This is a genomic window from Gemmatimonadota bacterium, from assembly GCA_040388625.1.
Taxonomy (GTDB): domain Bacteria; phylum Gemmatimonadota; class Gemmatimonadetes; order Gemmatimonadales; family Gemmatimonadaceae; genus Fen-1247.
Genome location: JAZKBK010000001.1, coordinates 115,343 through 346,028, shown reverse-complemented (window position 1 = coordinate 346,028; position 230,686 = coordinate 115,343). Strand labels below are relative to the sequence as shown.

Genomic DNA, 230,686 nt, shown 5'->3' with positions numbered 1-230,686 from the left:
AAGTACGTCTCGGTGTTCGAGACCGGTCCCTTTCCACCTACGACACCATTCGCGACACCGCCTTCGACACCCTTTCCGCTGAAGTCAGCGACGTTCGTGACTTTCTTGGAGAGATCGATGTCTGGGATCTTGACCGGAACGATCGGCGGCGCCTGTGGCACCTGGAAACCCTTGGGCGGCGGCGGCGCAACAGTAGCCTTTGGCGGCGGCGGTGCCTCCTTCTTTGGCGGAGGCGGCTCGTCCTTCTTCACCTGGACGAATTCGATCTTCTCCGCCTTCGGCTTCTCGTTCTTGATGGCGGCGTTGGCCGTCGCCCAGACCGCGAGCCCGATGAGTCCCGCGTGCAGCCCAATGCTGAACGCAGTGGTCCCCGGGCTGCGCTTCTTGGCGCGCTTCGACTCGATTAGCTGGTTGAACATTGCGGCAGCAAGCTCCTCAGAATGACTGAGAGAAGAATACTGGCGCACAATTAAGCCGGAATGGCCGGGAGATTAAGCTTCAGTTAATTCAAAACATTAACGGAAGATTAACACCGGTCGGATCTGGACCGCATTGCGATGCGGCGTCACTGCATCAGTGCTCCGGCAACGTCTCATCATCGGGCTCCGCGCGGTCGGCTGCATCGAGCGGAAGCGTGAGAGTGAACAACGACCCCTTGCCGAGTCGCGACTGAACCGTGAGAGTGCCGCCGTGAGCCTGAGCAATCCACTGGCTGATCGCAAGACCCAACCCGAATCCTCCACGCTCCGCAGTGCGCGAGCGTGCACGATCGGCGCGCCAGAATCGCTCGAAGATATGCGGTAGATCCGCAGCAGCGATTCCCGCTCCTGTATCACGCACTGCGAACGTCACGTTGTCTGGATGGCGCCCGAGTCCGATGTCGACGCGTCCGCCGCGCGGTGTGTACTTGATCGCGTTGGTAACGAGGTTCAGAAATAGCTGCCGCAGTCGCGTGCGATCGCCCGCAATCGTGACTTCGGTCGTGAACGGAAGATTCACCGCCACGCCCGCACCCTCGCCCAGTATGAGCGCGGTCTCGTACACTTCCTGCGTGAGCTCGCTCAGATCGACGCGCTCGCGGTACAGGTCGAATCTTCCCTCGTCCGCACGCGCAAGGGTGAGCAGGCTCTCGACGAGATCCGCCATGCGAGTCGTCTCGTGCAGCGCTTCCTCGAGCGCGACGAGACGATCGTCCTTCCGTGTTGTAGCGCTCATTGCGCGCTCCACGTCCGCACGCAACACGGCAAGCGGTGTCTTGAGCTCGTGGCTCGCGTCCGCGGTGAAGCGCCGCAATGCCGCGAACGATGTCTCGAGCCGTGCAATCATCGAATTCAACGTATCGATCAGGGCAGCTATCTCGGGACTCGCCTCGTCATCCGACAATCGCCGGTGCAGACTGCGACCGTCGGTGATGTCGGCAACTCCGCGTCGCACACGCTCGATTCTACGGAACGTACCGCCGAGCATCAGCCACATTCCCCACGATGCAAGCGCGATCGCAAGAGGCATGACCGCGAAGAGAGTCGTCACAAGCTCCGTCGGCAGACTCTGAGCACCCCGCACGCGCACGCCGGTGACGACGCGGCTCAAGCGCGTGGTGCTGTCGTGTATCGCGTGTGCGACGAACAGAATGCGTTCCTGTCCCACGCTGATCACGCCCGCTGGGCCGTCGTCGGGAAGATCGGCGATGCCATGCTGCAGCGTCGTCCAGTCGTCGTCCGACAGGTCGCGCACGTCGAAGGACGTGAACACGACGTTCGCCTTGCGTCCGACGATCACGACATACCCCGGGATCACTTCCAGTCGTGCCGCAACCGAGCGCGCGATCTGCTCGGCGCCAGATGAATCGCGTGCCACGACTGGCTCTCGATCCTTCGATGCCTGCTCGATGATCCGCATCGCGAGATCGCCGTCTGCCAGTGCCTCGCGCGCGATGGCGCTGTATGCACCGGCGGTGCGCGAAGCGGAAACTGCTATTCCAAGTGCGGCGCCGGTCACGGTCATGGCACCGGCGAAAACAAACGTCAGCTTCAGCCGCGCAGGAATCATCCGCGCACAACGTACCCGACGCCGCGCACGGTCGAGATCAGCTTCTTCTCGTGATCGGCGTCGATCTTCTTGCGAAGGTGATTGATCACGACGTCCACGATGTTGGTCCCCGGATCGAAGTGATATCCCCAGGCGTACTCGGTGATCAGCGTTCTGCTCATCACGCGGCCGTGATGTCGCATCAGGTACTCCAGCACCGTGTATTCCTTGGGCGTGAGCTCAATGAGACTGCCGCCTCGCCGCACTTCGCGCGTGTCGACGTCGAGCGTGAGATCGGCCACCTGCATCACGGGAGACGCCATCGCGCGCGGACGACGCGCAAGTGCCTCCACGCGCGCGAGCAGTTCCTCGAATGCGAAAGGCTTTGTCACGTAATCGTCCGCGCCGGCACGCAGTGTCTGTACCTTCGCATCAACCGCGTCCTGTGCCGTCAGCACGAGCACTGGGCGCTGAAAGTTGCGCGCGCGAAGGTCGTGAAGCACCTCCATTCCGGACTTCCCCGGCAGCCGCATGTCGAGAATGATGAGATCGTAGTCGCCGGCCGTGGCGAGTGCTTCTCCATCATTTCCGTTCTCGGCAAGATCGACGGTCCAGCGCTGCTCCTCCAACCCCCGCTTGACGAACTGCCCGACGGTCGGATCGTCCTCGATAACGAGGATCTTCATTCCTCAGGCCGGACCCGGGCAAACTTGCGCTTGCGCGGACGGCGAAAGCCGAACTCGCGCATCTTGCGATACAGTGTCTTGGTCGATATGCCAAGCGCCTCGGCTGCGCGGCCCTGGTGCCAATGAAATCGGACTAGCATGGCTTCAATATGCAGCTTTTCCAGGTCGGAGAGGGGCGCGCCCCGCCCTTCCACACCGACTGCCCCGGTGGCGAGCAGCAGGCGAAGGTCGCCAGCGGAGATGTTCTCCTTGGGAGCGAGAAGCGCGCAACGGGCAAGCACCACGCCGAGCTCGCGCACGTTTCCGGGCCACGTATACGACGCAAGCACGTCGAATGCCTCCGGCGCGATGGTGTGAATCGGTCCCGTCTGCTCGGCCAACATCTCGGCGACCAGTGGCGCAAGGTCTTCGTGCCGAGTGCGAAGCGGCGGAATCGTCAACTGCTCGGCGCCGATCGACGAGGCGAAGGCGTCGGCAGGATCGTCCACGCAGATCACCAGACGCGTGGTCAGGGGAAGTGCGTGTGATCCTCCGATACGCATGAAGGCGTTGGACCCGATTACGTCCCGCAGTACGCCGCGCGCCTCTTCGTCCAGTGCCGCGATGTCGATCACCGTCGTTCCACGGTCCGCTGCGAGAAATGCACCCGTGGGCATTGCGCCGCCGGACGGAACTCCCTGCCGTCCAACGAGTGCTGCGGCGCCGGTAAGACCACCGCGGACCTGTCGCACTTCGATCAGCGAGTCGCGGACGCGTCCGGACAGCGCATGCAGATATCGCGCAACGTAACTCTTGCCAACGCCGCGCTCGCCCTTGATCACGACTGGCGCATCGGATTGCGCAAGCGCCGGCAGACGCGCCAGCACTTCGCGCATCGACGGATTCCTGCTCGTCATCTCCGATGGCAGTTCGCGCGTCCGTGCACGCAACATGACGTTGGCCTTGCCGAGCTCGCGCTTTTCCCACGCACGACGCACCATTACGTCGATCTCGGCCATTCTGTATGGCTTGGAGATGTAGTCGTACGCGCCGAGCTTGATGGCGGTTATCGCGGTATCGATCGTGCCGTTGCCGGTGATTATGATCACCTCCGGCGGCGCGGGCTCGTTCTGCAAATGCCGCAGTACTTCGAGTCCGTCCATCTCGGGCATCACGATGTCGATCAGCGCGACGTCGTACGGAACGGCATGCAGCTCGGTCAACGCAGCACGGCCGTCACGACACATAGTTACCGCGTAACCGCGGCTCCTCAGAAAATGCTCGAGAATTGCGCCAAGGTGCTCCTCATCCTCGGCAATCAGCACACGGATTGGGGCACTCCCGTCGGCGCTCATGCTTCCTCCATCGGCAAGAGAATGGTGAAACGCGTTCCCTTGCCAGGTTCACTGGATACCTCGATGCGACCCCCGTGGTCGGCAACGATACCATGGCAGATAGCGAGTCCGAGCCCTGTACCCCGGCCCGGCTCCTTCGTTGTATAGAATGGCTCGAAGATGCGCGACATCTCGTTGCGCGTCATCCCCGAACCTTCGTCCTGTACTTCGATAACGACGTGCTTCGCACCACGCGGCGCTGCACGTGTGCGTATGAGAACGCGCCCGTACTGCGGCATCGCGTCCGCCGCATTCATCAATAGTGCAATCATTACCTGGATCAACTGCTCGGAGCTCGCATGCACTGTTGCAAGCTCGGTTCCGAGCTCCGCCTGCACGGTGAGCTGCTTGAAGCGCGCGTGATGCTTGAGTAGAAACAGTGCGCGCTCCACGACGGTATTCACCTGGAGAGATTGTCTCTCCTGCGCGCGCGGCCGGCTGAAATCGAGCAACCCGTCGATGATGCGCTTGCAGCGCTGAACTTCGCTCTCGATGATCTTGAGATACTCAGGCCCGCCATCGGCCGCGCCATCCAGCGCGCCTTGCGACGTACTTCCATCAACTTTCGTTTCGAGCGCCATGCTCTCCGCACACGCTGCGATCGTCGCGAGCGGATTGTTTATCTCGTGCATGATCCCCGCGGCGAGGCGGCCGATCGCGGCGAGTTTTTCGTTCTGTGCCACGGCTTCACGCGCTTCCACCCAATCGGTGATGTCCTCGCCGATAGTAATGATGTGCGTCACGACGCCCGTCTGGTCGCGAATTGGAATCTTGGAAAGCCTGTAGGTACGCAGCGCGCCGCTGGCGCTGGATTCGGTCTGGAACTGCTGCGTCTTGCCGGTGGCGAACACCTCGTCGAATTCGCGACGAACCACGTCCTCCGGCTGACGGTGAAGGATCTCGAAGATGGTGCGGCCGATAGCTTCGTCGCGGGACACGCCCTGCATCCCCGTCTCGCGCTTGCGATTCCAAACCGTGATCCGGTAATCGCGATCGATCACGTACAGACCCAGCGGCAGTAGATCGAGCACCGTTTCAGTGAACCGCTTCTGCTCCTGCACCTCGCGCATCCGGATCTGGAGATCGCCCTCGAGTCTCCGGGAACGCTCGGAGTTCGCGACGAACGCCGCAAGCAACGCAGCGAGCGCCTCCAGAAAGCGCTCCACCGGCTCCGCCACGTCACCTCCGAAGCGCGCCAGCAGGATGCCCACCCGGCGCGGCCCGAAGCTCATCTCGCGTGCAACGATCCCGGGCGCCGCACCTGCCATGGCGGCCCGAAGCTCATCCACAGAGGCCTCTTCCGGGCCCGCTCCCCAGGTTCGCACAAGCTCGCCGCCCCCATCCAGCCAGACCGCCAGCTCCGATGCGCCGATCGACAGATGCGCTCGCTCGAGCACGTCCTGCGCGACCAGTTCCGTCGGCCGTGCGTCAGAGAGACACACGGCTATGTCGGCGAGAGCGCCGACCAGTATCGATGAATCAGAATCTTCAGACAGCATGGCGGCGGTAACGTGCGGATGTGCTTTCCCTGACAATGTCACTTCCTCGGCGAGTCGGTCTTCTGCGAGCCTACCGTAGGACAGGATGACCGATCGATTGGTAACGATCTTCATGATCTGTTTGCCAATATTTCAGACGAAAATGCCGAACTGGCCGATAAACAGACGCTCTTAAGCCAGATTGGCCGGCATCACTGGCCCGCCCATTGCCGGATTGGCCCGGTGGGCGCAGGGCCCGAAAAAAACAGACAAAACTCTCAGATGGAGGTCAGCACCATGCTGTTCGAAACTTCACTGACACCTCTTCCTGTGTTCGGTCTGCGCAGGGAGGTGAATCGCTTATTTGACGATGCACTGAGCCGCACAACGCCGACAGCTTCTCTGGCGCCGCCCGTCGATGTACGGGAGGACGACCGTGAGATCGCGCTGTCCGTCGAGCTTCCGGGCGTCAAGCCGGAAGATGTAGAGGTCACTTCCGATAACGGAATGCTGACAGTTCGCGGACACAAGTCCGCGGAGCGCAAGGAAGGCGACGGTACGGAGTATCACCTGGTGGAGCGGACCTACGGCTCGTTCACGCGGTCGTTCCGGCTGCCCAAGGGAGTGGACGATTCCAAGATCACCGCGAATTTCACCAACGGTGTGTTGAACGTTCGCGTCCCCAAGACCGCACTTCCGCAGCCCAAGAAGATTACCATCAGCAACGGCGAAAGCAGTGCGACCGGTAACGCCAGCGCGAGAGTCGAGGGCAAGGGTTCGCAGAAGGCGAATCAGCAGCAGGCGGTTCCAGTCGAGCACAAGTAGGCGGAAACACCCAGGCCGAAAAGCGAACAGCCCCGATCCGTTGGTCGGGGCTGCTTGATCGAGCGTGGTGGCCAGGCAACAACCTGGCAGCGAGTCTACCGCGTCGAGAATACAGTCCGTAACTGAGCGAGAGCCCACTCGAGATCCTCGCGCGATGTAACCAGCGGCGGGGACAATCTGATGACGTGGTCGTGCGTTTCCTTGCACAGCATTCCGAGTCCCATCAGCGCCTCGCAGTAGGACCGCGCTGGCACGTGCAGCTCGATGCCCACCATCAGACCTCGGCCGCGCACGGACTTGATGTCAGGATGCCTGATCGACGCCACCTCACCCATGAACCATGCGCCCAGGTCCGCCGAGCGCTGGACCAGGTTCTCATCTTCGAGAACCTGCAGCGCGGTGCGCGCGACTGCACAGCCGAGCGGGTTGCCGCCGAAGGTGCTGCCGTGCGTGCCTGCGCGGAGAACGCCCAGCACTTCCCGGCTCGAAACAACCGCGGAAACCGGATAGAAGCCACCTGCCAGCGCCTTGCCGAGTATGTACACGTCGGGCTTCACCTCTTCGTGATCGCACGCGAACATGCGACCGGTGCGGCCCAGTCCCGTCTGGATCTCGTCGGCCATGAAGAGGACATTGTTCGCTCGACAGAGATCGGAGGCTGCGCGAAGATATCCGTCCGGGGGAATCAGGATTCCAGCCTCGCACTGGATCGGCTCCATGAGCACCGCGCACGTGTTCGGCGTGATCGCCGCCTCGAGGGCGTCGATGTCGCCGTAGGGGATCAACCTGAAACCCGGGGCGAAGGGCCCGAAGCCGGCACGATAGGATGGCTCTGACGAGAAGCCGACTATTGTAGTGGTCCGACCGTGAAAGTTGTTCTCGAACACGATGATTTCCGCTCGATCGGCGGGAATTCCCTTCACTTCGTATCCCCAGCGCCGCGCCGCCTTGATCGCGCTCTCGACGGCCTCGGCGCCGGTGTTCATCGGCAGCACCATTTCCATCCCGCACATCCGCGCAACTTCTTCGCAGAAGAGCGGCAACTGCTCGTTGCGGAATGCGCGCGAGGTGAGCGTGACTCGGTGTGCCTGTTCCACCAGCGTCGCGAGGATGCGCGGATGACAGTGGCCCTGGTTGACGGCGGAATACGCACTCAGACAGTCGAGGTAGCGCTTGCCATCCACATCGTAGACCCACGCGCCGGCAGCGCGCTCGATGACGATATCCAGCGGATGGTAGTTGTGCGCGCCCCACTCATCCTCGATGGCGATGTAATCGGCAGATGTAGCGTGACCGGATTCGGTGCTGTTGGCGACGGCTGTCATGCGAAGTGCGGCTGAGGTTGGTCCTTCACCTGAAATGTCGCACTGTCGCCGTCGTTATTTAACCCCCGGTGCGATGGTGGTTTTACATGCTTCATCCGCGCATAAGTATGCATGTTGTCGTTACGGCGACATTCGCTCGCACGGCTCGCTGACGCGGCGGTGTAACTGCGAGTGTATCAGCGCGACATTTTCGATGCGATTTTCAACGCACCGGAAGCGGTGGCGCTGCTGCCGGAACGGCGGCGGAGTAATTCTCGCCGAGCAGGCTTGCGATGGTCGCGGCGATCTGGGACTGGGTTACGCGGCTGACGTGCATGCCTTCGCCGCGGGCCGGAGTGTCCGGACCGATCACCGCGATCCAGATTGCTTCCGCACCGACGACGTCTGCGCCGTGATCGGTCCACGCATTGAGCCCGCTTCCGCGACCATGGTCCGCTGTGATGATGAACGTCGTCGAGTCGCGATACTGCGGCATCCGTTGCATGGTGTTCCACAGATCGCCGACGAACTGATCGAACTGATGCGCGGACTTGAGTACCATGTCGTAGCGGCCCATGTGAGCCCACTCGTCGGTCTCGCCATAACCGACGAACATGACACGCGGATGCGAGCGCGCGACGTACTCGCGCACTTCCGCCTGCATGAACGAATCGTACGCCAGATCACTCCAGAGGCGGGTAGTGGTGCCGTAAAGGTTGACGAGCAACGAGTCGCGCGCCGTGGGTGGTGTTGCGGTCGGCGGCGCGTCGAATGCTGCCCAGATCGGAAGATGACTGCGGCCGCGATTGAAGATGTCTGCGAACTCGTTCCACGTTCCAAAGACCGCTACGCGTCCGGCGAGGCCAGGTCGCGTGTCGAGCCATTCGAATACGGTGAGGTTGGGATTCGGTCCGGCATTGTTGCTGTCGATGCGCGGATCGGGATGCCCGCTGATCATCTCGTTGTAGCCCGGATAGGAGAACTTGAACCCGTTGGTGACATCCGCATCGCTCTGCATCGTGCGATTTCCGAAGATCTCACCCTGTTTCGCGACGACGTTCCATATGAATGGAAAGAGCACGGCGCGTGCGGAGCTCGCATCGTCGCGCGAGAACTCGCGGCGGAGCGCGGCCGTATCCTCGACGTGGCCGAACTTGCGATTCATCAGCTGGCTGTCCGCGCCCTCGAAGATCTCCTGCCAGCGGAGGCCGTCGGATACGATGAGGACGACGTTGCGGGTGTGGTGGGGAGTTTGAGCGAGTGCGCCTGGCGAGGTCGCAAACGTCAGCAACGTCGCGAACGAAATTGCAGCGCGGACGGGTTGGTATCTCATGGCACTATAAAGTAGCGCGCGTCTGGCGTGGTTGGATCGGGCGGGAGGGGCCCCGCCGAGTGTTTCATCATCAACGCGTAATGATTTGTTGTTCGCGTCGTAATGTGGCCGATACGGTTGGATAATCCGACGAACGTAGCTTCGCGATAGGCACTCAACTCGCGAGGTGGTCCCGTGGTGACGCATCTACTGGAATCCGGAACACGCAAGCACAGGTCGGTCGGCGGCGCGATCCCAAGCATCGCACTTCATAGCGTGCTCATTCTCGCCGCGATCAACGCGACGGCCCATGCCGCGCTGCGAGCTCCCGATAGGCCACATGTTGTTCCGGTTCCGCTTGCGGTGCCCAAGGCACCGATACGACCGATGGACCACGCTGTGGCACGCAGCGCGCCATCCGCGGCTCGCAATCGGTTCGAGTTTCCGGCAATGACCGGCATTCCCGTTCTCCCGCGGTTCGCGGGCCCCGCGTTCAGGTTCGATCCCGGCAGTGTGGCCACACCTGTTATCCACGGCAGTGACTTCGGTGGCGGCGTGACTGGACGAAACAGCATCGATGGCTCGGGCTCCACTTCGGCTACGGTTCTGTCGTCGGAACAGGTCGATCGCCAGGCGGCGGCGTTGCCGGGGACGCTTGCGCCGCACTTCCCTGAGGCGCTACGCGCGCAGGGCGTGGAGGGGACAGTAGTTGCCAGGTTCGTCGTGGACAGCGCTGGGCGTGCGGAGCCAGGTTCGTTCGTCGTCGTCGGATCGGCGAATCCACTGTTCTCCTCGGCGGTCGAGACAGCGCTCTTGCGGGCACGATTCCGGGCGGCCGAGTTCAACGGAGTACGTGTCCGACAGCTTGTCGAACAATCGTTCGTATTTACGCTGCGATGAGTTTTTTCTGCTGTTGCCGAGTTCTCCGCCCTTAAGGCCAGCCCGGATACTATACGGTCCTTGACGCCATGACTTGATAATGGTACTATGGCGATAGTACTAGACTCTTAGTAGGAGGATATCCGGATGCAGCGGCTGACCCCACGGGAGATCGAGCTCATGACCGTGCTCTGGGAGCGCGGACCAAGTACGGTCGCTGAGGTGCGGGACGCACTGGGCGACGGATCCGCGTATACGACGATCCTTACACTCTTGCGCGTGCTGGAGGAAAAGGGGCACGTCGCGCGAGAAGTCGAGGGGCGCGCACATCGTTATGCCGCGCTGATCGACCGGGATGACGCAAGCTCGAGCGCGATAGACAGAGTGCTGGGGCAATTCTTCCGCGGGTCTCCGGAAAGACTACTCACGCAGCTCGTATCCGATCGCGGGCTCGACGACGCAACGCTTCGGCGGTTGCGCGCGCTGCTTGACGAGCGGCTGGCGGAGGACTCGAAATGACTCCCACCGTATTCGGATACATGGTCCTGTTCACGCTGTTGCTCGCTGGTGGTGCGGCAGCGATGGAATGGGGGACACGGGGACGCGGCGCTGCGCGGCATTTCTGGACGGCAGCGATCGTGCTTGCGGTGGTGGCGCCGAGCGGGGTGCTCACGGTGCACTCACTCGACGCCCGCACCGCAATCGGAGCGGCTGCAGGTGACGGGCCCCCTGTGTTGGCGAGAATCATCATAAGCTCCGGGCGCTCTGCAGCGCGGCGCGGCTACAGTTACATCGCACGGGACGCTCTCATTCGATTGATAGCACCTTCGCGCCGTGCGCTACGCACCGCGCTGGCGCGCATCGCACGCGACTTCGCCGCAACGGCGCTGGTTGTCTGGATCGTGTTGTCGGTATCGCTGATCGCGTGGCTTGTGGTCGGCGTGTTCCACTGGCGCAGAGCGCAGCGATCGTGGGAAAGGACGGTTGTGGATGGCGTGAGTGTGGACGTGTCTGCGATGACCGGACCCGCGGTGGTCGGCTTTCTATCACATCGGATCGTGTTGCCATCGTGGGCGACAACGATGCTGCCGGAACATCGAAGGCTGGTTCTCGCGCACGAGTCGGAACACATTACGGCGCGTGATCCCGAGCGATTGATGCTCGCGGTAATCGCGTTGGTCCTGATGCCGTGGAACATCGGGTTGTGGTGGTGTGCAGCCAGGCTTCGGCGCGCGATCGAACTCGATTGCGATATGCGGGTGCTGACTCGATATCCGAGTGCGAAGGATTACGGTCACGTACTGCTGGAGGTAGCCGCACGCGGGCGGAACAGCGGTCCGCTCGCCGTTCCGATGGTTGCGCTGCTGAGGCTGCCATCGGAGCTGGAGTTGCGGTTGCGCGCGATGACTGCTGTGCGGCGCATCGGAATGCAGAGCGTGGTCACCGGCGGTGTAGTTGCGCTCATAGCCGTTGCGGCGGCATTCACGACGCCAGTGCCAAGGATTATGTCACGTGCCGCGCCACCATTGCGGATTGCGCCAGCGTGGCCCGTTCGACCCGACACCGGATCAAAGCGGCGGATCGACAGTCTCGCCATACTGCGGCGGCAGAACGACAGCCTGCGCACACGCGAGCGGATGATGGCAACGCAGATGCGCGCACTGCAGCGCGCGACGAACGAGCGCGATTCCGTGGAGGCAATACTCAATGCAGCACGGAAGAACACGCGCACGCTTCGCGCTTTGGAATGGCGCCCCACGGGCACCGCGAGTCACACCATGACGTATTTCAGCTTCCAGGTCGACAAGCCTGCGAGAATGCTGTCCACGACGGTAACGCCGGTATATCCCGATAGTTTACGCCGCGCGGGAATCGGCGGTGAGGTCGATGCGGAGTTCACCGTTGATACCACGGGCCGCGTGGATCGGGCAGCTGGCATCACGATCACCAACGCGACAGATCCGCTCCTGGAGCAGGCGGTCCGCACCGCACTTCCCAAAATGACCTTCGTACCGGCTGAAATCCGCGGTAAGCACATCAGGCAATTGGTACAGCAGCCGTTCACGTTCGCGATCGCCAAAGATCCGCAATGATCGATCATCAACTGCGCGCTCGGCGAGCCTCTTTTTTTGGCAGTGCGATATTCGGACTTCTGATTTCAATTCTCTGGGCTGTCCCCTGCACCGCCCAGACGCATCACGACACAATTCGAGGCACCGTTACGACCGACAGTGGTAAGGTGCTCCCCGCAGCGGACGTCATCATCACGATGGCTCCGGATCGTCTCTCGCGAGCGACGACGACCGACAGCGCCGGCCGCTACTCGATGGAGTTTGCGAATGGCTCTGGCGACTATCTGGTACACATCTCCGCCGTCGGGTACAGTACGTATCGCAAGCGCGTAACACGCGTTGGTTCGGACTCGATGTTCACTGTGGACGCCGCGCTCACGCGGACCGGAGTTCAACAGCTTGCGGCGGTGAAAATCAAGGCACAGGAGAAACAGATCCCCTCGCGCGAGCCATTATTCGGAGTCGAGACCGGCGCGTCGGAGCAGATCGCAGGCGGCGTGAACGGTGCAGTGTCACCAGACGAGGCTGGCGATCTTGCAGCGATCGGTGCCACGATTCCGGGAATTGCGTCCACACCGGGCGGCCTCTCGGTTGGGGGCATCGGTGGACAGAACTCGACGACGATCAACGGAATGGCGTTCGCCGGCGCCGATGTACCGCGCGATGCGCGAACCACTGTGCGCGTATCCAGCTCTACCTACGATCCGTCGCGCGGCTGGTTCGGGGGGCTCAATGAGGACGTCGAGTTGTCCCGCGGCAATCTTTTCGCGAGCCGACGAGCGCACGTCACGCTGGACGCGCCTGCGCTGCAATATACCGATCCCGTGTCGGCACGGATGGGACAGCGTTTCAGCAATGTCATTGCAAGCTTTGGGGGCGACGGCGCACTGGACGAAGATAAGTTTGTGTACAACTACGGCTTGCAGGCAGGGCGTCGCACATCGGACGCTGTATCTCTCTCCAACGCAGCGACGGACCTGCTGCAACACGCCGGCGTATCGCCTGACTCCGCGGATCGACTGTTCAATCTGCTCTCCTCTGCCGGGATTCCGCTGCGTACCGGCGCTGTGCCATCGTCGCACGTCATGCAGAACGCGTCATTCATAGCGCGAGTCGATCACGCGCCCTACAACTGGAGCAGCTTCCAGCCAGCGCGAACAACCTGGGGGCTTTTGGCGTACGGAAAACTGTCAAGTGACAACGCTGCGGCGATCAGCCCCACCGCTATTGCTGCCCACGGCGCCTCGACATCGCAGGGTATCGGAATGCTGCAGGCACTGTTCTCGACATATCTGCATGGGGACTACTTGAACGAGGAGCGCAGTGGATTCACCTTCTCGAGAAACCGGTCGACTCCATATCTCACCCTTCCGAATGGGAGTGTGCTCGTGGCCTCCTCGTTTCCGGATGGTACCGGTGGCCTGACGTCGCTGGCATTCGGTGGAAACAGCGCCCGACTCAGCGACACGCGCCAGTGGACGTGGGAAACAACGAGCATGACCCAATTCTATGCGCACGGACGCGACGCACATCGCGTCAAGCTGGACGCAGATTCTCGCGTCGACGGGATCCGCCAGGAAACGAATTCCAATTCCTTTGGATCTTTTGCCTTCAACTCGCTCGGCGACCTTGCCAGCGATCAACCGTCGAGTTTTACACGCTCACTTAATGCGCCAACGCTCCACGGCTCTGTCTGGAACGGATACGTCGCGCTCGGCGATCTCTGGCGCAAGTCTTCGACCTTTCAGGTGATGTACGGTGCGCGTTTCGAGGCCAATCACTACCTGTCGGCACCGGAGTTCAATCCTGCCGTGGAGTCCACATTCGGGCTGCGTACAGATCATGCGCCAAACACGGTTCACATCAGTCCGCGCATCGGATTTACGTGGATCCGAAAGCCGGAAGGCGATGGAATCAGATTCAACCAGATCGGTCAATTCCGCACTGGACCTGTCAGCTACGTGCGCGGTGGAATCGGCGAATTCCGGAATATTCTTCCGGCGAACCTCCTGACCAACGCCTCGATCGCAACCGGCCTGCCGAGCGGCTTGCAATCGCTCACCTGCGTCGGAGCCGCAACTCCGATCCCGAACTGGGGGCAATACCTCACCGATCCGGCATCCATACCCACACAATGCCTCGGCGGAGCAACGCCCGTGTTCACCGACGCTGCGCCATCGGTGCAGCTGTTCGATCCGGGATATACGGCGCCTCGAAGCTGGCGCGGCAACCTGGCGTATTCGTCGAGCTACAGGCTGCTCACGTACTCGATCGAAGGTCTGTACTCGCTCAATCTGAATCAACCCGGACGCACCGACGTCAACTTCGCCAACGTACCGAGATTCACACTTGCCGATGAAGGACGGCCTGTATTCGTGGATCCCAACAGCATCGTCCCGACGTCAGGAGCGCTATCGTCCGTGCAGGCGCGTGTATCGCCGCTGTTTGGTCACGTCATCGATAACGTATCCACGCTGACGTCACGGAGCAAACAGGTCACAGTGTCATTGTCACCTGAGCTGGATGGAATCTCCAACTGGTTTCTAGGCGTCAATTACACTCTCGCCGATACACGCGCGCGGGAGAGTGGCTTCGATGGCGCGACATTCGGGAGTCCCGTCACGCGCGAGTGGGCGCGCGGCGATCTGGATGTGCGCCACCAGATCCTGCTACAGGGCGGCTACACCTTCAGGAGGGTGGCGCTCACATTCTTTGGCCGCCTGCAATCCGGCCTTCCCTTCACCCCGATGGTCGGCGGCGACGTGAACGGTGATGGGCTCGCCAACGATCGCGCGTTCATCTTCAACCCCGCGACGAGCGCGGATGCTTCGCTGGCGAGTGCAACGCGCACGCTGCTCTCCAATTCGTCGCGAAGTGTTCGCGACTGTCTGACGACACAGATGGATCACGCCGCGGGCAGGAACAGCTGCGCGGGACCATGGACCACTTCGCTCAACGCACAGCTGTCGTATAGTGGCAAGATGCCGATCACGAAGCAGTACGGCAGTATCTCACTCGCACTGTCCAATCCGCTCGGCGGCCTCGATCAGCTGCTGCATGGCGCGAACCACCTGCGCGGATGGGGGACTCCCGCATTTCCGGATCCCGTTCTCTACAGACCCACAGCGTTCGATCCCGGCAACGATCGATTCAGCTATACTGTCAATCCGCGATTCGGAAATACGCGGCCGAGCAACACACTGCTGCGTGTACCATTCCGTGTGTCCATCGACGTTTCGCTCGGTCTGGGCCGTCCGCTGCCGCAGCAGATGCTCAACCGCTGGCTCAAACCGGGACGCAACGGCCGGAAGGGGCCCCGGCTTTCCGTAACGGAACTGAAGCGGCGCTACGCGCGCAACGTGCCGGATCCATACTCGTCGATCCTCGAAGAGTCGGACTCGCTACTGCTTAGCCGCGACCAGGCCGAATCGCTTCAGAAAGCCGATACGGCCTACAGACAGCGCATCGACAGCGTGTGGACAGCGCTCAGCGAATATCTTGCTGGCCTGGGGGATGACTACGACCCCGCCGAAGCGTTGAAGAAACAGGAAACCGCTGTCGACGAAGGCTGGGAAATATCGCGCCTCGATGTTCAGCGTACGTTGCCAAAGATTCTCAGTCCGATCCAGCTCAAACTTTTGCCATGGCTACCGGCAACGCTGTTCAAGGCGAAGGAAAAAGTTGGGATCAGGATGTTCATGATGGGAAGCTGATCCGCGCGAACAGGGAGGGCGCTTTGGACGAGTATCGTCGTCAGGATCTAAAGCTTCGCAATCTCCGCCAGTATCTCCGCGTTGCTCCGCTTTCCGCTCGGCGTTTCCTCGACGTGCTCCCACCGCACCACGCCGCCCTTGTCGATGAGAAAGTAGGCCCGATTCGTAAAGAACGCGTCCTGCCACATCACGCCGTACGCCTGCCCTGCGTCACGCTTGAAGTCCGACAGCAGATCCGTCTTCATGTTGTGCTTGGCCTTGAACTCCTTCAACGTCGGTACGGCATCGACCGAAATCGGCAGCACAACAACTCCTGCGCGCACGAACTCGTCGTAGTCGTCCGAGAACTCGCACAACTCGGTCGTACAGGTACTCGTGAATGCCAGGGGAAAGAAGGCGATCAGCACGGCGTTCTTTCCACGAAACGATGACAGGCTTACCTGTTGCCCGGATGTCGAGCCAAGTGTGAAGTCGGGGGCTGCGGATCCAACGGCTGGTACTGGCTGATTCTGAATTTGCATGGGTCTGGAGATCACATGATGTAACGGATGTACACCACCAGCACGATGCAGAAGATGATGGAGTACAGGATCACGATATTGTCGCTCTTTCGCTTCGGTCCCTTTCCGGACGCTTGCCGCCGACTCATTTTCTCTCAGTCTCCTCGTTCGGGCCCCACGGGTGCCTCGACGTAGTTTTACGAACGCGGGGTCGATACGAACATTAAATAGCCGAAGGTCAAAGCGAGTAGCCAGTAGATCGCGGCAAACATTTGCAGAACCGGCGCCGCGCCGGCCTCCAGCGCCGGCCTGGCCAGTGTGAACGCCCCGACGAATGCGTGGGCAGCGTTCCCCACCACGTAGGAGCGGCCAAAGATCCCGCCGACGATCGCCCCGCGGACCATCCATCCGGTCATGGCAAGTCCGAACAGCGCGGCTCCGTACAGCTGTAACAATATGGTTATTTCCCTCGCGTGCGGCGTCCCGATCGAGGCGGCGAGCTCGGTTGGAGCGAAGATGAGTACGACGGCAGTGATGCCCAGAATCAGGCTGGTCCCGAGGATTATGCGGCGAGACGCGGAATTGGAAATGCGGGTACGATCGGCCATCGTGCGAGATAAGCCGTACCGGGACCGGGCGCAACCCGCCGCGGAGCGCCCGTAGTCTAAATCGACACGTCGTTTTGCACCTCGCTGTCACCTCCGGGTCAGGAAGACAGTATCATTCGGGTTGGGGAGCGATCGAATGACGCCAAGACTCGACTGGGATGCCAACACCGACGGTGCACAGCGCGCAGCCCGCGTCGTGGCGCTTCGCGCACTCGACGCTGCCGCCGATGCCTACGACAGGATGCGCAGTCGCGATGCGGACTCGATTCATGACTTCCGTGTGGCCCTCAGGCGCCTCAGGTCCTGGATACGTCTGTATCGGCCGTGCCTCGACGACACGGTTCGGGGGCGCACCCGTCGACGACTTAACACGATCGCCGATACAACTAGGGACCTTCGCGATCTCGACGTGCAGATCACGTGGCTGAAGTCCGAGCGGACTGCGCTGGGTGACTCCCGCCTCGAGGCAGCAACGTGGGTCATCGCGGAGCTCAAGCGCGACCGCAAGCCAGCATGGCGAAAATTGCGGAAGTTGCTGCGGCGCGATTTCCTCAAAACGGAGCGAGCACTCCGCAAGGAACTGAGCCGTTACGTAACCGTGCACGACGTTTGCGACAGTGACGTTGTTGCGTCGATGCGAGCAGTGACGGCATCCGTGCTCGGCGATCAGGTTTCCGCTCTTGCAGCGGCATTCGATCGTATTCGATCCGCGGACGACGCGAGGCGCTTGCATCGCGCCCGCATTCTGGCGAAACGTGGGCGCTATGTACTGGAGGCATTATCGGCCCAGATACCCGAGCTTGCACCTGTGGCGGATGAGCTTGCGCGATTCCAGGATGTGGTCGGAGAGTTGAGGGATGCGCAGCTACTCGCGCATCGCGTTGCTCGCGAAGTGACGTCGGTCGCCGCCGAGCGTACGGCGCTCGTGGCGAGCGAGCTGGTGTACCGGCCAAGTGGCGCGATGGACTTCACGCGCGTTACCGCTGACTCGCCGTTCGACGCGTCACTGTCGTTGCTGTTTGCCCGTCTGCACGACAGGATCTCAGCCGCCGAGCGAGGAGTGACTGCGTCGCTGACTCCCGACGCGCGCGGCCGTTTGGTCGCCTCGCTGGAGAAGAGCGCAAAGCGCTTCGGAAGCGATACCGGGTGAAGTAGTGGAGGCTAAGGGAATCGAACCCTTATTCTCGCCTTGCAAAGGCGATGTCCTACCGTTGAACGAAGCCCCCTTTAGCTCGCGCCGCTGGACACGAACGACATAATTTAATCGATGACGGCGCTCCGAGGCGCCGATGCATCCGCACCTCTGGGCCGTCCATCACGCGCGATACGCCGGTCCCGACGCGGGCAGGCGTATCCGCAGGGGCAGACGCGGGGTCTGCCCCTATGAGATCATTCGTGCGCGGGGAGCGCGTCCATCGTCTTGGGATTCACCGGCACCTGCACCTCGTCGCGGAACGGCGACGTCATCAGCACCACGCGCATGCGCGGGAATGCGTCCATGAACGCGATGTAGCACAGGCCCCAGATTCCGAGGAATCCGGCGGTGATTGCGATTTCCCAGATACCAAACGGCAGCGTACCGTCCACTCTTACACCATAGATGGACGGATAGATCTCGTCGTACCGATGCAGATAGAGTCCGACGACGAGACACGCCGCGAAGAACGCCATGGTCGGGAGATATACCTTCGCTGCGCGTGACAACAGGCCGAAGAACGGCAGCACGAACATGAGTGCCACGACGGTCATCGTGATCCAGCTCCACGGTGCGATGAGCCGCAGGCGAGCCCAGTGAGTTTCCTCACCAAGGTTGCCGTACCAGATAACCAGATACTGGCCGAACGTCAGATAGCCCCAGAACGCTGTGAACGCGAAGCAGAGCTTGCCGAGGTCGTGGAAGTGAACGTCGGTGATCATGTCCTGGCGACGCAGGTGACTCCGCCACGCCATCGTGATGAGCGTCCATGCTGCGATGGCAGCGACCCACGCGCCCATGAAGAACCAGTAGCCGTACAGCGTGCTCTGGAAGTGTGGATCGAGCGACATCGACAGATCCCACGACATGATGATCCAGAACAGCGCGAATGCGAAGACCATCGCCACCGCCAGCTTGCCCTGACGCGAATGCGTCGAGTGAAGCTCCCTGCGCTCCTCACCAAACCCATTCCGCATACGGTCGCGGATTCCGCGCGCCCACGACGCACCACTCTCCGGAACGACGCCGACGTCGAGCCGCACGGAGGTGTAGATGTACCACACGCTCAGTATCGTCTGGATTCCGAACATCACCAGATCGCGCGTGACGAAGAACGGAACGTTGAGGTACTGGCGCTTCTCCTCGATCATCAGAGGATGCGTTGCCCAGGGGAAGATGTGGTCACGTCCGATGGTCAGCGAGAGACAGAGGATCACGAACGCGACGGGCAGGAAGGCGACGTACCCCTCCATGAACCGAACCACGGGTCGCGACCAGCGTGCAGTGGTGATACGCTGCACGGCGACCACGGTCACACCAGCAGACGATACCGTGCTGAAGAACAGCCAGTTGAAGTGCAGTGCCTGCCACGCACGATCGGCACCGACGAAAGCGCCGAAGATGAACGTCACGGTTCCGATGATTGCGAGAATCGCGCACGCCATCTTGAGCCAGCTCGCGACCGGAGTCTGACTGCCGGCGATTACCTCTTCCCGCGTGAAGATGTGAGGTCCATGATCGCTCATCGCTTCACCTCCTGCGGAATACCTGTCTTGTACACGTTGGAATCAAGCGGTGGTGGACCAACCCGCGGCGATCTCATGTCGAGCGCGGGCGGCGCTTCGCCGGCGTGGTACCACGCCTTGGCGCTTCCCTCATACGGCGGTACGAACGGCGCCGGTCTATCGGGTGCTGTCTTGGTATAACCGGGCACCCAGCGTCCTGTAACGCCAGGCACAGCCAGCGGTCCCGTCGGAACCGTCACGCCGAGCTTGCCCTGAAGCGCGCGAACGTAATTGACGACGTCCCAGCGATCCATCTCCTCGATCCTGTTGTACGACGGCATTGCGCCGCGTCCATTCCGGATCATTCCGAAGATGTAGCCATCGCTCCGGTTCTTGGTGATGTCCATCGTGAGATTGATGCCGATCATTCCGTACTTGGTAGCCGGACCGTCGCCAAGTCCCTTCTCGCCATGACAGACTTCGCAGTTGACGGCGAAGTACTTGTGACCGTTGGCGAGCGACGCAGCGGTAGGCGGTGTCGGATTGACGAGATTCGACATGGAGTCGATAGTGCCGGGGAGCGCAGCGTACGACGTTTCGAAGCCGGCGCGCTCGGTTCCGTAGATCGAGACGGAATTCTGCGGATTGCCGCGCGAAGGAATGGTCTCGTCGCAGACGTCGCGACGAGCGTCGCAGTGAATCGGCTGCCACGGGTGCAACGCTGGCTGGCGGCGGAAGTCGCTGAACCACTCGCACGCAGAAAGACTCAGAGTAAGGGGCGCGATGGCGAGCAGCGCGCGAATGGCTCTAGCGTTCAACGCGCACCTCCACTGCACCAGCATCACGTAGCAACTGCTCTGCCTCCTGCATCTTGTCTGGCGACGGCTCGATCCAGACGCCGAAATCGCCGTAGCTGAACCGCGAATCGTATCCCACAGTGTGCGTGATACGAGGGAATCTCGCTGTCGCGAACAGGCCGGCCACAGTGGCGAGCGCTCCGATGAGCACCATCACCTCGAAGCCGAAAACCGTGTACGGGATCCACGTCGCGATCGCCTTGCCGCCTACCACGATCGGCCAGTAGTCCGAGATCCAGATCGCGATCCAGTAACCGAACGTTACGCCGCACAATCCGCCGATGAGCGTGAAGACGCGCACCGCACTCGGCCCCCTGTCGATCGCGTGCTCGATCTCGTGACGCGGCGTTGGAGAATACACCGTGAATTCTCCAAACTTCTTCTTCTTGAGAATCGCTATCGCGTCGCAGGTGGTGTCCAGCTCGCGAAACAGCCCGATTACGCCGCGCATCAGTCGAACTCCCCTGGTGTGTCAGGCATGAACGGCAACGGATGAGCCGTGGAGTCCACGCCCTGTGCGTGCCGGAACTTCAATCGCGGCTTCACGATCTCCTTGATCTCCGTCAACGCTATGACGGGGAACTGCTTGATGAAGAGCAGGAACCACATCGAGAACCAGCCGAACGACCCGCACAGAATGGCGTAGTCGACCCAGGTCGGGCGATACCCTGCCCACTGCCAGGGCTCGTACTCGTGCGACAGAGATGGCACCACGATCACGAAGCGCTCGAACCACATGCCGATGTTGATGAAGATCGACAGGATGAAGAGCCACGTCGTGTTGCGGCGGCACCACTGCGAGAAGAGCGACAGCGGCAGACAGATGTTGCAGGTGTACAGCAATGCCGACGCCCACCACCACTGACCCCAGAGGCGGTTCGCGAAGAACTGTTTCTCGGCGGGGCTTCCGCTGTACCATGCGACGAACCACTCGCAGGCGTACGATACGCCGACGACGAGCGACGTGAACAGTGCAAGCTTCGCCGCAGCGTCCAGATCGTTGATCGTGACGTAATGCTTGAGATTGAACCACTTGCGCAGCGGAATCACGATGGTGAAGACCATTCCGATGCCCGAGTAGATCGCGCCGGCGACGAAGTACGGCGGGAACACAGTCGTGTGCCATCCCGGCACGTCCGACATGGCAAAGTCGAACGACACCACCGAGTGCACTGAAAGAACGAGCGGTGTGGAGAATGCTGCGAGGAAGAGATACGCGCGAACGAAGTGGCGCCACTCGCGATCGGTGTTACGCCACCCCAGTGCCAGCTGCGCGAACAGCCGCTTGCGCACCGGATTCTTTTCCCGGTCGCGGAGAATCGCGAAGTCGGGGACGAGTCCGATGTAGAGGAATGTCGCGGAAACCGTGAGGTACGTGAGAATCGCGAACACGTCCCACACCAGCGGACTCTTCATCTGCGGCCAGATGTAGCGCCAGTTCGGGTACGGAATGAGCCAGAAGAACTTCCACGGACGTCCGAGGTGCAGGATCGGGAACAGTCCGGCGGTCATGACCGCGAACACCGTCATGGCTTCGGCGCATCGGTAGATCGTCGTTCGGAATCCCGCTCGGAACAGGTAAAGGATCGCCGAGATGAGCGTTCCCGCGTGTCCGATACCGACCCAGAACACGAAGGTGACGATGTACACACCCCACATCACCGGCGGGTTGTATCCGGCGACTCCGAGTCCGGTGTAGATCTGATAAGTCCACGCCAGCGCGCCGATAAGGAGGAAGAGGATCGCCACACCAAGCCCGATGAACCACTGGGCCGTGGGATGCAGCGTCGCTGTTATCTCATCATCGACCTGCTCGTAATCCTTTACGGCGGGAAGTCGTACCTCGGCGCTCGGGATGTTCGGCCGGCGCAGCAGCTCGACGTCCTCTACCGGTTTAGTGGCTGTTGCCATCCGCGGACTCCTACGCGTGCGCCGGCTCGGTAGCCGGCGACGGGTGATTGACTTTCTTCAAGTAGACTACCGCGGTGAATGTGTTGAGCTCTTCGAATACATGATACGCACGCTCGTCCTTGATCAATCGCGTCACCGACCATGAATCGTCCGCCGCGTCGCCGAATGTGATGGCGCGCGAGGGGCACGCTTCCGCGCACGCAGTCGTGAATTCGTCGGGGCGCAACGGCCGGTTGTTCTCGAGCTTGGCGCGATGCTCCGCGCCGCGAATGCGCTGGACGCACATGGAGCACTTCTCCATGACACCCTTGCCGCGCACCGTGACGTCGGGATTGAGCTGCCAATTGAGCGGCTCGGGGAACGCGTACTGCGGCCGATGTGGCTCGCCGTATCCGAACCAGTTGAAGTAGCGAACCTTGTAGGGACAGTTGTTGGAGCAGTAACGAGTTCCGACGCACCGGTTGTAAACCTGAACGTTGAGTCCGTCCGGCGCGTGATAGGTCGCGTACACCGGGCAGACAGGCTCGCACGGCGCGTTACCGCAATGCTGGCACATCATGGGGATGAAGCGCGTCTCGAAATCGGCGCTGCCATCTTCCCCGCCCTCGTAATAGCGCTCGAGTCGAATCCACGCCATCTCGCGACTGCGTGTGATGTTCGCGCCGAACCCCGTGCGGTCCGGAAGTATCTGCGGCGTCTGCCAGTCGGCGCCGACCGTCGGAATGTTGTTCTCGGCGTAGCACGCGGTTACGCATGCAGCGCATCCAGTGCACCGCGCCAGGTCGATCGTCATGGCCCAGCGTCGCTTGGCCATGTTGCTCCAGTGATTCGGATTGTACATCCCGAGATCCTTGGAGGCTGGATCGCCGAAATCACCCTGCGCATCGTTGGCGACGGGCGACCGGAGTCCAGGCAGGAATTCGTGCGACGCGTCGCCGGGCAGATGCTCCTCTTCCGGCTCCTTGTGCTTCTCGGCACCAGCGCCGAGCTCACCTACAGGAATCGCGCGCGCGATGTCACGAAGATGCTGTCTTGCAGAGCCTTCGGTAGTTGCCAGCAGCATGCTGCCGCCGGCCTTCACGACCTTGGCTCTGGTGCTTACGAGTGCGATGCCGCCAGCTGCATTTTCGGCGAGTGGAACGAGGTCGTACGCGTTCTCGCCGGCCTTCGCATAGCGGCCGGCGTTGATGTGGCCGCGTCCGGTCGCGATCGCGATGGTGTCCTGACGAATGCCGAGATACAGGTAGACCGGAGCTGTAAGCGAGCCCGCGCTCGTCGTGACGGTAACGAGATCGCTGTTGTCCAGTCCCATCTTCGCTGCAGTAAGCGGATGCATCTCGACCACCGTCTGCCACGTGAGCTTGGTGACGGGATCGGGAAGCTCCTGCAGCCACGGCTTGTTGGCGCCACGACCATCACCTAGTACCGGGTGATGGTAGATGAACAGGAACATGTCGCCGGACGTCGAAGCAAGCGCAGGGGCCGCAGGAATCGCGGGAAGCGCAGGACGCGGCGCGGTGCGCGCGAGCGCGCTGCCGGCTACGATCGCGGTCGGGAGGCCGGCGCGCATACCTTCCTCACCGCCCGGAACGCGCGCGATGAGCCACGTGCGATAATCGGGCTCCGGATATTTCGCCGCCGTCGCCGGATCGCCCTTCGCAATCCTGATGAGCACGTCCGAAGTCGCGAGCGAATCGAACACGGGATCCATCGTCGGCTGCTGCAGCGAGAGCGTTCCCTTCACCGGCTCGGCATCGCCCCACTGCTCGAGCGAGTGATGATCCGGAAGAATCAGATCGCACATCTCGCTCGTGTCATTCATGATGCTCGCGAACGATACCTTGAACGGCACCTTCTTCATCGCCGCTGCGAAGCCTGTGCTCCGAGGCATCGTGTACGCCGGATTGGCACCGCGAACCATGAGCAGCGGTACGGCTCCGGAATTCATCCGGTCGCCGATCGCGCGGAGTTGAGCCTGCGGCGCGATTCCTTCGTAGCCCAGAAACGCCTGATCGGGGCGAATCGTGGTGCCGACCGCGCCGTTGGCGCGATTGAGCGCCGTGACGGCCGCGAACAATTCGGCGGAATTCGCGATGTGGCCGCCGGCGAGTACCAGCGCAGGCTTCGCTGCGCGATATTCGTCGACCACAGCCTGCAACCGCTTCGCGTCGACGCCACTCTGCTGTGCTGCGTCCGCCACCGGCATCTCGCCAGCGAGAGCGCGCGCGATCATCACTTCAGTGCCAGGCTTGCAGTCGAGCCACGTGTCGGCGTTCAGCCCGGTGAGCGAGCGTCGTGCGCCGACTGTTACCAGTCGCGGCGCGCCGACCAGCTTGGCGCGCGCATCGGCCCAGTCGAGCTGCTGCGGAACCGACGGTCCCCAGCCATCCAGAAAATCGGCGCCGAACGAAATTATGAGTGCTGCAGCATTGAAATCAAAACGCGGCCACGCCACGCCATACGCAGCGGTGTGCGCCGCGATCGCCTCGGTATCGACGCCAGAGTCGTAGCTCACATGCGCCGGCATGCCGAAATCGGCGAGCCACTGATCCAGAAACGCTGGAAACGAGCCGGACTCGTGTTGATTGATGAACACGGCGTTCGCCGCGCCACCGCGCGAGCGCGTCTCGCCCAGCTTCTGGGAAAACAGCTGGAGCGCCTCGTCCCACTTGGCCGCAACCAGCTTGCCGTTCTTGCGAATCATCGGCGAGCGGTAGCGATCGGGATTGTACAGCGCCTGTACTTCCGCCTGGCCCGTGGAGCAGAGCGCACCGCGGTTCACCGGATGCGCTGGATTGCCTTCGAGCTTGGTGGTGCGTCCGTCGCGCGTCTCTGCGATCACGCCGCAGCCCGCCGCGCAGCCTCTGCACGTCGTCGCGTAGTAGGTCGATACACCCGGAACGGTGTTGTCGGGAGATACCAGGTACGGGATGAGCTTCTCGACTCTATCCGATTCACAGCCAATGGACGCTGCTACCGCTGCGCCACCGCCGATGACCTTGAGAAAGTCTCTGCGCTTGATCCCCTTCGATTCTGTCTCGGTGCTCATACGGGGCTCAGTAGTGGCAGGCGGCGCAGTCGTAGCGCGCCTTGAAAGGCGGGTTCGACTGTCCGATGTGGCAGCTGACACACCAACCCATGTTCAGTGAGGAATACTGGTAAACCTGCGTCATGTTCTGAATCGGCCCGTGACAGGTCTGGCATGAAACGCCGGCGTTCACGTGGCTCATGTGCGGGAAATGGACGTATTCCGGAACCTTGTGCATCCGAACCCATGGCACTGGCTGCTTCTTGTTCCAGTAAGCCGCGAGCTTCTTGATTTCCGGCTTGTTCGTACCAACGAGTGCGTGACAGCCCATGCACGTGGCGACTGCCGGCAGTCCCGGATCTGGCGATTTGTTCGCGGAGAAGTGGCAGTACAGGCAGTTCATCTTCAGCGTCTGTACGTGCAGGGGATGTGGGAAATGAATCGGCTGTTCAGGGCTGAAGCCCTGCGACGTCGAAGCGCCGCTGAATGCCGAGAGCATAGTGGCCGCTGCGGCGATCGCGATGAATCCCGATACCGTGAGCCACTTCCTTCGCAACGCCATCCGCGAATTGTGGTTAAAGGCGAGTTAAACGTTCGGCTATGTGAAAATGTTCACAAGCCAAGTTGTCGTCCAATAATCACCCGTGCGGCCTTATGATGCAAGGCCGCGCTTGATGCGATCTATCGTGCGCAAAACCTCGATCGACATGGCGCGAAGCAGAGCGATCTCGCGCTTGTCCGGTGACGCACGGAATGCCAGCGACCTTATAGATCGCATGATTCGCTCATGGTGGCGCGTCTTGAAGAACTGGACCTGCTCCAGCGCCTTCTCCGCATCGCTGAACATCAGCTCATACTCGGCCGCGAGAGCCGCGGGCGCGTCGCGCTTGGGCGGAGCGATGTACCGGGTGGCGTCGGCCACTACCAGATGCAGCTCGTACAGCGCGAGCAGAACCGCCTGCGCCAGGTTGATGGAGCTGTGCTCGGTCGTCGAGATCGTCACGACGAGATGGCCGCGATCCATCGCTTCGTTGGGAAGTCCGCTGTCTTCTCGCCCGAACAGCAGCGCCACCTTCCCTTCCTGCGCTGCGGCCTGGATTATGGGAGCCGCCTCACGCGCGTCGGTAAGCACCCGTTTGGCCGCGCGCCGGCGGGCCGTGAATGCCGCCACCTTCACGCAATCGGCAAGCGCTTCGTCGAGCGTATCGAAATGCCTGATCCGCTCGATGATGTCGGCGGTCCCGTGCGCGATTCCAGCCAGCCGCACATCCGTGTACTCGCACGGCCGGACTAGTCGCAGGTCGCTGGCACCCATGTTCTTCATGGCTCGCACGGTCCCGCCAATGTTGACGGGATCCTGCGGCTCGTACAGTACCACGACTACGCGTGAGAGGATGGTTTCCGGCACGGCGTAAAGTACTACGTCATACAACGAAAACGGGAACCACGGCGTGCCCGATCCAACCGGCCGCCGTGGTTCCCGCGTTCCGAGCTGCGTGGTTCAACCGACCTAAAGCACAGGACGGCGTCCGGTAATAAGGCGATAAAGAACGACAATTATCGCCAGGACGAGCAGAATGTGGATAAGCCCGCCGGCAATCGGAAATACCAGAAAGCCAAGCAGCCATAGCACAAACAGGATCAGAGCAATGGTCCAGAGCATCGTTATAGCCTCGTCCGAAAAAATGTGAGCCGTCTAGCGCTCACCAAGCGCAACAGTCATACCGGCGCATCCTACTCACCCACCGGCCGCGACATTCCAGGGTCGATTTGGCCATGATGCTCATCCATCGTATGAGCCAGTTGCCGGCCGATGAGGATGCGCGTGGCCCGAAGATCGTGACCCATGTCGATGAGCAGGATGGCGAGATCGCCGCTCCCCCACAGAAGCCCGGCAAACACCACCAGACGGCTCACTTCGCCCAACAGCGTCGGAAGCGCGTTCAGCCCGCTCGTAACGAGTCCCGTGATGATTTCCGACACGAGCAGCAGGATCAGGACGACCGCCATCAGCTTGAAGAGCCGAGAGAGGTACTTGAGCCCGATGTAAGGCTCGAGGTCGGCTGCCCGCACCCGAACCTTGGGGCTGCTCACCGGCCTCCGTCCATGCTGGTCGTCCGACGATACCGCCGCAGCGTTATCCGTTTCGACCGTGTCGGCGCGCGGAACCACTCTCTCTATCGTGTCGGCCATTGCTCAGTCTCCTGTTCCAGTCCATCGTGCCGGGTAGCCGCGCGTGTCGATGTGCACGAACGGGCCATGCGACCCGTTCCCGATATAAACTCCACATCCACCCACCAGCGAAGGGTGCTGACGTTCAACTCGATCCACAGAAGCAAGTATCACGCGCGCGTCAGCAAGGTCGACCCGGCCGTCGTGATTCAGGTCACTCATACGCCCGGTGCCACTGTTGTCGATGTAGATGTCGGCGGCGTCGCCGTACATGTGCCGGCTCAGCGTTGCCCTCCCACTCGGATCGCCGCCTCCGCGGTTGTACTGTGGAGTGCGAAATCCGCTCATCACGTGAACACCTTCAGGATTCACGCCATGCGCGCGGAGATCATCCAGCACCAGCTCGAGCTTGTCCACCAGCTTCATGCTGACTACCACGTATTTGGGCCACACGTCGCTCTGATCGTGCGTGAGAAAATCCCTGATCTCGAAGTGCTGCGACAGCCTGGTATCCTCATTTGACTGCGTAACTTCGATGAAGCCGCTCGGCGCTCGATACACGACGCGGCCACCCCTGGCGGCGCTTGCACGCGGCCAGTTCCCGATGTAATACAGCCCGAGGCGGCCCCGATGTACGTCGGCGGCCGGCCGAGGTGTGATGAGACTGAAATCGGCCACGCGGCGAAGTGCACCGCCGGCTGCGATCGCAGCCTTCACGATTCCGGGCTTCTCGCTCGCGCCCCGAATCTCCGCGCGGAGCTTTCCGCTCTCTCCCGTGGCGTCGGCCTCGATGCTCGCGACGACTTTCCTGTTGACCGCGTCGGTCACGTAAGCTGCGGTTGGCGCATCCGCATCGCTCAGTCCGCTCACGACCGCGGCTGACGCAGGGGTCACGATGTTAACTTTGTCGCCTGACGCCCGTGCCGAGGCGATCGAAAAAGCCCAGGCGCATCCCAGCAGAACGACGAATGCGCTGGAAGCCTTTTCGAACACCTGTTCGGCCCGCTCGGACAGGCCGGTCCGAGGCGGCACGACGGTCCGGCCAGTCCGGCCGACAGGGCGGACGACCACCCCATCCACACTCATCCCTACAGAATGCACGGTTTATCTGAACTGTTCAACCGGCTGCGCGACGTTTCAGGGCTGGTGCAGGCGGCCGGATACACCGGCATGGCCGTAATCATTTTTGCCGAAACGGGGCTGCTGATCGGATTCTTTCTGCCCGGTGACTCGCTGCTCGTGTCGGCCGGACTACTGGGCTCGCAGGGATACATCGACGTATGGCTCCTGGGTCTCATTCTCAGTGTCGCAGCGGTTGCCGGTGACACCGTTGGCTACGCAATCGGAAAGGCGACTGGGCATCATCTGTTTACGCGCGAAGACTCGCTTCTATTCAATCGTAAACATCTCATAAAGGCACACGAGTTCTACGAGCGGCACGGTGGCAAGACCATTCTCATTGCGCGATTCATGCCGATCATCCGTACCTTCGCACCAGTAGTCGCGGGGATGGGTGAGATGCAGTATTCGCGGTTCATCGCCTACAACGTCGTGGGCGGAGTGGCCTGGGTATGGTCTATGCTGCTCCTTGGATACTCGCTCGGCCGGACATTCCCCGGCGTCGCGAAGCACATTGAGCTGATCATTCTGATTATCGTGTTTCTGTCCATACTGCCGGCGATCATCGCCCGGTACAGAACTCGCTACAAAACCAAATTGGAGACCTGAAGTCATGGCTTTTACGCTCCCCGCCCTTCCGTACGACTTTGCTGCACTGGAGCCGTCGATCGATGCACGCACAATGGAGATCCATCATGATAAGCATCATGCTGGATATGTGAACAATCTCAACGCCGCGCTCGAGAAGGCTCCCGAGCTGCAATCCAGGTCGCTCGACGATCTGCTGCAGCATCTCGATTCGATTCCCGAATCGATTCGCACGGCGGTGCGCAACAACGCCGGCGGCCACTGGAACCACTCCATGTTCTGGGAGATCATGTCACCCAAGGGCGGCGGCGAGCCGACGGGCAAGCTCGCGGACGCGATCAAGAAGTCGTTTGGCGATTTCGGGACGTTCCAGACGCAGTTCGCAGACGCTGCCGCCAAGCGCTTCGGCTCAGGCTGGGCCTGGCTCGTAAAGGATGGCAGCAAGCTGACCATCACGAGCACGCCGAATCAGGACACGCCGGTCATGGAAAAGAAGCATCCAATACTCGGCGTCGACGTATGGGAACATGCGTACTACCTCAAGTACCAGAACAAGCGCGGCGATTACGTCAGCGCGTGGTGGAACGTGGTGAACTGGCCCGAGGTGGGACGGAGATTCGAGGCGTAAGGCTACCGCGCCGCGTCGCCTTCCAGATACGTGTAGCCTTCCAGGCCCGCCAGGTAATCAGCGATGAAGGCATTCGCCTCGTCGCGCGTGATGTTCTTCGCGTTGCTTACCTTGCGCCGGAAAGTCGTCAACAGGTCAGCGGCGCGGAACTGCACGTAGGCCAGCACTTCCGTTACCGTATCGCCGTGCACGAGGTCAGTGATCTCGTATCCGCGCTCCTTGAGCCGGATGTGCACGGCGTTCGTGTCCCCGAACAGATTGTGCAGATCGCCCAGTATCTCCTGATACGCACCCGTCAGGAATATTCCGATGACGTACGGCTCGCCGTCGTGGAACGGGTGCAGTTCCAGGCTCTGGCGCGGCGAGTTGCGATCGCCACCGACAAAACGGTCGATCTTTCCATCGCTGTCGCATGACACGTCCTGAATCGTGCCGCGACGAATGGGCTCCTCGTCCAGCCGATGCACGGGCATGATCGGGAATAACTGATCGATGGCCCAGCTGTCGGGAAGCGACTGGAACAACGAGAAATTGCAGAAGTAGCGATCGACCAGCGTCGCCTCCAGATCCTCGATGATCTCGGAGTACTCCTCGCGATCCTTGCGCGCCTCGCGCGCCACGGAATTGATCAACGCAAGATGCAACTGCTCCGCGCGCGCGCGGCCGCGAAGCGACAGCACGCCGCTAGCGAACAGCTGCTGGGCGCGCTCCTTGTCGAACGTCGCGTCGTGAAACACCTCACGCAGGCGACGCGTGTTGACGGTTTCAAGATCGGTCGCCATCTCGTGCAACAACGCGTGATCATCCTCATCCAGCTGAGGCGCAACGACTTCGGTGACGGATTCGACATCGATCACGCTGAGAAGCAGCAACGCGTGATGCGCAGTGAGCGCGCGGCCCGACTCGCTGATGATGTGCGGCATCGGCAAGTCTTCCTCGCGACACGCCTCGGCCAGCGTGTACACGATGTCGTTGGCGTATTCCTGCAACGTGTAGTTGACGCTGGCATGCGCGGTGGAACGCGTCCCGTCGTAGTCGACACCCAGGCCGCCGCCGACATCGACGTGCGTCACGTCGACGCCCATCTTGCGCAGCTCCGAGTAGTACCGCGCGATTTCCTGCAAACCGGCCTTGATGTATCTGATGTCGGTGATCTGCGAACCGAGGTGGAAATGCAGCAGATGAACGCAGTCCAGATAACCGGCGTCGGTGAGCTTGTCTATCACACGGACGAGCTGTGACGGGCTGAGCCCGAACTTGGACTTCTCGCCACCGCTTTCCGCCCAGCGTCCCGCGCCTTCTGCAAAGAGCTTGATGCGGATGCCGATGTTCGGCCGCACGTCGAGCGCGGCGGCAACCTGCAGCAGGACGTCCACCTCGCTCACCTGCTCCATGACGATGAAGACTTCATGGCCGAGCTTCTGGCCCATGAGAGCGAGGCGCATGAACTCCTCGTCCTTATAGCCGTTGCACACGATCGTGTGGCCGGTCGTTTCGGCAAGACCGAGTACTGCCTGCAACTCCGGCTTGCTGCCGCATTCCAGGCCGACCCCGTACGGCTGCCCGAACTCGACGATCTCCTCGACCACGTGGCGCTGCTGGTTCACCTTGATCGGGTAGATCGTGGTGTAACCGCCGCTGTAGTCGAATTCCTTGATCGCGTGCGCGAACCGTTCGTGCAGGTCTTCGATGCGCGAGCGAAGGATGTCGGAGAACCGAATCAGCAGCGGCATGCCGACACCCTGCGCTTCGAGGTCCATCGCCAGCTCGAAGAGATCCAGCTCCCGGCCGCGCTCGTCCTTGTCCGGGCGAACGACTACATGGCCCTTGGAGTTGATCTCGAAATAACCGTTGCCCCACCCTTCGATGTTGTAGAGAGCGCGCGATTCGTCGATGGTCCACGGCTCGGAGCCGGTTTGCGCGAATGGTTCGGGGTGGGATGTCGTGGTCATGCTCTGATTTTAATCAAGGGTAAAGTGCTGTGACGCGCCATGCATCACCTTCGCGCTCATACACGGTGCGGTCGTGCAATCGGCTCGCCCGGTTGCGCCAGAACTCGATTCTGTCCGGTACGACGCGAAAGCCGGACCAGTGTGGCGGCCGCGGGACGCTCGACCCTTCGAAGCGCACGGCGAACTCCGCCACCCGACGCTCCAGATCTCCCGGCTGTGTCATCGGGCGGCTCTGATCCGAGGCCCACGCGCCAAGCTGGCTCTCACGCGCGCGCGATGCGAAATACGCGTCCGCTTCAGCGTCGCTCGTCCGTTCGGCGCGACCCTCGATGCGTATCTGAATCTCCATCGGCGGCCAGTGGAAGCACAGCGCGCAGTAAGGGTTGGCGAGCAGCTCGCTCCCCTTGCGTCCTTCGTAGTTGGTGTAGAAGACGAAGCCGCGCTCGTCGAAGGCCTTGAGGAGCACGATTCGATTCGATGGGCGGCCGTCTGCACCGACCGTTGCCACCGACATCGTGTTCGGATCGGGGAAGCAGTCGCGCGGGAGCTCCGCCGTTGCGCGCGCGAACAGCTCAGCGAAGCGCTGGAATGGGTCGGAGAACGAAGTCACGTCAGCCAAGAGCCCGCATCCTGAATCGCACCAGAGCCGCCCAGGTGAATCCGCCCGTGAGCACAATCAGGGCAGCGATGATCGCAATGAATGGCATGTGCGCCACAGAAGGAGTGAGCGATGCGCGCAACCCCTCGGAGATGTAAACCAGTGGATTCACGAGTACCGCGTACTTGAGCCACGGAACCACGTCGAGTCCGCGCCACGGATAGTACGCGCAACCGAAGAAGATCATCGGTGTGATGATCAGACTGAACATGAAGCCGATCTGTTGCGGACTGATGAGCACGCCAAGCAGCAGCCCGAACGCCGATGCAGCTGCGGCGGACAGTACTACGACGAGCGTCAGCTCGGGAAAGTGAGAGAACGTGAATCCCGGCACCGGTCCCATCACGAGGCGTGCAAGCGGCAACACCACAATCGCGGCGATGATTCCCTGGATCATCGCGTTGACGATCTTCTCGATCGCAACGAGGTCGATGCTGATTGGCGCGAGCAGACGGTCTTCGATCTCCTTGGTCCAGCCGAACTCCGTGACCATGGGCAGCGTGACCGATTGCGCCGATGCGAGCATCAGGCTCAACGCAAGAATGCCAGGCAGCAGCGCCGCCTGATAGCCAGGCTGTGTGAAGCCCATTTTGGGAAGCAGATAACCGAATACAATCACGAACAGAATCGGCTGCATCACGGTTCTTATGAGAAAGAACGGCAGCTCGCGACGCGCGACTCGGAGATCGCGGCTGAGCAATGCAACGAACACGCGTCCCGCCGGAACGGGCGGATGCGGATTCGCGATGGACGCAACGGGCCATGGAGCAGTAGCGGCGCTCACGCGTCCCACCCCCGCCCCGACTTTGTGATGAAGAACGTTTCGAGCGAGCCGTCAGGCGTCTGGTTCTTGAGGTTCTCCGGCGTGTCGAGCGCGAGCAGGCGACCGCGATCGATGAGCGCGATGCGATCGCTCAGCTCGTCGGCTTCCGGCATGTAATGAGTCGTCATCACTATCGTGCGCCCCTGTGCGTGCAGATCGCGAAGTATTTCCCACAGCGAGTTGCGTGCATTGGGATCCAGTCCAACCGTAGGCTCGTCCAGAAAGAGGATCATCGGCTCGTGGATCAGGGCACGCGCGATCATCAACCGCTGTTGCTGTCCGCCGCTGAGTTGATCCACCTTCATGCGCGCCTTGTCCGCGATCCCCAGCCGCTCCAGAAGCTCCGTTGCGCGCCGCGCGGCTTCCTTGCGGTTCACTCCGAAATATGCGGCGTGATAGACGAGATTCTCCCACGCATCCAGCGCGCGGTCCGGATTCGGTCGCTGCGGTACCACCCCGATCCGTTGCCGCACCGTTACACTCTGGCGCACGACGTCGGCGCCGGCCACCCGAGCAGTCCCACCGGTTGGAATGACACGAGTCGTCAGAACGCCGATGGTCGTAGTCTTGCCGGCGCCGTTGGGGCCGATGAGCCCGAAAAATTCACCCTCGTTGACGACCAGGTCCAGCCCTTCAAGTGCGACTGTTTCGCCGCCGCCACGCGGTTCCGCACCGGCCGACGGCGCCCAGCCCGGCTGCGCGCCGGGAATGGCCAGTCCGCCAGCAGCCGGATACACCTTGCGCAATCCTTCGGTAACTATCGCCGCCGTCATGCGGACAATTTACCGGGTCGCGATCCCGGATGTGGGTCATCCCGAAACAGGTTCCGGCCGGCCGCTTTTTGATTCTGCTTATCTTGTTATGCCACACCTGAAAAGCCCGCCACTGCCCGCACCAGACGAATCATGAACTTTCGCCGATTCTACGACGACTCGCTTGCCCAGGCCAGCTACATGATCGCCTGCGAACGCAGCTCCGAAGCGATTGTAGTCGATCCGAACATGGACATCGAGACGTACCTCCGCGCGGCGCGCGACGAAGGTGTTCGGATCACAGCTGTAACCGAGACACACATCCACGCGGACTTCGCATCCGGCACGCGCGCACTCGCCGCGACGACCGGGGCCCAGGTGTACGTCTCCGGCGAGGGAGGCGATGGGTGGCACTATTCGTTCGCACGCGAGCCTGGTGTGAACATTCTGCACGCGGGTGACGAGATTTCTATCGGAATGGTGCGGCTCGACGTGCTTCACACGCCCGGGCATACACCGGAGCACCTCACGTTCCTGCTGACCGATCGCGCGCGGAGCGACGTCCCGGTGGGGGCGCTCACCGGAGATTTCATCTTCGTCGGCGACGTGGGCCGTCCGGATTTGCTGGAGCGCGCAGCCGGTCAGGTGGGAACGATGCGCAGCGCTGCGGCATCCCTGTACGCCTCGATTCAGGCCTTCAAACAACTCCCGGATCATCTTCAGGTCTGGCCCGGCCACGGGGCCGGCTCAGCCTGCGGCAAGGCGATGAGCTCTGCACCGCAATCGACGCTCGGCTACGAGCGCGTCGCCAACTGGGCTCTGGCACCGATGGCCGAGGCCGAGTTCATCGAGCGGGTTCTCGAGGGCCAACCCCCCGCACCGCCGTACTTCGGTACGATGAAAGCGCGCAATCGCGACGCGGCGGTGCCCCGCAGACTCACGCTTCCCCGCATGATGACGGGGGATGAGATCGCCGGTCTTGGCGCCAGCGCGAACGCAGTGATCATCGACGTCCGCAATGACGACGAGTGGCGCCGCGGCCACATTCCGGGCGCGGCACTGATCCCGCTTCCCACTCTGCATACGCGACTCGATGAAATTCCGCGCGACCGCGCGATCATACTGCACTGTCAGCGCGGCAGTAGATCGGCAGTAGCAGCGGCCACGCTCGACGCATTCGGATTTGACGACGTTCACGAGCTGAGCGGCGGAATGTCAGCGTGGGAAGCAGCTGGCCACCCTGTCGCGACGTAAGATGGCTGGTGCAGGCGTCCACGGTGGACGCGCTCGCGACCGCGCGGAGGCCGAGAACGCGACGTGGGCCGAGCGCCGCGCGGCTCTGAGGTATGTCCCGCCGCTCGTGCGGATGGTGTGGGAGACACATCGCGGCTACGCGCTCACCATGATCCTGCTTCGCGTCGCGCGGGCGTTCATACCTGTCGCGACGTTCTGGATCGGCAAGCTCATCATCGACGGAGTAATAGCGGCTCGGGCCGGCAACGGGACGCTCACAGCGCTGTGGCGCTACATCGCGATGGAACTCGCCATCGTTGCGGCCGGCGAGATCATGGCGCGCGTATCGGCCCTCGTGGAGAGTCTTCTGAGCGATCTCTTCTCGAACAGGATGAGCGTGCGGTTGATGCAACACGCTGCGACGCTCGATCTCGCACAGTTCGAGAACCCGGATTTCTACGATCACCTCGAGCGCGCGCGACGCCAGACGGTCGGACGCATCGCGTTGCTCACGCAGCTGCTGGGGATCGGCCAGGACTTTCTTACGCTCCTCACTCTTGCCGGCGCGCTCGTCGTCAACAGCCCGTGGCTGCTCCTGTTGCTCGTGATCGCGATCGTGCCGAGCTTCCTGGGCGAGACGCACTACGCATCGCTGGGATATTCGTTGCTGTTCCGCTGGACACCGGAACGCCGGCAGCTGGACTACCTGCGGTACGTGGGCGCAAGCGATGAGACCGCGAAGGAAGTCCACATGTTCGGACTCGCCGGCTGGCTCACGCGAAAGTACGACGAGCTGTCGCAGCGTTTCTTCGACGAGAACAAGAAGCTCTCCGTTCGCCGCGCGATCGTCAGTACCCTTCTCTCGTTCCTCGGCACAGTCGGATATTACGCCGCCTACGTGATCATCCTGTTGAGCGCGGTGCGCGGCCAGATCACTGTCGGAACGCTGACATTTCTCGCCGCATCCTTCGGCCGCGGGCGCGATGTGATCCAGAGCATCCTGATGGCTGCGAGCGGCGTGTACGAGCAGGCCTTGTATCTGCGCGATCTGTTCGAATTCTTCGACATGAAGCCCACGATTTCCGGACGCTTGAATGCGCCGCCGGTTCCCGATCCGATTCGGGACGGGTTCGTCTTTGAAAATGTTGGTTTCCAGTATCCCGGGAGCGAGGAGCGCTGGGCCGTCCGCGGCTTGAACTTCACACTCACTCCCGGCGAGCGAATCGCACTCGTGGGTGAGAACGGCGCCGGAAAAACGACGGTCACAAAGTTGCTCGCACGGCTGTACGATCCGAGCGAGGGGCGCATCCTGCTCGACGGGAAGGATCTTCGCGAGTACGATCTCGCGTCGGTGCGCTCGACCATCGGTGTGATCTTCCAGGATTTCGTGCGCTACGACATGCGCTTCGATGAGAACATTGGCGTCGGCGAGATCAACGCGGTCGAGCAGGCACTGGAGGGAATGGATCAACCCGTGCCAGCCTTGATAGAGAACGCCGCCGAACAATCGCTCGCAGCTTCGCTGCTTCCGCGATTCAAGGAAGGATACCGCCAGATGCTCGGCCGCAGATTCGAGAACGGCGTCGATCTGTCGGGTGGAGAGTGGCAGAAGGTCGCTCTGGCGCGCGCGTATCTTCGCGCAGCACAGGTCCTCATACTGGACGAGCCGACGGCGGCGCTGGACGCTCGCGCGGAATACGAAGTATTCCTGCGCTTCTCGGAGCTGGTCGCGGGGAGAATGGCGGTGCTGATATCGCACCGGTTCTCGACCGTACGAATGGCCGACCGCATTCTCGTGCTGCGCAACGGACAGCTCGAAGAAGAAGGCACGCACGAGGAATTGCTCGCCAATGCCGGTCTGTACAACGAGCTGTTCACGATGCAGGCGGCGGGCTACAAGTAGGGGAAAGTGGGGTCAGAGTCGTATTTCGAGCTTGCGCGTGAAATACGACTCTGACCCCATTTTCCCCATTTTCCCGATTACTGTTTGAATATCTCCCCGCCCTTCATGACCATGCGGACCTGGCGGATCGCGTGAATGTCCTTGAGCGGATCGCCTGACACAGCAATCAGATCTGCGTACAATCCTGGCTTGACGGCGCCGAGGCGATCGCCGAGTCCAAGTACGCGTGCTGAGGTTGACGTGGCGGACTGAAGCGCAGCGACCGGCGTCATTCCGTAATCCACCATCATCTCGATCTCGCGCGCGTTGTCGCCGTGCGTGAACACACCGACGTCGCCTCCGGCGACGATCGTGACTCCAGCAGCGAGCGCAGCCTTGAAGCTCGCGCGCTTGGCGGTGATCGCGGCCGGCTCCGGATCGATTCCCTTGCGCCAACCGCCGTATTGCGCGATTGCATCGCCTGCCGCAAGCGTCGGACACAACGCCACGCCGTGCTCGGCCATTAGGCGAAACACTTCCGGCGTTCCGCCATCGCCATGCTCGATCGTATTCACTCCAGCCAGCACAGAGCGGCGCATTCCTTCAGCGGTCGCCGAATGCACAGTCACCATTCTACCGCTCGAATGCGCGACTTCCACGATGGCTTTCAACTCTTCTTCCGTGAACGTCGGCTCCGCCTCGCCACGGGGACCCCATCGATAGTCGGCGTACACCTTGATCCAATCCGCACCGTGCTTGATCTGCTCACGCGTCGCGAGCATGACTCCGTCGATGCCGCTTGCTTCCTGGGCGCCCTGCGGCACGTCCCAGCGTGGATCGAATCCCTTGGGCCCGTAGCTGCCAGTCGCGACGATCGCGCGCGTTACGACGAGCATTCGCGGCCCGGGAATGATCTTCTGCTCTATCGCCTGTTTGAGGCCCACATCCGCGTCGCCAGCGCCCTCGGTGCCGAGGTCCCGAGTGGTGGTGAAACCAGCGAGCAGCGTGTTGCGCGCGCTGACGGTGGCTCGGGCAACACGCAATGCCAGCGGTTCCTTCAGGACCTGGTCGTTCCACGATGTCTCGTTGTACGGATGCAACATCATGTGCGAGTGAGCTTCGATGAGGCCCGGCATGAGCGTCGTCCCGGCGAGCGCGATCTGACGGGTACCGGCTGGCACCTCGACGCTGGCGCGCGGGCCAACGGCCACGATCTTCTCGCCACGCACCAGCACGACCCAGCCCGGCCGCTCGACGCCCGCGGGGGCGTCGAATACCTGGTCCGGGATCAGGAGTACGGGAGTTGCAGTGTCCGGTCTGACAGGTATCTGCGCCGAGAGCGGCGGCGCCAGGCCGACCGACAGGGCCGCAGCACCGATCAGAATCGAGGATTGAAGATTTTTCATGAGACAAACGTGGCACCGCTGGCGCGTTAATTCGAGAGGCTGCGAGTCGCGCCGCCGTCCGGCGGCGATCCGCGGCCGTTCGCAGCTTCATCCTTGCGGCCCCTGCCACGTGGAGCGCACGTTTCAGCAGTCTTCGGACGTCATAATTCCACCTCTCAAGGGAAGGCAGTAAAAATGCGCTCGATTCGTACCAGTATCGCGCTGTCTGTATGCATGTTGTCGGTTTCAGCCACGCTGCCGCTTGCCGCGCAGGAAACGCAGGCGAACCCCATCTCGACAACGTTGAAGAACGAGCTCAAGAGCTCGGAGCGAAACCTCGTAGCGGCCGCCGAGGCAATGCCGGCGGATAAGTATGGTTTCAAGCCAACGCCGGCACAGATGAGCTTTGGCCAGCTGATGCTGCACGTTGCCGGATCGAATGAGTTCATGTGCGCGACTATCGCCGGCACGAAGGCTCCGCAGCAAGCCAAACTTGCACCGACCGCCAGCAAGGATTCCATAGTTGCACGCATCAAGCAGTCATTCGACTACTGCACGACCACACTTGCTTCCGTCGACGACTCGAAGATGGGCGACATGGTTCCGTTCTTCGGCGGCAGAAAGATTTCGCGTGGTGGTGCGATGGTATCTCTCGTCGGAGACTGGTCCGACCACTATGGCGCGTCGGCGATCTATCTGCGCCTGAACGGAATCCTTCCGCCTACCGCACGGGGCGCAAAGCCGGAGATGTAAACAGAGACCTGCCTGGGATGAATGCAGAATGCCTCCGACTGATCGACGTGTGTCGATCAGTCGGAGGCATTCGTGTAAATGAATCCGCTACAACCGCAAGCTACTCGGCCAGCTACTCAGCGAGCGCCAGCATCTGCGCGGTGGTGCGATTGGCTGCACGCATCACCTTGTCAGGATAGCTGTGGCATCCCGGCGTGTTGCTCCCGTGAACGCAGCCGTTGTATCTGAGAAGTGCCGTGCGCATGTTGGGCGAATTGCGGACGTTGTCCTGCAGGATGCTTGCGCCGTGACAGATGTTGGATTCGATCGAGAACAGATTCGATGAGCTGCAACCCCACTTTCCTGCATGGTCCGGCATCACCTGCATCAGCCCGCGTGCGCCGACAAAGCTGCGCGCCGTCGTGTCCAGCGTCACGTCTTCGGTAAGCAGCACTCCGGCAAGGAGTGCGGGATCGAGATTGCGGCGGGTTCCCTCATCGACTATCGCGCCTGCGATCCGGTCGGCGGTGGCCTGATCCGAGGTGTAATGCTGCAGCACTTCGGAGAGCCGGAATGCCTCCCTGCTGAACGACGGAGCCTCGATGACCGCTCCGGCCATCTGGATTCCCGCTGCGGGCTGTCGCAGCGTGGGAGGTGGCAGCTGTGCGGTGAATACCACGCCCGCGACGAGAAGCGCGCCGGCGGCGATGAAGTGGCTCACCGACTTTACCGTTCCGATCCATCGTACGATACTGCGCGGCGTCGATTTTACTTCTGCCGGTGTCTCGCGTCTATCGAATAACTGAACCAAACTCGACTCCATTACTTGATCGGGACCAGCACGCGCCCCTTGCCATCCTTGAAAGCGCGCCCGAGCCGGTCCGCAAACCTGTCGAGCACAGCGATGTCGCCCTCACGCATGGCGTATTCCGCCGAAGTAGTCGGAACACGATACGTCGCCGTCGATGGGACCGGCGATGGGCGCAGTTGCTTACGTTCCCTTACGAGTACGGCACCGCGCGAGTGTGCGAACTGCCACATCCGCCGACCAATCTGAGAATTGGTAAGCGGACAGTCGGGGTATCGCTCGCGCACAAGCCGAATGAACCGCTCGTTGGTAACGACACGGCGACCATCCTCACGTTCTGTCACGACCGGCTCCGAAACCGACGTGTCTTCCAACTCTGCCTGCTCCGGAACCTCTATCGAGATCCGAACCGTTGCGCCCAATACCTCGGCTACCTGTCGCAACAAATCGAGCGAGACATTATACCTCTCGTCGTGCTCGATGTTACGTATGGTTGACGGAGACAGCGATAACTGAGCGGCGACGTCCTCTCGGCGCAGACCTCGGAGCTTTCGGAGACGCTCCAGGTCCCTGCCAATCCACACGGCCATACTTATCTAGTTAATGCCATTACTGCTATACGTATGATGATAGCGATGCTGATGTTATACGTCAACTGTTTACGGCGAGAGGGCGAGCGGCCCGAACCCGCCGAGTGAAGGAAACCGAAGGCCTTTACCGGGCTGGCCGCTTCATTCGGCGTGTGCTAGTTGGTACGATAACGCTCATAGTTGTCGTCGCCGCAGTTGGATATCTGTTCCTCATGCGTCAAGTCGATCCGGCCTCGGCGTGGGCGTATGCGACGCGCGAACTTGATGGTGGCGCGCTGCATTACGATGAACATCCGGTACGAATCGCCCGCGTTTACCGGCGACGGCCGGCGAACTACTTCCGCGCAGCGAACGGACTGCTTGTCGCGACGCCCGAGCGCGTGCTGTTCATCGGAATCGAGCCGCGCGACATGCTGGCGGGCGCCGACGCTCCGGCGGCCATCCTCACGAGCGAATTTTCGAACGACACGCTTCTGTCGACTTCGCTTGAGCGTGTCTACTCGCTAACTGCGCACGGCGTGGTCATCCGCCGAGGTAATCGCACGGAGCAATACGCCGCGTCATCGGGTTATGAAGCGCAGCTGGATTCGCTGGTTGGTTATCTCACGAAACGCAAGATCCAGGAACGCGCGGCGGCGGCACAGGACCGCGAGCTCCGGGAACAGCTTGCGAAACTGCTCAGACAACCGTTGCACTATGTCGTCGAGCGGGGTGATGCGCTGTCCGTGATCGCTTCACGCTACAACGCGACGCCGGCACAGCTCAGGGAATGGAATCATCTCGCAAGTGATCGGATTCGAGCGGGCGAAACGCTGCTGGTTCGTCCCGGGAAATAGCGCTCAGCGGGTATCCGTCAGCTGGCCCCGAATCTTGTATCCCACGCGTCGCAGAAGAAGAAAGCCAAGCGCGGCGCCCGCACTCTGAATCAGAATGTGGGTCACATCCATGAACCGTTCGGCGATTGGTATCTTCCCGGCTTCGAGCAGTATGGCCAGATAGATCGCGGGCAGCACGCCGCGCAACGGCCCCTTGACTCGCAGAGGCCAGACGGCGAGAAGTGCGCCCAGCGGCACGAAGAGAACTCCCTGTGCTACGACGTCCGTCACGCTGAACAGATCTCCGCGCTCGGCGAGTGCTTTGAGAGGAACGAGGTGGCTGGATGTGAACTGATCGGCCATCGCGGCGCTGGACAGATCGAGACGGAAGGGTCGCCAGCTCCACACCGCGATCGCCAGTGAATAAGCGAGGGCGACGATTCGCGCGCGTTGCCGTACCGGGAATCTGGCGGCGAACGATTCCATTGCACCTGCGGCACACATGGCACCGAACGCCGCTGCAACGACGTGAGTGAGCGCCGCGCCAAGAACGATCGGCTCGGCTGCGACGCCATGCACCACTTCAACGAGCGGATAGATGACCGCGGCGACGCAGATCGTGATGAACGTCGCAGCGACGGTGGATGCGCCGCCCTCCATCAGGGCAATCGCGCAAAATGCGCCAGCGGGAAAGAAGATGAGTACGTCGATCAGCGGGATCTGGGTGATCGATTCGGGACGGATCGCGGCGATCGCTCGAGCGATGCGGTCGTCGATGCTGCCCCCGAGCTGCGGCAACAGATCCTGGCGGAAGAGCGGCATGAACGCTTCCATGATCGTCGCAACGCCATAGCTCACGGCGAATAGTGCGGACGGAATTCCGAAATACGACCGCTCTTGCGCCCTGTCGTTCATCAGCGCAAACGCCGCGAGCGTAATGAGTCCGCCAGCAAGGCCGCCGATGGTATCGGTGGTTACGTCGATGAGACTTGCGTTGCGGACTGGGGAGAAGAGTTGCAGCGCCTCGATGCAGCCACTCATCAGGAATGAGATTATGACAACGCGAAGCAGCGTTGCCCCGGGGCGTCGCAGTCTGCTCGTGGCGATCCAGACTACCCCGAGACCGGCAAAGAGAAGGATGTTGCGTACCGCGTCGATCGCGTCGCTCAGACGAGGCGTAAGATCGAGTGCGCGAGCGAGGCGCGGCGGAACGTCGGCCCAGGTGGGATCAGCGTGGAGGTTGCTGAGCGTTGCGACTAGAATGATCGCGACGTACGCCAGCCGTGCCGTACGGGTGTGGCGGGGGGTCATCGAGGATGGGCGCATTTCTGGTTGCCTACGCTCGCACCGTGGCCGCGGAAAAACAAGCCTCGCGCATCAATCGCCTCCGCCCCTCTCACGTCGGCGCCCAAATCGCTACATCTTGCTTTACTTCGGAACCAATCACCTGATCGTAAGATGAGAATAGCAATTCTGGGCGCGGGCGGGGTTGGCGGGTACTTCGGGGCCCTCCTCGCCCGTGCCGGGCACGATGTGGTACTCTACGCGCGCGGCGACAATCTCGCGGCAATTCGCGCCGGCGGAATAACCGTCAGGGACGCGAACGGGAGCTTCACCGTCCCGATCGGCGCGACCAATGCACCGGATGAGCTGAGCGGCTCGGAATTCACGATAGTAGCGGTCAAGAGCTACTCCCTCGCCGAAGTCGCTCCGGTTGCGCGAGAACTCGCGCTCGACGGAAGCGTCATAGTTCCACTTCTGAACGGCGTCGAAGCCGCAGACGATCTCCAGCAGGCGGGAGTTCCGCGCTCCCAACTACTCGGCGGGCAGACCAATGTCAGTGCCTACAAGGCCGAGCCTGGCGTGATTCAGCGAGCCTTGTGGAAGGAGCGCATCGTGGTCGGCGAGCTGAACGGAGAGTTGTCGGAACGAGTGACGCGCTTCGTCGAGGCGCTGCGCGAAGCTGACATCGAGGCGATCGCTACGACGAATATCATCGTCGAGCTGTGGCGCAAGTTCAACATGTTGTGCGCGATGGCCGCGGCATGCGGTATGGCGCGAAGCGATGTTGCCGGCATTCGCGATACCGAGCTCGGGCATCTATTGATAGAGCGTGCGGTCGGTGAGATCGCCGCAGTCGGACGAGCGCGTGGGGTAGCGATTCCCGCGTCACAGGAGGCGGACATGATGCATCACATCGACAGACTTCCGGGGACGATGAAACCGAGCTTCCTGCTGGATGTGGAGCGCGGCGGGCCCACCGAGCTCGATGTGCTGAGCGGCGCGGTGTCGCGCTTCGGCCGCGAAACTGGGATACCAACCCCGGTGCACGACACAGCCGCAGCTGTGCTCGCCCGTCGCGTGTGACGCGCGGTCGTCACACGAGTTGTTGCAGGAGCCGTTGCAAAGACCTGTTATACGAACCGTTGCACCAGTCGGCTCGACGGGCCGGCTTCGCCTACAATCCAGATCACAAGAGGTAGACGTGTCAGACTCTGTTGCCGGACTACGCCTTCGCTATTCGCTGCGCATCTGCGCCGCCGTACTGCTCTGCACACCGATGCTGCTCGCGGGGCAGACGAGCCCCGCAACGCAACCGGATTCCGTTCAGTTCCGCGGCATGGCGTGGCGCTCGATCGGGCCAAATCGCGGCGGACGCTCGATCGCCGTCGCTGGCAGTTCGAGTCGTCCATTGGAGTATTACTTCGGCGCGACTGGTGGCGGATTGTGGAAGACGACCGATGCCGGCCAGAGCTGGAGGCCGGTAACGGATGGTCAAATCCAGTCGAGCTCGGTTGGCGCAGTTGCCGTTTCCGAATCCAATCCCGACGTCGTGTACATCGGGATGGGCGAAACGGATATCCGCGGCAACATCATGCAGGGCGACGGCATCTACAAATCGACCGACGGCGGCCGGAAGTGGACGCACATGGGACTCACCGAGACGCAGGCGGTGGCGAAGATACGCATCGACCCGAAGAACCCTGACATCGTCTACGTAGCGGCGCTCGGCCATCCTTCCGCGCCCAATCCGGAGCGGGGCGTGTTCAAGAGCACGGACGGTGGAAAGACCTGGCGAAAGATTCTGTATCGAAACGACAGAACCGGCGCGATCGACCTGTCGATGGATCCGAACCATCCTGAAGTGTTGTACGCGGCTCTGTGGGAGGCATATCGCACGTCGTGGCAGATGTCGAGCGGCGGACCCGGCAGCGGGCTGTTCAAGACAACCGACGGCGGCGAGCACTGGACCGAGATCACCCGTAATGCGGGATTGCCGAAGGGGATCATTGGGCGAATAGGGGTGAGCGTGTCCCCCGCCGACGCAAACCGTGTTTACGCAATCGTCGAAGCGGCGGATGGCGGCGTGTATCGTTCGGACGATGCTGGCGCGACGTGGAAGCGCACCAACGACGAGCGCAAATTGCGGCAGCGCGCGTTCTACTACACGCACATCACGGCGGACCCCAAGCTTCGCGATCGAGTGTACGTCCTCAACGTCAATTTCTTCAGATCGGATGACGCAGGGACGCACTTCGATACGACGCTCGCTGTACCGCATGGAGACAATCACGAGCTCTGGATTGCATCCATCGACAACCAACGAATGATCGAGGCGAACGACGGCGGTGGTACCGTATCCGTCAATGGCGGCGCAACGTGGACCGACCAGAATTTCCCGACCGCGCAACTCTACCACGTCGCGACTAGCAGTGATTTCCCGTATCACGTCTGTGGCGCACAACAGGACAACACCACCCTCTGCCTTCCCTCCAGCGACTGGGCGAACCTGCGTGGCGCAGCGTCGCGCAAGCTCGGCGACTGGATGTACCAGGTAGGCGGCGGCGAATCAGGTTACATCGCGCCGGATCCCAGGCATCCAGACATTTTCTACGCGGGCAGCCAGGGTGCACTGCTGTCCCGCTACGATCGCTCGAACGGTCAGTTCCGCGACGTGCAGGTGTATCCTCGCTTCTTCTCCGGAGAGCCGTCCAGCGCCTTGCCGGAGCGCTGGCAGTGGACCTTCCCGATCGTATTCTCGCCCAGGGACTCCACAACGATCTACACGTCCTCGCAACATCTGTGGAAGACGACCGACGAGGGTCAGACGTGGCAGCGCATCTCGCCCGATCTCACGCGTGCGGACCCGAAGACTCTCGGGCAATCCGGTGGTCCGATCACGCACGACATGAACGGTCCGGAGATATACGCAACGATCTTCACGATCGCACCGTCACCGCTCGACACGTCGGTCATTTGGACGGGATCGGATGACGGAATGGTGTATGTGACCAGAGACGGCGGTCGAACATGGACCGATGTCACGCCGCCGACGCTTCCCAAATTCGCGCGCATCAGCATTATCGATGCATCACATCACGAGCCCGGCTCGGCGTATCTCGCAGCCAAGCGTTACCTGCAGGACGACCGCGCGCCCTACATCTACAGCACGCACGACTGGGGCAAGACGTGGACGAAGATCGTCACCGGCATTCGCGCCAACGACTACGTGCACGCCGTACGAGAAGACCCGACGCGGCCCGGCCTGCTCTACGCCGGAACCGAACATGGATTCTACGTTTCGTGGAACGACGGTGCGCAGTGGAAACCGTTCTCGCTCAATCTTCCGGATCTGCAGGTATCCGACATCGCGGTGGAGAAGAACGACCTGGTGATCGCGACGCACGGGCGTTCGATGTATGTGCTTGACAACGTTGCGCCAATCCGTCATGCCGCCGAGGTCCACGGCCCGATCACGCTCTTCGCACCGCCGATCGCGACGCGCAGAGTCGATTCCGCCACATTTCAGTATTCGCTTGCGGCGCGCGCGGACACGGTACGCATCGACGTCCTCGACCATGATGGCAAGCTGGTTCGAAGCTTTGTCGGCGGCGGAGAGCAACGTCACGATTCCGCCGGCGGACGCACCACAGCTTCGCGACCGGACATCGCAGTGCAGGACACCATACTCCATCCAACAGGATGCGAAACGCCGCGGCGACGCGGAGGCAACGCACTGCCAACGGGACGCGCAGGGCTGAATACGTTCGGCTGGGATCTTCGCTATCCGGGAGCCGTCTCGTTCGAGTGCCTGATCATGTGGGGCGGCTCCGCCGACCGCGGGCCGCTCGCCCTGCCTGGCCAGTACACGGTACGCATCACTGCGGGCTCCGCGACTGCTACACAACCGCTGACGGTACGGATGGATCCGCGACTCAAGGGTATCACGGAGCGCGATCTCGCAGAGCAGTTCGCGCTCAGCATGCAGATCCGGGATCGCGTTTCTGCAGCCGACACCGCGGTGATTCGCATCAGACAGATGCGCAGCAAGATTGCAGACAGAATTGCGCGTGCGAAAGCGCAGGATGTCACAAAGGCTGGAGGCGAGACGGCCGCAAAACTGCTGGCGATCGAGGAAGCGCTCTACCAGACGCAGAACAGGAGCGGTCAGGATCCGCTCAACTTCCCGATCAGGATCAACAACAGAATCGCGGCGCTTGGATCCAGCGTCGAATCAGGTGATGCGAGACCGACTGCCGCATCGTACGTCGTCTTCAAGGAGCTGTCAGCGGAGCTCGATGGAATCCTGCGGAAGCTCGATGCAGTCGTAGCGTCGGATGTCGCGACGTTCGACGCAACTGTGAAGCGGCATAACCTCCCGCCGATCGTCTAACGCGTCAGCGGTTCCCTCTTACCCGTCATACCCGCGAAAGCGGGTATGACGGTGAGTAGTCGCTTCCCCGCTCGCGGCGACCGCGACGGCGACGGCCCAGGTTATTTCGCGAAGATCTGGGACATGTCGCGGAACGCCTTGAATTCGAGCGCGTTGCCCGCCGGGTCACGCACGAACATCGTCGCCTGCTCGCCGGGAAGGCCGGCAAAGCGAACGTAAGGCTCGATTACGAACTCGACCCCGGCCGCCTTCAATCGGCTCGCGAGATTCTCCCAATCCGGCATCTCCATGACGAGACCAAAGTGCGGAATGGGCACTCCGTGGCCATCCACCGCGCTCGACGCGCGGTCGCCTACCGCACCGGGCTGAAGGTGCGCCACGATCTGATGACCGAACAGGTCGAAATCGACCCAGGCGGGATCGCTGCGCCCCTCCTTGCAGCCAAGCACGTCGCCATAAAACGTGCGCGCCGCACTGAGGTCGTCCACCGGGAATGCAAGATGAAAGAAAGCTGTCACGAGCTGGATCGGTTGAGTGTGTAACCCTGATACGCGAGAGCGTTTGCCGCGTTGGAAGGTTGACGCCTGGCGTGCGGGTGCGCAAGGCAGTGCAAGTAGGTAGATTCGGTGTTCATTCGGGTCGACTCAGTTCACCGGCCCGCTACAACGCCGCCCGTCTGGCGCCGATACTCAAGCACGGACGAGCCGACCGAGCGGCCCGTTCGCGAACACCATCCCACCCCATGTACGAACGATCCTCGATCACCCGATCGACAGTAATCGTAGGTGTCTGCACCCTTGGGGCTCTCGCGCTGCTCCAGGTCGCGGATCGTGCGCTGCTGCCCGGTCTTTCCCCCTGGGGAGTGCGATTGATTCCGGTGATGGTTGCCGCGATCGCCGCGGCTACGGCTGCGTACATCATCCGCAGCCGCGAGCATCGGCGCGCCGCTGCCGAATCATTTCTTCGTGAGTCCGAGGCTCACTTCCGTGCGATCGCCGAGGATGTGTCCGACGCGATCATTGCATCCGACGGTGATCAGCGCATCGTCTTCTGGAACGCGCCGGCAGCGCAGATGTTCGGCTACACCGAAGCCGAGGTGCTGGGTCAGTCGATCGGCATGCTCGTACCGCAGGAGCGGCGTGAGGCGCATCTCGCCACGTTGCGCAGGATCCAGGCTGGTGACGCCAGTGGCGCTGCGCGAACCGTGCAGCTTCGCGCCATGCGCAAGGACGGCGCGATCTTCGTCATCGAAATGGCACTCAGCGTCCGAACTGGCGCGGAGCGGATCGTGTTCACTGCCGTGGTGCGCGATGTCACGGAGCGCATGCACGCAGCGCAGATTCTCCGGCAGCACGTCGCGACGATGCGAGCTGTCACCGAGGGCACTTCCGACTCGGTGTGGGCCAAGACCGTCGACGGACACTACCATCTGATCAACTCCGCGGGCGCCAACATGTTCGGCGTTCCGGCGCACGTCATCATCGGATCGGATGACGTGTCGATCTTCGGTGAAAGTACGGCAAGGTTGATTCGTGCCCGCGATCTGGATGCAATAACAGCCGGCGAGACTGTAGTCACTGACGCCACAGCGAGAGATGCGGATGGCGTGATGCGGCAGTACGTGACGACGCGCACTCCCTGGCGTGACGCCGAAGGCAACATTATTGGATTGATCGGCGTATCCCGCGATGTCACGGAGAAGGTGCGCGCCGAACGTGCGCTGAGGACCAGCGAGGAACGGTACCGTCAACTGGTGGAGCAGTCTCCGGAGGCCATAATAGTCCATCGCGACGGCGCTCTCCTCTACATCAACAAGACCGGTGCGGCGATGCTGGGTGCCGGGAATGCTGATGCATTTATTGGGCGCTCGCTTTCATCCTTCGTGCATCCCGACTCGCTCGAACGGCTGGTCGACGCGCTTAGCTCGCGCGGGCGAGGCGAATTCTCGACGAAACCATCGGAGTACCGGATAATCACAGCGGATCGTGGAATTGCGGATGTCGAGGCGCTGTCCGTCGCTGTCGAGCACAACGGATCACCGGCAGTGCAGACAGTGTTGCGCGACGTCACCGCGCGGCGAGCTGCCGAATCTGCGCTGCGCGATCGCGAAGCGCGGCTGCATCTCGTGATGCACCAGATACCCGCTGTTCTGTGGGCCACTGATCGGGATGGCCACTTCACCTCGGCACTGGGCGCCGGTCTCAACGCACTCGGAATCGAACCGGAACATCTCATCGGGATGCATGCGAGCGAGCATTTCGGCAGTGCCGGCGAGACGGTGTCGGGCACCAGCGCAATCTCATCCGCGCTGCGCGGCGACTCGGCGTCGTTCGAGCTCGCGTGGATTGGGCGCAGCTTCGTGTGCAGCGTCGAACCGCTGAGAGCGGCATCGGGCGATATCGAAGGCGCGCTCGGGCTCGCGGTCGACATTACGGAGCGCAAGGTGCTCGAGACACAACTGACCTACCGCGCGTTCCACGATCCCCTCACAGGACTCGCGAACCGCGCCCTTTTCCGCGACCGCGTCATGCACGCGCTCAGTCGCATCGGACGCGGGAAGCACGTAGCGATTCTCTTCCTCGATCTCGACGATTTCAAGACCATAAACGACAGTCTTGGACACGGCGAGGGCGACCGTCTGCTCGCGGCGGTCGGCTCGCGGCTCGTCGGCGCTGTGCGGAGCCACGATACCGTTGCGCGGTTCGGCGGTGACGAGTTCGCGATCCTGCTCGAAGATCTCGTGAGCGCGGAAGAGGCGCTCGATGTCGTTACGCGCGTGGAGGAATCCTTGCGCGCGCCGATAAGCCTGCGTGGCCGCGAGGTGATCGTTACGGCGAGTCTCGGGCTCGCCCACGCATCACCTGGCGACGCCGCGGACGACATACTGCGCAACGCGGACGTCGCCATGTACAACTCGAAGGAAGCAGGCAGTGCGCGCCACACTGTCTTCGAGCCGCGGATGCACGCTGCCATTGTCGATCGTCTGGAGCTGGAGTCGGACCTGCGCGGCGCACTGGAGCGGAACGAGTTGCATCTCATGTTTCAGCCCGTCGTCGCGCTGGAAAGCGGGATGCTTCAGGGATTCGAGGCGCTCGTGCGCTGGTCGCATCGGACACGCGGCGAGCTCGCCCCGAAACAGTTCATTCAGCTCGCGGAAGATACCGGCCTGATCGTGGAGATCGGCCGATGGGTTGTGAAGACCGCGTGCAACGAGCTGAGCCGGTGGCACAGGCTCGCAGCGGATGGGGCGATAGGTCTGCACGAAGAGCTACGCATGGGAATCAACATCTCCGGATTGCAGCTGGAACAGGACAGTTTCGTGAGCGACGTCGCCGCGGCGCTGGAGAGCAGCGGCGCTCCCCCGGACCGGGTCGTGCTCGAGCTGACGGAAGGCACGCTCATGCGTCGCACCAGTGAAACACTCGTGCGATTGCACGCGCTCAAGGCACTGGGCGTTCAACTCGCGATCGACGATTTCGGCACCGGCTATTCGTCGCTGAGCTACCTGCAGCGGTTCCCGATCGACGTGCTGAAGGTCGACAAGACATTCGTCGAGGGAATCGCACGCAGCGGCGGCGACGGGGCGCTCGCGCGCACCATCGTGGCTCTGGGCGAGATGATGAAGGTGCGGACGCTTGCGGAGGGAATCGAGACGCAGGAGCAGTGCGACATTCTGGCTGAGCTTGGTTGCAAGTATGGTCAGGGTTATTTCTTCGCGCATCCGATGCCAGGCAGCGACGTCGCTGGATGGGCCGCTGGCCATGCGTCGCGCTGCGTCAATCGCGGGCGCCGAATGAAGGGCCGCGTCGCGTAGCTACCGAGCGCTCGCTCGCCTGCCCGACCGCAGGCTGGCGATCGATCGCCCCTCCCGCCCCGAGCCGTGTAGCGGATACATTGTGCGATGGTCAATAGCAACGAACGTGGCATCCTCGATCTGGCGGGCCGGCGCGCACTTGTCACCGGTGCATCGCGCGGAATAGGGGCCGCGACAGCACGACTGTTAGCCGCGGCAGGCGCGGACGTCATGATTGGTTACCGCAGCCGGCACGACGACGCCAGCGCTGTGGCTGCGGATGCTGCCGCCTTCGGCGTTCGTGCCGCGGTGCATGCGGCCGACGTGGCGACGGCGGAAGGCGCACACCAGCTCGTCCAGGCGACCATACGCGAGCTCGGCGGTCTGGATATTTTCATCGGCAACGCAGGGATCTGGCCGGAGGAAGAGGTGCCGCTCAGCAGCATGGACGCCGCGCGCTGGCATCGGACGATGCGCGAAAACCTCGATTCGATCTTCTTCACCAGCGCTGCGGTGGCGAGGAGCATCACTGACGGTGGAAGGATCGTGCTCATCTCGAGCACTGCGGGCCAGCGAGGTGAGGCGTATCACGCGGACTACGCCGCAACCAAGGGCGCCGTCATCTCGATCACCAAGTCACTGGCCGTGGAGCTTGCGCCGCGCGACGTTACGGTAAACTGCGTCGCACCGGGATGGGTCGACACCGAGATGGTGGCAGGAGCCATCGCTGGTCACGGGATCGCGCGGATTTCCGATGGCATTCCTCTGGGCAGAATCGCTACGCCGGCCGACATAGCGGGACCCGTCGCCTTCCTGTGCTCCCCGCTCGCACGGCACATCACCGGAGAGATCGTCAACGTCAACGGTGGGAGTGTTCTGTGCGGATGAGTTCCGGGACGCGCTAGCCAGCGCGCCCGGGAGCGGCTACTTTCTGCGGGGTATTTTCATCCTGAATGGAGCCCGTCGCATGCAGATACGTCGGTCATTGTTCACAATCACCGTTCTTGCGACCGCCGGCTGCGCAACGGGATCGCTGGTGAATCAGCAACAGGACCCGATCATGGTGATGGTTGGCAACACCGGGTCACTGCAATACAAACAGGACGTCCGGGTCGTGAGCCAGAACGTCGCGGGGACACCCGCTGAGCTCTGGGCGAAACTGAATGCCGCTTACTCCAATCTTGGGCTCCCGGTGACTGCGCGCGACAGCGCTGCTTTCGCAGTCGCGGCCCAGAACGCGCAGTTCATGGGCCGGTTTGGACAGACACCGATGTCACGCATCATCGATTGTGGTGTCACACCATTCGGGACGCAGCGCGCAAACTCCTACCACGTATGGCTCAGTGTCGCGACGCAGCTTCAGCCGTCCAGCAAGGGGACGACGGTGCGGACCAGCCTGGCGGCGACAGCACGGGATCAGAATTCGTCGACGGCGCCTGTGCAGTGCGGTAGCACCGGCGCACTCGAGGCCGACATCGCGGCTGCGCTTGGCGGCCAATCGCAATAACATCCAGAACGATGATCAGCGAATGCAAGGAGGCCGCCGAGCGCAAACTCGGCGGCCTCCTTGCATTCGCCCTCTGGAGTTACGGCCAGCGGCGATCGTTTCTGATGTCGCGGCGATCGTTTCTGACATCGCGACGATCGCCGAAGATATCGCGATACTCTGCATTCGCGGCTCGCTGCGCTGCCGCCGCAGAGCGCTCATCCGCGCGGACGGCAGCTGGGTTGTGGTACGCGCGGTCCAGGCGGACGTCCCGCACGTCACGGCGTACCGCACGGTGGTCCGTGCGAATTTCGCGCCGATCCTGCGCGATGTCACGAGCGTCCCGGCGAGTGTCCCGCCTGTCGTAACGAACGTCGCGAACATCGGCGCAGCGATCGCGGTCAACGCGACACCAGGCAGCGTTCGCTGGTGTCAGTCTCACGACCTGCGCGCCAGCCGAGATTGCGGTTATGGAAAGGGTGGCAGCCGCTGCTGCGGCAACAAGTCCGTACCTCATGTCAATCCTCCGTCCTGCAGTGTGAAAGCGACGTTGACTGCACGCTCACGAGAATAGACGCCGAGGCCCAACCGTCGTTAACGGCGATCGGCCAGGAAGGGATACGCCCCTCTGACCCGTCCAACCTCTCCGGGTGAAACCGACACGGACGCGATGTCAGCCGTACCAGGAACAATGGATCGGTCCAGCGGGATCCCCCACGGGTCGTATGCCGCCGAGCCGCCGTCGTACACGATGGAATCACCGACGCCGATTCGATTCACACCGATGACGTAGCACTGGTTCTCGATCGCACGGGCCTGCAACAGCGCGTCCCAATGCGCCCGGCGAGCCGCCGGCCAGCTCGCAATGACGACGATCAGATCCGTCTCCGCCGCGACGGCGCGAAACAGCTCGGGAAAGCGCAGGTCGTAGCAGATGAACGGGCTCACGCGAACTCCATCCACATCCATGACGACAGGTTGATCGCCCCCCATGTAGGAGCGTTGCTCGTTCGCGTACGCGAATAGTCGCTGCTTGTGGTACACGGCGGCGAGGGCACCGTCGGGTGAGAACATCAAAGCCGAGTTTTTTGCAGTGCGTGTGAGGGGATCCGGGTCTCGCGTCGCGACGCCGGCAAGGAGCCATACATTGGATTGGGACGCCATGTTCGAGAGCTGCGTGACGCTCTCTCCCTCCAGCGACTCTGCAAAATCGGCATCCATGGTGAAGCCGGTAGTACACATCTCCGGCAGCACGACGAGACGGGTGCCGCTCCTCGCCGCGGCGGCGACGATGGCAGAGGCGCGATCGAGTGATGCAGCCGTCTCCTGCCATCCGATGTCGTACTCGCCGAGCGCAACGCGCAGCGGCGCAGCGGTTGACTTCACGCAATCCCCTCGGAAAGTGCGGCGCGAAGCAGGACGCTTCCCTCGCGTACCATCGCCGTGTCGCAGCTGAACGCGAAACGGATCGCACCGGCGCACGTCTCGCCGAATGCGTCACCGGGCGCGCTTCCGATTCCAGATGCTGCAAGCCGATCGGACAAAGCCGCCGCGTCGGGCACGCCAAGGCGCTCGTATGCGGACTCGTCGAGCTCGACCCATGCGTAGAACGCACCGCGTGCCGCGAAGGCGCGGACACCGGGAATGCCGGACAGCGCGCCAAGCATGATGTCGCGGCGTATCGCGTACTCGCTGCGCATTGCCTGCAGGTGATCTTCAGGCCCGTTCACCGCCGCAAGCGCGGCCCATTGTGCAAGACTGTTGACACCGTTGATGCTGCACCGGAGCAGCTTGGGAATTCGGTCGTGCATCAACGGGGACCGTGTCACGATATAGCCGACCCGCAAGCCGCTCATCGCGTGTGATTTGGAGAACGAAAAGATGCTGATGACACGATCGGCGTAATCACCTGCGAGCGATCCGATGGAGACGTGGGTCCACGGGTCGTAGAGCACGTCCTCGTAGGCTTCGTCGGAGACGATCCACAGGTTGTTGGCGCGGGCAAGTTCCACGATTTCCTTCAACCGCTCGACCGAAAGGACGGCACCCGTCGGGTTGTGCGGCGTGTTGATGAAGATTGCGCGCGTACGCGGCGTGATTGCGGCCTCGATCCGATCGGTACGGTACTCGAAATCGTCGGCGGCGCTGAGCTCGACGCCGACGGGGACGCCGCCCGCCATCCGTATGTTCTCGACAACCTCCGTCCACATGGGATCCGGAACTATCACCTCGTCGCCAGGAACGAGCAGGGCGCCAAACGTGACGAAGAGCGCGTGCATCGCGCCATTCGTGACGAAAACGTCGTCGCTCGTCACGCCAGCGAGGTGATTGCGGTTGCGCACCTTGGCCGCGAGCGCGTCGCGAAGCTGCGGGATTCCGTTGTTCGGGATGTAGTGCGTCTTTCCGGCGCGCGCTGCGGCATCGACCGCGTCGAGCACTGGAGTGGCGACGCTGAAGCTGGGGTCGCCCGACTCGAAGCGAAACACCCGCATGCCGGTCGCCTGGGCCTTGAGCAGCTGCTCCCGGATCTGGACGATCTTCCCGAGCGAGATCGCGTCGAGGTAGTGAACTGGCGCGGCGGTCATTGTCGATTCTTCCGGATCAGCTATGAGCATCTATCGGTGTCCTTGGCGTGGGGCTGGTGAATTGATGGCAAAAAAAAATGCCCGCCTGACGAAAGGTCTGGCGGGCACGGGAATGAAACTCGAGCAGCTTCATGCATGCGTCAACCAGATCCCCGTGGAGGAGAGTGGCTTGCACTTGCTGAAAGGCATGAAGCGGGAGGTGGTCATCTGTGCGAATGGTGGTTTGTCTTCCGCACATAGGGTATCGGGGCACGCGGCAGTTGTCAACGTCCCGCCGAATATCTTGATCACTTCTCGCTCAGCATTGGCGGCCATCAGGCACGGCCAGAGCACCAGCCTTACGTCCACGGCGCCGCGCTGGCAAATTTTGCGGATGCAACGACTGGTCAACGCCTGGGTGTGGACGGAGACTGTTCTCATCGTCCTGTTCGGATTCATCTACGTCTCGATCGTCTGGATCGCCACCGCCCCATTCGACCCGGGACGGTATGCCGCCGGCCGGGCGTTCCGCCATCTTGCCGTCGCTGTGACCGGTCTCAACCCGTACTGGCACTTCCACACCAGCGGCGTTGCCGTCCACGATCCGCGAAGGCCGTACGTCGTCGTCGCTAACCACGAGAGCTACGCCGACATCTTTCTGATGTCGCATCTGAAATGGGAGATGAAGTGGCTCTCGAAGGACACGATCTTCAGGATTCCCGTCATGGGGTGGATGATGCGGATGGCCGGTGACATTCCGATCAACCGTAGCAGCCGCGGAAGTGGCCAGCAGGCGCTGGATGCCTGCAGGGATCGCCTCGCCAAGAAGGTCTCGGTGATGATCTTTCCCGAAGGGACGCGGTCGCGCGGCGACGACCTCCTACCATTCAAGGACGGCGCGTTTCAGCTGGCGATCTCCACAGGAACAGCGATCCTGCCCGTCGCTATTGCAGGGACGCGGGACGCAATGGCAAAGGGCTCGTTCAGCTTTCGTCGTGCGAATGCTATGTGCAGAGTGCTCGAGCCGATCGAAACCGCGGGGCTCACTGCGACGGACCTGCCCGCTCTCCGTGACATGACGCGCCAGCGCATTTCAGATGCGCGATGCCAACTCCAGCGAGAGCTGAGCGAGGCCAAAAAATAAGAGCGGCGCGCGGGAGGACTCCCCGCGCGCCGCTCCAACATACGTGCTGGATCAGTAGCCGACGGCGCCGCCGTTGGAACGTGGCTCGTACACTCCGACCCAGCGTCCGTCCGGCCCGCGCATGACGGCGTTCACGTTCGTGAGACCGCCCACCTCGTGCAGCTTGTACCCCATCGCCACGAGCGAATCCGTCGCGGACTGTGAGAATCCGCCCTTCTCGTATGTGATCTCATCGGGCCACGCCTGGTCGTGCATGCGCGGCGCGAACATAGCGTCTGGGAGCGACATGTGCTGGTCGATGACGTTCAGTATCACCTGCGTGACTCCCGTGATGATAGTCGGGCCGCCGGCGGCCCCGACTACGAGCAGGAGCTTGCCGCTGCGATCCAGCACGATCGTCGGAGACATGGCGCTCAGCATGCGCTTGCCGGGCTGAATCGCATTGATCTCACCCTGCACCAGACCGAACTGGTTCGGCTTGCCGGGCTCGGCCGCGAAGTCATCCATCTCGTCGTTCATGAAGAAGCCCGCATCGGCGACGAACACGCCGGACCCGAATCCACTGTTGAGCGTGGTCGTCGTGGAGACTGCGTTGCCGGATGCATCGACCACCGAGTAGTGGGTGGTGTGCATCGGCTCGGCAGCTGCCGCGAACGACGGCGACGGGGTGGCACGGTCCGGCTGGATGGTCGACGCAAGCTTCCTGGCATACGCCTTGTCGGTCAACATGTCGAGCGGATTCGTGACGAACGCGGGGTCACCGAGCTTTGTGTTGCGGTCGATGAAGGCGCGCTGGAACGTCTCCGCCAGAAGGTGCTTGTACGCCGCGCTGTTGAATGGCGGGAGCGACTTCCAGGTTTCGAGTTGATTCAGTATTTCCACCGTTGTCACACCACCGCTGGACGACGGCGGCATCGCGTACAGAGTGTAGCCGCGATACTTGCCGACGATCGGTGTGCGCCACTCCGGCCTGTACGACGCGAGATCCTGCCGGGTGATTATCCCGCCATCGTGCTTCATCTGCGCGACGATCTCGTCGGCGATCGGGCCGGTGTAGAATGCAGCTGGTCCCTGATCGGCAATCAGGCGCAGGGTCTTCGCCAATTCCGGCTGCCGAAGAAGAGTGCCCGGAGGAAGTGGCTTGCCGCCTGGGAGAAACACCGCGGCGCCGGCGAACTGGCTGATGAGATGCGCGCTCGCGCCCAGCCCTCGCGACGTCGCGCTGTCCACGATGAAGCCATCCGAGGCAAGCTTGATGGCCGGCTGCATCACGTCGTGCAGCGACATCGTGCCGTACTTGGCGAGCGCGGCCGCCATGCCGGCCACGGAGCCGGGAACGCCGGATGCGAGCCCGCCCACGGTGCTCTTGTTCGTCAGCTTGCCGCGCTCGATGTACATGTCCCGCGTTGCGGCGAGCGGAGCCGTCTCGCGATAGTCGACCGCGGTGGCCTCGCCGTTCGCCATCCGGATCACCATGAACCCGCCGCCGCCGATGTTTCCGGCGAACGGGAATGTCACTTCGAGCGCGAAGCCGGTCGCCACCGCTGCGTCGACGGCGTTTCCGCCCTTCCTCAGGATCTCGGCGCCCGCTTCGCTGGCGAGATTGCTGTTGCTGACAACCATCGCGTGCTGTTCGACCGTCGGCGGCCTGCGATGCTTGCTGCCCCATCCATCCGGGAAGGCTGCGTGCACCGTCGGCGTCGAGGCGGTGCTCGGCGCCTCGGCGCTCGGGCTGGATGTCTTGCACCCTGAAAGTACAAGCATCGCTGCGAGCGTCGCGGCACCGGCCGCGCGAGACAGCCGAGCTGAACGAGCGAGTACGGTCAGGTGATAGCGAGAGGTATATTTCACTGGCAACGGCGTCCCCTGTTTGGTCTGTCCGAACGTTCGCATTCGGTAAGTTTACAAAAGTACTCTCCCGGGCGAACTGCCGTTTGGACTGGAGTCCGTAGTCGCCCGGATACCGTAGAGGGCGTGGAACTCACAACTTTCCAGCTCGCCCCGTCCCCCGGATTCTCACGCACATTGGTCACTGAAATAGCCGTAGACACCGGCCTCAGGCTAGACTGCCTCGGAATCAGCCACAAAACGGCTACGTCCGAGGTGCGCGAGCGTGCCGGTTTATCCACGTCCGTGCTCCGTGATGCGCTGGCCGCAGCGCGACACGACCCGCGCATCGAGCGCCTGGTGGTAATCGCGACGTGCCATCGCACCGAGCTGTACGCGGAAACACCTGCCAGCACTCGCGACGTACGAGAGATCCTGCTCGAATGGTGGTCGGCGACGTGTGGAATCCCGGAATCCGTACTGGCGGCGCACGCCTATTCGCTGCACGGACTGGCCGCGGCGGAGCATCTCTTCAAGGTCGCCACGGGACTGGACTCGGTCGTAATTGGCGAGGCTCAGATCACCGGACAGGTAGCGAGCTCGCTGCGGCAATCGGTTGCAGTGCATGCGGCCTCGCCGCTGCTGAAGCTCGCATTCAAGAGCGCCGTTCGCGCCGGAGAGCGAGCACGTGGCATGATCTGGGGCCGTCTGCAAGCGGCGAGTCTGGGCTCGGCGGCGGTCGATGCCGCCGCGACGGCTGCGAACGGGCTTGCCGGCCGCAACGTCGTGGTGGTCGGAGCCGGCGAGATCGCCGAGCTGGCGCTGCGTTCGCTGGCGCCGTATGGGGCGCGCAGGATCACGATCGCGAATCGAACAGTGGAGGCAGCGGTCGAGATGGGTGCACATCACGGCGCCGACGCCTGTCCGCTGAACCTCCTGCCCTCTCTGCTGCGTGACGCGGACGTGGTGATCGCGGCAACACGCGCGGCACTCCCGCTGATCGACAGCTGCACCGTGACCAAGGCGCTCGCCCACAGACCGCATCGCCCCATGACGCTCGTCGATGTCTCATTGCCCCGCAATGTCGACGTCAACGTCCGCAGTGTTGCTGGTGCGAAGCTGATCGGCATCGATGATCTGGGCCCGTACGTGGTAGCGGCCCATGCGGAGCGACGCGCGGTCATTCCAGCTGTCGAGCGGATCATCGGCGAGGAGCTGGCGATACTCAAGGAGCGACTCGCCGCACGATCGACGGCTACGACACTACGGCGCCCGTCGGAATCCGCGCGGATAGCCAGCCCGATAGGGGTATGATGACAGGACGTTTCGTAGTTGGAACGCGGAAGTCCGAGCTCGCTCTGCGACAGACGGCGATCGTAGCCGGACTCCTTGCCGCTGCGCATCCCCGACTCGACATCGAAGTACGCGAGTACGAGACGTCCGGCGATGTGATGCTCGACGTTCCCGCGCCGCAACTGGCCGCCGACGCCTTTACCGACGTGATCGAGCGCGCACTGAGCACCGGTGAGATCGATGCCGCGGTACACTCGTACAAGGACCTGCCGACCGAGGCGACTGCCGGACTCGTGATCGCCGCGGTGCCTGTCCGTGCCGACCCGCGCGAAGCTCTCGTCTGCGCGCGTCCTCTCAGACTGAGCGAACTTCCGCCGGGCTCCCTCGTTGGCACGTCCAGCGAGCGACGCGCCGCGGCGGTTCTCGCGCTGCGTCCCGATCTCGAGGTAAAACCCATTCGCGGCACTGTGGATGCGCGGGTCGCGAAGGTACTCGCGGGGGATTATGACGCTGCGCTGCTTGCTCTCGCGGGTCTCGAACGGCTGGAACTACGCGCGAACATCACCGAGATATTCGATCTCACGACGATGCCGCCCGCCGCGGGCCAGGGCGCTCTCGCGGTGCAGTGCCGCGCCGACGATCCGATCGCTCTGGACATCCTGACGCGCATCGACGACGTCGATTTGCACAATGCCGTGGACGCGGAGCTGAGTTCATCCCTACGGGCGATGCAGTCATGACGGCAGCGCTCGCTGGACGCCGCGTGGTCGTGACGCGATTCGAGATGGAAGATGGGCCACTCACGACGGCGCTCCGACGAGCTGGCGCCGAGCCACTCGTAGTTCCTCTCATCGGCATCGATCCGATCCATCGCGATGATTCACTCGCGTCTGCCGCAGTCGGCGAATTCGACTGGATCGCCTTCACGAGCGCGAATGGCGTGCGCATGTTCTGGGCTCGACTGGACGCCGCCGATCAGACCGCATTCCGGCTGCATCCCGCGATCGCGGCAGTTGGACCGGCTACTGCACGAGCGGTTGCCGCGCTCGGCGCTACGTCGGCGGTGACTGCGCCTGAATTTGTCGCAGAGTCGCTGGCAGATGCACTTGGCGACGTGAAGGGAATGAAGATTCTCTGGCCGCGGGCCGCGGGCGCACGGTCGGTTCTTTCAGATACGCTGCGCGCGCGCGGCGCCGAAGTCGTGGAGCTGATCCTGTACGACACCGTCGCTCGCACCGTGCAAGATGAGACGCGAAGCAGGATACTGGAGGCCGATGCGATAACGTTTACGAGTCCGTCAGCCGTGCACGCGTTCGTTGCGTGCTTCGGCACGTCTGTCGCGCCCCGCATCGTCTGCATCGGACCCGTTACTGCGAACGCGGCGACGGAGGCGGGATTGCCGGTATCGGCTGTTGCGGGAGTGTACACCCTCGATGGCGTCGTTACCGCGCTCTCGCGGATGTTCGGCGCGGCCCCGCACGACAACGCACAGCAAGCGCCACCAATAAGCATGCAATGACCGACGCCGGCCAATTCCCCACCGTGAGACTCCGCCGGCTGCGCACCAGTGACACTCTTCGGCGGATGGTACGCGAGACCTTGCTGAGGCCGGAGCATCTCATCGCACCGATCTTCGTCACCGACGGCGAGAACGTCGTCGAGTCGATAGAATCGATGCCGGGAATCAAACGCGTGTCCGTCGATGGTGTAACGGCCATCGCCGACGAGCTCGTCGCAGCTGGTGTTCTCGCGGTGATTCTTTTTGGCGTTCCAGCACCGGATCGCAAGGATCCGCATGGAAAGGAGAGTTACGCGTCAGGCGGCGCCGTTCAGCGCGCGATCCGTGCTCTCAAGGCTCACGCACCCGACCTCCTCGTCATCACCGACGTGTGCATGTGCGAGTACACGTCACATGGCCACTGCGGGATTCTCGACGCCGAGCAATACCTCATCAACGATGAAACGCTCGATTCTCTGCGACGGATTGCGGTATCGCACGCCGAGGCTGGTGCAGACGTCGTCGCACCCAGCGGAATGATCGACGGCGCCGTCGGAGCAATCCGCGTCGCGCTCGACAATGCAGGCCATGCGAATGTGGCGATCATGGCTTACGCCGTGAAGTATTCCTCCGCGTACTACGGCCCGTTCCGCGACGCGGCAGGTGGTGCACCTGCGTTCGGCGACCGGCGCACGCATCAGTTGGACCCGGCGAATCGCGGGATCGCGTTGCGGGAAAGTGCGCTCGACGTTGCTGAAGGCGCGGATTTCTTGATGGTGAAGCCTGCGCTCGCCTATCTCGACATCGTGAGCGCCGTGAGCGCGGCGCATCCCGGCGTGCCCCTCGTCGCATACAACGTGAGCGGCGAATACGCGATGGTGAAGGCGGCGGCCGCGGCAGGATGGATCGACGAGCGCGCTGTCGTGCTGGAATCACTCACATCGATGCGCCGCGCCGGCGCCGGAATGATCATTACATATCATGCGAAGGATGCCGCGCGGTGGCTGAAGGATTGATGGCAGCAACGCGCCCGACGACAACCCGTCCGCATGCAACGCCGCCAGCGCACGGCGACGTGCCCGTCGCGAGCGTGGCTGCGGGCTCCGTTCTCGTTCGCGCGTGCCGTCGAGACGTTGTGCCGCACACTCCCGTGTGGCTGATGCGGCAGGCCGGACGGTACATGCCGGAGTATCGCGCGATCCGCGCGCGCCAGACCATGCTGGAAGCGATCGGCGATCCCGCAACCGCGGCGGAGATCACCTTGCAGCCCGTGAAGGCACTCGGCGTCGATGCGGCGATCATCTTCTCCGACATCCTGCCGCCGCTCATTGGCATGGGGCTCGACCTCGACTTCGTCGCAGGCGCCGGTCCGCGCATCGCCAATCCGGTTCGGGCGTCGCGCGACGTCGACATGCTCGGCACTCCGCCGGCGGAGCAGACGATGCGAGGTACGCTTGGCGCGATTCGACTCGTGCGCGAAGCGCTCCCCGCATCGACCCCGCTGATTGGATTCGCTGGTGCGCCCTTCACGCTGGCGTGTTACGCAATCGAGGGTGGCAGCTCGCAGCGTTACGATTTGGCGAAGAGCTTCATGTACGCGGAGCCCGCAGCGTGGGGACGGCTGATGCGCCGCCTCGTCACCGTGCTTGCGGATTACCTTGTCGCGCAGGCCCGCGCAGGCGCCGATGTCCTGCAGGTGTTCGACTCGTGGGCAGGCGCGCTCAGTCCACATGATTATGCACGCTACGTGCAGCCGCATAACGCAGCGCTCTATCGTGCAGTCCATGCTGCCGGAGTTCCCGTAATCAACTTCAGCACCGGCACCGGCGCATACATCGACGACGTCGCGGCGTGCGGCGGTGACGTGGTGGGAATCGACTGGCGCACTCCACTCGATTCGGTGCGCGCGAGACTCGGTGACAGGTATTCGATCATGGGAAACCTGGATCCGATCGCGCTGCTCGCGCCGTGGCGGGAGTTGAAGGCCCAGATCGATGACGTCTTGATGCGAGCCGGCTCCAGACCCGGGCACATCTTCAATCTCGGTCACGGCATTCTTCCCTCGACGCCGGTCGACAACGTGCGCAGACTCGTGGACTACGTGCATGAGGCTACTGCACCAGGTTACTGCCCTTGACTCGCACGCCCGACGACGCCGGCCAAACCGCACCGATTGGCGTGCTGCTGATGGCGTACGGCGGGCCCGAGTCGCTTGCCGAGATTCCCGGCTATCTGGCGGACATACGCGACGGCCGTCCTACAACGCCGGCCGTGCTCGCCGAGATCACACGCAACTACGAAGCAATTGGCGGACGTTCCCCGATCGCCGAGTTGACACAACGCCAGGCTGATGGAATCGAGCGCGAGCTCAATCCCGCCGGAGTGCCGCGCCGCTTCCGCGTGTATGTCGGAATGCGCCACTGGTCACCGTGGATCGAGGAAACGGTGGGCCGGATGAGCATCGATGGAATCGACCGCGCTGTCAGCATGGTCCTCGCACCGCACTTCAGCGGCATGAGCATCGCGCGTTATCAGGCAAAGATAGCCGATGGCCTCTCCATGTACCGCACGAACATCGACTTCGCGCACGTCGATAGCTATCACACTGCACCCGGCCTGATTGCCGCGCTCGCCGACCGCGTGCTCGCCGGCATCGCACGCTGGCCTGAAGCAGACCGCGATTTGGTGCATGTGATCTTCAGTGCGCACAGCCTGCCCGAACGGATCATTCGCGCCGGCGATCCCTACGACGCACAGGTTCATGAAACCGCTCAGCTCGTTGCGCAGAGCGCGGGAATTCCGTCGGACAGGTGGTCGTGGAGCTACCAGTCCGCCGGCCGTAGTCCCGAGCCATGGTTGGGTCCTACCTACCCCGACCATCTCGCGGCGCTTGCCGCGCGCGGCATACGCAACGTCGTCAGCGTGCCTGTAGGATTTGTCTGCGACCACGTCGAGATCCTTTACGACATCGACATCGACGCACAGCGCATTGCACGCGAGCTGGGAATGCATCTGGAACGCCCTCCCTCCCTGAACGACGATCCGCAATTCGTGCAGCAGCTGGCATCCATCATCGCACGTCGGGCCCAGGACGCCGGATGGACCTGAGCGGCAGTATCGAACGAAATGCAAGGCCGGAGATTCTTGTCATCGGTGCTGGAATCGCTGGAATCGCCGCCGCGTTGCGCATTCGTGCGCTGAACGACTCCTGCGGCATCACGCTCGCCGACTCCGCAGCGCGGTTCGGCGGCAAGATCGCGGGCGACGTTGTGGATGGATGCGTGGTCGATGGTGGAGCGGACGTGTGCATCGGGAGCAAGCTGCGAACTACCAGCCTCTTCGATGCTCTGTCGCTCGGCACGCGCGTGATTCGCGTGAATCCTGACAATCTTCCGACCTACGAGCGTCGGGACGGCGAGCTCTGCAAATCGCCCACGACGTTCGACGGTGAGTTGCTGACGTTCCGGGAGGGGCTGCGGGAGCTGGTCGACGTTGCCTGCGCAGCGCTGAGTGACGTAACGGTGCGCACGAATGCAGTCGCCGAGTCGATCCAGCGTACAGATGACGGACGATGGGTCACGCACTTTGCGGACGGCACATCGCTGGTCGCAGACGCCACGATCATTGCAGTTCCGGCACGTGCAGCCATGATGCTGTTGTCATCGCTTGCAGTCCCGGCGGCAAAGACGCTGGAAGGGGTCGCGTATCCGGCAACCACCACCGTAACGATGGCGTGGAATGCCGACGACGTTCAGTGCTCGCTTTCGGGGACCGGCTACCTCGTGACGGAGCCGTCGTCCGCAGTCAGCGCCTGCACCTGGACCTCTTCCAAGAACCCGACTCATGCGCCGCGAGGGACCGTTCTTGTGCGCGGATACGTTCGCGGCTGCGGACTCGACGCCATCTCACTCGTTCGCGCGGAAGTCGCCTCTACGCTGGGCGTCACTGCCACGCCGCTGTTCACACGTGTGTACGAGTGGCCCGCTGGAATCCCGGTGTATCCACCCGACCACGACAAGAACGTGACGGCGCTTGGCGACGCGCTTGCAGCGGTTCCCGGAATTTTCATCGCCGGGTCTACCTTTCACGGGATCGGGATTCCCGATTGCATCCATTCGGGCGAGCGTGCCGGTGCATCGGCAGTAACATATCTTGCAGCACGACAAACAGAGGAAGCGGCATGACATCGATCGACGCGACGCCAGATACCTCGGAATCCACGCGACTCTATGATGTCGCCCGACGGTACTTTCCGGGTGGAGTCAGCTCGCCGGTGCGTGCGTTCAATGGCGTCGGTGGTTCACCACGCTTCATCGTGAGCGGCAAGGGCGCATACGTCACCGACGCCGATGGCAATCGCCTGGTGGACTACCTGCTCGCCTATGGTCCGCACGTTCTCGGTCATGCGCCGCAGGTTGTACTGGACGCGATCATCGAGACTGCGTCGCGAGGGACCAGCTTCGGTGCGCCGAGCACGCATGAGATCGAGCTCGCAGAGGCAATTCAGCAGTTCGTGCCGTCGATGCGGGTAATGCGATTCGTGACGTCCGGTACCGAAGCTGTCATGAGCGCGATCCGGCTCGCCCGCGCCGCGACGGGGCGCGACCTCATCATCAAGTTCGACGGCAATTATCACGGTCACGCCGATTCGGTTCTCGTGCGTGCGGGATCGGGCGTCGCAACACTCGGGCTTCCGGATTCACCGGGAGTTACCGCTGCGGCAACCCGCGACACGATGGTGCTACCGTATAATGATATCGAAGCGGTACGCAACGCCTTCGCCGAGTACGGTCACAAGGTCGCCGCTGTCATCGTCGAGCCGATCGCCGGCAACATGGGAGTTGTACTACCAGTTCCTGGTTTCCTCGAAGCCCTGCGGTGGCAAACGACTGCGTACGACGCGGTACTCATCTTCGATGAAGTGATGACAGGCTTTCGGGTGCATCCCGGCGGCGCTCAGACGCTGTTCGGAATTTCGCCGGACCTTACCACGCTGGGCAAGGTGATCGGCGGCGGCCTCCCTGTCGGAGCGTACGGCGGCCGTCCCGAGCTGATGCGCCAGATTGCGCCCGACGGACCGGTTTATCAGGCGGGAACGCTCGCCGGCAATCCGGTCGTGATGGCGGCAGGAGTCGCAGTTCTTCGCGAGCTGGCGAGACCCGGCGTCTGGCAGCGTGCGGCGGACGCCACGACCGCTCTCGCCAGAGGGCTCGCGCGCGAGGCTGCAGCCGCAGGCGTGAGCCTTCAGGTACCGCACATGGGCACCATGCTGACGCCGTTCTTCTCGGACCGGCCGGTCACGGACTACACGCAGGCGCGCGCGTCCGACACGCGTCGCTATTCGGCCTTCTTTCACACGCTGCTCGATCTTGGTGTCTCACCGCCGCCATCGGCATTCGAGTCATGGTTCGTTTCCACACAGCACGGCGAGGCGGAGACAGACCACACCATCAAGGCAGCAGCGCAGGCCTTCCGCAACCTCGCCTGAGCTCCGCGCCTGCGCGACGCAGGCACTTTGGAAAAGTTTCGTCACCGTTCCCTGACAGCACTGCGCTTGTGCGCAGCGCCGCGCGGCTGTTTCGTGCCTGCAGCATCGCAAACAGGAGAATGTCGCAACGATGTCAACTGCGTCACTGGAGCTTCCATCAACGCGCCGCGGTGAGCTGGCCACTGTCGTGCGAACGGGCTGCGTACTGGCAATCGTCGACGGGTTCAGCGCGTACGCACTTGGGTTTCTCTTCTTCGGGCATCCGCCGTTCGCTCGTGTATTCCAGGGAGTGGCGGCCGCGCTGCTCGGCAAGGAAGCTTACACGCTTGGCACCGAAGGCATGCTGATCGGCCTTGCAATGCACACTGCGGTCGCGTTCGCATGGGCAACGCTGTATTACATGGTCTACCGCAACTGGGCGTCACTGCAACGCGCAGCACAGGGGGGGATCGGGGTCGCAACCGTCGGACCGGTGCTTGGTGCGATCATCTGGTTATCCATGTGCTACATCGTATTTCCGATGACGAAGCTGCACCACGTACCCATGGCCTCGCGTGGCTTCGTGGTCAACTTCGTCCACCATATTCTCGTCGTAGGCCCCCTCGTCGTGGCGATGGACCGTTAGTCCGGCACACCCCGCAACAGTACGGAATCATTCGTATACAATCGCCGAGTGGGCGCGGGCAGCAAGCCGTGGTATCTTGATTGATCCAACGGGATCGCACTCATGTTTGTAACCGCCCGGCCAAAACTGAAGAAGATCCGGACGATTCTCGTGGGCGTGACACTAGCGATGATCGTTGGAGGGGCTGCTCTCTCGCTCCGAGACGCGGTTCGATCCGCACGCGCGCAGCGTGAGGCCGCGCAACGCACGCTCGCTGCGTACGCGCATTTCGCCAGCTATCTGTACGTGACTCGCATCTACCTTATGGCGCGCGAGCGCACAGTAATGCAGGCATTCGTCAAGCTAGGACCCGACGACCCATGGACGGGGCCCCTCCCAGCACCGACGATCATTCCCGCGATTCCCGATACCGGCGAAGCCTGTGCGCGGTCCCCGCTGTGGAAGATCTATCGCTTCAGGATGGATCTTCCCTCGCGCGGGCTGACCATCGTCGGCGGGACACCGATTCCGGCCGCCATGCGGTTGATACGCGATTCCATTCCCAAACTTGCAGTTACCCCTGAGATAGCGTCCTGGCACTTTGGATATCTGTTCGTCGACTCGCCCGACTTCCCTGAAGCGGTTGCCTTCACGCCAGTTCGCGACGGTGCCGGCCATGTGAGAGCGGTGTACGGCTACCGCTCGTGTTACGCTACGTATGATGTCTGGGACTATGCCCTGGTCCATCGTGTCGCACGCATAGTTCCACCCTTTCTCACGGAAGGCATGCCGACGGATTCGATCCTCAGCATCGTCGTCGCGGACAGTCGCGGACGCACTCTGTACGCGGCGCCATCACGCAGCGTACCCGTACGCGCGATCGGCACTGATACGATCCCGCAGATCAGTGGGATAGTGGTCACGGTCGGGCTCCGCCCAAAGGTCGCGGGCCGACTGGTACTCGGAGGTGTCTCGAGCTCACGTCTCCCAGGTTCTTTCCTGCTACTGATCGGCAGCATAGTGCTCGCCGTCGCTACGCTCGCGATGATGCGTAGGGAGTTCAGGCTCGTGGAATCGCGGGAGATGTTTCTCGCGAACATCTCGCACGAGCTGCGCACCCCGCTGCAACACATCCTCTTGTTCGTGCAGATTCTCCGACTCAAGCGGGCCCGCAATCAGGACGAGCATGACAAGGCAATCGAGGTAATCGAGACGGAGACGCAACGCCTCATCCGTCTCACCGACAACGTGCTCGCCGTAGTGCGCACCACGCGACCGCAGATCGCGCTCGGCCCGGTCGACGTGTCGGACGTCGTCGCAAGTTCCGCTGAGCTCTGCGAGCAGCTTGCGGCCGCGCGGTCCATGAAATTCGAGATCGATACCGTTCCAGCAATCGCGGCGTGCGACGCGGGCTCGCTCAAACAGGTGCTGGTAAATCTCATCGACAACGCCGTGAAATACGGCCCGAACGGTCAGACCATTCGCATCGGCGTACGCGCGGACGCTCAGGACGTGCAGATCTGGGTCGAGGATTCCGGCCCCGGGATTCCGGCCAAGGATCGCGAACGCGTGTGGGAAGCGTTCACGCGGCTGGATTCTCCGCAAGACGCGACGGCCGGCACCGGCATTGGCCTGACGATTGCGCGCGAACTGATCCTGCAGATGCACGGGCGCGTGGAGATCCAACAGGGCGCAGATACCGGCGCGCGGATCTCCGTATTTCTACCACGCTGGACCGCGGAGTAGTCACGATGACAGAATCTCAAGCCAACAATCATCACGACCACACGGTGCTCATAATAGAGGATAGCGAAACACTCGCCCTCGGACTGCGCACCAGCTTCGAATTCGAAGGATACAACGTGCACTGGGCAGCGGACGGAGAGCTGGCGCTGGAGTGGCTGGGTGAGCACACGCCCGATCTCGTCATTCTCGATCTCATGCTGCCGAAAGTCAACGGATTCGACGTATTGCGCCGCTTTCGGGCGAATGGCGGGACGGCGGCCGTACTGATCCTGTCGGCACGCGATGGCGAAGTGGACAAGGTGCAGGGCTTCCGAAGCGGCGCGGACGACTACGTCGTCAAACCTGTCGGTGTTCTCGAGCTGCTCGCGCGTGCGGAAGCGATGCTGCGTCGCATCGAGCCGCGCACATCGCCCGCTGCAAACGATGCTTCATCCACGGGTAGTATTCAGTTCGGTGACGTCACGATCGACCTCAAGACCCGCACCGTGACGCGCGCCGGAGCCGTCGTGGAGCTGACGCCGCGCGAATACGAGCTGCTGGTCTTTCTGGTGCGGGCCGACGGGGCGATCATTTCACGCGAGCATGTAATGGATGAGGTCTGGCACTACGTACCAGGCCTCACGTCCCGAACCGTCGACCAGCACGTCGCGCGGCTGCGTCACAAGCTCGAGTCCGATCCCGCGGAACCGCGCCACATTCTGACCGCGCGCAAGGCCGGCTACAGATTCGCACCCTGAGCTGCCACGCCGCTACTGCTTCTTCGCTACCGAAACGGGCACGCTCCAGATGAACTTGCCCCAGCTCATCCGCAGTCTGCCCGGCGTACCGTCCGCAACGGCGATCGCGAAGTCCTCCTGCGGTGACGACGCTGTCGTGACCGCCATCGGGATATGAGCGACGTCGTGCGATGCGTCGTAGTCCGTCCCCCACTGGCCGTGTTGCGAATTGACGATCAGATCGACGCTCCCATCGCTCCTGGGTAGCGTCCACAGACTGTACACCCCCGCAGGTATCCTCTTTCCGCCGATGTTCAGATCATTGTCGAAGAAGAGCGTCGTCGCCGCGTTTGCGCCGGTGCGCCATACGCTGCCGTAGGGGATTACCTTGCCGAGCAGTACGCGGTCGCGCCGGCGTGGACTGCTGTACGTGACCACCACCGGCGCTCCACCGAGCCTCGTGCGCGCGACCACCTCCGGCGATACGGCGCCCACGCCCTTTCCAGCGTGATCCGCAGCCGCGAATCGCCTTGCGATCGGCGATACGTCGACAAATGCGGTGCGCGTCATCTGCGTCTGCTCGGTAGTTTCGCTCGCGTCCCCGCCGGTGATGCGTCCGGCGTCATCCAGCGTAAGGCGTGTCGCGGCGATGCCGAAGAAGTCCGCATCCAGCTCCCTCGGCGATCGCTTCACGAATACACGCTTGAACGTCCGCCCATGAACGATATCGATCGTGGTAAGCCGCACTGTGTCACCGACTGCCGCGCGTGCAAGAGGCGCATAAAGTTCGTACAGCACGGGCGAAGCATACAGTCCATATGAGGGACCGAATCCCGTCATCAGCTGCGGATACGGCGGCTGTTTCAGCGCCGCATGCCCTCTGCTCTGGCGGCCCGCCGAGTCAACGTCCACCACGACCGAGTCGCGCGCGTAGTCTATCGTCACGCGTCTCTTCGCGACCTCGGACGTCCCCATCGGTGTCACGTCCACCACTGAGCGCGACGGAGCGCCGTCGGCAGCAAGATCCACAACGTAGTGAATGAGAACCGTCCCAGGAACGCGCACGACCAGGTTGCCGTCGAGCTTGTTACCAGTCCGCGTGAAGCTCTCGACGACTACCGTGTCGCGCCCGAGCAGAGTGACGAATGTGCCACCGCGATCGATTACCGGATTGCCCACGCCCTGGGCCAGCCCCAGCGTACCCGCAGCAGACAGAACCATAATCATCGCCTTGCCCGTCATGATCGAAGAATGCATGCGCTGACGGGGTCATACCAGCACCGGGAGTGTCAGAAAACGGTGATCAATATTTTCAGCCTCTTTGACAATCACTGGAGGTCATTCCAGTATCGCATGCGCGCCCGCGGCGCCCCTCGTTTTCCGCACGAGGAGCAGCAGCGGAATGAGCAGCAGTATCAGCGCCGCACTCAACTCATAGATCTTGCCGTACGCCAGCACACTCGCCTGCGCCATGAGCTGATGGTCGATCAGAGCCAGCGCCTGCTTCTGCGCAGTCCAGAAGTCCGCTCCCTTCGCCATCATGCCTCGCGTCATCATCTCGATGCGCGCCATGCTGACGGGATTGAGTGTCGATACGTGCGACACGAGATTCGCACGATTCTGCGCCGTATAGCGAATCAGCAGCGTCGAGATAGCGGCAATGCCGAAGGAGCCGCCAAGCTGGCGGAAGAAGTTGTACAAACCCGTTCCCTGAGCGAGCTCCGTCGGCGAGAGCTCTGCGAGCGTGATGGTCGTGAGCGGGACGAACATCAGGCCCAGCCCTACTCCGCGCAGAATCAGAGGCCAGAAGAAATCCTCTGCGCCGCTCGCACCTGTAATCAATGACAGCTTCCACGCCGCAAGCGCGAACGTCAGCGCGCCGGCGGTGATCAGCAGTCGCGGATCGAACTTGTTCGTAATCCGTCCCACCACGCCCATCGACACCGCCGTTGCTAGCGCGCCGGGCATGAGGATCCATCCTGTCTGCTCCGCCGTCATGGCCAGGTTCCCCTGCATGAACACGGGTAGCGTGAACGACATCGCATACAACCCGATTCCCATGACCACGCCGAGCAGGGTGCCGACCCACATCTGCCGGTGTTTCAGCACGCGAAAATCGATCACCGGATGCTCGGTTCTCAGCTCACGCCATATGAGCAGCACGCCGCCAACGACGCCCGTCACCGTCAGCCACGCGATGAAGTGGGATGCGAACCAGTCTTCGCGCTCGCCATGTTCCAGCACGTACTGCAGCGATCCCACGCTCACGATCAACAGCGCGATGCCGAGATAGTCGATCGCACGCGGGCGCTTCTGGTGTGCGGGATCATTGACGTAGCCGGCAATCATCACCGCGGCGAGAATGCCGACGGGTATGTTGACGTAGAAGATCCACGGCCAGCCGTAATTGTCGGTGAGCCAGCCGCCGAGGGTGGGCCCGATCGTCGGACCGACCATAACACCAAGTCCGAAGAGCGCCATTGCCATTCCCGCCTCTTCCAGCGGAAAGGACTCGAACAGCACAGCCTGCGAAACTGTCATCAGCGCACCGCCGCCGATTCCCTGAATGATGCGCCACATGACGAGCGCGCCAAGTGAATGCGACGCGCCGCAGAAGAAACTCGACGCGGTGAACAGAACTATGGACCCTACGAAGTAGCGCTTGCGTCCGAGCAGATCGCCAAGAAAGCCGGTCAGCGGAATGACGATCACGCTTGCGAGCAGATATCCGGTCGACACCCAAGCGATGTCGTCGAGACTCGCGCCGAGGTTGCCCATCATGTCCGGCAGCGCGACGTTGACGATGGAGCTGTCGATCACCTGCATCATCGCGGCGAGCACGACGGCGAACGCAATGACATACCGATGCTCGGCGCCCTTCCTCGGCTCGTATTCACTGATGATCGGCTCGAGGACCGCCGTCGGCTCCTCGTCGGCGGTAAGCTCGATTATGCGGACCGCGTCAGCCATGGATCGCTGCCGGCAGGAAGTTACGACCATCGCATACTTTCGAGTATGCAACGAGGCAAAACAAAGCGACGGCGCGGACCGCGGCATCGCGGACTGTGCTATTCAAATCAGTTCTCTTTGGTGTCTGTCGTGTTGACGACCAGGGCCGGCCAGAGACTGTGCAGCAGCAGCTCCACGGCCGAATCGATGAGCCTGTCGTCGTCAATCAGCAGCTCAGGCACATCGACCGCGAGGGGTTGCCAGACGATCTGGGTGATGAGCCCCGAGATCGTCACGCGGGCTGCGACCTCCGCGTCGGCGTCGGCGCGAAACTCGCCGGCGCGCATTCCCTCCTCGATCAGCGAGGCGAGCAGACGCCAGCCCTTGATCGGTCCGCCCCGCAACCACCGCCGGTGCGCTTCCGGCAGGTCGTGCCGTGCGCTCTGCAGGATCAGCGCGAGCGTCATCTTTCGCCCCGTGGGATCGGCACCGCCGAACGCCTTCCGCATCATCAGCCGTATGCGGGCCGATGCAGGGCCGCGCGCGTGACGCAGCACCTGGTCGATCTGTCCGAAGGCGCGGTCATGATAGTGCTCGATCGCGCGCAGCAGCAGATCTTCCTTCGTCGCGAAATAGTGATATACCGCGCCCTTCGTGACACCGGCCGCTTCGGCGACGTCGTCGATGCGCGTGTTGCGATAGCCGCGCTCTGCGAACACGCCGATCGCAGCATCGAGCAACTCCTGCGGTCTGGTGTCGGGACGGCGTTCCCATCGCAACGATTTAGTGGCGGCCATTTACGTTCAGCGTCCTGGCGAAAAAAGGCCGACCCAGTGCGCGCCGGCGGGTAATAAACTTACCAGTATGTTAAACAGTCCCGAGCCGGCTCGCCAGTGGGCTGCCGCTAGTGGCCGACTGGATCCGCACGGGCGGGACCGTCTGCGCCATCCACGCAGGCTGTCTCGTCACCGCGGGCTACGGCGCGGTCTCCGCGATCTCGAATAGTCCGACTTCCGCGCCAGCTCAAACCGAGCTCAGGCGGCCGGTTCCGAAATCGAAAAATAGAAATGATGGTGCTTGCTGCACGCCGGATTGAATGCCGATCCGCAGGCAGGACAGCGGCTCTCACACGCAAGATACATGTTGATGGTCAGCTCGACGCCGCACGCGCCGCACATGACCGCGCGCGTTTCGAAAGACTCGCGTGGCCACGGGACCAGACCGTGGTCTGCCAGCTCGTCATGGCAATCCTTGCAGGCGTAATACTCGGAACAGCAATGAAGCTTGATAGCGACTACGTCAACTTCGCTGTGATAGTGTGCACAGCGTGTCTTTCCGTCGACGCTCACTCCGCGGACCTCGGGGCGCCCGCCTGGATTCGTTTCGTCGCAAGTCGCCGCAGATCCCATACTCACATATCTTAATCGGTTCCCGTCTGGCTCCGGCCGGGCTACTCGCGATCATCGGGATGATCGTGACGCCACGTCCAGTATGCCCGCTGTTCGTCGATTTGGCGCTGTTCGTAGGCGAGGTGGCGAAGATGCTGCTCCGCCTCCCACTGCCGGTACGCCGCATCCTCACGTCTGTCCCAGCGATGGTTGTCGTTGTACGACGAATCGTAAACGTTGCGTGTTGGCGAGCACGCCATCGTGAAACCAGCCGAGACAAGCATCGCGGCTGCGAGGGGAACGCCATGCATCAGTGACGTCATGCGGATCATTACCTGAGTCTCCGTGAGAAGGGCACTGCCAGCGCGGCCTGAGCGCACGCATCCAGTTTGACGGAGACTTCGCAACTACGTTAACTACTGTGATCCAGCTGTCTGCTCAGGATGCAGGCTCAGCAAGCACCGACGTTATGGTCCGAACAAGTTGATCGCCGGTGAATGGCTTCTGAACAAACGTGTGTGTGGACGCGACGAGTCGCTTGCGCAGAACTGCGTCATCTGTATAACCCGACGTGAATACGATGCGCGATCCAGGCCTGCTCGCTGCCAGAGCTCGTGCGAAATCGCCGCCGTTCATCTTCGGCATCATGAGGTCCGTCACCACGACCGCGATCTCGCCGTCGTAACCGGAGGCGACCGACAATCCCTCCTCCCCGTCCTGCGCTTCGATGACGCTGAACCCCACCTTTTCCAGCATCCGTCGCGCCGCGCGGCGGACCGCGCTGTCATCCTCGACGAGAAGAACAGTGCCGCTCACGGCCGAATACAGCTGCTGCACCGGTGCAACTTCCGTCGGCGCGGACGACATGTCGCGCGGGAGATAGATCTTGAACGTGGCACCCTGGTGCGGCTCACTGTACACCCAGATGTGGCCGCCGAGCTGCTTGACGATTGCATAGACCGTGGCAAGGCCTAGTCCAGTGCCGCGACCGATTTCCTTGGTGGTGAAGAAGGGCTCGAAGATCTTGCGAAGGGTGTCGGCGTCCATTCCTATGCCGGAGTCGGTCACTGCAAGCAACACGTAGGGACCTGGCACGACGTTGGTGTGCATCTCCGCGTACGCGTCATCCAGCCACACGTTGTGCGTCTCGATCACGAGGCTTCCGCCTTCGGGCATCGCGTCCGCGGCATTGACCGTGAGATTGAGCAGTATCTGCTCGAGTTGACTCACGTCCGCAGTCAAATTGCTTGCGACGCCGCTCGGCTTGACGATCAACTCTATGTGCTCCATCAGCAGCCGCCGCAGCATCGGCTGCATCTCTTCGACGATGCCGTTGATGTCCACTGTCTGCAACTGAACGATCGCCTTCCGGCTGAACGTGAGCAGCTGGCGCGTGAGACCGGTTGCGCGTCGTGCTGCGCTGCTTATCTCCTCGATGTCCGCGCGAATGTCGGGATACCGATCGTCCGCAATCAGCATGGCAGCGTACGAGGATATGACGGTGAGGATGTTGTTGAAGTCGTGTGCCACTCCGCCAGCGAGCGTACCGATCGCCTCCATCTTCTGCGACTGCCGAAGCTGCTCTCCGAGCTGTTTGCGTTCTGTGATGTCCATATACACGCCGATGAATGCTGTCGGCCGTTCCTCGGCATCCAGCAACGGCGCGACCGCCAGCATGACATCGACATGGCGGCCGTCCTTCCGCATTCGCACCGCTTCTATCGGCTTCTCGGTACCGCCGTGCCCCAGCGTTCCGCGCCATTTATCGACGTGATCGCGCTGGTCGGCAGGAATGAAAGGCACCGGGCCACCGATGACTTCGCTTGCACTCCAGCCAAACAGCACCTCCGCCGCATCGTTCCAGCGCGTGACATTCCACTCCGCGTCCAGCACGATCATCGCCTGCGGAGCAGCATCGATCAGAGTCTGCAGCATCAGACTGGTTGCCATTGCTCGTTCTTCCGCCTCGAGCACGACGCGCTCGGCGGCGAGCCGTTCCGTAATGTCGGTGATGACCACCAGCCGCAGACGCCGGTCGGGAATCCCGAGTGGATGGCCACGCGCTTCGACGGAGATTACAGTGCCGTCCTTCTTCCTGTGCTTTACAGTGTGAACGCGCGGCTCATCGCTCGGCATCTCGGCGAGCAGGCGTGACAACTGCGGGATATCATGGGGAGCGCGCAGATCATCCAGCTTCATCCGTGCGAATTCGTCTCGACTGTAGCCGTACTGGGTCACCGCGGCGTCGTTGACGTCCACAATCTGTCGCGTGTCGTAATCGTACACCCACATCGCGCACGGATTGCGATCGAACAGCAGACGGTAGCGACGCTCGCTGTGCGCAAGAGCATCGCGCGCGACTTTCGTCTCCGTGATGTCGCGCGCAACCCAGAGCACGGCGCGTCCATCGAACGGCGACGCAGTGGCGGCGAACCAGACTACTCTGCCGTCCGGCTGGATCCTGAATTCGGTCTGAACCGTTCGTTGTGTATCGACGACCTGTGCCGATACGTTGGAGATGGTTGCCGCTGCGTCGGCGGGAAGCACATCGCTCACATGGCGGCCGACAACCTCTGGAGCGGGACGGTAGAGCGCGTTCGCGTCGGTGTATGGCACGCGCGTATATCTTCCATCTCTATCGATCACGAACACCACATCCTGCATCGCCGCAAATAGCGTCTGCAGCTCCGCCTCCGCGGCACCTCTGGCCTTCGTCGCAACTCTGGCGTGGCGGCGAAGCCTGATGAATCGGATGACGAACGCCGCGACAGCGGCAACCACTCCCAGGATCAGCGCAAGCGCGGGGAGTCCCGTAAGCTTTACCGTGTGCCCAGGACTGTCCAGGAGGACGGTCTGGAGCGTGGCGATCGGGGCGTGGGGCGCTATCACGCCCGAAACAGCCGCCAGGGCGCCGAACAGGCGAGAGCGGCACTGCAGCCTATCGCAGCGCCGTGACTGATTGGAATGCGGTCGTTCGTCATCATCTTGCAGGTCACCTTCGCTTTCAGGAACTTCCGGCTGAACCGGCAAGCCGCGCGCGGGTCGGACGCGTCATTTCATCGACATGTCATCGGCCCCAAACGCAACCGGCTGCCTCACATCCCTACGCTTACTCTCTTCCGAGCGATGTTGCTGCCGTCGTCGGTTTATCGAACAATCGTTCCACGCGACACGGCCGATTTACCAGCGACAGGGACTAACATGAGACATTCTGACGCAGGACACCAGCCCCGGGCCGCGCATGTCCACGCGCGGCGGCTGTGGACCGCGCCGCCCTTATGGTGTCGTGGCAGGCGGCGCCTGACCGAGACCGATGACTTCGCCGCTCGCGAGCACGTGGTCCTTCATCGCCGCGGTAAGATCGGCGTAGGTGGCGAGCGATTCAGCGGGAAGCGACGTGTCTAGTGCGAAGACCTGCAGGTGATAGCGATGCTTCGGCCCCGGAGGCGTGTGCGGGCCCATGTATGCGTGCGCCGGCCCGCGGATGTTGGGACCGTACTGCGCGCCGGCTGGCGGCTCGCTCATCGCTGCATCGAGCTGCGTCATCGTCGATGGGATGTTCACCATCGTCCAGTGAAGAATCGGCGCGCCACGCGACATTGCGTCGCCGTCCTGCATTATCACCGCGTATGATTTTGTGCCAGCCGGTCCGGCGGACCACTTCAGACCGGGAAAGACATTTCCGCGGTACGAGGTGTTCTCGAACGGAATGTCGTCGCCTGGCGCGAACGCGGGACTGCTCACCGTCAGCCTGGCACCGGATTTCGCCGGCAGATTCGGAATCGCCAGCAGCGCCGCGCCAGCTTCGGTCGCGGGCGGCGGCGGAGCTTGTTGCGCACTGGTCACGGGCGCGATGGCAACCGCGAGCAAAGCCGCGATAGCTGCACCGGAGATGTAACCTTTCATCAATCTTTCTCCTTGTTGATGGTTTGACAGAAGGCGAGCATGCACGTTACCGCACTTCACAACATCTTCCTGTAAACAACGAACCCTGATCGCTCGGCGACTCCGTCATACAATTTCATCGCCGTCAGATTCGTCTCGTGCGTCTGCCAGTACACGCGCTTGCATCCTGCGTTCGCCGCACGATCATACACCGCTTCGATCAGACCACGTCCCACTCCCCTGCCGCGCGCGCCTTCGATCGTGAAGAGATCGGCGAGATAGCAGTTCGGTCCGGTCATGATCGTGCTGCGATGGAAAAGGTAGTGGACCAGCCCGATCAGCGTATCGCGACTCTCCGCAACCATGGCATGCACCGGCTCACTGTCATCGAAGAATCGCTCCCACGTTACGCGAGTGATCTCCGGATCGAGCGCCGTCTCGCCGCTGCGTCCGTAGAAGGCGTTGTATCCATCCCAGAGCGGCAGCCACCGGGCCAGATCCGAGCGTCGCACAGGGCGAATTTGAAATGCGTCAGGCAAGATTCAGGCTCCGGGTGGCAGGTTCCGGGATTACGCGATTCGTCGGCCGCGTCACCTGACCGATCGCCAGCAAAGTTACCACCCGTCACGGTCCGCTGACGATTCAAAGCCCCGTCAACGCACATCGTTGACGGGGCTTTGAATTACGACGTCGGGATCACGGGAGTTGAACCTGCGATCACGGGAAGTTCATTCAGGTGCGACGGCAGCGCGTCACGGCGCCAGCACGGACGCGAGCAGCTTGCCGCCCTGGCGCGGATTCCCTTCGTAATAGAACACGTACACCTTGTGAGTTTTCTCATCGACCGCACAGGTGCGCGCTGCTCCACCCTCTGGAACCTTCTCGACGACGGTGAACTTGGACGGCGAATCCTCGTGGATCACCGACAACGTGCTATCGGCGCGATTCGGATTGAACACCAGCTTTGTCGTCGGATCGAAGCAGTTCATATCGGCGCGGCTCGGGACGCGGACGCGCGACACGACGCTTCCGTTGTCGGCGTTAAGCACGACGACATCGGTATCGCACGCCATGAAAATGCGACGCGTCTGTGTGTCCATCGTGAGCCCCTGCGCGCGGCCGCACCCGGAGACGTCCCACGTCTTTTCAATCTTCAGCGTTCGCGTATCGAACTGCTCCAGGCCGCCCTTTTCCTCGATCGCGGCATACAGCTTCCCGTGCCCGTCCGCCGCGGCAGACTCGAGACCGTCCCCGATCATCGTCTTCGAGACCAGCGTGCCTGTGCGCATGTCGACCACCCAACCGTCCTTGCCCTCCCAGACGAACGCGCGGTGAGTGACGGGATCGTAGCGGCTCCCGTCGCCCTTGATGTCGAGGTGGCCGGTGACGGCGAGGGTCTTGAGATCGAAGAGAGTGCCGTTGCGCACCAGGCCGCGGTTGTCCTCGTGGTCGATCGCGTAGCCGCCTCCTCCACCTTCGACCGTCCCGACGATGGAGTCGTTATCGACGTCTATCACCTTGTCGCCGAGCCCGTAGAGCCGGCGGCCGACAGGATCGATGATGATGTAGTCGGCGCGCGCAGCGCCGATCTCGATTGTCTTCACGACGTGATAATGGGACGTCTGCGCCATCGCAGCAGTGCTGACGAGGAAGACAGGCGCAACAGCAGCGAACAGCGAGCGGATCCCGAACATAGTGAGTTCCTGAAAAGGTCGAGGAGGAAGCTAGCGTCCCAATCTGACAGGAAGGTTACAGCAGGGGGCGGACGATCCCGTGTGGTCCGTGGCATGGGATGGCGCATAGTCACCAAAGCCCCCCTGAAAACGAAAACGGCAGCCTAGGCTGCCGCAAATCGTTTATCAGCAATGTCTTTAATCGGGATGACAGGATTTGAACCTGCGACCCCCTGAACCCCATTCAGGTGCGCTACCGGGCTGCGCCACATCCCGTTTCCGGCTCTCATCCGCCAGATAACGAACCCGAAAGTTACCGCACGACCGACCTCGGCACAACAGCGGCGTAAGATGTTGTCGCAATTGCTGTTACAGCGGCCAGCCGTTTTTGCCGAAGCTTGGGGGAATGAGATTTCTCTGGGCATTTTTGGGATGGATCGGACTGTTCACCGGCGTTCTGCTCAGTGCACTGGCGGTCGTCAACCCTCGCCGGGAGTTCTCAGGAACTCGCTTCCCCGCCCTCCAGCTGAATACGCGTCAGTTAAAGGGCGATCTCTTCGATTCCAGTCTGGCCCACGAGCCGCCGTCCGGCGTGATCATCGGCTCCAGCCGCTCGATGAATCTTCCGACCGACGAATTCACGTCCGTCACGGGCGAGCGCTTCTTCAACTTTGGCGTCTTCAATGCGACGATCGAGGATGATCTCGCGATCACGCGCTACGTGCTCGCGAAAGCACCGAACCTACGCAACCTCGTCGTGGGAATCGACCCGCAGTCGTTCGACGCGCACATCGGACCACTCCCTGAGCTGACACACAACGCGCGCCTCTCGACGGCGCTGAGCGGTTCAGTGGACAGTAAGATCAAACGCGCGATCGTCGTTGCGCGAGCGTACCGCGACGCGCTCACGGTCTCATATCTCGCCGACGTCATCAAGTCAGTGCGGAACGCCGCGCATCCCCCCGAACCGGCGTACTCGTTCAGCGCCGAAGGGATCCTGCAATACCCCAAGGCCGATCGCGAGCGCAGGGCGGGCACGTACAACTGGCAGCAACACTACGCCGGCTGCGCCGCCGTGCAGCAGAACGAATTCGCGACCTACGACAACCTGGCCGCCTCCAAGCGCGCGATGCTGGACTCGCTGATATCGGAGGCGACTGCCAGAGGAGTGCACATCGTTCTCTGGATACCGCCGTTCAACCCCGCACTCGCCGATTCGCTTCGCGGCAAGCCGGCGATCAGCGCGAACTATGAACGGGTGGTCGCCTATCTCCGTTCTCGCGCGAGACCGCCCCTGGTCACCATGACCGACGAGGACGGCACGACGAACCTCCCAAGCCGCACGGGCTGGTACGACTGCATGCACTTCGATAGTACAAACGCGGTCGCGGTCGCTCACTCACTTGCGACGGCAGTGCGGGATGCAGGCACCGGCAGCACCGAAACGGTGGCCGCAAGATGATCTTCAATTCAAACGTATTCCTGTTCGCGTTCCTGCCAGTCGTCTTCGGGCTGTTCTGGCTCTCGAAAGGGAAACAACAGCGCTACGTCCTGCTCGCGATCGCCGGCTACGTCTTCTACGGCTACTGGGACTGGCGCTTCTGCATCCTGCTCGCCTTCTCGAGCATCGTGAGCTTCGTCACCGGACTTGCAATCGATGGTACTGAATCGCGAAGCCGCAAACGCGCCTGGCTGATCGGTGCGGTGAGCGTCGATCTCACACTCCTCGGCTTCTTCAAATATTACAATTTCGTCGCCGCGAATCTTGGAATCGCGCTCGACTGGCTAAACGTACGCGCGCAACCGGCTGCGCTGCACATCGTCCTTCCAATCGGAATCAGCTTCTACACGTTCCACACGATCTCGTACGTCGTCGACGTCGCGAACGGACGCGTCAAGGCGACACGCAACATCGCGGAGTATTTCACCTACGTCAGTCTGTTCTCGCAGCTCGTCGCGGGACCGATCGTCCGCTATCGCCAGATCGAGGCTGACCTCGAACAGATCGACGGACCGCCGCGCAGCGACTGGATCGCGATCGGAATCGGGTTCTTCGTCGTTGGACTGATCAAGAAGGTGATCATCGCCGATCACATCGGCGCCGGCATCGATCCCCTGCTCGCGTCCTACGCGAATGGCTCGATCCACGCACTCACGTTCGGCGAGGCGTGGATCGCGGCCCTGGGCTACACCTGCCAGCTGTATTTCGATTTCAGCGGATATTCCGACATGGCCGTGGGACTCGGCTATCTGTTCTCACTCAGGATTCCGCAGAACTTCGACGCACCGTACCGCTCGCTCGGCATTCAGGATTTCTGGAGACGATGGCACATCAGTCTCTCCATGTGGTTGCGCGATTACCTGTACATCGGACTCGGGGGCAATCGCAAGGGCAAGCGACGCACCTATGTCAATGTGATGATCGTCATGCTGCTCGGCGGACTCTGGCACGGAGCAGGCTGGACGTTTGTGATATGGGGCGGATACCACGGTGTGTTGCTCATCATCGACCGGTGGTTCCATCCCGTGTTCAAGCGATATCCGCCGATCGTCTATCGCGCCCAGACCTTCGCGCTAGTGGTCATCGGATGGGTGTTCTTCCGCGCAACGTCGTTGCGCATGGCCGCAGGCTGGCTCAGGAGCATGTTGGCCGTGGGACTGTCGCGTGACGTCTCGCTGCCTGCCACGCCGATGGTTCTCGGATGGATCGGCGTCGCGTTGCTTGCGATCGCGTTCCTGCCCGAGACGTGGAACTTCAAATTCGGAACTACACGACGATGGGCCGGCGTCTACGCCGCCGGCTTTCTCGTCGCGTACCTATTCATGAATGGCACGAACTCGCCATTCCTCTACTATCAGTTCTAACCGGACGTGCGAGGGCGGCGTTATCCGCCCAGCACCTCGGCGAGCGCGCCGACCTTGCCTACATAGAACGGCCCGAACTCCGCGTACTCCGCACTCGCGACGTCGAAGCGCATGTCCGATACGATCTTCTTGAAGTCGAGCGGATCGCCGGCAAACAGCGTCACTCCCCACTCCCACGCGTCGAACCCGATCGCTCCGGTGATGACTTGCTGCACGCGACCGGCGTAACGCCGTCCGCTCAGTCCGTGCTCGTGCATCAACCGGCTTCGCTCCGCGATCGGGAGCGAATACCAGTTCTGACCGACGTCTCTGCGCTTGGACATCGGATAGAACGACACGTACGGCATCGTATCGGGACGCTGCGGATGGAGCCGCCGCTGGACATACGGGTTGGTTCGCTCGGTTTCCGCCTTTGCCTTGACTGCGGCAACGTAGTCGGCATCACCAACCGTTCCGCCGCGCGCGATCGCCTCGTCGGCGATCCTGGCCGTCATGTGGTAGAGACCGGCCTCCGTGACACTCAAGAATGAGTAGGTCGGGACAAGCCGGCGCATCCACGGTTGCCGAGCCAGCTCGCGCTGGACATCGCCGATCGCGTCGAGCGTCGGCCGGCAGTGGATGAACATCACATCCGACGTCGAGCCGATGAGCGCAACCGCTTCGCTCCATCCCTGGCCCCGTTCCTTCGTGGGTCCGAAGACGTCGCTCTCTGCGGTGCCGGCGGGCGTGTTCCGCTCCCGGTCGATTCGATATATCTGGTGCAGAACGTACCACCCCTCGAGTGTTTCGGGTGGCTGTTCGGCTATCTGGTCTGGCATCTGAACTCCTCCAGACCGAAAGCTATAACGACGGCGGAATATTCGCGGGATGGGTGATCACGACGAAGCTGCGTGCTCTCTCCCGTCGCAGATTCCACTCGTACCAGGCTTTCGTGCCGTGCAGCTCGGATCTGCGCGCATATTCCCGCGCGAGGGCCAGCGAAAGCTGCGCGCGCTCAGGCTCCGTCACGCCCGGAAGCGCCTGGACCAGAGCGGGATACGCATCCAGTGAAAGACCGCGAGTGAGGTATTGAACGTCGAGCTTGCCGGTATGTGAATACCGATCGAGGTTCGCCTGGGCAACCCACTCGTCACCATTCCAGAAGACGAGAAATGTCAATGTCGCGAGCGCGACCGTCATTATCTGCCGCGAAAGTGCGCGCACGTCGAACTTGCGCCACACGTGCCACGCCAGGACGAACAGAATCGCGAGTGCCAGCAGCATGTACGCCTGCACGTACACGCGCGTCGTGGTGTAGCCGTACGCGTCCTCGTAGAGCATGATGCGATGGAACGCAGAGATAAGGATGCAGGCGACGGCTGCGAGGAGTGCCAGTGAGGGCCATGTGATCGCGTTCCGCGTCTGACTATCGTGCACGGCTCTCACGTTGTCGTGCGCTGCAATTATGAGGAGCGCGGCTATCGTCGCGGCCACTGTAAGCTCACCGAATCCGCGGTGCGCGTACTCCGCGAACGTCACGCCAGAGCCGGCGACCGCGGGTGACGCGCCGAAGAGGTAACTGAGCTGCAACAGCACGAACAACCACGACACCGTCGCCGCAGCAGCGAGCACGATGCGCCGCTCCGTCAATCCAATCCGCTCGACGCCGGTCGACGACAGCAGTGGCGCGGATGCGGAAGACGAGCGTACCGCGCGTGTCGCCGCGTATGCTCCCAGTACGAACAACCCGAGCAACAGTCCGAACACGATGCGTGGCATGTCACCCCAGTTGCTGAACACGCCGTAAATGGCGTCACGGCCTCGTGCAAGAACGGGATCCGCGCTCGCGAACAGCAGCATCAGCACGAGCACGACCGGCGCCGCGATCACAGCGCCACGCAGTGCAGGCCGCTCATGCGCCGAGCCGATCGAATCGAAGGTTTCTGCAACCGATGAGATCGCGCCGCGTACAGTGCGCGCGAGCGCGCGAACGGGAGCCGTTATTATCTCGAGGGGGCCATAATCCAGTGCAGTCCCGTGTTCGCTCGCCAGCACCACTGCGAGCGCCATGAGTGACGCTACTATGGCGACTATAGCGACGCGCAGGATCGGCGTCGTCGTTACCGCGGCCCCTGCGGCAAGAATGACGGCAAAGCCGAGTGGCGTTGCGATTACGCGAAGAGTCTGCCGGTCCGGTCGGCGATAGACCAGGAGGCCTGCGATCGCAGCGACGACCCAGATGGCCCAGTTAATTCCGGGAAGTGCGTCGAACAGGAGGATGGCGCCTAATGCTCCGGCGATCGCGGCGAGGGTCCAGAGAAGTCCGATTCGCATGATGAGTGTGATGGGTGACCGCCCGATTGCGTGCGCCATGAGTCGACGACCGGCCGCGGTCGATGCCGGCCATATTCCGGAATTCTAGCAGAGTCCACGATTCAGTCAAGTACTTTATGCCATAAAGGTAAGTGAATTGACACACGGGGGCACCTCTCAGTGCCGAAACTGAGTAGGTTGCACCCGATTCACGCGGAACGGCCAATCGGCCGGCCGCTTGCTATATGTTTCTCCGGTTGCGCTGGCGGTTGCCAGGGCAGCTACGGCCGGCAGAGTACCCGGCTTCCTTTTAGTTAGTTATGCACTCTCCGCTCACGCGAGCACTATCCATATTCAGTGACCGATGGCTGGCCGTGAGGATCACGGCCTAGTGTCGGCCCCGGCAATCTCGGAACGGCCACCTGTAGAAGAGCCGACCGGTCGCAGACTCGGCAAGCTTTCGCTGCTCGCACTCGGCGTCGTCTTCGGCGACATCGGTACGAGTCCGCTGTATGCGTTCCGCGAGTCGTTCCGTGCGGAATACGGGCTCGCACGGACGCCGGACAACGTTTACGGCGTGGTGTCGCTCATATTGTGGGCGCTCATCCTCACGGTGAGCATCAAGTACATCGTCTTCATCATGCGCGCCGACAATCGCGGTGAAGGCGGAATCCTTGCCCTCCTCGCGCTGATCCTGCAGCAGCGCGACCGATTATCCAAACGATGGCGCGTCATTCTCGTCATGACGGGGCTGATCGGTGCTGCCCTGCTCTACGGCGACGGCGTGATCACACCCGCGATCACCGTGCTGAGCGCCGTCGAGGGACTCGAAGTAGTCACGCCGACGCTCAGCCATCTCGTCGTCCCGCTCTCGGTAGTCATCCTCGTTCTGCTGTTCCTGGTCCAGAGACACGGGACCGCCAATATCGGATGGGTGTTTGGCCCGGTGATGCTGCTCTGGTTCGGCACGATCGGTGTGCTTGGCGCCTACTCGATCATGCAGCACCCGCACATTCTCCTCGCGATAAGTCCGATGTACGGTGTGCAGCTATTTCTGAACGACGGACGTACCGCGTTCCTCCTGCTCGGCGCGGTCGTGCTCGCTGTCACCGGGACGGAAGCGCTGTACGCCGACATGGGGCACTTTGGGCGGCGTTCGATCCGTATCGCATGGTTCGCGCTGGTGCTTCCGTCTCTGGCGCTCAACTATTTCGGCCAGGGCGCCATCGTACTGGAGAACCCGCCGAGCGTGGAAAATCCATTCTTCGCACTCGCACCGCACGCGATGCTCTATCCGCTGATCGCGCTCGCGACCATCGCCGCCGTCATCGCATCGCAGGCGCTCATCACGGGTGCGTTCTCGCTCACGCATCAGTGCGTGCAACTCGGATACAGCCCGCGTTTCAACGTCATCCACACGTCCGGCGAGGAAGCGGGTCAGATCTACGTGCCGGAAGTGAACAACGCGCTCATGATCGGTTGCGTGATCATGGTGCTGGGCTTCGGGTCGTCTGCGGCACTCAGTGCGGCGTACGGCATCGCCGTGACGGGCACGATGGTGATCACCACGCTGTTGTTCACTCAGCTCGCACAGATGAAGTGGAACTGGAAGCCTTGGCAGTACATCTCGTTTGCCGCCTTCTTCCTGATCATCGATCTCGGGTTCGCAGCTTCGAACATGGTCAAGATCGAATCGGGTGGCTGGGTACCGCTCGCCATCGCAGGCGCGATCTTCACGCTGATGACGACGTGGCATTCCGGTCGCAGGATCACGCGCACGCTGCTGCGTAACGCGAGCCTCCCGCTCGATGCGCTATTGAAGAGTCTGGCAGAGACGCACGTCGTGCGTGTCCCGGGCACAGCGGTCTTCATGACCGCCGACTCGAGCGGTGCACCGATGGTGCTGTTGCATCATCTCAAGCACAACAAGGTGCTGCACGAAGAGGTGATTCTGCTCACGATACAGGTGAAGGAGATACCTGAGGTGAACGACGCCGAGCGAATGACGGTGACCAAGCTTCCACTCGGGTTCTGGCGCGTGGTTGCACAGTACGGGTTCATGGAAGCGCCGGATGCACAACGGCTGCTTGCATCCGCTCGCGCATTCGGGGTGCGTGCGCAGCGCATGGAGACGACCTACTATCTCGGCCGCGAACAGCTGCTTCCGATTGGAAGCACGAAGCTGGCCCGATGGCGCAAGAAGCTGTATGCATTCATGGCGCGAAATTCACTGCCAGCTACGGCCTTCTTTGGCCTTCCGCCGAATCGGGTGGTGGAGCTCGGCGCGCAGCTGGAGATCTGACGCACGCGCCCGACGTAGCGCTCGATGCGTCGGGAATTCACTCAGGAATCAACTCAGCTCTTCACTCTCGCGGACGTGGAAACGACGGCGCCGTTAGAGAGATGCATCACGATTCGCACCATCGAACCCGGTACGAGTGCGTGCGTTGCGCCGATCAGCATCAGATGATAGCCGCCAGGACGCATCGTTACGCTGTGATTCGGCGCGACGGCGAGTGAATCGAGCATCGCCATGTGCATCTCGCCCGCGACGTCGGACGATTGGTGCAGCTCGACCGTGGCTGCGTCGTCGGATGAGAAGCGCGATACCCAGACCGTATCCGCAGTGCCGTTGACGAATCGGATGTAACCCGCCGTCGTCGAGCCTGAGTCCGGCGTGGCGCGGACCCATGCGTCATGAAGCTCGAAAGTCGTCGCCGACAACGGTGCGTCGCGATGGCATGCGGCGAGTCCGGCGAGCGTGGACATCAATGTGAGCGTTCGCAAAACCGACGCCCTCATGCGCCGCGCAGCAGCTGACGAATGTCGGATACCATGTCGCTCGTCGACATTCCGAAAGAGTATAGAAGGCGGAGATTGCCGCTCTTGTCCACCACGAATGTCTGCGACGGATGGGTCACCGAGTAGCCGCCGGCGGATGTGGATTCCTCTCGTGATGAATTTACGTGGAAGGAATGCTCGATTCCGGCGAGTGTCGCTGAATCGGCTGTTGCGCCGATGAATTCCGGATCGAAGCGTGACACGAAATGTTGCAATGTGACAGGATCGTCGCGATCGGGATCGACCGAGATAAAGACAAAACGAACGCGCGATGCATCGCGGCCGAGCCCTTCCTTGACGCGCTTCCAGTCGGAGAGCGTCGTCGGGCAGACGTCAGGGCAGTGCGTGTAGCCAAAGTACAGCAGCACGACGGAGCCGTGCTGGTCTGCGAGCGAGAATTTGGCGCCGTTGGCCCGTTGCAGCACGACCGACGGCGCGGCTTCGGGCGGCTCGTAGGCAGTGCCGTGAAACGACGCAGGCCTGCAGCCGGCAGCGAGCATGACGAAACAGCTCGCCGCAAGCAGGGCCGCGGCATTCCTTGACAGTGATCCGGGTACAAAACGTTGCATATGCGAATTGCCGTGTATAATTCAGTCCGAATGGATCAGGCTGACGTGGTCGACGCGATAATAATCGGAGCGGGTGCGGCTGGCCTCGCCGCGGCAAAGGAGCTGCGCGCAAACGGGCGTAGCGTCATCGTCCTGGAGGCGCGCGGCCGCGTCGGTGGCCGAATCTTCACATACCGCGACCCTTCAGTGGTAGTTCCGATCGAGCTTGGTGCCGAATTTTTACACGGCGCCACTCCCAACACTGATACGATAATCGACGCCGCAGGGTTGACAGCATTCGATGTGGTGGGCGAGCACTGGCAAGCGCGCGAAGGAACTTTCAGGCAGGTCGATTTCTGGAAGCGGATAGAAAAGGTGCTCGGGAAGCTGGACGAGCACCGTACGCCGGACCGGAGCTTCAGGGATTACCTGGCGGAACGAGCGGCGCGGAAGCGCAAGCCAAAAGACGCGCGTGCGCGGATCAGTGCGATCGAATTCGTGCAGGGATTTCACGCTGCCGACATATCACTCGTGAGCGAGCGCTGGCTTGCCAAGGGTGGTGACCCTGCCGCGAGCCCCGAGGATGAACGGACGGGGCGCGTGGTGGATGGTTACGACCGTGTGTCGGCGTGGCTCGCGCGCGACGTCTACGACGCGATCGAGCTCAATACCGTGGTGACGAGAGTCGAGTGGAAGCGCGGAAAGGTCGTCGTGAGCTGCCAGAACGCCGCGGGCGAGCTCCGCGCGGTGTCGGGACGGACGGTGATAGTCACGGTGCCCATCGGTGTGCTGCAGGCCGTGGCACCGGCGCCGGGCGCGATCACGTTCGAGCCCGAAATTCCGGCGGTGACGGGGGCGGTGGATGGTCTCGCAATGGGTAGCGTGCTCCGAACGGTTTTCGCGTTTCGTGAACGCTTCTGGGAAATGGGGCTACGAAACGCCCCCGCGCACGGCGGGAGCGGGCTTATGTCACTCAGCTTCCTGCACAGTCCGGGGGCTGATTTTCCCGTCTGGTGGACCCAGTTTCCGGTGCGCGCCCCGATTCTCGTAGGGTGGGTCGGCGGTCCGCCGGCGGCGGCCCTGTGCGCCATGCCGGACGCGGAAATCGAGCGAATCGCGCTGCACGATCTGGCGGCACACCTCGGTACGACTTATGAGCGGCTGGCCGGTCTGGTGACCGCAAGCTGGATGCATAACTGGGAGCACGATCCGTTCTCGCGCGGGGCCTACAGCTACGCGGTGGTCGGCGGCAGCGGATCAGCGAGGAAGCTTTCAAGACCCATCGAACAGACAGTATTCTTCTCTGGAGAGGCCACGAACACGGAAGGTCGCAGCGGCACTGTCGAAGGCGCGCTGGCCACCGGATTGCGAGCGGCACAAGGAGTGCTCCAAGCTTTGGGGCAAGAACCCATTCCAAACCAGTGAGGTCAGTTGGTGCATAGCAAACTCATTCCGGCGCTGCTCGCCGTGGCAGTATTGGCCGTTTCTGCCGGCGCCCAGAAGGCGCCGCGACACACGACGGCGAAGACCAGGACCAGCAGCTCGGGGCCATCCGGCGCATGGCGCAGCGTCTATAACGACGCCACGGTAAGAGTCGCGCTCGACACAACCCAGACCAAGCGCGCGCCCGACGGCACGTATCGCGTGCGACTCCGTTGGCAGTACGCGACGAACCAGATGATCGGAAGCAAGCACGCCTACCGCACGATGGTCGATCGTAAGATGATCGACTGCACTACGCAGGGAATAAAGCCCGTTTCGGCGCAAACATATGACGTCAACGGGAAGCCGGTCGCCGGCTACGATACGCCGGATTCGCAGCTGGTGCAGATCGATTGGGCCAAACGGCCGCCGGGAAGCAGCGCCGGCAAGGCTTACGCGGCGGTTTGTGGGGCTATAAGGAAGTAGGCACACGGGATCGTCGTCCCTGCGGTCGCGGGGACGACGCCATCCGGGAAATCCCCTCTAGTTCTCGTCCCCGTCCACCGACCAGGTCGCGGAGCCGCCTGCGGTCATCGCTTCACGCAGTGCATCGGCCGCTCCGACGCCGGTCTCCGGGTCCAGCCGCAGCTCGCCGCTTGCATCGTCGTACGAGAACAACTCGGCGTATCGACCCCAGTCGACGACCGTCTCGAACTGACGACGTGCCTCGCCACCGGAGAAAGCTTCTTCCAGCTCCTCCATGAGGCGGTCCGAGTCGAGCGTGCCTGACGGAGACGCGTCCAGTTCGCGCACTATGTGTCGCAGCAGCGACACGTGAGCCAGGGCATAACGCCGGAACATCGCCTTCTCGATGTCGAGATCGGCGTCGGCAAACTCGATTCCCGGTTGTGTGATGACGACTGCGCGATCCTGGAGGTCGGCAAAGCCAAGCAGGTCGGTGGCTTCGACGATGGCGAGCACGTCGTCGCTGCGGAGCTGAAGATCGCGCGCGAGATCGTGCACGTTCGCACGGCCGCCCATCGTCGAGAGGTACTGCACGAATCCTGTGAGATCGTCGATCCCGACGTCGGGCAGCACCTGATAGCGGCGCGGACGCTCCGCCCGTGTGGGAGTACTCGGGCGGCCGACGAGCTTCGATGCGTCCTCACCCGGGTTTGTCATCACGCGATAGATCGCGTCGACGAGATGCTGCCTCGCTGGACCGTGATGCGCTCGCTCGTGCGCCGGTAGTCCCGGCAGCTCGATCCGGATGTGCCCCGGGTTCGCGCCGAACACGAGAATGCGATCGGCGAGCGTCACTGCTTCCTCGATGTTGTGCGTGACGAGCAGCACCGCCTTGGTGGGCATCGAGCGAGAGCTCCACAGCTCCTGCAGCTCGGCGCGCAGCGTCTCACCGGTCAACACGTCAAGAGCGGAAAACGGCTCGTCCATGAAAAGCACTTCCGGCTGGACCACCAGTGCGCGCGCGAAACCGACGCGCTGCTTCATGCCGCCGGAAAGCTCTTTCGGAAACGCTTCCTCATAACCGTCGAGTCCGATGAGGTCGATCGCGGCAATCGCGCGTTCCCGGCGTTGGTCGGACGGAACCCCAGCCGCGAGCAGACCGAGCTCCACGTTCTGCAGAACGGTGAGCCATGGAAACAACGCAAAACTCTGGAACACGATCGCGACGTTCGGATTGATTCCGGTGAGATCCTCGCCGTGGGACAGCACGCGCCCCGAAGACGGCGGCATCAGTCCCGACAGCAAACGCAGCAACGTCGATTTGCCGGATCCCGACGGGCCGAGCAGCGCGACGAATTCGCCAGCGTGCAACGCAACGCTGACGTGATCCAGCACGGGTGTGCGGTCGTCGCCGTAATACTTGTCCACCGCGCGTGCTTCGAGTATTACCGCGCCGCGCTCGTTCGCCGGTGGTGCAGATATGGCCGTTGTCATGCTGCTTGCCTCATTCCAGACGATAACGCGATTGTGCGATGCGATACAACCTGCGCCACACGAGTCTATTCCCGAGTATCACGACCGCCGCCATCACGAGCGTGGACGCCAGAAGTAGCGGAAAGTTCTGCGCGTCGGCGGCTTCCGCGATCAACGCGCCCAACCCGACGGTGCTTATCTTGTGGCCCGCGAATATCACGTACTCGGAAACGATGCTCGCATTCCACGCGCCGCCGGTCGCGGTGATCAACCCTGTGACCAGGTACGGAAAGATCGCCGGTATGATCAGCAGCTTCCATCGACGCCAGCCCGTGAGCCCGTATACACCAGCCGCTTCCTTGAGATCGGACGGGATCGCCATTGCTCCGGCAATCACGTTGAACAGAACATACCACTGTGTACCCAGCACCATCAGGGCGATGGCGGCAATGTTGAGGCCGCCCGGAAGTGACAGCAGTATGAGCAGAAGAACGGAGAACAGTGCAGTTGCGGGGATCGACGCGATGACCTGCACCACCGGCTGCAACCTGCGCGACCATTTGGGGCTCATCCCGACGGCGACACCGAATGGCACCGTCCACGCCGTCGCGATGATCAACGCTGCGAGCGTGCGACCGAACGTCGCGAGTGTGGCGACGAGTATCGTCCACCATGTTCTTCCGGTCAGACCCGACACCGCGTGGAACGCGGCGAAACCACCCCAGATGACGATCGCTACCGCCGCCAGTCCGAGGAGCAATCCCGCGAGCACACGCATCCATCGCGGAACTATCGGAATGGAGCGCTTGCGCGGCTCACGGGGCCGATCCAGCGACTTCTCTATCGGAGCTACTGTATGATCGTGCAGCCACGCCACGAGCGAGGAGTTGCGCAGCAAGTCCAGCATCCACGATTCCGAAGCGTCACCGCCGGACTGCTCGAACTTGAACTTGTCCGACCACGCAACCAGCGGGCGCCAGAGTATCTGATCCAGCAGTACGATAACCGTAACGAGGGCGACGATTCCCCATATTATCGCGCGCGTGTCGCGCGCTTCCGAGGCTGCGGCGAGATACGAGCCCAGACCCGGGAGACGGAGGTTGTTGCTGCCGAGCACGAATTGCTCCGACGCCATGAGGAAGAACCAGCCTCCCGCCCAGCTCATCATGCTGTTCTGGATCAGCGCGATTGCGCCGAACGGCAGCTCCAGCCGCGTAAAACGGCGCCAGAGTCCCAGTCGGTACACGTCGGCGGCCTCGTTGAGCTCGCGGGGAATCGTCGTGAGCGACTGATGGAAACTGAAGGCGAGGTTCCACGCCTGGCTGGTGAAGATGAGCAGAATCGCGGCGAGTTCGAGCCCCAGCGTGCGGCCCGGGAAAGCGGCAGCGAGTCCAAGCACGACACCTGGCATGAACGACAGAATCGGAATGCTCTGGAGTATGTCCAGCACCGGGAGCATGATGCGTTCGGCGGTCCTGCTCGCGGCCGCGGCGCGCGCATAGACGAGGCTGAATACGAGCGACACCACATACGCCACGGCCATGCGCAACGTGGACAGGCCCGCGTACATCGGGAGCAGCGCGATCGACGTATCGATTCGCACGTTCGGCGAGAGTGGCGAGCTCCAGCGCGCCGCCGCGCGCGCGATCCCGAACGCGATGGCTGCCACGAACAGCACCAGCAGCAGGTCCAGCCACCAGGGGGTTGGACGCACCCCGCCCCGCCGATCGGCTGCGTTCGCCTGCGTGGGAATGGGTAGGGGCTGAAGCATGGGGGCTCTGGTGGAGCGGGAGAATACCCCTCGGCCTCCCACGGCGTCAACCTCGGCGCCTATCCGCGATCAGCCGCTGTTCCGCGCAAACCGTCTGTCGCGAGGGCGTGACACATGTGATATCAGCCCGCCGTTGCGGAGCGGGCAAGGATATGGAGGTGCGTCATGTCGTGGAAGAGTGGCTTTACGGACCGGGCTGAGGATACGCTGGGGCTTACCAGCGTCGCGTTGAGGCGGCGCCCGTCGGCGTTGGCAAGTACGGAGCTATTGCGGGCCATCGAAGGGTGCGGACCGTCACTCGCCCGGGGTGTACTCACCGCGCTCGATGTGAGCATCGACGAGGTGCTGGACCGTGCCGATCAGATTTCCCGCGAGCGCGAAGCGAATCTGCGCCTCCGCAGATTTCCGGTCAGGCCGGCTTCGCTCGAAATGATCGTTCGGCGCGCCGAGGAGGAAGCAGCGATGCTGGGCAATCGCCGGGTCGGAACGGAGCACCTGTTACTCGCGATCATTTCGGTGCACGATGATCCGACTACGTCGGCGTTGCGGGCGACTGGCGTCACGCAGGATACGGCGCGCGGAACGATTCGGAGGCTGCTCGTGTCATGGACCGACAACGGGACTCCGCGGCCACGAGTGAGCGCGGCGTAGAACTGCCGACTGCTTATGCGGAATGATTTGCGGTAAACTCGCGCAGCGCATCCATCGAGATGTTCCCGCCGCTCAGTACAGCGATCGTCTCGCCGCTCGGCCTCACCTTCTCCGCCAGCAGAGCGGCGAGTGCAGTCGCGCCACTGGGCTCCGCGACGAGCTTCAGTTCGCGAAATAAATAGGCGGCGGCTTCCGCGATCTCGTCTTCGGTCACCGTGATAATCTCGTCGGCGTAACGGTGCAGATGCGCGAAGTTGACCGTGCCGATCTTTACCGCCAGCAATCCGTCGGCAGCGCTCCGAGCACGGTCGATCGCCACGGGCGTTCCGGCGCGCCATGCGGCCGAGAGCTTCGCCGCACCTTCGGGCTCGACGACTATCACTCGCGCAGCGGGGCGCATCAGCTTGACGATCGTCGCGATCCCTCCGCTCAATCCGCCGCCGCCGACGGGAACGACGAAAGTCATCGCGTCCGGCTCGTCGGTGAGTATCTCGAGGCCGCAGGTCGCCTGCCCCGCGATGATCCGGAGGTCATCGTATGGCGGAACGATCGCCGCTCCAGTAGTGCGAGAGAGATCTTGTGCGGCGGACATGCGATCATCCGTCGTAGTGCCGGCGAGCACAGCCGTCGCCCCCCATCGCTCTACACCAGCGCGCTTGATCGGTGTTACCGTCGTCGGCATCACGATAGTTGCGGGAATTCCGAATATGGCCGCGACGCATGCAACGGCCTGCCCGTGATTGCCCGACGACGGTGCAACTACCCCGCGCGTCCGATCAGCCGGATTCATTGTCGCGATGTAGTTGTAAGCACCGCGGAACTTGAACGAGCCGGTACGCTGAAACGAATCCGCCTTCACACCGCACGCAACTCCAAGTCGCTCGGCCAGATCGAGTGCCGAAATTATCGGCGTGTGAACCGCCTGCCCCTGCAGTCTCGCAGCCGCTGCATCGACATCCGCGCGAGAGATGAGAGTCGCGTCGCTCACGTGGCTGCCTCCGGACCGGTCGCTTCGACCGCAGCGATCGCCTGAATCTCGATGAGCATGCCGTGTCGCAGCTCGCCGCTTGGCACGATCGCGCGCGCGGGACGGTGATTCCCCATCACGCGCGAGTAAACAGCGTTCACCTTTCCCCACAGCGATACGTCGGAAACATAGACCGTCATCTGCACGACACGATCGAGGCTCGTTCCAGCTGCGCTTAGAATCGCGCCAACGTTGGCGAGCGCTTGCGCGGTCTGGTCTTCTATCGGACCGGGCTCACGCGACGGATCCCTGGGGTCGATTGGCAGCTGGCCGGCTACGAACACAAAACCGCCGTGCACGACTCCCTGTGAATAGTGTCCGGCGGGTATCGGCGCGTCCGGCGTGGAGATGAATTTCATGTGACTCGTGGTTGGATAGTGTCAGCTGCTCGATGCGTGTACCGGATTTGCGTGACCGCGCGCGGCAATGATCGACGTGACGCACGTTACTGCCTGCTCGATCGTGACACGAGCAGTGTTGAACTGAACGTCGAAGAGCAGCGGGTCAGCCCAGTCCTGATGATAATAGCGCTGGACGTACGCCTGTCGCTGACCGTTGATGCGTCGCGCGCTGGCCGCAGCTTCCTCGGGCGTCCCTCCGTCGCGTGCGACGAGTCGCTCGACACGGGATTCCGGCGTTCCGACCAGTCGGATGTGCATCGTGCCCGGCCGCTCCCGGAGGATCATCTGTGCGCCGTGCCCGACGATTATGGCAGGTGGATGAGCCGCGGCCTCCACGATCTCGGCATGAGCGGCCTGTGCGATGGAGTCCGGCATCAGCAGATCGCTTGTCTCGATCTGCATCGGAGCTTCCGGAGGTGATATGAGCAACGTGGAGGCGATCCTGGCGAACAGGCCCGGCGTCTGCTCGTCCCGTTGCCGGACTGCGCCACACTGTACGTGCAATCTGGCGGCAACGCGCTCGGGGAGATTCCCGTCCAGCACCGGCCAGCCCAACGCAGCACCCAGAGCGACCGCGAAATCGCTCCCCCCAGCACCACACTCCCGCGATACAGTGACGAGATCCACAGCGGTCGGCTGCATTCGGTAACCCTCCGGTTCGACGCGGTCCGCTGCCAACTTATCTGCGAGAACCCTGCCGGGCAACGCCGCGCGTGCCAGCCAGAGTGGTCCGGTTCGTGCCTTTCCGATGCCTACGGAGCAACATCTCACTTTGCGAGGGCACGATGCATCACCCCGGGATCACAATGCGAACCACTTCATTGGCTGTTTCACTCGCAGGCGCCGCGCTCCTCGCAGGGTGCGCGGTGTCCACGCAGCAGGAAGTCCAGATGGGGCAGCAGGAGGCTCAACAGATTTCCACACAGCTTCCGATGCTGCAGGATGCGCAGGTGAATGCGTACGTCAACGATCTCGGCAATGAGATCGCGAAGCGCACATCCCGCGCGGATCTCGACTGGCATTTTGCCGTGGTCAACACCGACGTGGTGAATGCCTTTGCGCTTCCAGGCGGATTCGTGTACGTGAATCGCGGCGTTCTCGCGCACGCAAGCACGATGGACGAGCTCGCCGGCGTATTGGGACACGAGATCGAGCACGTCGTATTGCGTCATTCCGTGAAGCAGATGCAACAGCAGCAAGGCGCGAATGTCGGCCTCGCGATCGCGTGCTCACTCACCAACGTGTGCAACAATCAGGCGGCCGCGACAGCGATCAACATCGGCGGTACGGCCGTGTTCGCGAAGTTCAGCAGAGAGGACGAGGTGCAGGCGGACAACGGCGGATTCCAGAACGTAATGCGGGCGGGCATCAGTCCGGCCGGAATGTTGAGCTTCTTCAAGAAGCTGCTGGCCGAGGAGCAGTCGCAGGGGAGCTCCGGATCGACAGCGGCATGGTTTTCGGATCACCCCGGAACCGAGGACCGCATAGCTGACATTCAGCGCATGCTCGCCAACGTTCCGTCCGCGCAACTCGCCAAGCTGCAAACCGATTCCCCTGCCTTTCAGTCGATGAAACGCCGGCTGGCGCAACTGCCCCCGGCACCTCCGACCAAGCAGTAGGTTCGATGGATGGCGCGCGGGTAGCTACCTTTGATGGATGCCCCCGCGCGCCCTCCGCGTCCTGCTATTGATTGGATTCAGTCTCGCGCTACCGACGTCGCGAGTCCGCGCACAAAATCCAACCAACGCCGATTCCGGCACCGCGCGTACCGTCCCGTGCAACGTCCCGTGCAACGTCCCGTGCAACGTCCCGTGCAACGTCCCGTGCACCGTCGCAGACACTGCAGCGACCGACAGCGCTGCGCCACTGCGTCCGATGACCTTCGCGCAGAAAGCAGAGTTCTATTCTGACAGGACGTTTTCCATTCGCACTGTACTCGGCGCATCGTACGCTGCCGGGATCGCGCAATGGCGCCGCACTCCCAAAGAATGGGGCACCGGCATCAGCGGTTATGCTCGACGCGATGCAGCCGCATACGGCGGCGGAGTCGTTCGCCACACAGTCGAGTTCGGCGTGGGTGCGTTGTTGCACGAGGATCCGCGTTTCGAGCGATCCGCGCGCAACGGCTTCACTGCACGCACCGAAGATGCGTTGCACAACACACTCTTCGTGCGCACCGACGACGGAAGTCACAGAATCGCGTGGTCGCGCGCTGCCGCCGCAGTCGTGACGGGATTCGCGGTGAACAGCTGGGAGCCGCGTCGCATGCACAGCCCGCATCACGCCATGATGTTGTCGCTTGCCGGCGTGCTGAGTTACGCCACCGGCAACGTGTCCGAAGAATTCACGCCGGACATAAAACGATTTCTGCTTCGCAACACGCCGCTCGGCAGACGTCATTAGCCGCGCGAGGTGGCAATGGCAGGATCCCGCGCCGGCATGCCCAATCGTGCGTACATGCGCTTGTGGCACGATGCATGATACGGGGTCGAGAGCAGCAGAACAGTTGTGATGATGCGACGGTGCAACATCTGCCTCGTGAGCCACTAACGCGATGTTATCCAGTAGTGACCCAAAGTGGTCATTTTTTAGGGAATTATGTCGCAATTATCAGCATCACACGAATGACAATTCGCATGTTCTCGACAGTTTTGTAGTGGCACGCATTCCGCGTCAGAGATCGGTTGTGCATGTGTAGGAAATGCACAGACGATGCACGCAATCTCACATTAGATTGCGTGCGGAAGCTCCTTCGCAAGTCCACGGATCTTGAACCCGGGGTGCACAGATGTCGATACAAATTGTTGAAGTTGTCAGCACCACATTCGTGCTGCGACGCTCTCTGATCAACAGCTGGTTGTGATCCCGGTCGTCTGCGGTCCGTTGTCGGTGCTGCCTCACTCTGCCGACGCGTGGACCCCTGGCCCTCGGCCGAGCGCAATCAAACGCAGGCTGCGCAATGCAAAGCCGCTGAGTTATCCGGTGATGCTGCTTGCGTGCGGCGTGCTCATCGCGAACGTCGCTCCGCGCGTTCCGGTCAGACCGCTTCCCATGTCACCAGTGATCGTACTCGCACCGACGTTGCAGCAACGTGGGCTCGAGTTGCGTCGCGATACGCTTGCCGGATGGCTGACACGCAAGCACGTCGATTCAGTGACTGCATTTGAATGGGCGCGCGAATTTCAGACGTATGGTGAACAGGCGCGGGTGAATCCCAAGTTGCTGGTTGCCATTGCGTACGCCGAATCGGAGTTCAATCCGCGCGCGACGAGTCATGCTGGCGCGATAGGTCTCATGCAGGTGCTCCCGGAGCGTGACTCGTGGAGAGAATACGAGGCGCGTTGCGGCAAGATGACACCCAAGTCGCTGCACAATCCACGCGTCAACATCTGCTTCGGCGCGCACATCTTCGGGGAATTCCTCAGGAGCCATCACGGCGACAACGATCGCGCGCTGGCGGCCTACAACAATGGAACCGGCGAGATGAACTCATACCCCGACCGCGTCTATGCAAGCCTGGCGGCTCTCAAGCGCGGACAGTGAACCGGTGGTGACGGTTTGGCGGTGGGATTCCGATACTTGGGGTGACACCCCCTTTCGAGAGATCATGCACCCGCACCAGCACAATCAGCTTCGCGACGTGATCATGCTCCCCGTTTTACTGATCGTCGCACTCGCGGCCTGGACCGCCACCTACGTGAGCGCTCTCACTTCGAGGCGCTGACAAACGGGGTTAAACGACATCGGCACCCCAGCTCTAGCTGGGGTGCCGATGTCGCTTCGGGCCTCGACCTCCGCGGAACTGTGCTAATGCCTGTGCTGAGGCTGCTGCTGAGGGCGCGGCGCAGGCCTGGGGACCGCGGCCCGCTGTGGGGGCACCGCTGGCTTCTGGTTGACCGTTGGCCGCGGCGGCGGCGGCGCTAGGGGCCTTGGATGGGCGATGCGTCCCGTGCTCGGTGGCAGCACGGGCCTCCCGTTCGCCGGCGGTCTCAGCTGACCCTCTCTGGAGTTGCCGTTCCACGGGTGCAGCCCGTATTGCCCGGGGACTCGGAAGGTCCCGTCGGGCGAGCGACGGCGATATACGGGAGGCGTCACGATGACAGGCGGCCGCAGGTACACGTAGCCTGGGTAGCCATAACCGTACGGCAGGCCATACGGCGCGTAGCCGTAGCCATAATAGTCTGCATAGGGGTCATATCCGTACCCGCCAACGGGGTAGGCGACGACGGTACCTCCATAGCGTCCCGACGACACCGCGGCTTCCTGCGGAGCGGGATGGAAACACGCACCAAGTGCCAGAAGGCAAACGGCCGGAGCGGCATACCTGCCGAATTTCGAGATTCTTCGCTGCACGTACCCTCCTTCCAAATCGCCCTTTTCTTACCCCGTGGGCGCCGTAATGTCGCACAGGTCCGTCCTTCGACCCATGTGCGAATTCCGGTCCCAAGCCTCGTCCTACCGGGTGTTGTAGCTTTCACCATGCCTGAACAAACAGACCGACTCGCCTGGCTTCGCGCGCTCAGGACCCGCGGACTCCCGGACGCGGTTGGGATAGAGGTACTGGAGCTTACTCCGACGCGTGTCGTAGCGACGATGCCCGTGGACGACCGGACCAGACAGCCGTTTGGCCTGCTTCACGGCGGCGCATCGGTCGCTCTGGCCGAGACAACCGCGTCGCTCGGTGCGTTCGCGAACATAGATCCGACGCAGTTCGCCGCAGTCGGCGTCGAGATCAACGCGAACCACATTCGCTCCAAGCGAGAGGGTACGGTTCGGGCCGTCGCCGAGCCGGTTCATGTTGGACGTACGACTCAGGTGTGGTCGATCAGGATCGCTGACGAGGAGGATCGTACCGTCTGCGTGGCGCGCTGCACCATAGCGATAGTGAAGGCGCCAGCGGCCGATTAGCAGCTAGAAACGGCGCGGGCGGCTGGCTCACCGGGCCTTTTTCAACCACGTTACGGAGCCGCCCTGCGGTCGGGCCCTGTGCGGCGGCTCCAGCCGTCTCGCGGCGACGGGCCTCCGGCTTCTCCGGCCGCTGGCGTGGCCGGAAGATCGGCGATTCCAGGTTCCGGCTGAACCGGAGCGCGCCGCGACGACGGAAGTCCGGCGGTCCGCCCATTCCACGCCGGTGCAGGCGGCGGCACGTCGCTCTCGTCTCTGGCCGGAAAGAAGAGGAAAGGGGGTGGTGAGGTGCTTCGATGGCGCCGATGCCGGATTCGCCGGGCGACGATGTCCCGATTTACGAGGAATATCGGGACCGCGATCAGAAGAACCACAAAGGCGATTATTCCGGCAGTTGCCATTTGAGCCTTGAGTCGAGGGATGAACGAACGCGAACCGTACCGCTCGCCTGCCCCGTCCTTGCACGCTTCATGCGAGGAAAGTGATGCAGTGCGGTACAGAGTTTCATACAGGCCGATATCGCCCCGGTTCCACCGTGGGTGAGTAGGCTCCGTCGCTGCGCCCGATGATCTCACCTACTGTCCACAAATCCGATTTCGCCGCGCGCGGGCTCACCAAATCCCTTGGCAATGCAGCGCTGCCCCTGGACAATGCAGATGATCTCGATCCGTTGATCGACGCGATCGGCGAGGCGCGATACGTCCTGCTCGGCGAGGCATCGCACGGCACCAGCGAGTTCTACACGTGGAGAACAGCGCTGTCCAAGCGGCTCATTCTCGAGAAACAGTTCTCGTTCATAGGAGTCGAGGGCGACTGGCCGGACTGCTATCGGGTGAATCGCTTCGTCAAGGGATACCAGAACTCAGGCGCGAGTGCGGCGGAAGTCCTGCATGCGTTCGATCGATGGCCGACGTGGATGTGGGCCAATCGCGAAATCGTCGCACTCGCGGAATGGCTGCACGAACACAATCGAGGCCTGCCGGAGGAGCAGAAGACGGGATTTTACGGCCTCGATGTGTATTCGCTGTGGGAATCGATGGCGGCGGTAGTCGATTACCTCGAAGGCGTCGATCCCGAATTCGCGCGGATGGCGAGGAATGCGTACGACTGCTTCGAGCCGTTCAACGAGGATGTACAGGAGTACGCGCGCGCGACCGCGCTGGTTCCGATGTCCTGTCAGGACGAGACCGTTCGCGTATTGCGTGAGCTTCGAGCCAGAGCCCCCGAGTTCCGCGAAGACGGGCGCGAGGCGTACTTCAATGCGGAGCAGAACGCGATCATAACGCGCGGTGCGGAGTTGTATTACAGAACCATGGTTCGCGGCGGACCGACGTCGTGGAATGTGCGCGATCATCACATGGTCGACACGCTGGATCGGCTCATGCGTCACCACGGCGACCGCGCCAAGGCAATCGTATGGGAACACAACACACACGTGGGCGACGCCCGCTTCACCGACATGGCGCGGGCCGGCATGGTGAACGTGGGCCAGCTCGTGCGACAGAGTCACGAATCGGAAGGCGTGGTGCTCGCTGGCTTCGCAACGCATCACGGAACCGTCATCGCCGGCCGCGAGTGGGGGGCACCGATGCGCAGGATGGAGGTACCGAATGCGCGAGTCGGAAGTGTCGAGGATCTCGCTCATCTCGGGACTGACGGTCGTGACGCACTGTTTGTCTTCGACGGCAGCGACGACGGCGGCATAGAAGGGCTCGATGCGCCGCTGGACAATCGCGCGATCGGCGTGGTGTACGATCCGCGTGCGGAACGTTACGGCAACTATGTACCGACCATCGTTCCGCGCAGATACGACGCCCTGCTTTTCATCGATGAGACTCGTGCGGTGGACCCACTGCACATGCCCGTGCGCGTCTCTGCTGACGAGCCGGAGACCTATCCCAGTGGAATGTAGTTTCCGCTAGCGCCGGTCGGATACGTCCCGGTGTCGGTTGGGTTCGGCCGCGGTGCCCGGGCCGTTTGCAGCGCGGCGCGTTGAACCGTTGCTGCCGTCGTGCTCGTCTCCGCGCCGGTGTGGACGCGTCGGTTCGAACGTGCCTTCAGTGTCCTCCGCGATCTGTTGCGGCGTGCGATGACCGTGCCGTGGGTATGGATCGAACATGATGCACTCCTTTGGACAAGACTTCCCCGTGTGAGCTGATCAGGCTCATATTGGTGCACCTCATCGACTGCAGTTTGTGCGCCCTCCTGTCGGCAATTGGGCGATTGGTCGACGCCCCCGGCGAAGCCCACGCATTGGCTGCATATTATCCGGGGCCCTGCTGCCAGTCGCGCAAACATCGCGTTTTGTCACGGAGGATACGTGTTCCTGCTTCGCGCCACAGCGCGCGGCCTCGCTGTCACCGCTGTCTGTACGCTTGCCGCAATTCCTGCGACGACGCCCCAGTCACAGGCAAGCCTGGTTTCCGCACCAATCTCCGCGGTTCACTACGACGTCACGGCCGATTCGGCATCCGTTGGAAGCCGCAAGCTCGGTGTCGCCATGACGTTCCGAACCGCCAGCACGAAGCCGGTGGTGCTCGCGCTTCCAGCGTGGTCGCCGGGTCACTACACGTTGCTCTGGTTCGCGCGCCGAGTGTCGAACTTCACCGCAGAGTCGAACGGCTCGCCACTGGAGTGGCACATGCTCGACTATCAGACGTGGGAGATCATCCCCAAGGCACCGGGCGAGATCCGGGTATCGTTCAAATATCTGGCCGACACGATCGATCGGGCGGTTGCGTGGACCAAACCGAATTTCTCGTTCTTCAACGGAACCAACCTGTTCATGTATCCCGCAGGTCGCAGCCTCGAATGGGGCGCGAGCGTGACCGTTCATACCGAGCCGTCATGGCGTGTCGCAACCGGGATGACACCGTCGACTCAACCAAACACCTTTTCGGCCACACGGTATCACGACCTCGTCGACATGCCGTTCTTCGTGGGTCGCTTTGCCATCGACAGCACCAACGTTCAGAATCACTGGATCAGGCTTTCCATCTATCCCGATACCGTGATGACCCCCGAGCTCCGGACACGCTTTCTCGGATGGGTGGACAGATTCGTCCCGGCCGAGATGGCTGTCTTCCGCGATGTTGAATTCAGGAACTACACGATCTTCTTCGTGGCCGACACCGTCGTCAACGCGGGCGGATTGGAGCACCAGAACTCCCAGATGGATGAGATACCGCTTGCCCGACTGCAAGACACTCCTGCCAGCCTGTTCTCGCACGAATTCTTCCACTCGTGGAACGTCAAGCGCCTCCGGCCGGCGGACATGGTGCCGTACCGCTACAGCGACGCGCAGCCGACCAGGTGGCTCTGGGTGAGCGAGGGAATAACGGATTACTACGCCAATGTTGCGCTGGTGCGCGGCGGAATCACGGACAGCACGGGATTCTACAACGCGATTGCCGCCTATATCATGGCAGCCGATCACGCGGGGGCGGTGTCGTTGAGTGATGCATCGCTCTCGGTGTGGGTGGATCCCGCCAACAGCATGAGCGGGATCTACTATCCAAAGGGCGGCCTGGCTGGCTTTCTTCTCGACATCATGATCCGCGATGCGAGCGACAACAGCAACTCGCTCGATACCGTGATGCGCACCCTCTACAACACCACCTACAAGCATGGCAAGGGCTTCACGAGCGGCGACTGGTGGTCGGCAATCAGTCGCGCGAGCGGCGGCAAGTCGTTCGACGAATTCAGACGGCGATACATCGATGGACGCGAGCCGATGCCGGTCGACGCCGTGCTTGCGCTGGCAGGCCTGCGCGCAATACGTGACGGCGCCAACGGACGAGTGAGAGTTACCGAGACGCCGAACGCCTCCGCAAAGGCGGTAACGGTGCGAGAGGGCATACTGCACGGCGATGGCAGTTCCGGCAACCGCCGCCAACCGTAGCTACATGGCAGCTACATAGCGCTCGACGGCGCGAGCGGCAGGAAGAGAGTGAACACACTTCCGCCGCCCGCGCGCGCTTCGTAATCCACGCTACCGTGCTGCGCCGCAGCGAGACCACGCGCGATCGAAAGCCCCAGGCCGGCGGAAACGCTCCGCGTGTCGCCGTAAGCCGTGTCGAGCGCACGTGACTCTCCCTGCTCGGCGACGCCGGGCCCGCGGTCTGAAATGCGGACCACCATTCGCCCACCCTCCGCGCCGCCGGACACATGCACGTGCGCGTCCACTGGCGAGTACTTGAGAGCGTTCTCGACCAGGTTCGTCACGATTCGCAGCGTTTGCACGAAATCGAACATGCCAATGACGAGCTCATCCGGACGATCCAGCGAGACGTCAAGGCGATTCCTGTCCGGCCGGCCGGCAAACTGACGCACCACCACGCCGAGCAGATCGTCGAGCGCATTCGGCTGGGGAGCAACCGGGAAATTCCCTGCACTCATCCGGGCGGCGTCGAGCAGATCGGTAACCAGGCGATTCAACCGGTCCGCTTCCTCTTCGATTATCGCCGCACGCTCGTCTCCATCCTGTGACAGCTCGTGCGCGAGGCCCTTGATCGATGTGAGAGGCGTCCTGAGATCGTGTGAGACTGCGGCGAGCAACGCATCCTTGAGTCGCTCGCCCTCGCGCGCAGCCATCTCTCGCTCGACCGCCGCGCGCTGCGCTCGCGCCATGTACAGCAGCTGCGCAGCTACGAGGCTGGTGACGAGGAACGCCACGAGTGCGAGCCAGTCGAGCGGATTCCGAACGACCAGCGTACCGTACGGCGGCAGGAACATCAGATCGAAGATTACAAACGAGACAAGCGACAAGACTACGCCCAGCGCCCGTCCTCCGGCGGCGCTCGCACCCAGTATGACGAGGAGAAAGACGAGGATGACGTGCGCCTTATCGAGATCGGCGCGGAAGGTGAGCAACAGCAACGTGACCGCAACGAGCGCAAGCGTCCACACTGTCCACATCGTCATTGCGCGATGCTTCATGGCATTGCCATCATGCCGTTCCCATCACGACGTCCCTGCAAAACGGTATCCGATCCCAGGCTCGGTCACTACGTAGTGCGGGTCGAGCACATCGTCTTCTATCTTGCGTCGTAAGTTCGCGATGTGCGTGCGCAGATATTGCTGCGCGTCGCCGTACCGTCGTCCGGCCCATACCGCCCCGAAGAGCTGCGTGTGAGTGAGAGTCCGTCCAGCGTTCACTGCGAGCGTGCGTAGCAATTCCCATTCGATGGGAGTAAGGTGAATTATCTCGCCATCTCGTCGGAGGGTTCGTCCTGCGAGATCCATGACGTATGGCCCGAACTCGATACGCAGCGACGGCGCGTTGCCCACGCCCGCCCGTCGTAGCAGCGCGCGTACGCGGGCCTGAAGCTCCACCGTGCTGAACGGCTTCGTGATGTAGTCATCGGCGCCCGCGTCGAGCAGCGTCACCTTCTCGGACTCCGAATGTCGCGCCGACAGTATGAGGATCGGTGCGACACACCACGCGCGCAGCTCCCGGCAAACCTCCACGCCTTCTGCGTCCGGCAGACCCAGGTCGAGCACGACAAGCGCGGGCTGCTCCGACGCTACGAGATCGATGCCCGCTGTCGCGGTACCTGCTTCGAGTACCCGGTCGAAGTCGGATTCGAGCGCGTGGCGCAGCACGCGTCGAATGGGAGGGTCATCCTCGATGATCACGGCGGAGCGCGGCACGACGTGAAGTCTACAGCATTGGCGCCCCAACGCTACCGGGACGGCCGGCCGCGGACGCAGGAGCCATGCCTCGCGCCGGCTTTGTACAATCTTTGTACCGCAGTCCGGCGTCATTGTGCGCCATGCACGGCATCTCGCATAACGTCCTGAGTGAAGTTGTCCGAGCCGTTTCGGACCGAACGAGAACCGAGCAGAGGCTGGCAGACACCATCATGAGTGACGCAATCTACGTGGCGACGACGTTGATCTTCTTCGCGTTGATGATCGCATACGGCTACGGCTGCCGAGCGCTGGGACGCGACGCCGTTGCGGACCGGGGCGATCCGTGACCGCCGATTCGATGGTAGCCGCGATCGTAAGCATCGCGCTCGTCTGCTACCTGTTCTATACGCTGCTTCGTCCGGACAGGTTCTGATGACTTGGATCGGGTGGGCTCAGATACTCGCATTCTGCGTCGTGGTGTTCCTCGTCACGAAGCCGGTGGGCATCTATATCACGCGCGTGTACGACGGATCACTGCACTATCTCGGACGCGCCGAGCGAGTGATCTACCGTGTGTGCGGGATCGATCCGAGTGAGAACCAGCACTGGCTGGACTATCTCATTGCAATGCTGCTGTTCAGCGCAGTGTCGATGGTGGTGACTTACGCCGCATTGCGGGCACAGGGGCATCTCCCCCTGAACCCGCAACATTTGCCAGGCATCGTGGACCGGCAGGCATTCGAGACTGCCGCATCGTTCACCACCAACACGAACTGGCAATCGTACGCCGGTGAGACGACGATGTCCTACCTGTCGCAGATGATGCAGCTCGCGTTCCACAATTTTGCGTCGGCAGCGGTGGGAATGTGCGTTGCGGCAGCTCTCGTGCGCGGCATCGCCAGCCGGTCCGCGGGTCATCTCGGGAACTTCTGGACCGATCTGGTCCGCGGCGTGATCTACATCTTCATTCCCGGCGCCATCGTCCTGGCGCTCCTGTTCGTCCAGCAGGGCGTACTACAGAATTTCAAGCCCTATCTGACTGTCGGAACGATCGAGGGGGCAAAGCAAGTGCTGGCAATGGGACCGGTCGCGAGTCAGGAAGCAATCAAGCAACTCGGCACCAACGGCGGCGGCTTCTTCAACGCGAACGCGGCGCACCCATTCGAGAACCCGACGCCGTGGACGAACTTCCTGCAGATGGTCGCGATCTTCATCGTGCCGGCGGGAGCGACCTACTGGTTCGGTCGTGCGGTGAGGCACCAAAAGCATGGATGGGCGCTCTGGGCCGCCATGTTCGTCATGTTCATCGGCGGGACTGCAGTTACCTACAAGTTCGAAGCGGCTGGCAATCCGATACATGCTGCGGAAGGCATCGACGTGCACGCAGCATCCGGCCGGATGGCTCAGTCCGGCGGCAACATGGAAGGCAAGGAAGTGCGCTTCGGCATCGCAGCGTCGGCGCTGTACGCCACGGTTACGACCGACGCGTCGTGCGGCGCCGTCGACGCGATGCACGACTCGTTCACACCGATCGGCGGACTGGTGCCCATCGTCAACATGCAGCTCGGAGAGTTGATCTTCGGCGGAGTCGGTGCCGGTCTCTACGGCATGCTCAGCATGGTGATCCTGACTGTGTTCATCGCCGGTCTGATGGTTGGCCGCACACCGGAATATCTCGGGAAGAAGATCCAGAGCCGCGAAGTGCGCATGGTCATGCTGTACGTGCTCGCGGCGCCGATAGTCGTGCTCGGGATGACCGGCATCGCAGCAGTGCTTCCGGCCGGCCTCGCGGGACGCAACAACATGGGGCCACACGGCCTGAGTGAAATACTGTACGCATTCACCTCGACGTTCGCCAACAACGGGAGTGCGTTCGCAGGACTGACCGGCTCGACCTATTTCTATAATACGACGCTTGGGATAGTGATGCTGCTCGGGCGGTTCGTGCTGATCGTGCCAGTGCTGGCACTCGCAGGTTTTCTGTCAGAGCGCAAGGTTGCCGCCGAATCGGCGGGCAGTTTTCCCGTGGATACACCTCTCTTTGTGATGCTGCTGATCGGCGTGATCCTGATAGTCGGCGCGCTCACGTTCTTCCCCGTATTGTCGCTCGGGCCGATCGTCGAGCACTTCCTGATGCACGCCGGGAGACTCTTCTAATGGCCGCGACCAAGCGAACACTGCTCGACCCTGTCATCGCGCGCGCAGCCATTGTCGACGCATTTCGCAAACTGCATCCGCGCCACATGGTACGCAATCCGGTGATGTTCGTCGTATTCATCGGCAGCGTACTCGCCACAATCGCCATTGCGCGCGATCCTGCGAATGTGGGATTCAATGCGCAGCTGGCCGTATGGCTCTGGTTCACCGTACTGTTCGCAAACTTCGCCGAAGCCATGGCCGAAGGACGCGGCAAGGCGCAAGCTGACTCGTTGCGGCGCTCACGTCATGAAACCCAGGCCAAAAGACTCGGGGATCCAGCGAATCGTGACGATCTCGATCTCGTTTCTGCCGAATCTCTACGCAGGGGCGACGCGGTACTCTGTCTGCCGGGCGATGTGATCCCGGGCGACGGCGAAGTGATTGACGGAGTGGCATCAGTTGATGAGTCGGCTATCACTGGCGAGTCGGCACCGGTCATCCGCGAATCCGGGGGTGACAGGTCCGCCGTAACCGGTGGCACGCGAGTGCTCTCCGACTATCTGGTGATCCGCATCACGGCAAATCCGGGCGAGACGTTCATGGACCGCATGATCGCGCTCGTCGAGGGCGCATCGCGCCAGAAGACGCCCAATGAGATCGCACTCACGATGCTGCTTTCCGGGCTGACGATCGTATTTCTGATGGCCGTCGTGACACTCGCGCCGTTCGCGAGCTACAGCGGCGTATCCGTAAGTGTTCCGGTTCTCGTTGCACTCCTGGTATGTCTCATCCCTACCACCATTGGCGGCCTGCTCTCGTCGATTGGCATTGCGGGAATGGATCGGCTGGTCCAGCACAACGTGATCGCGATGAGCGGACGATCCGTCGAAGCAGCTGGAGACGTCGACACTCTTCTTCTGGACAAGACGGGGACCATCACCCTGGGAAACAGGCAGGCCGTGGAGCTCTATCCGGTATCGGGTGTCGCGCTCGAGTACCTGGCCGATCGTGCACAGCTGGCATCGCTTCCGGACGAGACTCCGGAGGGACGCAGCATAGTCGTGCTTGCGAAGGAGCGCTTTGGGCTTCGCGGCCGCGAGGTCGGCGCCGAGCAGCACATGACTTTCGTTCCCTTCTCCGCCACGACGCGCATGAGCGGCGTCGATCTGCTGGATGGCGAGCTGCGCAAGGGCGCATCGGATGCGGTCGCGCGATACGTGACGCACGCGGGAGGGGTGATGCCACGCGACATCGGTGACATCGTCGAACGTATCGCACGTGAAGGCGGCACACCGCTCGTCGTGACGGAGCGCAACGGTGCTGCGCCGCGCGTGCTTGGCGCCATATATCTCAAGGACATCGTAAAGGGAGGGATGAGGGAGCGCTTCGACCGCTTGCGTGCGATGGGAATCCGAACGGTGATGATTACCGGTGACAACCCGCTCACGGCGGCGGCTATCGCGCGCGAGGCCGGTGTGGACGACTTTCTCGCCGAGGCAAAGCCGGAGGACAAGCTCGAGCTCATCAGGCGGGAGCAGAACGGCGGACGGCTCGTCGCGATGACGGGTGACGGGACCAACGACGCGCCAGCTCTGGCGCAGGCGGATGTCGGTGTCGCGATGAATACCGGTACCCAGGCGGCACGCGAGGCCGGTAACATGATCGATCTCGACTCGAACCCAACCAAGCTGATCGAGATAGTCGAGATCGGTAAGCAATTGCTGATGACGCGTGGCTCGCTCACGACCTTCTCCATCGCGAACGACGTCGCCAAATACTTCGCCATCATCCCGGCAATCTTTCTGACCGCATTCCCGGTGCTCGGCGCGCTCAACGTGATGCGTCTGCACTCGTCACAGTCCGCGATCCTGAGCGCGGTGATATTCAATGCATTGGTAATCGTAGCGCTGATTCCTCTCGCGTTGCGCGGAGTGAAGTATCGTCCGTCGTCAGCCGCGCAGATACTACGGCGCAATATTCTGATCTACGGAGTAGGAGGCATCATCGTGCCTTTCATCGGAATCAAGATCATCGACGTAGTCCTCACCTTTACTGGAGCCGTATCATGATACGCCGCCAGATTTGGACCGCCATATCGGTGACGGCCGTTCTCATAATTCTCACCGGGCTCGCATACCCGATGCTCGTGACCGGCATTGCACAGCTTCTGTTTCCGGACCAGGCCAACGGTTCACTCATAATCGAAAACGGCCGGATTGTCGGAAGCAGGCTTATCGGTCAGCGCTTCTCCGGCCCGAAATATTTTCATCCGCGTCCATCCGCTGCGGGGGCCGGCTACGATCCGCTCGCGAGCGGCGGCACCAACAGGGGGCCGACAGACCGCGACCTCGCAGATACGCTCATCGCCAACGCCGTAGACTCGATTATTGCCAATGACGGCGCGCACCGTGGTGGAATCCCTGCCGACCAGGTGACGTCATCCGGTTCAGGCCTGGATCCTGACATCTCGCCCGCGAGCGCGATGATTCAGATCGCGCGCATCGCGCGTGCGCGCAACGTCGATTCCTTGACAGTCGCCGAAATCGTCGCCCGACACATCCAGGGACGCCAGTTTGGGTTGTTCGGCGAGCCCCGTGTGAATGTCCTCTCGCTCAATCTTGCGCTCGATTCAGGTCTCGCTCTTGCCACCAGGGCCACAAGATGACCAACTCGAACCGTCGTCCCGCAAAAGCAACCATGTTCGTGCTGATCATCGCCATCGCCGGACCGCCGAGCGCTTCGGCGCAACAGAGCGATTCATCCTCGAAGAAGGACAGCTCGACGGCCGCGGCGGCGTCCATCTGCGGCACCGACAGCGCACCTGCGCCGTTTGCGTTCGCCGACTTCACGTGGCTGAATGGCAACAGTCGACAGCACGTATCGGTGCTAGATACAAAGGCATTCACTGGCGAATTCCGTGCTGACGTCAGCTACATCGGCGACTTCAACAAGCCGAAGGATCACACGCTGGTCGGTACTTCGGAGAGCGGCCGGACGGGAGAATTCCAGGTGCAACAGCTGGGCGTGGGCGGGGATTTTCACTGTGGCCACGCGCGCGGGCGACTCATGACGCAGTTCGGAATGTATTCAACGATGACCCCGCGCAACGACGCCAGCCCCTCACGCGGCCAGTGGGATCTTGCCAACGCATATCGATACCTGTCGGAGGCGTATGGTGGATATCACTGGAACAAGCTGAGCGGCGTCAACCTGGACGCCGGGATCTTCATGTCGTACGTGGGGCTGTTCAGCTACTACAACTACGATAACTGGGCGTACCAGCCGTCCTACGTGTCGTCCAACACGCCATGGTTCTTCAACGGTGTGCGGCTACAGATATTCGTCAATGACAAGCTCAAGATCGAGCCGTGGCTCGTCAACGGCTGGCAGTCATACGGAATGTTCAACGACACGCCAGGTGCCGGTCTTCAGGTGCTGTGGCGCCCCAATGGCGCCGTCTCGGTTCACTCCAACAGCTATTACGGTCACGACTGGCTCGGCATCCCTCATCGCATGCGTGTCCACACCGACAACAGCCTGCAGCTCAAGTACTACGATCATCCGACGGGACAGCTCGACAGGGCGGCGTTCTCATTGACAGTCGACGCGGGATGCGAGAGCGGTGGCGGCGTGCGATGCAGTTCATCCGGCGCAGGCGGGCCGCCGCAGAATTTTCTCGGCTTCATGTTCTACAACAGAGCCTGGTTTGCGAGCAACACCATCGGCCTTACGCTGGGGGGCGGAGCAATGAACAACCCGGGACGATATCTCGTCCTGATGCCACCGATCAACGGTGCAACTGCTTTTTCAGGAACTCCGTACTTCACCGAGAACCCCGGTGACAAGTTCGGCGCATGGGACGCATCAGCGACTCTTGATTTCATGCCGGACGAGTTCACCACGTTCCGACTCGAGCTCGATCACCGCGCTGCAAACGTGCCATATTTCGCCGGATTCGGTGGAGTCACACCGCCCGGCGGAAATGTGGGCGCCCCCGGATCGCTGGTACAGGGCTGGTCGCCCGACCTGCGCAAGACCGAGACCCGCCTCAATCTGGCGCTTCTCGTAAAGATGTGAGGAATCAGGATGAGCGCCCCGAGTAACGGAGAAATGACGGGCATCGACGCCGCGCCCGGATCAACTGAGTTCCTGCGCCTGCTCGAGAGCCGCGAGCGCGGGAAGCTCAAGGTGTACATCGGATCGTTCGCCGGTGTCGGCAAGACCTACCGAATGTTGCAGGAGGGTAATGCGCTTCGCGCGCGCGGCATCGACGTCGTAGCCGCGTTCGTCGAGTCACACGGACGCGCTGAGACCGAAGCGCAGCTTGCCAACCTCGAGGTGATTCCGCGCCGTCGCGTCGAGTATCGAGGCGTCGTACTCGAAGAAATGGACGCAGATGCGGTGATCGCGCGCGCACCCGCTGTCGCGTTGGTCGATGAGCTCGCCCACACGAACGTGCCGGGCGGCAGACACACCAAACGGTGGCAGGACGTCGAGGACATACTCGACGCCGGCATAAGCGTCATAAGCGCGGTGAACATACAACACGTCGAATCACTGAACGACGTTGTCCAGCAGACGCTCGGCGTGACGGTGCGCGAAACCGTGCCGGACTGGGTGCTCGCCAAGGCGGATCAGGTCGTCAATCTGGACATAAGCGCCGAGGACCTCCGGCAGCGGTTGCTGGAAGGCAAGATCTACGCGCCCGAGAAGATTCAGTCCGCACTTACAAATTTCTTTACCGAGGAGAATCTCACCACCTTGCGCGAGCTTGCACTGCGCGAAGTGGCGAGTAGCGTGGACCGTATTCGCGAGGGAATCGCTGCCAGGGGTGTACCATCTGCGCGGAACAACAGCCATGGCGGCCGTACAGCAGATCGCATTCTCGTCGCGATGTCGAGCAACCCGCCGTACACGCAGATGCTGCTCCGCAAGGCCAGCCGGATCGCCGGCCGTCTCAACTCCGACTGGTATTGCGTGTACGTGCAGACTCCCAGCGAGCGAAGCGACCGCATCGATTCAGCGCTTCAGCGACGGCTGGTCGAGAACATTCAGGCTGCGCAGAGCATGGGTGCGGAGATCGTGAAGCTCGAGGGCACCGACGTCGCCGCTGCCATCTGCCAGTTCGCGCGTGAGAAGAGCATAACACTGGCAATCGTCGGCCAGTCCCGGCGAAGCTTTCTGGATCACATCCGCCGCGGCTCGGTGATCGACAAGCTCATCAACAACACTCAGGACCTCGACGTTCTCGTCGCGGCTTTCAACGAACGTCCTACCACCCCTACGTCACCATGAGCACACCAATATCATCGGACGCCGACTACACGTCCGCGCTTGCAACAGCGGCCACGTCCGCCGAGCGCTCGCTCGACGACGCGCGCATACCGATCCACATTCTCCTTACCGCGCAGTTCGGCGAGCTCAACGACAACCAGGAGGAGATGCTTCGCGATGCCGCCGCTGCGCTCGACAACATCGCCGAGGAGCTCCACGCACTTCGTGACATCGCAGGCGCGGATCGCGCGGTCGCGGCCGCGCGGCGTGACGTGGTGCGAGTTGGCGAGATCCTGCGAACACTTCAGCCGGAGCTCATGGCGCAGGCGTCACGCGCCGATGTATCGCTCGTGGTGAACGTTGCGCCCGGCCTGCCCAGCACGATCGGCGCGTTCACTCAGCTCCGTGATGCAATCCGCCTTACGCTGGCCGACGACATTCGATATGCCATACCCGGCAGCACAGTCACGATCGACGCTTCCGCCACCGCGGATGAGATACGCATCACGTCATGTTGCGGTGCGTCCCGATCGGTGAGTGTGAGCCTACTGTTGGCGGAGCGCCTGCTCGGCGGCCAGGGCGCGCGGCTCGAGCAGAGCGACGGACGAACAACCATTGCCGTCCCGCGAGTGGCTCCGCCAGGGACTGGAGGGGCGCGTTAACTTCCCCGTATGAACGAGATCAGCGGAATCCATCACGTCACGGCCATCACCGGCAACGCTCAGGCGAACCTGGACTTCTACACGCACGTACTCGGCATGCGGCTCGTGAAAAAGACAGTGAACCAGGATGTGCCGGACACGTACCATCTCTTCTATGCGGACGCCGACGGCAACCCCGGTACCGATCTCACCTTCTTTCCGTGGGCCGACTCACCACCGGTCCAGGATGGCATAGGGCTCGCGATGGAGGTTTCACTCGCGATACCGTCGGCGAGCGTGCCATACTGGCGTGCCAGGCTCACTGACTTCGGCGTCGCGATAGAAGCCGAATCGGTGCGTCACTCGGAGCGCACACTTGCCATTCGCGATCCCTTCGGACAACCCCTCGCACTCGTCGCGACCGACGACGCTCGTACATTCGCCGCGTGGGATCGTAGTCCAGTGCCAGCGGAGCATCAGATCCGTGGGCTGCAGTCAGTTCGATTGTGGGAGCGCGATCTCGCACTGACCGAAGATTTCCTCGTCAACGTGCTCGGCTTTCGCGCCATGGGGGTGGAGGATGGATGGCACCGTTACGGAGTCGGTGACGGTGGATCGGGAAGGCATCTCGACATTCGTGAGATTCGGGGCGGCACGCGCGGCCGCTGGGGCGTCGGCGGAATCCATCACGTTGCATGGCGAGTTGCCGACGATGCTGCACAGCTCGCAGTGCGCGCGCGAGTGGAAGCAGCACACCGTCGTCCGACCGAAGTCATCGACCGCTTCTGGTTCCACTCGGTCTACTTTCTGGAGCCGGGCGGCGTGCTGTTCGAAGTCGCGACCGATGGGCCTGGCTTCACGATCGACGAGAGCGCCGAATCGCTGGGCGAGACGCTGGTGCTCCCGCCGTGGCTCGAGCCGGAGCGCACGAAGATCGAATCCGAATTGCCGCCGCTGACGGTCGCATCGTAGAGCGGTGACCGTGACGGCGGCAAGTCACACTGATTGCCGCGATCGAGGCTACCGCCCCAGCTGCTGCTCGATAGTTCTGGTCAGTGGAGATATCACATCTCCCGTGTGTTTGGTCGTCACAGTTTCGATCAGCATTACCCAGCACTCCTCGTCCGCGACTGGATTGTGCCTGACGCCTTTCGGGACGATGTGGAAATCACCCGCTCCGAGCTCGACGTCACCGTCCTCGAACTGGATCTTCAACCGACCCTTCACGACGAGGAACATCTCATCCTCATCATCGTGTTTGTGCCACGTGAACTCGCCCTTGAGCTTCGCGACCTTGACATACTGATCGTTGACGCGGCCGATCACTCTGGGTGACCAGAGGTCGTGCAGGTCCACGAATTGTTGCTCGATGTTCATGGGAACGTTGATTGGGGGTGCGGGCCGACCCAACGCGCCGGTGACAGCTCGTCGTCGACCGGCCGTGTATCATACTGTTACGGCATGAATTTCCGTGCAATCGTCTTGGGCACCTGTATCCGCCACCCGTGAGCCAATCAGTTCCATCCCATTCTGACCCTGTCGAACAGTCGTTCGAAACCCGGAACCCGTGACTTCAAACGTTGCATTCCCCAGCCTGACCCAGCGGCAGATAGAAACACTGTCCAAGTACGCGAAGCGGCGTCACTTCCATCACAACGATACGCTGTTTCAGGCCGGAGTGAGCCCGGCGACTTTCTTCGTGGTTCTGTCCGGCGCGATCGAGATTCTCGACCATTCGGGCGACAAGCCACGAACGATCGTGGTGCATGAACCGGGTCAGTTCACCGGCGACATCGACATCCTCACGCGACGCATCACGGTCGTGAGCGCCGTGGCGCGGGGTGAGACCGACGTGCTCGAAGTCGAACCGGCCGACATCCGCCGCCTGATTGCTGAAGATCCAGGAATGGGCGACGTCATTCTGCAGGCGTTCATTGCGCGCAGAGAACAGCTTCTCGAGTCCGGATTCGAGGGAGTCCGCGTGATCGGGTCGAGAAATTCGCGCGACACGTACCGCATTCGCGAGTTTCTCTCGCGCAATCAGGTACCGATGAGATGGCTCGACGTCGATACCGATTCCGGCGCGGCTGAGCTGTTGCGCCACTTCGGCGTCGGCGATGAAGCGCTCCCCGTCGTGGTGTGCACCGGCCAACCCGTGCTGCGCAATCCGTCCACGCGCGACCTCGCACAGGCTGTGGGGCTCAAGCGCGCGATCGGAAGCGAAGTCTATGATCTGGTGATCGTGGGCGCCGGTCCCGCCGGACTCGCGGCCGCGGTGTACGGTTCGTCCGAAGGGCTCACTACGCTGTTACTCGACGCCGACTCCCCGGGCGGACAGGCAGGCGCGTCCAACGCGATCGAGAATTACCTCGGCTTTCCCATGGGCATTACGGGCGCCGATCTCACCAGGGCCGCGACACTGCAGGCGCAGAAATTCGGTGCGCGCCTGTCCACGCCTGCGCCCGTAACGGCGCTCGAAGATGAAGGATCGCACCTCACGGTGCGCATGGACGACGGTGAAACCGCGTCGGCGCGCTGCGTTCTGATCGCAACGGGCGCGGACTATCGCAAGCTCGACGTTCCCGACCGCGAACGGTTCGAGGGGATCGGCATCTACTACGTCGCGACGAAGACGGAGCTGGATGCGTGCGGCGGCGCCGACGTCGTGATCGTCGGTGCTGGCAACTCGGCCGGTCAGGCAGCAGTGTACCTCGCACAGCACACGCGGAAAGTGACGATGCTCGTGCGCCGCGACAGCATGCGACAGACCATGTCGAGCTATCTCATCGATCGCATCGAGGTCGCGCCAAACATCGACGTGCTCTACACCACTCAGGTTCGCAAGCTTCATGGCGACACGCGTCTCGAGAGCATTGTCGTCGAAAACACCACAACAGGCGAGCGACGCACGATCGACACGCCGGCGGTCTTTACGCTCATCGGGGCCATTCCGCGTACCGATTGGCTACCAGCGCAGATCGACACCGATCCCAAGGGATTCGTCTGCACCGGCCGTCAGCTCGCCAACACGCCGGGCTGGACGCGCAAGCGGCAGCCATTCCTGCTGGAGACGAGTCAGGCGGGTGTGTTTGCGGCTGGCGACGTGCGACTCGGCTCCGCAAAGCGCGTGGCAGCAGCGGTCGGCGAGGGCTCGATGGCGGTCAAGTTCGTGCACGAGTACCTCGCCGAGCTACGCGAAGATCCGCAGCCGGAGCTTACGACGAATGTACCGGTGAAGGGTGTGACCGCCCCGTAGGACACGAGGCGCGGATGCATCCGCGTCTCAACGGATTCCCGCCCCGTCCCAGCTGCCGCCCAACGCCTTGTACAACTGCACCGTTGCCGTGAGATACTGCTGCTCCACCGCGACCAGATTCAGCTGCGCGTTGAACAGGCTCTGCTCCGCGTTCAGCACTTCGAGATAGCTCGACACGCCGCTCGCATATCGACGTTCCGCGATCGACGCTGCGATCGTCAACGCACGCGCCTGCGTCTGCTGCGCCACAAGTTGATCGCGGCCCAGCCGGACCCCGGCAAGCGCGTCGCTGGCTTCACGCAACGCCGTGAGCACGGTCTGCTGATACTGCGCCTTGCGCTCATCCGCTCGTGCACGCGCCGCACGTTCCTCGTTGAGCAGGCGACCACCGGTGAACAGCGGGAACGACAGACCGGCTTGCAGCGTGTAAATCTCACCCGGGCGCGTGAACAGCTTGTTCACCTCCGGCCGTTGCGAGCCGTAGTCACCGCCGACCGTGATCGTGGGAAGTCTGTTCGCTTCCGCGACACCGATTCGTGCGAGCGACGCCTGCATGTCTCGCTGCGCCCGCATCACGTCCGGGCGCCGCGCAATCAATGCGCCCGGGAGCGAATCGGGAACTGCAACTGCCTGGATCACATCCTGCAGCGGACCGCCGCGCGGAATCGAGCCCGGTGGCTGGCCGAGCAGCAGGGACAGAGCATTCTCCTGCTGGCGCCTCTGCAATGCGAATTGTGCGAGGCGCGCTGCCGGATCGGCGACCTGCGCTTCGAACTGGCGCACATCCAGTTCGGAGATCTGGCCCTGCGCGAATCTGCGACGTGCAAGCTCAAGTACAGCCTGCCCCACTGCCCTCGTCGCCTCGGCGATGCGCATGCTCTCGTCCAGCTCGCGCAGCTGCAGGTACTCCGTCGCGACATCACTCACGAGCGTGAGCTCCGTCGCGCGCGCGTCTTCCTCGTAGCTGAGCAGATCGAAGTTCGCTGCCTGAGCGCCGCGACGGATCCGCCCCCAGAAGTCCAGCTCCCATGCAACGTTCGCGGTCGCGCTGATCGCGTCGTACTTGATCGGCGAGCCGCCAGCGAGCGCGATCTTGTTTCGACTCGCTCCTCCGTTCGCCGTTATCTGCGGAAAGAATGGTCCAACCGCTGCACCATGCAGCGCGCGGTACTCGCGAATGCGAGCCTGAGCGACGCGCAGGTCGCGGTTGTTGTCCACCGCGGTCTGGATGAGCGACGCGAGTGTGCTGTCGCGCACGATCTCGAGCCACGTGAGGTTGTGCGCAGGGTCGAGCTGCAGCGTCGTGGGGGCGCCGATCGGCTTCTGCGGCGGCTGACCCTGACTCACCATCGATTGCGGAGCGGGCGAAATGGAATCTGCCGCTCTCGCCGATGCAAGAGAATCGAAGAACGTGCGAGCGGCTGGCGTCACCGCCTGATCGCTCGTTTGTGCGACTGATGGTGTCACGGCCGTGACTGCGGTTGACGGGCCGACGGCGCACGCGGCGAGCAGGCACACCACCGCCGCGCCCGCGAACGCTCTGACTCTGCGCGGCACTTGATTGATTGATATCACTGCTTGTGTACCGGATGGCCGGACGCAGCTGCGCCACCGGCGGGGGGCGCGTCGTGCCCGGTCGCAAGCTCGCGTCGGTTGATCCGCTTCTCGATCACAGCGAAGAACAGCGGAATGAAGAAGACACCGACCGTCGTTGCGACGAGCATTCCGGTGAATACGCCGGTACCCAGCGAATGCCGGCTTGCCGCTCCGGCGCCGCCAGCGACGACGAGCGGAGCGACGCCGAGGATGAATGCAAACGAAGTCATGAGAATTGGACGGAATCGCTCGCGTGCCGCCTCCAGCGCCGCGTCGCGAATGGACATGCCGGATCGTCTGAGCTCCGTCGCAAACTCGACGATGAGGATGGCGTTCTTCGCCGCGAGTCCGAGCACTGCGAGCAGGGCGACCTGGAAATAGATGTCGCTTGAGAGTCCGCGCGCGAATATCCCGAGGTACGCACCGAACACGCCGAACGGCAACGCGAGAATGACAGCGAACGGAATCGACCAGCTCTCGTACTGCGCGGCGAGAACGAGGAACACCAGCACAAGCGCCAGCGCGAGAACCAGTCCAGCCTGCCCCGAAGACGCACGTTCCTGATATGATTCACCGCTGTACGCGTAGCCGACTCCCTGTGCCGCGTACTTGTCCGCGATCAGCTTCTCGACGGCGTCAAGTCCTTCGCCCGAGCTGTGACCGGGTGCCACGGCAGCCGTTATCGTCGCAGACGGGAACCCATTGAATCGCGTGAGCAGTGCTGGGGCACCGCGCATCTCCGTGGTCGTGAGCGCCGACAGCGGGACCATCTCGCCACTCGCGCTGCGCACGTAGAATCGTCCTATGTCTTCGGGCCGCTGCCTGAACTGCGTCTGTGCTTCAGCCTGAACGCGATACGTCCGGCCGTAGAGGTTGAAATCGTTGATGTACAGGTTCGACAACATCGTCTGCAGCGTCGAGAAGATGCTCGCACTGGTCACCCCGCGCGACTCGGCCGCGGCCTCGTCGACGTGGACGTACACCTGCGGCACATCGGTCCGTATGTTGACGTTGGGATTTTGCAGCGATGGCACCTTCTGGAGATCCGCCACGAAACTCCGCACGCTGTTCGCGAACGTGTTGTAATCGGTTCCGGTGCGCTCCTGCAGGTTCAGCTCCAGTCCAGCGGTCGTGCCGAGTCCCGGAATTTCCGGCAGATTGAATCCGAACGCGATCGCGTTCTTCATGCCGAACAACCGGCCGTTCACGCGTTGCAGGACGGCGTCCACCCCGTCCGACGCACCGCGCTCGGCCCATGGCTTGAGACTAACGAATATCGTCGCCGCGTTCGTCTGAGTCGATTGCGATAGAAGATCGAGTCCAACCAGCACCACCACGTTTCGAACGGCTGGCTCCTTGTGAAGCATGTCCTCGATCTGCTTGACCGTCGCAGTGGTGCGCTGCAGTGACGCAGCATCAGGAAGTTGCACAGCTATTGCGAAATAGCCCTTGTCCTCACTCGGCAGAAAGCTGCCGGGGACAACCTTCCACAACACAACCAGTCCAAGCACAAGCGCGACGAAGACACCCAGCCAGAGACTGGGGCGGTCGATGATGCGCCCGGCCGCGCCGACGTAGCGCGTCGTCATCCTGCCGAAACCGTGATTGAACCAGTTGTAGAACCGGTTGTCGGTTTCTTCAGGCGGCTTCCTGAGCAGCACGCCGCATAGTGCCGGCGTCAGTGTGAGCGCGACGAAGCCCGAGAGCACGACCGAGATCACGATGGTGATCGCGAACTGCTTGTACATCGTGCCAGTGATGCCGCCCACCAGCGCAACCGGGATGAACACGGAACACAGCACCAGGACGATCGCCACCAGCGCTCCGCTCACCTGATGCATCGCCTTGTTCGCCGCAACACGCGCCGAAACGTGCTCCGCGGCCATGATTCGCTCGACGTTCTCGATGACGACGATCGCGTCGTCGACCACGATTCCGATCGCCAGCACCATCGCGAACAACGTGAGCGTGTTGATCGTGAATCCCAGAAACTGCAACCCGAGAAACGTTCCGATGATACTCACCGGCACCGCAAGCACAGGAATGAGCGTGGCACGCCAGCTCTGCAAAAAGATGAACACCACGAGCGTGACGAGTATCATCGCCTCCGCGAGCGTAATGACCACTTCCTTGATCGATTCCGTAATGAACGGCGTCGTGTCGAACGGGATCTTCGCTTCGACGCCCGCCGGCATGTTCTTCGACAACTCCTTCAATCGGGCCGCTACGGCGTTCTTCACGTCCAGGTTGTTCGCGCCCGGACGCGCATATACCACCATGAGGGCCGTCTGTGTGCCGTTGAGCCGTCCTGCTGCGTCGTAACCCTGCGAGCCGAGATGCACGTTGGCGATATCGCCGAGATGCACGATCGATCCGTCCGGTCGAGCGCGTACTATGATGTTCGCGAATTCCGCGGGAGTCGTAAGCCGTCCAGCGGTCGTCACCGGCAATGTCAGCTCCGTCCCCGACGGCGCCGGCTCCCGACCGAGGCGGCCTGCCGGCTTGGTGGAATTCTGCGCCTGCACCGCCGCAGATACATCATCCACCGTGATGCCGAGCTGCGCCATCTTTTCGGGATTCAGGCTCAGGAGCATCGCGAAATCGAGCCCGCCGAAGGTCATCGCCGAGCCGACACCGGGAACGCGCTTGATCTCGTCCTCGAGATACAGCTTGGAGTAATTGCTCAGATAAGAGGCGTCGTAACGCGGGTCCTTGGAGCTGAGCGCCGCGACGAGCAGGATGTCCGGATTCGCCTTGGTGATCGTGACGCCGAGCTGTCGTACGGAAGCCGGCAGTTGCGGCAGTGCGAGATTGATCGCATTCTGCACGTCGACCGCGGCCAGATCCTGGTCGCGCGAAATGTCGAACGTGAGCGCGAGGTTCATCGAACCGTCGCTCGCATTGGACGACTTGTAATACAGCAGTCCGTCGAGGCCCGACAACTGTTGCTCGATCGGAGCGGCGACAGAGTTGGCGACGTCCTCCGCGCTCGCGCCGGGATAGACCGCCGTAACGCGAACGCTGGGTGGCGTGATCTGCGGATAACGGTTCACCGGCAGCGACAACATTGCGAGAACGCCGAGCAGTGCGATGACGATGGAGATCACACCGGCCAGAACCGGCCGTTGTACGAAGAAATACTGCGGAGTCTTCTCGTCCTGCGGATTTCCCGCAGGATCAGGCTTGACGGCACTCATCGCGCTGAATCCTTGACCCATGCGCTCGCTGTCGTCGTCCTCGTTGCGACCGGCGTCGCGCTTGCGGCTCCGCCGGTTGCCGCGCCTGGTGCCACGGTCGAGTCGGCCTTCGCGGTCTTCGTGGAATCGACGTAGGGAGTCGGATGTACCGGCGCGCCGGGGCCGATCTTCTGCACGCCATCAACCACTACGCGATCACCTGCGGCGAGTCCGGTTTCGATCAGCCAGTCGTTCCCTGTCCATGTCGTCGCCTTCACTTCACGCGTCGCGACCTTGTTGTCGGCTCCAACCACATACACTATCTGGCGTCCCATCTGCTGCAGCACTGCGCGCTGCGGAATCACTATCGCATTCGTGCGGGACAGCCCGCGCAGTGCAACGTGCACGAACTGACCCGGAAGCATGATTCGATGCGAATTCGCGAACTCGGCGCGGTATTCCTGCGTTCCGGTTTGCGGATCGACCACAGGGTCGATGTAACCGACGCGTCCTTCCGTCGGGAACGCACTCCCGTCCGGAAGTGTGACCTGCACGCGAGCCGATCCGCCCGGCGCCATCGCGCGCGCATACGCCGGATCGCTGCGCCACTGCGCCTGCTGATCCGTCGACGGCCTGAACGTGACGTAGATCGGATCCAGCACATCGATGGTGGTGAGGAGATCCGCGGGCCCGGTCACGCGCGCACCGACATCGAGCAGCGTGCGCTCGATACGACCGTTGATCTGCGCGCGAACCGTCGTCTCGCTCAGATTCTTCCGAGCTGCATCGACACCGCCGCGTGCGTCATCCACCGCAGCGCTCGCGGATTTCACCTGCGCTTCGGCGTTGTCGACGTCCTGCTTTGCAACCGCATTTCCGGGGAGCAGAGCGCGAAGGCGTGACGCCATCGTCTGGGTATTCGCGAGCGTCGCCTCCGCTGACGCGAGACGTGCCTTGGCGCTGCGCCACTCCGCATCGGCTGTGGTCGGATCGATGCGATAGAGCACCTCGCCGACGTGCACCCGTGCGCCTTCGGTGAACGGACGCGCCATGATCACGCCGCTCGCCTGAGCGCGAACCTGCACGCTGCGGTACGCACGTACCTGACCGGTGAATTCCAGATTGTCCTCGACCGTGCGGGGCGTCACCGTGAGCACAGACACTTCCGACGGAGGTGGAGTCGGTGGCGGTCCGGACTTGGAGCAGGCGACGAGAAGAGAGGCAACGCAGGCGCCGGCGGCCATGAAGCCCGACGACGACAGAAAGCGCGTGGTACGAATATGTGACATACGTGATTTATTGGATCTTGAAGACATCAGTGAAAAAACAAATGTCATGTGCGTAACCGATCAAACAGCTGCGCCGGACGCGCGGGCCGGTCGCTGCGAGTTGCGTACCAGACGCGCGCACGAACCCGCTTGACGACCCGCTGTTCACACAGCGCGTCACTTTGTTACATCCGCTCCCTCGCGCTCACACGCGGAGAGGAAGCTGGTGAACACTCGCTGGCAGGTCTCGAGATCGGCGTCGGAGGCACCCGCGAGAAGCTGCCGGCGCAATCGTTCCACCACCGGCATGATGCGGCCGGCGAGTTCCACGCCTGCAGCAGTGAGGTGCAGAGTCCTGGCACGCTGATCGTCCGGATCGGGGCGCCGAACGACGAGACCACTCGCACACAGCTGGTCCAACAGACGGACGAGGCTTGGTCCTTCGATATCCATCTGCTCGGCCAGCGCATTCTGGCGCAGACCATCGTTCTCCCAGATTCGCACGAGTGGCGCTGCTAACGCGCGAGAGAGCCCGAACGCGGTCAGTTCATGGTCGTAGCAGCGGCGCAGCTTCTCCCGGAGTGGACACAGGGTGGCGATGAAGGAAACTTCGAGGCTGTCTCTCGGAATCGCCGGAGGGTCGTTGGATGAGGGCATGCGGTTAGATAGATAGCTACCTACCTAATTTTACGGAAGCCCCCCTTTTGTTCCACCGGCAGCCCGCGAGCGGATGCCGCTATCGGGATGCGATCCCGCTGCTATCCCACCCCTACCTCGGCCAGAGCCACGCGAACACACCCGCGGTCAAAAGTGCGTAGATGATACCGTCGACCGTGGCCTTGAAGGTCGTCATCCACGAGCGTCGCCACCAGATCGACATCTGCCACAACGCGACGGCGTAACCGATGAACGCGGTTACCGCGATGAAGTGAAACACTGCGTGATAATCCGAGCCTGGCGGTGCTGCGAGTCCGGTAAGCCATGCCGCGAGAATGCTTACGATCAGACAGTAGAGGAACCAGAGGCCGAGGTTGCGCCCCATCGACCACTGAGCGTTTGGAAGCACCGTCATGACGATGTTGGGTCCCTGCCTTACCCGCTCCAGAAATTCCGGCGACTTGAGATCCGCGCTGCTCGCGGGACGCGGCAGCATGTAATCGCCCGGAGGTATCGCGAACGGACGAAGCGCGGCGCTGACCTGTTGCTCGTTCGCCACTGATCGGTAGTCGCCCTTGTGCCAGGGCAGCACCGTGTGGATGAGCGCGCTTGCGATGAACACGATCACCGCGGAAAGAAGGATCGGCAGCCACAGTGCGAAGAGCCCTGTCATGACAACCTCCGTCGTCCAGATGTGGGTGAGGCGAATTCCGGATTGGCGAACCATGAAAATGTACGACGAATCGCTCGCGCCCGCCCTCCACGGCGTCGAGTTCCGGCGCCAGTGGCGCCGGTGAGAGTGCCCTGCACCCACGGGATGATTCATCGCCTGCGTGCGCGCTAGCTTTCCGGCATGAGCACGACACGCATCAGCCGCCACATCGACGCAACGATTCAGGCGGAGATGACGGTCTCATACACGCTCCGCGACGCGCATGGCGGCACAGACATCGCTGCCGTGCACGACGGCGTGCCGCGCGGCGTTTCGCCGCAGGACAACGAAACCGGCTGGAGCATGTCGCTGGGAATGGTTGCGAAGCTTCTGGAGTCGCGTGCGTGAAGCAACTCGCGCAGCCTGAGAAACCATCCCATCCGCCCGCAACACTTCCGGACATCCTGGATACCGGCCTGTCGGTGATCTTTTGCGGCATCAATCCCGGAATGCGCGCGGCCATGGCGGGACACCATTTTACCGGTGGCGGAAATCGCTTCTGGCGCACGATTCATCTTGCCGGTTTTACGCCCGAGCAAATAGCGCCGGATGATGATCGCACAATTCTGCAGTACGGCTGTGGCCTGACTACGGCGGTCGAGCGTCCAACCGCGCGTGCAAGCGAACTCTCGAAGCACGAATTTCTCGCCGCGTCCGCAGGCCTCGAGAAGAAGATCGAGCACTTCGCGCCGGAATATGTCGCCTTCCTCGGAAAGGCCGCATACTCGTCCATGTCCGGGCTCCACAAAGTCGAGTGGGGGCTCCAATCACTCACCCTTGGCGGCTCGAAGGTGTGGATACTGCCAAACCCAAGCGGTCTGAATCGCGCATTCAGCCTGAACGACCTCGTTCGCCACTATGGAGAGTTGCGCCAGGCATCTCGCCACTTTCGGACATGGCATTGAGCGCGAATACGCGTGATGGTCATGGGAAGGCTGGCCGGGGATGCCGTAGCACTTGCGTGTCCGAAAATGGCGAGCGTCATTCGGACACCGAGCTAGCTTGTAGATGAACATGGAGACAGACATGCCCATCAGTCACACAGTCATCGATTCACCACTTGGCGAATTGACTCTCGTCGCTCACCACGGCGTGCTGTCCGGAGTGTACTTCCCGGATCATTCGCGCCTGCCCGACGCTGCTACGTTCGGACCATACGTACGGACCGGTTTCGAGGCAGTTGGCCAGCAACTCGGCGAGTACTTCGCTGGCGATCGAATCGAGTTCGATCTTTCACTGGCTCCGCGCGGCAGCGCATTTCAGTTGCGCGTGTGGAATCTGCTGCGCGAAATACCGTATGGTGAGACACGTTCGTACGGTCAGCTTGCGAAGCAGTTGGGAAACGTGGCGCTTGCACGTGAAGTGGGAGGAGCGAATGCTCGCAATCCGCTCAGTATAATCGTCCCGTGTCACCGGGTAGTCGGCGCTGACGGGCGGCTGGTTGGCTACGCCGGCGGACTCGAGCGGAAACGCTTCCTGCTGGATCTGGAAGCGCCAGCCACGTCGGGGCAACTACACATCGGCGGCCGGCCCTGGCGCACAAGCCGCACTGATGGCGGAAACGGCTAGCGAGATATGGCGCGCACGGCCTGTCCGGCGTCGATGCCCCATCGATCCATGTGGCGCGGAGGAGCTGGCTCTACGCGACGCCGACGATGGTCATGTACGTCGTGATAGCGGCGACGACGCCGGGGCACTTCCCGCGATGCACCGCAGGAGTTCGCCATGCGTCATGGGTCGCGCAAACAGGAAGCCCTGTCCGAGCGTGCAGCCGAGCCCGCGAAGGGCCGTATGCTGCGCGCCATCTTCGATGCCTTCAGCTACCGTCCGGAGTTGAAGTGTGTCTGCGAGCGCAACGATGGTGCGTGCCAGTGCGGCGCCGTCGCCGCCACGCGCGATTCCGTCGATGAAACTCTTGTCGATCTTGAGCACGTCCACCGGGAACTGCCTGAGATAGCTGAGCGAGGAGTATCCCGTGCCGAAATCGTCGACCGCCAGGCGGAGTCCGAGTGTCTTGAGCGCTCTCAGCTGGTCCAGGGTCTCGGACGTGTCGCGCATGACTACGCTTTCGGTGATTTCGAGCGTCAGTCGCTCCGGTGCAAGTCCGGTCAGCGCGAGCACGCCACGTACATCGTCGACGATGGAAGCTTCCTGGAGCTGTCGTCCCGAAAGGTTGACCGACACACCGATTTCACTGTCCTCGGCTGAAAGCGGCCAGCTCGCGGCAGCGGTGCACGCCTGAGTGAGCACCCAGAGGCCGAGTGGAACGATGAGGCCGGTGTCCTCCGCGACCGGGATGAACTCCTCGGGGGAGATCAGTCCGCGCCGCGGGTGATTCCAGCGCACCAGCGCTTCGGCACTTACCACGCGGTGCGTGTCCAGCGCCACGATGGGTTGGAAGACCACGGCGAACGGACTTTCGCCGCCATTCATCAGATCTGCCACTGACACGCGCAGGTCCTCTTCGAGTCGCAGACGCGTGAGTGCCTGCTCGTGCATCGACCGCTCGAAGTGCATGGCCTGCCCCTTTCCGCGTGCTTTCGCGGCGTACATCGCGACGTCGGCATTGCGCAGCAAGGCTTCCGCGTCCTCACCCGGTGTGGCGAGCGCAATACCGACGCTTGCCTTCACGAAAATCTCGCGCTCGGAGCCGGCGCCGCGCCCTTCGTTGGTTCCGTCTCTGTCCGCATCGCCAGATGGCGCGGCGCCGGGTTGCGGCAGCGTCACGGTGACCGGCAGCATCAGTGCGGAATACAATCGCGCTGCGGCAGCGTCCGCTTCGTCCACGGTCCTGACGTCCTCGAGCAGGATGGCGAACTCGTCGCCGCCGAGTCTCGCGACCGTGTCACCATCGCGTACGGCATGCTGGAAACACTCGGCAACCCTGCACAGCACTGCGTCGCCAACACCGTGCCCCAGCCCGTCATTGACCAGCTTGAACCCGTCAAGGTCGACGAGCAGTACCGCGACGCTGCCAGCGTTGCGGCTGCCACGCGCAAGCGCGTGCGCTACGCGATCGCGGAACAGGACGCGGTTGGCGAGTCCTGTCAATGCGTCGGTGAGCGCCTGATGTGCCAGCTCACGCTCCAGGCGAACGCGCGCCGTGACATCGTGGAAACTGAGCACGCGTCCCACTGCGTTTGTGCCGATGTGCTGGGGGCGCACGTGACATTCGAACACACGGCCGTCGGTGAGCTCCACCTGATCGAGCCGCTGGTATATTGGCTCGCCCCCTGTGACAGCGTAGTACGCCCCAAGCGCAACGGGGTCGCACACCTGCGCGAGGAGACGGTTCCGGACGGCGGTGCCGTCGCCTTCGGCGAGGAGATGGGGCGAGATCGCCCACATTTCCGCCACGCGCTTGTTGTAGTCCGTGACCCTGCCAGTACCGTCGAGTACGAGGATACCGTCGGCGGTCGCTTCCAGCGTTGCTTCGACGAGTGCCAGAGAGCGCGCAGTGTCTGCCTCTCGCTCGGCGAGCGCGGCATTCACGCCGGCCAGTGCCGCACGCTGCCTTGCGTCGCGAATGGTTCGCTGGCGGAGAGCGTAGCTCCAGAATGACGCGATCACGACCTCCACGACGGCGATCCCGAAGTGGAAACCAAGCTGCATGGTTCCCGCGTGACTGTGGTCGAAGAACGGTACTCCGCCAATCGGTTGCCCCTGATTGTGCCAGTATGCGAACAGCGTATGCTGCGCTACAATGCATATGACGCCTGGCCAGAGCGCGACGACGTCCTGATAGGCGATCATCATCGTCACGGCGGTGAAGATGAAGAAGTGCATCTCCGCGAGGCCGTGCATCTGATAGATGTGCAGAGCGGCGAATCCCTGGAGTGCTACGCCCGCCAGGCAGCGCGTCCAGAACGAGCCCGGCCAGCGCCACGCACTTACAACGAACGACAGGGCGAGCCCGCCGCCAACCAGGACTACGGCGTTCCAGGTTCCGTATACAGGCGCGATCGCGACCGCAAAGAGGAGATGAGCGGAGATGAAGACCGCGATCCACCGGTCGGCCTGACGATAGATAGCCCCGAGCGCCGCGGCCGGCGTGAAGCACTCGTCGGCCTCCGCAACCGCGCCGGTCGCGTTCCGCGGGCCAGCGGCTGTGGCGACCTGGGGGGTGGGCGTCATGTGGAGAAGTATCGGCCCCACGGTGACGGAACCACATTCCCGAGCCGCTAGGCCAGCCCCTGAGGCGGAGCGTTGGCGGTGTCGCCCCACGCATCCGCGTCCGGACACGGGCGAGACCGCCAGGCATCGCGGTTATCTGCTACAGGTTCATGATCATCGGCGGGACAGTCGCTTTCGCAGTCGGTCCGCTCGTATGGTCACCACTGGCATCGTGCACCGTTACGGTATATCCAAAATCTCCGTTGGATGTAAACGCGTCGTCGACGTGGAGCTCCGAGGCGTTGCCCTTGAGACTCCACGTGAACTGACTCGGGAGGTTGTTGATGCTGACAAAGGTCCACGCCGCGCTGGCAGGTTTGCGCTGGAATATGATCTTCCCTGCGGCATTCAAACTCGCAATTGGCGGATCGAACGAAAACGTGTTCGGATCGGTGAACGTTACTTGGACTGTGATGTCCGGCATCTGACGAGTCTCCATGACGGTTGATTTGCCGGCTGCGGGCGGGATGTCCGCGGCCGCTACTTAACGCTCCGCCCTCCGTCGTTCGCGCGCATCACGCCGCAGAGCGTTGATGTTTGCGGACCAGCCTGAGGAACGAAGGTCTGCGGTAGCCGCGCCGAAGAAGTTCGGTGGTGATCAGCGCGGCGTCGTTCTCACGTCCGAGCTCGAGTAACGCGGTAGCCTGCGCCGCAAGCAGTTCTGTCTGCCTGGTCGCAGTCGCCGTGGAATCGATGAGCGAAAGAGCATGCGACCACGCGGCGCGTGCGCCAGCAGCGTCACCGATCTGCGATTGTGCGTCACCCAACGCGAGACTTGCCTCCGTCGCCGCGAGACGGTGCTCGATGTCGCTCGGTTTTGTTGCGACGGCCGAATCGGCTTCCAATGCCACGCGCTGTGCGACGACCACCGCGTCCTTTGCGCGCCCGATCGCAACCAGACTTTGCGCCTGCACGGTGCCGGACCGTATTCGTTCAGCGGCGGCGCGCGGATTGATCGGAGACTTGAGCAACAGACGGCGAATAATCGGCTGGGCCGCGCTCAGCTCGGCGAGCGCGGCCTGCGGATTTCCGTCCTCCAGATGAATCTGCGCAATCTGCCGCTCGGTCTTCGCAAGGCTCCATTGCATCGACGCGTTGGTCGTGTCGTGCGCGACGATCCTGGCGTAGAGCGCACGCGTCGCCGACGCGTCCTCGAGTGCGCCCCTTTCGTCGCCCGTCAACATGCGAAGCTCACCACGGTACGCATGCGCGATGCCGACGTAGTGCTCGTATTCGACGTTGGTTGAATCGTGTGCCAGCAGCGACTGCTTGATTACCAGTTCGGTGTCGTGGCTCGCGAGCGCGCCGGCGAGATCGCCGAGTTTACGCTGGGCCACAGCCGCGGCATTGTGCTCCGCGGCAAGACTGACCTGCCACTCCAGCTTCTTTGGATCGCGATTCACGAGGCTCTGGTTGATTCCGAGGCTCGCCATGTAGGACGAAAGTGCACCACGGATGTCGCCGCTCGCTTCCTTCGCAAAACCGATGTTGTTCAGCGCGTACGCCAACTCGGCGCGATATTCCAGACTGTCCGGATAGTGCGCGATCAGACGCCGACTGATCGTGACGAACGGTACAAAATGAGCGAGTGCTGAATCGATGCTTCCGAGTTCCCAATCGACATTGCCAGCCCAGAAATGGCTGTGAGCGAGTCCCATCTGCCATCGACCGTTCAACGAATCGCGCTGCGCCAGCCTCTCCGAGATAGCAAGAGACTGTCCCATCAAACGGGCAGCGTCCGGTAACTTGCCCTGCGCCATGCGCACCTCGCCCAGTTGCTGCAGCGCCTGCGCACGACGGAACGACTCTTCGTCGCTCAGTTGTGACGCGGGGACGGCAGCGAAATAGACGAGTGCCTTGGCGCCAACGGAATCCAGCACATCGAGCCGTCCCATCACCGTCAGCTTGTCGCGCAGATCGCCAAGCATGAATCCGATCAGGTCCTCCGCCTGACCCTGCCGTGCGACTGCAACGGCACGCGCGCGCGCAAGTCGTCGCGCCTGGACAGTCGCGCCGATGGCAGCTGCGGACAGAAGAACGAGCACTGTTGCCGCGAAGGTCACACCGACTCGATGACGCCGCGTGAACTTCCCAGCGCGATACGCGACGCTGGAGGTATGCGCAGCGACGGGTTTGTTCGCCAGGTAGTTCTCGAGATCGAGCGCGAAAGCGTTGGCGGTCGCGTAGCGTCGCTCACGATCGCGCTCGAGGGCTTCCAGGATGACAGCGTCCAGATCGCCTGCAAGTGTGCGCCTGAGCGTAGCTGCGTCAGTACGACGTTCCGCGGCCAGCATTGCGCGCTGCTCGGCTGGCAGTCCGCCGAATCGGACACTCGGTTGGGGCGGGTCATTGGTTATGTGCTGGGCCAGCAACGCCGCCATTCCGGAAGACTTTGTGGAATCGAACGGCAGCACACCGGCGAGTAATTCGTACAGCATCGCGCCGAGTGCGTAGATGTCCGCGCGAGTATCGATGTCGGTCCCGTCGGAGAGGAACTGCTCCGGGCTCATGTATGCTGGAGTTCCGAGCGCCATGCCAGTCATCGTCAGGCGCGCGCTTGCGAGGGCGGGCGCGATGGCTTTCGCGATTCCGAAGTCGATCACCTTGCACAGCGGCTCGCCGTCCGTATCCGTGACGATGACATTGGACGGCTTGATGTCGCGATGCACGATTCCCTTCTGATGCGCGTGCTGTACCGCTCGGCAAACCTGAATGAACAGATCGATGCGTTCGCGTACGCTGAGGCGGTGCGTGGCAGCGTACTCGGTGATGGTGTGTCCCACCACGTATTCCATGACGAAATACGGCAGCCCCGACTCCGTGACACCCGCGTCGTAAACGCGCGTGATGTTCGGGTGCTCCATCATTGCCAGAGTCTGCTGCTCGGCGTGGAAGCGCGCGACGACCTCGTTGGTATTGAGCCCGTGGCGGAGAATCTTGAGGGCCACCTGGCGGCGAACAGGTTCGTCCTGTTCTGCGAGATACACGACGCCCATACCGCCTTCGCCGAGGAGGCGAACGATGCGGTAGGGCCCAACGTTCGTGAGAGCGCCCTGTGGTTGAGTCGATTGGGTGCCGGTCGATACCGGCTCCCCGTAGGAGCTTACGCCAATGGACTCGGACGGCACCACGCTGCACCTCGCTCATCATGAGTGAAGAGGTCGCAACTCGGCCTGTGTGCACGGGAAGCTGGTCCATCCCGTGACCGATCAATTATGGACTGCCCGGATTCCGCCCGCAATAGAGACGCGTCCGCGGATGGCGAATGCCTCGCAGGTCGTGGCAAGAGCGCACGCGTTGGACGACTCAAATGCTGTGGATCATTTCGGCCCAACTGTTGGGCGTCGTAGCGCCAACTTCTCCGACACGACCAACGGCCTCAACATAAGCGACGCGTCGGTCGGGTCGCTCGTGCCGGTTACCGCCAATCGACGCGAGGGTGCGACGGAGTCCGCGCCTTACGTCAAACGCCCGTGGTGCACAACGGAATCACGGGCGTTTGAGCCCACAGCGTGCGGTTTACACGACAGCGGCTGGCCGGTTTCGAACCCCCGACGTACAGCCTGGGTAGCACCGCCATGCCCTCCACTCTCCTTCCCGTCTTGACATATTCCGATATCGGCATATGATTGGGCCATGGCAAGAGCAGCAACGACGTCGGACGTCTTCAACGCGATCGCCGAGCCGCGGCGGCGACAGATTCTGGTGCTGCTGCGGTCGGGCGAGCGGCCGGTGACGGAGTTGGCCCACGAGCTGGGGATGAGCCAGCCGGGGGCATCCAAGCACCTGCGGGTGCTTCGGGAGGTCGGACTGCTGAGCGAGCGCAAGGCGGGCAAGCAACGGCTGTACCGACTCGACGCCCGCGGGCTGCGACCGCTTCACGAGTGGACGGGCGGATTCGAGCAGTTCTGGAACGAGAGCTTCGACCGGCTGGACGCGTATGTCCAGGATCTCAAACATGCAAGACGGGAGGAGTGACCAATGGCAGCAACAGGATGGGACGCGTCGCCGCAGTCCGCGACGGCCGACCGCGAGATCGTGATCTCCCGGGTCATCGATGCCCCGCGAGAGCTGGTGTTCGAGGCGTTCACGGAGGTGCGGCACCTGTCGCGATGGTGGGGGCCGGATGGGTTCACCACCACGACGCGGGCGTTCGAGTTCCGCGTCGGCGGGGATTGGGACTTCGTGATGCACGGACCGGACGGTACGGACTACGAGGAGTGGATCGCCTGGACCGAGATCACCCCGCCGGAGCGGATCGCGCTGCTGCACGGCGAGTCACGCGGCGACCCGAACGCCTTCGAGTCGCTCCTGACGTTCGCGCCAGACGGCGCAGCGACCCGAATCGAGATGCGCACGGTGTTCCCCACCAGGGAGATGCGCGACGAGGTGGTCGAGAAGTACCACGCAATCGAAGGCGGTCAGCAGACGCTGAGCAACCTGGCTGCGTACGTCACCGATATTCTTCTGAACGGAGTCGAGAACTGATGGCCGCCAAGCGGTTTTTCAGCGCGATGACGTTGCTGGACGGGTTCGCCACGCAGCGGAGTGCGGCATGAAGTGGCTGAGATGGGCAGGCTACGGCCTTCTAGTGATCGTCGCCGTGAGCATCCCCGCATACTGGTGGCTCCTTGTTGAAAGCCATACGGCTTCGCCAGCTGCGTATGCCATCGACATCGCCCGGGTAAGACAGCTTGCCGACTCGCAAGCCGGGGAGAAACCGCAGCTCATTCGCGTCGAAACCGTGGCGCATCTGTCGGCGCCCAGGACGATTGTTGTTGCGGGAGACGGCTGGCAACGCACCGATCTGCCGGTGTCGTCCTACGAGCTGGTATATCGCGATCACGTGGCGCTCGTCGATGCGGCGCTCGACGCTGGCATCGCCAAATCCATGAGCGCGCGGGTCTTCGACACCGCTGCGTATTCACGGATGAGCGGCGCGCTGGCCCGCGCCACCCTGATCCTCGTGACGCATGAGCATCCGGACCACGTCGGCGGCCTGCTGGCTCAACCGAACCTGAAAGCCCTGTTGGCCGTCACGCGCCTAACGCGAGAACAGGTCGCCGAGCTCGAGGCGAACCTCAAGTCGGATCCTTTCGCCGCGCTGCATCTGCCGTCCAACATTTTCGATGGCTATCGACCGCTCGACTATGTCCGATACCACGCGGTCGCTCCCGGGGTGGTGCTGATCAAGGCTCCAGGCCACACGCCGGGCAGTCAGATGGTGTATGTCCGCCGAGCCGACGGGGTGGAGTTCCTGTTCGTGGGCGATGTCGCGTGGCAGATGGAAAACATCGAGACCGGTCGAGAAAAGGCCCGAGTGGTGACATTTCTGGCTGGCGAGGATCGCGACAAGGTTCGGGAGGAATTGGCGGGACTCCATCAACTTCATGCCGCCGAGCCCGAGCTCCGCATGATGCCGGGACATGACGCCGCAGCTATCGACTCTCTGGTGAAGAACGGATTGCTGGTGAAAGGGTTCTGAAGCCTGCGCGGGGTATCGCACCGGTTCGGGGATCGTGTCCGTCCGGAGACTCGTCCAAACGCAAAAATCGCCGCGCGGATAACTGCGCGGCGATTCGTCTCGACGACTGTGATTCGACAATTTGCACCAGGAGCGGGTGATGGGGTTCGAACCCACGACATCCAGCTTGGGAAGCTGGCGCTCTACCAACTGAGCTACACCCGCAACGCTCACTCAAAAGAGCCACAGATCGGGATTGAACCGATGACCGCTCGATTACGAATCGAGTGCTCTACCACTGAGCTACTGTGGCATGATCGCGCACACGATCCCAAGTGCGCCGTCCGATCCACCAAAACCGCCCGCAATGCCCTGCTCCACCACTTCATGCCCTCGCGCGGACTCGAACCGCGATGCCTTTCAGCACAAGCACCTCAAGCTTGCGTGTCTACCAATTTCACCACGAGGGCGGCCGTCCGAACTGCTCCTTCAGGACCAATATATCCGGCTGTCACACCGGCCCAAACTGCAACATGGATTCCCAAGGCGCGGATGAATCCGCGCCCTACCGCGGGAATGACGATCTAAAAAATACGGGGCCGACGGGGGTCGAACCCGCGACCTCTCGAGTGACAGTCGAGTGCTCTAACCAAACTGAGCTACGGCCCCAAACACAAAACACCCACACGCGGACCCTTCCCGCGCCCCATCCCGCCAACCGCGCGGGCCCAACAACCTAACCAAACTGCGTCCAACCCTATAGCCCCAAGGGGAATCGAACCCCTCTCTGCACCGTGAAAGGGTGCCGTCCTAACCGATAGACGATGGGGCCGCGACGGTCCGTCCATGGCAAAATAGCGCTAACGGGATTCGAACCCGTGTTTGGGCCTTGAGAGGGCCCCGTCCTGGTCCCCTAGACGATAGCGCCGCGACACCTTGTTCGACCTGTTTCCCCGGTTCGCCCGGAGCCTTGCAATATCGCCAGTTACCAGCCAGGAAATCAACCCGTACGAAGTTGATGTTTTAGGCTTATAATATCTCCGCACCAACCTGCACCTGCTCCGCCCCTCGGCATTCCATGAGCCTATAAGTGCGCGTCGTCACCATCGGCGGTGGTCCCGCCGGCCTCTATTTCGCCCTCCTCCTCAAGAAGGCGCATGCGGAGCACGACGTAACTGTACTCGAACGCAATGCACCCGGCGTCACCTTCGGCTGGGGCGTGGTCTTCTCGGATCAGACGCTGCAGAACTTCCAGGCCGCCGACGAGGACACGTACCACACGATCGTCGAGCACTTCGCCCACTGGGACGACATCGACGTTATCGTCGGCGACAGGACCATCACTTCCGGCGGACACGGCTTCAGCGGAATTGCACGCCGCACTCTCCTCGACATTCTGCACCGACGCGCTGTGTCGCTCGGCGTCGACGTTCGCTTCAATTGCAATGTCGCCAGCATCGAAGCTCTCGACTCAATCCGCGCATGCAACAACGCCGATCTCATCGTCGCTGCCGACGGTGTCAACAGCTCGATCAGACACGAGCGCGCGGCCGTGTTCAAGCCGCACCTCGATGTGCGCCCGGCACATTTCGTCTGGTTCGGTACGACACGCCCGTTCGACGCATTCACGTTCTTCTTCGTCCAGAACGAGCTCGGCGTATTCCAGGCGCACTGCTACCGCTTTGAAGACGGGCTTTCCACCTTCATCGTCGAATGCGACGACGAATCATGGCACCGGGCGGGTTTTGACGGAGCCGACGCGTCGACAACGATCGCGATCTGCGAGCGCATGTTCAGCCAGTGGCTCGATGGCCATCATCTGATGAGCAATGCGACGCATCGGGAGCGTTCGCCGTGGGTCAACTTCGTTCGCGTCACCAATGAGCGCTGGTTCGACGGCAACGTGGTGCTGGTCGGCGATGCCGCTCATACCGCGCACTTCTCGATCGGTTCCGGCACCAAGCTGGCGATGGAAGACGCGATATCGCTCGCACGCGCGGTCTCGAGTCACTCCTCACTTCCGTCCGCGCTCCAGACGTATCAGGACGAGCGCATGATCGAAGCGCTGCGTCTCCAGAACGCATCCCGCAACTCGATGGAGTGGTTCGAGAACGTTCGACGTTACATCCACCTTCCCCCTGAACAGTTCGCGTACAGCCTGCTCACGCGCAGTCAGCGTGTCAGCCATGAAAACCTGCGCCTCCGCGACTCGGCGTACCTCTCCGGCGTCGAGCGCTGGTTCGCGGCAAGAGCGACCGCCGCCGCCTCGCGGCCGACGACGATGGATACCGAGGTCGCCCCGCCGATGTTCACGCCGTACACCTTGCGTGGCATGACGCTGGCAAATCGCATCGCGGTCGCGCCGATGGACATGTATCGTTCCGTTGACGGAGTGCCGGGCGAGTTTCACATGGTACACCTCGGTGCACGGGCACTGGGCGGCGCAGGGTTGATCTTCACCGAGATGGTATGCGTGTCGCCAGACGCGCGCATAACGCTCGGGTGCGCCGGCATGTACACAAGCGAGCACGCGAAAGCCTGGAGGCGCATCGTGGACTTCGTGCACCGCGAGAGCGACGCCAAGATCTGTCTGCAGTTGGGTCACTCGGGTCGTCGAGGCTCGACGAAGCTCCCGTGGGAAGCGAGCAATGCCTCACTGGATGCCGGCGGATGGGAGACCATCGCGCCATCCGCGATTCCGTACACACCGGCGATGCACACGCCGCGCGAGATGACGCGAGCCGACATGGATGCAGTACGCCACGACTTCGTTCGCGCCGTACGCTATGGCATCGACGCAGGCTTCGACATGATCGAGCTGCACTGCGCACACGGATATCTCATGTCGAGCTTCATCACACCACTCAGCAACCGTCGCAACGACTGTTACGGCGGGTCACTGGAAAACAGGATGCGTTTTCCTCTCGAAGTATGCACCGCAATGCGCGACGCGTGGCCGGCCGACCGGCCGATGTCGGTCCGCATCTCGGCGACGGACTGGGTCGAAGGAGGAGTGGACGGCGCTGAGTCGGTCGAGATCGCGCGCGCATTCGTCGACGCCGGCGCGGACATCATCCACGTGTCCACCGGAGAAACGTCGATCGACGCGCAGCCTGTCTATGGGCGTATGTACCAGACTCCGTACAGCGACCGAATCCGCAACGAAGCCGGAGTGCGCACCATCGCGGTGGGCAATATTCTCGACGCGGACCAGGTCAATGCGATCATTACATCGGGCCGGGCGGACATATGCGCACTCGGCCGCCCGCATCTCACCGACCCGAACTGGACTCTGCGCGCGGCGGCAGAGCTGGGATATGCGCCTCAGCGGTGGACGCCGTCGTACTATCCCGGACGCCGCCAGCTGGAGCGCGAACTGGAAAAACAACGGAGCACAGGATGACCGAACGCAACAACGATTCCACCGCCCACTTTCTTCGCGGCAGGCACGCGATAGTCACTGGTGGCGGCCGCGGATTGGGTAGAACGATCGCGACGCACCTCGCAGGAGCTGGAGCCAATCTGACGGTCATGGGGCGCGATCACGTGGATCTCGAGGAGTGCGCATCTGAGCTGCGCGACCGATTCGGCGTCGAAGCGCGCGGAGTCGTGTGCGACGTGAGCGATCCGGATTCGGTTTCGGTGGCCTTCTCATCTGCCACGGACGCACTCGGCGCGGCGCACGTACTCGTCAACAACGCCGGCCAGGCGCGAAGCGCGTCGTTCACGGAGACATCGCTCGACCTCTGGGAACACACGATCGCCGTGAATCTCACCGGCCCGTTCATGTGCACACAGCAAGTGCTCCCGTCAATGCTCGGCAATCACGCCGGCAGAATCGTCAATCTCGCTTCCACGGCGGCGCTCCGCGGCTACGCGACGCTGGCTGCGTATTGCGCATCGAAGCACGGGTTGCTCGGCATGACGCGCTCTCTTGCCGCCGAGGTGGCGCAGTCCGGCATCACGGTCAATGCAGTGTGTCCCGGATACACGGAGGGCGGAATGTCGGACCAGGCGGTAGCCGCGATAATGACGCTGCGCGGGGTGAGCGCCGACGAAGCGCTGGCGATGCTCACGCGCCGCAATCCGCAGAAGCGTCTCACGACTCAGGATGAAGTTGCGGCAACTGTCGTGTGGCTCTGCTCGCCGGATGCTTCGGCTATCACGGCTCAGGCGATCGCCGTCGCCGGCGGGGAGGTAATGTGACCGCGTCACTTCGCGCCGAGCCATTGCACGAGGAAATGCAACGCGTCCCTGAGACTCGTGCGGTTCTTCGCACGTGGCTTCGCCTGCTCGCGTGCAGTAACATCATCGAGGGCCGCATTCGCGGCGGGCTGCGCGAGAATTTCGACACCACGCTTCCGCGATTCGACCTGCTGGCACAACTCGACGCCAGCTCTGCCGAAGCGCCGCGCGGTCTGACAATGAGCGAGCTGTCGCGCCGCTTGATGGTCACGAACGGCAATCTCACCGGTCTCGTCGATCGTCTGGTGCGTGAAGGATTGGTCGCGCGCGCGGTCTCGCCGCCGGATCGCCGCACACAAATGATCTCACTCACCGCAGCAGGCAAGGAAGCACTCGGCGCGATGACGCCAGATCACGCCAGGTGGGTCGGTGAAATGTTCGCCGGCCTGACCGACGCGGAGCGGACGCAGCTATACACGCTGCTTGGGAAGCTCAAGCGGTCAGCACAGATCGCGGCGGGTAAGGCGCAATGACCGACGATATACAGGGCGCCGACTTCAAGCCGCGCCATTTTGGATGGAGCGTCGAGGATCGTGTGGCGACCATCACACTCGACCGGCCGGAGCGGAAGAACCCACTCACGTTCGAGGCATATCGAGAATTGATCGGGACGTTTCGTGCGCTGCAGAAGATGGAGGATGTGAAGGCGGTAGTCCTGACGGGCGCGGGCGGGAACTTCTCGTCGGGCGGCGACGTTCACGAGATTATCGGACCACTCGTAGAACTGCGCGATGACGGCGACCTCGACGGCCTGCTCAGCTTCACCAGAATGACGGGTTCACTGGTCAGCGCGATGCGTGACTGCCCGCAACCGATTATTGCAGCTGTCGATGGCGTGTGCGCCGGTGCGGGCGCAATTCTCGCAATGGCGAGCGATCTTCGGTACGGGACGCCGGCAAGCAGAGTCGGCTTTCTCTTTGTGCGTGTCGGGTTGAGCGGTGCGGACATGGGTGCATGTGCGATACTCCCGCGCATCATCGGCCACGGGCGGGCCACCGAACTGCTTTACACCGGACGCTTCATGAGTGCGGACGAAGCGGAGCGATGGGGTTTCTACAATCGCGTGATCGCAGCTGACACTGTACTGCTGGAAGCGCAGGCGATGGCGCGAACGCTCGCCTACGGGCCGACATTTGCGCACGCGCTGACCAAGCGCTGCCTGCACCACGAGTGGGCGATGGCGATCGATGACGCACTGACGCTGGAGGCGGAAGCACAGGCACTGTGCATGCAGAGCGAGGACTTTGCGCGTGCATATCGCGCATTCGCCGCGAAGCAGACCCCCGTATTCGAGGGCGATTGATGACAGATACGTCATACATGGACTGGCCCTTCTTCGAGGAGCGCCATCGCACGCTCGGCGCCGAGGTGAGAGTCTGGGCGGAACGAGAGATCGCACCGCTGGAGAAGGATGAGCCCCGCGGCGCCGAACTCGATCGCGTGTGCACGACGCTCGTACGCGAGCTCGGCAGCGCCGGATGGTTGCGCCGCGCAGTCACGTCCCCGTACGGCGGCATTTCGGAAACCCTCGATGTCAGGAGTCTCTGCATAATCCGCGAGACGCTCGCTTCGTACTCTGGGATCGCCGATTTCGTCTTTGCGCTGCAGGGACTGGGCGCCGGACCGATCACGCTGTTTGGCTCCGACGAGCTCAAACGACGCTACCTTCCCCGCATTGCAGCCGGCGAGGCGATTGCTGCCTTCGCAATATCCGAAGCCGATGCCGGCTCGGATGTGGGCTCGATGCGCACGACGGCAACGCGCGACGGTGACTCGTACGTCATCGACGGAGAGAAGAGCTGGATATCGAACGCCGGCATCGCCGACTTCTACATCGTATTCTGTCGCCTTCGGGAGCCCGAGAACGGCAAGCACGTCGCGCTCGTCGTGGACGCATCGACGGCGGGCCTCGCCATCACTGCGCGCGGTGACATCACGGCCCCGCATTCGATCGGCACGGTATCGTTCGCGGGTTGCAGGGTGCCTGCGACGTGTGTTGTCGGCATTCCCGGCAAGGGGATGAGTGTCGCACTCGGAACGCTCGACGTATTTCGCGCTACCGTGGGCGCCGCCGCACTCGGCTTCGCGCGCCGAGCCCTTGACGAGACTCTGAGTCATGTGACGGATCGCAAGGTATTTGGCGCCCGTCTCGCAGACATGCAGCTGACGCAGGCGCGGATCGCCACGATGGCGACAGACATCGATGCGAGCGCACTTCTGATCTACAGGGCGGCCTGGGCACACGACTGCCGCGCGCAACGAGTGACACGTGAAGCGGCGATGGCCAAGTGGTTCGCTACGGAAGCCGCGCAGAGGACGGTGGATAGCGCGGTCCAGTTGCTCGGCGGACGCGGAGTTGTTGCCGGCGCCACCGTCGAGCGGCTGTATCGAGAAGTTCGCGCGCTCCGGATATATGAAGGCACGAGCGAGATCCAGCAACTCGTTATCGCAAACCAGATACTCGCGCCATACTCGGCGACTTCCACGGTTCCATCGGGAGAGGAGAAGAAATGAGTGAGCGCAGCGGACATGTCGACACGTTCTGCGCCGACAATCTTCCACCACGCGAGTTGTGGCCGCAGATGGACTACGGCTCGCTTCCCGATCTCGCGTATCCCCAGCGATTGAATTGCGCAGCCGATCTGCTCGACAGTGTCGTCAGTTCCGGCCGCGGAGACGCAACAGTATTCCTGTACGAGGGCTCGCGCTGGAAGTATCGCGATCTTCTGGAAGCCGCCAATCAGATCGCGCACGTCCTGGTGGAGGACCTCGGCGTCATCCCCGGGAGTCGCGTGCTGCTCCGCGCTCCGAATACACCGATGCTGGCGGCCTGCTGGTTCGCGGTGCTCAAGGCGGGAGGCGTGGTCGTCTCGACCATGCCGCTGCTCCGCCCCCGGGAGATTGCGTACACGGTCGACAGAGCACGCATATCGCTCGCGCTCACCGACTCCAGGGTTGCGGAGGACTGCGAGCGTGCGATGCTTCCCGACGTTTCCCCAGACGCTCGGAAAGGCGCGCGCGTCGTGCACTTCAACAGCGAGAGCGGCAACGGCCTCGAATCGTTGATGCGGTCGAAACCGACGACGTTCGATAATTGCGATACGAGCGCTGAAGACGTCGCCCTCATCGCATTCACGTCAGGAACGACGGGCCGCGCCAAGGGAACGATGCACACGCACCGCGACGTGCTCGCGATCACCGATTGCTTCGCCCGCTACATTCTGAAGCCGGACGCCTCCGATCTGTTCTGTGGCTCTCCGCCACTTGCATTCACATACGCGCTGGGTGGACTGCTGCTCTTCCCCATGCGGTTCGGCGCGTCCACGTTGATGCTGGAGCAGGCATCGCCGCCCAATCTCATCAGGGCGATTCAGAAGTACCGCCCCACAGTCTGCTTCACCGCACCCACGGCGTACCGCGCGATGCTCGGAATGCTGCAGGACTTCGACGTGTCGAGCCTTCGCAAATGCGTATCCGCGGGCGAAACGCTGCCGGCGGCAACTTTCGAGGCGTGGGAAGCTGCGACCGGAATCAGGATCATCGACGGGATCGGCGCGACGGAGATGCTGCACATCTTCATCAGCGCTTGCGGAGATGACATCCGCGCTGGAGCGACGGGGCGCGCGATACCAGGCTATGAGGCGCGCATCGTCGACGAGTCCGGCACACCGATTCCCCCAGGCGAGATCGGCCTGCTCGAGGTTCGTGGCCCGACGGGCTGCCGATATCTCGACGACGTGGAGCGACAGCGGGCTTACGTGCACGACGGCTGGAACCGTACCGGCGATTCCTACCGCATGGATGAGGATGGCTATTTCTGGTATCAGGCGCGCAGCGATGACATGATCGTCTCGTCCGGTTACAACATTGCCGCGCCGGAGGTGGAGAACGCACTGCTGACGCACCCCGACGTGCACGAGTGCGCCGTCGTTGGCCTTCCGGATTCCGAGCGCGGCAGCATCGTCAAGGCGTTCGTCGTACTGCACCCGCACGCGCGCGACAATCCACCCGCAATAAAGGCGCTTCAGGACTATGTGAAGGCCGAGATAGCGCCGTACAAGTATCCGCGCGCGATCGAGTTCGTCGATACCCTCCCCCGCACCGATACGGGAAAGCTTCAGCGTTTCCGGTTGAGGGAAACAACACCATGAGCGATATCGATGTGATCCAGCCAGACGGCTGGCTCGCGCCGCGGGGATATGCAAATGGGATCAGCGCCCGTGGACGGGTGATCTCAGTTGCGGGCCAGATCGGCTGGAATCCGACGACCGGTGTTATCGAGAGTTCCGATTTCGCACGGCAAACCGCACAGGCACTTCGAAACGTCGTCACGATACTTGCGCGCGCCGATGCGCGACCCGAGCATCTCGTTCGCCTGACATGGTTCGTCACCGATCGCCAAGCATATGTAGATGCACGCGTCCAGATCGGCGACGCGTATCGCGAGATAATCGGGCGACACTTTCCGGCAATGTCCGTGATAATCGTCTGTGGTCTTGTCGAAGCCGACGCGCTGGTCGAAATCGAAGCTACCGCGGTCGTGCCCGAATGAGCACGATACGAGATGGGCGCGACGCGGTGATCGTGGACGCCGTCCGCACTCCCATCGGAAGACATCGCGGCGCACTTGCGACAGTTCGTCCGGACGATCTGGCTGCCAGGGTGATCCGCGCCCTGGTGGAGCGCACCAGAGTGGATTTATCGTCGATCGACGATGTGATCTTCGGGTGCACCAATCAGGCTGGTGAAGACAGTCGCAACGTCGGGCGTCTCGCCGCGCTGATCGCGGGACTTCCGGTCGAGGTCCCTGGCCAGACGGTGAACCGACTGTGCGGCTCCGGCCTCCAGGCGATCGTCAGCGCCACGCACGCCATCCGTTCGGATGAGGGTGATTGTTTCATCGCCGGCGGTGTGGAGAGCATGACGCGAGCGCCGTGGGTGACGCTTCGGCCGGATGAGCCGTTTGCCCGCTCCGTTCCGGAAACGGCTGACAGCACTATCGGTTGGCGCTTCACCAACGCGGCACTTCCGCGCGAATGGACGATATCGATGGGCCAGACGGCCGAAGTCGTCGCGGAGCGATACCACATCTCGCGCGAAGACCAGGATGCGTTCGCGCTGGAGAGTCAGAGGCGTACAGCTGATGCAATCGCGCACGGCCGGTTCGACGCCGAGTTGGTTCCCGTCACGGCACCGCGCCGCGGAGGGGAGCCGGTCGTCGTCGATCGCGACGAACATCCGCGGCCCGACGTCAGCGCGGAGGCGTTGCGCAAACTCCGGCCCGCGTTCCGCGAACACGGCGGCACGGTCACCGCCGGATCGTCGAGCGGCATCAACGATGGTGCGGCAGCACTGCTGGTAATGAGTGAACGCGCTGCCGCGGACAGACATCACACACCGATCGCACGGGTGGTATCGAGCGCCGTCGCCGGCGTTTCACCGGACGTCATGGGCGTGGGCCCTGTCCCCGCCGTGCGGCTCGCGCTCAAGCGCGCCGGGCTGACGATCGACGACATGGATTTAATCGAGCTGAACGAAGCATTTGCGTCGCAGGCGCTCGCCTGCATGCGGGAGCTGCGCATGCCTGCCGATCGCGTCAACGTGAACGGCGGTGCAATCGCACTCGGCCATCCACTCGGCGCAAGCGGCGCGCGAATCGTAACCACGCTCGTCCACGAAATGCGACGGCGCGACGTGCAGCATGGACTCGCAACGATGTGCATCGGGGTCGGTCAGGGAATCGCAATCATTCTGGAGCGCGCATGACCAACGTCGCGATAGTCGGTGCCGGCACGATGGGTCACGGAATCGGATATGTTACCGCCATAGCCGGTTATACGGTAACATTGACGGATGTGGACGAGGACGTTCTCGAGCGTGCTCGCGCCCATATCGGCCTGGCACTCGATTCCGGCGTGATGCGCGGCAAGGTGAGCGAGGAGACACGGCGCGAAGCAATGGGTCGCATCTTCCTTTCGACGAATCTCGAAGGTGCGATCGACGGCGCGCAGGTCGTCATCGAATCCGCCCCGGAGAAGCTTGCGCTCAAACAGGATCTCTTCAGACGGATCTGCGTCGCGGCACCCCGGGACGCGCTGCTCACGACGAACACATCGTCGTTGTCCGTCTCGGAGATCGCTCGCGCGACGGACTGCCCGGAACGCGTGGTCGGGATGCATTTCTTCAACCCTGTCGCGGCGATGAAACTCGTGGAAGTCATCCGCGGTGCGGAAACGAGCGACGAATCGACTGCCAAGGCGCACGCGTTCGCCGAATCGTTGGGCAAGAAGGCGATAGTAGTCCGCGACACGCCTGGTTTCGCCACCAGCCGCCTCGGCATCGTCCTCGGGCTCGAGGCAATGCGAATGCTGGAACAGGGCGTCGCCAGCGCAGCGGACATCGACACCGCCATGGAGCTTGGCTACAACCACCCGGTGGGTCCACTCAGGCTTACCGACATCGTCGGTCTCGATGTCCGGCTCGCTGTTGCCGATCATCTTCACGCATCGCTCGGCGGGGATGCCTTCGCCGCGCCAGCAATTCTGCGCGAGATGGTGGCCGCGGGACACCTGGGAAAGAAGAGTGGCCGTGGCTTTTACAACTGGTTGACACCCCAGTAATCGGGCACCGCGTGGCCCGACGATGCGGTAACTTAATCGTAGCAGGATCGTCCCTCAAACAGCGCGGGATCGTCTTTTACCTCCCGATCTACCGTCGCCACATACACAGATGAACTCGCAGGACCAATCGACGGAACCTCAACATACGACGACGTTGACCGACGCTGATCACGCGCGTGAGCTCGCCGAACGCGAAGAACGGCTGAAGTTGATCTACAACAGTACGCACGACTGCATGTTCCTCATGCGAGTCGAAGGAGTCGGGCAGTTCCGCTGTGAGTCGGTCAATCGGGCCTACACTGCGGTGACCGGCTTGAGAGAGGACCAGGTCGTCGGGCATCGTCCGGAGGACATCCTGCCTCCCGCCGCCGCTGCGTTCGCGCTCGGGCGTTACATGGCCGCGATAGACTCGCGCTCCCCGCTCGTCTACGCTGAAGACATCATGCTTCCGGCTGGCCGCGTGGTGTTCGAGACTATACTGACGCCGATCATCGATGCAAAGGGAGATTGTACGCATCTCCTGGGCGCACTTCGCGACATAACTGCGCGGAAGATTGCGGAGGAGGCACTCCAGGAGAGCGAGGCACGATATCGCCAGCTGTTCGAGAGCAATGGCTCGGTTCAGTTTCTGGTCGATGCGGAGACCTCGCACATCCTCGATGCCAATCCGGCGGCTGAGCGTTTCTACGGATGGACGCGCGAACAGATGCGCGCGATGAACGCATCCGACATCGCCGACATGACGATTGACGAGTGGAAGACATACACTCTTGGCATTACGCATGGAGAGAAGACATCGGCGGTGCGCATCCACAAACTGGCGTCGGGTGAGAAGCGTACGGTGGAGATCTTCGCGGGCGAATTCATGCTGGGTGACAGGCGCGTCTTTCACTCCATCGTCCATGACGTGAGCGACCGGGTGCGCGCAGAGGAAGCGTTGCGTGACTCCGAGGCACGCTTTCGCAACGCCCTCGACAGCAGCCTCGATATCTTCACGGTGCTCGACACGGTTCGCGACGCCGACGGCGTGATCATCGACTTTCGCGTGGTCGAGGTGAATGCGCGCGCCGGCACGGTGCTCGGTGTCGATGCGTCACGGATGATCGGGCGCAGCTTCGGCGAGTTGCTGCCGTACGCGGCGAATGGAGCACTGCTGAAGAGCCTTGTCGCCGTCGCGGAGACTGGCGAAGCAACTGAGACGGAGGTCCAGCCACGCGTTGGGCCACTCGCGGACAAGTGGCTCTCGTGCCAGATCGTTCCGCTCGGACGCGGTGTCGCAATCACCGCACGCGACGTCACCGACCGACGTCGCGCTGAGGATGAGCTGCGTGCGCTTTCGCTCGTGGATTCCCTCACCGGCCTCTTCAACCGTCGCGGCTTCGAAGCGGTTGCAGCGCAGCAACTCAAGAACGCCGAGCACACTACCAAGGCTTCGTTCCTGTTCTACTTCGACATGAATGACTTCAAGGTGATCAACGACACGTGGGGCCACGCCGCCGGCGATGACGCGCTGGTCAAGATGGCCGAAGTCCTGAGGCAGACGTTTCGTGAGACCGACATCATCGCGCGAATGGGCGGCGATGAGTTCGTGGCCCTCGCGCTCAATTGCGGCGAAGTCTCCAACACGGTGCTGGAGCGGCTCAGGTCCGAGCTGGCGCAACAGAACGCGCGCAATGGACTGGCTGGGGTTGGCTACACGCTCTCGTCGGGCGTCGGCATAGCTCGCTTCATGCCCGAAGCACCGCGGACGCTGGAAGGCCTCCTGGCCATTGCAGACCGGGACCTGTACGAGGACAAGCGACTCGGCGGACGCGAAACGGCGTAGACCGCGGTTCCCTCGTTCCGGCACGAACTTTCCCCACAGTGCCGGGCTCTCAGCATCCAATGTTTACATTGAAGCAGTATGGAACCGACCCGAATCTCCGTCCTGGTCGTGGACGACGAGCCGGCGCTCCGGGAAGTCCTGACGCTTCGAATCCAGGACTGGGGCTACGACGTGACGACAGCGGTGGACGCCGCTGAAGCGGAGCGCGCGCTGCGCCAGAGCCGCCCCGACGTGATTCTCTCGGATGTGGTCCTGCCCGGCATATCGGGCGTAGAGCTGCTGCGCTGGCTCAAGCGTAACGACGAGACCATCCCGGTGATCATGATGACCGCGCACGGGAACATCGATGCGGCGGTCGATGCCATGAAAGCTGGCGCGCGGGATTTTCTCACGAAGCCACTCGACCATGCCGTGTTGCGCGGACTGCTCGACGCCGTCGCCGCAGAACGCACTCAACGTCAGCTGGATCAGGAGCTGGACGCGAATCTCGAAGGCTCGGCCAGTATCGGCGGCCTCGTTGGAAAGAGCCGATCCATTCGTGAGCTGCAGAAGCTGATTCAGGTGATCGCCTCGAGCGATGCGTCGGCGATCATCACGGGCGAGAGCGGTACGGGAAAGGAAGTGGTCGCGCACGCCATCCACACGCTCAGCAATCGCCACGACAAGCCGTTCGTCGCACTGAACGCAGCGGCGATTCCCGAAGGTCTCATCGAGAGCGAGCTGTTCGGACACGAGCAGGGGGCTTTCACCGGCGCAAATCGCGCGCGGCCGGGCGCTTTCGAGCTTGCGAATCGTGGGACGCTATTTCTGGACGAGATTGCGGAAATGCCGATGGCGCTCCAGCCAAAGCTCCTGCGCATTCTTGAAGACAGCTACGCGCGCCGGCTCGGCGGGAGCAAGGAAATTCATTTCGACGTCCGCGTGCTGGCGGCAACGAATCGGTCGGTTGCAGCCGCGGTCCGCGACGGGCTTCTTCGCGAAGACCTGTTCTATCGGCTCAACGTATTCGAGATCGCGCTGTCCCCACTCCGCGAGCGGCCCGACGACATCCCGCTGCTAGCACGACACTTCGTTCGCGAATTCAGCCGGAAGCACAGCATGCCTGTTGAAGGTGTGAATGACGCGTCGCGCGCGCTGCTGGAGGCGTATTCGTGGCCGGGCAACGTCCGCGAGCTCCGTAATGTCATCGAGCGCGCGGTGATCGTTGCGCGGACGGGTTGGATCGAACCTCGTCATCTCTCCCCGCACATTCAGGCGATCAAGGCCGGCGGCCCGACGACGATCCAGGTACCGGCGGGCATGACGCTGGCCGACGCCGAGCGACTGTTGATACTCACCACGCTCGACCGCACGGGCCAGAACAAGGCCGAGGCCGCGCGCCAGCTGGGCCTCGACGTCAAGACGATTCGAAATCGCCTGCGGAGCTACGGACTCGACAAATGAAGGTCGCGACAAAGCTTCGCGCTGCCTTCGCTCTGTACATCACGCTACTCGGCGTGCTGCTCATATATCATGTGAGCACGATCCGGCACGTTGTCGCTACGGGGCATGAGCTGTCAGAGCTGTCGGAGCGCGTGCGCGCGACATCGACCGAGCAGTACATGCGCATCGCCCAGTTGGGCGAGAACGCGGCGAAGTATTCGATCACGCGTGACCCTGGCTATCTGAACAAGTTCGATCAGCTCGCGACCGCATATGCGTCGGAGTTTCAGACGCTCGAAGAAATGCCGCTCAGCGATCGCGAGCGCAAGGAGATCGATGTAGTCGCGAATCAGTGGCACGCGCTCGGATCGCCGACGCGGCGACTTGCATCGTTCGCGCGGCTCGGCTCGCTGACCGCCGTGCAGGATTCGCTCGGCGCGCTGCAGGGTCAGCTTGACGCCCTGCAAGCTGTCACTCAACGCGTTGGCGAGGCGTCGCAGTCGGAGATGGAGGCGCGCCTCGCGCAGTCGTCCAGCGCGGCCACTCTCGCCGAGCGGATATCATGGATCGCGGCGCTGGGCATTCTGTTCCTCAGTCTCGTCCTCTCGGCGTTGATCGCGCGATCGATTTCGGAGCCGCTGCATCGGCTTACAGAAGGGACACGCAAGGTCGCGCAGGGACAGTTCGACTACAGACTCGACACCACACGCGATGATGAATTCGCGCAGGTCGCGCGAGCGTTCAACTCGATGACCGAGCGACTCGCCGTACTCGACCGAATGAAGCGCGATTTCGTCACCGGCGTGTCACACGATCTCAAGACACCGCTTACTTCGATGCAGGAAACCATCAGCATACTGCTGGACGAAGTGCCGGGCCCTCTGACCGACAAGCAGCGCACGCTGCTCGTGCTCAATCAGCAGAGCGGCGCGCGCTTGTCCGGAATGCTGGCGAAGCTGTTGAATCTGTCGCGGCTGGAAGGCGGACTCCCGCCGGAGATGCAAGTGACGGATGGCGCTCATCTGTTGCGGCGCGCAGTCGCACAGGCCGAGAGCGCGGCGGAGGAGCACGGGATCCGCATCGAAGTCCTGGAGCCGGACCACAAGGTGCTCGTGGAGTGCGACCAGGATCGAATTCTTCAGGTGCTCGACAACCTGCTGGAGAACGCAATCAAGTTCTCGCCCGATGCCGGCGAAGTGCGCGCCGAGATGCGGTTGCTCACGGCGCGACCGGATCAGATTCCACCTGCACGTTGGGCCGCCGTTCGCTCACAGCGACCGGAATCAAGCGTCATGTGGATAACGGTCACCGATCACGGGCCCGGCATTCCCGATTCGGAGAAGGAACGCATCTTCGAGCGATTCTACCAGACGCCCTCCGGACGAGCAGTCCGGCATAGAGGTGTGGGACTCGGACTCACCATCTGCCGGGAAATCGTGAAGGCGCACTCGGGTGTCATCTGGGTCGCCGACAACCCCAGCGGCAACGGCACGGTGTTCAATGTCCTTCTACCGGGCGCATTTCGTGCGTCACCAGAAGCCACAATGGCAGCTTCTTCTTCCGTGCCCTCCGGCAGTCCATCGGTAGTATCGTGATCTACCGTCGTCGAGTCGTTCGTTCCGTCGTCGTCGCCTCCGCCTGCGCCGCGACGCTCGTTGCGATCGCGTGCGCGACTGCGCGGACGTCGCAGTTCGACAGCGCAATCGACGCGCGCAACTGGTCCGACGCAGCGACTGCACTCGCGGCTGATACCTCGCTCCTGCGCAACGAGTCGACTCTGTTCCAGGCAGCGATGCTGTACAGCTTTCCGGACCGCCCGACGTACGATCCGGCGCGCGCGCGCGAGCTGTTCGAGCGGCTGCTGCGGGACTACCCGAACACATCTCGGCGACAAGCAGCGACGGATCAGTTATCGCTGCTGCACGAGCTGCAGAAGGCGAGCAACGACGCCGTTGCGAAACAGCAAGGGCTGCGTGCGCAGATCGCGCAGTTGACCTCGGACACGCTGAAGCTACGCCGGAGCATCGACTCGATCTCGGTTCGACTGCAGGCTGAGCAGGACCAGAGTGCGTTGCTCAGAAAGGTCGCGACGCGGATGGAGAGTGATCTTCAGGACCGGGAAAACCAGCTCAAGGTTCTGCATGACGAGCTGAATCATCTCAAGGCGATCGACTTGCGGTCGACCATTCGGACGCCGGCCGGCGACACGGCGCTAAAAAAGCCGCGCAAGCCATAGATGGGCGTTGCGCGGCTGGAGTTGGCGAACGTACTGCGGGCGCGATATCACCGTCGTGACACCGCGCCCGCACTCACCGCTCTGAACTGCTGAAAATTAGAGCGGCTTGACTGCTGGAGCCGGCTTGGTCGTATCCGGCTTTGGCTTGGTCGTATCCGGCTTGGTCGGCATTGGCGGCATCGTCGTGTCGGGCTTCGGACGGGCCGTATCCGGCTTGGTCGGGATCGTGTCAGCTACCGTCGCGGCGATCGGGGTCTGCTGCGCGATCACTGGAGTCGCGTACAACGCAACAGCGGTTCCCGCCGTGGCGACGCTCAGGCCGAGCGCAATCGCACGCAAGGTGTTGGAATTCTTCTTCATCTAGATACTCCTGTTGGTGAGTTCCCGACAACCACCATCAGTGGTGCTTGCCTGACTGAGCCGCACAAGGCGGCCGGCTTCAGGCAGGAGTAAAGGCAATGGGTGTGCCTCGTTTGACGAGCCCGTAACCCATTGTGAAATAATGACTTAGGCGGATTCGACCAGTATCGGCATTTGCTGATAAGCCGGGATCGGGGAAATCTTCCCGGGCATCGGGACGACCAGATCCGGCCTGTTTGACCTGAACTAGGCGTTGGAATCCGGGAATTTTGTATATTCGCGGACCAGTCTCCCAGAGGAGTTTGCATGTACCAGCCACCGAATTTTCGTGAAGATCGGCTCCACGTTCAGCACAGTCTGATTCGTGCCCACCCGCTCGGCCTGATCATCACCGCCGGTGCCGGAGGCCTGATGGCCAACTGGATTCCATGTCTGGTCGACGCGGACGGAACGGAGTTCGGCACCATCCGGTGCCATCTGGCACGGGCGAACGGTCAGTGGCGAGAGCTGGCGTCCGTGGAAGAATGCATGGTCGTCTTCCAGGGTCCTCAGGACTACGTAACGCCATCCTGGTACGCGACCAAACGAGAAACCGGGAAGGTGGTTCCGACGTGGAATTATGCGACGGTGCACGTCTGGGGTCGGCCACGTGTGGTCGAAGACGACGTCTGGCTGCGCCGCCAGCTGAACGATCTCACACAGCAGTGCGAGAGCGATCGTCCGATGCCATGGAAGGTGGATGATGCGCCGGTTGACTTCATAGTCGCGCAGATGAAGGGGATCGTCGGAGTCGAGATTCCGATCACGAGGATCGAGGGCAAGTGGAAGATGAGCCAGAATCGGCCCGAGGCAGACCGGGTTGGCGTGCTGGATGGATATCGAGAGAAAGGAGCGACAGCGGAAGGAATGGCGAAGCTGGTCGCGGAGCGCGGCGGATTGCCGGCGCCGGAATGAACGCGGGCTACTGACTCGCGCACACCGGAGCACAGCTCCCCAGAAGTCAGGTAGTCACAGGTCAGATGGTCGGCTGCAGCGACTGTCGAACTCGCGCTGCGGCCTGCACTATTGCGCTCATGCTGGGGCGGACTTCCTCCCACCGGCGCGTCTTGAGACCACAGTCGGGGTTTACCCAGAGCTGATCCGGGGTGAGCACGGTGAGCGCTTTGTTGAGGTGCTTCTCGATCTCGGCAGCCGCTGGAACCGCGGGTGAGTGTACGTCATATACTCCGGGCCCAATCCCATTCGGATAGCTCACGCGAGCGAAGGTGTCGAGCAGAGTCATATCCGAACGCGATGTCTCTATCGAGAGTACATCCGCGTCCATTCGCGCTACCGCATCGATGATGTCGTCAAATGCCGAGTAGCACATGTGCGTGTGCACCTGTGTTTCGTCGCGCACGCCCGATGACGCAAGGCGAAAGGCATTCACCGCCCACTCCAGGTACTCGTGCCGGTCCTCTGTCTTGAGCGGCAAGCCCTCGCGGATCGCGGGTTCGTCGATCTGGATGATGCGTATCCCCGCCGCTTCCAGATCGGCAGTTTCGTCGCGAATGGCCAGCGCGAGTTGCCGGCATGTTTCGTCGCGTGGCTGGTCGTCACGAACGAATGACCATTGCAACATCGTCACCGGTCCGGTGAGCATCCCCTTGACGGGTCGCGATGTGAGTGACTGGGCGAATGCTGTCCACGTCGTCGTCATCGGGCCGCCACGGGAGATATCCCCATAGATGATGGGCGGCTTCACACAGCGCGATCCGTAACTCTGCACCCACCCGCGTTGCGTGACTGCAAATCCTGCGAGGCGCTCGGCGAAGTACTCCACCATGTCATTCCGTTCGAACTCGCCGTGGACGAGCACGTCCAGACCGACTTCCTCCTGGAAGCGAATCGCGTCTTCGATCTGCGAGCGCAGGAACGCATCGTAGTCTGACCGCGCCATGTGCCCGACCCGCACCGCGGCGCGCGCCCGACGCAGTTCGGCGGTCTGTGGAAAGGAGCCGATTGTCGTCGTCGGCAGCTGCGGCAGGTTGAGCGCACGTTCCTGTTGCGTGCTGCGCGCACGATAGGGCGTACGCCGGAACATGTCCTCACTCACCGTGCGCTGCCTCTCCTGCACCGCCGGATCGTGCGCGCGAGGCGACGCTCGACGTTGGTCCAGTGCGGCGCGCGCGTCTGCGAGCGCATCGGTGATTGCGTCAGGCATCGTGTCCGGCCCGTGCTGCAGCGCGGCCGAGAGGGTTGCTACCTCGTGCAGTTTCTGCGTTCCGAAGGCCAGCCAACGACGCACATCATCATCCAGCGCCGTCTCATTATCCAGGTCCACTGGAACATGGAGCAGCGAACACGAAGGCGCGACCATGACGCGATCCGGACCGAGCGCGTGCGTCGCCCGCGTCAGGAGTGTGAGCGTTGCATCGAGGTCCGCCCGCCATACGTTGCGTCCGTCGACGACGCCGAGCGAGAGCGCGAGTGTGCGTGGTGCTCGTTCGAGCGCCGCGACGAGCTGCCCGGGGCCGCGCACGAGGTCGAGATGTAGCGCCGCGACGGGGAGTCCAAGCGCGGTTGGCAGATTTGCGCCGAGATCCCCGAAGTACGTCGCGACGAGTACGCGCGTACGGGCGTCGCCGAGGCGTTCGTACGCCGCCCGGTATGCGCGCAGCGTTTCGCGCGGGAGGTCCAGCACCAGACAGGGTTCATCCAGTTGCACCCATTCGGCGCCCGCGCCAGCGAGTAGCGCAAGCATTTGCTCGTATACCGGCAATACCGAGTCGAGCAACGTGAGCGGGACCGCCGAAGTACCGCACATCCGGCCAAGCAGGAGAAATGACACCGGTCCGAGAATTACCGGGCGCGTGGTGATGCCGAGTGCCTTCGCCTCCAGAAACTCATCGATCGGTTTCGTGGACGCGAGATGAAAATCCTGCGCTGGCTCGAACTCGGGGACGATGTAGTGGTAGTTGGTGTCGAACCACTTCGTCATCTCCATCGCGGGGATCGAAGATGCGCCGTCGGCCAGGCCGCGCGCCATCGCGAAGTAGCGATCCAGATTGCTCAAGCCGGCGCGGCGAGCGAATCGGCGGGGAATGGCGCCTAGCATGACTGCGGTGTCGAGCACATGGTCATACAGCGAGAAGTCATTCGACGGAACGTGCTCGATACCGGCGTCCGCCTGAAGCTGCCAGTTGGTGCGACGAATATCGTGAGCAGCCGCTGCGAGATCGTCCGCAGTCGAGCGTCCGGCCCAGTAAGCTTCGAGCGCGCGTTTGAGCTCGCGATCGGGTCCGATACGTGGGAAACCTAGGTTCGACGCGATGGGCATTGATGATTCGGGACGGGTAACCGGTCAACACGACGCTCGTGCACGTCGACACGGGACGCTTTCATTAACTTCGGCAGATCTGTTGTGCTCCGGCGTGACGGATGTCACCGTCACCGCCCGGTCGAACACCACTGTACTCAGACGCCCGACTTATGCCAGATTGCATGCAATGACTATCGGTGAGTTGGCCGAACGCGCGGGGGTGAACGTCCAGACCGTGCGCTACTACGAGCGCCGCGGGCTGTTGGCCAAACCGCGGCGGACGGAGTCCGGGTACCGCACGTACACAGACGTCACGCTCGACCGCCTGCGGTTCATCCGGCGCGCACAGGAGCTTGGTTTCACGCTCTCGGAAATCGGTGAGCTGCTGGTGCTGCGGCTCGATCCACACACGACGGCGTCGAAAGTGAAGGAGCGTGCGGAGGCGAAGATCGCGGATGTGGACCGTCGCATCCACGATCTCGAGCATATCAAGCACGCGCTGGTACACCTCGCCGGAAGATGCCATGGTGGGCGCGGACCGCTGGGCGATTGTCCGCTGCTCGATGCATTGGGACCATTGAGCAGCGCCAGCAGCACCGTAGACTGACGTACCCTCACGCAGCGCGACCGAATGCACCGTTTGCGACGCCACACCAGCGGTTAGTGACTCTGCTGGAACCGCATGGCCGCTCAGTCAACCGGTGGATGCGAGCTACTGTGAGCGCGTGACGGCATGCAGCTCGCTGCAGACAGCATCTCTCTTCGAACCAGCTACCTCCTCCACCGTCATCATCGCACCGCAGCATGTGTCGATGCCGAAACGGTTGAACACCGCCATGGCAGCTGGATGCCGCCGAATCACTTCGTCCACAGTCCATCCGCAGTCGATTTCGAGTTCTGTCGCAGGCATGATCGGTTACTCCATATAAAGGTCCAACGCGGGCGTACACGCTCGCGCACGTTGTACGATACAGCCTGTACCTAGCTATAAGGTCAAGGGGTGGCAGCGCCGAATATAGATCGGTTCGCACCACGGCTTACATCGGGGACATTTTGGAGAAGAGCCCTGTTCCGGGCGGGGCTATCCGGGCCAAGGCCCGGGACAAGCTCGCATCTGACCCGAAATTTCGCGCGACGTTCTGCGAAGCCCCAGCAGAAGGTGGTTCAAACGTTGCCGCGCGCGGTCGGCAGGTGGTAACCTCACACTAACAGGCCCGGCAGGAATCGAACCTGCAACCCCCGGTTTTGGAGACCGGTGCTCTACCAATTGAGCTACGGACCTACACTGATCTTCCAGACCCCTCAAGCCCTGTCAGGGGTGGCTGACGGGAATTGAACCCGCAACCCCCGGAACCACAATCCGGTGCTCTAACCAATTGAGCTACAGCCACCATGTCCGGGGCCACGTCGCCCCGGCCATTTCATTCTAATCCCGCAATCGAGAGCCAGCAACTAACGCCGCCGGCCTCCCGCCTCAATCAGTCCTTGGCGCGATCCATGTACTCGCCGGTCGTCGGATTCACCCGAACCCGTTCGCCCTGCGCGATGAACTCCGGGACGTTGATCGTCACGCCATTGCTCAGCTTTGCCGGCTTGGTCGAGGCGGTCTTCGTCGCTGTTTTCATGACCGGAGCTGTATCCACGATCTCGAGATTGAGCGAGTTGGGAAGCTGGATGCCGATCGGATTGCCGTTGTAGTACTCGGCCTGGATCTTCATGCCCGGCTGCATCCACTGAGCTGAATCGCCCAGTGCTTCCTCGTCCATCTCGATCTGATCGTAGTTCTCGGTGTTCATGAAATGATAGGTGTCGCCACCCTGATACATGAACTCCAGGTCGTGCGTTTCCATCGCGGCCTTCTCGATGGAATCCGCTGCGCGGAACCGGTGCTCGAAGCTGTTGCCGGTGCGAATATTCTTGAGCTTGGCCTGCACCATCGCCCGGAGATTTCCCGGCGTGTGGTGGCGGAACTCAACGACGCGGCATGGCTCACCCTCGAACACGAGAACCATCCCCCGCCGAATCTGCGTGGCTGGCATCGCCATTCGTCAAATCCTCGGAAAAACGTACATAGCCTTTAAAGGTAGCAAGTAAGGGCTGCTACAGGCAACCGGCCACTGGTGGGGCGACCGAATTCGGGCAATCTTGAGCCAGGATGTAGAGAATCCACCGCCGCCTCCGACTTCTCTACGAAAGCGCCAGCCCCGGCGCCCACACCCGAAGAGGAGATCGAACCATGAAGTACATGATGATGATGAATGCCCCGCGCGGGAACGGTGAATACCAGATCAATGACTGGTCGCCCGAGGATTTCCAGGCGCACATAGCGTTCATGCACGCCTTCAACAGGCAGCTCGGCGAGGCGGGCGAGATGGTGGCGTGCGAGGGCCTGACGCCGCCCGCACAGGCGAAACTGGTGCGCGCCGGAAAGGACGGCCGGCCGGTAACCGATGGTCCCTTCCCCGAAACAAAGGAATTTCTCGCGGGCTTCTGGATCATCGACGTGGACAGCGCCGAACGCGCGTACGAGCTGGCGGCTGCCGTCTCTGCAGCACCCGGGCCTGGCGGCGCTCCGCTCAACATGGCGGTCGAGCTACGGCCCGTCATGAGCGCGCCGCCCGATCCATCCGCACCCTCGCTCACGCGTTGAACGCGAAGCTCGTGACGGATCCAGGCACGAGCACGAACTCTCCTGAATTCGCCGAGCACCTGCTGCGCGAGCTTGCGCCGCAGGTGCTCGGCGTCGTCGCACGGAAGTGCGGTGATTTCGCTGACGCCGAGGATGCGGTTCAGGAAGCGCTCATCGCGGCAGCCACGCAGTGGCGTGCCGCCGGCGTTCCCACCAATCCGCGCGGCTGGCTGTACAGCGTTGCGATGAGACGCCTCAAGGATCGCGTGCGGAGCGAGAGTGCAAGGCGCCGCCGCGAGAATGAAGTCGCGAGCGAGCATGCGCACGACCAGCCCTTCGTGTCGCCGCCTGACGAGGAACTCGGGCTGATGACGGACGACACACTCGTGCTTCTCTTCATGTGCTGCCATTCGGCGCTCTCGCCGTCGTCGGCGATCGCGCTCACGCTGCGCGCGGTCGGCGGACTCACGACGGCTGAGATAGCCAGTGCGTTTCTCGTCCCGGAAGCGACTATGGCACAGCGTATCAGCAGGGCCAAGCAGAGCATCAAGTCGTCAGGAGTCGCGTTCCGCATGCCAACGGACGACGACATGGCGGAGCGACTGGGCGCAGTGATGCACGTGCTGTATCTCATATTCAACGAGGGATACGCGAGCAGCAGCGGGCCGGAACTGCATCGTGTGGATCTCTCCGCCGAGGCGATCAGGCTCACACGCATGTTGCACGCGTTGACGCCTAACAATGGCGAAGTCGCCGGCTTGCTGGCGCTCATGCTGCTCACCGACGCACGTCGCTCTGCGCGAACGGGATGCCACGGCGAGTTGATTCCACTGGACGCGCAGGATCGGTCGTTATGGGATCGACAGATGATCAGCGAAGGAACGGCACTCGTCTCGAGCGCGTTCGCATCGGGCTCGGCTGGACCGTATCTGCTCCAGGCTGCGATCGCCGCGATTCACGACGAGTCGGCCCGTGTGCAGGACACCGACTGGCCGCAGATAATGGCGTTGTACGGAGTGTTGAAGCGAATGTCGGACAATCCGATGGTCGCATTGAACCACGCGATTGCGGTTGCGATGGTGGATGGCGCGGAAGCTGGTCTTGCGTTGGTGAGCGAGCTCGACACCGATCAGAAGCTACGCGGGCATTACAGGCTCGATGCGGTCCGCGCACATCTGTATGAGATGATCGGTGACGATGCGCGCGCGATTCTGCATTATCGCGCGGCCGCCGAGGGCACGGCGAGTATTCCGGAGCGAGATTATCTGAACCTGAAGGCGGCGCGAGCGAGCGGGAGATCCTGACGATTCGTCATTGCCGGGAATCGGTGAATTCACGGGTGACGACAGCGATTCTCCTACAGCACCTTCTTCAATGAATTCCACACGTTCGTCGCCACGATCTCCTCGCCCGTCACGTTCGGATGCAATCCGTCCGCCTGATTCAGGTCGGCGTGTCCGGCAACTCCATTCAGCAGGAACGGAATGAGTGTCGCGCCTTTCTCGCGCGCGAGGTCTGCATACATCTTGTGAAAGGCGGTGGTGTACTGCTGGCCAAGATTGGGCGGGGCTTCCATCTGAATGAGGAATATCTTCGCGTGTGGCTTTGCCGCCTTTATCCGATCCAGAATTTCAGCGATGTTTGACCGAGCCTCGGACACCGGGAGCGCCCGAAGGGCGTCGTTCGCCCCTGTTTCCAGGACGACGACGTCGGCGGGGCTGCGGAGCACCCAGTCGATCCTGTTCAGTGCACCGGCTGACGTTTCGCCGCTCACACCGGCATTCACGGCGGTGAGCGGTGTGCCGGCGGAGTCGGCCTTTGCCTGGATCAGTGCCGGATAGGCCTGCTCCGGCCGCAGGCCGAGGCCGGCCGTGAGGCTGGTACCGATGAACAGCACCGTCGGGCCAGCCGCGGCTGGGTCGGGCGAGGAGACGCTGGCGGGCGGAGCGGCCTCAACCGTCTGTACCGTCTGCGGTGTCTTATCTTTCGCCGCCGGGTTGCATCCGCCAATTAACAGCGCCGCCGCCAGGCTCGCAGTAGTGCCTGGACTCATATAACGGACGTCTTTCTTCATGCTCATCGCTGAATCGTTGACCAAGGAATACCGGAGTGGCGAGCGCACGCTCGCGGTGCTCCGGAACGTATCGTTCTCCGTGCAGCCGGGCGAGTTCGTCGCCATTACCGGGCCGTCCGGAAGCGGCAAAACTACGCTTCTCGGCCTGCTCGCGGGTCTCGATACACCGAGCGGAGGCCGTGTGATCCTGGACGGCGCCGAGATGTCGAGCATGAGCGAGGACGATCGGGCGCGAATACGATCGGCGAAGGTCGGATTTGTCTTTCAGAGCTTTCAGCTGATCTCGACGCTTACCGCCGCGGAAAATGTGCAGGTTCCGCTCGAGCTGCGTGGTGAGAGCGGTGCAGAGCGACGCGCGTCGGACCTGCTAGAGCGTGTTGGACTCGCCGAGCGAGCGACGCACTTCCCTACCCAGCTGTCCGGCGGCGAGCAGCAGCGCGTGGCGATCGCGCGCGCATTTTCCAATCGGCCATCGATTCTGTTTGCGGACGAGCCAACTGGAAATCTCGACGCGGCGAGCGGCGAGCGGGTCGTTGCATTGCTCGAAGAGCTGAACCACGAGTCGGGTTCGACCGTCGTGATAGTCACACATGACGCCACGCTGGCGGCACGTGCGCGGCGACAGATCAGACTGGCAGATGGAGCAGTGATCGAGGATACCGGATCGACGGAGCGCGTAGATTGAGTGCTTCGCCGATGCAACTGGCGCGGCTTGCGTGGCGCGAGAGCCGCACCACGCGACGAAAGCTGTTTCTGTACATGTCCACGATCGCGGTGGGCGTGGCGGCGCTGGTGTCGATCGATTCGTTCGCGCGCAACGTCACACGTTCGGTGCGCGAACAATCCCGCTCGCTGCTCGGCGGCGATGTCCAGTTTTCCAGCAGGCGTCCCTTCGCAAAGGAAACGGAGCAGCTGCTCGACTCTCTGGCGCGCGCCGGAATTCCGAATGTGCGCTCCACGACCTTTCCGTCGATGGCCGTCATTCCGCGCAACGGCAACACGCGACTTGCGCAGATCCATGGCGTGAGCGCCGGATACCCGCTGTACGGCGCGATCACCACTCAGCCTGCGGGCAGGTACGAGACGCTGCAATCGGGACCGAACGCGCTGGTCGACCCGTCGCTGCTCATCGTGCTCGACGCACGGATCGGCGACACGCTCAAGGTTGGTTATGGCGAGTTCGTGATCACGGGTACTCTCAAGGACGTACCGGGAACGTCGGGTCTCTCGTCCGCATTCGCACCACGCATCTACATTCCTGCGCGATATCTCCCGGAGACGCGGCTGCTGGTGTTCGGCAGCACCGCGGAATACGCGGCGCTTCTCAAGCTTCCTTCCGATCAGGATCCCAAGGGATTCGCAGCACCGTTCCGGGCGCCGCTGACCAAGCAGGACGTCAATGTGCGAACCGTCACGCAGACGGAGGAATCGGCCGCAAGGGCGACCGAGAGTCTCGCGAACTTCATCGGCATCGTCGGAATGGTCGCGCTGCTGCTGGGCGGTATCGGCGTCGCGAGCGGGGTGCGGGCCTTTGTCGCGCGAAAGATCGACACCGTCGCGATCTTCCGCTGTCTCGGCGCTTCCGGCAATCAGGTGCTGGCGATGTACGTGGTGCAGGCGGCAGCCATGGGCCTGCTCGGTGCGCTGCTCGGTGCAGTGGCCGGCGTCGCGATTCAATTTCTGCTGCCGCTCGCCTTTGTCGGGTTGCTTCCCGTGGACGTACACGTCACGGCCGAACCCGTGGCAATACTCACAGGAGTGTTGATCGGCGGCTGGATCGCGCTCGTATTTGCTCTACGCCCGCTGCTCGCATTGCGAAACGTTTCGCCATTGCAGACGCTCCGACGCGATGCCGATTCCGACGTGCTGCGAATGCGCTGGAACGATCTTCCGCGACTGCTTGTCAATGCGGCGCTGGTGCTGAGTGTCGTCGCCGTCGCGGTTGCGCGTGCGCAATCCGTACGACAGGGTCTCTGGATCGCAGCTGCGACGGGCGGCGTTCTTCTCGTTCTGGCTCTGGTCGCGAGCGCACTCGCATGGGGCGCAAGGCGATCCGTGCGCGCGGGATGGCCTTACGTCGTACGGCAGGGACTTGCCAACGTGTACAGGCCGGCGAATCAGACGCGCGCGGTGATGCTGTCGCTCGGTTTCGGTGCCTTCCTCGTAACAACGCTCTATCTCGTTCAGAACAGCATAGTGCAGGATCTCGCACTCAACGCATCGTCGTCCGGCGCCAACCTGCTGCTGTTCGACGTACAACAGGACCAGGCCGCGCCGATCGATTCGATCATCCACGCGCGCGGATTCAAGGTAACGCAGCAGTCACCCGTAGTGCCGATGCGCATCGCATCGATCAACGGAAGAAGCACCGAGTCGATCGTGGGCGATTCGGCGAAGAACCGGCGTGCCGGCTGGGCAGTGCGACGGGAATATCGTTCTACCTATCGCGACTCGATCACCGCCGGTGAAACGCTGACCGCGGGCAAGTGGTTCGCGCCAGAGCGTGCAGGCGCCGCGCCGTTCGCACCTGGCGACACGGGCGAGGTATCGCTCGACGCAGGGGTCGCCGGCGAGCTCAAGGTCAAACTTGGCGACGAGATCACCTGGAACGTTCAGGGAATCGACATACCCACCAGGGTCACGAGCCTGCGCGACGTGAAGTGGACGCGGTTCGAGCCGAATTTCTTCGCCGTATTTCCGAGCCGTGTTCTGCGCGACGCTCCGCATCAGTTCACGGTGCTGGCGAACGTGCCCGGCGTGCTGGATGTGGCGACGGTCCAGCGTGACCTCGTGCGCCGGTTTCCGAATGTCAGCAGCATCGATCTGTCGCTCATCACCGAGACGATCGGGAAGATCGTCGCGCGCGTGTCGACCGCGGTTCGGTTCATGGCGCTCTTCAGCGTCATCATGGGAATCCCGGTACTGTTCAGCGCGGTATCATCGACCAGGCGCGAGCGCATTCGAGAGAGTGTGCTGCTCAAGACACTCGGCGCGACGCGCGCGCAGATCATGCGGATACTGCTTACGGAGTATGCACTTCTCGGGATACTGGGCAGCCTCACCGGGCTGGTGCTCGCGCTGGCCGGCAGCTGGGCGCTGGTGCACTTCGTGTTCGATGTTAAGTACACGCCGCAGTTCGGGCCGGCGATCGCAATAACAGCGGTGATGATGGTGATCGCGATTTCAATCGGGTTGATCGCAGGACGCGACGTCTTCAAGGAGACGGCGATGACGGCGTTGCGGGAGGGATGACGGTTACACCACCATTTTGCGACTACCGTCCTCCGTATGCTGCGGCGACCGCTGAAAAAGGACATGCGAGGACTGCCAACAAGGTTTACTTGGAGTGTGGTGATGCTGGAATCATATGACTATCGAATGTACTTCAGCCGCGACGAAATTCTCGCAGCAGTCGCGACGGTGTTACCTGTGGCTGATGCCGAGCGGTTCGTTGAGGAGCTGTACGCCATTTCCGATCACGACGAAGTATTGCTGTCGCCAGTAATCGCCGCGGCGTTAGCAAACCTCTCGCCTGCATGTGCAGCGAGAGTGAACGCTCTCCAGCGCATACCGAAACGCGCCGGAGAGCGGACACCAACATTCTAGCAGACAGATATTTGTGACACGTGTATGCTACAATCACTGCAACCGCAAGTGCGCCAAGATCATGGAACGCTAGTTATGAGGTGAGCGTCGGCATCGAGGATCGGAGCGTCCCTACAAGAAGACCATGCCACGCGACTGTTCCTATTCCCGGGAGTGGGCGAGCTGTTTCGCCCCGCAGCCGATTAATCAACTTTCCCCCCTTTACGGCGAGCGTCGCAGTCTGTGTATCAAGGTGGTTCAGCGCACGTCCGACTACGAGTCGATGGTCGCGCGTTGGAATTGTGCCATTGGTCGCACGATCGGCCAGCAACGCTGATGTAGCAGAAGCCAAGTCGATGCCGTTGCCGTCTGTCCTAGACAGCAAAATTACATCGTGCGGGTATACGGTAGTGCGCCGTAACACTACCGCGCGAGCATTTTTCGCCGGGAGGTAATCAACGAGCGCGACAGCCGCCGGATAGCTAGTAGGGCCCGTAGCGTGAAACGCCCGCCGCTGCAATTCTGCCTCGGCGTACCCCAATGCAGCGTAATTCCCGGCGAGTTGCGCAAGCCGGCGATTGGTCGTCGCCGTAATTGCTGCATCATTATCGAGGAGGTGCTGAACCTGCGCACGCTCTTCGGGTGAATCGGCAGCGTTCAGCATTTGCTCGCGCACATTGGCGCGTTGGCTTTCAATTGTCGCGAGCGAGTTTCCGGTCGCAATTCCGCGTGATGCCACCACGGATATCAACGAAGGTGCCTGATTCGACGGCGAAGTTACCGGACTAGCGCTGCGATCACAGCCGAATACTGCGAACATACCGCAGCTGACCGCCGCTCCTAGCAGAGTCCAAGCGCGACGATCAACGCGGAGCGTTCGTGGCAAGAGGGACTGTCTCATGATTTCTCCGTAGTATTGTTAAGAAATTACGATTGGTTTTGCGCCGGCTTACACAGCCAGTCATCTATGCTTGTCATTTTGCACGCAAACTCGACGCCCCCACCTCCACCAGTCGGATCGGGCCAATAGAATGAGAATTCGCCCGTGGTGGGGTCTGCATTGCCGATGGCTGTCCCAATCTGCCCGGAGATATATTCGCCAAACGTGCCACCCGATCCCTGCCAATTCGACCAGTCTTGAAGTGGATCGTAGCCGGTCTCAGCAACCTCCTGATAGCCGTTCGTATAAGTGCAATTGTCGCCGTCATCGTTTGGCCCTACGGGATCTTTTCCGGGACTCGAATCGTCCCACTGGTAAGTGTTGCAGACGATGTATGGATTTGGGCGCCATACTGATCCGTGAAACGTGTAGTGCACCGCCATCGCTGCCCAAACTTCGACACCCGGCAGCGATAACCCTATGCACCTCAGGGCGACGGTTCCCTCGGCTAGCCAGGTGTTCCCGCTGGGATCAGTCGCCTGCGCATATGTGAACGCGTATCGCGCCACACCGCCGGTGGAATCCGAGACCTTCAGGAGCGGGCCGTACCTACCCACTTTAGGTCGCCAACATTCGGTACAACAGCCCTAAATCCAACGTTACCCTCCATTGCCGCAGGACAAGGATCCATTTCATCATCGACCCTCGCCGCAGCCACCGCGCTCGGCGTCGCGCGCAGCCCTACCGCCGTGATCCATACGAGTACCAACACCAACACACCGTGACCCCCAGCCCTTCTGCGTTTAGGTGAGAGCATCCGTCCTCGCGTTGTGAGTGTGACTCCTGTTCAGAAAACGGCCATGGGTCCGGACACACATGCTGAAAGGCCTAAGAGCGCCCGAACGGTATGAAGCCGCCTCCGAGCAACCGTACGAATAGTCGGCCTTTACTCGATCCGCGCCAGTGCTTCTTCAAGCCAATTGCCTGCGTTTTTGTGCGCGATGCCGCCTTTTGGATGTTCTGCCACAGGGCGCTAGACGATAGAACGTTTGTGTGCTTTTGCTTTCGCTAGTAAGTGCAGCTTGAGGGGGAAGATCCTTGCAAGGAAGGTAGGCGCGGCATCCTATGTGAACCGGACACGATTGCATCGCAACGCCCCTTCATGTCGATCGGAGCAAACCGAACTCGTGAGGAGCGAAAATGAGCCGGGACGCCTGACATTCGGAATCGACGATACGCGTCGCTGACTTCGGCGACGCCTACACGAACCCACAATATGTGGGCGCCATACGCACGATTACTAATTTGACGCGTGGCGATCGCGAGTCTGTGCCAGTTCAGCGGCCTAGCGGCGTCGTCGCCCTATTGCACCCGCATCACGTACACGCGCCCGTTCGGATCCGACGAGGTCGTCCCGCCCGCATTCGTGATTCGGATCGTTCGCGCGCCCGATCCCGACGTAACGAAATAGGCCGCGGACGATGCTGGCACGTTCGCGGTGAGTGACGCGCCGGTGCCGACCGGCGCTACCGGCAGATACGACGCGGATGTCTCGGAACCGATCAGCACTCCCGAAACCAGCTGCCTGAAGTTGTAACTCTTGAAGTTGTACGGCGACGCTGGCGGCGTGGCGGCGCGGTGGTCCGCGTAGAGCGTGACGAGAAAATGCGCGAGGATCGTATCCATCGGCGCGCCTGTCGCCTTGACGAGATTCGCGGTACCGGTGTCCGGACCCGCAACGAGCTTGCGCGTGAGCGTGCGCGGATCGCCACCGGTATTGAACCAGTCGGCGACGTACCTCACGAGCGCCCACTCCGCGCCGCGTGATGCAAGGTTGGCCGCTGCCTTGGGGTGGCTCACGATCGCAGCCGTCGTGTCCGGACGCTCGACGTAATACTTCGCACGGGCCAGATTCTGCAGGAAGAACGCCTGCGTTATCGTGGTGTCGAGGTTGTTGATGTCGGACAGTCCGACCGTGGTGTTGTCAGCGAAACCTGCCTCGACCCGACCCACGGCTTCTTCCGCGAAGTGCGCGAGCCCCTCGTCCAGCCACGTCGCCTCGAAGTTCACCACCGACGGCGAGATGTATCTGTTGCCGGAGTTGATCATGTGCTGGAATTCGTGCGCGACCGTGCCGCGTGTTATCTGCCGCACGAACGCAGTACTGAACGAATTGCCGTTCACGCCGTTCGGATCCGGCGCAAGAAGGTAGAAGATCTCGCCCTGATTGCTGGACAGACAGCCGGCAGAGGTCGGCGGATACAGATCGCCGGCGAAGAAGAATCCGCCAACGTATCCCGATTTGCTCGCCGAACCCGCGGGCGTGAGCTTGTTCACCGCGGGCGTGTAGTAGATGATGATGTGACCGTTGTTGTCGATGTCGGTCGGCGTGCCGAAGTATCCGACATCGGTCGGGTAGATCATCTGGTCGAACTCGTCGCCGATGGACTTGAAATCGGCGTCGGTGAAGCCGCCAGCAGGCGAGTTGACGTCGCTCACGACTATCGCATGCGTCGATACGTATCGCACCATGCCAAGCGTCGTCGTCGAACTGCCCGCGTCGCACGCCTTGGCAGACACGCCGCCGAATCCGGCGGCCGTCAGGACCTTGAGTGACATCGTCGACCCAACGGCTGGCGCGGCGTTCACGGCGCGCGACGGCGTCAGCACATTGGCGCTCGCAGCGGCGCCCGTTGCGGCGTTCCGCCGCCCACCAGGACGCGGAAGGCCCGTGCGCTCGAAGTTTCGCAGCTGGGCCTCGAACTGCTCGCCGCGCGATATCGTCCCCGGCACCTCCAGCGGACGCTGAGCCGGCGGGAATACATCCGCCACCGGAATCTGGACCGACGGCGTCAGCCAGTCGCCGCGAACGCCGTAGCTGCCGACCGTGCCGGCATTCACGTTCGAATTTCCCAGAACCACAGCGAACTGCGCCGAGCCAGACGATGCCGGAATGGACAGCCCGCCGGATGCGGCGGAGAAAGTCATCGCTCGAACGTCGCCGACATTCATCGTCCCGAGATCCGAAAGCGTCGGATCGGGGACTCCAGGAATCGGCGCGACCGCAGAGTCACTACATCCGATAACCAGAAGAGCAGCGCCAAAGACACCGTACAGTGATTTCACACGCGATTCCAGGTTAGGTGCAGCTCGCCGCACGGGGCGGCATCATCGAGGTGTTGGACGGTGCGAATCGCAGGCCGTTACGGGCCTGAGAGTCACACCAGGCTGCTACGAATGCGCGGCGACCTGCGCTGCGCAGGCAAGAAACATAGCCACCGTGAAGGCAAGAAATGCGCGCTGCGCGAGGGGTCGGCGCGTAAAAAATTGAACTATCTCATCCATTTTGTGCGGTCCAAACGGGCGTTGAGGAGAAAAACCATATGACGCGTCAGAATGCTCAGCGAAACAAACGATTTTCGCCGAAGCGTGTTCCCGCACTATCTGGTATCGGCTGCGGCAGCGCCAACAGGTTGCAGCCCAGATGCGACAAGGATCGAACGGCCTTCAGGTGACATCAGAAATGTGATAAATCGGTGTGCCGCCTCAGCGTGCGGAGCATCCCTCGGGACACCCGCGCCGAATACAATCGGCGCACCGTGCATCACCAGCGGCACGTGCGAGGCGCCGCCCGACCTGCTCTCCGAGCTCGGCGATGAAATGTCGACGCTCGCCACGGAATACGTCGTGGCGAGCGTTGGATCGCCGAGGTCGACCTCACGCGGGAGGTTGACGAATCGAAGGCCCAACTTGCGGGCGACGGACTCGTACTCCCAGGCGTAGTCCAGGTTCCCCGTCTGGAGCAATGCGACAAGATCTGCGGATTTTGGACGCACATTCGCCGTCGATGCCGCCGCCCGGAGCTTCGCCGCGAGTCCGGGCCGCTTGTAGTACCGTTCGGCCAGCTGCATCGCCATGAGCGCCCGGTAACCCGCAGGATCGAGCGTGGGATCGCTCCTCCCAACCTGAACTCCCTGTCTGGTCGTGACGTCGGCCCAGTTCCGGGCGGTCACCTCGTCAGCGAAGCGGGAACGGTCGGTGTATGCCAGAACCAGGCGGCTGCTGCCGAGCAGCGCGATCGGGCCCGTGAGCCGACCGGGTATGAGGCGAGCGAACAGCGCCGTATCGGCGACTGCGACGATGTCTGGCACGCGGCCCAGATCGCTGATCTTCCGAATCGTCTCCACAGACCCGGCGTTTTCCTGGCTCGCTCCGTACCCCTGACTCGGCGCGAACGAATCGAGCGCCGCCCGTAACGGCAGGGCTAGCGCGCCGGCGTTGAAGACGACGAGCGGCGGATGATCCGGCCGCGGCGACCCACTGCAGGCGCCGATCAGCGCGGCCACCGCCGCAGTGAGGATCGGGTAGGCTGTTGACCGCGCGGATAGTAGCCGATTCATCGCTGGACGGGTAACATACACTGGTTGCATCCGGCAAATGGAGCTCTAAATGGCGACGACGTTGGGACACGACACGGCGGAAGATATTCCCGGGCTCACGACTACGCGCGCCCCGTTCATAGAAGCCGCGCGCGCGCACGGCGAACTGTACATCGAACAGCCGTACGACCTGTATAACGCCGAGAATCACGAGGCGTGGAGGCAGCTGTTCGCACGTATGGGCGACCGGTGGCAGCGCTACGCCAATCCGCGTTTCCTGCAGGGCGTCGAAACGCTCTGCCTCGATCCGAGTGCGGTGCCGCGTCTGGAAGACGTGAACAAGTTCATGGCGCCGCGCACGGGCTTCAAGGCGAAAGCCGTGAGCGGGTATGTCCCGGCCTATCTGTTCTTCGATTCGTTGCGGAAGCGCGAGTTTCCGACGACCATCACCATCCGCGATGCTGGCCGGCTGGATTACCTCCCCGAGCCGGACATCTTCCACGACATCGCCGGCCACGTGCCGATGCACACCGATCCCGCCTTCGCCGATGCGCTGGTACGCTTCGGAGAGGCGGCGCAGACCGCCGTTCATATCGTGAAGCGTATCAAGGATCCGGACGAGCAGGTTCGCCGCACCACGAGCATCATGAAGGCCATGGCGCGGTTCTTCTGGTTCACTGTCGAGTTCGGACTCATGCGTGCGCCGGATGGGAAAGGGGTCAAGGCGTACGGCAGCGGCCTGCTCTCGTCGTACGGCGAGCTGCAGCACAGCATCGAGTCGCCGATGGTGCAGCGGTATCCGATCCAGCTGGAGTGGGTGATCAACCAGTACTTCGAGATCGATCACTACCAGCCGCTACTCTTCATCGTAGAGTCATTCGAACACCTGTTCGAACAGGTCGGCGTGCTGGAAGACTGGATGAAGCAGGGCAAGCTGGACAATGTCTCGCCGGGAGAGCCGGCTCTGTCGGACGTCGACGTCCGCAGCTTCATCGAAGCTTCGGCGTAAGGACGGATCGCACCGTTGTCTGCGCCACGGGAACGGATAAGGGTAGTCGTTGCGGAAGATGATGAAATTGCGCGGCTGATCGCGGGCAGGATGCGCGACGTGATTCGCGCGCGGCAGAAATCGGGCGACCATGCGGTGCTCGGACTTGCGACTGGAAGCACGCCGATCGGTATCTATCGAGAGCTGATCCGGATGCACCGCGACGAAGGTCTGGATTTCTCCGACGTCGTGACTTTCAATCTCGACGAATATTTTGGAGTCGCGCCGGACGACATCCACAGTTACCACCGCTACATGTGGGAGAATCTCTTTTCCCACGTCAACATTGCACGCGAGAACGTGCACATTCCCCGCGGTGACGTTCCGCGCGACGCGATCGACGCCGAATGCGCGCGATACGAGCAGGCGATTCGCGACGCCGGCGGAATAGATCTTCAATTGCTCGGCATCGGGAAGACGGGACACATCGGCTTCAACGAGCCGGGCTCCGGCGCCGACTCCCGGACGCGCATCGTCACGCTCGACACGATCACCCGGCGCGACGCCGCGGCGGATTTCTTCGGTGAGGAAAACGTTCCGACCGAAGCCGTGACGATGGGAGTTGCGACGATTCTCGAGGCGCGGGAGATCGCGCTCGTTGCCACTGGCGAGCACAAGGCCGCGATCGTGCGACGGGCCGCGGAGGGAGAGCAGAGTCCGGACGTTGCCGCGACATATCTGCAGGAACATCCCGACGCGACGTTCTACGTCGATCCTGCGGCGGCCGCGGATCTCACGCGCATTGCGACGCCGTGGCTGGTAGGCGAGGTAAAGTGGACGCGCGATCGCGCGATCGACGCGGTGATCTGGTTGAGCAGGCTCACAGGAAAATCTGTGCTCAAGCTCGACACACACGATTACCGCGAGAACCATCTAAGCTCGCTCGTTGCGCGCTACGGCTCTGCCGGCCCGCTCAACGGCGAGGTATTCAACGCGTTGGTTGCGAAGGTCCGTGGCCGCAGCAAGCTGCCGCACGGACGTCGCATCATCGTGTTCTCGCCACATCCCGACGACGACGTGATCTCGATGGGCGGGATGTTGCACAAGCTGCACCAGAACGGCAACGAGATTCTCGTCGCGTATCAGACATCGGGCAACATCGCCGTCTTCGATCACGAAGTGCGCCGGTACCTTGACTTCGTCGGCCGCATGGATCGCGAGTTCAAGCTGGACGACGCACCGATGCGGAGACTGGTCAATGCCGCGGAGCACTCGCTTGCAATCAAGAAGCAAGGACAAGTCGATTCGGACGAAGTGCAGGCGATCAAGCGCGCGATAAGGGAAGCCGAGGCAGTTTCGGCGATCGAAAGCTTCGGCATGAAGCGGGACCAGGCGCGCTTCCTCAATCTTCCGTTCTATCAGACCGGGAAAGTGCACAAGGCACCTGTTGGCCCCGAGGACGTGCGCATCACTCTCGCGCTGCTCGAGTCGCACAGGCCGGAGCTGATCTTTGTCGCTGGCGATCTGTCCGATCCGCACGGCACTCACCGGATGTGCCTGGAAGTGGTGGAGCGCGCGCTCGCGGAATATTCCGGCGAGGTGCCGGAGCTGTGGTATTATCGCGGCGCGTGGCAGGAATGGACTGTCGCTGCAGCCGATGTGCTCGTCCCGCTGTCCGAAGAAGAGCTGCGCGAAAAGATTCTCGCGATCTTCAAACATCAAAGTCAGAAGGATCGCGCTCCCTTCCCTGGCCAGGACGAGCGCGAGTTCTGGCAACGTGTCGAAGATCGCAATCGCAGCACGGCGGCGTTGATCGACGGACTTGGATTACCCGAGTACTACGCGATGGAAGCTTATGTGGTGCGAAAGCACGGCAAGCCGATCGACGCGCCCGCAGTTCCGACCAGCGCTCTGGGCGACGCGCCGGAGCATTGAGTGAAAGCGCGTACACTGACAAACCATTCTCCATTCAGCAAGACCATGCATCGAGCAAGCAGGTTCGGCATCGCCACAGTTGCGGTAGGTGCGATAGTTGTTACCGCGTGCAGCACCACGGTTCATCCCGTAACGCCAAGCATTCCAGTTGCAAATACTCCAACCAACGCGAGAGTCGTCGCAGGCTTGAATTCGACGCTGCCGGCGCGCATCGACTCGATCATAAACGCGGCGATCGCAGACCACGCGGCGCCTGCAATGGCGGTCGCAATCGGACGCTACGACAATCTCATCTATCTTCACTCGTATGGTCGTCTGACGTACGCGGACACTGCACCGGCAGTGGATGAGCACACGCGCTTCGACGTGGCCTCGCTCACCAAGGTGGTGGCAACGACGACGGCGGCGATGATGCTGGAGGAACAGGGAAAGCTGGACATAAGCCGGACAGTGGCGTCGTACCTGCCGGAATTCAACGCGCCGGACAAGAAGGACATAACAGTGCGGCAGCTGATCACGCATCGCGGTGGATTGGAAGCCTTCGCACCGCTGTGGGCCACGCTCAAGGGGAAGCAGCAGTTCCTCGCTGCGATCAATTCGCGTCCGCTGGCATATCCACCTGGCACCAAGTCGGTCTACAGCGACTGGGACTACGTGCTGATGGGATTCATCGTGGAGCGAATCACCGGTCAGACACTCGACACCTATACCGCACAGCACATCTTCGGACCGCTCGGCATGACCGAGACCGGGTATCGCCCGGATACGGTGGACAGGCGCCATATCGCACCAACGGAAATTGATACGTTGCGAGGCCTCGTGTGGGGCAAGGTGCACGATGAGAACGCGAACGCTATGGGAGGTGTGTCGGGCCACGCGGGACTCTTCTCGACCGCGCACGACATGGCGATCTTCGCGCGGATGATGTTGAATGGTGGAAGCGTTGGATCCGTGCGCCTTCTTGCGCCTACGACGATTGCACGTTGGACCGCGGCGCAGGATCCGGGTTCGAGCCGTGCACTCGGTTGGGACACACCCGCACCGCATTCGAGTGCTGGCCGGTACTTCTCGCCGCGGAGCTACGGCCACACTGGCTTTACCGGCACTTCCATCTGGACCGACCCGGAGCGCGGGGTGTGGGTGGTGCTACTCACCAACCGCGTCTATCCCACACGCAATAATCAGAAAGCTGGGCCGTTGCGTCGCGCGGTTGCGGACGCTGTGCAGGAAGCAGTGATGGACGCGCCGCTGATCGATTGGGAGGCGCTGCATCCGGCAACTCGGCCGGAATGACGCGCGTCATCGCCCGGACTTCACCCCGTCGCGATTTCTCCGCCAATCATTGACCGGTGTCCCGTCATCTACTCTCCGTCACTTCCTGACGGAGAGTAGATCGATACCGACGTAGAACGTTCTCCCCGCGGCCGGATCGAAGTAACGACCGCCGAAGGCGTTGATCGACACCGACGTGTCGTACACCTCATCGAAAAGGTTGCCAATCCCGCCAAACAGCGACGTCGGCCCGACGCGCATCGAGCCACGCAGATTGGTAACGATCGACGCAGGTGCAGATGCGGTGTTCGCGTCGTTGACCATGATATTGGACCGATAGCGCTCCTCGACGGAGAAGAAGCGCGACTCCGGAGCGCCGACATCCAGCGACAGCGATGCAAGGTTCGGGGCCACGCCGGGAACACGGTTGGTCGCGTAGGACGTCGTCGTTGCGCCTGACGCGACCGTGTAGCTCACGTAACGCGCGTCGGTGAACGAGTATGTACCATGCAGCCTCACATCGGGCATGAGCACGGCGGTCGCGCTCGCATCGATGCCGCGGTGCCGAGCGGTGCCGGCGTTGCGGTAGAACTGCCGTCCTGCAGTGGATGCCACCTCGAATGGGATCAACTCGTCATCGATGCGCATGTCGTACGCGGCGAAGTCGTATGACATGAAGCTCGCGCGGCCCTTGATTCCAGCCTCGTGCGAATGGGTGCGCTCCGGCTGCAGCGTCGGATTGAAACCACCGGCCCCGCTTGGACGATTGGCGAGCTCGGTCGTCGTCGGCGTCTGAAATCCGTTGGACACGTTGGTGTACAGAGACAGCAGCGGCGTCACGGCATACGCGACACCCAGAGTGGGGCTCGTGGACGTCATCTTGCGCACGCCCGAATCATCCGGATTGGTGGCGTTGATGAGATGGTCCTGCGCTTCAAAACGAAACTGGTCGTATCGCGCACCGCCCAGAAATGTCAGTTTGCCGGCGGTTGCACTCAGCTGCAGAAATGGCGACGTGCTCGTCACGCGTTCGCGCTGGTCCAGCGTCAATGCGCGGGCGACACCGGCGCTGTTCACCCAGTTGCGCCTGTCGTCCCGCTGCAGGTCGGACTCGCCGCCTATCATTGCTGTCACGTTGCGATCGGCGTTGCCCTGGGTCACGGCGTATGCTGCGCGCACTCCGCCCGCCGCTCTGTGAATGCCGATTATGCTCGTCGGAATGGGGTTGTTGATCGAGCGCGTCAACCCATATGCAGACAGCCGCAGCTCGCCGACTCCGAGTTGCGCGCGTGCAGTGGCACCCACCTGATTCTGACGGCCGCGCTCACCGGTGCGTTGCCTGAAATTGTTCGAGTATGCCTGACGTCGATCGATCTTCAGGAGCGAATCCGAAAGGCTTCCGGGATTCTCGGCGTTGTACTGCACGCCGTTGGCGACAAGCTTGAGCGATATCCTGTCCCAGTCCCATGTCCCGACGGCGTTGACGTGCGCGTTGCGTGCGTGGCTGTACGCACGGTAGCCGGAATAGTCGAGTCTGTCGGCGTTTACGACGTAGCTGCCTCTCCCCTTCATTCCGCCGGCGCCAAGCTGGAATCGCGCGAGTCCGTTGCTGCCTGACATGACGCGCGCGGTTGGTGCAAACGGGACTGGCGGCGGCGGCAGCGTTCGAAACGAGATGACGCCAGCCGATGCGTTTCCGTACAACGCAGATGCCGGACCACGAATAGCCTCCGCCAGGCCGAGCGAGCCCATGTCGATGTTGTTGAGCGCGGATTGACCGTCTGCGAGCGTCGCAGGAATGTCGTCGACCAGCACCCGAACGCCGCGCGTGCCGAACTGCGAGCGTACACCGATGCCACGCACGGAGAGACGTTCACCGATCGCGAAGTTCAGTCTGTCGTCGACCTGAATCCCCGCGACCTGCCCGAGAGCTTCATCGAGTGAAAAGCCGGGTCGCGCAACGGCGATGTCGCGCGCGCCGACCGATGCAACGTTCAGCGGTGCTCTCGTGACATCGAATGGCGTACGAAGCACGGTGACGTGAACCGCCGGCAAGGTGTCGGGTGGCGTGCCCTGCGCGGAGAGTTGCTGCGCGAGAGCTGGAACAAGCGCGGCGATCAGACGGGGGATGAAATGCGTCATGACGCGATGTGTCCGACGCGGATGAGGCGCTGCAGGGTCTTTCATGTCATGAAAGTTGGCGCAGTCGCGAGAATCGACAACTCCGCCGGGACGAGCGGGATAACCGGGTTGACGCCGGCGGCTAGACGTCCTCGTCCGATTCCGCGAGATCTCCGATGTAGAGCGAGACGAGCCACGGAGTGAGCTGGGAGCGGAGCCATAACGCACGTTCCGCTGTGCTGGGCTGGCTCACGTGGTCGGTGGCGAGCCGCACGGCGCCCTTCAGGACCACGAGAATTTCTTCCATCGTCAGCCCGTCGCCCTTCATCGACCGGCCGGCTTGCAGAACCGTCTCCTGCACCTCTTCGGCGGGCGCGCGCAGGTGCAAGTAACGAACTGAAACGTCGCGAACGGATACGAGCTCTGGACGATTGGCCACCTTTTGGCTGTTCCTACGCGCCGAAACGATCGGCGTTCGCGCCAATGTTCGCCGGTGTACGATCCGGCGCCGCTGTCAACAATTTGGTGGTGAAGCGCTGGCCTTCGGCGATCCGCTCTGTTTCGAGTGCGATTGCCTGCACCGCAACCTCGATGCGCTCGAGGCGAGCCTCCAGTGCCGCGTCAGCCGGCCGCTGGCCAAACTCCTTTTTTGCCGATGGGCGATGCAGCCACATGTACATCAGCGCGACCGGAGCTCCGAAAGCCCCGAGGGTTCCGATGATTGCGACCAGCGCTGTTCCTGGATCCATTTCGTAATTACCGGGTGGCGGGCGGTGGGAACCACTGTCCGAATATACGACACGCGCACACAAGACGGGGGTTGCTCCAGCTGTTGCCGCAGGCGCTACGCCGACACGCCGGACTGCCCGATATTCGTGGCCGCCAGATCTTTCGCGAAGACTCCCTTGTACTTGCTGACCTCGCTCCGTTCCAGATCGAGCTCCGGGATATTGCGGCGCGTGAATCCGAATCGCGCAAAGAACTCGGTATCGTTGCTTACGGCGAAGAGGGTCGTGTAGTCGCGCGCTCGCGCGAACCGTTCGGTGGCCGCGACGAGTGCCTTTCCTATTCCGATACCCTGCGCCCCCGGTGCAACTGCAAGCGAGCGCAGCTCCGCCAGGCTGGGCGAGTATTCGTCCAGGTGCACGCAGCCTACGATTTCGCCGTCCCGCTCCACGACGACGAACTCGTGGGCGTACATGGCGATGAATTCTTCGGATCGCGGCAGGAGAGTGCCACTGGGCACGTAGAGGTCGATCAACGCGCTGATCGACGCCGCGTCTTCGGGAGTTGCCTTGCGAGTAATCACGCCCTGAAAATGCGTACGCCCGCAGGGACGCGCCAGTCCCGCCTGCCGCTCATGCCACAGGCCACACGGGTCCCTTCGCCACGATCGGGTCGAAGCACTCGCCCATCAGCCACGGGACGATATTCTCCCGCAGCGCGCGCGCATGGTCCGCCGTATTGGCGCTGACGGTCTCATCCGCAGCGACCTTCACCGCCCCATCGAGGATGGAGAGGATCATGTCCGGCGTCAGACCGGAATCCAGCATCGCACGCGTCGCCACGACGGTGGGCTCGCGAAGGTCGGCAAGGGTTGCGTCGCGCAACATGTACAGCTCGAATATCTCTATTAGAGGTGCGACCTGCGAATCGTGAGAGAGCATCGGCGGGGAGATGAGTCGAGAGCGATGGCCAGCGAATCTCTGCTGCTGGTACCGCTATTCGCAAATCGCTTGCCCGGACGTATGTTCCCCGAACGTAGCCGCTGCCGAGCCGCGCGCTCGCGATCCTACGTATGTTTTTCGTAAGTCCTGTTCTCCCTGTACCCCTCAACCAGAACCACGATGAACACCAAGGTGCGCCATTTCCGCTGGGACAACATGCCAAAGGAGGTCGTGACCGACAGCATCTCCCGCCGGCTGATCACGGGTGACGACATGATGCTCGCCCACGTATATCTCGACAAGGGCGCGATTGTGCCGCAGCACTCGCATCACAACGAGCAGCTGACATATATCCTCGAAGGCGCTCTGCACTTCTGGATCGGCGCGGATGGAAAGGAGGAAGTGGTCGTCAACGCCGGCGAAGTTCTGCACATCCCATCCAACGTGCCGCACCGTGCGGAAGCGCTCGAAGACACGCTCGACGTCGACATCTTCAGCCCACCTCGCGAAGACTGGCTGAACGGGACCGACAGCTACTTCCACAAGAAATAGCGATGGATCTCGGCATCAAGGACAAGGTCGCCCTCGTCACGGCGTCCAGCCGTGGACTCGGCCGCGCGGTCGCGGAAGAGCTGGCGGCGGAGGGAGCGAACCTGGTGCTGTGTGCACGCAGCCAGTCCTCGCTGGACGAAACCGTGCGCGCGATAACCAGGTCGAGCGGCGTAAGAGTCATTTCCGTCGTGGCAGACATTTCCGACCCCGCGGCGGTGGAGCGCATCTGGAACTCCGCGCAAGATGAATTCGGTCGCGTGGACATTCTCGTCAACAACGCGGGCGGTCCGCCCGCCGGTCCGTTCGAGGCGCATCCGCCGTCAGCATGGACCGACGCGTGGCGACTTACATTCGAGAGCGCTGTCAACATGACCCGCTCCGTGCTGCCGGGAATGAAGCAGCGTCTGTGGGGGCGCATTATCAACATCACATCGATTGCCGTCAAGCAGCCGGTGGATAGCCTGATTCTCTCGAACAGTGTGCGAGCAGCGGTTACAGGGTTCGCTCGCACACTGGCGAACGAAGTCGCGACCTACGGCGTGACAGTGAACAACGTAATGCCGGGGTACACGCTCACCGATCGCATCGCGCACCTGGCGGAGAGCAACGCAACGCGGCGCGGCACGACAGCCGAGGCGGAGATCGCGGCGATGGAATCGCAGATTCCCATGCGCAGACTCGGTACACCGAGGGAATTCGCGGCGATGGTCGCGTTCCTGGCGTCGGAGCGCGCGAGTTACACCACCGGAGCGTCGATACCCGTCGACGGAGGCTGGATTCGCTCGCTACTCTGAGATCAGCGTTGCCGCTTCTGCTGCAAGTCCATCGAGCAGGGCTCTTGTGTGATGCGTGCGCGTGCGGTGATTCATCAACGTCACGCGCAGCACCGGTCGCCCTTCGAGGACTGTAAGAGTGATCCATCCCTTGCCCGAACGGTTGTATGCCGCGCGCAAATTGCGATTCAGTGCATCGATGAAATCGGAATCTCGATTGCCTCCGCCGAGGTAACGAAAGCAGAGGATGTTCGACTCCGGCGCATGCAGTGCTTCGAAGTCGCTGCGCGACGTGATCGCATCGTAGAGATCGCGCGTCACGTCGCACAGATGGTCGTACACTCGGCCGATTCCGTCCGCGCCGTAGCGCTGCAACACAACCCATAGCTTCAAGACGTCTGCGCGGCGGGAGCACTGAAAGCTCTCCTTGCCGAGGTCCCACGCACGCGCGCCGGCGCGCTCGTGAAACAGATACGGCGCGCGCTGAGCGAATGCTCGCTGCAGATCCCGATCGTCCCGCATCAACAACATTCCGGTAGCGATCGGCAACAGCATTCCCTTGTGCGGGTCCCATGCAAGCGATCGCGCACGCTCCAGTCCGCGAAGCGCCGCCGCGCGCGACTCCGAGAGGAGCGCCGAGGCGCCGTGTGCACCATCCACGTGCAGCCACACGCCGTGCGCGTCGCAGATTTGACCAATACCAGTGAGATCGTCGAACGATCCCGTGGCGGTCGATCCCACAGTCGCAACGACGGCCATCACTGCCTTTCCCGATGCACGGGCGTCGGCGAGCGCGCGTTCGAGCGCATCGGGATCCATCCGGAAATCGCGCGACGGAATGGTGATGAGACTGCGCACACCCAGTCCAAGCTCGCCGAGCGCGCGGGAGACTGCGTAGTGCGCATGCTCGCCGCAGAGTACGACAGGAGGATTCGCGCCGACTCCGTCGGCCCACGCGTCGGGAATTATCGCATTGCGCGCCGCCAGCAGCGCCGTGAAGGTCGCCTCCGTGCCACCGGATGTGAGGGTGCCGCCGCTGGCCTCGTCCCAACCGACGAGATCCGTCATCCAGCGAATCACGCGATGTTCTATCACGGTCGCGGTCGGAGACATCTCCCAGACCGCGACTGACTGGTTCATCACGCTTATGAGCGGCTCGGTCCACACAGCCGCGGGCAGAGGGGGCGCGACCTGATGGCCCATGTACATCGGATGGTACAGCCGATTGGCGTCCGCCATCACGTCTGTTCGCAGACGCTGCGCGACGTGCCGGAGCGACTGTCCGCCACGCGGCAGCGGCTCATCGAACCGTACGGCTAGCTGTTCCGGCGTGAGCTCGGTCGAGACGGCGCCTGTGCCATCTCGCGTGGAGTCGAAGTATTCTGCAACGAGAGCGACAACCTCGGCGCCAGATTCCGCCTGAGTGTCGCTCTCCAGTGTTTCAAGGATCGGATCCGTCATCCGATCAATCTATCAAAACATCTCTCAGCTCATCTGTCGACTCGCTGCGGTCACCAGTCGCGCCCGCGCGTCGGCACGCTGACGCGGCCCTTGACGTTGGTGTACGACACCGAGCCACTTCCCTTCCTGTCAACTGTGAGATCACCGCCAATCCTGTCGGCATCGACGCTGCCGGAGCCGATCGAGCCCATGTGGAGAGAGCCGGTCACGTCGCTCACGTTGACCCCGCCGGAGCCTGCCTCGCGTACGTCCACCGAGCCGGTCACGCCCGCGATGGTGATGCCGCCTGAACCAGTGGAGACCGTCACGTCCCCATGAACGTTGCGCAACCTCGCGCCGCCCGAGCCGCTCCGCACTTCTGCCGCGCCTCTGACGTCGCTGACCTGTACACCGCCGGATCCCGCGTGGAGGGTGACCGGGCCCACGTTATCGATCTCGGCGACGCCGCTACCGTTGGTGACGTCGAGGCTGAGACTGGGCGGTACTTCGACCGTGAGGTTGATACTGACGTCGTCGTTCCCGAACCAGTCGTTGTCCGGACGATCCGTCCGCACTACAATCGCGTCGCCTTCGCGACGTGCGATCAGCTTGACCGCGTCCATGGCCCGCTGGGAGGAGGCGCGCACCGTAGCTGTTGCGGATACCTGCGAAGCGCCTTCCTTGCCGTTGATCACAAGATGTCCCGATCCGTTCTCGACGCGGATATGCGTCGCGCCTGACGTGGACACGACGGCGTGCAGAGGCACCGAATAGGCACGTTCCTGAGCCCCTGCCCCCGATGCCGCGAGCGTCGTCAGAATAACTGCGAGCCCGATCGGGAATCGGGTAACGACGCAGGCGGGCTTACCGGTAGGTGCGGAGGACATGGTCTTGATGGCTATGGGTGAAAGTTCGGCAGCGATGCGCAAGGACGAGCCAGGACACCTTGCGACCGGCTCTCCAGGGGTAGGATGGTTCACGCGACGAAATGGTTTCCTCAACTAACTTTGGGAAACCTCGACCCAACAAATGAATTCGACCATAGACCTGCTGCTCACACGCAGATCCGTTCCACTGCGCCTGCTCGCCGCACCGGCTCCAACGCCCGCGGAAATCCGTACGTTGCTCACGATCGCCAGCCGGGTGCCCGATCATGGCCGAGTCGTACCCTGGCGGTTCGTGGTGATCGGGCCGGCTGGCGGAGCTCGACTGGGCGACCTGATCGCGACCACGTTCCACACGGACCATCCCGACGCGACGCCGGAACTCCTGGAGATCGAGCGTGGTCTCCTGGTCCGCGCCCCACTGGTGATCGCAGTAATCTCGAGCACGCGCGAGCATCCCAAGGCGCCCGAGTGGGAGCAGATTCTTTCCGCCGGCGCAGCGACGATGAGCCTCGTCGTCGCGGCCAACGCAATGGGATACGGGGCGAACTGGCACACCGAGTGGTACGCGTACGATCGGCGGATCATGCGCGAGCTTGGGCTGAGGGATGACGAGCGGATTGCTGGATTCGTGCACATCGGTACTGCGACCGAGCGTCCTGGAGATCGGCCGCGGCCGCTATTGGACGACGTGGCTGTGGAGTATGGTGCAGACGGCGTCAGTGCGCTGACGCAATGAGCGCGACGCTTACGGCGATTGCTCCTGTTCCACGGTTGCGAGAAATTCATGAATAATTCTCTCCGTCAAACCCCACAGCACGTGGCCGTGCCAGAGAAGACCGCGTACGTGAATCGCGGAGCCGTCGCGTATCGTAACCGGGGTGGTCACCCACGCATCATCACGCTGAAGCTGTTCGACTGGAATCCACCAGGATTCCACTATCTCGCATGACATGGTGACGCGCCTGTCGCCCCCGTATCGAAACACGAAAGGCGCGATGGTTATGGCAGGCGCCGTCATGAAGCTCGGCGTTACGGGGGTGAGCGTAGCAACGCGGGCACTTTGCGACAGGTCGATGCCAGTCTCCTCCAGTGTCTCGCGCCTTGCGGTGTCCTCGAGGGTCGAATCGGCCGGCTCGTGGCCACCGCCGGGCAGCGCCAAATGACCGCTCCAGGGATCCCCGTCAACGGTTGCGCGCCTGATGAGCAGCAAGTCGTCGCCCGCCGCTCCCGGCGAAAGCACAATCGCAACTGCCGCATGACGAACGCTCATACCAACCGAACGACGCACCAAGGGGTCATTCCGAACTGTACTGCGCTCGCGACGGTCGTGGAAGGAGGTCCGGCCTGATGTCGCGCGCTCAACATTACAACGTCCTGCAGGGCTGACCGTACATCTATGGGTTGCAGGGTACGAATTTCGCTGGCGAATGTCAGCGGCGTACACAACACCAAACATTCAAGAGGAATCGACATGCGGCGAATCAACATTGCGGCGTGCTCCCTGGTGCTCCTTGCCGCGGCGAGTGCTCCGGTGATGGCGCAGGGGAACATGGGCGGACGGATGGATCCTTCGCAGATGGTAGAGCGGTCGACCACGCGCCTGCTAACCGGCATCACGCTTACCGCGGCAGAGACCGACTCGGTCAAGGCAATCAACGAGCGTCTTGCGACGGCTGCAAAGGCCGAGACGGGCGGCGACATGCGCGCCAAGATGACCGAGATGCGCACCAATCAGCGCACTCAACTCCGCGCAATCCTCACGCCCGAGCAGCAGGCCGTCTTCGACAAGAACGTGGCGGACATGGACAAGGCGCGCATGAACCGGCCACAGCCGTAGCACACCGTCAACACACAGTAACACCCAGTAACACCCAGTAACAAAAAAGGACCGCACCATGCGGTCCTTTTTTGTTATCACGTACACGACATCACGATGAAGCGATGATCGATCGCACAGTTACCGTGAGCCGCGTTTGAAGATCATCACGGGAAGTGTCCGCATCATGATCTTGAGATCCTCCGCCAGCGATTGCCGCGCGAGATACTCGAGGTCGAGCTGAATCTTGACGCGCACATCTTCGATGGAGGTGTCGTATGAGTGATTGATCTGCGCCCAGCCGGTGATGCCCGGCCGCGCCTGCTGACGTAACTGATACCCGTCGATGTTCTCGCGCAGCTCTGCGAATATGCTGGGCCGCTCCGGTCGCGGTCCGACGATGTTCATGTCTCCCAGCACGACGTTGATGAGCTGAGGCAGCTCGTCCAGACGCGTCTTGCGCAGAAAGTTTCCGACCGGCGTCACACGCGGATCCTGGTGCGCCGCCCACACTGCACCAGTCCCGGCCTCGGCGTCCTGGCGCATCGACCGGAATTTGAGGATGCGAAACGGCCGTCCCCCGACATTCGACCTGCGTCTGTCTTCACCCGGTGAAACGGCTCGGCGACGACGATCCACGCCAACACGGTCCTGCACGTAGAAGACAGGGCCGCGCGAAGTGAGCTTCACCGCGAGCGCGATGAGCAGCATCACCGGAGCGAGCACGATCAGCGCAAGTACGGCAATGAAGACGTTGAGCAGACGATTGAGCGCTTCCGATCGCTGCGCGGCGATGACTCTCTGAGCGTATGCATCGCCAGCCTCCGTTCGATTGGGTGCACTGGCGGGCTCGGACGCAGCGATGGGAGCCGCGTCTCGACGCGGCTCGTCGTCGATCATCTCCGTCTGCTCATCCTGTACAGGATAGGAGTCGGTGTTCATCGCTTACGTATCCGAGCTTTCAGCACTTACAATTTTGCGAGGGTGTATAGTCCAACCAGCAACAACTCGATTCCGACGAATCCAGCCCAGAAGCTGCCGCGCGTCACCGCGTACGCGAGCAGAGCACCCGCGCCAGGCAACCACAACGCAACGTACAATTTGACGCTGGAGTCCGCACGCTTGCGCGGCGGCGGCTGCTCCGGCTGATGCTCCGGATCAACTTCTGGCAACCCGTACGTCTCCTCGTCAGTCTCTGGCGACTGAATTGACTCGTTCACAATTGTCCCGATCGGGTGGGAGGAAGCGCCTTCCAGTGGAGAGCCACCGAGCACATATAGTACCACCGCAGTCGGCGAGCCGCACTACCCCCGAGTTTCGGCTGGCTGGACGTTACGGCAAGTGCTCGGGCGAAAATAGCCGCCCGGGCCCGCTATAAAGCTTCGATCAGTGTCCGCGGACCAGCCAGACGACGATCGCGACCAGCAGGATGGCGATCACCGTCGGAACGAGAAAACGGCCGGTAAGGAACGACGCACCAAGGTCGTTTCGCAGGCGCCCGCTCATCGCGGTGAAGCGGTAAGGGTGAATCCGGTGGGTCCGCGCACACATCCGATGCGCTCGAAAAAGCCGATGCAGTCCGGCTGTGCCTCGATGAGCAGGCGCGCATCCGGTGCGGCGGCGAGCGCCCGCGACATGAGATTGCGCCCGATGCCGAGGCGCTGATAGTCCGGATCGACCAGGATGTCGGCTATCACGCTGAACGTGTAGCCGTCGCTGAGAAGGCGCACCGCTCCAACGAGACGCCCACCGTCCCACGCACCGATATTGGTCGTCCGGGCGAGCGCCTCGCGCACTTTCGCCATTTCGTAGCGAACCGGGCGCACGCGTTCGGCCAGCGGTATGAACGAAGCGGCGTACACTCCAGCTTCGTCGTAGTAAACATTGCTCACATCGCGCCGCGCGGATGCGCCGGACGTCGACGCCCTTCGCACCGGCGCGATTGGCCTCGCGCCAGTCCACGCGATCGTCGACGATCCTCCGGCGATCGCGAATTCACGATTATGGCGATGATGTTTGTGATATCGCTCCCACACTCCGCCGAGCAGATTGCCAGCCTCGAGACCGATGAGTCCCATGACGATGCCGGTACCGAGCACGAGTGAGAGGAAGTACGCGAGTCCGCGGATCATGTCGCCCTGATCCACCTGGTCGGCCAGAAAGGGCCACGCGAACGCACCCGACCAGACGAAGCCGAGGAAGAACGTGAGCAGCGCAGTGGCGTCCTTGATTACTACGCGTCGGCGTCGATAGAAGTCGGACATGGGCTTCCCCTCCCGCGTTGGCCAGCGACCTGGAGCGCCTGACAGAACTGGCAGTCGCACCACGAAAGATACCCCGCAGAACCTCCACGTGCCGGGTGCCCGGAAGGCAATCGGGGGCGATCGACAAGTGCCGATCGCCCCCGATCATCATGAATCGATTGCTGCCGTCACATCCAGCTGGCCACTCCGCCGTGGCCGCTGCAGGCGCCCTGGCGATGAGTCGCGTGCGAGTAGAGACCATCCTTGCACTTGGCGATCGCACCGACCGGATTGTTGTCTTCCTTGCCGCCCGATCCGACCGTTGCCTTGGACGCGGCCGAAGCCTTCGCCGCCTTGGCGGGCTTGGCTGTGGATGCCGCTGCTGGCGCCGGGGTAACCGCAGCCGCTGCTGCTGCCGACGTCTTCACGCCGCCATGACCAGAGCATGCGCCGCGGCCACCCTTCGACATCGTTCCATCAGTGCATGTAACCATGGCGGCGCTCGTCGCAGCCTTGGCCGGCGCTGCCGCCGTTGCCGCTGCAGCCTTGCTCGCCTTGGTAGCCTTCGGCGCCTTTGCCGCACTGGCGGCCTTCGCCACGCCGCCATGTCCGGAACATGCACCGCGACCAGACGTCGCGCTCGTAGTTCCGTCCTTGCACGTTGTAGCCGTCCCCTGTGCACCTGCCGCACCGACACTTAGTGCCGATGCCATCGCGATTGCCGCCGCAATCGCGAACGAGCGTGAGATGAGCCGCATAGCCATTCTCCATGAAGGGAATTGGTACTCCTAGCAAGAAATTGCTAAGAGCCCCGTCGGCGCGCAACGGAGTAATCGGCCTTAGCGTAATCTTAGTTGCGCGACCCGGGCCGCCGCCGCGACAGCCGTGCATTCCGCCAATCCTCAAGTACACGCCAATGCGTCAAATAGAGTTTCGGACAGCTCCCTCGTTCAATCCCGGGCGAATTGCACTCGCCGCGGCCATCGCGCTCTCACTTGCCGCATGCGGAAGAGGCAACAGCAGTGGAAACGCCAATCGCGTTGTCGGAGTGTCAAAGCAGATCAACGAGTTCATGTACGAGATCGGCGCGCAGGACAATCTCGTAGCCAGAGATCTCACATCGATCTATCCTGCCGCGATCAGGTCGCTTCCGTCGGTCGGCTACCACCGCGCATTGAGCGCGGAGGGCATCATATCGATGAAGCCAACGCTGTTTCTCACGGACGGAAATGTTGGACCCGACGCCGTGCTCGATCAGCTCAGGAAGGTTGGCATTCCCATGCTCGTCATCAAGCCGGGCGAATCGCTCGACAGCGCGCAGATGCTGATGACGCAGCTCGGCAAGCAGTTCCATCGTGAGAAAGCTGCGGACAGCGTCATCGCGAAGTGGCGTAGCGGAATGGATTCGGTCTGGCAGGACACCGCGCAGTGGACGGGCAAACCGCATCCGCGCGTGCTCATCATGCACTTCGGTCAGATAGGGAACAGCTATCTCGCAGTTGGCGGAGAAGGTCCCGCGACTCAGATGCTGCGCTGGGCTGGTGCTGCGAATGCGATCGACTCGACCAAAACCATGACGCGACTCACGCCGGAGCTCATCGCACAGTTGGCGCCGGACATAATCATCGCGACCGATGTCGGCTTCGATCGCATGGGAAGTGCGGACAAGTTCGCAACACTGCCAGGGGTGAATCTCACACCCGCCGGCAGGAACAAGCGCATCTATCGAATCAACGAGCAGGAGCTTCTGTACTTCGGACCACGCACGCCCGCGACCGTGCGCGAGCTGGTGACGATGGTGCACCCGCCGGCTGCCCAATAGCGGGCGGCGGTGCGATCCACGCCATAACATCGTTACAACATGGATCTCATGCGGTTGACTTGCCGGTGGCATGTTCGCGTGCCCAGTCCAGCGCGAAATCAGCCACCTCTTCCCAGCCTGGAACTCCGATCGTCAGGTGAGGGCGATCGGGGTACTCGTGATAGTCGGTGACGGCGCGCGACTTCTTGAACAGGTTGAAGTTCGCCCTGGTTACCGACGCCGGCACGGTGTGATCCATGCCCCCTCCGATCAGCAACAGCGGTGCACGATCGTCGTTGCGAAAATTCACCGTCGTTTCGGCGTGCGGATTGAAGTTGGCGAGACTCGCCTGGAACAACACATGGTTCGGGCCCGGAACTGCATACCGCGTGTAGATCGGAACGGTTTCCTCTTCCGATAGCGTGTTGGTGAATCCGTAGTGGAACTGCTCCAGCGTCAACGCAACCGCGCGGTCTCGCTCGAACGGATTCTTGAGTGCCGGGAACGCCGACTTGAGACTTGCGAACGGTAGAACAAAGATCCCCTTCACGGGTGCAGGATCTATCGCGACACCAGCGGCGCCTAGTCCGCGATCGAGCAGGATTTCCGTAATCAGTCCGCCGAAGGAATGTCCGATGATGATGGGCGGACGATCGAGCTCGCGCACGATTCGCTCATAATGCTCGACGATCGCTTCCACTCCGAGTCCGCCGATCGCCGAAGGATTGCGACGGAGCTCTTCGATGTCGCCTTCCATTCCGGGCCAGCTGCGCGCAATCACGCGGTAGCCCTTCGCGGTATAGTGACTCACCCAGTGCTCCCAGCTGAGCGCAGTGAGCCAGAGTCCGTTGATGAGAACGATCGTGTCCGGGGAATTTGCGTCACTGCTTCCTGTCGCCATAACCGTCTCCGTGAACGTTCGTGCATTGGCCGGAGCAGCGGCGGTAGTCGTCCGCGGTCCGCGTTGACGCGATAGCAGCATCGATCTCCGCATCGGTCGTCACCACCCGATACGCAGGATGTACATGATCTTCCGGATCGGACTTGAACCGGACGCCACCCACAACAACAGTGGACGTCGTCCGTAAAAACTAAGCGCCGTAGGTTTCCAGGCAAATGCGCGTGCGGCGGCTTACACGCTTGTGTCGCGGGTGAGGATGTCATCCATCGGACGCTGTCCTCGGAAACGCAAACGGCTCCCGTCAGGGAGCCGCTCGTTCAATCAACATTTTTCAATCTTCGCTCGTCCAGGGTAGTGGCCACGCCTCACGGACCGCCCATTCCCCCACCGGGCCGCCCTCCGCCGCGGCGTCCGCCGCCACTGCCGGCACCGCGGCCGGCTCCGTTGCCTGGCACGACCGGCGAATCTGCCTGCTCTTCCAACTGTTCGGCCTTTTTCTGCTGATCGGGGTTGAGTACGAGCAGTGTCTCATTACGTGCATTTACGTCCACGTCGTGAAGATCGCCGAGTACCGATGCAAGCTCGCGGCGCTGAGCAGCCATCGCTTTGCGTGACGAGTCTGTGGATGGCGCCGCTACACTGGTCGGATTCATCGCCATGATCGCCTTTACGGAGTCGAGCGTGTTGTTGAGCGTTACACGCCTGCTCATCGCCCGCATGCGGATCTCGCTCACCCTGGTTGTCTGCGAATCAGCGAGCAGAAGGTCCGAGCGGTGCGCAAAGACGATCTCAGCGAAACTCATTTGAGGTCGCGGTGCCCCCGTGGCGGTCGTATCGCCCTGACCGCGTTGACCGCGTCCTCGGCCGCCGCCGCTACCGAATCCGCCGCGACCACCCTGCGCCACCGCGAGAGCAGGCATGGCGGCCACGGATACGAAAAGAACTGCATTGAGAAGTCTTGTCATGAATTCAGTTGACTGGCCGGAATTGGCTTCGTTAAGACATTCTGATCCGCACATTGTTCCGAATCACAGCATGCCAGATCATCGACAGAGCTGGTTCGCGCATTGCGCGATGCGACATGATTTCGGACTGCTTTTTCATGCAGGGCTCACTGCAGTACGATCGATCGTGGATGATCGCGTTCGCATTTCAGACACCCACCAGGTACGACAAAGCCCCGCAACGGCAGGAACCGTCGCGGGGCCGACATCGCGTTTACAATGGAACAATGGGCCTGGGAGGAGTTGAACCTCCGACCTCACGCTTATCAGGCGTGCGCTCTAACCACCTGAGCTACAGGCCCTCGATCCGTCTTCCATGTCGAACAACGACGTGGAAAACGACCGGGAGCCCTTGAAGATAAAAGAGCCCACACCCCCGAGCAAGCGACTGCGCCGCATCCGCACTCCTCAAACCTTTACGGACGCTTCCCCTCACGCCTCAGGATTCGCACCACCACATCCCACGCAGCATCGACGTCGGCGCATACATCGACATCATCGCGCTCATCGAACGGAGTCGAAGAAACGGCATTGCGCGCACCGGCCAGCAACAGGGACTCCGCGCCTCGCCGTTGCTCCTGGGTGCAGCCACACTCACGCAACCGGTCCAGATAGCCCAGAGCAACCGACCTTGCCCGCTCGGGAAGCTCCGCGGTGGCTGGATCCAAATACCGACGTCCCGAGCCCTCGTGCAGCTCCGCCTTGCCCGCTGGGACCGCCGCCGGATCGCCGCTGATCAGCCACTCGACCGATACCTCCAGCGCAGCTGCCAGCGCCGCCAGCACCGCTGGATCGCTGGGCACCATCGCCCCGTTCTCCCACCGGCTCACCGTGTTCCGTTTTACCCCCACGGCCCTGGCCAGGTCGCCCTGCGTCACCTTATGCCCGCCGATGCGCAGCCCCTCCCGCGCCGACTTCACCCGATCCCCGAGTGACACCCTGCGCCCGATCCGGCTGCGTATCATAGATTGCTTGACTTGCTACGCCCGCGTATCATATTCCACACCGCATGAGGCGTGATACTTCTAACCGTTAGAAATGCAACGTATTGGTAGCCAAGAATGGCTATGACGCCACTCGAACGCAAGGCGGCGTTGAGGGCCGCGGTGACGCTGCGCGAGCTGACGATGGCGGAGGCCGCCGCCGAGCTCGGCGTCTCCTACAACCACCTCACCCTCGTCATCAGCGGTGAGCGCGTCGGCAGTGAGCGGCTGGAAGAGGCCATTTCTGCCCTGATCGGCCGGCCGGTCGCAGAAGTCTTTGGACGCACCGCGCGACCCGCACGGAAAAAGCGCTAGCGCGAATCGCTCACGGACAAGAAAAGGGCGGCCCTCTCAGGGCCGCCCTTTTCTTTTGAATTGTTGCGCTGTGCGAAGCGCCGGCTCACGCCGGCACGACGCTAGAGATCGGCATCCTCGCCGTCGTCCACATCGTCGATGTCAGCGTCCTCGTCCAGATCGTCATCGAGGTCTTCATCGTCGTCTTCGTCATCATCGTCGAAGTCGTCGTCCACCTCGTCGTCTTCGTCATCCTCGTCGATGTCGAGTTCGTCGTCGTCCTCTTCATCGTCGTCGTCATCCAGGTCGTCGTCGAAGTCATCATCGTCTTCGTCGTCGTCGAACGCGTTCGGCGGACCCTCGTCCTCCGGGTCTTCCTCGAACGGTTTCGCCAGGTCATAGCCGGCGAAATCGGTGCGCATGCCAATCGTGCCGGGCACGTCGAGATCATCCAACAGCATTTCCTTCTCCATCTGAGTTACACGGGGTTCACGGGAAGTTAATCGAGCAGCCACTCGCGAAGTCAATACCTGTCACACAGAAGCGCAGCGGTCGTGCAACAAACGTGCAGCCCGGCAACCGGGTGAGTTTCGCCGGTCGGTCAACCGGCGGCACGCTCACGTTTTGCCTCACGCGACATCTTCTTCCGATCGTTCGCGCTGAGGTGACGCTTACGCAAACGGATGGCCGCCGGCGTCACCTCGATCAGTTCGTCCTCCTCGATATATTCGAGCGCACTTTCCAGAGTCATTACCCGCGGTGGCTCCAGTTGGATGTTCTCATCGGTCGATTTGGATCGCATGTTGGACATCTTTTTTTCGCGCGTCGGGTTGACGTCCATGTCACCCGGGCGTGAATTCTCGCCGATTATCATACCCTCGTACACCGGATCGGTCGGCGATACGAATAGTGTCGACCGCTCGGCGAGGTTGGCCAGAGCGAATGCAACGATCACGCCGGAGTCCATCGATACCAGCGTTCCGCGCGAGCGCCCCGACAGCGGACCGGCCCAGGGTCCGTACTCCAGAAACCGATGGTGCATGATTCCCGTGCCACGAGTATCGGTCAGAAATTCCGAGCGATAGCCGAACAGTCCGCGCGCCGGAATCCGGTACGTCAGACGGGTCATTCCCTGGCCCGGATTCTTCATCTCGATCATCTCGCCGCGCCGCGGACCGAGCTTCTCGATCACCGCACCCAGAAACTCCTCGGGCACGTCGATTGAAAGCTCTTCGTAAGGCTCCAGACGCTCACCGTCCGGTCCCTCACGCGTGATGACGCGCGGCCTCGAAACCTGGAACTCGTAGCCCTCACGCCGCATCGTCTCCATCAGAATCGTAAGATGCAGCTCCCCGCGTCCGGCCACGGTCCACGTATCGGTCGCCGACGTATCGTCCACCCGCAGGGCGACGTTGCGCTCCAGCTCCTTGTACAGCCGCTCACGCAGCTGGCGCGACGTCACGAACTTCCCTTCCTTGCCGGCGAAGGGCGAATTGTTGACGAGGAAGTCGACCGAGATGGTCGGCTCCTCGACCGAGATCCCTTCCAGTCGCTCGGGTGTGTTGACGTCGGTGATCGTTAGTCCGATCTCGACACCTTCGAGTCCTGCCAGCGCAACGATGTTACCAGCGGTCGAACTGTTCACTTCGATGCGATCGAGTCCGTCGTATGTGAAAAGACGCGTGACGCGTGACGTGACCGGCGCTGCGGTCGTATCCATCGCGAGCAGCGCGACATTGTCGCCGACATTCACCGTGCCGCGCTCTATGCGGCCGATCGCGAGGCGGCCCAGATACGGCGAGTGATCGATCGTCGAGACGAGCATCTGGAACGGACCGTTCTCATCCGTGGCAGGCGCAGGAACGTTGTCGACAATGGTCTGGAACAGTGGCGCGAGATCGACCGGCGTCACATCCATGTCCATCGTCGCCACGCCTTCGCGGGCCGATGCGTAAACCACCGGTGCGTCCAGCTGCGCCGAATCGGCTTCGAGTTCGATGAAGAGATCCAGGATCTCGTCGTGCACGCGCATGGGATCGGCGCCCGGACGATCGATCTTGTTGATGACGACGATCGGCGTGCGCTTGAGTGCGAGCGCCTTGCCAAGCACGAAGCGTGTTTGTGGCATGGGCCCGTCGAATGCATCGACGACAAGCAGAACGCCGTCGACCATGCGCAGAATGCGCTCCACTTCACCGCCGAAATCGGCGTGCCCTGGCGTATCGACGATGTTGATCTTGGTCCCGTGCCAGCTCACCGCAGTGTTCTTGGCAAGGATCGTAATTCCACGCTCTCTCTCGAGCGGGTTTGAATCCATCACGCGCTCGGCGACGATCTGATTATCGCGGAATGCGCCGGCCTGCCGGAGCATCTTGTCCACGAGGGTGGTCTTGCCGTGATCGACGTGCGCGATGATGGCGATATTTCGAATTTGCTGCTTCTCTGACATAGCCCTGAAATTTAACGGGTCGAGTGGTCCAAACGTGGTCCGGCGACCTCCGGATCGCGACCAGCCGCCAGCCGCCGATCCGTGCCGTCTGTCCCCGAATGCGGCATGATCCGGGCCTCGTCACGGGCATCGGAAGGCGCGGATGAACCCGGTTCCTGCTATCTTTCGAGGGTGTTGCTACGCATAGCGGCCGTTCTCGGGCTGGTCCTGATCAACGCTTTTTTCGTGGCCGCGGAGTTTGCTCTGGTCCGATCCCGAAAGACGCGCCTGGAGGCGATGGCGCGCGGCGGTGACGGGCTGGCCCGCGTTGCGCTCAAAGCCACCAACAATCTCTCCGCGGCACTCTCGGCGAGCCAGCTCGGCGTCACCCTTACGAGTCTCCTGCTCGGATGGATCGCCGAGTCGCTCCTGGTGCAGTCGTTCGCGGAGTCTTTCGCGCGCCTGCCACTCGGGATCGACGTCGCCACCCGTGTGACCATCGCGACCGTCATCGCGCTCGCATTCGTGACGTACCTGACGGTCGTGTTCGGCGAGCTCACGCCAAAGACCTTCGCGCTCAATCAACCGGAGCGATGGGCCCGCTATCTCACGCCGCCGCTGCTCGCGTTCGCGTGGATCATGCGCCCCTTCACCTGGCTGCTCAACAAGTCCGCAGTTCGTGTGATGCGGATACTGGGCCAGCGTCCCGTTCCGACGGCTGAATCGGTGCACTCGCCCGAAGAGCTCCGCATGCTGGTCGAGCAAAGCGAGGAGGGCGGCGCGATCGAGGAGCACGACGCGGCGCTGCTCGACGCCGTCTTTGAATTCTCGGAGAAGAATGCACGCGAGGTGATGACGCCGCGCACGGAGATCGTCGCGATCGACGCAACGGCGACACTGGAAGACATCATCGAGCTCGTGAGCGAGAGCGGCCTGTCGCGCTACCCGGTTTACGAGGAGACGATCGACGACATCATCGGGATCATCCTTGCCAAGGATCTGATTCCGATCCTCGCACATCGTCCGGCGGAATTCACTCTGCGTCCACTGATGCGGCCGGTGTATTTCATACCGGGCTCGCGCGAGGTCGAAGATGTTCTCGCCGACTTCAAGCGTCGCAAGGAACACATGGCGATCGTGCTGGACGAGTACGGCGGCACGGCCGGCATCGTGACGATGGAAGACCTTCTCGAAGAGATAGTCGGCGAGATTCTGGACGAGTACGACGTCGGCGAGGAAGTCGACGTGCGCACGACGAGCAACGGCGAGACTATCATCTCCGGCGCGACCAGCATCTCCGAGTTCAACGAGGAGTTCGGAACGTCGATCCCGGAAGAGGATTACACGACGGTCGGCGGCTACGTGTTCGGCGCGCTCGGTCGTCTGCCCGTAGTGGGCGACAGACTGGCCAGCGGCGACGTGACCTTCGTCGTTCGCGAAATGGACGGACGAAAGATCGATTCGCTCGCCGTCGAGTTTACTGCCGCGAAGCTCGCCGCCGACGCTGAACTATCTCGGCACACAGCCGAGTCGCCGCGATAAAACTGGAAGGATCGGCGATGCCGCGTCCGGCGATGTCGAGCGCGGTGCCGTGATCCGGCGAGGTGCGCGGAAACGGAAGGCCGAGCGTGACGTTGACTGCGCTTCCGAACGACGCGACCTTGATGGCGGTCATGCCCACGTCGTGATAGGGAGCTATCACCGCGTCGAACTCACCGCGAATTGCGCGAACGAAGACGGTGTCTGCAGGAAATGGCCCGAGAAGTCCGGATTCCCTTGCAGCGGGCGCCAGGAGAACATCGTCCTCGTCTCCGAAGCGGCCGTGATCGCCCGCGTGCGGATTCAGCGCGCAGAGCGCGATGCGGGGTGACGCAATTCCGAACCAGTCGCGCAGGCCGCTTCGAGTTACACTCGCGGCAGTTTCGATGGCCTCGCGAGTGAGTGCACGTGGAACGTCGCGCAGCGCGATGTGAGTAGTAGCGAGCACCACGCGCAACCGGTCGGACGCGAGCATCATCGCCACGCGCGAATCAGTCAACTCGGCGAGCATCTCCGTGTGACCGGGATAATCGTAGCCGCCCGACAGTAGCGCGAACTTGTCGATCGGTGCGGTGACGATTCCATCGACCTCTCCGGCGAGCGCGAGCTTAACAGCGAGCGCGATTGCGTCGCCGCTTGCCTTGCCCGCCGCTGCGGGATTGTCGCCGGCGGTCCACGATCCGGCGGCGATGTCGACAGGGACATCGGCCCCTTCGGCACCGACCACCACCATGTCACATACGTCACGCAGCGCCGGATCTTCCAGCGCTGCGCGGATTATTTCAGGGCCGATGCCGCGCGGGTCGCCGACCGTTACCGCGAGGCGCGGTCGGCTGGCGCCACCGCTCGCGGTCACAGCCTCAGCGACACGTAGGTCTGCTTTCGCAGCTCGTCGAGCAATGCGCGGGCCTGTTTCTCCTCGGCAAGCTGCCGCCGGATGTTCTCGCGCACTTCGGAAAGCGAGTACTCGCCTTCCGCCGTCTTGGCGACGACCTGTATGATCGCATATTTGGTGCTCCCGCTCTGCGATACGAGTGCGAATGGCGCGCTTACGTCGTTCACCTTGAGATCGGCTACCGCAGCCTTGTACGACGCCGGCAGGGAATCCACGGGAAACGGCTGCAGGATCCCCTTCTCTTCCGCGGGGTCGTGATATTTCGCTACGAGCGTATCGAAGTTCGCACCCTTGCGCCACATGTTCGCAACGCTGTCGGCGCGGAGATATGCGACATGCACGTCGTTCGAGTCGATCACTGGAGCGATGAGAATGTGGCGTGCCTTCACTTCGGCCGGCTGCACCCGATCGACGCGGATGATGTGATATCCGAATGACGTCTTCACGATCGGGCTGAGCTCGCCCGGCCGCAGCGAGAACATCACCGCCTCGAACTGTGGAACCAGATCAGAGCCGCGACGATTCCAGCCAAGATCGCCGCCGACGTTCTTGGTGCCCGGATCCATCGACTCGCGCTTCGCCATCTCCTCGAAGTTCGCGCCCTTCTTGAGCTGTACCAGCAGCGATTCTGCTTTCGCGAGCGCTACTGAATCAGCGAACTTGGATGCGTGCGGCGCAATGACGATCTGGCGGAACGAAACCATCGCCGGGCGCTTCTTGAGCTGGTCCTTCACCTTGTCGAACGCCGCCGTAACCTCTTCTTCGGTCACGCTGGCAGGCTTGGCGCGCTTCTGCAGCTCGGCGAACGTCTTCTGCTGAATCAGGCGACGGCGAAACTGGTCGAACAGTGTGCGCCGATATTCTTCGGGCGAGCCGAAACCGGCGTTCTTCAGCTCGTTGCGATACTCGATGTCACTCTGGAAGTGTGACCGCACTTCCTTGATTTGTCGATCGACCTGCGGCGTGATCTCGGCATCGGTGACATCGACCTTCACGTCCTTCGCCTTCTGAATCAGAATTTCCTGGTCGACGAGGTCGTTCAGGACGCCGCGCGCTACAGCAAGCTGTCCGGCGGCATCATCCGGCAGCTTGAGACCGGCAGCGCGCTGCTCATTGACCGCCGCCGCGAGATCGCTCCACGTGATGACAGAGCTACCGACGACCGCGACGACGCGATCGACCGTATCCACCATGTGGGTGTTCGGCACCGAGCCCGCATTGGCTGCGGGCACCGGCACCACGCTCTGCGCCGCGCCAACTGCTGGCGCGACGGCGAAGAGAAACACAACGACTGACTTCAACGACATGATGACTACGGCTTCTTCGGAGTTGGATTGGCGGGCTGTGCGGGCGGCGCGGCGTTTCCGGGCGCTGCGGCGCCAGGCATTGGCACGGCGGTCGCAGGCGTGCTGGCGCGAGAAACGGAATCCGCAGCCGCATGTGCCTTGACGGCGCGCTCCACTGCGCGATCGATGCCGGCTGAATTGACGCTGGACGTGGTCTGGTCACGCAGCACACGCGCGACCGGCTCCGGGATCTGAACGAACTGAGCCTGACCACCGACGAGCGCGTCCATGTACTTGTCGACTCGTGACGATGCGAGCTTGATACGATCGGCTTCGGTCTTCGCGCTGTCGGCGAGCGACTTGGGGTCGATTCCGAGCTGCGTCCATGCCGCGTCGCGCGACTGGAAGAACGCGTTGTGAAGCTGAGTCATCTCTTCTGGTGTCGGCCCGATCTTGGCGTTGTCCGCGGCGCGCAGCACGAGGTCGTTGGTGATGAAATTCTTGACGAACATCACGACGATCGAATCCGGCGCGTTCTGCAACTGTCCACGCTGCTGCGACTGCTGCATCGGCGGGAACGTCGCAATCCAGCGTGCGAGCTCGCCAGCGGTGAACTTGCCCGCCGTCGACGTCGCGAGCGATGTCTTGTCGTTGCGATGTGCATCTGGATCTGCGACGACGACGCGTGCGGTCGTGGCGGCGTCCTTGTCCATGTCGATCTTGCCGTCAGACTGAAGCTTCGCTACGAACGTGCTCTCGGCGACCTGCATCGAGCGACCCTTGGATGCCTGAAGCAGCTCGTCCTTCACCTCGTCGTACGTCGGGCGGCGAATGATGTGGTAACCGTAGTCCGTCTCGACCACCGGCGAGATCTCGCCAGGCTTGAGTGCGAGCAGTGCCTGCTCGAACTGCGGCACCATTGCACCCTTCTTGAACAAGCCCAGTGAGCCGCCGCGCGCGGCTGACGGCGTGTCCTGGCTGTTGGCCTTGGCAAGCGCTGCGAAGTTGGCCGACGTAGCCTGAGCACGAAGCGCGTCGATCTTCTTTTTCGCGGCTGCCTTCTGATCGGCCGACGCACCCTTGGTGAGGATGAGGATGTGCGATGCAGCGAGGATGTCGCCGTTCTCGAACATCTTGCGAGCGGCCGTGGTGTCAGCCGTACCCCAATCCTTCGAGACGATCTCGTAGTACTTCTTCGCCTTGAGCGATGATATCGGTGCCCAAAGCGCCGAGTCGAGCGCCTTGTCGGTGACGACGGTGTCGCCCTTCGCGGCGGTCTGGCCGAGGAGCTCGTAGTCGACCCACGCGTTGGCGATCGCCTGCGCGACATCCTTGCGCGGCGGTACCGTCGCTTCACCGAGCAGCTTGGCGAGACGATCGACGGAGAGTTCCTGCGATCCGGCCTTTGCTGCCGTATCGACGTGCGCGCTCATCGCTTCCTTGAGGCCCGCACACGCTGTCGCGGTTACAACGAAAGCCGCGGCAGCGGCAAGGGCGAGCGAAGCTGGTTTCATCTTGTTGTTGGAGTGGGTTTGATCAACGTGAGTGCGTGGACGAGCCCATCCAGCACGGACGCGCCGCCGAGCCGGGTGAGCTTGAGCGATAATGGATGCGCGCGGCGCACCTCGGCCTGAAATTGTACCTCGTGGAACGCCGAAGAGATCCCCTTCATGGATGGGACCGCCGAGCCTCTAAAGGTAATACGGGCCTCGTTGCCCCGCACTGAAAGAGTCTCGATCCCGATCCGGCCCCCCAGTAAGCGCAGGGTCGCGGCCATGAAGAAATGAGCCGCCTCGGGGGGGAGCGTACCAAACCGGTCCCGGACTTCCGCGCGAAGGCCGGCTATTTCTTCGGGCTCGGTCATCGACGTGAGACGACGATACACGTCGAGCTTTGCGTCCTGTGACGGCATGTAGTCGTCGGGGATGTACGCGGCGACGTCGAGAGAGATGTCGGCGGGCTGCAGCCTGGGGCCGTCTCCGCCACGCATCACCCGCTGGACAGTCTCTTCCAGCATCTTGAGGTACAGATCGAATCCCACAGCATGCACGAACCCCGACTGCTCGGGACCGAGCAAATTGCCGGCGCCGCGCAGCTCCATGTCCTTGAGCGCGATTCGGTAGCCGGATCCGAGCTCCGTGTGATGCTCCAGGATCTTGAGACGACGCTCCGAATCGTCGTCCATTCCATCGGCGGCAAGCAGATAACAATAAGCGCGCCTGTGCGAACGCCCGACCCGTCCGCGTAGCTGATACAGCTGCGCCAGGCCGAACATGTCGGCGCGATTCACGAACATGGTATTCGCGTTGGGAACGTCGAGACCCGACTCGACGATCATGGTCGAGACGAGCACGTCGACTTCACCCTGAACAAAGCGACGCATCACTTCTTCCAGCTCGCGCTCGCGCATCTGACCGTGACCTACTGCGATGCGCGCCCGCGGCACGAGCCTGCCAATGTGCTGCGCAATGGCGTCGATCGTTTCGATGCGATTGTGCACGAAGAACACCTGTCCGCCGCGGTCCAGCTCGCGTGAGATTCCCTCCTCTATCAACGCCTCGTCCCACGGCTCGACGTAGGTTAGAACCGGCGAGCGGTCGCGTGGCGGTGTCTGCATCAGCGTCATGTCGCGCAGTCCGGCCAGCGACTGGTGCAGCGTGCGCGGGATCGGCGTCGCGGTGAGCGTGAGCACGTCGGTTTCCAACCGAAGCTGCTTGAGCCGTTCCTTGTGCTTCACGCCGAAGCGATGCTCCTCGTCGATGATGATGAGACCGAGATCGCCGAACTTCACATCGGGACTCAACAGACGATGTGTGCCGATCACGACGTCCACCTTTTTTGCCGCGACCTCCTTGAGGGTGTCGAGCTGTTCCTTGTGCGTCTGGAAGCGGCTCATGACCTTCACGTTGATCGGAAAATCGGCGAAGCGATCGCCGAAGGTGCGCGCGTGTTGATCCGCGAGAATCGTCGTCGGAACGAGCACGGCGACCTGTCTGCCCGACTGCACCGCCTTGAATGCCGCGCGTACTGCTATCTCGGTCTTGCCGTAACCGACGTCGCCGACAAGCAGGCGATCCATCGGACGCGGACGCTCCATGTCGCCCTTCACATCGACAGTCGCCTTGCGCTGATCGTTGGTGTCCTCGAACAGGAACGATGATTCGAGCTGGCGTTGCCACGTCGTGTCGGGAAGCGCCGGAGTGCGGGTTGCCACGCTACGACGCGCGTACAGGTCCAGCAGTTCGACCGTCATCTCCTGGATCGCCGCGCGCGTCCGATCGCGCTGTTGTCCCCATCGGCGTCCGCCGAGCTTGTGCAGGCGCGGTGGCGGAACGTCGTCGCCGACGTCCGACGCGGCGCGGTAGCGTTCGATCTGATCTATACGATACAGCGGAACGTTGAGGCGATCGCCGCCTTCGTACTCGATCACCGCAACCTCGACCGTCGCTTCCTTGACGAAAAGCTGCTCGATGCCGCGATAGATGCCGATTCCGTGTTCCAGATGCACGACGTAATCACCGGGCGTGATCGCGCCGAGTGTGTCGATGCCGCCGCCGGTGATGTACTTGCGCGCGCGACGAATGCGTCGCTCGCGTCGGAATATCTCGTGGTCAGTGAGTACGCGAAGACCGGGGTCCGTTCCGCGCGGGGGGAGAAAGAAGCCGCCGGCGAGAACGCCGAGGACCAATCCCGCCGGCATCGGATCGCGTGCGCTCGTCGTGAGCAATTCTTCCAGCCGCTCGATCTGACCCGCGTTGTCGCACAGGATCAGCGTCGGCACGCCGTCGCGCACGATGCGATTCAATAATTTGAGATCGCGGTTGATCGTCTCCGGTGCGCGGAATGGAAATCCGATATCCGGCTCGCCTTCGCCGTCAAGTGCGATTGTGCCGAACGAGCCGAGCGTGCGCACGGCGGTGGCGGGAGCCACGTACAGCTCGTCGCGCGTGAGGACATCCTCACCGCGACGCATCGCGAGCAGCAGATGATGCTGCGCTTCGTCCCACGTGCGTCGCATCTCGGGCGCAACGTGCGACTCCGACGGAACGATGACGAGAGTGTCGGCAGCCCAGAGGTCGGTTATCGCCACACGATCACCGGCGCGTTGCGCCGCCTTTACATCGCGCTTGCGGCCGCTCGCGCGCTTGGCTGCAACTCCATCCGCCGGAAGTATCAGCGCGACTTCCGCATCGCGCGTCGAGCGCTGCGTAGTGAGATCGAAATGTCGCAGCTCCGATATCTCGTCGCCCCAGAATTCCATGCGTACGGGATTCGCCATTCCGAACCCGTACACGTCGAAGATTCCGCCGCGCACGCTGAACTGTCCGACGTCCTCGACCATGTCGACGCGCTCGAACCCTATGGAATCGAGATGCTCGATCAGCTCGCCCAGCTTGCGTACGTCACCCTTCCTCAACTCGAGCCGGCCGTGCTGCAGGATCGCCGGGAGCCGGGTGCGCTCCATTATCGCGCGTGCAGTCGTGATGAGAATCCGCACGTCGCCGCGCGCCGCGCGCTCCAGTGTCTCCACGCGCTCGCCGGCGACCTCCGCGTGCGGCTCTGCTTCGCCAAAACTCTCGCGCGGCGGATAGAACGCGACCGAGTCGCCTCCCTCCAACGACTCGAGGTCGGCGAGCCAGCGTTCGGCATCCCCGACATTCTCCGCGACGATCACGAAGAACCGTCGCTCCATCCTTCGGGCCAGCGCCGCGACCATCGCCGCAGCGCTCGAGCCGTGCAACCCAGCCACGGTAAGACGTTTTCCGGTACCCGGCACCGTGTTCGCCAACCGCGTGAACGCGGGAAGAGCTTCTACCGCGTCGATAATCGTTGGTAAGGCCATCAACCCACTTATTTACAGGACCCCGCCCGGAAACTTGATCCGCACCGGGAAACTGCAACATAATTTGGGGTAGTCTCTGGAGGAGGCATCAAATGAACCTTCCGCAAGCCGTCGCGTCGCGACTGCTGGTTCCGCTACTGATCGGCGCCGCCGCGGCGACGCCCGTGCCACTCGCCGCACAGCGCGCACCCAACGTGGACGTCTGGTTCGAACAGGGGAACGAATTCGATCGCGGCCAGCCGGGACGGGTGATGTATTCGGGCGATGCCGGCAGTTATGTGACCGTCCTTCGAGTCGACACCGATGGGCGCCTCACAGTGCTGTCTCCACGCCAACCGAACGAGCGTTCGAGATTCGGCGCGAGCCGCTCGGGTATCGCGCTTCCATTCCAGGCAGACCCGACCCAGGGCGTCGGGTACGTGTTCGCGGTGGCATCCCGCACGCCATTCGACTTCAGAGACTACCGCGGACGCGGCAACAGCTGGAACGTGGGGACCCTGGGCGCGCGCCCCGGTATCGACCCATTCGAGATCGTCGATCGCTTCGCGCGCGCGAGCGTGGGACGGCGAGGAGCGTATTCCATCGCCTACGCTCCGTACGAGATCGGCCGCGACGGCGGCGGGCGCGCCTCCTATCAGCACGGAGTGCGATACGACGACAACTATGGGTATTACGGTGGCTACGAGGACCCCTGGGGTGCGTCACCGTATCGTCGCGGCTACGACGACTTTCGATATCAGGGCGGCTACGGTTACAACGGTTCCGGCTACAATCGCGGATACGACAACCGTTACGGATACGGGTATGGCGCCGACAGCCGGTACAGCCGAGATCCACGCACACATTCGCTGAGACACTGCCCGGATGGGACTCTGGCGCCGTACACGACGCCGTGCGCGGCGTTTGCAAGGCCGGGGTTGCAGCAGCGGTTAGATCAGCAGCCGATCCACGCGCCGTTGCTGCCTCGCCCGCATTCCTCCCCGAGGCCGCCGATGCAACGGCAGGAGCGTCCATAGGGGAGATCACCCTCCTTCCCGGTATATTAGAGGGCTAGGCCTGAAAATCTCCCCAAAGCCCCGAATGAAGCTCCAGCACATCCGCAATTTCTGTATCGTCGCCCATATCGATCATGGAAAATCCACGCTCGCAGACCGTCTGATCGAGGCGACGGGAACGCTTCAGCGGCGGGAGATGAAGGCGCAGGTGCTCGACACGCTCGATCTGGAGCGCGAGCGCGGGATCACGATCAAGCTCAATGCCGTGCGGATGGGCTACACCGGTGCGGACGGCAAAAAGTACGAGCTCAATCTCATCGACACGCCGGGCCACGTCGACTTCACCTACGAAGTTTCGCGCTCGCTCGCGGCGTGCGAGGGGGCGATTCTGGTAGTCGATGCGTCACAGGGCATCCAGGCGCAGACGCTCTCCAATCTGTTTCTCGCGATGGACGCCGGGCTCGAGATAATCCCGGTGCTCAACAAGATCGATCTGCCCGGCGCCGAGCCTGAGCGCCGCCGTCAGGAGCTCGTCGACCTGCTGGGGGTCACGCCGGATCGCGTGTTGAGCGTGAGCGCGAAGGAAGGAATCGGCGTACCTGCACTTCTCGAGGAAATTCTGCTTCGCGTGCCACCGCCGGAAGGCGACGCAGATGCCCCCCTTCGTGCGCTCATCTTCGATTCGATGTACGACCGCTACCGCGGCGCGATTCCGAGCGTCCGCGTGGTCGATGGCGAGCTCAAGGCCGGAATGAAGATCAAGTTCAGCGCCGTCGGTGAGATGTACGACGTCGAGGAAGTTGGATATCACCAGCTGCGGCAGGTGAAGACGGACGTATTGCGTCCGGGCGAGGTCGGTTACGTAGTTGCGAACGTGCGCCACGTGAAGGAGACGCGCGTCGGCGACACCGTTCTCGATGCGACGCGTGACGAAGTCGAGCCGCTGCCGGGATATCAGGACGTGCACTCGATGGTGTTCGCCGGTATCTATCCAACCGACACCACGCAATACGAGAACCTGCGCGACGCACTGGACAAGCTGCAGCTCAACGACGCGTCGCTCAACTATCAGCCGGAAACTTCCACCGCGCTCGGCTTCGGCTTCCGCTGCGGATTTCTCGGACTGCTGCACATGGAGATCGTGCAGGAGCGGCTCGAGCGCGAGTTCAATCTCGATCTCGTCACCACCGTTCCGAGCGTCGAGTATCGCGTGTTCAAGACCGACGGCACGATGGAGCTGATCGAGAATCCCTCGCTCATGCCGGTCGCGGGTGTCGTGCAGCACGTGGAAGAACCGTACGTCAAGGCGCGCATAGTCTCGCCAAGCGATTACATCGGACCGATCATGACGCTCTCCACCGAGCGTCGCGGTGTCTACAAGAACATGTCGTACATCGACGCCGCGCGCGTAGAGTTCGACTTCGAGTTCCCGCTCGGCGAGATAATTCTGGATTTCTTCGACCGGCTCAAGACGATCAGCCGCGGATACGCGTCGCTCGACTATGAGATGCTCGAGTACAGACAGAGCGATCTCGTCAAGCTCGACATGCTGATCAACGGCGAGCCGGTGGATGCGTTCTCGGTGATCATCCATCGCGACAAGGCCTACGAATGGGGCCGCAAGATCGCCGACAAGCTCAAGGATCTCATACCACGCCAACTCTTCGAGGTGGCGATCCAGGCTGCACTCGGCGGCAAGATCATCGCGCGCACGAGTGTCAAGGCGTTGCGCAAGGACGTGCTCGCCAAGTGCTACGGCGGCGACATCTCGCGCAAGCGCAAACTCCTCGAGAAGCAGAAGGAAGGCAAGAAGCGCATGAAGCAGGTCGGGTCGGTCGAGATCCCGCAGGAGGCGTTCCTCGCAGTTCTGCAGGTAGACTGACCGTTGCGGTCGCTCGTTGTGCAGACGAGCTTCATCGGCGACGTCGTGCTGACGACGCCGCTCATCGCGCGGCTGGCGCAGGACGGCGAAGTGGACGTCGTCACGACGCCGCCTGGCGCTACACTGCTTGCATCACATCCCGCGGTCGCGCGACTGTTCGTCTACGACAAGCGCAGAGTGGACAGCGGGATCACGGGCTTCCTGAGATTGGCGCGTCAGGCGCGCGGTTCGCGTCGCGCATTTCTCTGTCAGGGGTCCACACGCAGCGGCGCACTTGCGTTCGCCGCAGGATGCAGGGAGCGGATCGGCTTCACGACGTCGGATGGGCGCTGGACGTATACTGAGCGCGTGGAGTATCGCGACGACTGGCATCACGCGCGTCGTCTGCTCTCGCTCGGCGATCTCCCGCTCGCCGCAGCATCGAGTGAACCAACCGACGCTGCGATCAGACCGCGGCTCTATCCCACGGACGACGACATTCGCGCTGTCGACCAGCTGCTGGAACATCGCAACCGACCGATGATCGCGCTGGCACCTGGGAGCGCGTGGCACACCAAGCAGTGGCCAGGATACGGTGAGCTCGCGGCGTTGCTCGCCGGTCGATACGACATCGCGATAGCAGGTGGTCCCGGCGATCTCGCTGCGGCTGGTGAGATCGGGACGCGTGTGGATCGCGAGCACGTCATCGACGCGACTGGTAAATTGTCGCTGTTGGGATCGGCCGAGCTGATCAGGCGCAGCCTGGTGCTGGTGAGCAACGATTCGTCGCCGCAACATCTCGCGTCTGCGATGGGCACTCCGACCGTAACCATCTTCGGACCGACGGTTCCCGAATTCGGTTTCGGGCCGCTGGCACCGGGCTCGCGCACTGTCGGCAACAAGACGCTCGACTGCCGCCCGTGCGATCGCCACGGACCGCGCGTATGCCCCCTGGGCCACTGGCGCTGCATGAACGAAATTACCCATGACGAGGTGGCCGCCGTCGTGCAATCCGTCATTTCCGAGGAGACCGTTAGATGAATCGTGAGCAATACATCATTGGCGTCGATCTTGGCGGAACCAATCTCTCCGTTGGTGCGATGCCGCTCGATGGAAGCCGCGAGATCGGGTTGCGTACGCTTCCGACGCGCGCGGACCTGGGCGCCGATGCAGTATCGGACCGGATCGCAGCGATGATCGAGAGCGTCGTCATCGCTCTCAACACGGAGGCCGGCGCCGGCCGCGACGACATACTCGGCGTCGGAATCGGATCGCCGGGTCCGCTCGATCGCGAGCGCGGCGTGGTGATATTCACACCCAATCTCGGATGGCGCGACTATCCGCTGCGCGATGAAATCGCGAGCCGCGTCAACATGCGCGCCACACTCGACAACGACGCCAACTGCGCGACGTTCGGTGAATTCTGGCGTGGCGCGGCGCGCGGCGGACGCGACGTGATAGGCATGACGCTCGGCACGGGAATCGGCGGCGGACTGGTGCTGGACGGGAGATTGTACCACGGTGTGTCCGACGCAGCCGGTGAGATCGGTCACACTTCCATCGAATCGAACGGACGGCGGTGCAAGTGCGGGAATTACGGCTGCCTGGAAGCGTACTGCTCGGGTCCCGCAATTGCGGAGCGCGCGCGCGAGGCGCTGGAGAGCGATCCGAGCCCGACGATCGACACGCTGGTGGATGGAGATCTATCGCGACTGACGGCGCACATCGTGTACGAAGCGGCGCGGCGCGGCGACACGGTTGCACGAGAAGTTGTCCGCGACACTGCGCGCTTTCTGGGCACCGGATTGTCTAACCTCATCAACATCTTCAATCCGGATACGGTCGTGCTCGCCGGCGGCGTAACGCAGGCGGGCGAGGCGTTGATGCTGCCGTTGCAGGCCGAGGTGAAGCGTCGCGCATTCAAGACGGCGGTGGATTCCTGCAGGATCGTGCTAGGCTCGCTTCCGATGTCCGCCGGCGTTGTCGGCGCGGTAGCGACGTTCAAGGAACGAGTGCTGGGATCGCTCTGATGGGCGCGCGGCGCCGGCTTGGCGTCATCGGCACGTTCGTCTGGGACGAGATACACGGCCGAGATCCGTCGCAGGCGCCCGTGGAGGAGTGGGGCGGTATTACGTACGCGCTCGCCGGGCTCGATGCGGCGCTCGCTCAAGACTGGGAAATCGTACCGCTCATCAAGGTCGGCAGCGACCTGGCGCAGCGCGCGCGCGACTATCTCGCGACACTGCGGCATCTTGCGCCTGACGCGGCGGTGATCGAAGTGCCTTATCCCAACAACCGCGTAACGTTGCGCTACGAGAGCAGCGAGCGACGAACCGAACAGCTCACTGGTGGGATTCCCGGCTGGCACTGGCTCGGGCTCAAGCCTCTGCTCGCCGGACTGGATGCGTTGTACGTCAATCTGATCAGCGGCTGGGAGCTGTCGCTCGAGACCGCTCAGCTGATCCGGCAATATTTCCACGGCGTCATCTACTGCGACATGCATTCTTTGCTTCTGGCAGTGGATCCGGAGGGATATCGGGTGCCGCACATGGTACCGAACATTGCTGGCTGGATGCAGTGCTTCGATCTGCTTCAGGTGAACGAGGACGAGCTCGCGCTGCTGGCGCCCGATGCGATGGCACTGGCGGCGACCGCGATGGCCGGCGGCGTGTCCGTCATAAATGTGACCCTGGGTCCCAAAGGGGCCGTTTACTTCGCCGCGCCGAAATTCGAACGATTGTCCGACATCAAACGAACGAAGCTTCCGGCATCGGCGGCGCTCGGAGGCCCGATACGAACGGCGCTGGTGCCGGCGGTTCCGGCAATCGTGACTGGAACAGGTGATCCAACCGGATGTGGCGACGTCTGGGGCGCGACCCATTTCGCACGACTGCTCGCAGGTGATAAGTTAGGCGACGCGATCGACGCCGCGATGCTTGCGGCGTCTCGCAATCTTACCCACCGTGGGGCGACCAGCCTCGCGAGCTACCTGCGCGGAGAACTCTCGCTAACGTGACGAACGTCATCACCGTTCCACCATCCCTGGATGACGCCACGTTCGAGCAGATACTGGAGCCGTTGTCGCGACTCCAGCGCGATGACAAGGTTCTCATCGATGCGCGTCACGCACGGTGGGCATCGCCTTACGGGCTCACTGCACTGCTCGCGCTCGCGCAAACGCGACTCGAGCGTCCGAGTCTGGCGGTGCCGGAGGCCGACGACGTCGCGTTGTACTGGGCGCGTGCCGGATTCTTTCGCTATGCGGCCGATCTGTACGACATAGTGGGATCAGTGCCGCGCGGCCGGCAGAGCGAGCCGGCCGTGCTGCTCGAGGTTACGCCGGTGAACGCGAGCGAAGACGTCCACACCGTGGTGGACAAGGTGCAGCAAAGGGCACAGTCGATCCTCGTGAACGAGCTCAAACTGGATGCGACGGCGACCATGCGATTCACGATGGCGCTTTCGGAGACCTGCCAGAACATCGTGGAGCACGCCGAGCACGGCGGCTGGGTCGCGGTGAACAGTTATCGCTGGCAGAAGCGGCTGGGCGGACGTCGCGTGCTGGTGATCGCGGTGTGCGACGCGGGGCGCGGGTTCAGGGCGTCGCTCGAATCAGCACCGGGGCGTCCGAGATCCGACCGGTGGGACGACGGAATGGCGCTCGAAGAGGCCGTGATGCGTGGCGTGAGCCGGTTCCGTGATACGGGGCGCGGCCAGGGCCTGGCCGGCGTCCGGAGATTCATAGGAAGATGGGACGGCAAGTTCTCGGTGCGGAGTGGCACCGCGCGCCTGGCGATCGTCCCTACGTGGGACGATGACGTACCGCTGAAGGAAAACCTCCCACCATTCCCGGGTGCCCAGATTCAGATCACCATTCCAGAGCGCGTTGACCGATGATGAAGAACCACATCGACGTGAGCAGCGTGCTGCGGCTTGCAGTTTCCGAGAGCTACTCGAATCTCGTCACGCGCCCGACCGGAGTGGCGGTTCGTGTGTATATAGAGGCGCAAATCCAGGCGGCGAGCGATTGCGAGGTCACTGTGATCGACTTCTCGCAGGTAGGGATGATGGATTTCTCGTGCGCGGACGAGATAGTTGCAAAGCTCGTCATGCAGCACGAAACGGGAACGCCGACGTTCGTCTTCACCGGGCTCAGCGAGTCGCACATCGAAGCGATCGATGTCGTACTCGAGCGCCACGGGATGTCGCTCGTCTCGCATGAAGCTGACTCCAACTCTTATATAGCTGTCACACACTGATGAAGTTTTTCGGCTCGCGTCCGAAAGTGGACATAAAGGGTTTCCAACCGGAGCTGCGCGTGATCGACTACGTGGCTACGAGGAAGGACGACCCCGAGCGCGGTCCACAGGTTAGACTGTCAGGCGTGGATGCGCGGTTCCGCATTCTGTCCAATGGCGAGCTGGCCTGGGTTCGTGGCGAGCGCGGACAACAGTTGGCAGAAGTGCTGATCGACGATTCGTTTCCACAACACACCTGTGGGTTGCGAGACATCCCCGGTGTGCTTCCCTCCGAGTCCGTGACGGTAGTGAAGCCGGACCTGGATACTCCAGACAGAACGTAAGAATGCGACGGTCAACCATTCCGCTTCATGGCGGTTCGACACATCTGCCTCCCGGCTCGCCGGTGGTCACGCCCATCACGCAGTCGGTAAGCTTCATTCAGGAGCTCGGTACCGCTGAAGGGCTCAAGTACGGGCGATACGGCAACACGCCGAACGTGGAGCTCGTCGAACGCAGGCTCGCGATGCTGGATGGCGGTGAGGCAGCGGTCGCTCTGTCGAGCGGAATGGGTGCGACGGGCTGCGCGATGCTGGCACTGCTGCGACCGGGCGATCACCTGCTCTCCAGCTCGTGGATCTATGGTGGCACGCACAAGCTGTTCACCCAGGAACTGACCGGGATGGGGATCGAAGTCACGCTGATCGATCCGCTGGCACCACGCATGTGGCGCAAGGCGTTGCGACAGACGACGCGCGCGATATTCGTCGAATCTCCGGTCAACCCGACCTGTCGCGTGCTCGACCTTAGCTCGCTCGCCAATCTCGCCAAGGCCGAAGGCGTCGCGCTCGCAGTCGACTCCACCTTTGCGAGTCCGATCAACTTCCGCCCGCTGGAACAGGGCGCGGACATAGTCATTCACTCCACCACCAAGTACCTTAACGGTCACCACGACGTGCTGGGCGGCGCCGTGATCGGCACTGCGTCGTACGTCGAGGAGGTCCGCAGGAAGATGATCGTATGGGGACAGTCACCGGATCCGTTTTCCGTGTGGCTGCTCGAGCGCGGAATGAAGACGCTGGACGTGCGCGTTCGGCGACAGAACGAGAACGCAATGAAGCTGGCGCAGTGGTGCGAGACGCGTCCCGAGTTCGCAAAGGTCCTGTACCCCGGCCTCGAATCACATCCGGATCACGAGATCGCACAGCAGTGTCTCGACGGCTTCGGCGGAATGATGGCTCTCGTGCTCGCCGGTGGTGGCGACGCGGCCACGCGTTTCCTTGAAAAGCTCGAGATCGTGATGCACGCGCCGAGTCTGGGAGGCGTGGATACGCTGGTGAGCGAGCCGCGATACACGTCGCACGCCGCGATGACGCCGGAAGGACGCGCAGAGATCGGGATTCCTGACGGGTTCCTGCGCTTCAGCGTCGGACTCGAGGATGCGGGCGACCTGATCGCGGATTTTGAGCAGGCATTGAGGTAGCTGAAGGTTGAGTCTGGTAAGGTTTCTCAACGTCGCGAAGGAGTACGCCCGCGGCGGCGTCGCGTTGAGCCACGCATCGTTTCAGTTGCACAAGGGCGAGTTCGCGTTCCTCACGGGTCCGAGCGGGTCGGGCAAGTCCACGATCCTCAAGCTGATCTACATGGAGGAGCGCCCAACCGCCGGCGACGTGTGGGTGAACGGTGTCAGCGCTCGCGACGCGTCCAGGAAGGAAGTGTCGATGGTGCGCCGCCATCTCGGAATCGTCTTCCAGGATTTCCGTCTGCTGGAAGACAGATCGGCCGAAGCAAATATCGCATTCGCTCTCGAAGTGACCGGAACACCCGCCGACATGATACGGCAGCGAGTGGGCCGCGTACTTACGCAGGTCGGACTGGCGTCCAAGGGAACCGCTCTGCCGCGCGAGCTTTCGGGCGGTGAGCAACAGCGTATCGCAATCGCGCGCGCACTCGTGAACGATCCGTTCGTGCTCATCGCGGACGAGCCGACCGGCAATCTGGATGAGCGCGCGACCCGCGGCGTTTTTCAGCTTCTGCGCGACATCAACACCGCTGGCACCGCCGTCATCATGGCGACGCACGACCTCGACCTGATCCGGCGCACCGAATATCGCACGATCGAGCTGAACCACGGGCGTCTCGTCTATGACAGCGCCGAAGCGCCACCGGTCGAGAAGGCACCGAGCGCCGTGCCACCGAGCCATCACGACGAGAATCCGATATGATCCGGGGTACGGCATGATGGTCATCCGCGAAGCATTCTCGGCGTTCAGGCGCGCACCGCTCCTCAGCGTACTCGGTGTAGTCACAATCGCGTTCTCACTGTTCGCGTTTGGATTGTTCGGACTCGTGGCCGTGAATATCCGCGACGCGTTGCAGGCGATCGAGAATCGCGTCGAGATAAGAGCGTTCATCGCCGACGGCACGCCGGTCGAGGCGTCCAGCGCCGCGATGGGTGACATCCACGCATTTCCCGAAGTGTTGTCGGTGACGTACGTGTCACAGGACGACGCATACGCACGCGCACGCAAGGAGCTGGGTGAGTTCAGCGACGTCTTCGAGCCGGGCGTGCTGCCCGCGTCGCTGGACATCAAGCTGAAGCCAGGCTATCGCGATCCAACCACGGTCCAGGCGGTTGCGAACCGTCTCAAGTCGTACGACTTCGTGGATGACGTTCGCTACGGCGAGGACTGGGTGGCGAAGCTGTACCGGCTGCGCACCATCGCTACGCTGGTCGGCACCGGGCTGGGCATCGCGTTCGCGGCGGTTGCCGTGATCATCATCGGAGCGACGATTCGGATCATGGTCATGGCGCGCGCCAGGGAGATCGAGATCATGCGGCTCGTGGGCGCGACCAATGGATTCATCCGAATGCCGTTCGTGCTGGAAGGATTCATCCAGGGCGTGATGGGCGGCTTGCTCGCGCTCGGTCTCACGTGGGCAACGAGTACAGCCATCAGTCACTCGTTCATGCGAACTGAATTCTTCGATCCGGCACTTGCTACGGCTGGAGTGATTGGCGGCGCGGTAATCGGTCTGCTGGGAAGCACGTTCGCCGTGGGACGGCAACTGCGCCGGCTGTGAAGTACAGGGTGATCGCGCTTGGCGCGATGCTGTTGCTCGCTGTGTTGCCGATGGCGCTCGCCGCACAGGACACCGATGCGCGTCTCAAGAGCAATCGCGAGGAGCTTGACCGCATCAGGCGTGAGCGCGCGGAGCTTCAGCAGCGCATGAACAAGCTGCAGTCCAGCGCCCACTCCCTGAACGACGAGCTGAAGAACATCAACAAGCAGCACGACGCGACAAAGCGCGTGGTATCGTCGCTCGACCAGCAGCTCGGGCTGATCACGGACGAGGTCAAGGGAACGACGTCGAGCCTGGTCCGCGCCGAGGACGAGGCGGAGGCGAAGCGCGCGATACTGAATCACCGACTCGTCGAGATCTACAAGCGCGGACCGTTGTTCGATTTTCAGGCGTTGTTGTCGGCAGACTCCTTCGGCGAGCTCATCGCGCGATACAAGTATCTGCACGAGATTGCCGTGCACGATCGCGCACTCGTGAAGCGAATGGACGATCTTCGGACCACGATCCGCGGCCGAAGAAGGCAGCTCGTGAGTCTGCAGAGCGACGTACAACAGAACCGGTTGGAGAAAGCGCAGGAAGAGTCGCGACTCCAGGCGCTCGAAAGCCAGCGCCAGAAGAGTCTCGTGCGAGTACAGGCCGACTCGCGCAAGACGCAGGAGCGGCTGGCCCAGGTCAAGCGCAGCGAGTCGAGACTGAACGACATCATCTCGTCCATCGAGGCTGCACGCCGGCGCGGAAGCAGCAAGGCGAGCGCCATCGCTCGCGGCGCAAGCTCGATCAAGACGTCGGATTACGGCAAGCTGGACTGGCCAGTGGACGGCAACATCCTTTACAACTTTGGCCGTGTCGTCCGCCCCGACAACACGACGCTGCGCTGGAATGGAATCGGCATCGCGGCGGCGCCTGGCACTCCGGTGCGCGCGGTCGCCGCGGGTGACGTGGTGCTCGCAGGACAACTCGGCACTTACGGGCAGACCGTCATCGTCGAGCACGGTGGCGGCGACTATTCGGTGTACGGCTCGCTCAGCAGGATCAACGTGGCAAAGGGCGCACACATTTCCAAGGGACAGGTAATTGGCGAGGTCGGCACGTCCGACCCCGACCTTCCTCCGCACCTGCATTTCGAGATCAGGCACGGCGGGCCGGCAGTCGATCCGGCTACGTGGCTGCGCGGTCACTGACAACACCTCATGCTCCCGTCTTCACCGGAGGCCGGTGTGAATAACGATGCACTCCTGCTGGGCGCACACATATCCACCGCCGGCGGCGTCCCTGCGTCGCCAGGACGCGCCAAAGCAGTCGGCGCGACTGCGATGCAGATCTTTACCAAGATGGCCAACCAGTGGCGCGAGCGTGAATGCGAGCCCGAAGAATGCGCTGCGTTCCGCGAGGGAATCGCTGAAACCGAAGTGCGCGCGATAAGTGCGCACGACAGCTACCTCATCAATCTTGCATCACCCAAGGACGACCTGCGGGCGCGCTCGCTCCAGTCGTTCATCTCCGAGCTGCGGCGCTGCAACGCGCTCGGACTGCACTACCTGGTGTCTCATCCGGGCAACTACATGGACGATCGTGAATCAGGAATCGCGCGCAATGCTGATTCGATAAGCGCGGGCCTTGCCGCGGCGCTGGGCGACACTCTCCTCCTGCTCGAGACGACGGCGGGAAGCGGCACTGCGCTCGGTGCGACGTTCGAGGAGCTGAGTACCATAATCGAGCGAATCGACCCCGCGGTGCGGAGCCGCGTCGGAGTGTGCATGGATACGTGCCACGTGTACGCGGCCGGGTACGACATCGTCCGCGACTATGAAGGCGTCATGCAGAGGTTTGCTGACACACTCGATATCAGTCGCCTGCACATGATGCATCTCAACGACTCCAAATTCGGACTCGGCACGCACAAGGATCGTCATGCGTTGATCGCGGAGGGCGAGCTTGGCGAGATTCCGTTCCGCCACGTGATGAACGATCCACGCCTGGCGCGCGTAGCCAAGGTGATAGAGACTCCAAAGGGCAACGACGCGGAGACTACCGACAGAATGATGCTGGAGCGTCTGCGCAGTTACATCGAGTAGTCGTTGGTATTCACGAAACCAAGGGGGCGCGACGTGCCCCTGAATGAGATAGAGATGTAATGGCAAATTGTTTCTTTTCGCTCCTTCGCAAGGTGGCGGCTCCAGCCGCATTCTTCGCCGCCGCTGCAACCTCAGCCGCGCAATCTCCCACTGCGCGTCGGGACAGCTTGCCGCCGGCAATATCGCGCGAGTTTCGTGGTGTGTGGATCGCGACGGTCAACAACATGGACTGGCCTTCGCGCGCCGGTCTCAGCACGTGGCAGCAGCAGGCCGAGCTGATCGAGCTGCTCAATCGCGCGGTCGAGATGCACCTGAATGCGGTGATCTTCCAGGTGCGCCCGGAAGCCGATGCGCTGTACCAGTCCGACCACGAGCCATGGTCACCGTTCCTGAGCGGAAGCATGGGGCGCGCGCCGGAACCATACTACGATCCGCTCGCTTTCGTTGTGCGGGAGGCGCACGCGCGTGGCCTCGAGGTACACGCGTGGTTCAATCCCTACCGCGCGTTGCAACCCGCGAGTCCCGGTGACGTCGCGCCGTCGCACGTGTCGCGTACCGATCCGCAAGCGATTCGCCGCTACGGGTCGCAACTCTGGATGGATCCGAGCGATCCCGCCGTCGTGGCTCGCACCGTTCGCGCAATCGTCGACGTAACCAGACGATACGATGTCGACGCGATTCACGTTGACGACTACTTCTATCCGTATCGCGAGACCGACCGGGCGGGGCGCACGATTCCCTTCCCCGACGCCGCCGCTTACAAGCGCTACACAAGCGGCGGCGGCACGATGTCGCTGAGCGACTGGCGGCGCAGCAACGTCGACGCTCTCGTGCAACGCCTCGGCGCCGAGATCCATGCAGTGAAGCCCTGGGTGCGTTTCGGTATCAGTCCGTTCGGGATCTGGCGACCGGGATATCCGTCATCCGTACGTGGGCTCGACTCGTACGAGGAAATTTTTGCGGACTCGCGCAAGTGGCTGAATAAAGGCTGGGTCGATTATCTCGTACCGCAGTTGTACTGGCCCATTGGCAGGCCGCAACAGGATTTCTCACAGCTGCTCGCGTGGTGGGTCTCACAGAACAGCTACCGGCGCCACATCTGGGCCGGTCTCAATGCCGGGCTTGCGAAGGATACAGCGCCCAAGGGACGCGGCGCGCGAGAGATTCTGGATCAGATCCGCCTCACACGCGCCCAGAGCGGTGCGAGCGGTGACGTTCTGTTCAGCATGAAGGTGTTGATGCAGGATCCGGACAGTCTCGACGAGCGCCTGGCGCGTGACACCTACGCACAACCCGCGCTCGTGCCGGCATCACCATGGCTCGACTCGATTGCCCCCGGCCGCCCCGTCGTTCAGCCGCGTCTCGACGCTGCATCGGGCGAGATGGTGATCGACATGGATCCAGCCAACGGAGAAAAGGCCCCGTGGCTGTGGGTCGTGCAGGCGCACACATCCGCCGGCTGGACTACACAGATAATTCCTGGCTCGGAGCAGACGCACTTCCTTGCCGGACGAGGCGAAAAGTCGCCTCGCGAAGTATGGGTTTACGCGGTGGGCCGGACGGGCAACCTCTCGCCGCCAGCGCGCGCCTATCCGGACGGAGATCCGATTCCAGAGCTCAGAAGCGGCGGCCGGTGATGAGCTCGATGACGCGCGGGCTGCACGCCGTCTTCGGTAGCGGTCCTCCCGCTGTCGGTGAAGTTGCTGTGCAGCTCGAGCATCGTGCGGCCTGGGGCGACGCCGGCGCGGCCGAATGGGGAATGGTCGTGTCGGTCGCCCCTCCCCCATTCGGTCGCGGCTGACACCCTACTGCGCGACGTTGACGCGCAGCTGGATGCTGCGCGGGCGCCCGACGGAAGCGCCGCTGAAGAATGCACCCTTCAACAGATATTTCTTGTCGAAGAGGTTATCGACATACAGTTCCGGCCGAACCAACGAGCCGCCCACGGCGAACGAATAGCCGACGCTCGCATTAGAGATGTAGCTCGGGCTCACATGGGTTCCCTTGTTGAAGTCGAACAATCCCGTGCCGTACGAGCAGCTGCAATCCGCCGGCTGGAGCCCGTTCGTGAGACCCGATCCATACGTACCGGTGTAGCTGGTGTAGAAGTGACCCGGTGCATACGTCACGCTGATCGTGCCGGAAAGCCGCTGATCGTGGTCCAGATCGAAGTATCCCTGCGGCGTACCGGTCGGGAAAAAGCCGCCGGTGATGGGTCCCTGGCCGTAAGCATGATTGAGCGCGAGGTTGAGGTACGCCGAGAATGGACCGGGTGGACGGAAGTCCTGCACGGTCTCGAGCCCGGTGATGCGAACATGGGCGATGTTGACCGACGTGACGATCGCCGAACCCGGCACGGTGTTGTCATCGATGCCGGGCGTGCTCTGCTTGTGGTAGGCCGCAAGCTTGGATACGAGCCCGAACGGGAAACGATGGATGTAGCCGGCCTCATAGAAGTTGTCACGCTCCGGCAGCGTCGGTGCGGCAGTTACCCCTTGCTGCGCGACACTCGTGATAGCGCGGAGATCCTCGACGTTGGTCGGAACGAAGAGCCGTCCATAGTACAAGTAGAATGTATTGCCAGGGTCCGAAAAGAAGTTGAGCCGGATGCGTGGGCTCAGCTGCGTCTGCGTTCCGGCGAAAGGCGCATTGTGCGCGTCGTAGCGCACGCCTGCCCTGATCTCGAATCGCTCGACTGGCGAGTACGAGGTCTGGGCGTATCCACCGACATCGTATCCCTTGAGATTCGAATTGGATGCAGGACCGAACACACCAGAGGTCGTCGTAGTGACAAAATCCTCGTGCCCCGTCGTGTACTGGCTCAGGGTCCCGAACTTGAATTCCAGTTCACGCGCAGGATGCACGGTGTAGTCGGCCTTGATGCCGTACGTCGTGAAATTACGATTTTCGCGCAGGTTGTACGCATTGAGCGTATCCGGGAAGAACACGAATTGCGCGGAATCGCCAACGCCCGGTATGTACTTCAACCCGCCGGATCGCACGAAGCCTCCAACGAACAACTCCGCCACGCGAGACTGCGTAGTAGCACCGCCTTCGACTCCGGCGGTCGTGTCAGCGCCGAAGATGTGACGATAGCCGAGGTTGACGAACGCATTGCGATCACGCTGATGGTCATCAAGTACGACGTTACCGGTCGAATCATACGGAACCTGGAAACGCGTCGTCGATAGGCTCGCGTCGAGGTCGAACACGTTGGATGCGTTCGGGGTGTACTGCACTTTCGCAAACCCGGAGTAATCCTCTCCATGGTTGTGGAAGTTGACTACCTTGTCGCCCGCCGTATCGAAAACGACGGGCTCCAGTCGCATGTCGGTGGACTTGCGACTGCCTGAAACGAAGAATCCCCACGGGCCGCTGTTCGTGCTCGCCGTGATCCCCTCGCCGTTCGTGTTGAACGAGCCGCCATACCCGGAGATGGTGCTATGAAATCCGCCGACAGGAATGCGCGTCTGCACGTTCACAACGGCGGCATTCTTGTTCCCATACTCGGCATCCCAGCCGCCTGTCTGAAAATCGATCTGGTTCACGATGCTGGGATCGAACAGCTCGTTGAGGCTGCCGGATATACCAGCAGGCACGGGCACGCCATCGACATAATAGGTGTACTCGGCGTGCTGTCCACGGATATGCACCTCACCCGTCGGTGCACGAGCGGCGCCGGCAATCGACTGCTGAAGGATCTGCGATGTGGTGTTGGTCGGCGCGCCGTGATATGAGTCCTGCTTGAAGCGCTGATCGCCGGATCTTGTATCGATCGCCAGTGGAATCGCGGCTGTCACCGCCACGGACGAGAGGCTGAGCGCCGCCACCGGCAATCGGAAGTCAGCCCGGATGTCGCCCGATGTTCCAACCGCTATTTCCCGCGATTGAATCCGAAAGCCGATCAGGCGGACGTTGATGGTGTACGTGCCGGACGGAAGGTCGTGCGCGATGTACCGGCCGAAAGCATCCGTGTTTGCTGTGAGCACGATGCGGCCGCCCTGCATCACGCTCACCTCCGCGCTGGGAAGCGGTTGACCGGATGCGCTGTCGGTTACTGTTCCGGTGAGATCGCCACGTGCCGTGGGGCCGATGCCGGCATCGGTGACTGGCGCGACGGATGACAGTGAGAAAGCGTGCGCTGGAACGGCTGTGACGCACGCGGCCAGGGCGAGCGCACACGCCACCACGCGCGCTGAAATGCGTTGATTCGACATGAATTTTGAATGCGATAGTGTGATCGCGCCGCCAGAAAGTGGCGGCGACGTAAATCCATGGCGGAGGCTCACCTCCGCCTTCAGATCACACTTTCACCGGCGGCGCACGGGCGAGCCTGGAGCCGGCAACGATGGCATAGGGACGCGCACCCATCTCGGTCGGCGGCGTAGCCGAAACACGTTCCGCCCCGATCCATGCGGGAACCGCACGCGGTGGCACGGTCGAACCGCTCGCAAGGACGTGACAGACAACGCAGTCGCTGTCGTGCAGTCGATGGTGGTGGTTTCCCGGTATCTCGGCGTGAACGGGCGCGATGTGCGAGCTGGCCTGCTGCTCGTAGCCGTCGCTGACCGCAAACGTTCCCTGAAGGCCGATCTGCAGCAACGCGAAGGCGAGCGCGAAGACTCTCAGTCCCCGCGACCGCCCGCGCGCGCCTGCGCCAGTTGCCGTCATCCGAAACCGCACGCTAGACGTGCAGTTCGTCGTTTTGGCGCGATACCATCAGGTACAATACCGGCATCAGGAACACACTCAGCAGAAGACGCGAAAAGAGGCCGCCCACGATCACCATCGCGAATGGGCGTTGGGAATCGGATCCCACTCCGGTAGAAAAGGCTGCAGGAAGCAGGCCCAGCGCGGCAACTAGCGCGGTCATCATGATCGGTCGCAGCCGTAGCAACGCAGCATCCAGCGTCGCTTCGGAGATCCCAAGCCCGCCAAGCCTCAGCTCATTGGCGTACGAAATGTAGACCACCGCCGTCTGCACTGATACACCGAACAACGCGAGGAAGCCGATTCCGGATGATACCGAGAACGGTGTTCCCGATATCCACAATGCCACCAACCCGCCCAGCGGTGCCGACAACAGCACGCCGACGACTGTGATGAATGGAAACTTGAAATTCCGATACAACGCGAAGAGCAGGATGAAAATCACCGCGAGCGTCAGCGGCAGGACTATCTGCAGCTGACGACGCGAAGCCGTGTACTCTTCGAACTCCCCACCCCAGACTATGGAATATCCGGGCGGCAGCTTCACCTTGCGCTCAACCTGCGCTCGCGCGTCATCCACTGCGCCGGCCAGATCTCGACCGGTCACCGAATACTGCAAACCGATGTAGCGCGAGTTGTCCTGTCGGTAAATGAACGACGCACCATTGTCGATCTTGAGCGTCGTCACCTCACGAAGCGGGATCTGCGCGCCACTCGGCGTCGCGATGAGAATGTTGCCGATCTCGTCGGCTGTCTCGCGGAACTGTGGCTGCAGCCGCACTACGAGATCGTACAACTGCTCTCCCTGCACGACCTGCGTTGCCGCTGCGCCGCCGACGGCGGCCTCGATAAGCCCGTTCACATCCGAGACGTTGAGGCCGTAGCGCGCCATCTTTGCGCGATCCGCGGTTACCGTCAGCGCAGGCTGGCCCAGCTCCTGGACAAGCGTAACCTGAGTGATACCGCGCACCTGATCGAGCACCTTCTTGATCTCTGTTCCCCGCTCCTGCAGAACTTTCAGATCAGTCCCGAATATCTTTGCGTCGAGCGAGCTCTTGAGGCCCGTTTCGGCTTCGTCCACGGCATCTTCTGCCGGCTGAGTGTAGTTGAACGTGATTCCGGGATAGACCCGCAGCTTCTTGTCGATCGCCGCGATCAGCTCGGGTTTCGTGTGATACTTGCCGTGCCACTCTCCATACGGCTTGAGTCCCACGTAGAATTCAGCGTTGAAGAATCCCGTTGCGTCGGTTCCGTCATCCGGGCGGCCGTGTTCGGAGGCTACCAGTGTAACTTCGGGGAACGACTTGATGATCGCCCTTATCTGCGGGACGATCTTCGATGACTCCTCGAACGAGATCGTGTACGGCATCGTCGCGCGAACCCAGAGCGCGCCCTCGTCCAGCTTGGGCATGAACTCGCCGCCGATGCGCGTAATCAGCAGCAAACACGCCACACCGATCACAATCGATCCCCAGAGCACGATCTTCGCGTGCTGGAGACTCCATTCCAGGCCACGCCTGTACTGCAGGAGAATCCATTCGAAGGTCGCATTCCGGCGTTCCTTCACTCCGCCGCGCAACACCACCGCGCACACCACTGGAAGCAGCGTGATCGTCACAAGCAACGATCCGATCAGTGCAAATATCGTGGTATCGGCCATCGGCTTGAACAACCTGCCCGACGGTCCGGTAAGGACGTAGATGGGCGAGAAGCCTGCGATAATTACAGCTATCGCGTACACGATTGGACGATCCACTTCCGCGGCAGCTTCAGTAATCACCGTCTTTATGTCATACGCGGTGCCGTGTCGTCGTGCGAGTTGCCGGTGGATGTTCTCGACCATCACCACGGCGCCATCGACGAGAATTCCAAAGTCGATCGCTCCGATCGACAGCAGGTTCGCCGGGATCCCCTTGAGATCCAGGCAGATGAACGCAAACATCAACGCCAGCGGTATCGACACCGCGACGATGAGCCCCGAGCGGATGTCGTACAGGAAGAAGATCAGGATCACCACTACCAGAACGATGCCGCGGAGGAGATTGTCCTCCACCGTCTTGGTCGTGAGCTGTATGAGATCGCTGCGATCGTAGAACGGGACGACCTTGACGTCCTTGGGAAGAATTCTTGTATTGAGCTCGTTCGTCTTCTGTTCGACGCGCTTGAGTACCGTCTGCGCCTGCTCGCCGGTGCGCATCAGGATCACGCCTTCCACAGCGTCGTTCTGGTCGTTGAAGCCGAACTGACCGAGCCGCGGCGCATAACCGATCTCGACAGATCCGACGTCCTTCACCAGCACCGGCGTTCCGTTCTGCACGGCGACCACGGTGTTTGCGATGTCCTCCAGCGTGTTGATTCGACCGAGTCCGCGAACGTAATAAAACTGTCCGCCCTCGGAGTAGAAGCCGCCGCCTGCGTTCCCGTTGTTGTTCCCAAGCGCGTTCGCCAGAGTGGACACGTTCAGTCCGGCCCCTGCAAGCTTGGTGGGATCGACCAGCACCTGGTACTGCATCGTCTGGCCGCCAAGCGACGACATGTCGGCGACACCAGGCACGGCCTTGTACTGTTTTTCGAGAATCCAGTCCTGAATGTTCTTGAGCTGCATCGGTGTGCGGTCCGGACTCTGGACCACGTATCGATACACCAACCCCGATGGCGACGACATCGGGGCCACGGACGACGACACACCGTCAGGCAGGCTCAGATCCGGTATGCGCTCGAACACCTGCTGCCGTGCGAAATACGTGTCGGTCCGATCGTCGAACGTCATCGTCACATCGGACAGGCCGTACAGCGAGACCGATCGCATGACTTTCAGATTCGGCGTGCCGTTCATGCCAGCTTCGACCGGTACTGTGATCAGTCGCTCCACCTCTTCAGCAGCGTGGCCCGGCCACTGAGATATGATCTCGACCATCGGAGGCGAGACGTCGGGATACGCGTCGACCGGAAGTCGGGAAAAGGACCACGCACCGACTCCTATCAACACCACCGCGAGAATTCCGGTCAACAGTGGCTGTGCCAGCGACGCGCCTACGACGCGATTAACGAACGATTGTGCCGCGCCCTCCATCGAACCCGGCTCCTCTATCTGTGGCATCGCGCTGCGCGGATGGTCTGCGCCGGACCCGTCGGATGGTCCAGTGGGATCGGAAGGGGTCACAGGCTCTCCGCGAACTGCAGGAACAACGCGCCCTCTGCAACCACGCGATCGCCGGCATTCAGGCCAGACAGTACCTCGTAGTCATCGCCGATACGCGCGCCAAGTGTGACGCTGCGCCGCGCATACTGCACGTTGGGCGAATTGCCGGTCGCGACAAAGACGAAAGGAAGGTTCTGATCGTCGCGAAGCACGGCGCTTACAGGTGCCAGGATTCCCGACTTCTGGCGATTCGCCCTGATCGCGACGTTCACGTACATGTCCCGCTTGAGCAGATCGTCGCGGTTGCGCACCACGAGACGCACGGATGTCGCGCGGGTGGAGGAATCGACCAGCGCCCCCACGTAGTCGACAGTGCCGTCGAATGGCGTCGGACTCACGGCGCTCGTCACCGTCACGTGCTCGCCCTTGTGCACGCTGGCGAGGTCGGACTCGAACACGTTCGCCATTACCCACACAGTCGACAGGTCCGCAATTGTGAACGCTGGCGTTGCCCCTGCCTGGAGCAGCTGTCCTGGTGTGATGAGCCGCTCGACTACCGTTCCGGCAATCGGCGCACGAATTACACCCGGTATCGCTCCGGTACTGCCCCCGTTCGTCGCGTTCGCGATCACAGCGGGATCGATGCCGAGCGATCTTATCTGCTCGAGCGCCGCCTCCCGGTCAGCGATTGCAGACGCGGCGTCGGTCTGGGCCTGCTCGAGATCGCGGCGCGACAGCGCATCGGTCTTGAAGAGTTGCGCGTCCTGGTCGGCAATTCGCTGAAGGTTCGTCGCCGACGCAACCGCCTTGCGATAGCTACCGACTGCCGCTGCGAAGTCCGGAGACGAAACCGTGGCCAGTGCGGCGCCGCGCGCGACGACGGTGCCAGGCTGCACGAGCAGCCTGGTTACGGGGCCCGAAACCGGTGACAGCACCTGCGTCGATCTGTCACCATTGAACGCGACTGTACCGGTTGTCGATACGCTGGAATAGAACTTCGACGGCGCAATGGTGTCCAGGTGAATCCGCCCCTGTTGCTCCGCCGTGAGCGTGAGGTTGGACGGCTTCGCCGATGCCGGCGTCGCGGTATTGGCCGACTCGTCCGACCCGCCACAAGCCGAGAGGAGTACGAGGCCAGCAATCAAACAGAATGACTTCATGCTCATTGGTTCGGTCCGGAAGCGATGGTTTCGAGTGGCACACTTACAGCTCGTTCCAGATCGGATCTGGACGTGTTGGCCGCGGCCAGTGCGTCGGAATACTGACTCTGCGCAGCGAGCAGAGTGCGGCGTGCGTCGATGACTTCGAACGCGGACGATCCGCCAATTGCATAGCTCGCGGCGGTCGACCGGTACGCCTCACGTGCTGCCGGAAGCAACTCATCACGTATGTAGATCGCCTGCCGTAGCGACGTGCTCGCCGCGGTATATGCGTTTCGCACGTCCTGGCCAACCTGCGCTTCGAGATCGCGGTAAGATGCGGCCAACTCGCGCTCGAAATGCAGCGACTGGCTCACCTCGCCTTTCGTATGCTGCCAGAACAGCAAGGGAAGCGGGAATGCGAGCCCGGTGGAGAAAACGCCAGGCCCGCTGTTGCCTGAAACGTCGCGCGAAACGCCGAGTGTGAGATCGGGAAGCCAGAATTCACGCGCGAGAGTGGTGGCGGAGTGTGCTCCCTTGCGCTGCGCCATGAGACCCGCGAGCTCTGGCCGCGCATTCAACGCCTCGCGCTCGAGCACATCGACCGAGGGGAGCGACGGAGGCACCGTCAGCGAATCCGTCGCTACAATTGGAGCGCCAAGCTGCCGCCCGATGAAGCGATTCAATCCCGACGATGCGTTCGCAATCGCGCGCTCGTTCGATATCAGATCGTTGGTCGCCGCGGCAACGTCCACCTGCGCCTTGATGACGTCCAGCCGCGGTGCCGTCCCGGCATCGAACCGCGCCTGAGTGCGCTTGAGAAAGTCGTTTGCGAGCGTCTGTGCTTCGGTAAAATCCGTTCGATGTCGCAGCGCGACCAACAGCGAATCGTATTGCTCGGCGGTGAGGGCAGCAATCTGACGCTGGAGCGCAGTGTAGTTCGCCTGCGCGTTGCGTATGTCGGCACCCGCGACGTTGCCGCGCAAGCGGAACTTGTCGGGAAACGGAACCTGCAGCGTTGCACCGACATTTTTCTGGCCGGTAGCCGAGGAGCGGAACAGGCCGGGCTGCCCATCCAGCGACGCCGTGAGTGCCGGATCGGGAATGGCCACAGCCTGCACCTTGGCTGCGCGAAGCTCCGCGATCTGCTCGCGCGCAACGTCGAGCTGCGGGTTGCGCTCGAGCGCGAGCTGGATCGCGGCCGCACGAGTCAGTAGAAGTGTATCAGGACGTTGTTGGGCAGACGCGCTGCTTGCACAAAGTGCGAGCAGCGCAGTCCAGCGTGCTGGGGACATGCGATCTCTCTCGTTGTGTTGACACGCCGGCATGCGCACGGGCGCGGAAATGCACCCGGACTACCGGACGTGGACTACACAGACGCGGGAGGCGCCCTGGGCTGGGTCGATTTGAGCTGAAGTGCTTCGATCCACCCTTCAGCGGTAGTGACCGGCCTGAAGACGGGCTGGCCTGGCGGCACGGGGACCGCGGCCGGATGCGAGCTCAACGCGTGGAGCGACAGCACCGAGCACGCGGCACACGACGCAGCGTCGTGCGTGAAGTGACCCCGATGGTTTCCCGCCGCCTCGACGTGCGCGGACAGCCCAAAGCCGCGGCTCTCGGAGAGAGGAGCCACCGCTATCCAGCATTGGGCAAGAATGGCCAGCACAGCTGCCAGCCGCCATCCCCACCGGCCGCTACCACGTCGTACGCTTTGGGTCGGTCTGAGCATCCGGTCTAATCGTATACCAGCACACGTATTACGCACCAGTGGGCAAAACGCTACGGCACGCCGCCCACTCCGGATGCGCCACGGCGGGATCTCGCCCCCCCGGGCGCCGGCCGCCGTCGCGGAGCGCAAAATGGCCGCAGGGTGGCGCCACGACCCCCCGGAGTGCGATCTTTGGAAGCCTTAGATGAAAAGACAAGACGCTCTCGAATATCACAGCTCGGGCCGGCCCGGCAAGATTGCCGTTGTACCTACCAAGCCGCTAAACAACCAGCGAGACCTCTCCCTGGCCTACACGCCAGGGGTCGCTGAGCCGTGCCTGCAAATCGCCAAGAATCCCGAGGATGCCTGGCGCTACACTGCGCGCGGCAACCTCGTCGCCGTAGTAACCAACGGCACCGCGGTCCTTGGCCTCGGCAACATTGGCGCCCTCGCCGGCAAGCCGGTGATGGAGGGCAAGGGTAATCTCTTCAAGCAGTTCGCGGACATCGACGTCTTCGACCTCGAAGTCGGCTCGGAAGATCCGGATGACATCATCCGCTTCTGTCAGCTGCTCGAGCCCACGGTCGGCGGCATCAATCTGGAAGACATCCGGTCGCCCGACTGCTTCTACATAGAAGAGACGCTCCGGAAGACCATGAAGATCCCGGTCTTCCACGACGACCAGCACGGCACCGCCATCATCTCCGGTGCCGCATTGCTCAATGCACTGGAGATAGCCGAAAAACCGATCTCCACCGTGCGCGTGGTCTTCTCCGGCGCCGGCGCCGCCGCAATTTCCACCGCCGAGCATTACGTCCGACTCGGCGTGCTGCGCGAAAATATCCTGATGTGCGACCGCGAAGGAGTCATCTACGCCGGCCGGCCCGGCGGGATGGATCCGTACAAGGCGCGCTTCGCGAATGAGACCGACGCGCGAACGTTGACTGACGCGCTGGTCGATGCCGACGTCTTCGTTGGCCTTTCCGTTGCGGGCGCCGTGAGTGGCGAGATGGTTTCCCGCATGGCTCCGCGCCCGATCATATTCGCGCTGGCCAATCCGATGCCGGAGATTCTTCCGGACGAGGTCCGCTCAGTGCGCTCCGATGCAATCATCGCGACGGGACGCAGCGACTATCCAAATCAGGTCAACAACGTTCTCGGCTTCCCGTTCATCTTCCGCGGTGCGCTGGACGTGCGCGCAACGGAAGTGAACGAAGTGATGAAGATGGCCGCGACTCGCGCGCTCGCGCACCTCGCAAAGGAAGACGTACCCGAGAGCGTGGCACGTCTCTACGGCTTGCACTCGGTTCATTTCGGCGCGGATTACCTGATTCCATTCCCGTTCGATCCGCGCGTTCTGCTGTGGGTAGCTCCCGCCGTGGCGTGGGCAGCGGTTGCGAGTGGCGCAACCAACGAGTTCATCGACCTCGACGAATACCGCGATCAGCTGGAAGGAAGGCTCGGCCGCGCTCGCGGACTCGTGCGAGGCCTGATCAATCGCGCACAGCGCGACCCCAAGCGCGTCGTCTTCACCGAAGGTTATGAGCCGAAGATTATACGTGCCGCACAGCAGGTGCTCGACGAGGGGATCGGTGAACCGATCCTGATCGGAAACCCGCGCGACATCGAGGACATCGCGCGTCGTAACGGCATCAACATTGCCGACATACGACTCGAAGATCCAGCCACTTCGCCACTACGCGACAAGTACGCCGCGTATCTCTGGAAGCGGCGCCAGCGCAAGGGCCTGAGCCTCGGCGAAGCGCATCACCAGCTGTACAACTCGAACTACTTCGGCATGTGCATGGTGGCGTGCGGCGACGCCGACGCCCTGCTGGCCGGAGTCAACATGCACTACCCCGAGACGATCCGCCCCGCGCTGGAAGTGATTGGAGCGCATCCCAAGGCCGGCCTCGTCAGTGGCATGTACATGCTCGTATTCGAAAAGCAGGTTGTGTTCTGCGCCGATACGACCGTGAACATCAACCCGACATCGGATCAGCTGGCACAGATCGCGTACGCTGCGGCGCGCGTAGTGCGCACGCTCGGAATCGAGCCGCGCGTCGCCATGTTGTCATTTTCCAACTTCGGCTCCGTCCGCCATCCGGACGCGCGCAAGGTCAGCGATGCCGTCGCCATTCTGCGCGAGCGTCATCCCGACCTTATCGTAGATGGTGAGATGCAGGCCAATACGGCGGTGGATGAAGATCTCCTTCGCTCGACGTACCCGTTCAGCACGCTGACAGAGCCGGCGAACGTGCTGATATTTCCGGATCTCAGCGCCGGCAACATTGCCTACAAGCTCCTTAATCATCTCGGAGGCGCCACCGCGATCGGCCCCATTCTGGTGGGAATGGATCGCGCGGTTCACGTACTCGAACAGGGCGCCGACCTCCAGGAGATCGTCAACATGGCTGCGGTGGCCGTGATCGACGCGCAGCAGCGTGAACAACGCGACCGGCTCGAGCCGGAGCTGTGACCACATTCACATTCAATTGAAGAGAACATAGATGTCCGCAAATTCACTCAAGGATCAGGGCCTCGCACCCACCGGCACTGTTCATTTCAACATGGTGCCACCGGAGCTCTTCGACGCAGCTGCTCGGCGTCAGGAAGGCCAGTTCGCCGACATGGGACCGTACGCCGCCGTCACCGCACCGCACACCGGCCGCTCACCCAAGGACAAGTTCCTGGTCAGCAACCCTTCCACTGACGGCGATGTCGATTGGGGCGATGTGAATCGCAAGATGGATCCCGCGCACTTCACCGCTCTCCTTGCGGACGTCCAGGCGTACCTCGACAAGCAGCCGGAGCTCTTCGTTCAGGATCTGTATTGCGGAGCAGATCCCAACTACCAGCTCTCGGTTCGCTACGTCTCGCCAAATGCATGGCAGATGGCATTCGTGCGGAACATGTTCATTCGTCCCGATCGCAAGACGCTCGAAACCTTCGCGCCCAACTTCACGGTGCTTCACGCGCCCGAGATGCAGGCCGATCCTGCGAAGCACGGTACACGTACCGGCACCTTCGTAGTACTGAACCTCGCCAAGCGCATGATCCTCATCGGCGGAACACGCTACGCCGGCGAGCTCAAGAAGGCGATGTTCACGGTGATGAACTACATGCTCCCCAAGCAGGGCGTCCTCTCCATGCACTGCTCGGCGAACATCGGCAAGGCCGGCGATACCGCACTTTTCTTCGGACTCTCGGGAACGGGTAAGACGACGCTTTCCGCCGATCCATCGCGCGACCTCATCGGTGACGACGAGCACGGCTGGTCCAAAGAGGGCGTGTTCAATTTCGAGGGCGGATGCTACGCCAAAGTGATCAATCTGTCGCCGGACACCGAGCCTGACATCTACCGCACCACGCAGATGTTCGGCACCATCCTCGAGAACGTCGTACTCGACGATCAGAAGCGCATCAAGTTCGCCGATCAGTCGATCACGGAGAACACACGCGCTTCCTATCCGCTCACGTACATCCCGAACCACGTGCCGAGCGGGCGCGGTGGACATCCAAAGAACGTAGTCCTGCTTACCGCCGACGCATTCGGCGTGCTGCCGCCAATCTCCAAGCTCACCCCAGAACAGGCGATGTACTACTTCCTGTCCGGCTACACCGCCAAGGTCGCAGGCACCGAGCGCGGTGTGACCGAGCCGCAGGCGACCTTCAGCGCTGCATTCGGCGCGGTGTTCCTGGTCTGGCCAGCAGCGAAATACGCGGACATGCTCGGCGAGCTGCTGCGCGAGCACGGCTCGAACGTCTGGCTCCTCAACACCGGCTGGAGCGGCGGCCCGTACGGCGTCGGCAAGCGCATGAAGCTGAGCTACACGCGAGCCATGGTCAACGCCTTGCTGAGCGGTGCGCTCGACAAGGTTCCGACCACGACCGATCCGATCTTCGGCCTCAATGTACCGCAGTCGGTGCCGGAAGTCCCCAAGGAGATCCTGAACGCGCGCGGTACGTGGGAGGATAAGGACGCGTACGACAAGCAGGCACGCAAGCTCGCCGGCATGTTCCGCGATAACTTCGCGCAGTTCAAGGGCACCTCGGAGGCGATCAAGGCCGCCGGACCAAAGGGATAACGAACGCTCGGCCTGGCTAACACCGTGCACCGCCGGCGGCGTTAGCTTTCGGGTCATGGAAATCATCCGCGACCCCATCTGGAACAACATTCGCGTCGACTCGTTGGCGCTGGAACTGGTGGACACACCGGTATTCCAGCGCCTTCGTTACGTCCGGCAGTTGGGGCTCGCGTATTTCGTATATCCCGGCGCGACTCACACGCGCTTCGAGCATGCGCTCGGCGCATATCACCTGTGCCGGATTGCGATCGGCCTGCTGCGCGAGCGCGGAATCGCCGACGTACCCGAAGAAGAGTGCACCGTGACTACGATTGCGGCGCTGCTGCATGACGTCGGCCACTACCCCTTCTCCCACGCTCTGGAAGAGATTGGCGCGACCAATCACGAGGAGGTGGCGACTGCGCTCGTGACGACCGGCCCCGTGGCGTCGATTCTTCGCTCCCGGATCGGAGAGAACGCCCCCGAGCGAATCATCGCGCTGATCCGGGGCGAGGCGGATTCCCCGCTTCAGGGACTGGTGTCCGGATCGCTCGATCTCGACAAGATCGAATACTTGAAGCGCGATGCACACATGTGCGGAGTCGCATACGGCGAGATCGATGTGGACCGGCTGATCAACTCGATGGTGCTCGTCGGCGATCCAGTCACGGGACTCCAGACTGTCGGCGTCGCCGAGAAGGGACTGTCCGCGCTGGAATCGCTGCTGTTCGCGAAGTACCAGATGTACCGCAACGTGTACTGGCACCATGCAGTGCGCAGCGCTACGGCGATGTACAAGCGTGTGGTGGAAGACGCGTGCGATAGCGGAACACTGACACAGGAGAAGCTCGTCAGCTTTACAGATGAGGGACTGCTCTACTTTTTGCAGGATCGTGCACCGTCGCCACTGCTGGCCGCGCTTCGCTCGCGCCATCTCTTCAAGCGCGTGGCTGAATGGCCCGCATCCGAACTCGACGACGGATTCGGCGACTGGATCGGCAACGACCGCAAGCGCACTCGTGCCGCGGAGAACGCGCTGGGCTCGATGCTCGGTTTGAAGAGCGGCGAGCTGTTGCTGGACTACCCCGAGAAGACGCAGATGCTGGGGCTGGACATAGCAGTATTGCGACGCGATGCGACCGTCGAGACACTCACCAATCGCGGAATCTCTGGCGCGATAAATCTCCCGCGACTGTCGGAAGAACTGTATCGCTCCGCGCGCTGGCTGCGCGTGTTCACCGCGCGTCGGCTGGAAGCCTCAGCGGATGAGATAATGCGGACCATCGCGGCTTCCTGAGTCCTATACGGCAGCTGGAAAATTAGTTGACTTAGTCAACTATTTGGCGCCGCCGCAGTATCGCAAGCCCCACCGCCATAAACGTTAGCGCTTCCTTAATGCGCTATCATCGCAGAGCTCTTAACGCACCGACGAGACTTGGCGTCATAGATGGCGAAGTCGGTAAACGCCGACGGCGCGCAAGACACCGTTCAGTGCGCGGATTGTGAACTTGGCCCTCGTGGCACGGAGCTTATACGATGAAAACACGTTCCCTGTTATCAACGCTGACAGCGGCGCTAGTGATAGCCGCGGGCGTCGCGTGCAGCGACTCGACTGCACCGGGCGCATCGTCGCCATCATCCTCGGCATCATTCGAGGCGGCGGTAACGCCGGACCTGGCGCCTAGCGCGGGTGAAGATATCGCGACTGATTATTCATTCATGTCCGGCGCCGATCTCACCGGATCTGGCGCGTCGTTCTCCGTGAACGCACCCGGCGCAACGATCGCGGGCGCGGGCGTTTCCCCCATAGTCAACGCGCCCCCGTCGGGCGGATCGGCGGCATGGATCAGTCCGTCGTGCGTATTCAATGCTGCGACCGGACGATTCAACTGCCCGCCGATGAAGCGCGGGACTCAGACGTATACCGTCAGCTACGCATTGTTCGACGCGAATGGCACAACACAGTCTGCGTATAACAAGTCCACGACTGCATCGATCAACTTCATCGTCGCCGATACCGGTCAGACGAGCTTCAGCGCGAACCAGAATACATTCTCCGACACCACATACCGGTTGCACAACCGGACCGTCTCCACTCTCCTCGGCGATACGGTGCACACCTGGAATGGCAGCGGCACCGGTTCAGTCCACTCCACTCGCACGGGCCAGATAACGAAGGACTACACCTTCACATCGACCGATACGGCGTCCGCGATCAAGTTCCGGCAGCCGCGCGACATCAACCCGTATCCGCTGAGCGGGACGTTCGTGAAGAACTACACCGTGGTACGGACTCGCGAGGCGAGTGACACCACGACGCACACGACGACGCGACAGGTGGTGGTGACCTTCAACGGAACGGCGAACGTGCCGATGACCATCAACGGCACCGCCTACACGCTCAACCTCGACACGCACAAGGTTACCAAGCAGTAGCGGCGCGGATGGATAGAAGCAAGAAGGGCGCAGATCAAGTGAGATCTGCGCCCTTCTTGCTGCAGTTGTAACGGTTGTGTCAGTGTCCTATCGCATCCAGTGCCTTGTTCACGTCGGACGTCAGCTGCATGACCTTGTCCTTTGTCAGCGCCAGCGCGATCTGCTGATCGCTGACCGCGTCGCCGACATAGAATCCGAATGCCGTCTCGCCGGTTGTCGTCGTGGTGACATTGAGGGTGAGAGCGAGGCCAAGGCCGCGCATCTCGCCCATCTTGGGTGTTGCGCTGGAAGCAAGCTCAGCCGCGGAAGCGGTCCAGGTGCGGACCGAGTCAGGGGTGAAGTCCGAGGTCGTGACGGCGGTGGCACCAGTGCGGCCACCAGCTACGAAGCGGACGCGGCCGTTCAGCGTCTCGGTGGTGAAGAGCAGATCGCCGATCGTATCGGCGCGTACCGCGTGCCAGGCTGGCTCCGTGTCGGCGGCGGCAACTGGGGCACTCTGCATCGCCGGCTGCTTGACCGGAGACGGGCTCGCGACGGCCATCGTGGCGGAGGCGAACAAGGCGATGAAAATTGGCATCCGGGTAACCTCGCGACGGAGCGGCGGAATCGCAACTGGGAGACGCCTACGATTCCCTCAGGATCAGCTCCGAGAGGTCGCGGAAAAGCTCCAACGCCCCCGGATTCGCGAGCGCCTCGACGTTCTTCACCGGCCGTCCGTGAATCACCTCGCGGACCGCAATCTCGCTGATCTTCCCGCTTACTGTTCGCGGTATGTCGTCGATCTGAATCACTACCTTCGGCACGTGCAGCGGCGTAGCGTTGCTCCGTATCTGCGTCTTGATCCGCGTCACGAGATCGTCCGACAGACTCAATCCCTCCCGCAACCGCACGAACAGCACGATGCGAACGTCTCCGTGCGCACCGTTGCCGATCTCCTGGCCCACCGCAACGCTCTCGATTACTTCGGGAAGCTGTTCGACCTGGCGATATATCTCAGCCGTTCCTATCCGTACTCCGCCCGGATTCAAAGTAGCGTCGCTGCGCCCGTAGATGATCATCCCATCATGTTCGGTGAGCTCGGCCCAGTCGCCATGACGCCATGCGTGCTCGTAGAAGTCGAAGTACGCCGCGCGATACTTGGCGCCGTCCGCATCATTCCAGAATCCCACGGGCATGCTCGGGAACGGTCGCGTGCACACCAGCTCGCCTGGCGATCCCGCGATGCCGTTGCCGGCAGCGTCGAACACGTCGACCGCCATTCCGAGTCCGCGGCACTGGAGCTCGCCGCGATACACTGGCGCAGTCGGATTGCCGAGGGCGAAGCATGAGATGATGTCGGTGCCGCCGCTGATGCTGGCGAGATGCACCTCGCTGCCGACTTGCCGATACACGTAATCGTAGCTGTGATCCGCGAGCGGACTTCCGGTGGAAAGAATCGTACGCAGCGACGCGATGTTGTGGCTCGTCTTCGGGACCAGATCCGCCTTCTCCGCCAGCGCGAGATACTTCGCGCTCGTTCCGAACACCGTCACGCGCTCACGCTCTATGAGATCCCAAAGGATATCCACTCGCGGCTGCAGCGGAGCACCGTCATACAGCACGACCGTCGCGCCGACGGCGAGCGAACTCAGCATCCAGTTCCACATCATCCACCCACAAGTGGTGAAGTAGAACATCCTGTCATCACGCGTAAGATTGGTGTGCAGCACCAGCTCCTTGAGATGCTGCAACAACGTCCCACCGGCTCCGTGCACCATGCACTTTGGAAGTCCCGTCGTTCCGGACGAGTACATCACGTACACGGGATGATCGAACGGCAATCTCTCGAATGCGGGCGACCGTCCGATGCGTCGCAACGAATCCCACCGCACTGCACGCGGAACCGTCGCGGCGTCCACACGATCGTTGAGGTATGGAACGATGATGACGTTGGTAATCGAAGGAATCCGAGATGCGATCTCACGCACGCGCTCGAGACAGTCGATCTCCTTCCCGGCGTAACGGTAGCCGTCGGCGCAGATCAGAACCTTGGGCTCGATCTGACCAAATCTGTCCAGCACTCCCTGCACTCCGAAGTCCGGCGAGCACGAGCTCCATACGGCGCCGAGTGTGGTCGTCGCGAGCATCGCGATGATCGTTTCCGGGAGATTCGGCAGGAAGCCGGCGACGCGATCACCCACTCCGACACCCATGTCGCGCAACGCAGTCGCGATTCGG

The 230,686-nt window shown here is 62.3% G+C and carries 205 protein-coding genes and 11 tRNA genes (2 of these 216 cut by a window edge); 107 read left to right on the top strand and 109 right to left on the bottom strand.

All coding sequences use genetic code 11. The features are described 5' to 3' along the window. The 5 genes from V4529_01535 to V4529_01515 all read right to left on the bottom strand — a co-directional run. Positions 1–419: the 5' portion of a TonB family protein gene (locus tag V4529_01535; protein ID MES2357001.1), read on the bottom strand. Its footprint begins 295 nt before the window's first position; the window shows 419 of its 714 coding nt (coding positions 1–419); its start codon is at positions 417–419; its stop codon lies beyond the left edge, outside the window. Positions 420–573: 154 nt separating this feature from the next. Next, a complete protein-coding gene (locus V4529_01530) occupies positions 574–2,049 on the bottom strand; it encodes an ATP-binding protein (protein ID MES2357000.1) in 1,476 nt (491 codons plus the stop codon). Next, positions 2,046–2,714 carry a response regulator transcription factor gene (locus tag V4529_01525; protein MES2356999.1) on the bottom strand — a complete coding sequence of 223 codons (669 nt, stop codon included), beginning with the start codon at positions 2,712–2,714 and terminating at the stop codon, positions 2,046–2,048. The genes V4529_01530 and V4529_01525 overlap by 4 nt, the downstream gene beginning before the upstream one ends. Beyond that, a complete protein-coding gene (locus V4529_01520; GenBank protein MES2356998.1) occupies positions 2,711–4,048 on the bottom strand; it encodes a response regulator in 1,338 nt (445 codons plus the stop codon). Before V4529_01520 ends, V4529_01525 begins: the two co-directional genes overlap by 4 nt. Continuing rightward, on the bottom strand, positions 4,045–5,700 hold the full coding sequence (locus V4529_01515; GenBank protein ID MES2356997.1) for an ATP-binding protein: 1,656 nt from the start codon (positions 5,698–5,700) through the stop codon (positions 4,045–4,047). Before V4529_01515 ends, V4529_01520 begins: the two co-directional genes overlap by 4 nt. A gap of 162 nt (positions 5,701–5,862) precedes the next feature. Here V4529_01515 and V4529_01510 point away from each other — a divergent pair, with 162 nt between their 5' ends. Beyond that, entirely contained in the window at positions 5,863–6,390 is a 528-nt protein-coding gene (locus V4529_01510) for an Hsp20/alpha crystallin family protein (protein MES2356996.1), read from the top strand. A 95-nt stretch (positions 6,391–6,485) separates the two neighbouring features. On the opposite strand, the gene rocD is transcribed toward V4529_01510, so the two are convergent. Both rocD and V4529_01500 read right to left on the bottom strand, forming a co-directional pair. After that, complete coding sequence (gene rocD, locus V4529_01505) at positions 6,486–7,715, bottom strand: ornithine--oxo-acid transaminase (protein ID MES2356995.1); 1,230 nt, start codon at positions 7,713–7,715, stop codon at positions 6,486–6,488. A gap of 202 nt (positions 7,716–7,917) precedes the next feature. Continuing rightward, the gene (locus tag V4529_01500) at positions 7,918–9,027 is read right to left on the bottom strand and encodes an alkaline phosphatase family protein (protein ID MES2356994.1); all 1,110 of its coding nucleotides are present in this window, start codon (positions 9,025–9,027) and stop codon (positions 7,918–7,920) included. A gap of 177 nt (positions 9,028–9,204) precedes the next feature. On the opposite strand from V4529_01500, the gene V4529_01495 reads away from it, so the two are divergent. The 4 genes from V4529_01495 to V4529_01480 all read left to right on the top strand — a co-directional run bounded on the left by V4529_01495 (position 9,205) and on the right by V4529_01480 (position 15,670). Beyond that, on the top strand, positions 9,205–9,906 hold the full coding sequence (locus tag V4529_01495; protein ID MES2356993.1) for an energy transducer TonB: 702 nt from the start codon (positions 9,205–9,207) through the stop codon (positions 9,904–9,906). Between the two features lie 126 nt (positions 9,907–10,032). Further along, on the top strand, positions 10,033–10,404 hold the full coding sequence (locus tag V4529_01490; GenBank protein MES2356992.1) for a BlaI/MecI/CopY family transcriptional regulator: 372 nt from the start codon (positions 10,033–10,035) through the stop codon (positions 10,402–10,404). Beyond that, positions 10,401–11,978 carry a M56 family metallopeptidase gene (locus tag V4529_01485; GenBank protein ID MES2356991.1) on the top strand — a complete coding sequence of 526 codons (1,578 nt, stop codon included), beginning with the start codon at positions 10,401–10,403 and terminating at the stop codon, positions 11,976–11,978. The genes V4529_01490 and V4529_01485 overlap by 4 nt, the downstream gene beginning before the upstream one ends. Continuing rightward, on the top strand, positions 11,975–15,670 hold the full coding sequence (locus V4529_01480) for a carboxypeptidase-like regulatory domain-containing protein (GenBank protein MES2356990.1): 3,696 nt from the start codon (positions 11,975–11,977) through the stop codon (positions 15,668–15,670). Before V4529_01485 ends, V4529_01480 begins: the two co-directional genes overlap by 4 nt. 47 nt (positions 15,671–15,717) lie before the next feature. Here V4529_01480 and V4529_01475 read toward each other — a convergent pair whose 3' ends face one another. Further along, a complete protein-coding gene (locus tag V4529_01475) occupies positions 15,718–16,191 on the bottom strand; it encodes a redoxin domain-containing protein (GenBank protein ID MES2356989.1) in 474 nt (157 codons plus the stop codon). 176 nt (positions 16,192–16,367) lie between these two features. Next, a complete protein-coding gene (locus V4529_01470; GenBank protein MES2356988.1) occupies positions 16,368–16,778 on the bottom strand; it encodes a hypothetical protein in 411 nt (136 codons plus the stop codon). Between the two features lie 136 nt (positions 16,779–16,914). On the opposite strand from V4529_01470, the gene V4529_01465 reads away from it, so the two are divergent. Continuing rightward, positions 16,915–17,928, top strand: coding sequence for a CHAD domain-containing protein (locus tag V4529_01465; protein MES2356987.1), 1,014 nt, complete (start codon positions 16,915–16,917; stop codon positions 17,926–17,928). Positions 17,929–17,933: 5 nt separating this feature from the next. On the opposite strand, the gene V4529_01460 is transcribed toward V4529_01465, so the two are convergent. From V4529_01460 to V4529_01410, 11 genes are all read right to left on the bottom strand, one after another. Next, a tRNA-Ala gene (locus V4529_01460) sits at positions 17,934–18,004 on the bottom strand. A 163-nt stretch (positions 18,005–18,167) separates the two neighbouring features. Continuing rightward, positions 18,168–19,499, bottom strand: a complete 1,332-nt coding sequence (locus V4529_01455) for a hypothetical protein (GenBank protein MES2356986.1) — start codon at positions 19,497–19,499, stop codon at positions 18,168–18,170. Continuing rightward, positions 19,496–20,296 carry a cytochrome c gene (locus V4529_01450; GenBank protein ID MES2356985.1) on the bottom strand — a complete coding sequence of 267 codons (801 nt, stop codon included), beginning with the start codon at positions 20,294–20,296 and terminating at the stop codon, positions 19,496–19,498. The genes V4529_01455 and V4529_01450 overlap by 4 nt, the downstream gene beginning before the upstream one ends. After that, complete coding sequence (locus V4529_01445) at positions 20,286–20,786, bottom strand: DUF3341 domain-containing protein (GenBank protein ID MES2356984.1); 501 nt, start codon at positions 20,784–20,786, stop codon at positions 20,286–20,288. The genes V4529_01450 and V4529_01445 overlap by 11 nt, the downstream gene beginning before the upstream one ends. Then, entirely contained in the window at positions 20,786–22,246 is a 1,461-nt protein-coding gene (gene nrfD, locus V4529_01440; GenBank protein MES2356983.1) for an NrfD/PsrC family molybdoenzyme membrane anchor subunit, read from the bottom strand. Before nrfD ends, V4529_01445 begins: the two co-directional genes overlap by 1 nt. 10 nt (positions 22,247–22,256) lie before the next feature. Further along, positions 22,257–25,295: a molybdopterin-dependent oxidoreductase gene (locus V4529_01435; GenBank protein MES2356982.1), complete on the bottom strand. Its 3,039-nt coding sequence runs from the start codon at positions 25,293–25,295 to the stop codon at positions 22,257–22,259. Positions 25,296–25,302: 7 nt separating this feature from the next. Further along, on the bottom strand, positions 25,303–25,836 hold the full coding sequence (locus V4529_01430; protein ID MES2356981.1) for a cytochrome c3 family protein: 534 nt from the start codon (positions 25,834–25,836) through the stop codon (positions 25,303–25,305). Between the two features lie 90 nt (positions 25,837–25,926). After that, positions 25,927–26,682, bottom strand: a complete 756-nt coding sequence (locus V4529_01425) for a TrmJ/YjtD family RNA methyltransferase (protein MES2356980.1) — start codon at positions 26,680–26,682, stop codon at positions 25,927–25,929. 102 nt (positions 26,683–26,784) lie between these two features. Beyond that, complete coding sequence (locus V4529_01420) at positions 26,785–26,937, bottom strand: lmo0937 family membrane protein (protein ID MES2356979.1); 153 nt, start codon at positions 26,935–26,937, stop codon at positions 26,785–26,787. A 71-nt stretch (positions 26,938–27,008) separates the two neighbouring features. Beyond that, positions 27,009–27,467 carry a hypothetical protein gene (locus tag V4529_01415; GenBank protein MES2356978.1) on the bottom strand — a complete coding sequence of 153 codons (459 nt, stop codon included), beginning with the start codon at positions 27,465–27,467 and terminating at the stop codon, positions 27,009–27,011. 3 nt (positions 27,468–27,470) lie between these two features. Beyond that, a complete protein-coding gene (locus V4529_01410) occupies positions 27,471–28,340 on the bottom strand; it encodes a D-Ala-D-Ala carboxypeptidase family metallohydrolase (GenBank protein MES2356977.1) in 870 nt (289 codons plus the stop codon). A 201-nt stretch (positions 28,341–28,541) separates the two neighbouring features. Here V4529_01410 and V4529_01405 point away from each other — a divergent pair, with 201 nt between their 5' ends. Further along, entirely contained in the window at positions 28,542–29,174 is a 633-nt protein-coding gene (locus V4529_01405; protein MES2356976.1) for a VTT domain-containing protein, read from the top strand. Positions 29,175–29,178: 4 nt separating this feature from the next. After that, on the top strand, positions 29,179–29,781 hold the full coding sequence (locus tag V4529_01400) for a superoxide dismutase (protein MES2356975.1): 603 nt from the start codon (positions 29,179–29,181) through the stop codon (positions 29,779–29,781). A 2-nt stretch (positions 29,782–29,783) separates the two neighbouring features. Here the strand turns inward: V4529_01400 and speA are convergent, their stop codons facing one another. Genes speA through V4529_01380 form a run of 4 tightly spaced genes read right to left on the bottom strand, consistent with a single transcriptional unit; the run spans position 29,784 to position 33,987 of the window. Beyond that, complete coding sequence (gene speA, locus V4529_01395) at positions 29,784–31,733, bottom strand: biosynthetic arginine decarboxylase (protein ID MES2356974.1); 1,950 nt, start codon at positions 31,731–31,733, stop codon at positions 29,784–29,786. A 13-nt stretch (positions 31,734–31,746) separates the two neighbouring features. Continuing rightward, on the bottom strand, positions 31,747–32,352 hold the full coding sequence (gene pdxH, locus V4529_01390) for a pyridoxamine 5'-phosphate oxidase (protein MES2356973.1): 606 nt from the start codon (positions 32,350–32,352) through the stop codon (positions 31,747–31,749). Further along, entirely contained in the window at positions 32,345–33,175 is an 831-nt protein-coding gene (locus V4529_01385; GenBank protein MES2356972.1) for an ABC transporter permease, read from the bottom strand. The genes pdxH and V4529_01385 overlap by 8 nt, the downstream gene beginning before the upstream one ends. Next, positions 33,172–33,987 carry an ATP-binding cassette domain-containing protein gene (locus V4529_01380; protein MES2356971.1) on the bottom strand — a complete coding sequence of 272 codons (816 nt, stop codon included), beginning with the start codon at positions 33,985–33,987 and terminating at the stop codon, positions 33,172–33,174. The genes V4529_01385 and V4529_01380 overlap by 4 nt, the downstream gene beginning before the upstream one ends. A 132-nt stretch (positions 33,988–34,119) precedes the next feature. Here V4529_01380 and V4529_01375 point away from each other — a divergent pair, with 132 nt between their 5' ends. Both V4529_01375 and V4529_01370 read left to right on the top strand, forming a co-directional pair. After that, positions 34,120–35,220: an MBL fold metallo-hydrolase gene (locus V4529_01375; protein ID MES2356970.1), complete on the top strand. Its 1,101-nt coding sequence runs from the start codon at positions 34,120–34,122 to the stop codon at positions 35,218–35,220. 1 nt (position 35,221) lies between these two features. Continuing rightward, on the top strand, positions 35,222–37,102 hold the full coding sequence (locus tag V4529_01370) for an ABC transporter ATP-binding protein (protein MES2356969.1): 1,881 nt from the start codon (positions 35,222–35,224) through the stop codon (positions 37,100–37,102). A gap of 77 nt (positions 37,103–37,179) precedes the next feature. Here the strand turns inward: V4529_01370 and V4529_01365 are convergent, their stop codons facing one another. Next, entirely contained in the window at positions 37,180–38,487 is a 1,308-nt protein-coding gene (locus tag V4529_01365) for an amidohydrolase family protein (GenBank protein ID MES2356968.1), read from the bottom strand. Between the two features lie 174 nt (positions 38,488–38,661). On the opposite strand from V4529_01365, the gene V4529_01360 reads away from it, so the two are divergent. Further along, entirely contained in the window at positions 38,662–39,219 is a 558-nt protein-coding gene (locus V4529_01360) for a DinB family protein (protein ID MES2356967.1), read from the top strand. Between the two features lie 112 nt (positions 39,220–39,331). Here the strand turns inward: V4529_01360 and V4529_01355 are convergent, their stop codons facing one another. Then, complete coding sequence (locus V4529_01355; GenBank protein ID MES2356966.1) at positions 39,332–40,009, bottom strand: lytic transglycosylase domain-containing protein; 678 nt, start codon at positions 40,007–40,009, stop codon at positions 39,332–39,334. Positions 40,010–40,020: 11 nt separating this feature from the next. Next, the gene (locus tag V4529_01350) at positions 40,021–40,596 is read right to left on the bottom strand and encodes a helix-turn-helix transcriptional regulator (protein ID MES2356965.1); all 576 of its coding nucleotides are present in this window, start codon (positions 40,594–40,596) and stop codon (positions 40,021–40,023) included. Between the two features lie 104 nt (positions 40,597–40,700). On the opposite strand from V4529_01350, the gene V4529_01345 reads away from it, so the two are divergent. Then, the gene (locus tag V4529_01345; GenBank protein MES2356964.1) at positions 40,701–41,432 is read left to right on the top strand and encodes a LysM peptidoglycan-binding domain-containing protein; all 732 of its coding nucleotides are present in this window, start codon (positions 40,701–40,703) and stop codon (positions 41,430–41,432) included. 3 nt (positions 41,433–41,435) lie between these two features. On the opposite strand, the gene V4529_01340 is transcribed toward V4529_01345, so the two are convergent. Then, the gene (locus tag V4529_01340) at positions 41,436–42,737 is read right to left on the bottom strand and encodes a VanZ family protein (GenBank protein MES2356963.1); all 1,302 of its coding nucleotides are present in this window, start codon (positions 42,735–42,737) and stop codon (positions 41,436–41,438) included. Between the two features lie 132 nt (positions 42,738–42,869). Here V4529_01340 and V4529_01335 point away from each other — a divergent pair, with 132 nt between their 5' ends. Both V4529_01335 and V4529_01330 read left to right on the top strand, forming a co-directional pair. Further along, positions 42,870–43,778, top strand: coding sequence for a ketopantoate reductase family protein (locus V4529_01335; GenBank protein ID MES2356962.1), 909 nt, complete (start codon positions 42,870–42,872; stop codon positions 43,776–43,778). A 118-nt stretch (positions 43,779–43,896) separates the two neighbouring features. Next, a complete protein-coding gene (locus tag V4529_01330; protein MES2356961.1) occupies positions 43,897–47,085 on the top strand; it encodes a glycosyl hydrolase in 3,189 nt (1,062 codons plus the stop codon). A 101-nt stretch (positions 47,086–47,186) separates the two neighbouring features. On the opposite strand, the gene V4529_01325 is transcribed toward V4529_01330, so the two are convergent. After that, on the bottom strand, positions 47,187–47,603 hold the full coding sequence (locus V4529_01325; GenBank protein MES2356960.1) for a VOC family protein: 417 nt from the start codon (positions 47,601–47,603) through the stop codon (positions 47,187–47,189). Between the two features lie 224 nt (positions 47,604–47,827). Between V4529_01325 and V4529_01320 the strand changes: the two genes are divergently transcribed. From V4529_01320 to V4529_01310, 3 genes are all read left to right on the top strand, one after another. Beyond that, complete coding sequence (locus V4529_01320) at positions 47,828–50,899, top strand: EAL domain-containing protein (protein ID MES2356959.1); 3,072 nt, start codon at positions 47,828–47,830, stop codon at positions 50,897–50,899. A gap of 87 nt (positions 50,900–50,986) precedes the next feature. After that, complete coding sequence (locus V4529_01315; GenBank protein MES2356958.1) at positions 50,987–51,766, top strand: SDR family oxidoreductase; 780 nt, start codon at positions 50,987–50,989, stop codon at positions 51,764–51,766. A 79-nt stretch (positions 51,767–51,845) separates the two neighbouring features. Then, complete coding sequence (locus V4529_01310; protein ID MES2356957.1) at positions 51,846–52,385, top strand: hypothetical protein; 540 nt, start codon at positions 51,846–51,848, stop codon at positions 52,383–52,385. Positions 52,386–52,464: 79 nt separating this feature from the next. Here the strand turns inward: V4529_01310 and V4529_01305 are convergent, their stop codons facing one another. The 3 genes from V4529_01305 to V4529_01295 all read right to left on the bottom strand — a co-directional run bounded on the left by V4529_01305 (position 52,465) and on the right by V4529_01295 (position 54,949). Beyond that, positions 52,465–52,881 (bottom strand): hypothetical protein, encoded by a 417-nt coding sequence (locus V4529_01305; protein MES2356956.1) that lies wholly within the window; start codon positions 52,879–52,881, stop codon positions 52,465–52,467. Positions 52,882–52,958: 77 nt separating this feature from the next. Next, positions 52,959–53,750, bottom strand: a complete 792-nt coding sequence (locus V4529_01300) for a nitrilase-related carbon-nitrogen hydrolase (GenBank protein ID MES2356955.1) — start codon at positions 53,748–53,750, stop codon at positions 52,959–52,961. Next, complete coding sequence (locus tag V4529_01295) at positions 53,747–54,949, bottom strand: aminotransferase class I/II-fold pyridoxal phosphate-dependent enzyme (protein ID MES2356954.1); 1,203 nt, start codon at positions 54,947–54,949, stop codon at positions 53,747–53,749. The genes V4529_01300 and V4529_01295 overlap by 4 nt, the downstream gene beginning before the upstream one ends. A 373-nt stretch (positions 54,950–55,322) precedes the next feature. Here V4529_01295 and V4529_01290 point away from each other — a divergent pair, with 373 nt between their 5' ends. Next, on the top strand, positions 55,323–56,072 hold the full coding sequence (locus V4529_01290; protein ID MES2356953.1) for a lysophospholipid acyltransferase family protein: 750 nt from the start codon (positions 55,323–55,325) through the stop codon (positions 56,070–56,072). Between the two features lie 51 nt (positions 56,073–56,123). Here the strand turns inward: V4529_01290 and ggt are convergent, their stop codons facing one another. Further along, positions 56,124–57,965 carry a gamma-glutamyltransferase gene (gene ggt, locus V4529_01285; GenBank protein MES2356952.1) on the bottom strand — a complete coding sequence of 614 codons (1,842 nt, stop codon included), beginning with the start codon at positions 57,963–57,965 and terminating at the stop codon, positions 56,124–56,126. Here ggt and hemA point away from each other — a divergent pair. From hemA to V4529_01230, 11 genes are all read left to right on the top strand, one after another. Continuing rightward, the gene (hemA, locus tag V4529_01280; GenBank protein MES2356951.1) at positions 57,900–59,213 is read left to right on the top strand and encodes a glutamyl-tRNA reductase; all 1,314 of its coding nucleotides are present in this window, start codon (positions 57,900–57,902) and stop codon (positions 59,211–59,213) included. The two genes, ggt and hemA, sit on opposite strands and share 66 nt — an antisense overlap. Beyond that, complete coding sequence (hemC, locus tag V4529_01275) at positions 59,210–59,932, top strand: hydroxymethylbilane synthase (GenBank protein ID MES2356950.1); 723 nt, start codon at positions 59,210–59,212, stop codon at positions 59,930–59,932. The genes hemA and hemC overlap by 4 nt, the downstream gene beginning before the upstream one ends. Further along, positions 59,929–60,711, top strand: a complete 783-nt coding sequence (locus tag V4529_01270; protein MES2356949.1) for a uroporphyrinogen-III synthase — start codon at positions 59,929–59,931, stop codon at positions 60,709–60,711. Before hemC ends, V4529_01270 begins: the two co-directional genes overlap by 4 nt. Then, complete coding sequence (gene hemB / locus V4529_01265) at positions 60,708–61,706, top strand: porphobilinogen synthase (GenBank protein MES2356948.1); 999 nt, start codon at positions 60,708–60,710, stop codon at positions 61,704–61,706. The genes V4529_01270 and hemB overlap by 4 nt, the downstream gene beginning before the upstream one ends. Next, positions 61,706–62,827, top strand: a complete 1,122-nt coding sequence (hemE, locus tag V4529_01260) for a uroporphyrinogen decarboxylase (GenBank protein ID MES2356947.1) — start codon at positions 61,706–61,708, stop codon at positions 62,825–62,827. Before hemB ends, hemE begins: the two co-directional genes overlap by 1 nt. Beyond that, entirely contained in the window at positions 62,824–63,798 is a 975-nt protein-coding gene (gene hemH, locus V4529_01255) for a ferrochelatase (protein ID MES2356946.1), read from the top strand. Before hemE ends, hemH begins: the two co-directional genes overlap by 4 nt. Continuing rightward, on the top strand, positions 63,789–64,874 hold the full coding sequence (locus V4529_01250; GenBank protein ID MES2356945.1) for an FAD-dependent oxidoreductase: 1,086 nt from the start codon (positions 63,789–63,791) through the stop codon (positions 64,872–64,874). Before hemH ends, V4529_01250 begins: the two co-directional genes overlap by 10 nt. Continuing rightward, positions 64,871–66,178, top strand: coding sequence for a glutamate-1-semialdehyde 2,1-aminomutase (gene hemL, locus V4529_01245; GenBank protein MES2356944.1), 1,308 nt, complete (start codon positions 64,871–64,873; stop codon positions 66,176–66,178). Before V4529_01250 ends, hemL begins: the two co-directional genes overlap by 4 nt. Before the next feature lie 130 nt (positions 66,179–66,308). After that, positions 66,309–66,803 carry a hypothetical protein gene (locus V4529_01240; GenBank protein ID MES2356943.1) on the top strand — a complete coding sequence of 165 codons (495 nt, stop codon included), beginning with the start codon at positions 66,309–66,311 and terminating at the stop codon, positions 66,801–66,803. Positions 66,804–66,905: 102 nt separating this feature from the next. Next, positions 66,906–68,528, top strand: a complete 1,623-nt coding sequence (locus V4529_01235; protein ID MES2356942.1) for a HAMP domain-containing sensor histidine kinase — start codon at positions 66,906–66,908, stop codon at positions 68,526–68,528. A gap of 5 nt (positions 68,529–68,533) precedes the next feature. Further along, positions 68,534–69,265, top strand: coding sequence for a response regulator transcription factor (locus V4529_01230; protein ID MES2356941.1), 732 nt, complete (start codon positions 68,534–68,536; stop codon positions 69,263–69,265). 12 nt (positions 69,266–69,277) lie between these two features. Here the strand turns inward: V4529_01230 and V4529_01225 are convergent, their stop codons facing one another. From V4529_01225 to V4529_01180, 10 genes are all read right to left on the bottom strand, one after another. Next, positions 69,278–70,501 (bottom strand): DUF2911 domain-containing protein, encoded by a 1,224-nt coding sequence (locus tag V4529_01225; protein ID MES2356940.1) that lies wholly within the window; start codon positions 70,499–70,501, stop codon positions 69,278–69,280. Positions 70,502–70,582: 81 nt separating this feature from the next. Further along, positions 70,583–72,214, bottom strand: a complete 1,632-nt coding sequence (locus V4529_01220) for a DHA2 family efflux MFS transporter permease subunit (protein ID MES2356939.1) — start codon at positions 72,212–72,214, stop codon at positions 70,583–70,585. Between the two features lie 107 nt (positions 72,215–72,321). After that, complete coding sequence (locus V4529_01215) at positions 72,322–72,990, bottom strand: TetR/AcrR family transcriptional regulator (GenBank protein ID MES2356938.1); 669 nt, start codon at positions 72,988–72,990, stop codon at positions 72,322–72,324. Positions 72,991–73,227: 237 nt separating this feature from the next. Then, entirely contained in the window at positions 73,228–73,602 is a 375-nt protein-coding gene (locus V4529_01210) for a CHY zinc finger protein (protein ID MES2356937.1), read from the bottom strand. A gap of 41 nt (positions 73,603–73,643) precedes the next feature. Next, the gene (locus V4529_01205) at positions 73,644–73,913 is read right to left on the bottom strand and encodes a hypothetical protein (protein ID MES2356936.1); all 270 of its coding nucleotides are present in this window, start codon (positions 73,911–73,913) and stop codon (positions 73,644–73,646) included. A 106-nt stretch (positions 73,914–74,019) separates the two neighbouring features. After that, positions 74,020–76,470: a PAS domain S-box protein gene (locus V4529_01200; protein MES2356935.1), complete on the bottom strand. Its 2,451-nt coding sequence runs from the start codon at positions 76,468–76,470 to the stop codon at positions 74,020–74,022. 387 nt (positions 76,471–76,857) lie between these two features. Next, positions 76,858–77,487: a YbhB/YbcL family Raf kinase inhibitor-like protein gene (locus tag V4529_01195; protein MES2356934.1), complete on the bottom strand. Its 630-nt coding sequence runs from the start codon at positions 77,485–77,487 to the stop codon at positions 76,858–76,860. Between the two features lie 56 nt (positions 77,488–77,543). Next, on the bottom strand, positions 77,544–78,005 hold the full coding sequence (locus tag V4529_01190) for a GNAT family N-acetyltransferase (protein ID MES2356933.1): 462 nt from the start codon (positions 78,003–78,005) through the stop codon (positions 77,544–77,546). Positions 78,006–78,218: 213 nt separating this feature from the next. Further along, entirely contained in the window at positions 78,219–79,160 is a 942-nt protein-coding gene (locus V4529_01185) for a hypothetical protein (protein MES2356932.1), read from the bottom strand. Between the two features lie 181 nt (positions 79,161–79,341). Further along, positions 79,342–79,415: transfer RNA gene (locus V4529_01180), tRNA-Pro, on the bottom strand. A gap of 130 nt (positions 79,416–79,545) precedes the next feature. Here V4529_01180 and V4529_01175 point away from each other — a divergent pair. After that, positions 79,546–80,601 (top strand): hypothetical protein, encoded by a 1,056-nt coding sequence (locus V4529_01175; protein MES2356931.1) that lies wholly within the window; start codon positions 79,546–79,548, stop codon positions 80,599–80,601. Continuing rightward, the gene (locus tag V4529_01170; protein MES2356930.1) at positions 80,598–82,004 is read left to right on the top strand and encodes an MBOAT family O-acyltransferase; all 1,407 of its coding nucleotides are present in this window, start codon (positions 80,598–80,600) and stop codon (positions 82,002–82,004) included. The genes V4529_01175 and V4529_01170 overlap by 4 nt, the downstream gene beginning before the upstream one ends. 20 nt (positions 82,005–82,024) lie before the next feature. Here the strand turns inward: V4529_01170 and V4529_01165 are convergent, their stop codons facing one another. Both V4529_01165 and V4529_01160 read right to left on the bottom strand, forming a co-directional pair. Continuing rightward, positions 82,025–82,822: a chlorite dismutase family protein gene (locus tag V4529_01165; GenBank protein ID MES2356929.1), complete on the bottom strand. Its 798-nt coding sequence runs from the start codon at positions 82,820–82,822 to the stop codon at positions 82,025–82,027. Between the two features lie 22 nt (positions 82,823–82,844). Further along, a complete protein-coding gene (locus tag V4529_01160; protein MES2356928.1) occupies positions 82,845–84,356 on the bottom strand; it encodes a DUF4173 domain-containing protein in 1,512 nt (503 codons plus the stop codon). Between the two features lie 331 nt (positions 84,357–84,687). On the opposite strand from V4529_01160, the gene V4529_01155 reads away from it, so the two are divergent. Then, entirely contained in the window at positions 84,688–86,598 is a 1,911-nt protein-coding gene (locus V4529_01155; GenBank protein MES2356927.1) for a potassium transporter Kup, read from the top strand. Between the two features lie 53 nt (positions 86,599–86,651). Here the strand turns inward: V4529_01155 and V4529_01150 are convergent, their stop codons facing one another. Both V4529_01150 and V4529_01145 read right to left on the bottom strand, forming a co-directional pair. Then, a complete protein-coding gene (locus tag V4529_01150) occupies positions 86,652–87,065 on the bottom strand; it encodes a copper chaperone PCu(A)C (GenBank protein ID MES2356926.1) in 414 nt (137 codons plus the stop codon). 29 nt (positions 87,066–87,094) lie between these two features. Then, the gene (locus V4529_01145; protein ID MES2356925.1) at positions 87,095–87,637 is read right to left on the bottom strand and encodes an SCO family protein; all 543 of its coding nucleotides are present in this window, start codon (positions 87,635–87,637) and stop codon (positions 87,095–87,097) included. A gap of 99 nt (positions 87,638–87,736) precedes the next feature. Here V4529_01145 and V4529_01140 point away from each other — a divergent pair, with 99 nt between their 5' ends. After that, positions 87,737–89,110: an NAD(P)/FAD-dependent oxidoreductase gene (locus tag V4529_01140; protein MES2356924.1), complete on the top strand. Its 1,374-nt coding sequence runs from the start codon at positions 87,737–87,739 to the stop codon at positions 89,108–89,110. 9 nt (positions 89,111–89,119) lie between these two features. Next, positions 89,120–89,593: a surface-adhesin E family protein gene (locus V4529_01135; GenBank protein MES2356923.1), complete on the top strand. Its 474-nt coding sequence runs from the start codon at positions 89,120–89,122 to the stop codon at positions 89,591–89,593. Positions 89,594–89,650: 57 nt separating this feature from the next. Here the strand turns inward: V4529_01135 and V4529_01130 are convergent, their stop codons facing one another. After that, positions 89,651–91,066, bottom strand: coding sequence for a nitrate/sulfonate/bicarbonate ABC transporter ATP-binding protein (locus V4529_01130; protein ID MES2356922.1), 1,416 nt, complete (start codon positions 91,064–91,066; stop codon positions 89,651–89,653). 10 nt (positions 91,067–91,076) lie between these two features. After that, complete coding sequence (locus V4529_01125) at positions 91,077–92,816, bottom strand: ABC transporter permease subunit (protein ID MES2356921.1); 1,740 nt, start codon at positions 92,814–92,816, stop codon at positions 91,077–91,079. Between the two features lie 165 nt (positions 92,817–92,981). Between V4529_01125 and V4529_01120 the strand changes: the two genes are divergently transcribed. After that, positions 92,982–93,467, top strand: coding sequence for a Clp protease N-terminal domain-containing protein (locus V4529_01120; protein MES2356920.1), 486 nt, complete (start codon positions 92,982–92,984; stop codon positions 93,465–93,467). A gap of 13 nt (positions 93,468–93,480) precedes the next feature. Here V4529_01120 and V4529_01115 read toward each other — a convergent pair whose 3' ends face one another. The 3 genes from V4529_01115 to V4529_01105 are packed head-to-tail and all read right to left on the bottom strand — an operon-like array spanning position 93,481 to position 95,537. After that, entirely contained in the window at positions 93,481–94,455 is a 975-nt protein-coding gene (locus tag V4529_01115; GenBank protein MES2356919.1) for a threonine/serine dehydratase, read from the bottom strand. Continuing rightward, the gene (locus V4529_01110) at positions 94,452–94,853 is read right to left on the bottom strand and encodes a RidA family protein (protein ID MES2356918.1); all 402 of its coding nucleotides are present in this window, start codon (positions 94,851–94,853) and stop codon (positions 94,452–94,454) included. Before V4529_01110 ends, V4529_01115 begins: the two co-directional genes overlap by 4 nt. A gap of 21 nt (positions 94,854–94,874) precedes the next feature. Further along, positions 94,875–95,537 (bottom strand): cytidylate kinase-like family protein, encoded by a 663-nt coding sequence (locus V4529_01105; protein ID MES2356917.1) that lies wholly within the window; start codon positions 95,535–95,537, stop codon positions 94,875–94,877. A gap of 164 nt (positions 95,538–95,701) precedes the next feature. Between V4529_01105 and V4529_01100 the strand changes: the two genes are divergently transcribed. The 5 genes from V4529_01100 (at position 95,702) to V4529_01080 (ending at position 99,803) form a co-directional block, all read left to right on the top strand. Continuing rightward, a complete protein-coding gene (locus V4529_01100; protein MES2356916.1) occupies positions 95,702–96,514 on the top strand; it encodes a M48 family metallopeptidase in 813 nt (270 codons plus the stop codon). Between the two features lie 37 nt (positions 96,515–96,551). Continuing rightward, entirely contained in the window at positions 96,552–97,298 is a 747-nt protein-coding gene (locus V4529_01095; protein MES2356915.1) for a hypothetical protein, read from the top strand. Between the two features lie 456 nt (positions 97,299–97,754). Further along, entirely contained in the window at positions 97,755–98,438 is a 684-nt protein-coding gene (locus V4529_01090; protein MES2356914.1) for a lytic transglycosylase domain-containing protein, read from the top strand. 4 nt (positions 98,439–98,442) lie between these two features. Further along, a complete protein-coding gene (locus V4529_01085; protein MES2356913.1) occupies positions 98,443–98,619 on the top strand; it encodes a hypothetical protein in 177 nt (58 codons plus the stop codon). A gap of 755 nt (positions 98,620–99,374) precedes the next feature. Beyond that, positions 99,375–99,803 (top strand): hotdog fold thioesterase, encoded by a 429-nt coding sequence (locus V4529_01080; protein ID MES2356912.1) that lies wholly within the window; start codon positions 99,375–99,377, stop codon positions 99,801–99,803. A 50-nt stretch (positions 99,804–99,853) separates the two neighbouring features. Here the strand turns inward: V4529_01080 and V4529_01075 are convergent, their stop codons facing one another. Then, a complete protein-coding gene (locus V4529_01075) occupies positions 99,854–100,201 on the bottom strand; it encodes a hypothetical protein (GenBank protein ID MES2356911.1) in 348 nt (115 codons plus the stop codon). A 164-nt stretch (positions 100,202–100,365) separates the two neighbouring features. On the opposite strand from V4529_01075, the gene V4529_01070 reads away from it, so the two are divergent. Together V4529_01070 and V4529_01065 are read left to right on the top strand one after the other, a co-directional pair. After that, positions 100,366–101,712 carry an erythromycin esterase family protein gene (locus V4529_01070; GenBank protein MES2356910.1) on the top strand — a complete coding sequence of 449 codons (1,347 nt, stop codon included), beginning with the start codon at positions 100,366–100,368 and terminating at the stop codon, positions 101,710–101,712. Positions 101,713–102,120: 408 nt separating this feature from the next. Next, positions 102,121–103,701 carry a hypothetical protein gene (locus V4529_01065; GenBank protein MES2356909.1) on the top strand — a complete coding sequence of 527 codons (1,581 nt, stop codon included), beginning with the start codon at positions 102,121–102,123 and terminating at the stop codon, positions 103,699–103,701. A gap of 11 nt (positions 103,702–103,712) precedes the next feature. Here V4529_01065 and V4529_01060 read toward each other — a convergent pair whose 3' ends face one another. Continuing rightward, a complete protein-coding gene (locus V4529_01060) occupies positions 103,713–104,738 on the bottom strand; it encodes a DUF4118 domain-containing protein (protein MES2356908.1) in 1,026 nt (341 codons plus the stop codon). A 24-nt stretch (positions 104,739–104,762) separates the two neighbouring features. After that, positions 104,763–105,452, bottom strand: coding sequence for a response regulator (locus V4529_01055; protein MES2356907.1), 690 nt, complete (start codon positions 105,450–105,452; stop codon positions 104,763–104,765). Between the two features lie 325 nt (positions 105,453–105,777). Here V4529_01055 and kdpF point away from each other — a divergent pair, with 325 nt between their 5' ends. Genes kdpF through V4529_01015 form a run of 8 tightly spaced genes read left to right on the top strand, consistent with a single transcriptional unit; the run spans position 105,778 to position 114,460 of the window. Next, on the top strand, positions 105,778–105,867 hold the full coding sequence (gene kdpF / locus V4529_01050) for a K(+)-transporting ATPase subunit F (GenBank protein MES2356906.1): 90 nt from the start codon (positions 105,778–105,780) through the stop codon (positions 105,865–105,867). Continuing rightward, a complete protein-coding gene (gene kdpA / locus V4529_01045; GenBank protein ID MES2356905.1) occupies positions 105,867–107,591 on the top strand; it encodes a potassium-transporting ATPase subunit KdpA in 1,725 nt (574 codons plus the stop codon). The genes kdpF and kdpA overlap by 1 nt, the downstream gene beginning before the upstream one ends. Further along, positions 107,591–109,642 carry a potassium-transporting ATPase subunit KdpB gene (gene kdpB, locus V4529_01040; protein MES2356904.1) on the top strand — a complete coding sequence of 684 codons (2,052 nt, stop codon included), beginning with the start codon at positions 107,591–107,593 and terminating at the stop codon, positions 109,640–109,642. The genes kdpA and kdpB overlap by 1 nt, the downstream gene beginning before the upstream one ends. Further along, a complete protein-coding gene (gene kdpC, locus V4529_01035) occupies positions 109,639–110,238 on the top strand; it encodes a potassium-transporting ATPase subunit KdpC (protein MES2356903.1) in 600 nt (199 codons plus the stop codon). The genes kdpB and kdpC overlap by 4 nt, the downstream gene beginning before the upstream one ends. Next, complete coding sequence (locus V4529_01030; GenBank protein MES2356902.1) at positions 110,235–111,650, top strand: outer membrane beta-barrel protein; 1,416 nt, start codon at positions 110,235–110,237, stop codon at positions 111,648–111,650. Before kdpC ends, V4529_01030 begins: the two co-directional genes overlap by 4 nt. A gap of 33 nt (positions 111,651–111,683) precedes the next feature. Continuing rightward, complete coding sequence (locus V4529_01025; GenBank protein ID MES2356901.1) at positions 111,684–112,868, top strand: universal stress protein; 1,185 nt, start codon at positions 111,684–111,686, stop codon at positions 112,866–112,868. Beyond that, a complete protein-coding gene (locus tag V4529_01020; protein ID MES2356900.1) occupies positions 112,865–113,509 on the top strand; it encodes a hypothetical protein in 645 nt (214 codons plus the stop codon). Before V4529_01025 ends, V4529_01020 begins: the two co-directional genes overlap by 4 nt. Positions 113,510–113,518: 9 nt before the next feature. Continuing rightward, positions 113,519–114,460: a ring-cleaving dioxygenase gene (locus tag V4529_01015; GenBank protein MES2356899.1), complete on the top strand. Its 942-nt coding sequence runs from the start codon at positions 113,519–113,521 to the stop codon at positions 114,458–114,460. Between the two features lie 48 nt (positions 114,461–114,508). Here the strand turns inward: V4529_01015 and V4529_01010 are convergent, their stop codons facing one another. Beyond that, positions 114,509–114,865: a cupin domain-containing protein gene (locus tag V4529_01010; protein ID MES2356898.1), complete on the bottom strand. Its 357-nt coding sequence runs from the start codon at positions 114,863–114,865 to the stop codon at positions 114,509–114,511. Positions 114,866–115,055: 190 nt separating this feature from the next. Here V4529_01010 and V4529_01005 point away from each other — a divergent pair, with 190 nt between their 5' ends. Beyond that, the gene (locus tag V4529_01005; GenBank protein MES2356897.1) at positions 115,056–116,744 is read left to right on the top strand and encodes an FAD-dependent oxidoreductase; all 1,689 of its coding nucleotides are present in this window, start codon (positions 115,056–115,058) and stop codon (positions 116,742–116,744) included. 27 nt (positions 116,745–116,771) lie between these two features. On the opposite strand, the gene V4529_01000 is transcribed toward V4529_01005, so the two are convergent. The 5 genes from V4529_01000 to V4529_00980 form a co-directional block, all read right to left on the bottom strand. Continuing rightward, entirely contained in the window at positions 116,772–118,301 is a 1,530-nt protein-coding gene (locus tag V4529_01000) for an efflux transporter outer membrane subunit (protein ID MES2356896.1), read from the bottom strand. Positions 118,302–118,315: 14 nt separating this feature from the next. Next, on the bottom strand, positions 118,316–121,537 hold the full coding sequence (locus V4529_00995; GenBank protein ID MES2356895.1) for a multidrug efflux RND transporter permease subunit: 3,222 nt from the start codon (positions 121,535–121,537) through the stop codon (positions 118,316–118,318). Next, positions 121,534–122,805 carry an efflux RND transporter periplasmic adaptor subunit gene (locus V4529_00990; GenBank protein MES2356894.1) on the bottom strand — a complete coding sequence of 424 codons (1,272 nt, stop codon included), beginning with the start codon at positions 122,803–122,805 and terminating at the stop codon, positions 121,534–121,536. Before V4529_00990 ends, V4529_00995 begins: the two co-directional genes overlap by 4 nt. Before the next feature lie 156 nt (positions 122,806–122,961). After that, positions 122,962–123,441 (bottom strand): MarR family transcriptional regulator, encoded by a 480-nt coding sequence (locus V4529_00985; GenBank protein MES2356893.1) that lies wholly within the window; start codon positions 123,439–123,441, stop codon positions 122,962–122,964. Between the two features lie 112 nt (positions 123,442–123,553). Further along, the gene (locus V4529_00980; protein ID MES2356892.1) at positions 123,554–124,114 is read right to left on the bottom strand and encodes a hypothetical protein; all 561 of its coding nucleotides are present in this window, start codon (positions 124,112–124,114) and stop codon (positions 123,554–123,556) included. A gap of 180 nt (positions 124,115–124,294) precedes the next feature. Here V4529_00980 and V4529_00975 point away from each other — a divergent pair, with 180 nt between their 5' ends. The 3 genes from V4529_00975 (at position 124,295) to V4529_00965 (ending at position 125,722) form a co-directional block, all read left to right on the top strand. Beyond that, positions 124,295–124,501: an SRPBCC domain-containing protein gene (locus V4529_00975; GenBank protein ID MES2356891.1), complete on the top strand. Its 207-nt coding sequence runs from the start codon at positions 124,295–124,297 to the stop codon at positions 124,499–124,501. Beyond that, positions 124,498–125,058: a G/U mismatch-specific DNA glycosylase gene (gene mug / locus V4529_00970; protein MES2356890.1), complete on the top strand. Its 561-nt coding sequence runs from the start codon at positions 124,498–124,500 to the stop codon at positions 125,056–125,058. The genes V4529_00975 and mug overlap by 4 nt, the downstream gene beginning before the upstream one ends. 121 nt (positions 125,059–125,179) lie before the next feature. Beyond that, the gene (locus V4529_00965; protein ID MES2356889.1) at positions 125,180–125,722 is read left to right on the top strand and encodes a methylated-DNA--[protein]-cysteine S-methyltransferase; all 543 of its coding nucleotides are present in this window, start codon (positions 125,180–125,182) and stop codon (positions 125,720–125,722) included. A 90-nt stretch (positions 125,723–125,812) separates the two neighbouring features. Here the strand turns inward: V4529_00965 and V4529_00960 are convergent, their stop codons facing one another. From V4529_00960 to V4529_00950, 3 genes are all read right to left on the bottom strand, one after another. Beyond that, the gene (locus V4529_00960; GenBank protein ID MES2356888.1) at positions 125,813–128,287 is read right to left on the bottom strand and encodes an EAL domain-containing protein; all 2,475 of its coding nucleotides are present in this window, start codon (positions 128,285–128,287) and stop codon (positions 125,813–125,815) included. A gap of 139 nt (positions 128,288–128,426) precedes the next feature. Next, entirely contained in the window at positions 128,427–128,750 is a 324-nt protein-coding gene (locus V4529_00955; protein MES2356887.1) for a hypothetical protein, read from the bottom strand. 91 nt (positions 128,751–128,841) lie between these two features. Then, entirely contained in the window at positions 128,842–131,454 is a 2,613-nt protein-coding gene (locus V4529_00950) for a protein kinase (protein MES2356886.1), read from the bottom strand. Between the two features lie 508 nt (positions 131,455–131,962). On the opposite strand from V4529_00950, the gene V4529_00945 reads away from it, so the two are divergent. The 3 genes from V4529_00945 (at position 131,963) to V4529_00935 (ending at position 133,811) form a co-directional block, all read left to right on the top strand. Next, positions 131,963–132,304: a metalloregulator ArsR/SmtB family transcription factor gene (locus tag V4529_00945; GenBank protein ID MES2356885.1), complete on the top strand. Its 342-nt coding sequence runs from the start codon at positions 131,963–131,965 to the stop codon at positions 132,302–132,304. Positions 132,305–132,307: 3 nt separating this feature from the next. Then, entirely contained in the window at positions 132,308–132,814 is a 507-nt protein-coding gene (locus V4529_00940) for an SRPBCC family protein (protein ID MES2356884.1), read from the top strand. Positions 132,815–132,917: 103 nt separating this feature from the next. Then, positions 132,918–133,811, top strand: coding sequence for an MBL fold metallo-hydrolase (locus tag V4529_00935; GenBank protein MES2356883.1), 894 nt, complete (start codon positions 132,918–132,920; stop codon positions 133,809–133,811). A gap of 131 nt (positions 133,812–133,942) precedes the next feature. Here the strand turns inward: V4529_00935 and V4529_00930 are convergent. From V4529_00930 to V4529_00905, 6 genes are all read right to left on the bottom strand, one after another. Continuing rightward, positions 133,943–134,015, bottom strand: a tRNA-Gly gene (locus V4529_00930). Between the two features lie 16 nt (positions 134,016–134,031). Continuing rightward, a tRNA-Thr gene (locus tag V4529_00925) sits at positions 134,032–134,103 on the bottom strand. 75 nt (positions 134,104–134,178) lie between these two features. Further along, positions 134,179–134,260: transfer RNA gene (locus tag V4529_00920), tRNA-Leu, on the bottom strand. A gap of 124 nt (positions 134,261–134,384) precedes the next feature. Next, positions 134,385–134,459, bottom strand: a tRNA-Asp gene (locus V4529_00915). Positions 134,460–134,550: 91 nt separating this feature from the next. Continuing rightward, positions 134,551–134,622: transfer RNA gene (locus V4529_00910), tRNA-Glu, on the bottom strand. A 23-nt stretch (positions 134,623–134,645) separates the two neighbouring features. Then, a tRNA-Glu gene (locus V4529_00905) sits at positions 134,646–134,718 on the bottom strand. A gap of 162 nt (positions 134,719–134,880) precedes the next feature. On the opposite strand from V4529_00905, the gene V4529_00900 reads away from it, so the two are divergent. The 13 genes from V4529_00900 to V4529_00840 all read left to right on the top strand — a co-directional run bounded on the left by V4529_00900 (position 134,881) and on the right by V4529_00840 (position 150,138). Then, entirely contained in the window at positions 134,881–137,193 is a 2,313-nt protein-coding gene (locus tag V4529_00900; protein ID MES2356882.1) for a bifunctional salicylyl-CoA 5-hydroxylase/oxidoreductase, read from the top strand. After that, positions 137,190–137,996, top strand: coding sequence for an SDR family NAD(P)-dependent oxidoreductase (locus V4529_00895; protein ID MES2356881.1), 807 nt, complete (start codon positions 137,190–137,192; stop codon positions 137,994–137,996). Before V4529_00900 ends, V4529_00895 begins: the two co-directional genes overlap by 4 nt. Further along, positions 137,993–138,508, top strand: coding sequence for a MarR family transcriptional regulator (locus V4529_00890; GenBank protein MES2356880.1), 516 nt, complete (start codon positions 137,993–137,995; stop codon positions 138,506–138,508). Before V4529_00895 ends, V4529_00890 begins: the two co-directional genes overlap by 4 nt. After that, complete coding sequence (locus tag V4529_00885) at positions 138,505–139,338, top strand: enoyl-CoA hydratase family protein (protein MES2356879.1); 834 nt, start codon at positions 138,505–138,507, stop codon at positions 139,336–139,338. The genes V4529_00890 and V4529_00885 overlap by 4 nt, the downstream gene beginning before the upstream one ends. Then, positions 139,338–140,549, top strand: a complete 1,212-nt coding sequence (locus V4529_00880) for an acyl-CoA dehydrogenase family protein (GenBank protein MES2356878.1) — start codon at positions 139,338–139,340, stop codon at positions 140,547–140,549. Before V4529_00885 ends, V4529_00880 begins: the two co-directional genes overlap by 1 nt. Next, positions 140,546–142,186, top strand: coding sequence for an AMP-binding protein (locus tag V4529_00875; protein MES2356877.1), 1,641 nt, complete (start codon positions 140,546–140,548; stop codon positions 142,184–142,186). The genes V4529_00880 and V4529_00875 overlap by 4 nt, the downstream gene beginning before the upstream one ends. Before the next feature lie 5 nt (positions 142,187–142,191). Further along, positions 142,192–142,587, top strand: coding sequence for a RidA family protein (locus tag V4529_00870; protein ID MES2356876.1), 396 nt, complete (start codon positions 142,192–142,194; stop codon positions 142,585–142,587). Continuing rightward, complete coding sequence (locus tag V4529_00865; protein MES2356875.1) at positions 142,584–143,801, top strand: acetyl-CoA C-acyltransferase; 1,218 nt, start codon at positions 142,584–142,586, stop codon at positions 143,799–143,801. Before V4529_00870 ends, V4529_00865 begins: the two co-directional genes overlap by 4 nt. Further along, the gene (locus V4529_00860; protein ID MES2356874.1) at positions 143,798–144,655 is read left to right on the top strand and encodes a 3-hydroxyacyl-CoA dehydrogenase family protein; all 858 of its coding nucleotides are present in this window, start codon (positions 143,798–143,800) and stop codon (positions 144,653–144,655) included. The genes V4529_00865 and V4529_00860 overlap by 4 nt, the downstream gene beginning before the upstream one ends. Positions 144,656–144,809: 154 nt before the next feature. After that, on the top strand, positions 144,810–146,480 hold the full coding sequence (locus V4529_00855; GenBank protein MES2356873.1) for a PAS domain S-box protein: 1,671 nt from the start codon (positions 144,810–144,812) through the stop codon (positions 146,478–146,480). Positions 146,481–146,558: 78 nt separating this feature from the next. Beyond that, positions 146,559–147,923, top strand: a complete 1,365-nt coding sequence (locus V4529_00850) for a sigma-54 dependent transcriptional regulator (GenBank protein ID MES2356872.1) — start codon at positions 146,559–146,561, stop codon at positions 147,921–147,923. Then, positions 147,920–149,497 carry an ATP-binding protein gene (locus tag V4529_00845; protein MES2356871.1) on the top strand — a complete coding sequence of 526 codons (1,578 nt, stop codon included), beginning with the start codon at positions 147,920–147,922 and terminating at the stop codon, positions 149,495–149,497. Before V4529_00850 ends, V4529_00845 begins: the two co-directional genes overlap by 4 nt. Continuing rightward, entirely contained in the window at positions 149,494–150,138 is a 645-nt protein-coding gene (locus V4529_00840; protein MES2356870.1) for a hypothetical protein, read from the top strand. Before V4529_00845 ends, V4529_00840 begins: the two co-directional genes overlap by 4 nt. A 96-nt stretch (positions 150,139–150,234) precedes the next feature. Here V4529_00840 and V4529_00835 read toward each other — a convergent pair whose 3' ends face one another. Beyond that, positions 150,235–150,498 carry a hypothetical protein gene (locus V4529_00835; protein ID MES2356869.1) on the bottom strand — a complete coding sequence of 88 codons (264 nt, stop codon included), beginning with the start codon at positions 150,496–150,498 and terminating at the stop codon, positions 150,235–150,237. 306 nt (positions 150,499–150,804) lie between these two features. Between V4529_00835 and V4529_00830 the strand changes: the two genes are divergently transcribed. Then, entirely contained in the window at positions 150,805–151,452 is a 648-nt protein-coding gene (locus V4529_00830) for an FMN-binding negative transcriptional regulator (protein ID MES2356868.1), read from the top strand. A gap of 61 nt (positions 151,453–151,513) precedes the next feature. On the opposite strand, the gene metE is transcribed toward V4529_00830, so the two are convergent. Continuing rightward, a complete protein-coding gene (gene metE, locus V4529_00825; protein MES2356867.1) occupies positions 151,514–153,817 on the bottom strand; it encodes a 5-methyltetrahydropteroyltriglutamate--homocysteine S-methyltransferase in 2,304 nt (767 codons plus the stop codon). Between metE and V4529_00820 the strand changes: the two genes are divergently transcribed. Continuing rightward, complete coding sequence (locus V4529_00820) at positions 153,810–154,406, top strand: MerR family transcriptional regulator (GenBank protein ID MES2356866.1); 597 nt, start codon at positions 153,810–153,812, stop codon at positions 154,404–154,406. The genes metE and V4529_00820 overlap by 8 nt on opposite strands. 105 nt (positions 154,407–154,511) lie before the next feature. On the opposite strand, the gene V4529_00815 is transcribed toward V4529_00820, so the two are convergent. From V4529_00815 to efp, 4 genes are all read right to left on the bottom strand, one after another. Beyond that, the gene (locus V4529_00815; GenBank protein MES2356865.1) at positions 154,512–154,709 is read right to left on the bottom strand and encodes a hemerythrin; all 198 of its coding nucleotides are present in this window, start codon (positions 154,707–154,709) and stop codon (positions 154,512–154,514) included. A gap of 299 nt (positions 154,710–155,008) precedes the next feature. Beyond that, positions 155,009–155,081, bottom strand: a tRNA-Trp gene (locus V4529_00810). 35 nt (positions 155,082–155,116) lie between these two features. Next, positions 155,117–155,190, bottom strand: a tRNA-His gene (locus tag V4529_00805). 87 nt (positions 155,191–155,277) lie between these two features. Beyond that, the gene (gene efp, locus V4529_00800; protein ID MES2356864.1) at positions 155,278–155,844 is read right to left on the bottom strand and encodes an elongation factor P; all 567 of its coding nucleotides are present in this window, start codon (positions 155,842–155,844) and stop codon (positions 155,278–155,280) included. 191 nt (positions 155,845–156,035) lie between these two features. Here efp and V4529_00795 point away from each other — a divergent pair, with 191 nt between their 5' ends. Beyond that, positions 156,036–156,449, top strand: a complete 414-nt coding sequence (locus V4529_00795; GenBank protein MES2356863.1) for a YciI family protein — start codon at positions 156,036–156,038, stop codon at positions 156,447–156,449. Further along, positions 156,446–157,732, top strand: a complete 1,287-nt coding sequence (locus V4529_00790) for a sigma-70 family RNA polymerase sigma factor (protein MES2356862.1) — start codon at positions 156,446–156,448, stop codon at positions 157,730–157,732. The genes V4529_00795 and V4529_00790 overlap by 4 nt, the downstream gene beginning before the upstream one ends. 53 nt (positions 157,733–157,785) lie before the next feature. Here V4529_00790 and V4529_00785 read toward each other — a convergent pair whose 3' ends face one another. Next, positions 157,786–158,508 carry an arylesterase gene (locus V4529_00785; protein MES2356861.1) on the bottom strand — a complete coding sequence of 241 codons (723 nt, stop codon included), beginning with the start codon at positions 158,506–158,508 and terminating at the stop codon, positions 157,786–157,788. Between V4529_00785 and V4529_00780 the strand changes: the two genes are divergently transcribed. The 4 genes from V4529_00780 to V4529_00765 all read left to right on the top strand — a co-directional run bounded on the left by V4529_00780 (position 158,501) and on the right by V4529_00765 (position 162,733). Further along, complete coding sequence (locus tag V4529_00780; GenBank protein MES2356860.1) at positions 158,501–159,187, top strand: ABC transporter ATP-binding protein; 687 nt, start codon at positions 158,501–158,503, stop codon at positions 159,185–159,187. The two genes, V4529_00785 and V4529_00780, sit on opposite strands and share 8 nt — an antisense overlap. Beyond that, a complete protein-coding gene (locus V4529_00775; GenBank protein ID MES2356859.1) occupies positions 159,184–161,754 on the top strand; it encodes an FtsX-like permease family protein in 2,571 nt (856 codons plus the stop codon). The genes V4529_00780 and V4529_00775 overlap by 4 nt, the downstream gene beginning before the upstream one ends. Positions 161,755–161,856: 102 nt before the next feature. After that, the gene (locus tag V4529_00770; GenBank protein ID MES2356858.1) at positions 161,857–162,108 is read left to right on the top strand and encodes a hypothetical protein; all 252 of its coding nucleotides are present in this window, start codon (positions 161,857–161,859) and stop codon (positions 162,106–162,108) included. Between the two features lie 478 nt (positions 162,109–162,586). Then, positions 162,587–162,733: a hypothetical protein gene (locus tag V4529_00765; protein ID MES2356857.1), complete on the top strand. Its 147-nt coding sequence runs from the start codon at positions 162,587–162,589 to the stop codon at positions 162,731–162,733. A gap of 1,596 nt (positions 162,734–164,329) precedes the next feature. On the opposite strand, the gene V4529_00760 is transcribed toward V4529_00765, so the two are convergent. Then, complete coding sequence (locus V4529_00760; protein ID MES2356856.1) at positions 164,330–166,093, bottom strand: hypothetical protein; 1,764 nt, start codon at positions 166,091–166,093, stop codon at positions 164,330–164,332. A 314-nt stretch (positions 166,094–166,407) separates the two neighbouring features. After that, positions 166,408–167,367, bottom strand: a complete 960-nt coding sequence (locus V4529_00755; protein ID MES2356855.1) for an extracellular solute-binding protein — start codon at positions 167,365–167,367, stop codon at positions 166,408–166,410. Between the two features lie 49 nt (positions 167,368–167,416). On the opposite strand from V4529_00755, the gene V4529_00750 reads away from it, so the two are divergent. From V4529_00750 to V4529_00740, 3 genes are read left to right on the top strand one after another with little or no spacing between them, the layout of a single operon-like run. Continuing rightward, positions 167,417–168,355, top strand: coding sequence for a phenylalanine 4-monooxygenase (locus V4529_00750; protein ID MES2356854.1), 939 nt, complete (start codon positions 167,417–167,419; stop codon positions 168,353–168,355). Positions 168,356–168,370: 15 nt separating this feature from the next. Continuing rightward, positions 168,371–170,269 carry a glucosamine-6-phosphate deaminase gene (gene nagB / locus V4529_00745; protein ID MES2356853.1) on the top strand — a complete coding sequence of 633 codons (1,899 nt, stop codon included), beginning with the start codon at positions 168,371–168,373 and terminating at the stop codon, positions 170,267–170,269. Positions 170,270–170,314: 45 nt separating this feature from the next. After that, complete coding sequence (locus V4529_00740; protein ID MES2356852.1) at positions 170,315–171,562, top strand: serine hydrolase; 1,248 nt, start codon at positions 170,315–170,317, stop codon at positions 171,560–171,562. A gap of 78 nt (positions 171,563–171,640) precedes the next feature. On the opposite strand, the gene V4529_00735 is transcribed toward V4529_00740, so the two are convergent. The 5 genes from V4529_00735 to V4529_00715 form a co-directional block, all read right to left on the bottom strand. After that, positions 171,641–173,683, bottom strand: a complete 2,043-nt coding sequence (locus tag V4529_00735; protein ID MES2356851.1) for a TonB-dependent receptor — start codon at positions 173,681–173,683, stop codon at positions 171,641–171,643. Between the two features lie 121 nt (positions 173,684–173,804). Further along, a complete protein-coding gene (locus tag V4529_00730; protein ID MES2356850.1) occupies positions 173,805–174,101 on the bottom strand; it encodes a hypothetical protein in 297 nt (98 codons plus the stop codon). A 13-nt stretch (positions 174,102–174,114) separates the two neighbouring features. Further along, positions 174,115–174,411, bottom strand: a complete 297-nt coding sequence (locus V4529_00725) for a hypothetical protein (protein MES2356849.1) — start codon at positions 174,409–174,411, stop codon at positions 174,115–174,117. A gap of 95 nt (positions 174,412–174,506) precedes the next feature. Next, positions 174,507–174,971: a GNAT family N-acetyltransferase gene (locus V4529_00720; GenBank protein MES2356848.1), complete on the bottom strand. Its 465-nt coding sequence runs from the start codon at positions 174,969–174,971 to the stop codon at positions 174,507–174,509. A 49-nt stretch (positions 174,972–175,020) separates the two neighbouring features. Next, positions 175,021–175,329 carry a hypothetical protein gene (locus tag V4529_00715; protein MES2356847.1) on the bottom strand — a complete coding sequence of 103 codons (309 nt, stop codon included), beginning with the start codon at positions 175,327–175,329 and terminating at the stop codon, positions 175,021–175,023. A gap of 180 nt (positions 175,330–175,509) precedes the next feature. Between V4529_00715 and V4529_00710 the strand changes: the two genes are divergently transcribed. Together V4529_00710 and V4529_00705 are read left to right on the top strand one after the other, a co-directional pair. Continuing rightward, a complete protein-coding gene (locus V4529_00710; protein MES2356846.1) occupies positions 175,510–175,881 on the top strand; it encodes a cupin domain-containing protein in 372 nt (123 codons plus the stop codon). A gap of 2 nt (positions 175,882–175,883) precedes the next feature. Beyond that, positions 175,884–176,675 (top strand): SDR family oxidoreductase, encoded by a 792-nt coding sequence (locus V4529_00705; protein MES2356845.1) that lies wholly within the window; start codon positions 175,884–175,886, stop codon positions 176,673–176,675. Here V4529_00705 and V4529_00700 read toward each other — a convergent pair. Beyond that, entirely contained in the window at positions 176,667–178,115 is a 1,449-nt protein-coding gene (locus tag V4529_00700) for an aspartate aminotransferase family protein (protein MES2356844.1), read from the bottom strand. The two genes, V4529_00705 and V4529_00700, sit on opposite strands and share 9 nt — an antisense overlap. A gap of 50 nt (positions 178,116–178,165) precedes the next feature. After that, on the bottom strand, positions 178,166–178,981 hold the full coding sequence (locus tag V4529_00695) for a hypothetical protein (GenBank protein MES2356843.1): 816 nt from the start codon (positions 178,979–178,981) through the stop codon (positions 178,166–178,168). 142 nt (positions 178,982–179,123) lie between these two features. Between V4529_00695 and V4529_00690 the strand changes: the two genes are divergently transcribed. Then, the gene (locus V4529_00690; GenBank protein ID MES2356842.1) at positions 179,124–179,717 is read left to right on the top strand and encodes a nitroreductase; all 594 of its coding nucleotides are present in this window, start codon (positions 179,124–179,126) and stop codon (positions 179,715–179,717) included. 9 nt (positions 179,718–179,726) lie between these two features. On the opposite strand, the gene V4529_00685 is transcribed toward V4529_00690, so the two are convergent. Next, positions 179,727–180,251, bottom strand: coding sequence for a CoA pyrophosphatase (locus V4529_00685; GenBank protein MES2356841.1), 525 nt, complete (start codon positions 180,249–180,251; stop codon positions 179,727–179,729). A 201-nt stretch (positions 180,252–180,452) separates the two neighbouring features. Between V4529_00685 and V4529_00680 the strand changes: the two genes are divergently transcribed. Next, complete coding sequence (locus tag V4529_00680) at positions 180,453–180,818, top strand: Spy/CpxP family protein refolding chaperone (GenBank protein MES2356840.1); 366 nt, start codon at positions 180,453–180,455, stop codon at positions 180,816–180,818. A 120-nt stretch (positions 180,819–180,938) separates the two neighbouring features. Here V4529_00680 and V4529_00675 read toward each other — a convergent pair whose 3' ends face one another. From V4529_00675 to V4529_00660, 4 genes are all read right to left on the bottom strand, one after another. After that, positions 180,939–181,739, bottom strand: a complete 801-nt coding sequence (locus V4529_00675; protein ID MES2356839.1) for a sugar transferase — start codon at positions 181,737–181,739, stop codon at positions 180,939–180,941. 26 nt (positions 181,740–181,765) lie between these two features. Then, entirely contained in the window at positions 181,766–182,017 is a 252-nt protein-coding gene (locus tag V4529_00670) for a hypothetical protein (protein MES2356838.1), read from the bottom strand. 282 nt (positions 182,018–182,299) lie between these two features. After that, a complete protein-coding gene (locus V4529_00665) occupies positions 182,300–183,061 on the bottom strand; it encodes a GNAT family N-acetyltransferase (GenBank protein MES2356837.1) in 762 nt (253 codons plus the stop codon). Positions 183,062–183,228: 167 nt separating this feature from the next. Further along, on the bottom strand, positions 183,229–183,798 hold the full coding sequence (locus V4529_00660) for a DUF3761 domain-containing protein (GenBank protein ID MES2356836.1): 570 nt from the start codon (positions 183,796–183,798) through the stop codon (positions 183,229–183,231). A 158-nt stretch (positions 183,799–183,956) separates the two neighbouring features. On the opposite strand from V4529_00660, the gene V4529_00655 reads away from it, so the two are divergent. Beyond that, positions 183,957–184,862 (top strand): ABC transporter substrate-binding protein, encoded by a 906-nt coding sequence (locus tag V4529_00655; protein MES2356835.1) that lies wholly within the window; start codon positions 183,957–183,959, stop codon positions 184,860–184,862. A gap of 46 nt (positions 184,863–184,908) precedes the next feature. Here the strand turns inward: V4529_00655 and V4529_00650 are convergent, their stop codons facing one another. From V4529_00650 to V4529_00635, 4 genes are all read right to left on the bottom strand, one after another. Beyond that, positions 184,909–185,742 carry an alpha/beta fold hydrolase gene (locus V4529_00650; GenBank protein ID MES2356834.1) on the bottom strand — a complete coding sequence of 278 codons (834 nt, stop codon included), beginning with the start codon at positions 185,740–185,742 and terminating at the stop codon, positions 184,909–184,911. A gap of 365 nt (positions 185,743–186,107) precedes the next feature. Next, positions 186,108–186,707 (bottom strand): hypothetical protein, encoded by a 600-nt coding sequence (locus V4529_00645; GenBank protein ID MES2356833.1) that lies wholly within the window; start codon positions 186,705–186,707, stop codon positions 186,108–186,110. 267 nt (positions 186,708–186,974) lie between these two features. Then, a tRNA-Ile gene (locus V4529_00640) sits at positions 186,975–187,048 on the bottom strand. Positions 187,049–187,162: 114 nt separating this feature from the next. After that, positions 187,163–187,711: a helix-turn-helix domain-containing protein gene (locus tag V4529_00635; GenBank protein ID MES2356832.1), complete on the bottom strand. Its 549-nt coding sequence runs from the start codon at positions 187,709–187,711 to the stop codon at positions 187,163–187,165. Positions 187,712–187,807: 96 nt separating this feature from the next. On the opposite strand from V4529_00635, the gene V4529_00630 reads away from it, so the two are divergent. Next, the gene (locus tag V4529_00630; GenBank protein ID MES2356831.1) at positions 187,808–188,044 is read left to right on the top strand and encodes a hypothetical protein; all 237 of its coding nucleotides are present in this window, start codon (positions 187,808–187,810) and stop codon (positions 188,042–188,044) included. A 101-nt stretch (positions 188,045–188,145) separates the two neighbouring features. Here the strand turns inward: V4529_00630 and V4529_00625 are convergent, their stop codons facing one another. Further along, positions 188,146–188,478, bottom strand: a complete 333-nt coding sequence (locus V4529_00625; GenBank protein MES2356830.1) for a hypothetical protein — start codon at positions 188,476–188,478, stop codon at positions 188,146–188,148. A 146-nt stretch (positions 188,479–188,624) separates the two neighbouring features. Then, on the bottom strand, positions 188,625–190,472 hold the full coding sequence (gene typA, locus V4529_00620) for a translational GTPase TypA (GenBank protein MES2356829.1): 1,848 nt from the start codon (positions 190,470–190,472) through the stop codon (positions 188,625–188,627). Between the two features lie 171 nt (positions 190,473–190,643). Here typA and V4529_00615 point away from each other — a divergent pair, with 171 nt between their 5' ends. Beyond that, a complete protein-coding gene (locus V4529_00615) occupies positions 190,644–191,993 on the top strand; it encodes a hemolysin family protein (protein MES2356828.1) in 1,350 nt (449 codons plus the stop codon). Here the strand turns inward: V4529_00615 and pdxA are convergent. Genes pdxA through mfd form a run of 4 tightly spaced genes read right to left on the bottom strand, consistent with a single transcriptional unit; the run spans position 191,929 to position 199,014 of the window. Then, on the bottom strand, positions 191,929–192,846 hold the full coding sequence (gene pdxA, locus V4529_00610; protein MES2356827.1) for a 4-hydroxythreonine-4-phosphate dehydrogenase PdxA: 918 nt from the start codon (positions 192,844–192,846) through the stop codon (positions 191,929–191,931). The two genes, V4529_00615 and pdxA, sit on opposite strands and share 65 nt — an antisense overlap. After that, positions 192,843–194,192 (bottom strand): peptidylprolyl isomerase, encoded by a 1,350-nt coding sequence (locus tag V4529_00605; GenBank protein ID MES2356826.1) that lies wholly within the window; start codon positions 194,190–194,192, stop codon positions 192,843–192,845. The genes pdxA and V4529_00605 overlap by 4 nt, the downstream gene beginning before the upstream one ends. 5 nt (positions 194,193–194,197) lie before the next feature. After that, the gene (locus V4529_00600) at positions 194,198–195,685 is read right to left on the bottom strand and encodes a peptidylprolyl isomerase (GenBank protein ID MES2356825.1); all 1,488 of its coding nucleotides are present in this window, start codon (positions 195,683–195,685) and stop codon (positions 194,198–194,200) included. Beyond that, entirely contained in the window at positions 195,682–199,014 is a 3,333-nt protein-coding gene (mfd, locus tag V4529_00595; protein MES2356824.1) for a transcription-repair coupling factor, read from the bottom strand. The genes V4529_00600 and mfd overlap by 4 nt, the downstream gene beginning before the upstream one ends. 92 nt (positions 199,015–199,106) lie before the next feature. On the opposite strand from mfd, the gene V4529_00590 reads away from it, so the two are divergent. The 15 genes from V4529_00590 to V4529_00520 all read left to right on the top strand — a co-directional run bounded on the left by V4529_00590 (position 199,107) and on the right by V4529_00520 (position 213,068). After that, positions 199,107–200,030: a hypothetical protein gene (locus tag V4529_00590; protein ID MES2356823.1), complete on the top strand. Its 924-nt coding sequence runs from the start codon at positions 199,107–199,109 to the stop codon at positions 200,028–200,030. A 64-nt stretch (positions 200,031–200,094) separates the two neighbouring features. After that, on the top strand, positions 200,095–201,891 hold the full coding sequence (gene lepA / locus V4529_00585) for a translation elongation factor 4 (protein ID MES2356822.1): 1,797 nt from the start codon (positions 200,095–200,097) through the stop codon (positions 201,889–201,891). Positions 201,892–201,894: 3 nt separating this feature from the next. Then, positions 201,895–202,911, top strand: a complete 1,017-nt coding sequence (locus V4529_00580) for a glycosyltransferase family 9 protein (protein ID MES2356821.1) — start codon at positions 201,895–201,897, stop codon at positions 202,909–202,911. Further along, positions 202,908–203,900 carry an ROK family protein gene (locus V4529_00575; GenBank protein ID MES2356820.1) on the top strand — a complete coding sequence of 331 codons (993 nt, stop codon included), beginning with the start codon at positions 202,908–202,910 and terminating at the stop codon, positions 203,898–203,900. Before V4529_00580 ends, V4529_00575 begins: the two co-directional genes overlap by 4 nt. Further along, positions 203,900–204,886 (top strand): carbohydrate kinase family protein, encoded by a 987-nt coding sequence (locus V4529_00570; protein MES2356819.1) that lies wholly within the window; start codon positions 203,900–203,902, stop codon positions 204,884–204,886. The genes V4529_00575 and V4529_00570 overlap by 1 nt, the downstream gene beginning before the upstream one ends. After that, complete coding sequence (locus V4529_00565; GenBank protein MES2356818.1) at positions 204,883–205,767, top strand: ATP-binding protein; 885 nt, start codon at positions 204,883–204,885, stop codon at positions 205,765–205,767. Before V4529_00570 ends, V4529_00565 begins: the two co-directional genes overlap by 4 nt. Next, positions 205,764–206,129 (top strand): hypothetical protein, encoded by a 366-nt coding sequence (locus V4529_00560; protein ID MES2356817.1) that lies wholly within the window; start codon positions 205,764–205,766, stop codon positions 206,127–206,129. The genes V4529_00565 and V4529_00560 overlap by 4 nt, the downstream gene beginning before the upstream one ends. Then, positions 206,129–206,452, top strand: coding sequence for a hypothetical protein (locus V4529_00555; GenBank protein ID MES2356816.1), 324 nt, complete (start codon positions 206,129–206,131; stop codon positions 206,450–206,452). The genes V4529_00560 and V4529_00555 overlap by 1 nt, the downstream gene beginning before the upstream one ends. Positions 206,453–206,454: 2 nt before the next feature. Next, positions 206,455–207,591, top strand: coding sequence for a PLP-dependent aspartate aminotransferase family protein (locus V4529_00550; GenBank protein MES2356815.1), 1,137 nt, complete (start codon positions 206,455–206,457; stop codon positions 207,589–207,591). A 7-nt stretch (positions 207,592–207,598) separates the two neighbouring features. After that, positions 207,599–208,333 (top strand): cell division ATP-binding protein FtsE, encoded by a 735-nt coding sequence (gene ftsE / locus V4529_00545; protein MES2356814.1) that lies wholly within the window; start codon positions 207,599–207,601, stop codon positions 208,331–208,333. 16 nt (positions 208,334–208,349) lie between these two features. After that, a complete protein-coding gene (locus V4529_00540) occupies positions 208,350–209,192 on the top strand; it encodes a permease-like cell division protein FtsX (GenBank protein ID MES2356813.1) in 843 nt (280 codons plus the stop codon). Then, complete coding sequence (locus V4529_00535) at positions 209,189–210,373, top strand: peptidoglycan DD-metalloendopeptidase family protein (protein ID MES2356812.1); 1,185 nt, start codon at positions 209,189–209,191, stop codon at positions 210,371–210,373. The genes V4529_00540 and V4529_00535 overlap by 4 nt, the downstream gene beginning before the upstream one ends. Before the next feature lie 36 nt (positions 210,374–210,409). After that, a complete protein-coding gene (locus V4529_00530) occupies positions 210,410–211,267 on the top strand; it encodes a deoxyribonuclease IV (GenBank protein MES2356811.1) in 858 nt (285 codons plus the stop codon). A 59-nt stretch (positions 211,268–211,326) separates the two neighbouring features. Beyond that, positions 211,327–212,904, top strand: coding sequence for a family 10 glycosylhydrolase (locus V4529_00525; protein ID MES2356810.1), 1,578 nt, complete (start codon positions 211,327–211,329; stop codon positions 212,902–212,904). A gap of 8 nt (positions 212,905–212,912) precedes the next feature. Further along, positions 212,913–213,068: a hypothetical protein gene (locus V4529_00520; protein ID MES2356809.1), complete on the top strand. Its 156-nt coding sequence runs from the start codon at positions 212,913–212,915 to the stop codon at positions 213,066–213,068. 4 nt (positions 213,069–213,072) lie between these two features. Here V4529_00520 and V4529_00515 read toward each other — a convergent pair whose 3' ends face one another. From V4529_00515 to V4529_00490, 6 genes are all read right to left on the bottom strand, one after another. Next, a complete protein-coding gene (locus tag V4529_00515; protein MES2356808.1) occupies positions 213,073–215,484 on the bottom strand; it encodes a carboxypeptidase regulatory-like domain-containing protein in 2,412 nt (803 codons plus the stop codon). Between the two features lie 85 nt (positions 215,485–215,569). Then, on the bottom strand, positions 215,570–215,938 hold the full coding sequence (locus tag V4529_00510) for a DUF2946 family protein (protein ID MES2356807.1): 369 nt from the start codon (positions 215,936–215,938) through the stop codon (positions 215,570–215,572). 13 nt (positions 215,939–215,951) lie between these two features. Further along, positions 215,952–219,077: a CusA/CzcA family heavy metal efflux RND transporter gene (locus tag V4529_00505; GenBank protein MES2356806.1), complete on the bottom strand. Its 3,126-nt coding sequence runs from the start codon at positions 219,075–219,077 to the stop codon at positions 215,952–215,954. 59 nt (positions 219,078–219,136) lie between these two features. After that, a complete protein-coding gene (locus V4529_00500) occupies positions 219,137–220,285 on the bottom strand; it encodes an efflux RND transporter periplasmic adaptor subunit (protein MES2356805.1) in 1,149 nt (382 codons plus the stop codon). Beyond that, positions 220,282–221,553 carry a TolC family protein gene (locus V4529_00495; protein ID MES2356804.1) on the bottom strand — a complete coding sequence of 424 codons (1,272 nt, stop codon included), beginning with the start codon at positions 221,551–221,553 and terminating at the stop codon, positions 220,282–220,284. The genes V4529_00500 and V4529_00495 overlap by 4 nt, the downstream gene beginning before the upstream one ends. A 74-nt stretch (positions 221,554–221,627) precedes the next feature. Continuing rightward, on the bottom strand, positions 221,628–221,891 hold the full coding sequence (locus V4529_00490; protein MES2356803.1) for a hypothetical protein: 264 nt from the start codon (positions 221,889–221,891) through the stop codon (positions 221,628–221,630). Positions 221,892–222,171: 280 nt separating this feature from the next. Between V4529_00490 and V4529_00485 the strand changes: the two genes are divergently transcribed. The 4 genes from V4529_00485 (at position 222,172) to V4529_00470 (ending at position 228,469) form a co-directional block, all read left to right on the top strand. Then, on the top strand, positions 222,172–224,445 hold the full coding sequence (locus V4529_00485; GenBank protein MES2356802.1) for an NADP-dependent malic enzyme: 2,274 nt from the start codon (positions 222,172–222,174) through the stop codon (positions 224,443–224,445). 31 nt (positions 224,446–224,476) lie between these two features. Next, positions 224,477–226,054 (top strand): phosphoenolpyruvate carboxykinase (ATP), encoded by a 1,578-nt coding sequence (gene pckA / locus V4529_00480; protein ID MES2356801.1) that lies wholly within the window; start codon positions 224,477–224,479, stop codon positions 226,052–226,054. A gap of 55 nt (positions 226,055–226,109) precedes the next feature. Then, a complete protein-coding gene (locus V4529_00475; GenBank protein ID MES2356800.1) occupies positions 226,110–227,330 on the top strand; it encodes an HD domain-containing protein in 1,221 nt (406 codons plus the stop codon). A gap of 239 nt (positions 227,331–227,569) precedes the next feature. After that, positions 227,570–228,469 carry a hypothetical protein gene (locus V4529_00470; GenBank protein MES2356799.1) on the top strand — a complete coding sequence of 300 codons (900 nt, stop codon included), beginning with the start codon at positions 227,570–227,572 and terminating at the stop codon, positions 228,467–228,469. Positions 228,470–228,548: 79 nt separating this feature from the next. On the opposite strand, the gene V4529_00465 is transcribed toward V4529_00470, so the two are convergent. Together V4529_00465 and V4529_00460 are read right to left on the bottom strand one after the other, a co-directional pair. After that, positions 228,549–229,046 carry a hypothetical protein gene (locus V4529_00465; protein MES2356798.1) on the bottom strand — a complete coding sequence of 166 codons (498 nt, stop codon included), beginning with the start codon at positions 229,044–229,046 and terminating at the stop codon, positions 228,549–228,551. A gap of 46 nt (positions 229,047–229,092) precedes the next feature. Next, positions 229,093–230,686, bottom strand: partial view of an acetoacetate--CoA ligase gene (locus tag V4529_00460; GenBank protein MES2356797.1) — the 3' portion only. 452 nt of this gene lie beyond the right edge of the window; the window shows 1,594 of its 2,046 coding nt (coding positions 453–2,046); the start codon falls outside the window, past its right edge — the gene reads right to left on this strand; it ends in the stop codon at positions 229,093–229,095.

Coding starts and splice junctions, on each gene's coding strand:
- hemB (MES2356948.1), top strand. CDS start 60,708: ATGACCGACGCCGGCCAATTCCCCACCGTGAGACTCCGCCGGCTGCGC.
- V4529_00560 (MES2356817.1), top strand. CDS start 205,764: ATGATGAAGAACCACATCGACGTGAGCAGCGTGCTGCGGCTTGCAGTT.
- V4529_00895 (MES2356881.1), top strand. CDS start 137,190: ATGACCGAACGCAACAACGATTCCACCGCCCACTTTCTTCGCGGCAGG.
- V4529_01020 (MES2356900.1), top strand. CDS start 112,865: ATGAGCACACCAATATCATCGGACGCCGACTACACGTCCGCGCTTGCA.
- hemE (MES2356947.1), top strand. CDS start 61,706: ATGGCAGCAACGCGCCCGACGACAACCCGTCCGCATGCAACGCCGCCA.
- V4529_01380 (MES2356971.1), bottom strand. CDS start 33,987: ATGACGGCGGCGATAGTTACCGAAGGATTGCGCAAGGTGTATCCGGCT.
- V4529_00750 (MES2356854.1), top strand. CDS start 167,417: ATGGCGACGACGTTGGGACACGACACGGCGGAAGATATTCCCGGGCTC.
- V4529_00945 (MES2356885.1), top strand. CDS start 131,963: ATGGCAAGAGCAGCAACGACGTCGGACGTCTTCAACGCGATCGCCGAG.
- V4529_00700 (MES2356844.1), bottom strand. CDS start 178,115: ATGACGGATCCGATCCTTGAAACACTGGAGAGCGACACTCAGGCGGAA.
- V4529_01145 (MES2356925.1), bottom strand. CDS start 87,637: ATGCTCGCTGCCGGCTGCAGGCCTGCGTCGTTTCACGGCACTGCCTAC.
- V4529_01170 (MES2356930.1), top strand. CDS start 80,598: ATGATCTTCAATTCAAACGTATTCCTGTTCGCGTTCCTGCCAGTCGTC.
- V4529_01305 (MES2356956.1), bottom strand. CDS start 52,881: ATGAGGTACGGACTTGTTGCCGCAGCAGCGGCTGCCACCCTTTCCATA.
- V4529_00865 (MES2356875.1), top strand. CDS start 142,584: ATGAGCACGATACGAGATGGGCGCGACGCGGTGATCGTGGACGCCGTC.
- V4529_01465 (MES2356987.1), top strand. CDS start 16,915: ATGACGCCAAGACTCGACTGGGATGCCAACACCGACGGTGCACAGCGC.
- V4529_01105 (MES2356917.1), bottom strand. CDS start 95,537: ATGCAGCCGACCGCTGTGGATCTCGTCACTGTATCGCGGGAGTGTGGT.
- V4529_01215 (MES2356938.1), bottom strand. CDS start 72,990: ATGGCCGCCACTAAATCGTTGCGATGGGAACGCCGTCCCGACACCAGA.
- V4529_01205 (MES2356936.1), bottom strand. CDS start 73,913: ATGATCCGCATGACGTCACTGATGCATGGCGTTCCCCTCGCAGCCGCG.
- V4529_00835 (MES2356869.1), bottom strand. CDS start 150,498: ATGAAGAAGAATTCCAACACCTTGCGTGCGATTGCGCTCGGCCTGAGC.
- V4529_01365 (MES2356968.1), bottom strand. CDS start 38,487: ATGAAAAATCTTCAATCCTCGATTCTGATCGGTGCTGCGGCCCTGTCG.
- V4529_00860 (MES2356874.1), top strand. CDS start 143,798: ATGACCAACGTCGCGATAGTCGGTGCCGGCACGATGGGTCACGGAATC.
- V4529_01400 (MES2356975.1), top strand. CDS start 29,179: ATGGCTTTTACGCTCCCCGCCCTTCCGTACGACTTTGCTGCACTGGAG.
- V4529_00675 (MES2356839.1), bottom strand. CDS start 181,739: ATGAACACCGACTCCTATCCTGTACAGGATGAGCAGACGGAGATGATC.
- V4529_00465 (MES2356798.1), bottom strand. CDS start 229,046: ATGCCAATTTTCATCGCCTTGTTCGCCTCCGCCACGATGGCCGTCGCG.
- V4529_01530 (MES2357000.1), bottom strand. CDS start 2,049: ATGATTCCTGCGCGGCTGAAGCTGACGTTTGTTTTCGCCGGTGCCATG.
- V4529_01025 (MES2356901.1), top strand. CDS start 111,684: ATGACGGGCATCGACGCCGCGCCCGGATCAACTGAGTTCCTGCGCCTG.
- V4529_01405 (MES2356976.1), top strand. CDS start 28,542: ATGCACGGTTTATCTGAACTGTTCAACCGGCTGCGCGACGTTTCAGGG.
- V4529_00630 (MES2356831.1), top strand. CDS start 187,808: ATGGCTATGACGCCACTCGAACGCAAGGCGGCGTTGAGGGCCGCGGTG.
- V4529_00710 (MES2356846.1), top strand. CDS start 175,510: ATGAACACCAAGGTGCGCCATTTCCGCTGGGACAACATGCCAAAGGAG.
- V4529_01100 (MES2356916.1), top strand. CDS start 95,702: ATGCGAACCACTTCATTGGCTGTTTCACTCGCAGGCGCCGCGCTCCTC.
- V4529_00635 (MES2356832.1), bottom strand. CDS start 187,711: ATGATACGCAGCCGGATCGGGCGCAGGGTGTCACTCGGGGATCGGGTG.
- V4529_01515 (MES2356997.1), bottom strand. CDS start 5,700: ATGAAGATCGTTACCAATCGATCGGTCATCCTGTCCTACGGTAGGCTC.
- ggt (MES2356952.1), bottom strand. CDS start 57,965: ATGCGAACGTTCGGACAGACCAAACAGGGGACGCCGTTGCCAGTGAAA.
- V4529_00705 (MES2356845.1), top strand. CDS start 175,884: ATGGATCTCGGCATCAAGGACAAGGTCGCCCTCGTCACGGCGTCCAGC.
- V4529_00510 (MES2356807.1), bottom strand. CDS start 215,938: ATGACGGCAACTGGCGCAGGCGCGCGCGGGCGGTCGCGGGGACTGAGA.
- V4529_00475 (MES2356800.1), top strand. CDS start 226,110: ATGGAAATCATCCGCGACCCCATCTGGAACAACATTCGCGTCGACTCG.
- V4529_01150 (MES2356926.1), bottom strand. CDS start 87,065: ATGTCCACGCTCGCCGGACTCGCCGCATGCCATCGCGACGCACCGTTG.
- V4529_00875 (MES2356877.1), top strand. CDS start 140,546: ATGAGTGAGCGCAGCGGACATGTCGACACGTTCTGCGCCGACAATCTT.
- V4529_01485 (MES2356991.1), top strand. CDS start 10,401: ATGACTCCCACCGTATTCGGATACATGGTCCTGTTCACGCTGTTGCTC.
- V4529_00990 (MES2356894.1), bottom strand. CDS start 122,805: ATGTCACATATTCGTACCACGCGCTTTCTGTCGTCGTCGGGCTTCATG.
- V4529_00650 (MES2356834.1), bottom strand. CDS start 185,742: ATGGCGACAGGAAGCAGTGACGCAAATTCCCCGGACACGATCGTTCTC.
- efp (MES2356864.1), bottom strand. CDS start 155,844: ATGGCGATGCCAGCCACGCAGATTCGGCGGGGGATGGTTCTCGTGTTC.
- V4529_00570 (MES2356819.1), top strand. CDS start 203,900: ATGGGCGCGCGGCGCCGGCTTGGCGTCATCGGCACGTTCGTCTGGGAC.
- V4529_01470 (MES2356988.1), bottom strand. CDS start 16,778: ATGGCCGATCGTACCCGCATTTCCAATTCCGCGTCTCGCCGCATAATC.
- V4529_01250 (MES2356945.1), top strand. CDS start 63,789: ATGGACCTGAGCGGCAGTATCGAACGAAATGCAAGGCCGGAGATTCTT.
- lepA (MES2356822.1), top strand. CDS start 200,095: ATGAAGCTCCAGCACATCCGCAATTTCTGTATCGTCGCCCATATCGAT.
- V4529_01165 (MES2356929.1), bottom strand. CDS start 82,822: ATGCCAGACCAGATAGCCGAACAGCCACCCGAAACACTCGAGGGGTGG.
- V4529_00540 (MES2356813.1), top strand. CDS start 208,350: ATGGTCATCCGCGAAGCATTCTCGGCGTTCAGGCGCGCACCGCTCCTC.
- V4529_00685 (MES2356841.1), bottom strand. CDS start 180,251: ATGAGCGTTCGTCATGCGGCAGTTGCGATTGTGCTTTCGCCGGGAGCG.
- V4529_00470 (MES2356799.1), top strand. CDS start 227,570: ATGAAAACACGTTCCCTGTTATCAACGCTGACAGCGGCGCTAGTGATA.
- V4529_01340 (MES2356963.1), bottom strand. CDS start 42,737: ATGCGCCCATCCTCGATGACCCCCCGCCACACCCGTACGGCACGGCTG.
- V4529_01140 (MES2356924.1), top strand. CDS start 87,737: ATGGATCAGGCTGACGTGGTCGACGCGATAATAATCGGAGCGGGTGCG.
- V4529_01430 (MES2356981.1), bottom strand. CDS start 25,836: ATGGCGTTGCGAAGGAAGTGGCTCACGGTATCGGGATTCATCGCGATC.
- V4529_00605 (MES2356826.1), bottom strand. CDS start 194,192: ATGTCGTTGAAGTCAGTCGTTGTGTTTCTCTTCGCCGTCGCGCCAGCA.
- V4529_00665 (MES2356837.1), bottom strand. CDS start 183,061: ATGTCCGACTTCTATCGACGCCGACGCGTAGTAATCAAGGACGCCACT.
- V4529_00885 (MES2356879.1), top strand. CDS start 138,505: ATGACCGACGATATACAGGGCGCCGACTTCAAGCCGCGCCATTTTGGA.
- V4529_00725 (MES2356849.1), bottom strand. CDS start 174,411: ATGGATCCAGGAACAGCGCTGGTCGCAATCATCGGAACCCTCGGGGCT.
- V4529_00555 (MES2356816.1), top strand. CDS start 206,129: ATGAAGTTTTTCGGCTCGCGTCCGAAAGTGGACATAAAGGGTTTCCAA.
- V4529_01270 (MES2356949.1), top strand. CDS start 59,929: ATGACGGCAGCGCTCGCTGGACGCCGCGTGGTCGTGACGCGATTCGAG.
- V4529_00980 (MES2356892.1), bottom strand. CDS start 124,114: ATGACAGGGCTCTTCGCACTGTGGCTGCCGATCCTTCTTTCCGCGGTG.
- V4529_01095 (MES2356915.1), top strand. CDS start 96,552: ATGCCCCCGCGCGCCCTCCGCGTCCTGCTATTGATTGGATTCAGTCTC.
- V4529_00505 (MES2356806.1), bottom strand. CDS start 219,077: ATGCCACAGATAGAGGAGCCGGGTTCGATGGAGGGCGCGGCACAATCG.
- V4529_00520 (MES2356809.1), top strand. CDS start 212,913: ATGACGCGCGGGCTGCACGCCGTCTTCGGTAGCGGTCCTCCCGCTGTC.
- V4529_00690 (MES2356842.1), top strand. CDS start 179,124: ATGAATTCGACCATAGACCTGCTGCTCACACGCAGATCCGTTCCACTG.
- V4529_00735 (MES2356851.1), bottom strand. CDS start 173,683: ATGACGCATTTCATCCCCCGTCTGATCGCCGCGCTTGTTCCAGCTCTC.
- V4529_01060 (MES2356908.1), bottom strand. CDS start 104,738: ATGAAGCATCGCGCAATGACGATGTGGACAGTGTGGACGCTTGCGCTC.
- typA (MES2356829.1), bottom strand. CDS start 190,472: ATGTCAGAGAAGCAGCAAATTCGAAATATCGCCATCATCGCGCACGTC.
- V4529_00985 (MES2356893.1), bottom strand. CDS start 123,441: ATGCCCTCATCCAACGACCCTCCGGCGATTCCGAGAGACAGCCTCGAA.
- V4529_00590 (MES2356823.1), top strand. CDS start 199,107: ATGAACCTTCCGCAAGCCGTCGCGTCGCGACTGCTGGTTCCGCTACTG.
- V4529_00770 (MES2356858.1), top strand. CDS start 161,857: ATGCTGGAATCATATGACTATCGAATGTACTTCAGCCGCGACGAAATT.
- V4529_01030 (MES2356902.1), top strand. CDS start 110,235: ATGACCAACTCGAACCGTCGTCCCGCAAAAGCAACCATGTTCGTGCTG.
- V4529_01445 (MES2356984.1), bottom strand. CDS start 20,786: ATGCGCGGCGTAATCGGGCTGTTTCGCGAGCTGGACACCACCTGCGAC.
- V4529_01185 (MES2356932.1), bottom strand. CDS start 79,160: ATGTTCGGGATCCGCTCGCTGTTCGCTGCTGTTGCGCCTGTCTTCCTC.
- V4529_01010 (MES2356898.1), bottom strand. CDS start 114,865: ATGAACATCGAGCAACAATTCGTGGACCTGCACGACCTCTGGTCACCC.
- V4529_00975 (MES2356891.1), top strand. CDS start 124,295: ATGAGCACGACACGCATCAGCCGCCACATCGACGCAACGATTCAGGCG.
- mfd (MES2356824.1), bottom strand. CDS start 199,014: ATGGCCTTACCAACGATTATCGACGCGGTAGAAGCTCTTCCCGCGTTC.
- V4529_00680 (MES2356840.1), top strand. CDS start 180,453: ATGCGGCGAATCAACATTGCGGCGTGCTCCCTGGTGCTCCTTGCCGCG.
- V4529_00575 (MES2356820.1), top strand. CDS start 202,908: ATGAATCGTGAGCAATACATCATTGGCGTCGATCTTGGCGGAACCAAT.
- V4529_01525 (MES2356999.1), bottom strand. CDS start 2,714: ATGAAGATCCTCGTTATCGAGGACGATCCGACCGTCGGGCAGTTCGTC.
- V4529_01370 (MES2356969.1), top strand. CDS start 35,222: ATGGCTGGTGCAGGCGTCCACGGTGGACGCGCTCGCGACCGCGCGGAG.
- V4529_01015 (MES2356899.1), top strand. CDS start 113,519: ATGAACGAGATCAGCGGAATCCATCACGTCACGGCCATCACCGGCAAC.
- V4529_01295 (MES2356954.1), bottom strand. CDS start 54,949: ATGACCGCCGCGCCAGTTCACTACCTCGACGCGATCTCGCTCGGGAAG.
- kdpB (MES2356904.1), top strand. CDS start 107,591: ATGGCCGCGACCAAGCGAACACTGCTCGACCCTGTCATCGCGCGCGCA.
- V4529_00965 (MES2356889.1), top strand. CDS start 125,180: ATGCCCATCAGTCACACAGTCATCGATTCACCACTTGGCGAATTGACT.
- hemC (MES2356950.1), top strand. CDS start 59,210: ATGATGACAGGACGTTTCGTAGTTGGAACGCGGAAGTCCGAGCTCGCT.
- V4529_01240 (MES2356943.1), top strand. CDS start 66,309: ATGTCAACTGCGTCACTGGAGCTTCCATCAACGCGCCGCGGTGAGCTG.
- V4529_01230 (MES2356941.1), top strand. CDS start 68,534: ATGACAGAATCTCAAGCCAACAATCATCACGACCACACGGTGCTCATA.
- V4529_00550 (MES2356815.1), top strand. CDS start 206,455: ATGCGACGGTCAACCATTCCGCTTCATGGCGGTTCGACACATCTGCCT.
- rocD (MES2356995.1), bottom strand. CDS start 7,715: ATGACAGCCGTCGCCAACAGCACCGAATCCGGTCACGCTACATCTGCC.
- V4529_01075 (MES2356911.1), bottom strand. CDS start 100,201: ATGGCAACTGCCGGAATAATCGCCTTTGTGGTTCTTCTGATCGCGGTC.
- V4529_00715 (MES2356847.1), bottom strand. CDS start 175,329: ATGCTCTCTCACGATTCGCAGGTCGCACCTCTAATAGAGATATTCGAG.
- V4529_00525 (MES2356810.1), top strand. CDS start 211,327: ATGGCAAATTGTTTCTTTTCGCTCCTTCGCAAGGTGGCGGCTCCAGCC.
- hemL (MES2356944.1), top strand. CDS start 64,871: ATGACATCGATCGACGCGACGCCAGATACCTCGGAATCCACGCGACTC.
- V4529_00695 (MES2356843.1), bottom strand. CDS start 178,981: ATGTCCTCCGCACCTACCGGTAAGCCCGCCTGCGTCGTTACCCGATTC.
- V4529_00940 (MES2356884.1), top strand. CDS start 132,308: ATGGCAGCAACAGGATGGGACGCGTCGCCGCAGTCCGCGACGGCCGAC.
- V4529_01225 (MES2356940.1), bottom strand. CDS start 70,501: ATGCATTCTTCGATCATGACGGGCAAGGCGATGATTATGGTTCTGTCT.
- V4529_00955 (MES2356887.1), bottom strand. CDS start 128,750: ATGCCGGACATCACAGTCCAAGTAACGTTCACCGATCCGAACACGTTT.
- V4529_01220 (MES2356939.1), bottom strand. CDS start 72,214: ATGGCTGACGCGGTCCGCATAATCGAGCTTACCGCCGACGAGGAGCCG.
- V4529_01110 (MES2356918.1), bottom strand. CDS start 94,853: ATGAAATTCATCTCCACGCCGGACGCGCCGATACCCGCCGGACACTAT.
- V4529_00780 (MES2356860.1), top strand. CDS start 158,501: ATGCTCATCGCTGAATCGTTGACCAAGGAATACCGGAGTGGCGAGCGC.
- V4529_00500 (MES2356805.1), bottom strand. CDS start 220,285: ATGAGCATGAAGTCATTCTGTTTGATTGCTGGCCTCGTACTCCTCTCG.
- V4529_01500 (MES2356994.1), bottom strand. CDS start 9,027: ATGAGATACCAACCCGTCCGCGCTGCAATTTCGTTCGCGACGTTGCTG.
- V4529_00485 (MES2356802.1), top strand. CDS start 222,172: ATGAAAAGACAAGACGCTCTCGAATATCACAGCTCGGGCCGGCCCGGC.
- V4529_00785 (MES2356861.1), bottom strand. CDS start 158,508: ATGAGCATGAAGAAAGACGTCCGTTATATGAGTCCAGGCACTACTGCG.
- V4529_01420 (MES2356979.1), bottom strand. CDS start 26,937: ATGCTCTGGACCATTGCTCTGATCCTGTTTGTGCTATGGCTGCTTGGC.
- V4529_01160 (MES2356928.1), bottom strand. CDS start 84,356: ATGGCGCACGCAATCGGGCGGTCACCCATCACACTCATCATGCGAATC.
- V4529_01070 (MES2356910.1), top strand. CDS start 100,366: ATGATCTCACCTACTGTCCACAAATCCGATTTCGCCGCGCGCGGGCTC.
- V4529_00645 (MES2356833.1), bottom strand. CDS start 186,707: ATGACAAGACTTCTCAATGCAGTTCTTTTCGTATCCGTGGCCGCCATG.
- V4529_01510 (MES2356996.1), top strand. CDS start 5,863: ATGCTGTTCGAAACTTCACTGACACCTCTTCCTGTGTTCGGTCTGCGC.
- V4529_01175 (MES2356931.1), top strand. CDS start 79,546: ATGAGATTTCTCTGGGCATTTTTGGGATGGATCGGACTGTTCACCGGC.
- V4529_01080 (MES2356912.1), top strand. CDS start 99,375: ATGCCTGAACAAACAGACCGACTCGCCTGGCTTCGCGCGCTCAGGACC.
- V4529_00515 (MES2356808.1), bottom strand. CDS start 215,484: ATGTCGAATCAACGCATTTCAGCGCGCGTGGTGGCGTGTGCGCTCGCC.
- V4529_01290 (MES2356953.1), top strand. CDS start 55,323: ATGCAACGACTGGTCAACGCCTGGGTGTGGACGGAGACTGTTCTCATC.
- V4529_01490 (MES2356992.1), top strand. CDS start 10,033: ATGCAGCGGCTGACCCCACGGGAGATCGAGCTCATGACCGTGCTCTGG.
- V4529_00495 (MES2356804.1), bottom strand. CDS start 221,553: ATGTCCCCAGCACGCTGGACTGCGCTGCTCGCACTTTGTGCAAGCAGC.
- V4529_01315 (MES2356958.1), top strand. CDS start 50,987: ATGGTCAATAGCAACGAACGTGGCATCCTCGATCTGGCGGGCCGGCGC.
- V4529_00880 (MES2356878.1), top strand. CDS start 139,338: ATGACAGATACGTCATACATGGACTGGCCCTTCTTCGAGGAGCGCCAT.
- V4529_01350 (MES2356965.1), bottom strand. CDS start 40,596: ATGGCCGTGTGGATTGGCAGGGACCTGGAGCGTCTCCGAAAGCTCCGA.
- kdpC (MES2356903.1), top strand. CDS start 109,639: ATGATACGCCGCCAGATTTGGACCGCCATATCGGTGACGGCCGTTCTC.
- V4529_01475 (MES2356989.1), bottom strand. CDS start 16,191: ATGCAAATTCAGAATCAGCCAGTACCAGCCGTTGGATCCGCAGCCCCC.
- V4529_01125 (MES2356921.1), bottom strand. CDS start 92,816: ATGCTTCAGCCCCTACCCATTCCCACGCAGGCGAACGCAGCCGATCGG.
- V4529_00755 (MES2356855.1), bottom strand. CDS start 167,367: ATGAATCGGCTACTATCCGCGCGGTCAACAGCCTACCCGATCCTCACT.
- V4529_00795 (MES2356863.1), top strand. CDS start 156,036: ATGAAGTACATGATGATGATGAATGCCCCGCGCGGGAACGGTGAATAC.
- V4529_01520 (MES2356998.1), bottom strand. CDS start 4,048: ATGAGCGCCGACGGGAGTGCCCCAATCCGTGTGCTGATTGCCGAGGAT.
- V4529_00830 (MES2356868.1), top strand. CDS start 150,805: ATGTACCAGCCACCGAATTTTCGTGAAGATCGGCTCCACGTTCAGCAC.
- V4529_01120 (MES2356920.1), top strand. CDS start 92,982: ATGTCGTGGAAGAGTGGCTTTACGGACCGGGCTGAGGATACGCTGGGG.
- V4529_01195 (MES2356934.1), bottom strand. CDS start 77,487: ATGAAAGGTTACATCTCCGGTGCAGCTATCGCGGCTTTGCTCGCGGTT.
- V4529_01210 (MES2356937.1), bottom strand. CDS start 73,602: ATGGGATCTGCGGCGACTTGCGACGAAACGAATCCAGGCGGGCGCCCC.
- V4529_00820 (MES2356866.1), top strand. CDS start 153,810: ATGGGCATTGATGATTCGGGACGGGTAACCGGTCAACACGACGCTCGT.
- nrfD (MES2356983.1), bottom strand. CDS start 22,246: ATGGCAACAGCCACTAAACCGGTAGAGGACGTCGAGCTGCTGCGCCGG.
- V4529_00655 (MES2356835.1), top strand. CDS start 183,957: ATGCGTCAAATAGAGTTTCGGACAGCTCCCTCGTTCAATCCCGGGCGA.
- V4529_00845 (MES2356871.1), top strand. CDS start 147,920: ATGAAGGTCGCGACAAAGCTTCGCGCTGCCTTCGCTCTGTACATCACG.
- pckA (MES2356801.1), top strand. CDS start 224,477: ATGTCCGCAAATTCACTCAAGGATCAGGGCCTCGCACCCACCGGCACT.
- V4529_01235 (MES2356942.1), top strand. CDS start 66,906: ATGTTTGTAACCGCCCGGCCAAAACTGAAGAAGATCCGGACGATTCTC.
- V4529_00960 (MES2356888.1), bottom strand. CDS start 128,287: ATGACGCCCACCCCCCAGGTCGCCACAGCCGCTGGCCCGCGGAACGCG.
- V4529_01435 (MES2356982.1), bottom strand. CDS start 25,295: ATGAGCACCGAGACAGAATCGAAGGGGATCAAGCGCAGAGACTTTCTC.
- V4529_01455 (MES2356986.1), bottom strand. CDS start 19,499: ATGAGCGATCATGGACCTCACATCTTCACGCGGGAAGAGGTAATCGCC.
- V4529_01375 (MES2356970.1), top strand. CDS start 34,120: ATGAACTTTCGCCGATTCTACGACGACTCGCTTGCCCAGGCCAGCTAC.
- V4529_01360 (MES2356967.1), top strand. CDS start 38,662: ATGCGCTCGATTCGTACCAGTATCGCGCTGTCTGTATGCATGTTGTCG.
- metE (MES2356867.1), bottom strand. CDS start 153,817: ATGCCCATCGCGTCGAACCTAGGTTTCCCACGTATCGGACCCGATCGC.
- V4529_00600 (MES2356825.1), bottom strand. CDS start 195,685: ATGAAACCAGCTTCGCTCGCCCTTGCCGCTGCCGCGGCTTTCGTTGTA.
- V4529_01310 (MES2356957.1), top strand. CDS start 51,846: ATGCAGATACGTCGGTCATTGTTCACAATCACCGTTCTTGCGACCGCC.
- V4529_01130 (MES2356922.1), bottom strand. CDS start 91,066: ATGACAACGGCCATATCTGCACCACCGGCGAACGAGCGCGGCGCGGTA.
- speA (MES2356974.1), bottom strand. CDS start 31,733: ATGACCACGACATCCCACCCCGAACCATTCGCGCAAACCGGCTCCGAG.
- V4529_00850 (MES2356872.1), top strand. CDS start 146,559: ATGGAACCGACCCGAATCTCCGTCCTGGTCGTGGACGACGAGCCGGCG.
- V4529_00815 (MES2356865.1), bottom strand. CDS start 154,709: ATGCCTGCGACAGAACTCGAAATCGACTGCGGATGGACTGTGGACGAA.
- V4529_01480 (MES2356990.1), top strand. CDS start 11,975: ATGATCGATCATCAACTGCGCGCTCGGCGAGCCTCTTTTTTTGGCAGT.
- V4529_00740 (MES2356852.1), top strand. CDS start 170,315: ATGCATCGAGCAAGCAGGTTCGGCATCGCCACAGTTGCGGTAGGTGCG.
- V4529_01335 (MES2356962.1), top strand. CDS start 42,870: ATGAGAATAGCAATTCTGGGCGCGGGCGGGGTTGGCGGGTACTTCGGG.
- kdpA (MES2356905.1), top strand. CDS start 105,867: ATGACTTGGATCGGGTGGGCTCAGATACTCGCATTCTGCGTCGTGGTG.
- V4529_00660 (MES2356836.1), bottom strand. CDS start 183,798: ATGCGGCTCATCTCACGCTCGTTCGCGATTGCGGCGGCAATCGCGATG.
- V4529_01415 (MES2356978.1), bottom strand. CDS start 27,467: ATGGCCGACACGATAGAGAGAGTGGTTCCGCGCGCCGACACGGTCGAA.
- V4529_01320 (MES2356959.1), top strand. CDS start 47,828: ATGTACGAACGATCCTCGATCACCCGATCGACAGTAATCGTAGGTGTC.
- V4529_00995 (MES2356895.1), bottom strand. CDS start 121,537: ATGAGTGCCGTCAAGCCTGATCCTGCGGGAAATCCGCAGGACGAGAAG.